The sequence below is a fragment of the Corynebacterium sp. CQ3829_602738 genome, from assembly GCF_054478435.1.
The window spans coordinates 1,415,275-1,643,449 of record NZ_CM137003.1 but is presented as its reverse complement, the minus strand read 5'-3'; the positions used below and the strand labels follow the sequence as shown (position 1 = coordinate 1,643,449).

208 protein-coding genes, 7 tRNA genes and 1 pseudogene (1 of these 216 cut by a window edge) are annotated in these 228,175 nt (G+C 65.7%); 137 read left to right on the top strand and 79 right to left on the bottom strand.

The features are described from left to right. The first annotated feature begins 28 nt into the window (after positions 1-28). Positions 29-3,589 (top strand): DNA polymerase III subunit alpha, encoded by a 3,561-nt coding sequence (gene dnaE, locus ACX1NL_RS07925; protein ID WP_458897820.1) that lies wholly within the window; start codon positions 29-31, stop codon positions 3,587-3,589. Between the two features lie 73 nt (positions 3,590-3,662). Here the strand turns inward: dnaE and ACX1NL_RS07920 are convergent, their stop codons facing one another. The 3 genes from ACX1NL_RS07920 to ACX1NL_RS07910 all read right to left on the bottom strand — a co-directional run bounded on the left by ACX1NL_RS07920 (position 3,663) and on the right by ACX1NL_RS07910 (position 6,768). Further along, entirely contained in the window at positions 3,663-4,169 is a 507-nt protein-coding gene (locus tag ACX1NL_RS07920; RefSeq protein ID WP_181888713.1) for a hypothetical protein, read from the bottom strand. A 36-nt stretch (positions 4,170-4,205) separates the two neighbouring features. Beyond that, entirely contained in the window at positions 4,206-4,763 is a 558-nt protein-coding gene (locus ACX1NL_RS07915; protein ID WP_448237596.1) for a hypothetical protein, read from the bottom strand. A gap of 154 nt (positions 4,764-4,917) precedes the next feature. After that, positions 4,918-6,768, bottom strand: coding sequence for a choice-of-anchor I family protein (locus ACX1NL_RS07910; protein WP_458897819.1), 1,851 nt, complete (start codon positions 6,766-6,768; stop codon positions 4,918-4,920). A gap of 126 nt (positions 6,769-6,894) precedes the next feature. Here ACX1NL_RS07910 and ilvA point away from each other — a divergent pair, with 126 nt between their 5' ends. Genes ilvA through ACX1NL_RS07890 form a run of 4 tightly spaced genes read left to right on the top strand, consistent with a single transcriptional unit; the run spans position 6,895 to position 9,476 of the window. Then, complete coding sequence (gene ilvA / locus ACX1NL_RS07905; protein WP_458897818.1) at positions 6,895-8,196, top strand: threonine ammonia-lyase IlvA; 1,302 nt, start codon at positions 6,895-6,897, stop codon at positions 8,194-8,196. Beyond that, positions 8,197-8,838: a YigZ family protein gene (locus ACX1NL_RS07900; protein ID WP_458897817.1), complete on the top strand. Its 642-nt coding sequence runs from the start codon at positions 8,197-8,199 to the stop codon at positions 8,836-8,838. Positions 8,839-8,857: 19 nt separating this feature from the next. Continuing rightward, positions 8,858-9,091 carry a hypothetical protein gene (locus ACX1NL_RS07895; RefSeq protein WP_181888708.1) on the top strand — a complete coding sequence of 78 codons (234 nt, stop codon included), beginning with the start codon at positions 8,858-8,860 and terminating at the stop codon, positions 9,089-9,091. A gap of 16 nt (positions 9,092-9,107) precedes the next feature. Continuing rightward, the gene (locus ACX1NL_RS07890; protein ID WP_181889609.1) at positions 9,108-9,476 is read left to right on the top strand and encodes an RNA-binding S4 domain-containing protein; all 369 of its coding nucleotides are present in this window, start codon (positions 9,108-9,110) and stop codon (positions 9,474-9,476) included. Between the two features lies 1 nt (position 9,477). Here ACX1NL_RS07890 and ACX1NL_RS07885 read toward each other — a convergent pair whose 3' ends face one another. Genes ACX1NL_RS07885 through ACX1NL_RS07860 form a run of 6 tightly spaced genes read right to left on the bottom strand, consistent with a single transcriptional unit; the run spans position 9,478 to position 17,660 of the window. Next, the gene (locus tag ACX1NL_RS07885; protein WP_458897816.1) at positions 9,478-10,515 is read right to left on the bottom strand and encodes a GTP pyrophosphokinase; all 1,038 of its coding nucleotides are present in this window, start codon (positions 10,513-10,515) and stop codon (positions 9,478-9,480) included. Positions 10,516-10,529: 14 nt separating this feature from the next. Beyond that, on the bottom strand, positions 10,530-12,887 hold the full coding sequence (treY, locus tag ACX1NL_RS07880) for a malto-oligosyltrehalose synthase (protein WP_458897815.1): 2,358 nt from the start codon (positions 12,885-12,887) through the stop codon (positions 10,530-10,532). Positions 12,888-12,897: 10 nt separating this feature from the next. Continuing rightward, entirely contained in the window at positions 12,898-13,479 is a 582-nt protein-coding gene (locus ACX1NL_RS07875; RefSeq protein WP_458897814.1) for a hypothetical protein, read from the bottom strand. A 53-nt stretch (positions 13,480-13,532) separates the two neighbouring features. Further along, entirely contained in the window at positions 13,533-14,921 is a 1,389-nt protein-coding gene (locus ACX1NL_RS07870) for an exonuclease domain-containing protein (RefSeq protein WP_458897813.1), read from the bottom strand. Continuing rightward, positions 14,921-17,089 carry a glycogen debranching protein GlgX gene (glgX, locus tag ACX1NL_RS07865; RefSeq protein ID WP_458897812.1) on the bottom strand — a complete coding sequence of 723 codons (2,169 nt, stop codon included), beginning with the start codon at positions 17,087-17,089 and terminating at the stop codon, positions 14,921-14,923. Before glgX ends, ACX1NL_RS07870 begins: the two co-directional genes overlap by 1 nt. Then, complete coding sequence (locus ACX1NL_RS07860) at positions 17,082-17,660, bottom strand: TetR family transcriptional regulator (RefSeq protein ID WP_458897811.1); 579 nt, start codon at positions 17,658-17,660, stop codon at positions 17,082-17,084. Before ACX1NL_RS07860 ends, glgX begins: the two co-directional genes overlap by 8 nt. A 268-nt stretch (positions 17,661-17,928) precedes the next feature. Here ACX1NL_RS07860 and ACX1NL_RS07855 point away from each other — a divergent pair, with 268 nt between their 5' ends. Continuing rightward, complete coding sequence (locus ACX1NL_RS07855) at positions 17,929-18,639, top strand: nuclear transport factor 2 family protein (protein ID WP_392398916.1); 711 nt, start codon at positions 17,929-17,931, stop codon at positions 18,637-18,639. Further along, the gene (locus ACX1NL_RS07850; protein ID WP_392398917.1) at positions 18,630-19,148 is read left to right on the top strand and encodes a hypothetical protein; all 519 of its coding nucleotides are present in this window, start codon (positions 18,630-18,632) and stop codon (positions 19,146-19,148) included. The genes ACX1NL_RS07855 and ACX1NL_RS07850 overlap by 10 nt, the downstream gene beginning before the upstream one ends. Here the strand turns inward: ACX1NL_RS07850 and ACX1NL_RS07845 are convergent, their stop codons facing one another. Then, complete coding sequence (locus ACX1NL_RS07845) at positions 19,149-20,195, bottom strand: YbjN domain-containing protein (RefSeq protein WP_458897810.1); 1,047 nt, start codon at positions 20,193-20,195, stop codon at positions 19,149-19,151. Between the two features lie 101 nt (positions 20,196-20,296). Here ACX1NL_RS07845 and ACX1NL_RS07840 point away from each other — a divergent pair, with 101 nt between their 5' ends. From ACX1NL_RS07840 to ACX1NL_RS07800, 9 genes are read left to right on the top strand one after another with little or no spacing between them, the layout of a single operon-like run. Next, positions 20,297-20,476, top strand: a complete 180-nt coding sequence (locus ACX1NL_RS07840; protein WP_269952623.1) for a hypothetical protein — start codon at positions 20,297-20,299, stop codon at positions 20,474-20,476. 1 nt (position 20,477) lies between these two features. Continuing rightward, the gene (locus tag ACX1NL_RS07835) at positions 20,478-21,776 is read left to right on the top strand and encodes an MFS transporter (protein ID WP_311389394.1); all 1,299 of its coding nucleotides are present in this window, start codon (positions 20,478-20,480) and stop codon (positions 21,774-21,776) included. A gap of 27 nt (positions 21,777-21,803) precedes the next feature. Next, positions 21,804-22,433, top strand: coding sequence for a type 1 glutamine amidotransferase family protein (locus tag ACX1NL_RS07830; RefSeq protein ID WP_269952622.1), 630 nt, complete (start codon positions 21,804-21,806; stop codon positions 22,431-22,433). Positions 22,434-22,446: 13 nt separating this feature from the next. Next, the gene (locus ACX1NL_RS07825) at positions 22,447-23,241 is read left to right on the top strand and encodes an inositol monophosphatase family protein (RefSeq protein ID WP_458897809.1); all 795 of its coding nucleotides are present in this window, start codon (positions 22,447-22,449) and stop codon (positions 23,239-23,241) included. A 3-nt stretch (positions 23,242-23,244) separates the two neighbouring features. Continuing rightward, a complete protein-coding gene (locus ACX1NL_RS07820) occupies positions 23,245-23,937 on the top strand; it encodes a TIGR02234 family membrane protein (RefSeq protein WP_458897808.1) in 693 nt (230 codons plus the stop codon). Positions 23,938-23,981: 44 nt separating this feature from the next. Then, entirely contained in the window at positions 23,982-24,800 is an 819-nt protein-coding gene (locus tag ACX1NL_RS07815; RefSeq protein ID WP_458897807.1) for an indole-3-glycerol phosphate synthase TrpC, read from the top strand. A gap of 26 nt (positions 24,801-24,826) precedes the next feature. After that, complete coding sequence (gene lgt, locus ACX1NL_RS07810; protein WP_311389404.1) at positions 24,827-25,777, top strand: prolipoprotein diacylglyceryl transferase; 951 nt, start codon at positions 24,827-24,829, stop codon at positions 25,775-25,777. Beyond that, positions 25,770-27,194, top strand: a complete 1,425-nt coding sequence (gene pyk / locus ACX1NL_RS07805) for a pyruvate kinase (protein ID WP_458897806.1) — start codon at positions 25,770-25,772, stop codon at positions 27,192-27,194. Before lgt ends, pyk begins: the two co-directional genes overlap by 8 nt. 18 nt (positions 27,195-27,212) lie before the next feature. Further along, the gene (locus ACX1NL_RS07800) at positions 27,213-29,639 is read left to right on the top strand and encodes an excinuclease ABC subunit UvrA (protein WP_458897805.1); all 2,427 of its coding nucleotides are present in this window, start codon (positions 27,213-27,215) and stop codon (positions 29,637-29,639) included. 662 nt (positions 29,640-30,301) lie between these two features. Here the strand turns inward: ACX1NL_RS07800 and ACX1NL_RS07795 are convergent. The 3 genes from ACX1NL_RS07795 to ACX1NL_RS07785 are packed head-to-tail and all read right to left on the bottom strand — an operon-like array spanning position 30,302 to position 33,510. After that, positions 30,302-30,943, bottom strand: coding sequence for a hypothetical protein (locus ACX1NL_RS07795; protein WP_458897804.1), 642 nt, complete (start codon positions 30,941-30,943; stop codon positions 30,302-30,304). Between the two features lie 10 nt (positions 30,944-30,953). Next, entirely contained in the window at positions 30,954-31,676 is a 723-nt protein-coding gene (locus ACX1NL_RS07790) for an aminotransferase class IV (RefSeq protein ID WP_458897803.1), read from the bottom strand. Further along, complete coding sequence (locus ACX1NL_RS07785) at positions 31,669-33,510, bottom strand: chorismate-binding protein (protein ID WP_458897802.1); 1,842 nt, start codon at positions 33,508-33,510, stop codon at positions 31,669-31,671. The genes ACX1NL_RS07790 and ACX1NL_RS07785 overlap by 8 nt, the downstream gene beginning before the upstream one ends. A 29-nt stretch (positions 33,511-33,539) precedes the next feature. On the opposite strand from ACX1NL_RS07785, the gene ACX1NL_RS07780 reads away from it, so the two are divergent. Next, positions 33,540-33,998 (top strand): GNAT family N-acetyltransferase, encoded by a 459-nt coding sequence (locus ACX1NL_RS07780; RefSeq protein WP_239307607.1) that lies wholly within the window; start codon positions 33,540-33,542, stop codon positions 33,996-33,998. Here ACX1NL_RS07780 and ACX1NL_RS07775 read toward each other — a convergent pair whose 3' ends face one another. From ACX1NL_RS07775 to ACX1NL_RS07765, 3 genes are read right to left on the bottom strand one after another with little or no spacing between them, the layout of a single operon-like run. Then, a complete protein-coding gene (locus ACX1NL_RS07775) occupies positions 33,999-36,386 on the bottom strand; it encodes a glycogen/starch/alpha-glucan phosphorylase (protein WP_458897801.1) in 2,388 nt (795 codons plus the stop codon). A gap of 42 nt (positions 36,387-36,428) precedes the next feature. After that, positions 36,429-37,682: an amidohydrolase gene (locus ACX1NL_RS07770; protein ID WP_458897800.1), complete on the bottom strand. Its 1,254-nt coding sequence runs from the start codon at positions 37,680-37,682 to the stop codon at positions 36,429-36,431. 3 nt (positions 37,683-37,685) lie between these two features. Next, entirely contained in the window at positions 37,686-39,026 is a 1,341-nt protein-coding gene (locus ACX1NL_RS07765; RefSeq protein WP_458897799.1) for a DUF4921 family protein, read from the bottom strand. A gap of 31 nt (positions 39,027-39,057) precedes the next feature. On the opposite strand from ACX1NL_RS07765, the gene ACX1NL_RS07760 reads away from it, so the two are divergent. Further along, positions 39,058-39,447 carry a hypothetical protein gene (locus tag ACX1NL_RS07760; RefSeq protein WP_181888683.1) on the top strand — a complete coding sequence of 130 codons (390 nt, stop codon included), beginning with the start codon at positions 39,058-39,060 and terminating at the stop codon, positions 39,445-39,447. Here the strand turns inward: ACX1NL_RS07760 and ACX1NL_RS07755 are convergent. Beyond that, positions 39,417-40,544, bottom strand: a complete 1,128-nt coding sequence (locus ACX1NL_RS07755) for a glycerate kinase family protein (RefSeq protein ID WP_458897798.1) — start codon at positions 40,542-40,544, stop codon at positions 39,417-39,419. The genes ACX1NL_RS07760 and ACX1NL_RS07755 overlap by 31 nt on opposite strands. 100 nt (positions 40,545-40,644) lie before the next feature. Between ACX1NL_RS07755 and gdhA the strand changes: the two genes are divergently transcribed. Genes gdhA through ACX1NL_RS07710 form a run of 9 tightly spaced genes read left to right on the top strand, consistent with a single transcriptional unit; the run spans position 40,645 to position 49,112 of the window. Then, complete coding sequence (gdhA, locus tag ACX1NL_RS07750) at positions 40,645-41,991, top strand: NADP-specific glutamate dehydrogenase (RefSeq protein WP_181888681.1); 1,347 nt, start codon at positions 40,645-40,647, stop codon at positions 41,989-41,991. 26 nt (positions 41,992-42,017) lie between these two features. Then, on the top strand, positions 42,018-42,740 hold the full coding sequence (locus ACX1NL_RS07745; protein ID WP_239307613.1) for a DivIVA domain-containing protein: 723 nt from the start codon (positions 42,018-42,020) through the stop codon (positions 42,738-42,740). 19 nt (positions 42,741-42,759) lie between these two features. Beyond that, positions 42,760-43,296 (top strand): YceD family protein, encoded by a 537-nt coding sequence (locus ACX1NL_RS07740; protein WP_269952452.1) that lies wholly within the window; start codon positions 42,760-42,762, stop codon positions 43,294-43,296. Further along, positions 43,293-44,060: a ribonuclease III gene (rnc, locus tag ACX1NL_RS07735; RefSeq protein ID WP_269952453.1), complete on the top strand. Its 768-nt coding sequence runs from the start codon at positions 43,293-43,295 to the stop codon at positions 44,058-44,060. The genes ACX1NL_RS07740 and rnc overlap by 4 nt, the downstream gene beginning before the upstream one ends. Next, positions 44,053-44,874 (top strand): bifunctional DNA-formamidopyrimidine glycosylase/DNA-(apurinic or apyrimidinic site) lyase, encoded by an 822-nt coding sequence (gene mutM, locus ACX1NL_RS07730; protein ID WP_269510391.1) that lies wholly within the window; start codon positions 44,053-44,055, stop codon positions 44,872-44,874. Before rnc ends, mutM begins: the two co-directional genes overlap by 8 nt. 22 nt (positions 44,875-44,896) lie before the next feature. Next, entirely contained in the window at positions 44,897-45,403 is a 507-nt protein-coding gene (locus ACX1NL_RS07725) for a flavin reductase family protein (protein WP_239307617.1), read from the top strand. 53 nt (positions 45,404-45,456) lie between these two features. Next, entirely contained in the window at positions 45,457-46,965 is a 1,509-nt protein-coding gene (locus ACX1NL_RS07720; protein WP_458897797.1) for an alanine/glycine:cation symporter family protein, read from the top strand. Between the two features lie 21 nt (positions 46,966-46,986). Continuing rightward, the gene (locus ACX1NL_RS07715) at positions 46,987-48,807 is read left to right on the top strand and encodes an alpha/beta hydrolase family protein (protein WP_034998632.1); all 1,821 of its coding nucleotides are present in this window, start codon (positions 46,987-46,989) and stop codon (positions 48,805-48,807) included. Positions 48,808-48,827: 20 nt separating this feature from the next. Beyond that, positions 48,828-49,112 carry an acylphosphatase gene (locus ACX1NL_RS07710; protein WP_239356682.1) on the top strand — a complete coding sequence of 95 codons (285 nt, stop codon included), beginning with the start codon at positions 48,828-48,830 and terminating at the stop codon, positions 49,110-49,112. A gap of 16 nt (positions 49,113-49,128) precedes the next feature. On the opposite strand, the gene ACX1NL_RS07705 is transcribed toward ACX1NL_RS07710, so the two are convergent. After that, positions 49,129-49,449 (bottom strand): helix-turn-helix domain-containing protein, encoded by a 321-nt coding sequence (locus ACX1NL_RS07705; protein ID WP_074431994.1) that lies wholly within the window; start codon positions 49,447-49,449, stop codon positions 49,129-49,131. A gap of 116 nt (positions 49,450-49,565) precedes the next feature. On the opposite strand from ACX1NL_RS07705, the gene smc reads away from it, so the two are divergent. The 3 genes from smc to ffh all read left to right on the top strand — a co-directional run bounded on the left by smc (position 49,566) and on the right by ffh (position 56,491). Continuing rightward, positions 49,566-53,021: a chromosome segregation protein SMC gene (gene smc, locus ACX1NL_RS07700; protein ID WP_458897796.1), complete on the top strand. Its 3,456-nt coding sequence runs from the start codon at positions 49,566-49,568 to the stop codon at positions 53,019-53,021. Positions 53,022-53,049: 28 nt separating this feature from the next. Continuing rightward, positions 53,050-54,738, top strand: a complete 1,689-nt coding sequence (gene ftsY / locus ACX1NL_RS07695) for a signal recognition particle-docking protein FtsY (protein WP_458897795.1) — start codon at positions 53,050-53,052, stop codon at positions 54,736-54,738. Between the two features lie 121 nt (positions 54,739-54,859). After that, positions 54,860-56,491 (top strand): signal recognition particle protein, encoded by a 1,632-nt coding sequence (gene ffh, locus ACX1NL_RS07690; RefSeq protein WP_458897794.1) that lies wholly within the window; start codon positions 54,860-54,862, stop codon positions 56,489-56,491. 371 nt (positions 56,492-56,862) lie between these two features. Here ffh and ACX1NL_RS07685 read toward each other — a convergent pair whose 3' ends face one another. After that, the gene (locus ACX1NL_RS07685) at positions 56,863-59,016 is read right to left on the bottom strand and encodes an acyltransferase family protein (RefSeq protein WP_458897793.1); all 2,154 of its coding nucleotides are present in this window, start codon (positions 59,014-59,016) and stop codon (positions 56,863-56,865) included. 370 nt (positions 59,017-59,386) lie between these two features. Here ACX1NL_RS07685 and rpsP point away from each other — a divergent pair, with 370 nt between their 5' ends. Beyond that, positions 59,387-59,905, top strand: coding sequence for a 30S ribosomal protein S16 (gene rpsP, locus ACX1NL_RS07680; RefSeq protein WP_181888668.1), 519 nt, complete (start codon positions 59,387-59,389; stop codon positions 59,903-59,905). Between the two features lie 96 nt (positions 59,906-60,001). On the opposite strand, the gene ACX1NL_RS07675 is transcribed toward rpsP, so the two are convergent. Next, positions 60,002-60,976 (bottom strand): DUF1963 domain-containing protein, encoded by a 975-nt coding sequence (locus ACX1NL_RS07675; protein WP_458897792.1) that lies wholly within the window; start codon positions 60,974-60,976, stop codon positions 60,002-60,004. 45 nt (positions 60,977-61,021) lie between these two features. Between ACX1NL_RS07675 and rimM the strand changes: the two genes are divergently transcribed. From rimM to ACX1NL_RS07620, 11 genes and pseudogenes are all read left to right on the top strand, one after another. After that, positions 61,022-61,522: a ribosome maturation factor RimM gene (gene rimM, locus ACX1NL_RS07670; protein WP_458897791.1), complete on the top strand. Its 501-nt coding sequence runs from the start codon at positions 61,022-61,024 to the stop codon at positions 61,520-61,522. A gap of 1 nt (position 61,523) precedes the next feature. Next, a pseudogene (gene trmD / locus ACX1NL_RS07665) lies at positions 61,524-62,345 on the top strand (tRNA (guanosine(37)-N1)-methyltransferase TrmD); the annotation flags it as partial. A gap of 311 nt (positions 62,346-62,656) precedes the next feature. Next, a complete protein-coding gene (locus ACX1NL_RS07660; RefSeq protein WP_458897790.1) occupies positions 62,657-64,945 on the top strand; it encodes a Tex family protein in 2,289 nt (762 codons plus the stop codon). Positions 64,946-65,059: 114 nt separating this feature from the next. After that, positions 65,060-65,407: a 50S ribosomal protein L19 gene (rplS, locus tag ACX1NL_RS07655; protein ID WP_181888664.1), complete on the top strand. Its 348-nt coding sequence runs from the start codon at positions 65,060-65,062 to the stop codon at positions 65,405-65,407. Positions 65,408-65,593: 186 nt separating this feature from the next. Then, complete coding sequence (gene lepB / locus ACX1NL_RS07650) at positions 65,594-66,328, top strand: signal peptidase I (RefSeq protein WP_239356951.1); 735 nt, start codon at positions 65,594-65,596, stop codon at positions 66,326-66,328. Positions 66,329-66,332: 4 nt separating this feature from the next. Then, complete coding sequence (locus ACX1NL_RS07645) at positions 66,333-66,989, top strand: ribonuclease HII (protein ID WP_458897789.1); 657 nt, start codon at positions 66,333-66,335, stop codon at positions 66,987-66,989. Beyond that, positions 66,986-67,291 carry a DUF2469 domain-containing protein gene (locus ACX1NL_RS07640; RefSeq protein WP_181888661.1) on the top strand — a complete coding sequence of 102 codons (306 nt, stop codon included), beginning with the start codon at positions 66,986-66,988 and terminating at the stop codon, positions 67,289-67,291. Before ACX1NL_RS07645 ends, ACX1NL_RS07640 begins: the two co-directional genes overlap by 4 nt. Positions 67,292-67,473: 182 nt before the next feature. After that, on the top strand, positions 67,474-67,854 hold the full coding sequence (locus ACX1NL_RS07635) for a YraN family protein (RefSeq protein ID WP_239306807.1): 381 nt from the start codon (positions 67,474-67,476) through the stop codon (positions 67,852-67,854). Continuing rightward, the gene (locus tag ACX1NL_RS07630; protein WP_458897788.1) at positions 67,841-69,367 is read left to right on the top strand and encodes a YifB family Mg chelatase-like AAA ATPase; all 1,527 of its coding nucleotides are present in this window, start codon (positions 67,841-67,843) and stop codon (positions 69,365-69,367) included. The genes ACX1NL_RS07635 and ACX1NL_RS07630 overlap by 14 nt, the downstream gene beginning before the upstream one ends. Beyond that, the gene (locus tag ACX1NL_RS07625) at positions 69,368-70,567 is read left to right on the top strand and encodes a DNA-processing protein DprA (RefSeq protein ID WP_269952465.1); all 1,200 of its coding nucleotides are present in this window, start codon (positions 69,368-69,370) and stop codon (positions 70,565-70,567) included. It abuts the gene before it with no gap. A 1-nt stretch (position 70,568) separates the two neighbouring features. After that, positions 70,569-71,462, top strand: a complete 894-nt coding sequence (locus ACX1NL_RS07620) for a tyrosine recombinase XerC (RefSeq protein ID WP_458897787.1) — start codon at positions 70,569-70,571, stop codon at positions 71,460-71,462. On the opposite strand, the gene ACX1NL_RS07615 is transcribed toward ACX1NL_RS07620, so the two are convergent. Beyond that, positions 71,425-71,964, bottom strand: coding sequence for a M23 family metallopeptidase (locus tag ACX1NL_RS07615; RefSeq protein WP_181888656.1), 540 nt, complete (start codon positions 71,962-71,964; stop codon positions 71,425-71,427). The genes ACX1NL_RS07620 and ACX1NL_RS07615 overlap by 38 nt on opposite strands. A gap of 301 nt (positions 71,965-72,265) precedes the next feature. Here ACX1NL_RS07615 and rpsB point away from each other — a divergent pair, with 301 nt between their 5' ends. From rpsB to pyrH, 3 genes are all read left to right on the top strand, one after another. Next, positions 72,266-73,213, top strand: coding sequence for a 30S ribosomal protein S2 (gene rpsB / locus ACX1NL_RS07610; RefSeq protein WP_239306802.1), 948 nt, complete (start codon positions 72,266-72,268; stop codon positions 73,211-73,213). 195 nt (positions 73,214-73,408) lie between these two features. Beyond that, positions 73,409-74,227, top strand: coding sequence for a translation elongation factor Ts (tsf, locus tag ACX1NL_RS07605; RefSeq protein WP_181888654.1), 819 nt, complete (start codon positions 73,409-73,411; stop codon positions 74,225-74,227). Between the two features lie 231 nt (positions 74,228-74,458). Next, a complete protein-coding gene (gene pyrH, locus ACX1NL_RS07600) occupies positions 74,459-75,142 on the top strand; it encodes a UMP kinase (RefSeq protein WP_070474098.1) in 684 nt (227 codons plus the stop codon). Here pyrH and ACX1NL_RS07595 read toward each other — a convergent pair. Further along, entirely contained in the window at positions 75,139-76,221 is a 1,083-nt protein-coding gene (locus ACX1NL_RS07595; protein WP_458897786.1) for an amidase family protein, read from the bottom strand. The two genes, pyrH and ACX1NL_RS07595, sit on opposite strands and share 4 nt — an antisense overlap. Before the next feature lie 76 nt (positions 76,222-76,297). On the opposite strand from ACX1NL_RS07595, the gene frr reads away from it, so the two are divergent. From frr to rlmN, 3 genes are read left to right on the top strand one after another with little or no spacing between them, the layout of a single operon-like run. Then, positions 76,298-76,855: a ribosome recycling factor gene (frr, locus tag ACX1NL_RS07590; RefSeq protein ID WP_181888652.1), complete on the top strand. Its 558-nt coding sequence runs from the start codon at positions 76,298-76,300 to the stop codon at positions 76,853-76,855. 36 nt (positions 76,856-76,891) lie between these two features. Next, positions 76,892-77,812 (top strand): phosphatidate cytidylyltransferase, encoded by a 921-nt coding sequence (locus ACX1NL_RS07585; protein WP_255713910.1) that lies wholly within the window; start codon positions 76,892-76,894, stop codon positions 77,810-77,812. 58 nt (positions 77,813-77,870) lie between these two features. Continuing rightward, positions 77,871-78,974 carry a 23S rRNA (adenine(2503)-C(2))-methyltransferase RlmN gene (gene rlmN, locus ACX1NL_RS07580; protein WP_458897785.1) on the top strand — a complete coding sequence of 368 codons (1,104 nt, stop codon included), beginning with the start codon at positions 77,871-77,873 and terminating at the stop codon, positions 78,972-78,974. Between the two features lie 270 nt (positions 78,975-79,244). Here the strand turns inward: rlmN and ACX1NL_RS07575 are convergent, their stop codons facing one another. Then, entirely contained in the window at positions 79,245-79,778 is a 534-nt protein-coding gene (locus ACX1NL_RS07575; RefSeq protein WP_269510422.1) for a DUF2631 domain-containing protein, read from the bottom strand. Between the two features lie 186 nt (positions 79,779-79,964). On the opposite strand from ACX1NL_RS07575, the gene dxr reads away from it, so the two are divergent. The 5 genes from dxr to map are packed head-to-tail and all read left to right on the top strand — an operon-like array spanning position 79,965 to position 86,305. Further along, entirely contained in the window at positions 79,965-81,128 is a 1,164-nt protein-coding gene (dxr, locus tag ACX1NL_RS07570) for a 1-deoxy-D-xylulose-5-phosphate reductoisomerase (RefSeq protein ID WP_458897784.1), read from the top strand. A 15-nt stretch (positions 81,129-81,143) separates the two neighbouring features. Then, a complete protein-coding gene (locus tag ACX1NL_RS07565) occupies positions 81,144-82,352 on the top strand; it encodes a M50 family metallopeptidase (RefSeq protein ID WP_458897783.1) in 1,209 nt (402 codons plus the stop codon). A 20-nt stretch (positions 82,353-82,372) separates the two neighbouring features. After that, positions 82,373-83,536 (top strand): flavodoxin-dependent (E)-4-hydroxy-3-methylbut-2-enyl-diphosphate synthase, encoded by a 1,164-nt coding sequence (ispG, locus tag ACX1NL_RS07560; protein ID WP_269952473.1) that lies wholly within the window; start codon positions 82,373-82,375, stop codon positions 83,534-83,536. A 1-nt stretch (position 83,537) separates the two neighbouring features. Then, the gene (locus tag ACX1NL_RS07555; RefSeq protein ID WP_458897782.1) at positions 83,538-85,352 is read left to right on the top strand and encodes a penicillin-binding transpeptidase domain-containing protein; all 1,815 of its coding nucleotides are present in this window, start codon (positions 83,538-83,540) and stop codon (positions 85,350-85,352) included. Positions 85,353-85,405: 53 nt separating this feature from the next. Further along, positions 85,406-86,305, top strand: a complete 900-nt coding sequence (map, locus tag ACX1NL_RS07550) for a type I methionyl aminopeptidase (RefSeq protein WP_239306793.1) — start codon at positions 85,406-85,408, stop codon at positions 86,303-86,305. Positions 86,306-86,441: 136 nt separating this feature from the next. On the opposite strand, the gene ACX1NL_RS07545 is transcribed toward map, so the two are convergent. The 4 genes from ACX1NL_RS07545 to ACX1NL_RS07530 all read right to left on the bottom strand — a co-directional run bounded on the left by ACX1NL_RS07545 (position 86,442) and on the right by ACX1NL_RS07530 (position 90,112). Beyond that, entirely contained in the window at positions 86,442-86,861 is a 420-nt protein-coding gene (locus ACX1NL_RS07545) for a hypothetical protein (RefSeq protein WP_181888646.1), read from the bottom strand. 54 nt (positions 86,862-86,915) lie between these two features. Continuing rightward, positions 86,916-87,326 (bottom strand): hypothetical protein, encoded by a 411-nt coding sequence (locus tag ACX1NL_RS07540; protein WP_181888645.1) that lies wholly within the window; start codon positions 87,324-87,326, stop codon positions 86,916-86,918. A gap of 321 nt (positions 87,327-87,647) precedes the next feature. Next, positions 87,648-89,075: a mycothione reductase gene (gene mtr / locus ACX1NL_RS07535; protein WP_311390257.1), complete on the bottom strand. Its 1,428-nt coding sequence runs from the start codon at positions 89,073-89,075 to the stop codon at positions 87,648-87,650. Between the two features lie 41 nt (positions 89,076-89,116). Next, the gene (locus ACX1NL_RS07530; protein WP_458897781.1) at positions 89,117-90,112 is read right to left on the bottom strand and encodes an alpha/beta hydrolase; all 996 of its coding nucleotides are present in this window, start codon (positions 90,110-90,112) and stop codon (positions 89,117-89,119) included. Positions 90,113-90,243: 131 nt separating this feature from the next. Between ACX1NL_RS07530 and mqo the strand changes: the two genes are divergently transcribed. Next, on the top strand, positions 90,244-91,755 hold the full coding sequence (mqo, locus tag ACX1NL_RS07525) for a malate dehydrogenase (quinone) (protein WP_458897780.1): 1,512 nt from the start codon (positions 90,244-90,246) through the stop codon (positions 91,753-91,755). A gap of 33 nt (positions 91,756-91,788) precedes the next feature. On the opposite strand, the gene ACX1NL_RS07520 is transcribed toward mqo, so the two are convergent. Then, positions 91,789-92,994, bottom strand: coding sequence for a protein adenylyltransferase SelO family protein (locus ACX1NL_RS07520; protein ID WP_458897779.1), 1,206 nt, complete (start codon positions 92,992-92,994; stop codon positions 91,789-91,791). 24 nt (positions 92,995-93,018) lie between these two features. Between ACX1NL_RS07520 and cobA the strand changes: the two genes are divergently transcribed. From cobA to ACX1NL_RS07500, 4 genes are all read left to right on the top strand, one after another. Further along, on the top strand, positions 93,019-93,759 hold the full coding sequence (cobA, locus tag ACX1NL_RS07515; RefSeq protein WP_311390261.1) for a uroporphyrinogen-III C-methyltransferase: 741 nt from the start codon (positions 93,019-93,021) through the stop codon (positions 93,757-93,759). A gap of 130 nt (positions 93,760-93,889) precedes the next feature. Beyond that, positions 93,890-94,783 carry a class I SAM-dependent methyltransferase gene (locus ACX1NL_RS07510; RefSeq protein ID WP_458897778.1) on the top strand — a complete coding sequence of 298 codons (894 nt, stop codon included), beginning with the start codon at positions 93,890-93,892 and terminating at the stop codon, positions 94,781-94,783. A 40-nt stretch (positions 94,784-94,823) separates the two neighbouring features. Beyond that, complete coding sequence (locus tag ACX1NL_RS07505; protein ID WP_181888638.1) at positions 94,824-95,075, top strand: type II toxin-antitoxin system Phd/YefM family antitoxin; 252 nt, start codon at positions 94,824-94,826, stop codon at positions 95,073-95,075. Further along, positions 95,075-95,329, top strand: coding sequence for a Txe/YoeB family addiction module toxin (locus ACX1NL_RS07500; RefSeq protein WP_181888637.1), 255 nt, complete (start codon positions 95,075-95,077; stop codon positions 95,327-95,329). The genes ACX1NL_RS07505 and ACX1NL_RS07500 overlap by 1 nt, the downstream gene beginning before the upstream one ends. Here the strand turns inward: ACX1NL_RS07500 and ACX1NL_RS07495 are convergent. Further along, a complete protein-coding gene (locus ACX1NL_RS07495) occupies positions 95,326-96,063 on the bottom strand; it encodes an NAD-dependent deacylase (protein WP_458897777.1) in 738 nt (245 codons plus the stop codon). The genes ACX1NL_RS07500 and ACX1NL_RS07495 overlap by 4 nt on opposite strands. Before the next feature lie 267 nt (positions 96,064-96,330). Between ACX1NL_RS07495 and ACX1NL_RS07490 the strand changes: the two genes are divergently transcribed. After that, a complete protein-coding gene (locus tag ACX1NL_RS07490; protein WP_181888635.1) occupies positions 96,331-97,203 on the top strand; it encodes a hypothetical protein in 873 nt (290 codons plus the stop codon). Between the two features lie 65 nt (positions 97,204-97,268). On the opposite strand, the gene ACX1NL_RS07485 is transcribed toward ACX1NL_RS07490, so the two are convergent. Beyond that, on the bottom strand, positions 97,269-97,994 hold the full coding sequence (locus tag ACX1NL_RS07485; protein ID WP_181888634.1) for a DUF1648 domain-containing protein: 726 nt from the start codon (positions 97,992-97,994) through the stop codon (positions 97,269-97,271). A 10-nt stretch (positions 97,995-98,004) separates the two neighbouring features. Continuing rightward, positions 98,005-98,691: a YaaA family protein gene (locus ACX1NL_RS07480; RefSeq protein ID WP_458897776.1), complete on the bottom strand. Its 687-nt coding sequence runs from the start codon at positions 98,689-98,691 to the stop codon at positions 98,005-98,007. 31 nt (positions 98,692-98,722) lie between these two features. Here ACX1NL_RS07480 and ACX1NL_RS07475 point away from each other — a divergent pair, with 31 nt between their 5' ends. Further along, positions 98,723-100,510, top strand: a complete 1,788-nt coding sequence (locus ACX1NL_RS07475; RefSeq protein WP_181888632.1) for a proline--tRNA ligase — start codon at positions 98,723-98,725, stop codon at positions 100,508-100,510. Here ACX1NL_RS07475 and ACX1NL_RS07470 read toward each other — a convergent pair. After that, positions 100,507-101,313, bottom strand: a complete 807-nt coding sequence (locus tag ACX1NL_RS07470) for a DUF4439 domain-containing protein (protein ID WP_458897775.1) — start codon at positions 101,311-101,313, stop codon at positions 100,507-100,509. The genes ACX1NL_RS07475 and ACX1NL_RS07470 overlap by 4 nt on opposite strands. Before the next feature lie 31 nt (positions 101,314-101,344). Here ACX1NL_RS07470 and rimP point away from each other — a divergent pair, with 31 nt between their 5' ends. The 9 genes from rimP (at position 101,345) to ACX1NL_RS07425 (ending at position 110,676) form a co-directional block, all read left to right on the top strand. Next, complete coding sequence (rimP, locus tag ACX1NL_RS07465) at positions 101,345-101,896, top strand: ribosome maturation factor RimP (RefSeq protein WP_181888631.1); 552 nt, start codon at positions 101,345-101,347, stop codon at positions 101,894-101,896. Beyond that, a complete protein-coding gene (nusA, locus tag ACX1NL_RS07460) occupies positions 101,893-102,912 on the top strand; it encodes a transcription termination factor NusA (protein ID WP_181888630.1) in 1,020 nt (339 codons plus the stop codon). Before rimP ends, nusA begins: the two co-directional genes overlap by 4 nt. Positions 102,913-103,044: 132 nt before the next feature. Beyond that, the gene (locus tag ACX1NL_RS07455) at positions 103,045-103,377 is read left to right on the top strand and encodes a YlxR family protein (protein WP_181888629.1); all 333 of its coding nucleotides are present in this window, start codon (positions 103,045-103,047) and stop codon (positions 103,375-103,377) included. A gap of 105 nt (positions 103,378-103,482) precedes the next feature. Then, the gene (infB, locus tag ACX1NL_RS07450; RefSeq protein ID WP_458897774.1) at positions 103,483-106,344 is read left to right on the top strand and encodes a translation initiation factor IF-2; all 2,862 of its coding nucleotides are present in this window, start codon (positions 103,483-103,485) and stop codon (positions 106,342-106,344) included. 117 nt (positions 106,345-106,461) lie between these two features. Continuing rightward, positions 106,462-106,902, top strand: a complete 441-nt coding sequence (gene rbfA / locus ACX1NL_RS07445; protein ID WP_181888627.1) for a 30S ribosome-binding factor RbfA — start codon at positions 106,462-106,464, stop codon at positions 106,900-106,902. Continuing rightward, positions 106,895-107,887, top strand: coding sequence for a DHH family phosphoesterase (locus ACX1NL_RS07440; RefSeq protein ID WP_448237923.1), 993 nt, complete (start codon positions 106,895-106,897; stop codon positions 107,885-107,887). Before rbfA ends, ACX1NL_RS07440 begins: the two co-directional genes overlap by 8 nt. Further along, a complete protein-coding gene (locus ACX1NL_RS07435) occupies positions 107,880-109,217 on the top strand; it encodes an MATE family efflux transporter (protein ID WP_458897773.1) in 1,338 nt (445 codons plus the stop codon). Before ACX1NL_RS07440 ends, ACX1NL_RS07435 begins: the two co-directional genes overlap by 8 nt. After that, positions 109,214-110,014 carry a metallophosphoesterase family protein gene (locus tag ACX1NL_RS07430; protein ID WP_301613726.1) on the top strand — a complete coding sequence of 267 codons (801 nt, stop codon included), beginning with the start codon at positions 109,214-109,216 and terminating at the stop codon, positions 110,012-110,014. The genes ACX1NL_RS07435 and ACX1NL_RS07430 overlap by 4 nt, the downstream gene beginning before the upstream one ends. Continuing rightward, on the top strand, positions 110,014-110,676 hold the full coding sequence (locus tag ACX1NL_RS07425) for a 4'-phosphopantetheinyl transferase family protein (protein ID WP_458898924.1): 663 nt from the start codon (positions 110,014-110,016) through the stop codon (positions 110,674-110,676). Before ACX1NL_RS07430 ends, ACX1NL_RS07425 begins: the two co-directional genes overlap by 1 nt. Positions 110,677-110,717: 41 nt before the next feature. Here the strand turns inward: ACX1NL_RS07425 and truB are convergent, their stop codons facing one another. Further along, positions 110,718-111,611, bottom strand: coding sequence for a tRNA pseudouridine(55) synthase TruB (truB, locus tag ACX1NL_RS07420; RefSeq protein ID WP_458897772.1), 894 nt, complete (start codon positions 111,609-111,611; stop codon positions 110,718-110,720). 31 nt (positions 111,612-111,642) lie between these two features. Here truB and ACX1NL_RS07415 point away from each other — a divergent pair, with 31 nt between their 5' ends. From ACX1NL_RS07415 to ACX1NL_RS07400, 4 genes are all read left to right on the top strand, one after another. Beyond that, a complete protein-coding gene (locus ACX1NL_RS07415) occupies positions 111,643-112,614 on the top strand; it encodes a bifunctional riboflavin kinase/FAD synthetase (RefSeq protein ID WP_458897771.1) in 972 nt (323 codons plus the stop codon). After that, positions 112,615-113,565 carry a nucleoside hydrolase gene (locus ACX1NL_RS07410; RefSeq protein WP_239356882.1) on the top strand — a complete coding sequence of 317 codons (951 nt, stop codon included), beginning with the start codon at positions 112,615-112,617 and terminating at the stop codon, positions 113,563-113,565. Between the two features lie 103 nt (positions 113,566-113,668). After that, on the top strand, positions 113,669-113,938 hold the full coding sequence (rpsO, locus tag ACX1NL_RS07405; RefSeq protein WP_070474158.1) for a 30S ribosomal protein S15: 270 nt from the start codon (positions 113,669-113,671) through the stop codon (positions 113,936-113,938). A gap of 138 nt (positions 113,939-114,076) precedes the next feature. Next, positions 114,077-116,365 (top strand): polyribonucleotide nucleotidyltransferase, encoded by a 2,289-nt coding sequence (locus ACX1NL_RS07400; protein WP_239306775.1) that lies wholly within the window; start codon positions 114,077-114,079, stop codon positions 116,363-116,365. A 75-nt stretch (positions 116,366-116,440) separates the two neighbouring features. On the opposite strand, the gene ACX1NL_RS07395 is transcribed toward ACX1NL_RS07400, so the two are convergent. Both ACX1NL_RS07395 and ACX1NL_RS07390 read right to left on the bottom strand, forming a co-directional pair. Next, positions 116,441-118,024: a succinic semialdehyde dehydrogenase gene (locus ACX1NL_RS07395; protein ID WP_458897770.1), complete on the bottom strand. Its 1,584-nt coding sequence runs from the start codon at positions 118,022-118,024 to the stop codon at positions 116,441-116,443. Between the two features lie 102 nt (positions 118,025-118,126). Beyond that, positions 118,127-119,200, bottom strand: a complete 1,074-nt coding sequence (locus ACX1NL_RS07390; RefSeq protein ID WP_458897769.1) for an oxygenase MpaB family protein — start codon at positions 119,198-119,200, stop codon at positions 118,127-118,129. A 242-nt stretch (positions 119,201-119,442) separates the two neighbouring features. Between ACX1NL_RS07390 and ACX1NL_RS07385 the strand changes: the two genes are divergently transcribed. Both ACX1NL_RS07385 and ACX1NL_RS07380 read left to right on the top strand, forming a co-directional pair. Next, positions 119,443-120,024, top strand: a complete 582-nt coding sequence (locus ACX1NL_RS07385; RefSeq protein ID WP_181888617.1) for a DUF6230 family protein — start codon at positions 119,443-119,445, stop codon at positions 120,022-120,024. Next, a complete protein-coding gene (locus ACX1NL_RS07380; RefSeq protein WP_458897768.1) occupies positions 120,008-121,399 on the top strand; it encodes a DUF6114 domain-containing protein in 1,392 nt (463 codons plus the stop codon). The genes ACX1NL_RS07385 and ACX1NL_RS07380 overlap by 17 nt, the downstream gene beginning before the upstream one ends. Positions 121,400-121,461: 62 nt before the next feature. On the opposite strand, the gene ACX1NL_RS07375 is transcribed toward ACX1NL_RS07380, so the two are convergent. The 4 genes from ACX1NL_RS07375 to ACX1NL_RS07360 all read right to left on the bottom strand — a co-directional run bounded on the left by ACX1NL_RS07375 (position 121,462) and on the right by ACX1NL_RS07360 (position 124,248). Beyond that, positions 121,462-122,355 carry an oxygenase MpaB family protein gene (locus ACX1NL_RS07375; RefSeq protein ID WP_269952826.1) on the bottom strand — a complete coding sequence of 298 codons (894 nt, stop codon included), beginning with the start codon at positions 122,353-122,355 and terminating at the stop codon, positions 121,462-121,464. A 33-nt stretch (positions 122,356-122,388) separates the two neighbouring features. Further along, positions 122,389-123,165, bottom strand: a complete 777-nt coding sequence (locus ACX1NL_RS07370; protein ID WP_311389847.1) for an NAD(P)-binding protein — start codon at positions 123,163-123,165, stop codon at positions 122,389-122,391. Between the two features lie 108 nt (positions 123,166-123,273). Beyond that, complete coding sequence (locus ACX1NL_RS07365; RefSeq protein WP_458897767.1) at positions 123,274-123,534, bottom strand: hypothetical protein; 261 nt, start codon at positions 123,532-123,534, stop codon at positions 123,274-123,276. Positions 123,535-123,543: 9 nt separating this feature from the next. Next, positions 123,544-124,248 (bottom strand): AMIN-like domain-containing (lipo)protein, encoded by a 705-nt coding sequence (locus ACX1NL_RS07360; protein ID WP_458897766.1) that lies wholly within the window; start codon positions 124,246-124,248, stop codon positions 123,544-123,546. A gap of 56 nt (positions 124,249-124,304) precedes the next feature. Between ACX1NL_RS07360 and dapB the strand changes: the two genes are divergently transcribed. From dapB to ACX1NL_RS07310, 10 genes are all read left to right on the top strand, one after another. Beyond that, the gene (gene dapB, locus ACX1NL_RS07355; RefSeq protein ID WP_239356873.1) at positions 124,305-125,048 is read left to right on the top strand and encodes a 4-hydroxy-tetrahydrodipicolinate reductase; all 744 of its coding nucleotides are present in this window, start codon (positions 124,305-124,307) and stop codon (positions 125,046-125,048) included. Then, positions 125,049-125,681 carry an FAD-dependent thymidylate synthase gene (locus ACX1NL_RS07350; RefSeq protein WP_458897765.1) on the top strand — a complete coding sequence of 211 codons (633 nt, stop codon included), beginning with the start codon at positions 125,049-125,051 and terminating at the stop codon, positions 125,679-125,681. A 36-nt stretch (positions 125,682-125,717) separates the two neighbouring features. Beyond that, positions 125,718-126,626, top strand: coding sequence for a 4-hydroxy-tetrahydrodipicolinate synthase (dapA, locus tag ACX1NL_RS07345; RefSeq protein WP_458897764.1), 909 nt, complete (start codon positions 125,718-125,720; stop codon positions 126,624-126,626). 2 nt (positions 126,627-126,628) lie between these two features. Next, positions 126,629-128,737: a ribonuclease J gene (locus ACX1NL_RS07340; RefSeq protein ID WP_458897763.1), complete on the top strand. Its 2,109-nt coding sequence runs from the start codon at positions 126,629-126,631 to the stop codon at positions 128,735-128,737. 85 nt (positions 128,738-128,822) lie between these two features. Continuing rightward, on the top strand, positions 128,823-129,125 hold the full coding sequence (locus ACX1NL_RS07335; RefSeq protein WP_458897762.1) for a hypothetical protein: 303 nt from the start codon (positions 128,823-128,825) through the stop codon (positions 129,123-129,125). A 21-nt stretch (positions 129,126-129,146) separates the two neighbouring features. Further along, positions 129,147-129,275 (top strand): hypothetical protein, encoded by a 129-nt coding sequence (locus ACX1NL_RS07330; RefSeq protein ID WP_458897761.1) that lies wholly within the window; start codon positions 129,147-129,149, stop codon positions 129,273-129,275. A 77-nt stretch (positions 129,276-129,352) separates the two neighbouring features. Beyond that, positions 129,353-129,802, top strand: coding sequence for a hypothetical protein (locus ACX1NL_RS07325; RefSeq protein ID WP_181888607.1), 450 nt, complete (start codon positions 129,353-129,355; stop codon positions 129,800-129,802). 9 nt (positions 129,803-129,811) lie between these two features. After that, positions 129,812-130,438: a TIGR03085 family metal-binding protein gene (locus ACX1NL_RS07320; protein ID WP_458897760.1), complete on the top strand. Its 627-nt coding sequence runs from the start codon at positions 129,812-129,814 to the stop codon at positions 130,436-130,438. A 67-nt stretch (positions 130,439-130,505) separates the two neighbouring features. Next, positions 130,506-133,649 (top strand): DNA translocase FtsK, encoded by a 3,144-nt coding sequence (locus tag ACX1NL_RS07315; protein ID WP_458897759.1) that lies wholly within the window; start codon positions 130,506-130,508, stop codon positions 133,647-133,649. Between the two features lie 401 nt (positions 133,650-134,050). Further along, positions 134,051-135,226, top strand: a complete 1,176-nt coding sequence (locus ACX1NL_RS07310) for a TerC family protein (protein ID WP_458897758.1) — start codon at positions 134,051-134,053, stop codon at positions 135,224-135,226. Positions 135,227-135,251: 25 nt separating this feature from the next. On the opposite strand, the gene ACX1NL_RS07305 is transcribed toward ACX1NL_RS07310, so the two are convergent. After that, complete coding sequence (locus ACX1NL_RS07305) at positions 135,252-135,536, bottom strand: YciI family protein (RefSeq protein ID WP_239306760.1); 285 nt, start codon at positions 135,534-135,536, stop codon at positions 135,252-135,254. A gap of 49 nt (positions 135,537-135,585) precedes the next feature. Here ACX1NL_RS07305 and pgsA (ACX1NL_RS07300) point away from each other — a divergent pair, with 49 nt between their 5' ends. The 5 genes from pgsA (ACX1NL_RS07300) to ACX1NL_RS07280 all read left to right on the top strand — a co-directional run bounded on the left by pgsA (ACX1NL_RS07300) (position 135,586) and on the right by ACX1NL_RS07280 (position 143,107). Next, positions 135,586-136,125: a CDP-diacylglycerol--glycerol-3-phosphate 3-phosphatidyltransferase gene (gene pgsA, locus ACX1NL_RS07300; protein ID WP_458898923.1), complete on the top strand. Its 540-nt coding sequence runs from the start codon at positions 135,586-135,588 to the stop codon at positions 136,123-136,125. Beyond that, complete coding sequence (locus ACX1NL_RS07295; RefSeq protein WP_458897757.1) at positions 136,122-136,661, top strand: CinA family protein; 540 nt, start codon at positions 136,122-136,124, stop codon at positions 136,659-136,661. The genes pgsA (ACX1NL_RS07300) and ACX1NL_RS07295 overlap by 4 nt, the downstream gene beginning before the upstream one ends. Before the next feature lie 23 nt (positions 136,662-136,684). Beyond that, complete coding sequence (locus ACX1NL_RS07290) at positions 136,685-137,044, top strand: helix-turn-helix domain-containing protein (RefSeq protein ID WP_458897756.1); 360 nt, start codon at positions 136,685-136,687, stop codon at positions 137,042-137,044. A 71-nt stretch (positions 137,045-137,115) separates the two neighbouring features. Further along, positions 137,116-137,985 carry a PspA/IM30 family protein gene (locus ACX1NL_RS07285; protein WP_458897755.1) on the top strand — a complete coding sequence of 290 codons (870 nt, stop codon included), beginning with the start codon at positions 137,116-137,118 and terminating at the stop codon, positions 137,983-137,985. Between the two features lie 319 nt (positions 137,986-138,304). Next, positions 138,305-143,107, top strand: coding sequence for a lamin tail domain-containing protein (locus ACX1NL_RS07280; RefSeq protein WP_458897754.1), 4,803 nt, complete (start codon positions 138,305-138,307; stop codon positions 143,105-143,107). A gap of 81 nt (positions 143,108-143,188) precedes the next feature. Here ACX1NL_RS07280 and ACX1NL_RS07275 read toward each other — a convergent pair whose 3' ends face one another. Genes ACX1NL_RS07275 through ACX1NL_RS07265 form a run of 3 tightly spaced genes read right to left on the bottom strand, consistent with a single transcriptional unit; the run spans position 143,189 to position 145,052 of the window. Then, on the bottom strand, positions 143,189-143,794 hold the full coding sequence (locus tag ACX1NL_RS07275) for an energy-coupling factor transporter transmembrane component T family protein (RefSeq protein ID WP_458897753.1): 606 nt from the start codon (positions 143,792-143,794) through the stop codon (positions 143,189-143,191). After that, entirely contained in the window at positions 143,791-144,480 is a 690-nt protein-coding gene (locus ACX1NL_RS07270; RefSeq protein WP_458897752.1) for an energy-coupling factor ABC transporter ATP-binding protein, read from the bottom strand. The genes ACX1NL_RS07275 and ACX1NL_RS07270 overlap by 4 nt, the downstream gene beginning before the upstream one ends. Positions 144,481-144,485: 5 nt before the next feature. Continuing rightward, complete coding sequence (locus ACX1NL_RS07265; RefSeq protein WP_458897751.1) at positions 144,486-145,052, bottom strand: biotin transporter BioY; 567 nt, start codon at positions 145,050-145,052, stop codon at positions 144,486-144,488. A 43-nt stretch (positions 145,053-145,095) separates the two neighbouring features. Here ACX1NL_RS07265 and ACX1NL_RS07260 point away from each other — a divergent pair, with 43 nt between their 5' ends. From ACX1NL_RS07260 to ACX1NL_RS07230, 7 genes are all read left to right on the top strand, one after another. Then, positions 145,096-145,311, top strand: coding sequence for a DUF3046 domain-containing protein (locus ACX1NL_RS07260; protein ID WP_239306972.1), 216 nt, complete (start codon positions 145,096-145,098; stop codon positions 145,309-145,311). Positions 145,312-145,543: 232 nt separating this feature from the next. Next, the gene (gene recA, locus ACX1NL_RS07255) at positions 145,544-146,671 is read left to right on the top strand and encodes a recombinase RecA (RefSeq protein WP_458897750.1); all 1,128 of its coding nucleotides are present in this window, start codon (positions 145,544-145,546) and stop codon (positions 146,669-146,671) included. Beyond that, on the top strand, positions 146,672-147,253 hold the full coding sequence (gene recX / locus ACX1NL_RS07250; RefSeq protein ID WP_458897749.1) for a recombination regulator RecX: 582 nt from the start codon (positions 146,672-146,674) through the stop codon (positions 147,251-147,253). A 47-nt stretch (positions 147,254-147,300) separates the two neighbouring features. Beyond that, on the top strand, positions 147,301-148,017 hold the full coding sequence (locus tag ACX1NL_RS07245; RefSeq protein ID WP_458897748.1) for a 6-carboxyhexanoate--CoA ligase: 717 nt from the start codon (positions 147,301-147,303) through the stop codon (positions 148,015-148,017). Beyond that, complete coding sequence (locus tag ACX1NL_RS07240; protein ID WP_458897747.1) at positions 148,014-149,162, top strand: aminotransferase class I/II-fold pyridoxal phosphate-dependent enzyme; 1,149 nt, start codon at positions 148,014-148,016, stop codon at positions 149,160-149,162. Before ACX1NL_RS07245 ends, ACX1NL_RS07240 begins: the two co-directional genes overlap by 4 nt. Positions 149,163-149,255: 93 nt before the next feature. Further along, positions 149,256-150,713 carry a tRNA (N6-isopentenyl adenosine(37)-C2)-methylthiotransferase MiaB gene (miaB, locus tag ACX1NL_RS07235; RefSeq protein WP_458898922.1) on the top strand — a complete coding sequence of 486 codons (1,458 nt, stop codon included), beginning with the start codon at positions 149,256-149,258 and terminating at the stop codon, positions 150,711-150,713. A 17-nt stretch (positions 150,714-150,730) separates the two neighbouring features. Next, on the top strand, positions 150,731-151,345 hold the full coding sequence (locus ACX1NL_RS07230) for an Rv2732c family membrane protein (protein ID WP_458897746.1): 615 nt from the start codon (positions 150,731-150,733) through the stop codon (positions 151,343-151,345). Positions 151,346-151,484: 139 nt separating this feature from the next. Here ACX1NL_RS07230 and ACX1NL_RS07225 read toward each other — a convergent pair whose 3' ends face one another. Together ACX1NL_RS07225 and ACX1NL_RS07220 are read right to left on the bottom strand one after the other, a co-directional pair. Next, a complete protein-coding gene (locus ACX1NL_RS07225; protein WP_458897745.1) occupies positions 151,485-152,573 on the bottom strand; it encodes a GNAT family N-acetyltransferase in 1,089 nt (362 codons plus the stop codon). A 13-nt stretch (positions 152,574-152,586) separates the two neighbouring features. Next, a complete protein-coding gene (locus ACX1NL_RS07220; protein WP_458897744.1) occupies positions 152,587-153,939 on the bottom strand; it encodes a DUF349 domain-containing protein in 1,353 nt (450 codons plus the stop codon). Between the two features lie 136 nt (positions 153,940-154,075). Between ACX1NL_RS07220 and ACX1NL_RS07215 the strand changes: the two genes are divergently transcribed. Genes ACX1NL_RS07215 through dapF form a run of 3 tightly spaced genes read left to right on the top strand, consistent with a single transcriptional unit; the run spans position 154,076 to position 156,344 of the window. Beyond that, positions 154,076-154,642, top strand: a complete 567-nt coding sequence (locus tag ACX1NL_RS07215; RefSeq protein ID WP_458897743.1) for a hypothetical protein — start codon at positions 154,076-154,078, stop codon at positions 154,640-154,642. Continuing rightward, a complete protein-coding gene (gene miaA, locus ACX1NL_RS07210) occupies positions 154,639-155,538 on the top strand; it encodes a tRNA (adenosine(37)-N6)-dimethylallyltransferase MiaA (protein WP_458897742.1) in 900 nt (299 codons plus the stop codon). The genes ACX1NL_RS07215 and miaA overlap by 4 nt, the downstream gene beginning before the upstream one ends. Further along, positions 155,535-156,344, top strand: a complete 810-nt coding sequence (gene dapF / locus ACX1NL_RS07205; RefSeq protein WP_269952688.1) for a diaminopimelate epimerase — start codon at positions 155,535-155,537, stop codon at positions 156,342-156,344. Before miaA ends, dapF begins: the two co-directional genes overlap by 4 nt. Positions 156,345-156,353: 9 nt before the next feature. Here the strand turns inward: dapF and ACX1NL_RS07200 are convergent, their stop codons facing one another. Continuing rightward, positions 156,354-156,821 (bottom strand): hypothetical protein, encoded by a 468-nt coding sequence (locus ACX1NL_RS07200; RefSeq protein ID WP_269952687.1) that lies wholly within the window; start codon positions 156,819-156,821, stop codon positions 156,354-156,356. 67 nt (positions 156,822-156,888) lie between these two features. Next, complete coding sequence (locus ACX1NL_RS07195) at positions 156,889-157,641, bottom strand: hypothetical protein (RefSeq protein WP_458897741.1); 753 nt, start codon at positions 157,639-157,641, stop codon at positions 156,889-156,891. Between the two features lie 70 nt (positions 157,642-157,711). On the opposite strand from ACX1NL_RS07195, the gene hflX reads away from it, so the two are divergent. Continuing rightward, positions 157,712-159,247, top strand: coding sequence for a GTPase HflX (gene hflX, locus ACX1NL_RS07190; RefSeq protein ID WP_269509579.1), 1,536 nt, complete (start codon positions 157,712-157,714; stop codon positions 159,245-159,247). Here the strand turns inward: hflX and nagB are convergent, their stop codons facing one another. Then, entirely contained in the window at positions 159,248-159,973 is a 726-nt protein-coding gene (nagB, locus tag ACX1NL_RS07185) for a glucosamine-6-phosphate deaminase (protein WP_458897740.1), read from the bottom strand. It lies immediately after the preceding gene. A gap of 100 nt (positions 159,974-160,073) precedes the next feature. On the opposite strand from nagB, the gene ACX1NL_RS07180 reads away from it, so the two are divergent. After that, entirely contained in the window at positions 160,074-161,384 is a 1,311-nt protein-coding gene (locus ACX1NL_RS07180) for a uracil-xanthine permease family protein (RefSeq protein WP_458897739.1), read from the top strand. A gap of 77 nt (positions 161,385-161,461) precedes the next feature. On the opposite strand, the gene ACX1NL_RS07175 is transcribed toward ACX1NL_RS07180, so the two are convergent. The 3 genes from ACX1NL_RS07175 to lexA all read right to left on the bottom strand — a co-directional run bounded on the left by ACX1NL_RS07175 (position 161,462) and on the right by lexA (position 163,405). Continuing rightward, a complete protein-coding gene (locus ACX1NL_RS07175) occupies positions 161,462-161,731 on the bottom strand; it encodes an HPr family phosphocarrier protein (RefSeq protein ID WP_458897738.1) in 270 nt (89 codons plus the stop codon). Between the two features lie 133 nt (positions 161,732-161,864). After that, entirely contained in the window at positions 161,865-162,653 is a 789-nt protein-coding gene (locus ACX1NL_RS07170) for a DeoR/GlpR family DNA-binding transcription regulator (RefSeq protein ID WP_269952684.1), read from the bottom strand. 71 nt (positions 162,654-162,724) lie between these two features. Beyond that, on the bottom strand, positions 162,725-163,405 hold the full coding sequence (gene lexA, locus ACX1NL_RS07165) for a transcriptional repressor LexA (RefSeq protein ID WP_181888577.1): 681 nt from the start codon (positions 163,403-163,405) through the stop codon (positions 162,725-162,727). A gap of 210 nt (positions 163,406-163,615) precedes the next feature. On the opposite strand from lexA, the gene ACX1NL_RS07160 reads away from it, so the two are divergent. Next, positions 163,616-163,996 carry a hypothetical protein gene (locus ACX1NL_RS07160; RefSeq protein WP_458897737.1) on the top strand — a complete coding sequence of 127 codons (381 nt, stop codon included), beginning with the start codon at positions 163,616-163,618 and terminating at the stop codon, positions 163,994-163,996. A 56-nt stretch (positions 163,997-164,052) separates the two neighbouring features. Next, positions 164,053-164,511 carry a transcriptional regulator NrdR gene (gene nrdR / locus ACX1NL_RS07155; protein ID WP_034998765.1) on the top strand — a complete coding sequence of 153 codons (459 nt, stop codon included), beginning with the start codon at positions 164,053-164,055 and terminating at the stop codon, positions 164,509-164,511. 15 nt (positions 164,512-164,526) lie between these two features. Here the strand turns inward: nrdR and hrpA are convergent, their stop codons facing one another. Together hrpA and ACX1NL_RS07145 are read right to left on the bottom strand one after the other, a co-directional pair. Then, entirely contained in the window at positions 164,527-168,492 is a 3,966-nt protein-coding gene (gene hrpA, locus ACX1NL_RS07150; protein ID WP_458897736.1) for an ATP-dependent RNA helicase HrpA, read from the bottom strand. A gap of 15 nt (positions 168,493-168,507) precedes the next feature. After that, positions 168,508-169,464 (bottom strand): LysR substrate-binding domain-containing protein, encoded by a 957-nt coding sequence (locus ACX1NL_RS07145; protein WP_458897735.1) that lies wholly within the window; start codon positions 169,462-169,464, stop codon positions 168,508-168,510. 117 nt (positions 169,465-169,581) lie between these two features. On the opposite strand from ACX1NL_RS07145, the gene ACX1NL_RS07140 reads away from it, so the two are divergent. Both ACX1NL_RS07140 and ACX1NL_RS07135 read left to right on the top strand, forming a co-directional pair. Next, the gene (locus ACX1NL_RS07140; RefSeq protein ID WP_194559401.1) at positions 169,582-170,178 is read left to right on the top strand and encodes a peroxiredoxin; all 597 of its coding nucleotides are present in this window, start codon (positions 169,582-169,584) and stop codon (positions 170,176-170,178) included. A 40-nt stretch (positions 170,179-170,218) separates the two neighbouring features. After that, on the top strand, positions 170,219-170,743 hold the full coding sequence (locus ACX1NL_RS07135) for a carboxymuconolactone decarboxylase family protein (protein ID WP_181888572.1): 525 nt from the start codon (positions 170,219-170,221) through the stop codon (positions 170,741-170,743). 187 nt (positions 170,744-170,930) lie between these two features. Here the strand turns inward: ACX1NL_RS07135 and ACX1NL_RS07130 are convergent, their stop codons facing one another. The 6 genes from ACX1NL_RS07130 to ACX1NL_RS07105 all read right to left on the bottom strand — a co-directional run bounded on the left by ACX1NL_RS07130 (position 170,931) and on the right by ACX1NL_RS07105 (position 182,118). Beyond that, complete coding sequence (locus ACX1NL_RS07130) at positions 170,931-171,959, bottom strand: ornithine cyclodeaminase (protein WP_269952680.1); 1,029 nt, start codon at positions 171,957-171,959, stop codon at positions 170,931-170,933. 53 nt (positions 171,960-172,012) lie between these two features. Beyond that, the gene (locus ACX1NL_RS07125) at positions 172,013-173,527 is read right to left on the bottom strand and encodes an amino acid permease (RefSeq protein WP_269952679.1); all 1,515 of its coding nucleotides are present in this window, start codon (positions 173,525-173,527) and stop codon (positions 172,013-172,015) included. A 36-nt stretch (positions 173,528-173,563) separates the two neighbouring features. Then, the gene (locus ACX1NL_RS07120; protein WP_458897734.1) at positions 173,564-176,995 is read right to left on the bottom strand and encodes a bifunctional proline dehydrogenase/L-glutamate gamma-semialdehyde dehydrogenase; all 3,432 of its coding nucleotides are present in this window, start codon (positions 176,993-176,995) and stop codon (positions 173,564-173,566) included. A gap of 147 nt (positions 176,996-177,142) precedes the next feature. Then, positions 177,143-178,390 carry an NAD(P)/FAD-dependent oxidoreductase gene (locus ACX1NL_RS07115; protein WP_181888568.1) on the bottom strand — a complete coding sequence of 416 codons (1,248 nt, stop codon included), beginning with the start codon at positions 178,388-178,390 and terminating at the stop codon, positions 177,143-177,145. 98 nt (positions 178,391-178,488) lie between these two features. Further along, on the bottom strand, positions 178,489-181,029 hold the full coding sequence (locus ACX1NL_RS07110; RefSeq protein WP_458898921.1) for a DEAD/DEAH box helicase: 2,541 nt from the start codon (positions 181,027-181,029) through the stop codon (positions 178,489-178,491). 33 nt (positions 181,030-181,062) lie between these two features. Beyond that, complete coding sequence (locus ACX1NL_RS07105) at positions 181,063-182,118, bottom strand: PAC2 family protein (protein WP_236883405.1); 1,056 nt, start codon at positions 182,116-182,118, stop codon at positions 181,063-181,065. A 219-nt stretch (positions 182,119-182,337) separates the two neighbouring features. Here ACX1NL_RS07105 and ACX1NL_RS07100 point away from each other — a divergent pair, with 219 nt between their 5' ends. Further along, positions 182,338-183,489: a DUF4192 domain-containing protein gene (locus ACX1NL_RS07100; RefSeq protein ID WP_458897733.1), complete on the top strand. Its 1,152-nt coding sequence runs from the start codon at positions 182,338-182,340 to the stop codon at positions 183,487-183,489. Between the two features lie 7 nt (positions 183,490-183,496). On the opposite strand, the gene galE is transcribed toward ACX1NL_RS07100, so the two are convergent. The 6 genes from galE to ACX1NL_RS07070 all read right to left on the bottom strand — a co-directional run bounded on the left by galE (position 183,497) and on the right by ACX1NL_RS07070 (position 188,900). Then, positions 183,497-184,486: a UDP-glucose 4-epimerase GalE gene (gene galE, locus ACX1NL_RS07095; protein ID WP_181888565.1), complete on the bottom strand. Its 990-nt coding sequence runs from the start codon at positions 184,484-184,486 to the stop codon at positions 183,497-183,499. A 20-nt stretch (positions 184,487-184,506) separates the two neighbouring features. Beyond that, positions 184,507-185,184, bottom strand: a complete 678-nt coding sequence (locus ACX1NL_RS07090) for an iron dependent repressor, metal binding and dimerization domain protein (RefSeq protein ID WP_181888564.1) — start codon at positions 185,182-185,184, stop codon at positions 184,507-184,509. 137 nt (positions 185,185-185,321) lie between these two features. Beyond that, a complete protein-coding gene (locus ACX1NL_RS07085; protein WP_181888563.1) occupies positions 185,322-186,323 on the bottom strand; it encodes a sigma-70 family RNA polymerase sigma factor in 1,002 nt (333 codons plus the stop codon). A gap of 113 nt (positions 186,324-186,436) precedes the next feature. Further along, on the bottom strand, positions 186,437-186,871 hold the full coding sequence (dtd, locus tag ACX1NL_RS07080; protein WP_458897732.1) for a D-aminoacyl-tRNA deacylase: 435 nt from the start codon (positions 186,869-186,871) through the stop codon (positions 186,437-186,439). Between the two features lie 16 nt (positions 186,872-186,887). Then, on the bottom strand, positions 186,888-188,447 hold the full coding sequence (locus tag ACX1NL_RS07075; protein WP_458897731.1) for a DUF7782 domain-containing protein: 1,560 nt from the start codon (positions 188,445-188,447) through the stop codon (positions 186,888-186,890). 27 nt (positions 188,448-188,474) lie between these two features. Next, positions 188,475-188,900, bottom strand: coding sequence for a DUF3099 domain-containing protein (locus tag ACX1NL_RS07070; protein ID WP_194559390.1), 426 nt, complete (start codon positions 188,898-188,900; stop codon positions 188,475-188,477). Between the two features lie 51 nt (positions 188,901-188,951). On the opposite strand from ACX1NL_RS07070, the gene ACX1NL_RS07065 reads away from it, so the two are divergent. From ACX1NL_RS07065 to ACX1NL_RS07055, 3 genes are read left to right on the top strand one after another with little or no spacing between them, the layout of a single operon-like run. Then, positions 188,952-189,206, top strand: coding sequence for a DUF3039 domain-containing protein (locus ACX1NL_RS07065; protein ID WP_458898920.1), 255 nt, complete (start codon positions 188,952-188,954; stop codon positions 189,204-189,206). Beyond that, positions 189,203-190,969 carry a DEAD/DEAH box helicase gene (locus tag ACX1NL_RS07060; protein WP_458897730.1) on the top strand — a complete coding sequence of 589 codons (1,767 nt, stop codon included), beginning with the start codon at positions 189,203-189,205 and terminating at the stop codon, positions 190,967-190,969. The genes ACX1NL_RS07065 and ACX1NL_RS07060 overlap by 4 nt, the downstream gene beginning before the upstream one ends. A gap of 48 nt (positions 190,970-191,017) precedes the next feature. Beyond that, entirely contained in the window at positions 191,018-191,662 is a 645-nt protein-coding gene (locus ACX1NL_RS07055; RefSeq protein WP_458897729.1) for a DUF4190 domain-containing protein, read from the top strand. A 78-nt stretch (positions 191,663-191,740) separates the two neighbouring features. Here the strand turns inward: ACX1NL_RS07055 and ACX1NL_RS07050 are convergent, their stop codons facing one another. Together ACX1NL_RS07050 and ppgK are read right to left on the bottom strand one after the other, a co-directional pair. Beyond that, positions 191,741-193,213 (bottom strand): RNA polymerase sigma factor, encoded by a 1,473-nt coding sequence (locus ACX1NL_RS07050; protein ID WP_392398969.1) that lies wholly within the window; start codon positions 193,211-193,213, stop codon positions 191,741-191,743. Positions 193,214-193,417: 204 nt separating this feature from the next. Further along, positions 193,418-194,176, bottom strand: coding sequence for a polyphosphate--glucose phosphotransferase (ppgK, locus tag ACX1NL_RS07045; protein WP_269952670.1), 759 nt, complete (start codon positions 194,174-194,176; stop codon positions 193,418-193,420). Positions 194,177-194,353: 177 nt separating this feature from the next. On the opposite strand from ppgK, the gene ACX1NL_RS07040 reads away from it, so the two are divergent. After that, a complete protein-coding gene (locus ACX1NL_RS07040) occupies positions 194,354-194,647 on the top strand; it encodes a DUF4193 domain-containing protein (RefSeq protein WP_181888555.1) in 294 nt (97 codons plus the stop codon). An 81-nt stretch (positions 194,648-194,728) separates the two neighbouring features. Here the strand turns inward: ACX1NL_RS07040 and ACX1NL_RS07035 are convergent, their stop codons facing one another. After that, complete coding sequence (locus tag ACX1NL_RS07035) at positions 194,729-195,271, bottom strand: DUF3093 domain-containing protein (protein WP_239306938.1); 543 nt, start codon at positions 195,269-195,271, stop codon at positions 194,729-194,731. A 207-nt stretch (positions 195,272-195,478) separates the two neighbouring features. Between ACX1NL_RS07035 and dut the strand changes: the two genes are divergently transcribed. From dut to dxs, 4 genes are all read left to right on the top strand, one after another. After that, complete coding sequence (gene dut, locus ACX1NL_RS07030) at positions 195,479-195,874, top strand: dUTP diphosphatase (RefSeq protein ID WP_181888553.1); 396 nt, start codon at positions 195,479-195,481, stop codon at positions 195,872-195,874. 75 nt (positions 195,875-195,949) lie between these two features. After that, positions 195,950-196,951, top strand: coding sequence for a DUF3710 domain-containing protein (locus tag ACX1NL_RS07025; RefSeq protein WP_458897728.1), 1,002 nt, complete (start codon positions 195,950-195,952; stop codon positions 196,949-196,951). After that, positions 196,952-198,214 carry a class I SAM-dependent RNA methyltransferase gene (locus tag ACX1NL_RS07020; RefSeq protein WP_458897727.1) on the top strand — a complete coding sequence of 421 codons (1,263 nt, stop codon included), beginning with the start codon at positions 196,952-196,954 and terminating at the stop codon, positions 198,212-198,214. It begins immediately after the preceding gene. Positions 198,215-198,320: 106 nt separating this feature from the next. Next, entirely contained in the window at positions 198,321-200,246 is a 1,926-nt protein-coding gene (gene dxs, locus ACX1NL_RS07015; protein ID WP_458898919.1) for a 1-deoxy-D-xylulose-5-phosphate synthase, read from the top strand. A gap of 8 nt (positions 200,247-200,254) precedes the next feature. Here the strand turns inward: dxs and ACX1NL_RS07010 are convergent, their stop codons facing one another. Together ACX1NL_RS07010 and ACX1NL_RS07005 are read right to left on the bottom strand one after the other, a co-directional pair. Continuing rightward, the gene (locus ACX1NL_RS07010) at positions 200,255-201,460 is read right to left on the bottom strand and encodes an HRDC domain-containing protein (RefSeq protein ID WP_458897726.1); all 1,206 of its coding nucleotides are present in this window, start codon (positions 201,458-201,460) and stop codon (positions 200,255-200,257) included. A 12-nt stretch (positions 201,461-201,472) separates the two neighbouring features. Then, on the bottom strand, positions 201,473-202,087 hold the full coding sequence (locus ACX1NL_RS07005) for a DUF3000 domain-containing protein (protein WP_458898918.1): 615 nt from the start codon (positions 202,085-202,087) through the stop codon (positions 201,473-201,475). A 152-nt stretch (positions 202,088-202,239) separates the two neighbouring features. On the opposite strand from ACX1NL_RS07005, the gene hemQ reads away from it, so the two are divergent. After that, positions 202,240-202,941 (top strand): hydrogen peroxide-dependent heme synthase, encoded by a 702-nt coding sequence (hemQ, locus tag ACX1NL_RS07000; protein ID WP_458897725.1) that lies wholly within the window; start codon positions 202,240-202,242, stop codon positions 202,939-202,941. Positions 202,942-202,994: 53 nt separating this feature from the next. Here the strand turns inward: hemQ and msrB are convergent, their stop codons facing one another. From msrB to ACX1NL_RS06985, 3 genes are read right to left on the bottom strand one after another with little or no spacing between them, the layout of a single operon-like run. Next, entirely contained in the window at positions 202,995-203,396 is a 402-nt protein-coding gene (gene msrB, locus ACX1NL_RS06995) for a peptide-methionine (R)-S-oxide reductase MsrB (RefSeq protein ID WP_284871919.1), read from the bottom strand. Next, entirely contained in the window at positions 203,393-204,640 is a 1,248-nt protein-coding gene (locus tag ACX1NL_RS06990; RefSeq protein WP_269952665.1) for a glycosyltransferase family 87 protein, read from the bottom strand. The genes msrB and ACX1NL_RS06990 overlap by 4 nt, the downstream gene beginning before the upstream one ends. 28 nt (positions 204,641-204,668) lie before the next feature. Continuing rightward, positions 204,669-205,331 (bottom strand): pyrimidine reductase family protein, encoded by a 663-nt coding sequence (locus ACX1NL_RS06985; RefSeq protein WP_458897724.1) that lies wholly within the window; start codon positions 205,329-205,331, stop codon positions 204,669-204,671. 114 nt (positions 205,332-205,445) lie between these two features. On the opposite strand from ACX1NL_RS06985, the gene ACX1NL_RS06980 reads away from it, so the two are divergent. Beyond that, positions 205,446-206,906: a hypothetical protein gene (locus ACX1NL_RS06980; protein WP_458897723.1), complete on the top strand. Its 1,461-nt coding sequence runs from the start codon at positions 205,446-205,448 to the stop codon at positions 206,904-206,906. A 2-nt stretch (positions 206,907-206,908) separates the two neighbouring features. Further along, positions 206,909-207,883, top strand: a complete 975-nt coding sequence (locus ACX1NL_RS06975; RefSeq protein ID WP_458897722.1) for an asparagine synthase C-terminal domain-containing protein — start codon at positions 206,909-206,911, stop codon at positions 207,881-207,883. A gap of 42 nt (positions 207,884-207,925) precedes the next feature. Here ACX1NL_RS06975 and ACX1NL_RS06970 read toward each other — a convergent pair. The 6 genes from ACX1NL_RS06970 to ACX1NL_RS06945 all read right to left on the bottom strand — a co-directional run bounded on the left by ACX1NL_RS06970 (position 207,926) and on the right by ACX1NL_RS06945 (position 208,519). Continuing rightward, positions 207,926-208,001, bottom strand: a tRNA-Gly gene (locus ACX1NL_RS06970). A 35-nt stretch (positions 208,002-208,036) separates the two neighbouring features. Continuing rightward, positions 208,037-208,108, bottom strand: a tRNA-Val gene (locus tag ACX1NL_RS06965). A 15-nt stretch (positions 208,109-208,123) separates the two neighbouring features. Next, positions 208,124-208,197 (bottom strand) — tRNA-Cys (locus ACX1NL_RS06960). 44 nt (positions 208,198-208,241) lie between these two features. Beyond that, positions 208,242-208,317: transfer RNA gene (locus tag ACX1NL_RS06955), tRNA-Gly, on the bottom strand. Between the two features lie 35 nt (positions 208,318-208,352). After that, positions 208,353-208,424, bottom strand: a tRNA-Val gene (locus ACX1NL_RS06950). 19 nt (positions 208,425-208,443) lie between these two features. Further along, a tRNA-Gly gene (locus ACX1NL_RS06945) sits at positions 208,444-208,519 on the bottom strand. 236 nt (positions 208,520-208,755) lie between these two features. Between ACX1NL_RS06945 and ACX1NL_RS06940 the strand changes: the two genes are divergently transcribed. The 19 genes from ACX1NL_RS06940 to ACX1NL_RS06850 all read left to right on the top strand — a co-directional run. Further along, positions 208,756-208,827, top strand: a tRNA-Val gene (locus tag ACX1NL_RS06940). 258 nt (positions 208,828-209,085) lie between these two features. Further along, complete coding sequence (locus tag ACX1NL_RS06935) at positions 209,086-209,658, top strand: copper resistance CopC family protein (protein WP_458897721.1); 573 nt, start codon at positions 209,086-209,088, stop codon at positions 209,656-209,658. A gap of 9 nt (positions 209,659-209,667) precedes the next feature. Then, on the top strand, positions 209,668-210,252 hold the full coding sequence (locus tag ACX1NL_RS06930; protein ID WP_458897720.1) for a copper chaperone PCu(A)C: 585 nt from the start codon (positions 209,668-209,670) through the stop codon (positions 210,250-210,252). Between the two features lie 13 nt (positions 210,253-210,265). Then, positions 210,266-211,483 (top strand): Dyp-type peroxidase, encoded by a 1,218-nt coding sequence (locus ACX1NL_RS06925; protein ID WP_458897719.1) that lies wholly within the window; start codon positions 210,266-210,268, stop codon positions 211,481-211,483. A gap of 109 nt (positions 211,484-211,592) precedes the next feature. Continuing rightward, positions 211,593-213,647 carry a threonine--tRNA ligase gene (thrS, locus tag ACX1NL_RS06920; protein ID WP_181888541.1) on the top strand — a complete coding sequence of 685 codons (2,055 nt, stop codon included), beginning with the start codon at positions 211,593-211,595 and terminating at the stop codon, positions 213,645-213,647. After that, the gene (locus ACX1NL_RS06915; protein ID WP_239306384.1) at positions 213,631-214,239 is read left to right on the top strand and encodes an ATP adenylyltransferase; all 609 of its coding nucleotides are present in this window, start codon (positions 213,631-213,633) and stop codon (positions 214,237-214,239) included. Before thrS ends, ACX1NL_RS06915 begins: the two co-directional genes overlap by 17 nt. Continuing rightward, positions 214,232-214,867 (top strand): phosphatidylinositol phosphate synthase, encoded by a 636-nt coding sequence (gene pgsA / locus ACX1NL_RS06910; RefSeq protein ID WP_239306385.1) that lies wholly within the window; start codon positions 214,232-214,234, stop codon positions 214,865-214,867. The genes ACX1NL_RS06915 and pgsA (ACX1NL_RS06910) overlap by 8 nt, the downstream gene beginning before the upstream one ends. Beyond that, the gene (locus ACX1NL_RS06905) at positions 214,868-215,812 is read left to right on the top strand and encodes a phosphatidylinositol mannoside acyltransferase (RefSeq protein WP_458897718.1); all 945 of its coding nucleotides are present in this window, start codon (positions 214,868-214,870) and stop codon (positions 215,810-215,812) included. Positions 215,813-215,817: 5 nt separating this feature from the next. After that, positions 215,818-216,906 carry a glycosyltransferase family 4 protein gene (locus ACX1NL_RS06900; RefSeq protein ID WP_458897717.1) on the top strand — a complete coding sequence of 363 codons (1,089 nt, stop codon included), beginning with the start codon at positions 215,818-215,820 and terminating at the stop codon, positions 216,904-216,906. Then, positions 216,903-217,358: a hypothetical protein gene (locus tag ACX1NL_RS06895; RefSeq protein WP_181888538.1), complete on the top strand. Its 456-nt coding sequence runs from the start codon at positions 216,903-216,905 to the stop codon at positions 217,356-217,358. Before ACX1NL_RS06900 ends, ACX1NL_RS06895 begins: the two co-directional genes overlap by 4 nt. Before the next feature lie 66 nt (positions 217,359-217,424). Beyond that, complete coding sequence (locus ACX1NL_RS06890) at positions 217,425-218,177, top strand: YebC/PmpR family DNA-binding transcriptional regulator (protein ID WP_181888537.1); 753 nt, start codon at positions 217,425-217,427, stop codon at positions 218,175-218,177. A gap of 101 nt (positions 218,178-218,278) precedes the next feature. After that, positions 218,279-218,812, top strand: coding sequence for a crossover junction endodeoxyribonuclease RuvC (gene ruvC / locus ACX1NL_RS06885; protein WP_181888536.1), 534 nt, complete (start codon positions 218,279-218,281; stop codon positions 218,810-218,812). After that, the gene (gene ruvA, locus ACX1NL_RS06880; RefSeq protein ID WP_239306388.1) at positions 218,809-219,423 is read left to right on the top strand and encodes a Holliday junction branch migration protein RuvA; all 615 of its coding nucleotides are present in this window, start codon (positions 218,809-218,811) and stop codon (positions 219,421-219,423) included. Before ruvC ends, ruvA begins: the two co-directional genes overlap by 4 nt. Positions 219,424-219,433: 10 nt before the next feature. Continuing rightward, entirely contained in the window at positions 219,434-220,510 is a 1,077-nt protein-coding gene (gene ruvB, locus ACX1NL_RS06875; RefSeq protein WP_181888534.1) for a Holliday junction branch migration DNA helicase RuvB, read from the top strand. Between the two features lie 156 nt (positions 220,511-220,666). Further along, positions 220,667-222,592 (top strand): protein translocase subunit SecD, encoded by a 1,926-nt coding sequence (gene secD, locus ACX1NL_RS06870; protein WP_239306389.1) that lies wholly within the window; start codon positions 220,667-220,669, stop codon positions 222,590-222,592. 2 nt (positions 222,593-222,594) lie between these two features. Next, on the top strand, positions 222,595-223,785 hold the full coding sequence (gene secF / locus ACX1NL_RS06865) for a protein translocase subunit SecF (protein ID WP_448237420.1): 1,191 nt from the start codon (positions 222,595-222,597) through the stop codon (positions 223,783-223,785). Between the two features lie 14 nt (positions 223,786-223,799). Continuing rightward, entirely contained in the window at positions 223,800-225,422 is a 1,623-nt protein-coding gene (locus tag ACX1NL_RS06860; protein ID WP_458897716.1) for an ABC transporter substrate-binding protein, read from the top strand. A 16-nt stretch (positions 225,423-225,438) separates the two neighbouring features. Further along, positions 225,439-226,014 carry an adenine phosphoribosyltransferase gene (locus tag ACX1NL_RS06855; RefSeq protein WP_239306392.1) on the top strand — a complete coding sequence of 192 codons (576 nt, stop codon included), beginning with the start codon at positions 225,439-225,441 and terminating at the stop codon, positions 226,012-226,014. Between the two features lie 48 nt (positions 226,015-226,062). Next, on the top strand, positions 226,063-228,175 hold the 5' portion of the coding sequence (locus ACX1NL_RS06850) for a RelA/SpoT family protein (protein ID WP_269951958.1). It continues 164 nt past the right edge of the window; the window shows 2,113 of its 2,277 coding nt (coding positions 1-2,113); its start codon is at positions 226,063-226,065; the stop codon falls past the right edge of the window.

The window sequence follows — 228,175 nt, the reverse complement described above, 5'->3', positions numbered from 1 at the left end:
TGTCGGCGCGCCGTCTAAGATGAGCCGCATGGCCAAAAAATCCTCCTTCGTGCACCTGCATAACCACACCGAATTTTCCATGCTGGACGGCATGGCGAAGGTGGACATGCTCGCCGAAGAGGTGGTGCGCCAGGGCATGCCCGCGGTGGGCATGACCGACCACGGCAACATGTTCGGCTCGAACGCGTTTTACCGCCGCATGGTGGACGCCGGGGTTAAGCCGATCATCGGCATCGAGGCCTACATGGCCCCGGAGTCCCGCTTCAACAAGAAGCGCGTGCTGTGGGGCACCCCGGACCAGAAGCGTGACGACGTTTCCGCGTCCGGCGCGTACTTGCACCAGACGATGCTGGCGGAAAACGCGACGGGTCTGCGCAACCTGTTCAAGTTGTCGTCGTTGGCGTCCTACGAGGGGCAGCTGGGTAAGTGGCCGCGCATGGACGCGGAGCTGATCGCAGAGCACGCGGATGGCATCATCGCCACCACGGGCTGCCCGTCGGGCGACGTGCAGACGCGCCTGCGCCTGGGCCAATACGACGCGGCGCTGGAGGCCGCGGCGATGTGGCAGGACATCTACGGCAAGGACAACTACTTCCTGGAGCTGATGGACCACGGCCTGCACATTGAGCGGCGCGTGCGCGAGGACCTGCTGCGCATCGGCCAGGCGCTGGATCTGCCGCCGCTGGTGACCAACGACTGCCACTACGTGCTCGAGTCCCAGGCGCCGGCGCACGAGGCGATGCTGTGTGTGCAGACCGGTAAGACCTTGCTTGACCCGGACCGCTTCAAGTTCGACGGCACCGGCTACTACATCAAGTCCGCGGAGCAGATGCGCGAGCTGTGGGATTCCACGGTGCCGGACGGCTGCGACAACACCTTGTGGATCGCGGAGCGCGTTGGCGACTACGGCGAGCTGTGGGAGGAGCACCCGCACGACCGCATGCCGATCGCGGACGTGCCGGAGGGACACACGCCGACCACGTGGCTGCGCGAGGAAGTCCAGCGCGGGCTGGAGGATCGCTTCGACGGGGGAGAGGTGTCGGAGGAGTACCTCACGCGCGCGAGCTACGAGATCGACGTCATCGACATGAAGGGCTACCCGTCCTACTTCCTCATCGTGGCGGAGCTGATTAAGCACGCCCGCGAGATCGGCATCCGCGTCGGACCGGGCCGTGGTTCCGCGGCAGGTTCCCTGGTTGCGTACGCGCTGACGATCACCAACATTGACCCGATGGAGCACGGCCTGCTCTTCGAGCGATTCTTGAACCCGGAGCGCCCGTCCGCGCCGGATATCGATATCGACTTCGACGACCGCCGCCGCGGCGAGATGATCACATACGCCGCCGAGCGCTGGGGCGAGGACAAGATCGCCCAGGTGATTACCTTCGGCACGGTGAAGACGAAGCAGGCGATTAAGGACTCGGCGAAGGTGAACTTCGGCCAGCCCGGCTTCCAGATGGCGGACCGCATCAACGGCGCGCTGCCGCCGGCGATCATGGCGAAGGACATTCCGCTGTCCGGCATCACCGACCCGGAGCACGAGCGCTACACCGAGGCCGCGGAGGTCCGCTCGCTGATTGAGACGGATCCGGACGTGGCCAAGATTTATGAGACGGCGCGCGGTCTCGAGGGCGTGGTGCGCCAGGCGGGCGTGCACGCGTGCGCGGTGATTATGGCGTCGGTGCCGCTGATGGAGCACATCCCGATGTGGAAGCGCCCGGCCGACGGGGCGATCATCACCGGCTGGGACTACCCGGCGTGCGAGGCCATCGGCCTGCTGAAGATGGACTTCCTGGGCCTGCGCAACCTCACCGTGCTCGGCGACGCGCTGGAGAACGTGAAGAAGAACCGCGGCGAAACCATCGACCTCGAGGCGTTGGACACCGACGACCAGGCAGTCTACGAGCTGCTCTCGCGCGGCGACACCCTGGGCGTGTTCCAGCTGGACTCGGGCGGCATGCAAGAGCTGCTCAAGCGCATGAAGCCGACAGGGTTCAACGATATTGTCGCGTCGCTGGCGTTGTACCGCCCGGGCCCGATGGGTGTGAACGCCCACTGGGATTACGCGGACCGCAAAAACGGGCGCAAGCCGATCACGCCGATCCACCCGGAGCTGGAAGAGCCGCTCAAGGAGATCCTGGACGAAACCTACGGCCTGATCGTCTACCAAGAGCAGATCATGAACATCTCGCAGAAGGTGGCGAACTACACGGCCGGCCAAGCAGACGGCTTCCGCAAGGCCATGGGTAAGAAGAAGCCGGAGGTGCTGGCGAAGGAGTACGAGACGTTCTCCGCCGGCATGTTCTCCAACGGCTACTCCAAGGAGGCCGTGGACGCGCTGTGGGGCACCATCGAGCCGTTCGCGTCGTACGCGTTCAACAAGTCCCACGCCGCAGGTTATGCGCTGGTGTCCTACTGGACGGCCTACATGAAGGCGAACTACGCCGCCGAGTACATGGCTGCGCTTTTGACCTCTGTGGGCGACAAGAAGGACAAGTCCGCGATCTACCTGTCGGACTGCCGCCACCTGGGGATCAGCGTGCTACAGCCGGACATCAACGAGTCCGAAGAGAACTTCATGGCTGTCGGCGAAGACATCCGCTACGGGCTTGCCGCCGTGCGCAACGTCGGCGTGGAAGTGGTGGAGTCCATCAAGAAGACCAGAAAGGAAAAGGGAGCCTTCACCAGCTTCTCCGACTACCTGGACAAGATCGAGCTGGCGGCCTGCAACAAGCGAATCACAGAATCGCTGATCAAGGCCGGCGCGTTTGACTCGCTGGAACACCCGCGCAAGGGCCTCATGCTGATCCAGGAAGACGCCGTCGATTCCGTCCTTGCCACGAAGAAAGCGGCGGACAAGGGGCAGTTCGACCTCTTCGCCGGTTTTGGCGGGGAAGACGGCGCTGACAATTCCGCGTTCACCATCGAGGTGCCTGACGACGAATGGGACCGAAAGCACAAGCTCGCACTGGAGCGCGAGATGCTCGGCCTGTACGTCTCTGGCCACCCGCTCGACGGCTTCGAGGAGGCCATCGACGCGCAGACGGATACCCAGCTGACCACCATCCTCTCCGGCGAAATGCGCAACGGGGCGGAGGTGACCATCGGCGGGCTGATCTCCTCCGTGGACCGCCGCTTCTCTAAGAAGGACGGCTCGCCGTGGGCCATCGTGACCATTGAGGACCACCACGGCGCCCAGGTGGATGTCCTGCTGTTTAACAAGGTGTACGCACTGGTTGCGCCGCAGATTGTGGAGGACAACATCATCCTGGTCAAGGCGCACGTGTCTATCCGCGACGACCGCATGAGCCTGTTCGGCGACGACGTGAAGGTGCCCGAGCTCGGCCCCGGCAACGGTGCGGGCCTGCCGCTGCGCCTGACCATGCGCACGGACCAGTGCACGGCGGAAAACATCGCGAAGCTCAAGGGCGTGCTGGTGAACAACGCCGGCGACTCCGACGTCTACCTGAATCTGGTCAACGGCGAGCACAGCCAACTGATGATTCTGGGCGACCACCTGCGCGTGAACCGCTCTGCCAGCTTGATGGGCGATTTGAAGGCGACACTGGGAGCCGGGATCTTGGGCTAGCACCTGGTGCTAGGCAAACGGAAAGCCCGTCCGGTGTAAAACCGGGCGGGCTTCGCGTTTGTGCTACAGGCTCTTACTTCTTGCCCGTCAGCTGCTTGAGGTTCTCCTTCAAGCCTGGGACTGCGCCCACAACCACCATCAGGGAGCTGATCGCCGCTGCGAGTGCAGTGACCCAGAGAGAGATCTTACCGATCACTTCGAGCGCCTGCTCCTCGTAGGAGGACGGCTGCAGCCATGCCGGCGGGGTGTAGGTCGGCGTCGTGGTATTGGTCAGGACGTTGGTTCCGGTCGGCTCGGTGGTAGCCGTCGTGGTGGCCGGCGTAGTGGTAGTAGCCGGGGTAGTGGCAGTGCCGGACGGCTCAACCACTGCCGGAGTCTTCTTGGTGGGGGCCGGCTCGTTGGTCGTAGTGGGCGCCGTGGTAGTCATCTTGGAATCCTGCGTAGCCGTGGTGGACGGCTCGGCAGTGGTGGACGTGGTCGTCGTCGAAGTATCAGCTTCGGCGGCGGCTGCGGCCCCCGCGAGGGAGCCGGCTGCGATTGCGGTTGCCGCGAAAGACGCGGCTACGAAACGGGACTTCATTGATTGACCTTCCTCAGGCGAAAGAGAGCGGATTGGCTAGAAGGGGAGGTTCGGGAGCTGGAAGTTGGGCAGCTCAACCTTCGGGGTGTGCAGGTGCGGCAGACCCAGACCGAACTGAGCGTTGACCATGTCGATGATCTTGTTCGCGCCACGCGGGTCGGAGAACACGATCAACGAGGTGGTCAGCACGGCACCGAGGGTGCCGGAGAAGATGCCGACCAGGGTGCCCTGGGAGGAGCCGGAGCTCTTCTGCTGGTTCTGCTGCGGCTTCGTGGTGGTAGTCGTCGGCTGAGACGGCTGGGTGGTTGCCGGGGTGGTGGTCTCAGACGGCTGGGACGGCTGGGACGGCTGGGTGGTAGCCGGCGTGGTGGTCTCGGTAGCCGGGGTGGTGGTCGTCGGCTGAGACGGCTGGGTGGTTGCCGGAGTGGTGGTCTCAGACGGCTGGGACGGAGTGGTGGTTGCAGCCGGAGTGGTGGTGGTTGCAGCCGGAGTGGTGGTGGTTGCAGCTGCGGTGTTCTCCTGAGCCATCGCCGGGACGGTGGCCAGGGACAGGGCGGTAGCGGCAGCCACGGCTGCGGTGGAAATACGCTTCATATGTTCTCTAATTCTCCTCGTAGAAGATCCAAAACAGTCGATGTGGGCGCTGTGCCCGACATGACACCCCGATGAACCTAGCAGGTTTATCGTTAAAAATGTAGTGAAGCGGCGGCGTTAATTTCATGGACAACAGTCGGCCGCCGCTTTGGGTTTACTTGGCAAACATCGAGTTCACAACGTTGCCCAGTGCGCCGAGTGCGCCCATGACAAGGGCCACGGCAGCAAGTGCGATGGCAATCACACCGCCCTTGGAAAGGGAGCTGCCAGCGCCGTCGTTGCCCGGCTGGGTGGGCTCGGCCGGTGCCTCAATGAGAGAGTCCACCTGGAACACGGTGGTAGTGCCGGAGACCTCGTTGCCCACGATGAGAAGGTTCTCGCCGTTCGGGGAATCCTTCGCCGGGACGAAGGTGAGGCCTTCGGCGCCCAAGTCACCGACCTTCTCCAGACCGGCCTTCACGGCGTCGTCGCCCTCTTCGGCGAGCTTTTCCATGTTGATGGAGAAGTCCCGGTTGTTGATGTAGGCGGTGTAGGCCGGCTTCGCCGGGTCGGTGATGTCGTAGACCATCACGCCGCCGAGGCGCTCGAAGCCGATGAAGGCGTAGGTGCGGCCGTTGATCTCGCCGAGCGTGACGCCCTCCGGCTCTGGGCCCTTGTCATCGGAGCGGGACTCGAGCTCGTTTTCCGTGTGGTTGGTGTTGAAGTATTCCGGCAGAAGCTTCGCGGTGAGCTCCTCGAACTCGGCGCCGGAGTCGAACACGCGCGTGCCGTCGGCGGTGAAGATGGAGAAGCTGCGGCCGCCGTAGGTGTAGAGGTCTTCGTAGCAGTTCTTCTCCTCGTTCAGGCCGAACGCGGTGGTGATCTTCAGCCGACCAGCGTTCTCGTCGGCCTGGAATTCCTCGATCTCGCCGGCGGTCATGCCCGCGTAGCCCTCGCAGATCGGGGCCAGCTTCTTGCCGCCCAGCTTCTTGATGCGCTCTTCCTCGGAGTAGGCCTCCCAGTCGCGCGCGTCGCCCTCGTTGGCCGTGACCAGGTAGGTGGTGCCGTCGACCTCGTAGGCGCCGATGGAGTCCGGCTGCAGGATGCCCTTGACCGGCGCGGTGCGGATGTTGATCTTGCCGTCCTTGTCGGAGATGTCCATCGGCACCTCGCGGCGGTCGGTGTAGCCCAGCGGCCACACATCTTCGACGGTGGCAGACGCGATGTCCACCACGGCGACGGCGTTGTTCTCCTGCAGTGTCACGTACGCCTTGCCGCCTGCGACGGCGATGTACTCCGGCTCGAGGTTCTGCGCCTCCGTGGTGGAGGCGCCCACCTGGCCGTAGATGTGCACGCCCTTGTCCGCCAGGGTGCCCTCGAAGGCGCGGAAGTCTGCGGTGCGCACGTCGGCCTGCGTTGCGGCCTCAACAGAAGCAGGAAGCTTTACGACGGATACGCTGCCCTCCGGATCAACCGAGTAATCCTCAGCGGGCTCGCCCTCGTTCGCCACCAGCGCGTAGTCGCCCTCCGGGGTGATGGTCACCATGTCCGGCAGGGCGCCGACGCCCACGCGGCCGAGCACGGTGCCGGGCTCGTCGGCGCCGGCGTCGAAGAAGATCAGCTCGCCAGCGTCGGTTTTGTTCTCCGGCTCGACGGCGGCGACCGCGAGGCCGTCGTTACGCACTGCGACGGAGTTGATGGTGGTGTTCTCGCCGCCGGAGATCTCGCCGACCTTGGTGGGCTTGGCGGGGTCTGCCGCGTCGAGGACGTCGATCTTGCCGGACAGCGCGTTGACGGTGAGGATGCGCTTGGAGTCGGCGTGGAAGGCGACGATTTCGGCGGCGGACTCATCAAACGCGCCAGCACCGTAGGACCCCAGCACCGAGATGTCGGCGGTTGCGCCGTCGGCAAGGTCCTTCACCGGCTCCGCAACAACGGCGGCGGTTGCCGGGGAGACAAGGCCGAGAGTAAGTGCAGTAGCGCACGCGGCGGCGAGGCCGGTGCGGGACATACGGTTTCCAGACATGGGTGGACCTTTCGGGGATGCTGCAAAAACGAGTACGCGTTCTTGTGTACAGCCTGAAGGTGGGTACGAAGTTACGGCGAGGTGAAGGGGGAGTGAACGAGCGGGGCAGTTGTAGACTCGCTAACCATGCGCACAGCCACACCGAACACGTCCGACTCCGCCTTCGAGGAAGTCCACGCAGCAGATATCCGGTTCGCGCAGGGCCGGATCTCATCGGTGATTTCGCCGACCCCGTTGCAGTACTGCCCGCGCCTGTCGGAACAGTACGGCGTGGAGGTCTACCTCAAGCGCGAGGACCTGCAGGACGTGCGTTCCTACAAGATCCGCGGCGCCTACTACGGCATCTCCCGGCTGGGCGAAGAGGCCCGCGCCGCCGGTGTCGTGGCGGCGTCCGCAGGCAACCACGCCCAGGGCGTGGCCTACGCCTGCCGCGCGATGGGCATCCAGGGCAAGATCTTCGTGCCCAAGCCCACCCCGAAGCAGAAGCGCGACCGCATCCGCGTCCACGGCGGCGACGCCATCGAGCTCGTGGTCACGGGCAACACTTTCGACGAGGCCGCGCAGGCCGCCCGCGAGGACGCCGCGGCACGCGGTGCGACAGTGATTGAGCCGTTCGACTCCCGCGACACCGTGGTCGGCCAAGGCACCGTCGCCGCCGAGATCGTGGCGCAGCTGGCCAGCCTGGGCAAAGAACTGGATACGGTGCTGGTGCCGGTGGGCGGCGGCGGGCTCATCTCCGGCGTGCTGTCCTACCTGGCGGATATGTCCCCGGCGACAAAGGTGGTCGGGGTCGAGCCGAAGGGCGCGGCGTCGTTAGGCGCAGCGCGCGAGGCCGGCGAGCCCGTCACCTTGGAGGCCATCGACCCGTTCGTCGACGGTGCCGCCGTCAAGCGCATCGGCGAGATCCCGTGGCAGGTCTTCAACGCGCATCGCGACGCCACCGAGCTCTACACCGCGGACGAGGGTGCCGTGTGCACGGAGATGCTCGGGCTGTACCAAAACGAAGGCATCATCGCCGAGCCCGCCGGCGCGCTGTCCGTGGCCGGCCTGGGGCTGGGGGAGCTGGCGCCCGGCTCGACCGTGGTGTGCATCATCTCCGGCGGCAACAACGACGTGCTGCGCTACGCCGAGGTGATGGAGCGCTCCCTGGTGCACCGGGGGCTGCGCCACTACTTCTTGGTCAACTTCCCGCAGGAGGCCGGCCAGCTGCGCCACTTCCTCAACGACATCCTGGGCGAGGAAGACGACATTGTGTTGTTCGAGTACCTGAAAAAGAACAACCGAGAAACCGGCGCCGCGCTCGTCGGCATCGAGCTCGCCCACGCCGAGGACTTAGGCCCGCTGCTTGAGCGCATGGAGGATTCACCGATCGGTTGCCGCCGCCTGGAGCCGGGCACACCGGAGTACGACTACATCGTGGCGGGCTAGATGGAGCAGTCGTACGTACGCCCCGCGGCGGAACTTGTCACCCACGAGTTCGAGGTGAAGCGCTCCCGCTTCATCGGTTGGGTCGCCCGCGCGACCACTGAAGAAGAAGCGCGCGCGGTGATCGCCTCCGCGCACGAGGAGTACCCTGACGCGCGCCACCACTGCTCCGCGTTCATCGTGCACCAAGACGGCGCGCAGCCCATCGAGCGCTCCTCCGACGACGGCGAGCCCTCCGGCACCGCCGGCAAACCCATGCTGGAGGTGCTCAAAGGCTCCGGCATGCAAGACGTGGTGGCGGTTGCGATCCGCTACTTCGGCGGCATCAAGCTCGGCACCGGCGGGCTGGTCAGCGCCTACACCGAATCCGTGGCCGACACGCTCGAGCAGGTCACCCGCGTCACGCGCGAGGTCCGCGAGCTGGGCACCGTGGACTTCCCGCACGCCGAAGCAGGGCGCATCGAGTCGGAGCTGCGCACCGCGGGCATCGACGTAGTGGACGTGGAATACGGACGCGCTGCCGCCTACACCCTGGCGTTCGCACCGGGGGAGCGCGAGCGTGTGGACGCGCTGCTCGCCGCCGTCACCCACGGCGGCGCCGAGATGAAAGAGGCCGGCTACCGCTGGGTCGAACGCGGCGCGTAAGGCGCTACACTTAGTGCCCATGACGATGCAGCCGCGCCCCAATGACCCGATCGCACAGCGCAAGGCCGCCGTGCGCCAGTACTCCCGCAACGCCGTCCTGTGGGCCGGCGGCGGCGTGGCCGGAGGCATCGCGTTCGGCCTTATCTTCAGCTCCTGGACGTTCCTGTTCCTCGGCCTGGTTGTGGCTGTCGCCGGCGGGTTCACCAACTGGAACAAGGTCCAGCGGATCGTCAACCACAAGGACCAGTACTAGCTTGACTCAGCCAACCATGGCGGCGGTGCGCATCGACGCCTGGCTGTGGGCCGTGCGCATCTTCAAAACCCGCAGCCAAGCCGCGGACGCGGTGCGCGCCGGGCACGTGAAAATCGACGGCAAGGCCGTCAAGCCCGCCCAGCAGGTCGTGCCGGGGGAGACGGTGCGCGTGTGGAAGGACCACCGCGAGTACATCCTCGAGGTGGCCGCGACGGTGAGCAAGCGCGTCGGCGCGCCCGTTGCCCGTTCCTGCTACATCGACCACTCGCCGCCGCCCCCGCCGCGCGAGCTGTTCGCCGCCCCGCCGGTGCGCGACCGCGGCACCGGCAGGCCGACGAAGAAGGAGCGCCGCGAGATCGACCGGCTGATGGGTCGGCGCAGCTGACCTACTCGCCGCGCAGCAGACCCAAGCGGCTGGTCAGGCGCTTGCGCCGCACCTGCGGGCGGTTGCCTGCGTCCCAGGTGCGCTCGATGTGCTCGGTGCCGTAGCGGTTGAGCAGCAGGTCGTCGACAATGCGCACCTGGCCCGGCACGAAGGGGTAGGACAGCGAGTTCGAGATCGCCTCGATGTCCGCCGGGTTGGTCAGCTCCGCGACGTCGGAGACGTGCTCCATGCCGTGGGCGCGCAGAAGTTCGGTGCAGAAGCGGTAGTCGCCGGCGCGCGAAAGCGGGAACTGGTTGCCCAACAGGACGGTGAGGATGCCCGGCAGGGTCTCCGGCGAGATCTCCGCGTCCACCTCGGCGTTGACCTTGTCGGCCGGATCCTCCGGGTTGGCGAGTGCGGCGATCTGGTCGAACTGCTGGTCTGCAAGCTCTATCAGGCCGGCCGCCAGCGTGAAGGCGCGGTCCACCTGCGGGTCCAAGTTCTCGGTGGCGCGCTTGTAGCGGATGTCGTGCTCGAACTCGGCCCAGGCGTGCTGCAGCACGGTGCGGATCTGCACCTCGAAGACCTGGCCGACGTAGTCTTCCAGCCCCTCGGACTGCTCCTGGACGCGCACGATCATGTGGTGCGAGCCGTAGCCGAAGCCGCCGGCCACGCGCGTTTCTTCGGCCTTGTCCACGCTGCGCAGCACCTCGAACTGGTCCGCGAGCAGGCGCTGCACGGCCGGGATTTCGGTGGAGTGCAGCACCGTGATGCGCGCGCCGATGATGTCCTTGATGTCGTGCCACGGGTCGGGGTAGACCATTTCGCCGTCGTCGCGCGTCTTGCGCGCCTTTTCCTTCAGCGAGGTCCAGGACTTCACGCGCGCGTCCACGCGGTCGAAGTTGATGCCGGCGTCGCGCATGAGTTCGTGCAGTGCGTGCCTAAACGTCGTCGCGGCGTCCTCGTGTTCGCGCATCCAGGCAAAGTAGGTCGACCCGAGGCGGGCGATGGTGTCGTCCATCGCCTTGTTCCGGGGCTTCGCGGGCTTTGCTGTGCTCATAACGGCGGGTTAGCTTACATGGTCAGAAGCACTGCGGGCAGTTCGGCGCACAGCTGCGCCATTTCCACCGTGCCGGAGTATTCCCGCCCGGTCAGCCGGTCCGTCCAGGTGCCCTCGGGTAGTGTGAGGGTGGTGCCGCGCCAGCCGCCGGCGCGCTCTAAGGCGAGTGGGGTGCGGGTGGCTACGGCGATGACCTGTGGTGCGTCGTCAAGTGTGCGCACCATGCCCACCGCATGCTCGCGCGCGGGACCGGCGGCGAAGATCGCGCGGTAGCCGCCTTCGAGGAAGAGCTGCGGGCGCTCGCGTCGCAGGTGCATGGCGGCGCGCACAATGCGCTGCTTATCGACGTCCTCCGGTGCCCCCTCACCAGCACCAAGCGCCTGGTAGTCGACGAAGCGGCGGTTGTCCGGGTCCACCAGCGAGAAGTCGAGGAATTCGGTGCCCTGGTAGATGTCCGGGATGCCGGGGCCGACGAGCTGCAGGAGTTTGCGGCCGAGGGAGACGGCCACACCGCCGCGGTCGAGTTCGCGGGCGAAGTCGGCGAGCAGGGCTGTGGCGGGGCCGTCGGTGAGGCGGGCGACCCAGCCTGTCAGCTCGGCCTCGAACGCTTCGTCGTTGTCGTACCAGCTGGTCAACCGGTCCGCCTCGCGCGCGGCCTTGACGGCGTAGGCCTTCAGGCGCTGGGTGAATGCTTGGGTTGCGCGGCCGTCTCGCGGCCAGGCACCGAGGATGTTCTGGATGAGGAAGTACCCGGTGGCCTCGTCCGGCGGCGGGGTCAGCGCGAACACGTCGCGGACCAGTCGGGCGAACTCGTCGGGCAGCTCCGCGATCTCGAGCATGCGGGCGCGGGTGTCCTCGCTGCGCTTGGTGTCGTGGGTGGTCAACGCGGTCATGGTGCGCGGCCACAGCGAGGCACGCTCCTCCTGCAGCAGGTGGAACTCGGCCTGGCTCACCCCGGCACGCCCCGGCGCGCCGCCGACTTCCTGCAGCGCCACCAGGCGGCACGCGCGGTAGAACAGGGTGTCCTCCACGCCCTTGGCCATCACCGCGCCGCAGACCTGGGCGAAGCGGTGGGCGGCCTCGCCGCGGGCGGCGAGCGCTGCGGCGACCGTGTCCAGCGCGGCCGGGTTGTGCCCGAGTTCTGCCAGTTGCGCGATGAGTGTTGCGGTGACCCGCGACAGGGAGCGGTAGTCGGCGCGGTAGACCGGCATGCGCGACACCAGCGCCACTAGCACCTCGGTGAGTTCGGCGAGATCGGTATCTGCGCGGCTGTCGCGGCGTACGGCGCGGGCGAGCCTGCGCACCTCCGCGGCGAGTTTCTCCTCGGCGATGCGGGCTTTGAGCTCCCACTCGGCCGCCTCCACATCGTCGGCGTCCCAGGTGCAGCCCGAGTATTTTCGCGCCAGCGAGCCGAGTGTGTCCGCCGCGCCGGCATCGACGAAGACGCCGTCGAACTCGCGTAGCGCGTCGTAGCCGGTGGTGCCGTGGATGTTCAGCCGCGGGTCCAGGGGCTCGTCCGCGGCGAGGATCTTCTCCACGATCAGCCAGGTGTCCTGGCCGATGAGCTCGCGCAGACGAGTGAGGTAGCCGAACGGGTCGGTCAGGCCGTCGGGGTGGTCGACGCGGACGCCGTCGATAAGCCCCTCGCCCACAAGTTCCTTAAGGCAGGCGTGAGTGGCGTTGAAGACGTCCTCGTCCTCCTGTCGCACGCCTGCCAGGCCGTTGATGGAGAAGAAGCGGCGGTAGGTGATGATGCCGTCGCGCCAGAACACCAACCGGTAGTGCTGCCTCGCGTGCACGGCGGCAGGGTCGTCGGAAAGCCCCGCGTAGCTGCCGGGGGCGAGCGGGAAGACGTGGTCGTAGTAGGTGAGCACGTCCTCGCCGTCGATGTGTTCCAGCTTCAGCGCATCCGTGTCGCTTGGTGCGCCGAGGACCGGCAGCGCGATCTTGCCGCCCGCGCCGTTGTCATCGGCCCAGTCGATGTCGAAGAAGTGCGCGAAGTCCGAGGCCCGGCCGTGTTTCAGCACGTCCCACCACCACCGGTTGCGCCGCGGCACCTCCACGCCGAGGTGGTTGGGCACGATGTCCACCACCAGACCCAGCCCGGCGTCGTGGGCGGCGCGGGCGAGCAGGCGCAGCCCGTCAATGCCGCCGAGCTCGGGGTTGACCACGGTCGGGTCGACTACGTCGTAGTTGTGGTTCGACTCCGGCGCGGAGGCGAAGATCGGGGAGAGGTACAGGTGCGACACCCCGAGCTCGGCCAGGTAGGGCACGAGCTCGGCGGCCTGGGCAAAGCCGAATTCGCGGCCGTGTGGATCGGCGTGCGGGCCGCGCAGCTGCAGGCGGTACGTGGAGGTGATCGGGCGCTTCACGCCCCACACCCTAGCGGGATTGGCCGCCGTACAGCAGGGGAAAGCCTACGGAGTAGCTCAGCACGTCCGCGCCGGGCAGGCACCGCGCCACATCCTCGGCGTGAGCGTCGAAGACGAACAGCTCGCGCCCGTCGCGGGTGGCGTAGACAAGCCCAGTCTCCGGACGCAGCACGGCCTCGAAGTGGCGGTGCAGCAGGGTAAAGGGCTGCGGGTGGGCAAGCCACCAGGCGGCGGGGGCGCTGTGGCCGTCCACCTCGAAGCCACGCGGCAGTTCCTCGCAGGCCAGCGCGGCGCTGGGGCAGCGCACCAGAAACTCCACGCCGTGCTCGCGCTGCGCGCGCGAGACCAGCTGGGCCGCCGCGGCGTTCCACAGTTGGTGGGCGCTCATACCCGCGGCGCCGACCTCCTGGTGCGTCAGCCCGGTGGCGGTGGGAGAGTCGAACACGCACACCAGGCCGGGCGACAGGCTGATAAACGCGGTGGATGCGCCGAAACCGGCGGCGATGCACGCGCGGGTTTCCGCGCTGTCCACTCGCGCTAGCCGCAAGGTGACCGCCGTGGCGGATACGGGTGCTGGTTGAAGAAGCTGCATGGCTACTTAGACGCAGCCGCACCCGCCCCGGTTCCCTCGAGGCCGAAACTGTTTTAAAACGGCGGTTGTTCGTCTAGCCCCAGCGCCTCAAGCAGCTGGCTGGCCTGCCAGATCTGGATGTCCTGGCCCTTGTCCATCAGCTCGCGGGCGCGCTTTTCCTTCGAGGTCACCGTCGCCCATTCGCCGACCACCAGCACGGTGGTCTTCTTGGTCACGTTCTTGCCCACCTGCGCGCCCTGCTCGGCGATTTTCTGCCACAGCTCGCCCTTGTCGTGCGGCTCGAACTCGCCGGTCAGCGTGACGTTTTCGCCGTAGAGCGGCGCGTTCGGGTCCGCGTCGGCGTTCGGCTCCGGCACGGTGTCCGGGGTGGCCACGGACTGCCAGGGCCGCTGGGGCCCTTTGCTTTGCGACGGCTTCGCCGGCCCCGCCTGATTCGACCCTTGCGGCGCCGCCGATGCTGCAACCGCAGCGGAGACGCCGCCCTGGGCCGCCTTCTCCGCCTGCATCGCGCGGCCCGCGCCGGAGCGGTCGCGCAACACCGGGGTCACGCGCGCGGCGTCGATGGAGCCGAGGGTGAAGCCGGAGTCGTGCACGAAGCTCATCAGGCTGCCGGTGTGGCCGGCCTGGCGCGCCAGGCCCACCATCACGCCGGCGCAGGCCGCGGCGTCCTCGCAGGCGTCGTGGTGGTTGTCCAGCGTGATGCCGAAGTGCTCCGCGAGGGTAGGCAGGCGGTGGTTGGCCACGTCCAGCTTGGTGGCGCGCGCCTGGGCGAGCGTGCAGGCGAACAGCATCTGGGGCACCTCGACGTCGGAGGCCCGGCAGGCGTCGCGCAGCGCGGACGCGTCGAACTGGGCGTTGTGCGCCACCAGCGGCAGGTCGCCGACGAACTCGGCCATCTTCGGGATGCAGTCGCACACGTCCGGCGCGTCGGCGACGTCCTGCTCGGTGATGCCGTGGATGGCCACGTTGCCCTCCTCGAACTGCGACAGCGACGCCGGCGGCTTGCACAGCCAGGACGCACGGTCCACCTCTTCGCCGTCGACGATCTTCACCAGGCCGATCTGGCAGATCGAGCCCCAGCGGCGGTTCGCGGTCTCCACGTCGAAGCCGACGAAGGAAAAGCCCGGGATGCCGGCGCCGCCGGCCACGGTGCCGGTGGCGGGGGCGTGGCCGTGCCGTGCGTCGTCGAGAAGCTTGCAAAGCTCATTCGGGCCCTCCTCGTCGCCGGGGGCGAACCAGACGGCTAAGGCGTCTCCGCCGGTGTCGATGTCCACGCGCGAGCGGGTCCACGCGTCACCCTTAACGGAGGTGGCGCCGGCGATGTCGGCGATGGCCACCTCGCGGGAGTTACCACTGCCTTGCAGCGACGCCGCGAGCGGGGTGGGGGTGAGGGTCAGTGCCTCGTTGGTCACGGTCAACGTTGCGCCGTGCGCGGTGATCATTAGTGGCTGGCCTCCGAATTTCCTTCGCCTGCGGGTGGTTGGGTGCGGCGCAGCACCACGGTGGAACGCTGGCCCACGGTCACAGCCGCGCCGGGCTGGACCGGCTCCGCGTTCTCGCGCACTCCGAGCGGTTCGGTGGTGTCCACGACAACCTCCCACTCGTCGCCGAACTCGGCGCCCGGCACCGTGAAGTCGATGTCTTCGTAGTGGGCGTTGAACATCAGCAGGAAGGAATCGTCCACCACGCGCTGTCCGCGCGCATCCGGCTCGGCGATGGCGTCGCCGTCCAAGAACACCATCAGAGCACGACCGAACGGGGTATTCCAATCGTCCTGCGTCATCAGTGTGCACTCAGGCGTGAGCCACGCGATCTCGCGGTCGTGCTCATCGTCGCCCAGCGCGCCGCCGGCGAGGAAGCGGCGGCGGCGGAACACCGGATGGTCGCGGCGCAGCTCGATCAGCCGCCGGGTGAAGTCGTGCAGGTCGGACGCCTCCTCCAGCGTGGACCAGTCCATCCAGGCGATCTCGTTGTCCTGGCAGTAGACGTTATTGTTGCCGCCCTGGGTACGGGCGATCTCGTCGCCGTGGGCGAGCATCGGGGTGCCCTGGGACAACAGCAGGGTGGTCAAGAAGTTGCGGCGCTGGCGAGCACGCAGGTCCAACACCTCCGGGTCGTCCGTGTCACCTTCCGCGCCGCAGTTCCAGGAGCGGTTGTGGCTTTCGCCGTCGCGGTTGTCCTCGCCGTTGGCCTCATTGTGCTTGTCGTTGTAGCTGACCAGGTCGTTGAGGGTGAACCCGTCGTGGGCGGTGATGAAGTTGATCGACGCGGTGGGGCGGCGGCCGTTGTGCTGGTACAGGTCCGACGAACCGGTCAGGCGCGAGGCGAACTCGCCGAGTGTGGAGTCCTCGCCGCGCCAGAAGTCGCGCATGGTGTCGCGGTACTTGCCGTTCCACTCGCTCCAAAGGGCGGGAAAGTTGCCCACCTGGTATCCGCCTTCGCCCACGTCCCACGGCTCGGCGATGAGCTTGACCTGGCTGACCACCGGGTCCTGCTGCACCAGGTCGAAGAAGGTGGCCAGGCGGTCCACGTCCGAAAACTCGCGGGCCAGGGTGGAGGCGAGGTCGAAGCGGAAGCCGTCCACGTGCATGTCCGTGACCCAGTAGCGCAGCGAATCCATGATCAGCTGCAGCGAGTGCGGGTAGCGCACGTTGAAGGAGTTTCCGGTGCCGGTGTAGTCCATGTAGTGGAACTTGTCCTCGTCCACCAGCCGGTAGTACGCCTCGTTGTCGATGCCGCGGAACGCGATGGTGGGCCCCATGTGGTTGCCCTCGGCGGTGTGGTTGTACACCACGTCCAGGATGACCTCGATGCCCGCCTCGTGGTACGTACGCACCATCTGCTTGAACTCGGCGACCGCGTCGCCCGGGGCGGTGGAGGAGGCGTAGTTGTTCTCCGGGGCGAAAAACCCGAACGTGTTGTAACCCCAGTAGTTGCGCAGCCCCAAGTCCCGCAGCCGGTCGTCCTGCAGGAACTGGTGCACCGGCAACAGCTCAATCGCGGTGACACCGAGGTCTTTGAGGTAGTCCACCATCACCGGGTGCGCCATGCCGGCATAGGTTCCGCGCAGGTCCTCCGGGATGCCGGGGTGGGTCTGCGTCATGCCCTTGACGTGGCACTCGTAGATGACGGATTCGCCTTCGGGGATCTTCGGCGCGCGGTCGTCGCCCCAGTCGAAGAACGGGTTGATCACCACGGACAGCATCGTGTGTCCCAGCGAGTCCTCCTCGTTGCGGCCCGTGCCCGGCTCGTCGGCGTGCACGTCGTAGGAAAACAGCGAGGAGTGCTGGTCGAATTTGCCGTCGAAGGCGCGCGCGTACGGGTCCACCAGCAGCTTGTTCGGGTCGCAGCGCTTGCCGTTCGCCGGATCCCACGGCCCGTGTACGCGGTAGCCGTAACGCTGGCCCGGGCTCACGCCGGGCAGGTAGGCGTGCCAGACGTGGTTGTCCACTTCCTCCAGCGGGATGCGGGTCTCCGCCCCGTCGTCGTCGATGAGGCACAGCTCCACCTTCTCCGCGACACCGGAGAACAGCGCAAAGTTCGTGCCTGCGCCGTCGAACGTGGAGCCCAGGGGGTAGGAGGAACCGGGCCAGACGATGGTCTCACTCATGGGGCCACAGCTTAGTGCCCGCTGAGGCACTTCGCTTTAGGCCGTCGAGCAGGAAGGCCACCGCCGCGGCGTGCTCGTCCGCGCCGTCCGACTCCTCGTCCGCCCCGGTCGCCTGCGCCAGCTGCGCGGCGGCTTGCTGCACCGCCGCGTCGCCTAAGGTCAGTCGCAGCAACCCGCGGGCCGCGACGCGCACATTGCTTGTCGACGCAGCTTCGCCCAGCCACGCCCTCACCGACGCCGCGAACCTGGTTTCCAACTCTTTTTGCACTTGCGAGCCGGGCTGGCTGACCGCCGCGACCACGACCTCCGCGCCGTCGCGGGTGGAAAGGAGCGCTTCGCGCAGCTCGCCGCTTAAGCGTGCGGGCTCCGGCAGGGGGCCGCACAAAAGCTCCTGCACAATCTCTTCCGCCATGGAGGCGATGAGTTCCTGCTTGTTCGCGATGTGCCAGTACAGCGCGCCGGGCGCGACGGAAAGCGAGGTGGCCACCCGGCGCATGGACACGTCCGCGAGCCCGTACTCGGCGAGGATTGCCAACGCCGCGCCGGTGATGCGCTCACGGGTTAACTGCATTCCTCCAACATAGACGTGCGGCGTCTTCGAGTGACCAAAAAGGCTTTACGCGGACTCACAGAAACCCTCCAGAATGCTTGTATAGATGTCCAACGGGAGCGACAGTGAGTAGTTGGTACTATTTCTGACAGGTCTTCACCGCGACTGCATTGTTGATACCGAAAAACGAAGAAGGAAACAGTCGCTGGTGCCAACCCGTGCCGAATTACCGGGCGGGTCCGACAACGAGAGGTACAGGTATACCGTGAAGTTGCAAACGAAGAAGAGCATGGCAGTAACGACGGCGGCGCTCGCCCTCGTGCTCCCGCTCGCCGCGTGCGGGTCCGACGACGAAGGCACCTCCGGCGGCCTTTCCACCGCCGCCGAGGCACCTGAGGCGTCCGCCGCGAACTCTTCCACGGAAGCCTCTGCGGAAAAATCCGAGAAGTCTGAAAAGTCCGAAGAGAAGACGGAAAAGACTTCGAAGAGCTCCGAGACGGAAAAGAAGAAGAAGGAAAACAAGGACGACAAGAAGAAGTCCGACCAGGCGCAGGGCGGCGAGGAGCAGCCGCCGACACTGGCCAACCCGTTTGAAAACGGCATGCCGGAAAACACCAACGAGCCGCTGGCCAACGGTAAGGAGGGCAGCGAGGACGACCGCCGGGAGATGGAAGACACCGCCCGTGCCGTGCTGAACCCGGGCTCGTTCGCGGACTGGACCCCGACCATCTTGGAAAACTCCTGCAAGGCCGTGACCGAGCCGATGCTGGAGGAGCTTGAGCGCCAGGGCATGAGCCTGGAGCAGGTGCAGGAAGCCAGCCGTCTTGCCGAGGAGCAGGGCCAGGGCATCGACCTGCCGGAGACCGAGGTCAGCCTGGACGATGTGCGTATCGACGGTGACCGCGCGTCCGCAAGCCTGACCGCGAAGAGCGACCAGGGTGAGGAAACCTCGACCATGATCTTCCAGAAGGAAGACGGCCGCTGGAAGCTGTGCAACTAATCCGCAAGTCCGCACTGAGCGCCGGAGCTGGGCTCCTGGCGCTCGGTTGCGTTTTGGGCATCCTCGGCGGCGGGGTGTGGGCGCTGGTGCGCCCGGCCTACATCGGCGTGGTCGAAGGCGGCGGGCTGCGCGTGGACCAGGCGGAAAGCCCCGTCAACGCCGAGTTCGCGGGCTTCGGCTCGTTCGCTTTGCTGACCACGTTGGCCGGTGTTGTCGTGGCGGCAGTCGCGCTGATCGCCGCGAGGCGCGGGAAGGTCCGCGGGTCGGTGGCGTGGCTGCTCTGGGCTGGCATCGTCAGCGCTGTAGCCGCGGTCGCGCTCTACATCTTCGGCGGCTGGTTCGTGGGGCTTGTGCACCCCCTCCCGTCGCCCGATGCGCTTTCGGACGGCGACACGCTGACCATGGTGCCGCCCGTGCGTCCAGGTGCCGCCTGGGCGGCGGGCCCGTTCGCGGCAGTGCTGGTGTACTGGACCGCCAACCTTTTGGCCTACGCCAAAGAAGAGCGCTAGCTAGCGCCTGCCCGGCCAATCCACCACGGAGTGGCCAGCCGTCTGCTGGCTGACGTGGTCGATGGCAGCAAGACACGCCGCCATCGCCGAAACGACAAACTCGCCGACCTGCTCCGGCGCCGCGCCTTCAGCCACTAGCATGGTTGATTCGGCGTGCATGTGGGCGGCGCCGTCGAACTCGTGCAGGTACGCGGCGGTGGCGCAGGTGCGTTCGTTGACGTCGTTGCACACCAGCCACAGCGGCAAGAACGCGTCCAGCGCGTCGCGGCCGGTGTCCCACATGCCAGTCACGCGGGCGTAGCGCGGCCCCGGTTCGCCGTCGATGGTCAGCGCGAACGCCACGCCGTTGACACCGGTGGCGATCACGCCGTCCTCGCCGACGCCGTAGCGGAACTCCAACTCGTCCAACGCGGCGGTGAGGTCGCTGATGTCCGCCGGCGCGATCTCGCCGGCGGGCCCGTCCACGTCTTTGAAGAGCTCCGGTGCCGTGGCCACCTCGCGACGTCCCCCGCGGGGCAGGTGACGCAGCGACGGGTGCCGCCCCAGCAGCACCTCCGTGTCCTGGGCGCGCATGAGCTGCGGCGGCAGCGGCTGGTCCAGGCTCGCGTCCAAGAAGCGCTCGCGCAGCTGCCGGTAAAACGCGGCGGCGTGCTCGAGGGTGTCGGCGAGTTCGGCGGCCAGTTGATCGTCGCTAAGCCCATGCTTGATGTGCACGCCCCGGCGCATGCGCGCGCACACATCGCCGGACTCCATCAGGCGGTAGCTCGCCCACGGTCCGACCCGGTCGTGGTTCCACGTATTGATGAAGCGGGCGAGCGCGCCTGCATGCTCGAAGTCGGTGGGGATGCGCTCTGCGGTGTCGATGACCAGCGCCATCGGGCGGGCGTAGTCAATCCACAGCGCAACGGTGAAAGCGTGGGCGCCGATAACTAGGCGGTCCGGGCGCACCAGCGGATTGAAACCGAGGCCCTCCAATACGGCGGCGGCGCGCTCGAGCGTGACCTCGCCGGGGCGCTGGCGGCCCACCGGTGCAGCGTGCTTTCCCATACAGCGAGCATAACGCCCCGCCCGACGGCAGCGGCCGTGGATTTCGATGCAGCGTCTACAATGTCGGCGGAATCGACTCGGTTGTGAAGGAGGTCATTGCGGTGTCCGCTGTCGGGAATCCGATTTTGGTGGTGGTGCTCAGCCTTGTGGCGGGGCTTCTCGTCGGCGGAGTGTGGTCCAGCTACCAACGCGGAGCGCCGCGCGCGGTTACCGCCGTGTTAGCGCTTCTGGCTGTCATGGCCCTGCTCTTCGCAGCTCTCACGCTCCTGGAGGTGATGTGACATGGCGTGGTCCAAACAACCGCTGACCCGCGGCGAGGTTGAATCGCTGACCAACGTCTGGCGCGCCCGCGGCCTGATCCCCGTGCTCGTTGCCGTGGCCTCGGCCTTCGCGGCGTGGGCGCTGCTGCTGCCGGTGGTGCCCACCGCCGTGATCGACGCGGGCGAGCCGGCTTCTCTGGCAGGGCTGTCCACCGGCGTGTTCATGCTCGCCACCGTGATCACCCAGGTGTTCACCCCCAAAGCGCTGAAAACGTTCGGCTTCGGCTGGGTGCTGGCGGCCTCCTCGCTGCTGCTGGGCATCCCGGCGTTCGGCTACATGCTCGGCATGGACGCGGTACCGCTTCTGACCGTCAGCGCCATTCGCGGCGTCGGCTTCGGCGCGCTGTCCGTGGCGGAAGCCGCCATCATCGCCGAGCTCGTGCCGCTGCGCCTTTTGGGCAGCGCCACCGGCATCTTCGGCATGGTCGTCGGCCTGGCGCAGATGGTGGCGCTGCCGTCCGGTCTGGCGCTGGTGGACAAGATCGGCTACGACGCGGTGTACGTCATCGCCGCCTCCATCGGCGCGATCTCGCTGGTGGCCTGCCTGTCCATCCCGCCCATTCCGCCGGCGGATCCGGACGCGGAGACGCAGCAGAGCGTGCGCGTGCCCATGTGGCACCTCGCGCTGGTCCCGGCGCTCGGCCTGATGTTTGTCACCACCGCCTACGGCGCAATCACGAACTTCCTGCCGGTGTCCATGCGTGAGCTTGACCCAGTCTCCGGCGCCGCGCTGGCGGGCGTGATGCTCGCAGTGCTCAACTTCGCAGCCATGGTGGCGCGTTACGCCGCCGGCCGGATCATGGACCGCCGCGGCTACCCGGGCAGCGTCATCATCCCGTGCCAGATCATCGCCGCCATCGGTGTCGCGCTGATGGCGATGATCCTGTCCATGGAGTTGCCGGCGTGGACGATGCTCATCGCCGCGCTGTTCTACGGCGCCGGCTTCGGCGGGGTGCAAAACGAGGCGCTGACGCTGCTGTTCTACCGTCTGCCGCGCCACAAGACGTCGGAGGCCTCTGCGATCTGGAACATCGGCTTCGACGGCGGCACCGGCTTGGGCTCCACGTTCTACGGCGTGCTCGTGGCGCAGATGGCGTTCGCCCCGGTGTTCGGCATCGCCTCTGCGGTGATCACCATCGGCCTGGCTATCACGCTTTTGGACCGGCAGCTGGGCCGCCACCGCGTGGTGGAAGTGAACAACCTGTCCGCGCGCCTGAAGTCGGTGCAGGTGCCGCGGCCCTACCCGCGCAAGCGCCAGTAACCGGCGCGGGAGCTAGACTACGCACCTATGAGCGAGACATCCTCCGGCCAACAAGCCGCGGCTGTGGCAGTGTTCGACCCGTTTGCGGGCGCGGACCCCGCCGTCAGCGCGCTGCGTGACGCGCTGCGGGCTGAGGGGGTTGACGCGGAGATCACGTCGGACCCGGCGAGCGCCGTCGCCGCGGACGGGCTGGTGGTGGCCGCCTCCGGCGACGCCGCCGAGGCGCTGCGGGTGCTGCGCAACACCCAGGTGGACCGCGTGGTGGGACAGCGCCTCGCCGGTTCGCGCCCCGTGCTTGTCGTCGGCGCCGCGATGGACGCGCTGTTCGAGCGAGCCGCGGACGGCGCGGCCGGGTTCGGGGAGTGGCCGGGAGGCGTCGTAAAGCTTGATGCTCCCGTCGAGCGCGCAGCAGTTGCGGCCGCGGACGGTTCGCAGATGCTCGACGGCGCGCAGGAATTCGTGTTCAACGCCGCGACCGGGGCACGCGATTTCGAGCTGAAAGAAGACGAGTTCATCGCCTACCCGAAGCTGAGCTGGGCGGGCGAGGTGCTCGCCGCGGTGGAAAACGGCCCGCTGTGGACGACGCGTTTCCACCCCGAAGCCTCCGGTGCGGCCGGCGCCGGCGTGCTGCGCAACTGGATCGCGCAGCTGGGATAGCACGATGACGGATATGACGGAGAACCTTCAAGCAGCAGTGGCGGCGGTTGACGCCGCCCGCGAGATCTTCGTCAACGAACTCGGCGCCGCGCCCGCCCTGCACAAAGGCTCGGGCGACTTCGCCACCGCAGCGGACCTGGCGGTGGAGGAGCTGCTGCGCGACAAGCTCACCGGCGCGACCGGCATCGGCGTGTTCGGCGAGGAGCAAGGCGGTGAGCTGGACGAGCACGCCTGCTGGGTGGTGGACCCCATCGACGGGACGTCGAACTATTCCACCGGCAACCCCAACTGCGCGATCCTGGTCTCGCTTCTGGTGGAGCGGCAGCCTGTGGTGGCGGTGGTGGACGCGCCGCTGCTGGACATGCGGATGACCGCCGTCGAGGGTGGTCCGGTGCACCTCAACGGCGCCGCGCTGCCGCCGGTGAACGAGGCCACGTCCGCGCCGCACGTCGGCGTCGGCTCCCTGTTCTCCCGCGACCGCAGGCGCATGCCGTCCAACCAGCGCCTGGACCTGGCAGGGGAGCTGACCCGGGCGCACCTGCGCCCGCGGATTTCCGGCTCGGTGGGCATCGACTTAGCGTTCGCCGCCCAAGGCATCTACCAGGCCGCGGTGAGTTTTTCGCCGCACGTGTGGGACAACTCCGCGGGCATCCTGCTGGCCCGCAGCGCAGGGGCCGTGGCCACCGCCGGCGACGGCACGCCGTGGGAGCCCGGCAAAGTCGGGGCAGTGGTCGGCACCACCAAAGCCCACGCCGCGGTGATGGAGGCGATTCAGGCAGTACGAATTGATGCGGGCGAGGAGGACTAACGCATGACTACAGCCGCAAAACCCGACAAGAAGGCCGCCCGCAAAGGGGCTCTCGCGCTCGGTGTCGCGGGCGCGCTGAGCTGGATCAGCTCGCGGATGGCGTGGGTGCGCGCCGAGTTCGTCGACGACATCTCCGGCGGCGGCGAGGCAACCGTCAACGGCGCGGACTGGTCCACTGAGACCGGCGCGATTGCGGTGCTGCTGCTTGCCGGCATGGTCGCGGCATTTGCTTTGCGACGCCTCGGCCGCCGCGTCATCGGCGCCATCTGTACCGCGGCGTCCGTTGGCCTGGCGGTGCCAGCGGTGCGCTTGCTGCTCGGCGGGGCGGACCCGGAGCGTGTGCACGCGCTGCTGACCGCTGGCGCGGACGAGGCGCAGCAGGGCAATTCCGCGCCGGCGATCGCGCAGTGGGCGGACATCACCTCCGCCACCACGATTGTTGCCGGCCCCGGGTTGGCGCTCGCGGCGGCGGTGCTCGGCTTGGCAGGCGGGGTGCTGCTGATCGCGCGGCCGGGCGAGGATTCGCCCCGACAGAACAAATACGAAAAAGAAACCGTGCGCCGGGAGAAGGTGCGCGAGGACTTGGAAGAGGACCCCCAGTCCGGCCGCGTGCTGTGGGATGCGATCAGTGCGGACATCGACCCGACTGATCCGCAGAATGGACCGGATTTCCGATCCTCGGAGTCCACCCGCTAGCCTTATCCGTGACAGGCCAGGCCCCTTGCAACTGGGAGGTAGCCATGCCGGCTCCGAGCACACTCGACGACGTTGTCGCTGGTGTGCTTCGCGACGTTGCCAAACGTGAGGCCGCCGTTTCCTTCAAAGAGATCAAAGCGCGTTCGCGCGATATGGCGCCGACCCGGGATGTCCGGGCGGCGCTTTTGCGTCATGGCTGCAGCGTGATCGTGGAGATCAAGCGCAACTCGCCGGTTTTCGGCCCCACCGGCGCGGGGCTTTCCAGCGTCGAGACGCTGGCCCAGAACATTGAGGCGGGCGGCGCCCACCTCATCGCGTGCCAGACGGAGCGGTTGCGTTTCGACGGCTCCCTGGCCGACATGGCCCAGGCCAGGGCAGCGGTGGAGCTGCCGATGGTGTGCCGCGACGTGATCGTGGACCCGTACCAGATCCACGAGGCCCGCTGCTACGGCGCCGACGCCATCCCGCTGCAGGTGGGCATCCTGGACCAGGCCCGCTTCGAGGCGCTGCTGGACCGCGCCGAATCCCTCGGCATGGCCGCCGTGGCAGAGGTGCGCACCCCGGAGGAGGCGGACCGCGCACTGCGCGCGGGCGTGTCCGTGGTGGCGGTCAACTCCTGGACCTTCGACACCAACAACCTGAACCGCAACGCCTTCGCCGAGATCGCGCCCGGTCTGCCTAGCGAGGTGATCAAGATCAGCCTTGGCGGCGTGGCCACCCCGCGCGATCTGATCAACGCCGCCTCCTGCGGCGCGGACGCTGTGCTGGCGGCGGAGGCCGTCATGGCGGCGGGCGATGTGCTCTCCGCGACGCGCTCGCTGGCCACGGCGGGCCAGCACCCCGCGTGCCCGTCGCGACGCTAAATGGCACACTAAGTGGCGTGCAAACGCTGAACTTGGCTCACATTCCGTCGCCGCCGCAGGGCGTGTGGTACCTCGGTCCCATCCCCATCCGCGCCTACGCGCTGTGCATCATCACCGGCATCATCGTCGCGATGGCGATCTCGCTGCGCCGCTACAAAGCGCGCGGCGGCAACCCGGAGACGGTGTGGGACGCGGCGATTGTGGTCATCCCGGCCGGCATCATCGGCGGGCGCCTGTACCACGTGATCACGGACCACCAGAAGTACTTCGGCGAAGGCAAAAACCCCTGGCAGGCCTTCAACATCACCGCCGGCGGCCTTGGCATCATCGGCGCGGTGACGCTTGGCGCGTTGGCGGTGTGGGTGATGATGCGGCGCAAGGGGCTGCCGATAGCGCCGCTTGCGGACGCGATCGCGCCGTCGGTGATCCTCGCCCAGGGCATCGGCCGGCTGGGCAACTACTTCAACCAGGAGCTCTACGGCGCGGAGACCGATGTGCCGTGGGCGCTGGACATTTACTATCGCGTCAACGAAGCCGGCCAGTACGCCCCGCTGACGGGACGTTCCACCGGCGAGGTGATCGCGAGCGTGCACCCGACGTTCCTCTACGAGCTGATCTGGAACGTTGCGGTGTTCTTCGTGATCGTCTGGGCGGACCGCCGCTTCCGCCTCGGCCACGGCCGCGTGTTCTGGCTGTACGTGGCCGGCTACACGCTGGGCCGGTTCTTTATCGAGTTCATGCGCCGCGACGAGGCGAACCTCATCCTCGGCTTGCGCGTGAACACGTGGGTCTCCGCGATTTTGTTCATCGTCGCCGTGGTGATCTTCTTCATGCTGCAAAAGGGGAGGGAGACCCCGGAGGAAGTGGACCCGGAGTACAACCGTTCGTCCACGGCAGACTCCCAGGATCGGGAGTACCGTGGGGCGCTGAAGAACACGAATGGCACCTACGAAGGTGAGGTTGGTACACGTGGATAGAAGGACAAAGATCGTCTGCACCCTCGGCCCCGCTGTGGCCAGCAAGGATGCGATTTTGGGGCTGGTGCGCGACGGCATGGACGTGGCGCGCCTGAACTTCTCGCACGGCGACTACCCGGACCACGAGCAGAACTACCGCTGGGTCCGCGAGGCCACCGACGAGACCGGCCACGCAGTGGGCATCCTGGCCGACCTGCAGGGCCCGAAGATCCGCCTCGGCCGCTTCGAAGGCGACGGCAAGACCTACTGGGAAACCGGCGAGACCGTCCGCATCACCGTCGACGACATCGAAGGCACGCACGACCGCGTGTCCACCACCTACAAGCAGCTCGCCCAGGACGCGAAGCCGGGCGACCGCCTGCTCGTGGACGACGGCAAGGTCGGCCTGGTCTGCACCGAGGTCGACGGCAACGACGTGGTCTGCCGCGTCACCGAGGGCGGCCCGGTGTCCAACAACAAGGGCGTGTCGCTTCCGGGCATGGACATCTCCGTGCCGGCGCTGAGCGAGAAGGACAAGGCGGACCTGCGCTTCGCACTCGAGCTCGGCGTGGACATCATCGCCCTGTCGTTCGTGCGTTCCCCGGCCGACGTGGAGCTGGTGCACGAAATCATGGATGAGGTCGGCCGGCGTGTGCCTGTCGTCGCCAAGCTTGAAAAGCCCGAGGCTGTGGACGCGCTGGAGTCCATCATCCTCGCGTTCGACGCAGTCATGGTGGCGCGCGGCGACCTGGGCGTGGAGATCCCGCTCGAGCAGGTCCCGGCGGTGCAGAAGCGTGTGATCCAGATTGCGCGTGAGAATGCCAAGCCGGTGATCGTCGCCACGCAAATGCTCGACTCCATGATCGAGAACTCCCGCCCGACCCGCGCAGAGGCCTCCGACGTGGCCAACGCGGTGCTCGACGGCGCGGACGGCGTGATGCTCTCCGGCGAGACGTCCGTGGGAGTGGACCCGCACAACGTGGTGCGCACCATGAGCCGCATCGTGCGCTCCGCGGAGCAGATGGGCACCGTGCCGCCGCTGAACCACATCCCGCGCACGAAGCGCGGCGTGGTGTCCTACTCGGCCCACGACATCGCCGACCGCCTCAACGCGCGCGCGATTGTCACCTTCACCACCTCCGGCGACACCGCCCGCCGCGTGGCGCGCCTGCACCCGGACCTGCCGCTGCTGGTGTTCACGCCGGTGCAGCAGGTGCGGTCGCAGCTGGCCATGACGTGGGGCGCGGAGACGTTCCTGTGCGAGCAGGTCCACAGCACCGACGACATGATCAAGGTGGTGGACCGCCAGCTGCTGGCGATGGAGCAGTACAACGAGGGCGACACCATGGTCGTCGTCGCTGGCACCCCGCCGGGTGTTGCGGGCACGACGAACACCATCCACGTGCACCAGCTCGGCGAGGACACGCGCAACCCGTAAGTGGTTACGCTGGTGGGCATGCCTGAAACCGGAATTGAAGTTCGCGACGCCCACCTGCACAACCTCCGCAACGTGGATGTGGACATCCCGCGCGGCACGCTCGTCGCGGTGACCGGGGTGTCCGGCTCCGGCAAGTCCTCGCTCGCCTTCGGCACCATCCACGGCGAGGGCCAGCGGCGCTACCTCGAATCGGTGGCGCCGTTCGCCCGCCGCCTGATTGGCTCGGCGGTGGACCCGCAGGTCGGTTCCGTGGAGGGCCTGCCGCCGACGGTGGCGCTGGAGCAGTCCACCTCCGGCGGAGGCGCGCGCTCGACCGTGGGCACCGTCTCCGCGCTGTCCAACAGCATCCGGCTGTTGTACTCGCGCGCGGGCGACAACCCGAAGGGGCTGTACTCCGACTCGTTCTCCCCGAACACGCCCGAGGGCATGTGCCCGACGTGCCAGGGCACCGGCGTGGTGCACGAGCCCACCGAAGCATCGATGGTGCCGGACCCGATGCTGTCCATCGAGGATGGCGCGATCCAGGCCTGGCCGGGCGCGTGGGCCGGCAAAAACTTCCACGACATCCTGGCCACGCTCGGCTACGACCTGGACTCGCCCTGGCAGGACCTGCCCAAGGAAGACCGCGAGTGGATCCTGTTCACCGAGGAGCGCCCCGTGGTCACCGTCAAGCCGCTGCGCGGCGAGGACCAGATCCAGCGCAACTACAAGGGCACGTGGCGCTCCGTGGCGTCGTATCTGACCAACACGCTCGCCGAGACCCAGTCCGACACCCTGCGCAAACGCGTGCTGTCCTACATGGAGTCGCGCGTGTGCGAGACCTGCCACGGCCGCCGCCTCAACCCGGAGGCGCTCAAGGTCACCTACGCGGGGATGCCTATCGACGAGCTCGGCGCCCTGCCGCTCGACCAGGTCCACGAGGTGCTGGCAGCGCAGGAGCCGACCGAGGGTTCGGCCGAGGACCTGCTGCTGAAGCAGATCCTGCCCGCGCTGCAATCCGCGCTCGACCTGGGCCTGGCGCACCTGAGCCTGGACCGCCCCGCGCCAACCCTGTCCGCCGGCGAGCTGCAGCGCATCCGCCTATCCGCCCAGCTGCGCTCGGGCCTGTTCGGCGTGGCGTACGTGCTGGACGAGCCGTCCGCCGGCCTGCACCCCGCCGAGCGCGGCGCGGTGCTGGACATCTGCCGCCGCTTCATCGACGCCGGCAACTCGGTCCTGCTGGTCGAACACGACATGGAACTCGTCGCCCAAACCGACTGGCTCGTGGACGTCGGCCCGCTCGCCGGCGAGCGCGGCGGTGAGGTTGTCTACTCCGGCCCCACCAGCGACTACACCGGCGACGCGCCCACAGCGAAGGCGCTGGCGAACCGGACACTTTCGCCTAACGACGCCCCACGGTCCGCCACCGGCGAACTGCGCCTTTCCGGCGTGTCGGCCCGCTCGATTGAGGGGCTGGACGTTTCCTTCGGGATGGGCCAGTTCACCGCGGTGGCCGGTGTGTCCGGCTCCGGCAAGTCCACCTTGGTCAGCACCGTCCTCGCAGGTGTGCTCCGCGACGCCGCGTCCACCGTTGTGGAGGAAGAGGACGACTCTGCGGGTGATGCGGGGGCGGGGGAGGCCGGATGGACCGTCGATAGGCAAGAAGGCTTCGACGCAGTGAGCCGAGTCGTGCAGATCACCCAGAAGCCCATCGGGCGCACCCCGCGCTCGACGCTGGCGACCTACACCGGGCTGTTCGACGGCGTGCGCAAACTGTTCGCCGGCACCGACGAGGCGAAGCGGCGCAAGTGGACCGTGTCGCGGTTTTCTTACAACGTGAAGCAGGGGCAGTGCCCGACCTGCGGCGGCGCCGGCAAGATCGAGGTGGAGCTGGTGTTCCTGCCAGGCTCGTACACCACCTGCCCGGACTGCGGCGGCGCGCGCTACAACGACGAGACCCTCGAGGTGACCTGGGATGGGCTCACCATCGCGCAGGTGCTGGAGCTGACTGTCGACGAAGCCGCGGACGTATTCGCCGACGAACCGAAAATCCTGCGCGCGGTGGAAACCTTGCAGGCGGTGGGGCTGGGCTACCTGCGCCTGGGCCAGGGCGCGCCGGAGCTTTCCGGCGGCGAGGCGCAGCGCATCAAGCTGGCCACCGAGCTGCAGCGCTCCCGCAACTCGCGCCGGGGCCACACCGTGTACCTGCTGGACGAGCCCACCACCGGCCTTCACCCCGCCGACGTGGCGCTGTTGGTCAAGGAGCTCAACAGCCTGGTCGACGCGGGCCAAACCGTGGTCGTGGTCGAACACGACCTGTCCGTGATCGCGCAAGCCGATCGCGTGATCGAAATGGGCCCCGGTGCCGGCGCCGAGGGTGGTCAGGTTGTGGCTACCGGCACCCCCGCCGAGCTGGCGAAGTCTGAAACTGCAACCGGGAAGGTGCTGGCCGAGCGTTCGGCGTAGGTCGCCGTTGGTGGGGCTATGCAGCGGCATAGTCGCGGAGCCCCTGTTTTCTAAGTTGCGTTAGAGTGACCAGCAAACGAACTTTGCAAAAGTTGACAATTGGTACGGTCGTTCAGATTTAAAGGTGCAGGTCAGAAGCTTATAAGGTTTGCCGCATGTAAATTCGTACAAAACCGAGGGGGCAAGCGGTTTGAATCGCTATGCAGCTGCATAGTCGTGCTGGCCGATTCCACTATGCGACGGCATAGTCTTGCTGCCCGGTCCCGCTATGCAGCGGCATAGTCCCGGCACGGTCGTTGACTATGCAGTGGCATAGTCCTGGGGGGCCTGGTCACTATGCAGCTGCATAGTTTCTGCGATAGCCAGCCCGCCTCAGAAACGTTCTACTCAGCTTCGTCGACTATGCAGCGGCATAGTCTCGCTGGTCGGAATTCACTATGCAGCTGCATAGTCGGGAGGGGTCGGCCACTTTGAGACGGCATAGTCGCGGAGATACCGTCCAAGTAGTAGTGACTATGCAGCGGCATAGTCCTTTGGGCGGTGGTCCACTATGCGGCTGCATAGTGCCGCGAGCTTGGATTCACTATGCAGCTGCATAGTCGCGCGGGATCGGATCTACTATGCAGATGCATAGTCAAACGAAGTACGTTATCGGATCACCGCTACCTGTCTTGCCAATTTCGAAGCAGCTGATTTTCGGTGTAGGCGTAGTCCGGGTCGACCGCCTCGATCGCGCGGGTGAGGCGCTCCTCCCAACGCTGCATGGTTTCGGCACCAAGTGGACCGATTGGGCCGTCGGGATTTTCCACCGCGGCGTCGAGCACGATGCCCGCAATTGCGATGTCGGGCCGCGTCCAATTGCGCCCGTCGCTAAGTTCAAGAAATGCACGGCAGGCCGCGATCGCTTCGTCAGGGTCGTCGAGCGCCTCGTGGAACAGCACCGCGGTGGCCCAGTGGTGCATGGCGAGGAGCTCATCGCTTTCCGACGGAGCCTCCGCCGCCTCAACGAACCTGTACAAATCCAACGGTGAGTAGTGCGCTGCGTCGTAGCTGCTCAGCGTCATTGCCGTCCACCGCGCCAACGGCGAATCGGCGAACACCGCGTTTGCTTCCTTGCCACTGATGCTGCGTGAGTTGATGTGGTTGCGGGCGAGCGCGTGAACGACGGTGACTTGGGTTTCCACGTCGTCGGATTCGGCCAGGATCGACTGTGCCTCGTCCCATGTCAGGTCGGGAATCGGGGCGGGTTCGGCGTCGGCGAGGTACTGGTCAAGGGTGATTGCGGGTGGCAGTTGGCTGCTCATGCGGCCGAGGTTACATAAACCCGCCCCACCACCAGTCGCGCCACTCGTCGAAAGAGGGGTGCACCGGCGGAGTGATCACGGTGTCGCCGACGTGCAACTCGCTGACCGGGCTGATGCCGTGCAGGGAGTTGAGGAACCACAGCGGGTGCTCAGCGGCGAGTTCGGGTTTGAGCCGACGCCGCTTAACAGACACGCCGAGCTGAGCCGCCCGCGCAGCCACCTGGTGCAAAGTCACGCTCGGCAGCCACACGCCTTCTGGGACGCACAGGGTGTCGCCGTCCCACATCACCAGCGCGCCGGTGGTGGTCTCCAACATTGCGCCGTGCTTATCCGCGATCACTGTGTCGTCGGTCCCTGCCAGCTGGTACCGCGAACGGTGCGCGCGGAACGCGGCGAAGTCGGGGCCTTTCACCTTGGGCTGGGTACGCGGGTCAGGGGCCTGCGCATATGTCAGTGCAGTGGTGGGGCGCGGGGGAGGGGCGGAGCGGACGTCGAGAAGCAAAAGCCCCTGCGACAGGGCGATGCGGGGAAACAGTTCGCCCTCGGACAGCAGTGGCATGAGCTTATCGACGAAGCCGGCCGGCAGCGGGCCAGCAGCACGCGAAAAACGCTGAAGGTGCAGGTCGAGGCCGTTGGTGCGGCCGGATGAGTGGCGCCAGGAGTCGGCGACGTCGAGGGGCCCGTCGGGGACATCGCGCGGGATGAACGAGCCGTGCCAGGCGTACCTACGCATCCCACGCCCCCAGCACGGACTTGGCCTTGAGGTTGCGCTCGGCGAGCTCGGCCTCGGCGTCGGAAGCGAGCACGATCGCGCCGCCGGCGCCCACCGTTACGGTGTCGCCTGCGCGCACAGCGGTGCGGATTACCACCGACAGGTCGGCCTGGCCGTCGAAGCCGAAGTAGCCCAGCGCGCCGGAGTAGACGCCGCGCGGGGAAGTCTCCAGCCGGTCGATGATTTCGCAGGTGCGTAGCTTCGGCGCGCCGGTCATGGAGCCGGGCGGGAACGTCGCGCGCACGGCGTCGACGGCGGTGCGGCCCTCGCGCAGGCGGCCCGTGATGGTGGAGACCAGCTGGTGCACGGTGGCGTAGCTCTCCACCTGCATCAACCCAGGCACGCGCACGGTGCCGGGCTCGCAGATGCGCGAGAGGTCGTTGCGGAGCAGGTCGGCGATCATGAGGTTTTCGGCGCGGGTTTTCGCGTCGTCAAGCAAGGCGGGGTCCTCGTCGGCGGCGATGGTGCCCTTGATCGGTTTCGCCTCCACGTTACGGCCGCGCACGGTGAGGAAGCGCTCGGGTGAGGCGCTGGCGACCTCGACGCCGTCGAAAAGCAGGTGCGCCGCGTACGGCGCCGGGTTGTGTTCGCGCAGCGCAGCATAGATATCGCCGGTCGCGTGCGTGGTGTAGGTGTCGGTCAGGCACACCTCGTAGCTCTCGCCCGCGCGCAGCAACTCCTGCGCTTTTTCAATGCTGGCGAGGTAGTCCGGGTTGCTCCAGGAGCCTTCGCCTATCGACGCACCTCCGGCGGTGCCCGCCCCCGCAAGCGCCTGTGCAAGCCGGTCGAGCAAGCCGTCGGCGCCGTCGCCGGCCAGGGCGCAGAGGTGCGCGGTTTCGGCCTTGTGGTCGTAGACGATGAACGACTGCGGGCGCACGAAGTACGCATCCGGGTAGGGCGAGCGGTGGCGCAGCGTGATCGGCAGGGTCAGCTCGGCGCACTCGTAGCCCAGGTACCCGATCCACCCGCCGGTAAACGGCAGGTCGGGTGCGTCGAAAACCGGGGTGGATAGCTCGGTGTCGAGGATGTCGAGCACGTTGCCGTCGCCAAGCGAATAGCGAATGGAGCGCGAGAGCGCACCCGCGGTGTCGCCGAGGATGGAGAAACGCCCGCGCGCATCGGCGGAGTCGAGGAAGAACGCGTCGTTGCCGTCTCGCGAGATCGCGTTGAACACGCGCTGGCAGTCGAGCGCGCCGGGCACCTCGCGGTGCATGACGCGCCAGCCGCCGAGGAAGTTGCGCATGATCGCCGCGCCGTGCTGCGTGAGCACGGATTCCGGGTGGAATTGCACGCCCCAGTGATTCAGCCCGTCGACCTTGAGCGCCTGGATCACGCCGTCCTCGCTGCGGGCGTGCACGGTGATGCCGGGTACCTCTTCGACGTGCAAGGAGTGGTAGCGCACCACCTCGAAGCCCTGCGGGATGCCAGCGAAGATGCCCTCGCCGGAATGGGTGACGGTGGAGACGAACCCGTGACGCGGCTCGGGCGCGCGGGTGACGCTGGCACCGGCGAGCATGGCCAACCCCTGGTGGCCGAGGCACACGCCGAGCAGCGGGACGCCGGCGTCCGCGGCTGCCTCGATGACGCGCCGGGCAGCGCCGAAGTCCTCCTCGCGCTCAGGTGTGCCGGGGCCGGGGGAGATGACCACGTGGCTGAACTCGCCGGCGCGCACCCGCTGCGGAAGGTCGCCGGCCTCGCCCGCGGGGACCACCAGGGGCTCGCGGCCGGCGGCCTCAGCAATGAGGTGGGCGAGGTTGAATGTATATGAGTCGTAATTGTCGACGAGCAGAATCATTGTGCCGAGATCGTATAGCGTTTAACTGCATGGACGCCACAATCCGGCCAGCTCGCGCCGAAGACGCCGCCACTGTCGCCGCCGTGCACAACCGCTCCCGCGCACAAGCGTTCCGCGGACGCATCGCCGACGAGGTGCTGGACAACTTCGAACCCCTGGAGCTCAAGTGGGCCGAGTACTTCGACGCCCCCGACGGCCGCGTCTTCCTTGCGGAGGTGGACGGCGAGGCTGTGGGCATGGCCTACGGCGTGCCCGGCGAGCGCACTGAGCTGTGCAACCTCTACCTGCTCGAGGAGGCGGCCGGAAACGGCATATCCGAGCAACTCCTGGACGCGGTCGTGCGCCCAGGCGAGCCCGCGTTCTTGTGGGTGGCGGACTTCAACGAGCGCGCCCAGGCCTTCTACACCAAGCAGGGCTTCGCCTTCGACGGCGAGGAAACGTACCACGCGGGCGACGGCGTCACCTTGAAGCGCATGGTGCGCGGCTAGCTAGTTGATCGGGGTGGGCTCGATCTTCCACACGTCCTCGGCGTAGTCGCGGATCGTGCGGTCGGAGGAGAAGCGGCCGGACTCGCAGATGTTGATCCAGCACTTGCGGGCCCACTCGTCCGGGTCGGCGTAGTAGTCGGCGGCCATGCGGTCGCGGGCCTCGCGGTAGGCGGCGAAATCGCCGAGCACGTAGTAGACGTCCTGCTCGCCGTAGCCGTTGTCGTCCAGCAGCGAGGCGCGGATGTCGTGGAAGGCGCCGGTGCCGCGGTCGTCCAAGGTGCCGTCGACGAGCGCGTCGAGGGCGCGCATGAGCCCCGGGGTCTGCTCGGCCACCTGGCGCGGGTTGTAGTGCGCCTTCAGCTCCGGCAGCTCCTCCTCGCGGGCGCCGAAGATGTAGGCGTTGTCCTCGCCGACAGCATCGACGATCTCCACGTTCGCGCCGTCCATGGTGCCCAGGGTGAGCGCGCCGTTCATCATGAACTTCATGTTCGACGTGCCGGACGCTTCCTTGCCGGCGGTGGAGATCTGCTCGGACACATCGGTGGCCGGGATGATCTGCTCTGCAGGCGAGACGTTGTAGTTCTCCACAAACACCACGTGGATGTACTTCGAGGCCTCCGGGTCGTTGTTCACCAGCTCCGCGATGGTGTTGATGAGTTTGATAATGCCCTTGGCCGTGACGTAGCCCGGGGCGGCCTTCGCGCCGAAGATGAAGGTGCGCTTAGGAATGTCGCGCTCGCCGTCGACCGTGATGCGGAAGTACAAATCCAGGATGTACAGCGCGTTCATCAGCTGGCGCTTGTACTCGTGCAGGCGCTTGATCTGCGTATCAAAGATGGAGTCCGGGTCGATCTCCACGCCCTGGCGGGCGGCGATCCACTCCGCGAAGTCGCGCTTGTTCGCCGACTTGATGTCGCGGAGTTCGTTGAGCACCTTTGGGTCGTCGATAAGCGGGCGGAGTTCCTTGAGCTTGTCCAGGTCGGTGACCCATGCGTCGGAGCCGGAGAGGCGGTCCAAAAGCTCGGACAGGCGCGGGTTGCACATGCGCAGCCAGCGGCGCGGGGTGACACCGTTGGTCTTGTTGTTGAAGCGCTCCGGGTACAGGCCGTGCCAGAAACCGAGGGTGTCGCGTTTGATGATTTCGGTGTGCAGCGCCGCCACACCGTTGACGGAGTAGGAGGCGTAGCAGGCGATCCACGCCATGTGCACACGCCCGTCGTGCACCGGGGAGTAGTGGTGGGCCGTCTCCGCGTCCACGCCGCGGGCCTCCATGTCCAGGCGGTAGCGGCGGTCGATCTCCTCCACGATCTCCCAGATGCGCCAGAACAGCTGCTTGAAGATGGACTCCTCCCACGTCTCCAGCGCCTCCTGCAGCACCGTGTGGTTGGTGTAGGCGAACGTGTGGGTGGTCACCTCCCAGGCGTCGTCCCAGCCCAGGCCGTGCTCGTCCATGAGCAGGCGCATCAGCTCGGGGATGCCCAGCACCGGGTGGGTGTCGTTGAGCTGGATGGAGTTGTACTTGTGGAAGTCGCGCAGGTCGTCGCCGTGGGCGGCGCGGTAGTCGTCGATAAGCTCTTGCAGCGATGCGGAGCAGAAGAAGTACTGCTGGCGCACGCGCAGAAGCTTGCCAGCGTAGGTGGAGTCGTTGGGGTAGAGCACGCGGGTGATGTCGTGGACGGCCTCGCGCTCGAGGATCGCGTCGGCGAAGCGCTGGGAGTTGAACGCGTCGTAGTCGAACTCGGCGATCGGGGAGGCGTCCCACAGGCGCAGCGTGCCCACGTTGTCCGTGCCGTAGCCGGTGATCGGCATGTCGTAGGGGATGGCGCGCACGTGCATGTCGTCGAACTTCACAGTGCGCTGCTCAGAGCCGCGGCGGATGATGAAGGGGTAGAACGACTCCTTCCACGCGTCCGGGTGCTCGCGCTGGAAGCCGTCCTCGAACTCCTGGCGGAACAGGCCGTAGCGGTACAGCAGGCCGTAGCCGGTCAGCGGGAAGTCCTGCTCGGCGGCGGAATCGAGGAAGCAGGCGGCCAAGCGTCCCAGGCCGCCGTTGCCGAGGGCGGCGTCGTGCTCAGCCTCCAGGACGTCCGAAAGCTCGAAGCCATTCTCCTCGGCGATAGCCTTCGCCTTATCGACGAGCCCAAGGTTGGTCAGGTTATTCAGCAACGCCCGACCTTCCAGGAATTCCGCAGAAAAGTACGAGGCACGGCGGGTGGTCTTGTAGGTGTTGCGGGTTTTCGCCCAGTTGTCGGCGATCTGCTCGACGGTGGCGGCCGAAAGGCCCGTCCAGAACTTCTTCACCGTGGAGTCCTGCGGCGCGCGGCCGGAGAAGCTGCGGACGTGGCCCTCGACGGTCTGCTCGAATGGTGGTGGCGTGGTGGCAGTCATGTGCCCCGAGCGTACCGGCGTGGTCGCAGACGTGCAGGTGAGCTACTTAGCTAGGTAGGTCAGCGCCGCGGTCAGGCCCGCGCGGGTGGAGGCGTCGATGGTGGGCTCGTACTCCGGCAGGAAGGTGGACATGTGGTTGACCGGCACGTCCTCGCCGACGCGGTCTTCCTCCACGGCCTTGTCCCACACGTCGTGGGGCGTGCAGCCGACAAGCCAGAAGAAGTACGGCGCGCCGTAGGCCTGGCCGATGACGGGGAAGTCCTCCGAGACGGTCTTCGGGTCGGCGGTGACGGAGGCGTCGCCGAAGACGCCGTCGAACTGCTCGCGCACGCGAGCGAAGACTTCCTCGTCGTTGTCCAAAAGCTCGCCGTGGGCGAAAAAGGAGATCATGGCCTGGTCCAGCGAGCCGGAGGCCAGCACCTCGGCGTGGACCACGCGCTTGATGGCGGAGTACACCTTTGCCTTGACCCGGTCGGAGTAGAAGCGGCAGTTGAGCACCAGTTCGGCCTCGCCCGGGATGATGTTGTTGGTGGTGCCGGCGTGCATGCTGGCCACGGTGACCACGGCGAAGTCCGCCGGGTCCACCTCGCGGCCAACGACCGCCTGGAGGCGGGCGATGATCATCGCCGCGGTGTAGGTGGGGTCGATGGCGTTGTGCGGCATTGAACCGTGGGCAGCGCGGCCCGGGATCTTGATGCGGATGGAGTCGCAGGCCGCAAACTGCGGGCCCGGCTTGGACATCACTTCGCCGGCGCGGCCCGGCATGACGTGCTGGCCGAAGACCACGTCGGGGGCGGGCACCTTCTCGGTCAGGCCGCCGTCGGCCATGTCCTGGGCGCCGGCGCCGATCTCCTCGCCGGGCTGGAACAGGGCGATGAACGTGCCGGACCAGTGCTCGCGGGTGTTGTCCAAAAAGTCGCACATGCTGAGCAGTGCGGTGGTGTGGATGTCGTGGCCGCAGGCGTGCATGGTGCCCACGGTCTGCCCGTCGTCGGTTTTGGCCACCTTGTGGGAGGCGTACGGCGCGCCCGTCTGCTCTGTTACCGGCAGGCCGTCGAAGTCCGCGCGGTGCATCACGGTCGGGCCCTCGCCGTTTTCGAAGACGGCGCAGATGCCGAACTTGCCGATGGGGGCGATGACCTCGCAGTTGAACCGCGACAGCTCCATCATCAGGCGGCTGTAGGTCTCCTCCTCCTGCATGGACAGCTCCGGGTTGGCGTGCAGTAGCTCGTAGAGGCGGCGCTGCCACACCTCGTCGACGGAGTAGGAGCGCAAAATCTCGGAAATATTACTCAAATTTCATCTCTCCAAATTTGGGTTATATCGCAAAAGGTTCGGTGCCGGGGTGCATTCCTCGGCGATGCGCAACGACGCAGACACGTGGCCGTCGCTACGCAATGTGCGAAGTGCCGCGGTGGCGCGGTCGCGCATGTCAAACGGCGAGAGCGTGTTCACGTAAATCTGCGTGCCGCCCTCGAAGCCGGCGAGGGTGGAGATGCGCCATTTCAGGTTGATGCGCCACGGCATGGGCACGTCCAGGTCCACGGGGCGGTAGTGCCATTCCTCGTTGGTGGCCACCTGCCCGCCGGTGGCGGCGTGCGCCGCGTGCAAAAGGTCAGACACCGCGCGAACCTCTTCGTCCGTGTGCTCCCACGGCTCGCTGGCGCGCGACTTCGAGTACACCGTCATGGTGGGGTAGCGGTGGCCCACGCCGGCGGTGAGGATGGCGTGGTCGTTCTCCGCGATCACCAGGTTTTGGTAGAACGCGTGGTTGACACCCCAGTCGTTGTACAGGTTCAGATTCTGGCGCAGCTTCGCCGTTTCAGTTTCGGCGTTGACGCCGCGCTCGTCGATGGCCACCAGCTGCTTGTGCAGGTGCTCGAACGACGCGCCGGCGGGCGAGAGCCAGTTTTGGAACACCACCACGTAGCGGGCGTAGGTGTGCTGCTCCACCAAGTCGCGCAGCGAATCAACGGTGAACGCGATGAAGCGGTAGTGCTCCTCCGGGGTCAGCGACCCGGAGCCGGCGAGCTGGTTGGTGCGCGTAGCACCGTCCTGGTAGTGGCGCCGGCCGATGATCACGTCGTGCCCGCCGCCGAAGTACGCCGGGGCAAGCTCGAGCAGCTCTTCGTCGGGCCTGTCCGGGTCCTGGCCCGCCGCAGCCAGGCGCGTGCGCACGGTTGCCAGCACATGCTCGCGCCCGGCGGGATCCGCCAGGTAGCGCTCCATGTGGACGCGGCGCGCCGTGGGCATCTCGTAGCCGTAGTTCTTCTGCCAGTAGTCGTAAGAGACAATCTCGAACAGGTTGGGCACCCGCCGAAATTCCGCGACCGTGTTGTCCAACTCGTCGGGCATGGCGTCGCGCAGGATGGCAAACCCGTCGCCGTCGGCGATGAGCCGCGACTTCTCGGGCGGGGTGCGCAGCTTGCGCGCTTCGCAGAAATTGCAGGTGTCCGTGTGCGCGCCGGGTGCAAGCGGCTCCGGCGGGGCGCCAGCTGCGGCCAGGGGCCGGTTGCCGCGCCCCGGCACCGTCCACACCTCCGTGCCGGAGAAGGGATTGACCTGCTTGAGCGTCCCGTCCGCCATGGTCCGCAGTGCAACGTGGTACGAGTGAGCTGGGTTCACGGCGGGGTTGGACATGCACGCAACCATACCGGTTAGCCTTACACGCATGTCTGTGATCCAATTCGACGTCCTCGTCCCGCCGACTGTCGCCGACGAGGTCAAAGAGGTCTTCCAACGCGCGCTCGACATCCTCGTGAACCGGGAGATGCTCACCGCGGGCACGGTGGAGATGGAGCAGGTGCTAATCGACGACTCCGTGCGCGCCCAGCTGGCCGAAACCTACGAGCGGGACCGGGGCGAAGATCCCGCGGAGGCCGAGGTGTTCCGCTACAGCATCACACCCGAAGGGGCGGACAGCCTCAACCGCCTGGCCATGGGCCTGTCGCGCATCCTCACCCCGAAGGTGGACCTGCCGAACGACCCAGTGATGTTGGAGGACCAGGACCGCTTCGAGTCGCCCTCGATCTACCCCTGGACCGTGGAAGTGTTGAGGTAGGCTACGGCAATCTCCGCGCCGGCCTGGGTGAGCTGCTCGCGCACGTCGTCAGTCTCCGCCAGCGTCACCGCGATGGTGCCCTCGCCCGGCTCCTCGTCAAAGCTTCCTGCGGCCACCGCGAACGCCGCACCGGCCCCGCGGGCTAGCTCGCCGACGACGGAGGCGACCTTGCCGGTGCCGGTCTGTCCGTCGAAGCGGCCCTCGCCGGTGATCACCAGGGCCGCGCCCTCGACCTGCTCCGCCAGCCCGTTGGAATCCGCCACCACGCGCGCGCCGGGCAGGATGTGCACGTGGGAGGCGTCCCCGTGGAGCATTGTGGACAGCCACGTGATACCGATGCCCACGCCTCCCGCAGCGCCCAGGCTCGGAGTTGCCGGGTCCACGTCCGCAACCTCGCACAAACGCGCCAGGCCCCGGTCGAGCACCTCGATGCCTTCTTCCGTTGCGCCCTTCTGCGGGCCGAACACGTGGGCCGCGCCCTGGGGGCCGGTGGCGGGCGCGGTGGTGTCGGTCAACAGAACCCACTCCACCGCGCCGGCGGGCACATTGACCTTCGCGGTGTCGAAGTTTGCCAGCTGCTCCAGCGCCCCGCCGCCGGGCTTGAGCTGGTAGCCGGCCTGGTCCAAGGGGTTGACGCCCAGGGCGACGAGGATGCCGGTGCCGCCGTCGATCGTTGCGGTGCCGCCGAGCCCCAGCACGATGCGCTCGGCGCCGCGGGTCTCGGCGTCCGCGATGAGCACGCCGGTGCCGTACGTGTCGCCGGTCAGCGGCACCGGCTCGTCCACCGCGGGCAGGCCGGAGGCCGCGGCGACGTCGATGTAGGCGGTCTTGCTCGGGGCGTGGAAGGTGTACTCCGCTTCGGTGAGGCGGCCGGCCGCGGTAGTCGTCGGCAAGCAAATGCGCTCGCCCTCGAACAACGACGAGGTGCCTTCGCCGCCATCGGCCATGGGGGTGAGCACGATCTGCGCGTCGCGGATGACGGAACGCACACCTTCGGCGAGCCATTCGGCGGCCTCGGCGGCGGTTGCGGTGGATTTGAAGGAGTCCGGCGCGACAACGATTTTGGGCGACGGAACTGCGTCGAGGGGAGAAACCATGGGGGAGAGTTTAGCTACCGGCCACGCGGGGCCGAATGGTGTTGTAAAGTTTGTCCGGTACACAATTCTGCATAGCTATAGATATCGGAGGCCACGCCCAATGAGCGCGATTGACCAAGAAGTTGCCGGCTACTACCAGAAACTGCTGGAGCGCAACGCGGGCGAGCCGGAGTTCCACCAGGCGGTTGCCGAAGTGCTGGATTCGCTGAAGATCGTGCTGGGCAAGGACCCGCACTACGCGGACTACGGCCTGATCGAGCGCCTCTGCGAGCCGGAGCGCCAGATCATCTTCCGCGTGCCCTGGCTGGACGACGACAACAATGTGCGCGTCAACCGCGGCTTCCGTGTCCAGTTCAACTCCGCGCTCGGCCCGTACAAGGGCGGGCTGCGCTTCCACCCGAGCGTGAACCTGGGCATCATCAAATTCCTCGGCTTCGAGCAGATCTTCAAAAACTCCCTGACCGGCCTGCCCATCGGCGGCGGCAAGGGCGGTTCCGACTTCGACCCGAAGGGCCGCTCCGACGGGGAGATCATGCGCTTTTGCCAGTCCTTCATGACGGAACTGTGGCGCCACATCGGCGAGTACCGTGACGTGCCCGCCGGCGACATCGGCGTGGGCGCCCGCGAGATCGGCTACCTGTTCGGCCAGTACCGCCGCCTGGTGGACCAGCACGAGTCCGGCGTGCTCACCGGCAAGGGGCTGACCTGGGGCGGCTCTCTGGTGCGCAAGGAGGCCACCGGTTACGGCAGCGTCTACTTCACCAACGAGATGATGAAGGCGAACGGTGACTCCATCGACGGCGCGAAGGTGATCGTCTCCGGCTCCGGCAATGTGGCGATCTACGCGATGAAGAAGGCGCAGGAGCTCGGCGCAACTGTGGTTGGCTTCTCCGATTCCTCCGGCTGGGTGGAAACCCCGAACGGCGTGGACATCGAGCTCGTCCAGGAGATCAAGGAGAAGCGCCGCGGGCGCGTGTCCGAGTACGTGGAGGAGGCCACCGGCGCGACCTTCCACAGCGACGGCTCCATCTGGGACCTGAAGGCGGACGTGGCGCTGCCGTGCGCGACGCAGAACGAGCTCAACGGCGACCATGCGCGCACCCTCGTTGACAACGGTGTGCGTTACGTCGCGGAGGGCGCGAACATGCCGTCCACCGCCGAAGCGGTGGAGGTATTCCGCGAGCGCGGCGTCTGCTTCGGCCCGGGCAAGGCCGCCAACGCCGGCGGTGTGGCCACCTCCGCGCTGGAGATGCAGCAGAACGCCTCGCGCGACTCCTGGTCCTTCGACTACACGGACGACCGCCTGCACCAGATCATGTCCAACATCTTCACGGTGGCCAAGGACACCGCAGAGGAATACGACCACGCAGGCGACTACGTCATCGGCGCAAATATCGCCGGTTTTAAAAAGGTTGCCGACGCGATGCTCGCCCAGGGCGTGATTTAACGTTTCAGCGGGTACGCTTAGGCACCATGTACCGCGTTTTTGAAGCCCTGGATGAGCTAGTTCAGACCCTGGAGCAGGCCTACGGCGTGCCCATGACCTCCAATTGCATGGTTCCCCGCAACGAGATGCTTGGGCTTCTCGACGACCTCCGCAACGCCCTGCCCGTCGACTTGGACGACGCGCAGGACGTGCTGGACAAGCAGGACGAGATCCTGCGCGGGGCGCAGGACCGCGCCGACATGCTCGTCGGCGATGCAGAGGAGGATGCCCGCCGCATCGTCTCCGACGCGCACTCCGAGTCCGAGTCGATGCTCTCCGACGCGCAGGCGCGCGCGACCAACCTGGTCACCGACGCGGAGGAAGAGTCCAACATGATGGTCACCCAGGCGCAGAACGTGGCCGAGATGACCGTGAACAACGCGCAGCGCGAGGCCGACAACATCGTCGAGTCCGGCAACGCGGAGTACCAGCGCACCGTGGACAAGGGCCTGGCGGAGCAGGAGCGCCTCATCTCCGAGTCCGAGGTCATGCGCCGCGCCGACGAGGAGGCGCACCGCCTGGTGGATGAGGCGACCGCAGAGTCCAACCGCCTGCGCTCGGAGTGCGACGACTACGTCGATTCCAAGCTCGCCGAGTTTGAGGAGGGGCTGCGAAACGTGCTGCAGACCGTCTCCTCCGACCGCTCCGCGCTGCGCCGCGGCGCCGGCGCCGCTGGTGCTGCGGTTCGCGGCCGACGCGACGACTACTAACGGGTAGTCTGTTGCCGTTATGTCTACCAATCCTTTCGTATTCGATGTCAGCGACGTCCTCGGCGGCGACGGCACCCCAGAGACGGTGACACAGACAGGCCCGTCCCCGTCGCGCATCGGCCCCGAGATGATTGCCATCCCGGCAGGGCGCGAGGTTGAAGTTGAGGCGACGCTGATCCCGCTGGGCTCCGGCGTGATGGTGGATGCCACCGCGACCGCGCAGCTTGAAGGGCAGTGCGTGCGCTGCTTAAAGGAGCTCACCCCGACCGAGACGCTGCGCATTTCCGAGGTGTTTTCCGCCTCCGATGACTTCATCACCGGCGACAGTGAGGAAGAAGAGGACCAGGGCTCCGGCGACGAGATCCGCAAGGTTGTCGACGGCACCGTGGACTTGGAGCAGGCGTTCGTGGACGAGGCCGGCATGAACTGGCCGTTCAACCCCACCTGCCAGCCGGAGTGCGAGGGCGACACTGACGTGCCCGCCCCGGACGCGGTCGAGGGCGAGGAGAACAACCTGGTCGACCCGCGCTGGGCCGACCTGGAGAAGTTCCTGTGAGCCGCTCGAAGAAGAACAAAGGCAACGCGGACGAGCTGTGGGAGCAGACGTTTGACGCCGTCGACCACGCCCCGCTTATTGCGCACCTCGGCGTGGACATCGAGCGCGACAGCCTGAAGCTTGCGCTGACGCACCGCTCGTTCGCCAACGAGCACGGGCACCTGCCCAACAACGAGCGCTTAGAGTTCGTCGGCGACGCCGTGCTGGGCTTGTCCGTGGCCACCAAGCTGTTCGAGCTGTACCCGTCGCGCCCGGAGTCCGACCTGTCGCCGATGCGCGCCGCCATCGTCTCGCGCTACGGCCTGGCCGACATCGCCCGGGAGATCGACCTGGGCAAGCACGTACTCATCGGCAAAGGCGAGGAACTCACCGGTGGCCGCGAGAAGGAGTCGATCCTCGCGGACACCACCGAGGCCATCTTCGGCGCGATCTACTTGCAGCACGGCTTCGAGCCGGCGCGCGATGTGATTCTCAAGCTTTTCGACGAGAAGCTCCGCACCGCCACCGTGAACAAGAAGCACCACGACTGGAAGACCGACCTGCAGGTGCGCCTTGCCGAGCTGAAGCTGCCGGTGGCCGAGTACGTCTCCGAAGCGTCCGGCCCCGAGCACAACCAGACGTTCACCGCGCAGGCGCTGGTGGGCGGCGTTTCCCGCGGCACCGGCACCGGCCCGAACAAGAAGCTGGCGGAGCAGGAGGCGGCCCACCAGGCGGTGCTGTACCTGCGCGACCACGCAGCGGAGGCCGTGCGCGGCAATGCCTGAGCTGCCCGAGGTTGAGGTGGTGCGACGCGGGCTGGACCAGCACGTGGTCGGCCGCACCTTCCAGCGGGTGGAGGTGCTGCACCCCCGCGCCGCCCGCGGCAACACCGTGGACCTGACGCAAACCTTGCCGGGGTTGACAATTACCGGCACTGGCCGGCGCGGCAAGTACATGTGGTTCACGCTCAGCGACGGCGCAGCACTCCTCGTGCATTTGCGCATGAGCGGGCAGATGCTCGTCGCAAAGCATGGCACCGTGACCTCTCCGCACCTGCGCATCCGCGCCGACATGGGGGAGGTGGAGCTGGATTTTGTGGACCAGCGCACCTTTGGGTTTTGGCAGTACACGCAGCTTGTGGGCGGTGTCCCGCAGCCCGCGCTGCACATCGCTCCCGACCCGTTTGAGGATGACTTCGACCTGCGCGAGACCGCCCGCGCGATGCGGCGTAGAAGATCGCCGCTGAAGAATGTGCTGCTGAACCAGGAGGTGGTCAGCGGCATCGGCTCCATCTACGCCGACGAGGCTATGTGGGCCGCGCGCCTGAAACCCTGGCGCAGCGCGAAGACCATGCGCCAGCGCGACGCGGAGGCCGTGCTGGACGCCTCGCGCGAGGTGATGGCCCGCTCGCTGGAGCAAGGCGGCACCAGCTTCGACTCGCTGTACGTCAACGTCAACGGCGCGTCCGGGTACTTCTCCCGCTCGCTCAACGCCTACGGGCAGGCGGGCACACCCTGCGCGCGCTGCGGCACCCCGATCGAGCGCGTGACGGTCGGCGGGCGCTCCAGTTACTTCTGCCCGGTCTGCCAGGTGCGCTAGCGCGCGAGTACGGTGGTGCGACATGGTTGATCAGTCAGCATTCAAAGACGCAATGAGCCAGCTGGCTGCCGCGGTGGCAATCGTGACCACCGGTTCCGCGACAGACCCGCACGGCACCACCGTCAGCGCGTTTATGTCCCTGTCGCTGGATCCGCCGATGGTGCTGGTGTCTCTGGACAAGAGGTCATCGCTGTTGGCGTTGTTGTCCGAAGGTGCGTCGATAGGCATTAATGTGCTCTCCACCGAGCAGAACCTGCTCGCGCGGCGCTTCGCCTCGAAGGGGGTGGACCGCTTCGCGGGGGTGGAGTGGCAGATGGCGGACGGCGCGCCGCAGCTGGCCGGCAACCACACCTGGGTGGCCGGGAGTGTGGCGCAGCGGATTGAGGCGGGCGACCATGTGCTCGTGCTTGTCGACGTCGCCGCCGCCGACGTCAACACCAACTGCCCGCTGCTGTACTGGCAACGCGAGTTTGGCACCCACGGCGCGATTCAGCCTGGTGAGGTGTGCACACCGGAGGTGGAGGGGTAGCTCAAAGACCCGTCGTTGTGTGATGTGGGCAACCTGGCGATACACTGCCCGCCATGGAAACCGCTACCTCATTCGTCGAGGACACTCTCAACGGCGTGGTCTGGAACGTCGTCCCCGTGTTCCTCGTCCTCGCCGGCGTCTACTTCGGCGTGCGCACACTGTTCGTTCAAATCCGCCTGTTCCCGGAGATGCTCAAGGCGGTCGCCGAAACCCCGAAGGGCAAGGACCGCGAGGGGCGCGACCTCGATGAAGAGTACGGCGGCCTGTCCGCATTCAAGGCCTTCACCATCTCCGCCGCCTCGCGTGTGGGGACCGGCAACATCGCCGGCGTGGCGCTGGCAATCTCCATCGGCGGGCCGGGCTCGGTGTTCTGGATGTGGATGCTCGCGCTGCTCGGCGGCGCCACCGCGTTCGTGGAGTCCACCCTTGCACAGCTGTGGAAGACCAAGGACGCCGAGGGCAACTACCACGGCGGGCCGGCCTACTACATGACGCGCGGCCTGGGCTGGAAGCCGCTGGCCGTGATCTTCTCCGCGTTCTTGGCCGTCACCTACGGCTTCGTCTACAACGCCATCCAGACCAACTCCATCGTCGAGGCAGTCGGCGGCTCCCTGGGCACCGACTCCGTCGCGCTCAAGGGTGTTGTCGCCGGCGTGATTGCTGTGCTGACCGCACTGGTCATCTTCGGCGGCGTGACCCGCATCGCCTCCTGGACCCAGGTCATCGTGCCGTTTATGGCCGGCGCCTACATCCTCATCGGCCTGGCCGTGCTGGTGATCAACTGGCGCGAGATCCCGGGCATGGTCGAGATGATCGTCGGCCACGCTTTGGGCCTCGAGCAGGTTGTCGGGGCCGGTGTTGGTGCCGCATTCATGCAGGGTATGCGCCGCGGCCTGTTCTCCAATGAGGCTGGTATGGGCTCCGCCCCGAACGCCGCCGCCACCGCAACGGTGTCCCACCCCGTCAAGCAGGGCCTCGTGCAGACCCTCGGCGTCTACTTCGACACCCTGCTGGTCTGCTCCATCACCGCGTTCGTGGTGCTGCTCGGCCCGGCCGTGACCTACGGCCGCGACGACATCCAGGGCGCGTCGTTGACCCAGTCCGCGCTGGCTGACTCCGTCGGCGCTTGGGGCGCTCACGCCATCACGTTCATCCTGTTCTTCCTTGCGTTCTCCTCCGTGATCGGCAACTACTACCTCGCGCAGGCGAACCTGCAGTACCTCACCGACTCGAAGACCGCGATGACGGTGTTCCGCCTGGTGGTCATCGGCTTTGTCATCTTCGGCGCGTTCGGCTCCGTCCCACTGGTGTGGGCGCTCGGCGACACCATGGCCGGAATGCTTGCCATCTTCAACATCGTCGCCATCGTCCCGCTCGGCGGCGTAGCGCTGAAGCTGCTGAAGAACTTCAACGACCAGCGCCGCAAGGGCATCGACCCGGTGTTCCACCGCGAGATGCTGCCGGAGCTGAAGAACGTGGAGTACTGGGACGGCTCCGACCCGGTGACCCGCCGCAGCGAAGAGGACCGCATCACCATCAGCGAGAGCTACGACGGGCGTTAGTCAGTTGTAAACTCAGGTACCATGAATCGGCCTGAGAAAACTACTCCCACGCTGGTCTATCTGCACGGCGTGAACAGCAAGGGGCCAGAGGCGCCTTCCTCTGCAAAATGGAAGGAAGGGCTTGCCCGAGGGCTTCACGCTGCGGGGTACCCGGGGTTGGAAGACGTCAGTATCGTCGAGCCCTCCTACGCTGATCTCCTTCAGAAACTCAACGGCGACCCAGACAAAATCGACGCCCCGATTCCCCCAATTACGCAGACGAAACAGTCGTCCTCGGAGCGTCGCCAGAAAAGATCCGAGTTCGATTCGCGCATGGCTGCGATGGAGCGTCGCCTCGCCGACACAGATGCTCTCGGACCCAAACCCCTAGCAACCGCTGCGGAGATGGCTGCAGCAGCGGCCTTCAGGTTCAATAAGTTCCGAGAAGCCAGCAACTACATGAACGATGACAAAGTTCGGCGCGATGTGCTTAACCGGGTTATCCGGCAGTTGCCGGCCGATGGGTCAATTGTGCTTATCGGACACAGCCTGGGCAGCGTGATCGCGGCTGACTTGCTGCCCCGCATACCGCACAACCTCAAAATTGCAGGCATGGTCACTATCGGGAGCCCTCTAGCGCAGGGCAACTTTGATTTGAGCAAGCTTGAGACCAACCTCAAAGAACCGCCGTCCAATCTCGCATGGTGGATTAACTTCTGGAGTCACTGGGATCCCGTTGCTGCTCTGCGCGGAGCTTCGTCAGTTGTGCCGTGGTTGCTGGATCTCCGTGTGTCCACACCAGTTAATCCGTACTTTGCACACTCTGCACATGAGTATCTGGAAGAAGAGCTCGTAGGTAAAGCAGTTGGATATGCTCTATTCGGAGCGCAATCGGCTGAGCTCGCGGTGATTGAAACAGGCGTGGATGTTCAGATGGACCACGAGGAAAAGCTAGTTCTTGCGGGTCTACGTTTGTCGCACCTGATCCGGGAAAACCTGAAGGGTGACACAAAAGAGCGATTCGGTGGAGCGCTCTCTGATACGCAGTTTCAGGTGATTAACGACCTCATTGCTAAACGCACAATGGAACGACGTGCCATACCTGGCGGTCTTTCTGTCCTGCAGACGAATGAGGTTTGTGACCCCGATAACCTCAGCACTCCGGTGGTGCACTTGTTCCCGGACCGCGACCAAGCGGCGAAGGATCTCATCACACTTGCCCTTCAAAATCCTCTCTCTCCATATGAGGTGGAGGTTAAAGAATCAGTGCGTATCTCGGCTATGAGGCAGCTTGCGGCGGAGATGGCGCTGACTCCGCAGCAGGGGGAGGACGCGTTCGACGCACTTGAAGAAGCTTCCAAGGCGTTGGCTGGTAAAACGCGGCTTATGAAGTGGGGATTGCTGGGAGCTGGTGCGCTTGCTGTAGTTGCCTCAGGAGGACTTTTACTGCCAGCTGCACCAGGACTGGCTGGGGCAGCGGCCGTTACAAGTGCATTGGCATCCTTCGGCCCCGGTGGCATGGTGGGAGGCCTTCTCACCGCAGGAGCACTTGTGTCTGCTGGGTCGGGGACTATTGCAGTGGGAATGATGACCGCAGGGAGCACCGCCGAGGAATTCGAGGGAGTAATCCACATTCAGTTGTCCCGGCTGATTCTGCGAGACACATGGAGAATGCCGTGTGATGAATCAGTGTGGCACGTGTGGACTGAACTGGAGCGTGACCTTATTCGTCAACGGTCAAAGCTTGAACGGTTCAGCGACAAAAATGCGCCGGGACTCAAGGACACAGATCGGAAGCTCGCCACGGTGCGGAAAGCGATTCGCTACGCGGAAGAGAAAAGACTTAGTCCGAAGGTACGCTAACCCCGCTACGCTTGGGTGGCATGACAACAACACGCATGACCGCCCATGTCCGCGGCAACGTCCAGGGGGTGGGGTTTCGCTGGTGGACCCGCTCCCGCGCCCTAGAGCTGGGATTGGCCGGATACGCGAAGAACCTTTCAGACGGCAGGGTTGAGGTGGTTGCGGAGGGGGCCGAAGGTGCCGTCGAGAAGCTCAAAGCCCTTCTTGAAGAGCAGCCTTCGACTGCGAAGCGCCCGGGAAATGTGGAGCACGTCCAGGCGCAGTTCGGGGAGCCGAAGGGCGCGGAAGGGTTTGAGGAGCGATGAGCTCACTGTTTGACGACTAGGGGGAGTCCGGGGACGTAGCGTAGTCAGGTGAATCCACGGTGAAACGGATCTTCGCCCCGACTGCTCGCGCATAGCGCTGCACGGTCGACAGTTGCGGGTCTGATTCACCCCGTTCCAGATCTGAAATCGCAGACTGAGTGGTGCCCATGGCGTCCGCAACTTGACGTTGGGTCTGGCCGGACGCTTTCCTGAGCTGACGCAGTGTTTCTACGAGAGTGGACCGGGCGGAGGCATCCTCAAAAGCTCCCGCGAATCCGGGGTCCTTCAAGTGGCTCCCAAAATCTATTTCTTTGGAATTGTTATCCGCGTAGCTCATTGCAGCATCCCCTCTAATATCGGTTATAGCAGATATTACGGGAGTCTTGGACCACGTCCACTGGGCTTTCCTTGTTCCCTTGCCTGGCGTCGCGCACGCTGGGTTACACTGCCCCAATGCACCTGAAATCGCTGACGCTCAAAGGATTCAAGTCCTTCGCGTCGGCGACGACGATGAAATTCGAGCCCGGCATCTGCGCGGTGGTGGGGCCGAACGGCTCCGGCAAGTCCAACGTGGTGGATGCACTCGCGTGGGTGATGGGCGAGCAAGGCGCGAAGAATCTGCGCGGCGGGAAGATGGAAGACGTCATCTTCGCCGGCGCAGGCGGCCGCAAACCGCTGGGGCGCGCGGAGGTCACCCTCACCTTCGACAACACGGACAAACGCCTGCCCATCGACTACACCGATGTGGCCATTACCCGCCGTATGTTCCGCGACGGCGCCTCGGAATACGAGATCAACGGCTCGAAGGCGCGCCTGATGGACATCCAGGAGCTGTTGTCCGACTCCGGCATCGGCCGCGAGATGCACATCATCGTCGGCCAGGGCAAGCTCTCCGAGATTCTGGATTCGCGCCCCGAGGAGCGCCGCGCGTTCATCGAGGAGGCTGCGGGTGTGCTCAAGCACCGCCGCCGTAAGGAGAAGGCGCAGCGCAAACTCACGGGCATGCAGGCGAACCTGGACCGCCTCACCGACCTCACCGATGAGCTGGGCAAGCAGCTCAAACCCTTGGCCCGCCAGGCCGAGGCCGCCAAACGGGGTGCTGCGGTGCAGGCGGAGTTGCGCGACGCGAAGCTTAAGCTCGCCGGTGACCAGGTGGTGCGGCTGCGCGCGAAGTACGCCGACGCCGAGCGCGCCGCCGAGATGCTGGCGGAGCAGGTGGAAACCGTCACCGCCACGCTAGAGACCGCGGTGGAGGAGCAGGAGGCCGTGGAAGCCCGCCAGCAGGAGCTGCAGCCGCAGGCGCAGGAGGCGCAGCAGTTGTGGTTCGCGCTGTCCACGCTGGCTGAGCGCGTCAGCGCCACCCAGCGCATTGCTTCGGAGCGCGCCCGCAGTTCCAACTCGTTCGCACCCTACGCGGGCCAAGATCCGGAGGACCTGGAGGCGAGGGCTTCGCTTGCCGACGAGCGCTACGCCGAGGCCCTCGAAGCCGCCGAAGAGGCCGCGGAGAAGCTCGAGACCATCCGCGAGGAAGTTGCCGAGCGGCAGGAGGCCTTCGACGCCGCCGAGCGCGAGCACATGGCGCAGGTGCGCGCGATCGCGGACCGTCGTGAAGGTGTTGTGCGCCTGATCGCGCAGGAGGAGTCCCAGGCAGCGGCGGTCGAGGCGGCCGAGGACGAGGTCCGCCGCCTGGAGGAGACGCTCGCGGAGACGAAGCAGCGCGCCCGGGAGGCCGATGCGGAGGTCGCGTCCGTCGAGGAGCGCATTGCGGGCTTTAGCTCGGAGCGTTCGCCTCTCGACGACGCATTCGCCCGCGCCCACACCGAATCCGACGCCGCCGACAAGCGCCTGGACCAGCTGCGGGCGAAGCAGCGCGAGCACGAGCGGGCCGTGGCGACCCTGCAGTCGCGCATTGACACCCTGGCGGAGCAGGCGCCGAAGCGTTCGGCGGAGGACGTGCTGGAAGGCTTCACCGCCCTTGCCGGCCTGGTCACCGTGGAGCCAGGGCTGGACCGCGCGCTCGCTGCCGCGCTCGGCGAGCACGCCGAGGCGCTGGCGGGCGAGGTCTCCGACGACGCGGTCGGCGCACTGGAGTCCGCCGCGCGCACGGTGGTGGTGGACGCGCGCGGCGGGTCGACCTGGCGCTTGGACACCGACGGCGAGGTGGATTGGTTGCTCGACCACGTGGAGCTGGACCCAACGGTGGTTGGCCCGGTCACGCGCCTGCTCGCGGACGTGGTGGTGGCGGACGACCTCGTCGCCGCCCGCGGCGTGGTGGAACAGGACCCGCGCCTGCGCGCTGTCACCCCAGCGGGCGTGCTGGTGGGCGAGGGGTGGGTCGCCGCCGGCACCGGGCAGACGTCCACGGTGGAGGTCTCCGCCCGCATCGAGGCCGCGAAGTCGGAGCTCGCCGAGGCGCAGCAGCTGCTCGAGGAGCTTGCTGGCACGCTCGAGGGCGCGACCGTCGCCGCCGACGAGGCCCGCATGAGCGCCGCTTCCGCCAAGGCCGCGTTGCGCGAGCACGACACCGAGGTGGAATCCTGGCGCCGCGACCTCGCCCGACTGGTCAAGCAGGCCGAGGCGAACAAGTCAGAGCACGAGCGCGCGGCAGCAAGGGCGAACGACGCGGACGCGCGCCTGGCGCAGCGCAAGGCCGAGCTGGAGGAGACACGCGATCGCCTCACCCGCGTGGACACAGACGTGGCTGAGTCACCCGAGGAGCCGTCGACGGAGCAGCGCGACCAGGCCAGAAACGCGCTCAACCACGCTAAGTCGCTGGAAATGGAGGCCACGCTCGCCTCGCGCACCGCGCAGCAGCGCGCCGAAGCGGAGGCCGGCAAGGGTGACGCGTTGCGCCGGCAGGCGGAGCAGGAGCGGCAGGCGAAGGCCCGCCATGAAGCGGCGATGGCTCGCCGGAGGGCGGAAGGGGAGCTGGCCAGTGCCGTCGAGAAGCACGCGCGCGACCTGGCAGCCCGCATCGAGGACGCGCTCGCCCGCGCCACCGCCCAGCGTGACGAGCTGAACGCGCAGGTCAGCTCACTGCAGGGCAAGGTGCAGCAGGCGCGCCAGCAGGTGGGCGCCACCCGCCAGCAGCTCGCGCGGCTGACGGACAATGCGCACCAGTCCGACATCGCGCGCTCGCAGGCGCAGGTGCGCATCGACGAGGCGGAGGCCAACATCACCGCCTCCTTGGGCATCGCAGTATCCGACCTGCTCGCGGACTATACCCCGGGCGAGGACTTCGACCGCGACGCGGTGCAGAAGCGTCTCAAGCAGGCGGAGAAGGACCTGCGCGCGCTGGGCAAGGTCAACCCGCTGGCGCTGGAGGAGTTCAAGGCCTTGGAGGAGCGCTACACGTTTTTGAGCACGCAGCTCGACGACGTGATCCAAGCGCGCAAGGACCTCACGAACGTGATTGAGGACGTGGACGCGCAGATCCTGCAGCTGTTCACCGACGCCTGGGCGGACGTGGAAGCGGAGTTCCCGCGCGTGTTCCAGACCCTGTTCCCGGGCGGCGAGGCGCGCCTCGTGCTCACCGAGCCGGACGACATGCTCGCCACCGGCATCGAGATCGAGGCCCGCCCGCCGGGCAAACGAGTCAAGCGCCTGTCCTTGCTCTCTGGCGGCGAGAAGTCGCTGACGGCGCTTGCTTTCCTGGTGGCCATCTTCCGCGCACGCCCAAGCCCGTTCTACGTGCTGGACGAGGTCGAGGCAGCACTTGACGACGTCAACCTCCGCCGCCTCATCGCCCTGCTCGAGGAGTTGCGACAGGATTCCCAGCTCATCGTGATCACCCACCAGAAGCCCACCATGGACGTCGCGAACGTGCTGTACGGCGTGACCATGCGCGGCGACGGTGTCACCCGCGTGCTTTCGCAGCGTATGCAGCCCGCGGGGGCTGCGCCCGCGTGATGTCGGCGGTGCTGGCACACTAGAGCGCATGGATCTCAATGCTTTAGTCAACAGCACTGCGTTTTGGATTGTCCTCGCAGTCATCGTCATTGCGCTGATCCTCATCGGCGTTGTTGTCGCCGGGAAGAAGCGCAAAGAGTCGAAGACCGTCTCCTTTGACAAGGTCGAAGAGCCCAAGGAGCTGACCCAGCAGGAGAAATCGGGCAACTACCAGGCCAAGGGCGGCTTCAACTTCGCCCAGGCGGATGCGCAGCCGAAGCAGCAGGAGCCGGTGCGCCGCGAAAAGCCGAAGACTGAGGCGAAGCCGAAGCCGGAAGCGGCTGCGGCCTTTGTCCCACCGAAGCAGGAGGAAGAAGAGACCGTCGTCGAACGCGCAATTTCGCGTGACGACGAACCGCAGGTGCCCACCGAAACCACCCAGCCCGCGAAGGCTGAGCCGGAGGCGCCTGCTGAGCCGGTTGAGCCGGTCGAGCCCGCTGTCGAAGAGCCGGCGGAGCCGGTCGAGAAATCGGTCGAACCCAACGAGCCGGTGGCAGCACCAGCAGAGCCCGTGGAACCCGCTGAGCCCGTAGAGCCGGAGCAGCCCGTCGAACCAGCTGAGCCCGTGGAGAGGGTTGACGAGGTCCAGGCGGAGCCCGTCGATAAGCAGACTGCTGCTGAGGCTGAGGCCGAGGAAGCCGCGGCGGCTGCGGCGGCCGCGCAGGAGAGTGCGGACGAGGCGCGCCGGGAGGGCGCCGAGGTCTCCGAGGATGCCGTCGTTGTTGAGGCACCGACCGAGGAGCCGCTGGACGACATCGCGCCGGCCGCCGGCCGCATGGGCAAGCTGCGCGGGCGCCTGTCGCGCTCCCAGAACGCGATCGGCCAGGGGTTGCTCGGCATCCTCACCGCGGGCGACCTGGACGAGGACGCCTGGGAGGAGATCGAGGACACGCTGATTATGGCGGACCTCGGCGCCGAGCTGACCATGAAGGTCACCGACTCGCTGCGCGAGAAGATCGCCGAGCGCGGCGTGGAAACCGAGGACCAGGCCCGCGCGATGCTGCGCGAGACGCTCATCGAGGCCGCGCGCCCGGAGATGGACCGCTCCATCAAGGCGATGCCGAACGACGGCAAGCCGGCCGTGATCCTGGTTGTCGGCGTCAACGGCACCGGCAAGACCACCACCACTGGCAAGCTTGCGCGCGTGCTGGTGTCCATGGGCCACTCCGTGGTCCTCGGCGCGGCCGACACCTTCCGCGCGGCCGCCGCGGATCAGCTGGAGACCTGGGGCAAGCGCGTCGGCGCCTCCACCGTGCGCGGCAAGGAGGGGGCGGACCCGGCGTCCGTCGCCTTCGACGCCGTGGCCACCGGCGTGTCCGAGGGCGCGGACGTCGTGCTCGTGGACACCGCGGGCCGCCTGCACACCTCCACAGGCCTGATGGACCAGCTGGGCAAGGTCAAGCGCGTGGTGGAAAAGAAGAGCAACGTCGACGAGGTCCTGCTGGTGCTGGACGCCACCGTCGGCCAGAACGGCATCATGCAGGCGCGCGTGTTCCGCGACGTCGTGGACATCACCGGCGTGGTGCTGACCAAGCTCGACGGCACCGCGAAGGGCGGCATCGTCTTCCAGGTGCAGGAGGAGCTCGGCGTGCCCGTCAAGCTCGTCGGCCTGGGCGAGGGCGCCGACGACCTCGCGCCGTTTGAGGTGGAAAGCTTCGTCGACGCGTTGCTCGGCTAAGCATTTGCCTATCGACGCCCACGCGCCCCGGCGATGACACAGTGATGTGCCCATTGCCCGGGGCGCGCGCTAGTCTTGTGGGGATTATTTTCCGCTAGCAGCACAAGGGAGCGTGCACACCGTGTTCGAGTCACTGTCCGACCGCCTCCAATCAGCCCTCGGCGGCCTGCGCGGCAAGGGCAAGCTCACCGAGGAAGACATCAACGCCACCGCGCGCGAGATCCGTCTCGCCCTGCTTGAGGCGGACGTCTCGCTCACCGTCGTGCGCGCGTTTATCAAGCGCGTCAAGGAGCGCGCGCTCGGCGCCGATGTCTCAGCGGCGCTGAACCCTGCGCAGCAGGTGATCAAGATCGTCGACGAGGAGCTGACTAACATCCTCGGCGGCGAAACGCGCCGGCTGAACATGGCGAAGAACCCGCCGACCGTGATCATGCTGGCCGGTCTGCAGGGCGCCGGTAAGACGACGCTGGCCGGCAAGCTGGCACACCACCTGGCCAAGCAGGGCCACACCCCGATGCTGGTGGCCTGCGACCTGCAGCGCCCGGGTGCGGTGCAGCAGCTGCAGATCGTCGGCGAGCGCGCCGGCGTGCCCACCTTCGCCCCGGACCCGGGCACCTCCCTGGACTCTTACGAGCACGAGATGGGCACCTCCCACGGCGACCCGGTCGCCGTGGCACAGCAGGGCATCGAGCACGCCAAGCACCACAAGAACGACGTGGTCATCATCGATACCGCGGGCCGCCTCGGCATCGACGAAACGCTGATGACTCAGGCGCGCAACATCCGCGACGCCGTCAACCCCGACGAGGTCCTCTTCGTCATCGACGCCATGATCGGCCAGGACGCGGTCAAGACCGCCGAGGCGTTCGCCCAGGGCGTGGACTTCACCGGCGTGGTGCTGACCAAGCTCGACGGCGACGCCCGCGGCGGTGCGGCACTGTCCATCCGTGAGGTCACCGGCAAGCCGATCCTGTACGCGTCTACAGGCGAGAAGCTCGAAGACTTCGACGTCTTCCACCCCGAGCGCATGTCCAGCCGCATCCTCGGCATGGGCGATTTGCTCTCCCTGATCGAGCAAGCCGAGGCGACCTACAACGAGCAGGACGCCGAAGCCGCCGCGAACAAGCTGACGTCCGGCGAGCTGACCCTGGAAGACTTCCTGGACCAGCTGCTGATGATCCGCCGTATGGGCCCGATCGGCAACCTGCTGAAGATGATGCCGGGCGGTAAGCAGATGAACCAGATGGCCGACATGGTCGACGAGAAACAGCTCGACCGCATCCAGGCCATCATCCGCGGCATGACGCCCGAGGAGCGCCAGGACCCGAAGATCCTCAATGCCTCTCGACGCAAGCGCATCGCCAACGGCTCCGGCGTCAAAGTCTCCGACGTCAACCAGCTCGTCGACCGCTTCTTCGAAGCCAAGAAGATGATGGGACAGATGGCCAGCCAGTTCGGCCTGCCGGGCATGCCGGGCATGGGTGGCGGCCGCTCCGCCACGAAGAAGAAGCCGAAGGGCCGCAAGGGCAAGAACGGCAAGCGCAAGGCGCCGAAGCGCGGAGGTGGCATGCCCAAGATGCCGGGCATGCCGGGCATAGGCGGCGGTATGCCGGGGATGCCCGGCGGGATGCCGGACCCGAAGGAGCTGGAGAAGCTCCAGGAGCAGCTGCCCGCAGGCATGCAGGGCATGGACCTGAACAACCTGGACTTCAACGAGGCGATGAAGCGCATGCAGAAGGGCAAGTTCTTCTAAGCCGCGCCGCGGTCTGCCCGGGCGTTGTTGCCAACCGGCGGCACTCTCCCGCAGACCCCGAGCGGAGGACCCCTAGTATGGCCAGTTTTCGGCCGTACTAGGGGTTTCTCGCTCTGGTTCTGTGGGGTGGGGCTCCGGCGGCGGGGCTCCGGCGGTGGGGCTGTGGGCGTGGGTGGGGCTCCGGGGCATAGACCCTGGGAGGCAAAGCCTGGGATCGCGCAAAAATCGCGCGTTGCCAGGGTCTTGATCCCAGGGTCTGCGCGAGGGGACGGGGAACGAGCGGGCTGGGGCGGGGGACGAGCTCGCGGTGACGGGGAACGAGCGGGCCGAACCGCGGGGGGAGCTGACGGGAGCGCCCCGAACGAGGGGGGCTACGGGGTGGCCGGAGGGGCGTCGAGAAGCGAAAGCTCCTCGAAGATCGGCGCGAGGCGCTCCCACAGAACCGGAGCCAGCGACTCGGCGTAGGCGTTGGAGATGTGGTTCTGGTCGCGGTAGATGTACACGTTGCCGATCTGCGGTGGGCACAGACCGTCCACGCAGTACCAGCCGGCGGTGTCGATTTCCCACTGCGCGTAACCGCCGTCGAGGAAGTACGCGGCCGGGTCCTCGGGAGCGTAGACCATGTCCGCGGCCATGGAGCAGTCGTGCTCGGAGTAGCCCGCCACTATGCACAGGTTCGGGTCCATCGGCTCGCCGGTGGGGGTGAACATCCACGGGTTGTCGCGCAAGCCCACGAACGGGATGCCTAGCTCGGCCAGGCGCTGCCAGAGGTTGGCGTAGGCTTCCGGCACGTAGTCGGCGGAGACGCGGCCGTCGCCGGCGTGGCCCGCGGGGCGGGTGGATGTGGAGATCAGCAGGTCGGGCTGCAAGTTGATGATCTCCTGCATGGCGTTTTCGCCCCACTCGGCGCACTCGGGGGAGACGATCTCGTTGGCCGGATCCATTGGCCCGCCGACAACCAGCGGGCATTCCTGGCGCACGAAGGTGGCGACCTTGAAGTGGTGCTCCTTGCCCAGTTTGTCCAGGGGGACGATGAACGGTTCGATGTGGGAGCCGCCGGCGAGCACGATCGTGGTCCCCGCCTCCAGGTCGCCGTAGGTGCAGTCTGGGCCGGGCATGGCGTCGGGGGCTTCCGGGAGGAAAATCATGCAGTCGTCGAGACCAATGGGCGGGAACACACCGGCGATGAGTTGCGGGTTCGGCTGCGGCTTCACATCCGGCACCTGGGCGCCCTGGAAGGCGCGGGCGCCGGGGTAGTTGACCGGGTCGAGAGCCTTTTCTGCGCTGTCAACTCGGTTGTCCCAGTACGGTTGCACGGCCAGCGCCACAGCAAAAAGCGCCGCCGCCAGCGCGCCACCTACCGCACGCGCGGCACCGGGCAAGGTGCGTAGCGACGCTCTCGCGTCCGCCACCGGATGGTCGTCGCCACGCGGGCGCTGGCGGTGCTGACGAAGCGGATCCTCCACGAGCGTGTGGGTGACGTGCGCCAGGCACAGCGACACCACGATGACAAGTGCGCCCAGCCAGGCCGGCGGGGTGTCGTAGCCGCCGATGACGGTGACGATGATCAAAAGCGGCCAGTGCCACAGGTACAGCGAGTAGGCCACGCTGCCCAGCCAGGTCATCGGGGCGGAGGCGAGCACCTTGGACACGCTGTTGGCGTTGCCGGAGAGGATCACCAGCGCCGCACCGGTGAGCGGGATCAGGGCGACGGGGCCGGGGAAGGCCAGCGAGGTGGGCACGATCAGACCGGTGACGGCGATGAGCACCACGCCGAGCAGCGCGGTGAGCCACGCGGTGGCCTGCGGCAGGAACCGGTTCGCCGGCACGAAGGCGAGCAGCGCGCCGAGGGAGAGCTCCCATGCGCGGGAGAACGTGGAGTAGTAGTTCTCGCCGGTGCCCTCCAGCCCGAAGCGAGAGGCCCAAGCGAACGACACCACGGTGATCACCGCCAGCAGCGCAATCGCGGCGCGGCGGGCGTGCTCAGGCTTCGCGTGCAGCTTCACGACGGCCACGGCAACGACCCAGCCCAGCAAAATGCCAAAAACGTAGAACTGCCCCTGCACGGACATGGACCACAGGTGCTGCAGGGGGGAAGTCTCCTGGCTGGCCGCGGCGTAGTCTGCGTTCTGCGCCATCAGCTCCCAGTTTTGGAAGTACAGCATCGACGCGGTGACCTGGCGCGACAGCTCCACGCCCATCAGTTCCGGGGTGAACGCCATGACCAGGCCGACGACTGCAACCACCACCAGCGCCAGCGCCGGCACCAGCCTGCGGATTGTTCGCCACAGTGGCCACCACGGATTCAGGTTCGGGTTCGGGCGCAGCGCGTAGCGCAGCTGGCCGCCGAGGAAAAAGTAGCCGGACAGCAGCAGGAACACATCAACGCCGCCGGAGACGCGGCCGACGAACACGTGGAAGATCACCACGAGCGCGATCGCGAACCCGCGCAGTCCGTCCAGGTCGACGCGGTAGACGGTGGAGCCCTTCGTCGGCTGTGGTGGGTGCCCTGCCGTCGTACTCAACCGTTTCTCCAAACCGTCTTGTCGTGTGTGCTTCTGTGCTGCGCCGACTATCGTCACAAGCGGTTAAGGACAATACCGTTCCGTGTTCGCGAGACCGAACCAGACTCGCGCGGGCATGACCGGGCAAAAGCGGACGCGTGTTTTGGAGCCTGGCCAAAGCGCGCGTAAGGTATCACGGGTTGTCCGGCGTGTTTGTTCGCCAGGCACGACAAGTCCATAACTGCGTACGCGCCGGATCCGTCTCACCCCGTGCTTTGAAGCACGGGAGGTCGCCCGGCCAGGCACGCGCAGGGTAAATAAGAAGGGTTGAACCGGCTCGTCGATAAGTGGCGAGTGTCTGCACTGCCCAGTGACCTAAAGGAAGTACACCATGGCTGTAAAGATCAAGCTGCAGCGCGTTGGCAAGATCCGCAACGCGCAGTACCGCGTCGTCATCGCTGACGCCCGCACCCGCCGCGACGGTGCCGTCATCGAGAACATCGGCATCTACCACCCGAAGGAAGAGCCGTCGCTGATCCGCATCGATTCCGAGCGCGCTCAGTACTGGCTGGGTGTCGGCGCGCAGCCGACCGAGCCGGTGCTGGCACTGCTGAAGGTGACCGGCGATTGGCAGAAGCACAAGGGCCTCGACGGCGCCGAGGGCACCCTGAAGGTGGCCGAGGAGAAGCCGTCCAAGCTCGACCTGTTCAACCAGGCTCTGGAGGAGGCCAAGAACGGCCCGACCGCCGAGGCCATCACCGAGAAGCGCAAGAAGGCCAAGGAAGAGGCTGAGGCAAAGGAGGCCGCTGAGGCCGCCGCTGCCGCCGAGGCTGAGGCTGCTGAGGCTGAGGGCGAGTCCGCAGAGGCTGAGTCCGAGGCTTCCGAGGACGCTCCGGCTGAGGAGAACTAAGCACTCTTCGCTTATCGACGAACCCCCGTTCCCGCACACCGCGCGCGGAACGGGGGTTTCGCGTTGGCGGAGGCAGCTGTTTAGGGTGTGTTTTCTCTAGCTGCACTCCCAGCCGAAGATGACCCGGTCGAAGTTGCGCGCGGCGAGATCGTCAGGGTGGATGAAGAAATTGCCGTAGCCATTGTCTCCCCACATGAGGTAGCCGGTGTGCGCGACGCTGGCAAGCAGCACACGAGGGTCGCCTGGACGCAACATGCAGTCGGTGAGCCACACTGGGTATCCGCCAAGCCGGGTGTGTTCGTTCCAGTTGCTGCGGGCCGGCTCGAGGAGTGAATCAGCCGTGGGATCGAGTGTGAACCCTTCGCGTTCGAGGGCGGCGACGGCGGTGGCAAAGATGTTCAGCAGTTCCTCTCGGCTGTCAGCCGCTGGCTCGGAGGTGTGCGTAGTTTCTTCACCGCGTATGAAACGACGGGTCACGATCCGGAAATTGAGTTCGTGGAGCGTGACTATGTCGTCGCCCCCGCGCAGTAGCGCGTGAGGATCACCCTCGTAGAATGCGTAGCTGGAGAATTCCTTTGACCGCCAGGACGTGAGTTGTTCGGTGCGAACCCCAGTCAGTGTCGTGGCTTCAAGGAAGTTTTCCTCAGCAGGGTGATTGTCCGATTCAGCAACGTCGTGGGGCACTTCCCCGACGTGCGGCGCAGACGTGTCGGGCAGGTACCGGGCGATCTGAGTGGGAACCCGGTCCCATGCCTTTCTGTCTTCCTCCGAATACACCATGCCCCACAGATCCTCATCTGGGATGAAGAGTTGCAGCAGGCCCTCGGTGGGAAACCCCGGTAATGCCTCAAACTCGGAAAAGTTGAACTGCGCGATGAACAGCATCGGTCGTCCGTCACGGCGCGGATAGGGTGCGTGCTCGGGGAGGTACGGGGTCCCGCACACCTTAGTAGTTGTGGGGCTATCCGGGCGCCCGCTGACCTTAAACCGGATTGCGGGGCGCGTGGGGAAGGCGTCAAACGAGTACATCACCTCGCGAGCTTCGCCGGATGGGCCTTCGTAGATCCTCATACTCGCGCAGTGTAAGCAGAATGGGTGCTGATAGTCTTGGCTCCCATGGAGCTGCAGATCGGCCGCGTGGTCAAGTCCCACGGCGTGAAAGGTGAAGTTGCCGTTGATTTGCTGGCGGACGAGTCGGAGGAGCACATCGTTGTCGGCGCTGTGCTGACCGGCCGCCAGGCGGGCAAGGAGCGGGAGCTGACCGTGAAGACGGTGCGCCCGCACCAGAAGCGCCTGCTGGTCAGCTTCGAGGAAGTGCCGGACCGCACTGCCGCTGACAGCTTGCGGGGCATGAAGTTCTTCGCCGAGCCGCTGGAACGTGAAGAGGACTCGGACGAGTACTACAACCATGAGCTCATCGGCCTGAAGGTGCGCCACGAGGGCGCAGAGGTCGGCGAGGTCACCGGCGTGATGGACGCGCCGAACCGGAAGATCTTGGAGATCGACTACAACGGCAAGGACGTTATGGTCCCGTTCGTGATGGACTTCGTCCCGGAGCTCGACACGGAGGCGGGATACCTCACCATCACCCCGCCCGAGGGCCTGCTGGATGTCTAAGCTGCGCCTCGACGTCATCACCATCTTCCCCGAGTACCTCGATCCGCTTCGCCACGCGCTGCTGGGCAAGGCGATCGAGCAGGGGATCTTGTCGGTGGGCGTGCACGATCTGCGCGATTGGGCCACCGGCAACCACAAGTCTGTGGACGCGCCGCCGCTGGGTGGGGGACCGGGCATGGTGATGAAGCCGGAGGTGTGGGGGCCTGCGCTTGACGACGTTGCCGAAGGCCGCCCCGGAACATCCCTCGACACCGCGGCCGCGCACCGCAACGACAAGCTGCGCCACGACGACGTGCACGAGGTGGCACCCCGTCCGTACGAAGGCGGCGAGGACAGCACCAAGCCGCTGCTGCTCGTGCCCACCCCGGCCGGCAAGCCATTCACGCAAAAGGACGCGCAGGCGTGGTCGCGCGAGGAGCACATCGTGTTCGCCTGCGGGCGCTACGAGGGCATCGACCAGCGCGTTTTCGAGGATGCGAAGAAGCGCTACCGGGTGCGCGAGGTCTCCATCGGCGACTATGTGCTGATCGGCGGCGAGGTTGCCGTCCTGGTCATCGCGGAGGCGGTCACGCGCCTGATCCCGGGCGTGCTGGGCAACACCGAAAGCCACGAGGACGACAGCTTCTCCGACGGTCTGCTCGAGGGCCCGAGCTACACCAAGCCGCGTGTGTGGCGCGGCCTTGAGTCACCGTCGGTGCTCACGTCCGGCGACCACGCCAAGGTGGAGGCGTGGCGCCGCGAGCAGTCGCTGAAGCGCACCCGCGAGGTGCGCCCCGAGCTGCTCGAGGCCGCCGGCCTGAGCGAGGACGACCGGTTCATGTTGGACGCCCGCGACGTGCTCACGACGGTGAGGGTGGACGGGGCGACGCGGATCGTCGTGAAGCAATTGCGCAGGGCCTTGAAGAAGGCGGGCTACCGCGAACCCGAGATCACCCTGGAGGGGGATACGCTCACCGTCGCCGGGCGCACCGCGCTCGCGCTCGATGAGGCGACGCGTGCGGTGGAAAAGGCGCTGCCACCTGGGGCTTATCAGTCCGGCGAGACTAAAAAGGTTTAACCTATCTGGTGGGCTCGCTTCTGGCGCAGGTGCTGTTGTAAAGCTTGCGCGAAACGCCCGCGACTAGACTCGTCCGAATGACATCAATCGCAGCCACCATCGCGAACGAAATCAATGTGCGGGACAACCAGGTCGAGCAGGCGCTGAAACTGCTCGCCGAGGGTAACACCGTCCCGTTCATCGCCCGCTACCGCAAGGAGGCCACGGGCGGCCTCGACGACGCGCAGCTGCGCCACATCGAGGAGCGCAACACCTACCTGCTGGAGCTCGCCGAGCGCAAGCAGGCCGTGCTGGAAAGCATCGACGAGCAGGGCAAACTTACCGACGAGCTGAAGCAGGCGATCCTTAGCGCTGACACGAAGGCGCGCGTGGAGGACCTCTACCTGCCGTACAAAAAGCGCCGCAAGACTAAGGCGGACATCGCGCGCGAGGCCGGGCTTGAGGCGTTGGAGCAGCAGCTTATCGACGACCCTTCGGTCGACCCCGAAACCCTGGCAGAGGCCTACCTGTCGGAGGGCTTCCCGGACGCGAAGGCCGCGCTCGAGGGCGCCCGCGCGATCCTGGTGGACCGCTTCGCCACGGACGCGGACTTAGTCGGCGAGGTGCGTGACCGCGTGTACGCCCAGGGCACCATGCGCTCCGCCGTGGTGGAGGGCAAAGAAACCGAGGGCGCGAAGTTCGCGGACTACTTCGAATTCTCCGAGCCCTTTGAGAAATTGCCCAGCCACCGCATCTTGGCGCTGCTGCGCGGCGAAGCCGAGGGCGTGCTCACCCTGGACATGGACCCGGGCGAGGAGGCCGTGTACGAGGGCATGATCGCGGAACGCTTCGACCTGCCGGTGAAAGATTCCGAATGGCTGGCCAAGGCGGTGCGCTGGGGCTGGCGCACCAAGCTGCAGGTCTCCGCGAACCTGGACACCCGCATGCGCTTGAAGGAGAAGGCGGAGGAGGGCGCGCTGGAAGTGTTCAAGACCAACCTGCGCGACGTGCTGCTTGCCGCGCCGGCAGGCCAGCGGGCAACGCTGGCGCTGGATCCGGGCTACCGCAACGGCGTGAAGTGCGCCGTGGTGGACGAGACCGGCAAGGTGCTTGCCACCACGATTGTGTATCCGCACCAGCCGCAGAACCGCTGGGACGCCTCGCGCGCTGAGCTGGCGTCGCTGGCCGCGCAGCACGGTGTGGAGCTCATCGCAGTGGGCAACGGCACGGCTTCGCGCGAGTCGGAAAAACTCGCTGGTGAGGTGGCGGACCTGATCGCCCAGGCGGGCGGGAAGCGGCCGACCCCGGTGGTGGTGTCCGAGTCCGGCGCGTCGGTGTACTCCGCCAGCCAGATCGCGGCGGAGGAGTTCCCGGACATGGACGTCTCCCTGCGCTCGGCGGTCTCCATCGCCCGCCGCCTGCAGGATCCGTTGGCGGAGCTGGTCAAGGTGGACCCGAAGTCCATCGGCGTGGGCCAGTACCAGCACGACGTGAACCAGACCGCGCTCGCCCAGACGCTGGACGCAGTGGTGGAGGACGCGGTGAACTCCGTCGGCGTGGACGTCAACACCGCCTCGGCGCCGCTGCTCGAGCGCGTGGCCGGCCTGTCAGGCACGGTGGCGAAGAACATCGTGGCCTACCGCGACGAAAACGGCCGGTTCACCACCCGCAAGGAGTTGGGCAAGGTGCCGCGCCTCGGCCCGAAGGCGTTCGAGCAGGCCGCCGGCTTCCTGCGCATCCAGGGCGGGGCCAACCCGCTCGACGGCTCCGCGGTGCACCCGGAGGCCTACCCGGTGGTCGAGCGCGTCGCCCAGGCCACAGGTTTGAGCACCGAGCAGCTCATCGGCAACACCGCGGTGCTGACCAAGCTCGCCCCGGCAGACTTCGCCGACGAACAGTTCGGCGTGCCCACCGTCACCGACATCCTTGCCGAGCTGGACAAGCCGGGCCGCGACCCGCGCCCGGAATTCAAGACCGCCGAGTTCAAGGAAGGCGTCAACGAGGTCAAGGACCTCAAACCCGGCATGATCCTGGAAGGCACGGTGACCAACGTCGCCGCCTTCGGCGCGTTCGTGGACGTGGGCGTGCACCAGGACGGGCTGGTCCACGTCTCCGCCATGAGCCATAAGTTCGTCTCGGACCCGCACGAGGTGGTGCGCTCCGGCGAGGTGGTGAAAGTCAAGGTCATGGATGTCGACGTCGCCCGCAACCGCATCGGGCTGAGCTTGCGGCTTGACGACGAGCCGGGCCAGCCGGCGCAGATGAAGCAGCGCAAGCAGCAGGGCAAGACTTCGGGCAAGGGTCGGAAGCGGGGTAGGCCGGAGGGACGTCGAGAAGCATCCGGCTCGATGGCCGACGCGTTGAAACGCGCCGGATTTGGGAAGTGACCGGCGCATATGTAAAATGCTGCAGGTTCTTGTAATCGACATGAACCGGCCGAGCGCCCCAGGTGGGGAAGTGCCGCCAGGGTCCTCTGTCCGAACACGTAAAGGATTGCTTTCATGAGCAACGGCATCATTGATCTTGTCGACGCAGGCCAGCTGCGCGACGACATCCCGGACTTCCGCCCGGGCGACACCCTCGACGTCCACGTCAAGGTTATCGAGGGTTCTGTGACCCGTACCCAGGTCTTCACCGGCTTTGTGGTCCGCCGCCAGGGCGCGGGCATCCGCGAGACCTTCACCGTGCGCAAGGTCTCCTTCGGCATCGGCGTTGAGCGTACCTTCCCGGTGCACTCCCCGAACATCGAGAAGATCGAGGTTGTCCGCAAGGGCGACGTCCGCCGCGCGAAGCTGTACTACATGCGTGACCTGCGCGGCAAGGCTGCCCGCATCAAGGAGCGCCGCTAGTTTCAGCGCGCACAAGTGCCCCGTCCGAGTTCGCTCGGGCGGGGCACTTTGCTTGTCGACGGCTCCCGCGGTGCTAACGTATCCCGGGTGACCAACGTGAACGGACCCGCAGGCGAGCCTTCCGCCTCGAAGCCTGCACAGCCCCACAACCCGTACGCCGCCGAGCCGCGCTATGAGGCCGCCCCGGTGGCGCAGCAGCCGGCCGCGGACGAGCCGGAGGAGAAGAAAGAGCTTCCCTGGTACGTGGAGATCCCGGTCGTGGTGGTGCTGACGCTTCTGATCATGTTTGTGATCCAGACGTTCATCGGCCGCCTCTACGTCATCCCGTCCGCCTCCATGGAGCCCACGCTGCACGGCGAGTCCGGCTCCGGCGACCGCATCTTCGTGGAGAAGGTCAGCTACTACTTCTCCGACCCGGAGCCGGGCGACGTGATTGTCTTCGCCGGCACCGATTCCTGGAACACGGGCTTCGACTCCAACCGTTCCTCCAACCCGGTCATCCGGGGCATGCAGGAGGTTGGCTCCTGGGTGGGCCTGGTGCCGAAGGACGAAAACACCCTGGTCAAGCGCATCATCGCTACCGGCGGGCAGACGGTGTCCTGCCAGGCGGGGGACCCGGCGATCATGGTGGACGGCAAGCCCATCGACCAGTCCTACATTCTGCAGCCGAACTTCTACCCGGTGGATAAATCCACAGGCTCCGACGCCTGCGGCGGGCCGTACTTCGGCCCGGTGACGGTGCCGGAGGGCAACTACTTCATGATGGGCGACAACCGCACCAATTCACTGGACTCGCGCGCGCACATGGGCGACCAGTTCCAGGGCACCATCCCGGAGGAGAACATCCGCGGCAAGGTCAAGGCAGTGGTCTTCCCGGTCAACCGCATGCAGGGCGTGAGCGACCCGGACATCCAGCAGTAGGCCCGTGCGGCGCTTAAAACAGCTGCGCACCTACGAGGTCGCCTTGGACAAGGCGGGTTTCGGCCCGGTGGCGGGGGTGGACGAAGCTGGCCGGGGCGCGTGTTTCGGCCCCATCACTATCGCCGCGTGCGTGCTTTCGCCAAAGCCACAGCCGGCGCTGGCGGAGCTCACGGACTCTAAGAAGCTCACCGCCCGCAAGCGCGACATTCTGTTCGACGCTGTGAAAGACATCGCGGTGGCGTACTCCGTGGTGCACATCTCCGCGGCAGAGATTGACCGCCGCGGCATCCAACACGCCAACATCGACGGCGCTCGTCGCGCCGTCGCCAGGCTTTCGGTGCAGCCGGGCTACGTGCTTGTCGACGCGTTCCGTATCCCCGGCCTTCCCTCACCCCAACTGCCGGTGGTGGGAGGCGACTACACCGCCCGCTGCATCGCCGCAGCAAGCGTGCTGGCCAAGGTGAGCCGGGACCGGCTGGTGTGCAAAATGGCCCAGAAGTTTCCCCAGTACGGGCTAGAGGGCCACAAGGGTTATTCCACGAAGGTGCACATGGACGCGGTGCGCCGCCACGGTGCGAGCCCCGAGCACCGTTATAGTTATGCGAACGTCAGGGACGCTGACGACTTCTATTGGCAGTCCAGCAAGAAGGGGCACGCATGAGCGCCGAGGATCTTGACAACTACGAGGCTGACGTCGAGCTTTCCCTCTACCGCGAGTACCGGGACGTGGCCAGCCAGTTCTCCTACGTGGTGGAAACGGAGCGCCGGTTCTACCTGGCCAACGCCGTGAAACTCATCCCGCACACCGACGGCGGCGACGTCTACTACGAGGTGCTGATGTCGGACGCGTGGGTGTGGGACATGTACCGCGCCGTGCGCTTCGTGCGATACGTGCGTGTGATCACCTACAAGGACGTCAACATCGAGGAGCTGGACAAGCCCGATCTGACCTTCCCGGAATAGGGCTGTCGCGAACCGTTTGTAAAACTCGGCGTGTCGCGCTTTGCGTCAGGGATTCACCTGGCCAAATTCCGGTGCGGTCGCCGAGTTTTACAAAACTGCCCGCGCCATGGAACCGCGGCGGGGCCTTCCGCGTCTGATAGAGGACCAACATTTTTGGCAACTCTATGAAACGGGGAGGCACCGTGCAGGTGAACTATCAGGACCAGTGGGAGCTGGGCAGGGCAGGCGAGCACGCCGCCATCAGGTGGTACGAGGACGAGGGCTACACCCTCTTGGGCCACCGGCAGCGCATGCGGGCGGGCGAAATCGACGCCGTCGTCGAGGACGAGGACGGCACCGTCGTCTTCGTGGAGGTGAAGTCCCGCCGCGGCACCGCGTTCGGCGCCGCGGAGGCGGTGACCACGAAGAAGCTGAACACCATGCGCCGGTGCGCGGCGCAGTGGCTGGACAAGCATTCGCAGGGCCAGTACCGCCCGATCCGCTTCGACGTGGTGGAGGTGGTCTTCGATGGGGAGGATTACATCCTGCGCCGGTTCCCGGGGGTGGAAGATGGCGCTTGCTAGCACGATGAGCGCGACCGTGGAGGGGGTCACCGCCCGCCTGGTCACGGTGGAGGCAAACGTTGGCGCCGGGTTGCCCGGCATGCACATGGTGGGGTTGGGCGACGCGGCTGTGAAAGAGTCGCGCGATCGCATCCGCACCGCGATTTCGAATTCTTCCCTGCCGTGGCCGCGCACGAAGATCATGGTGTCGCTCTCGCCCGCGCACCTGCCGAAGGCCGGCTCGCACTTTGACCTGCCGATCGCCCTGGCGGTGCTGGGCAGCCTGGATCCGCGGGTGGAACGCACGCTCGCGTCCACGATGTTCTGCGGGGAGCTGGCCCTGGACGGGACTTTGCGACGGGCCGAAGGCGTGCTGCCGATGCTCATCGCAGCCTTCGACGCGGCAGAGCCAATCCGCACCGTCGTCGTGCCCAGGGCCAACGCCGCCGAGGCCGCGTTGCTGGGCCGCCGGGAGGTGTTGGTGGCGGATTCGCTTGCGCAGGTGTGGCGGTGGATCGCCGGCGAGGTGGAGCTCGAGCCCGCAACAGCGCCGGAAGCTGACGCGCCGCAGCGGGCGGTGCCGGATTTCCAGGACCTGGCGGGGATGTCCGAGGAGCGCGAGGCCCTCGAGGTGGCGGCGGCCGGCGGGCACCACGTGATGATGATCGGCCCGCCGGGCTCGGGCAAGTCCATGCTGGCGGAGCGCATCCCGTCGATCCTGCCGCCGATGGATGTGCAGGAGATGGTCGAGGTCACCGCCATCCACTCCGCGGCCGGGGTGTCCGGCGGTGGGGTTGTGGAAACGCGGCCGTTTATCGCCCCGCACCCCTCGCTGACGCGCGTGGCGCTGATCGGCGGGGGAGGCGGCACGCCGAGGCCCGGTGTGGTGAGCCAGGCGCACCGCGGGGTGCTGTTTTTGGACGAGGCCTCGGAGATTCCGGCGCCGGTGCTCGACGCGCTTCGCATCCCGCTGGAAAAACGCGAGGTGCGGCTGACACGCGCGAGAAGGGAAGTGGTCTACCCGGCGGATTTCCAGCTGGTGCTGGCGGCGAACCCGTGTGCGTGCCAACGGATCAACGGGCAGTGCTCGTGCAAGTCCCCGCAGCGGGCGCGGCACTTAAGCAACGTCTCCGGACCGTTGAAGGACCGCCTGGACGTGTTCGTGACCACTTCGGGCGACGCGGCGGTGCTCAGCCCGAGGGACGCGGAGCCGTCGAGAAGCATCGCCCAGCGTGTGGCGGCCGCCCGCGAGCGCGCCGCAGCCCGGTGGGGGAAAGCGGGCTGCGACGAGGACGTCAACGGACGTGTGCCCGCGACGCTGATCCGCAGACATTTCCCCGCCAAGGAATCGGCGATGGCGATGCTGCAGGCGGAGCTGGTCCACGGCAAGATCACGCAGCGCGGGGTGGATAAATGCCTCAAGCTGGCCTGGACGCTCGCGGACTTGGAAGAGATGGACCAGCCGGACATCCACCATGTCTGCCGCGCGGTGGAGATGCGCGAGCACCAGCTGCAGCAGCAGGAGGTGGCGTAGATGTCGTCGTTGGAATCCTGGGCCTACCTCTCACGGGTGGTGGAGGGGCCGTCGCACCACATCCAGGCGCTTCTGCGCGTGGGCAAGACCGCGGACGAGATCGCCGACGGTGTGCGCACCCGCGCCACCTGGATCGGCGGCCTGCTGTCGCAGACCGAGAACCGATACACCTGGGACCGCCCGGCCGAAGACCTCGAGTTCGCGGCGGAGCTCGGCTACACGCTTATCACCCCGGAGTCGCCGCAGTGGCCGACGGAGGCGATCCAGTGTTCGTTTGGCCGCCAGCAGACGGGGGCGGCGAGCAAGGCCAGCCACCAGCCAGACGGCATTGCGCCGCACGCGCTGTGGGTTGCGGGCAACACCAACCTGCCGGGGCTGTTCGCCCAGTCCGTCGGCGTGGTGGGCACCCGCCACGCCACCAAGTACGGACACATGGCAACCAAAGACCTGGTTGCGGGGCTGGGCGGGCACAACTACACGGTGGTCTCCGGCGGCGCGCTGGGCATCGACACGGTCGCCCACACGACGGCCATGGACGTGCACACCCCGACCGTGGTGGTGGCGGCCTGCGGGCCTGGCGAGCACTACCCGCGCTCCAACAAGGCGCTCTTCGAGCGCGTGGTGGCCACGGGCGGCGCATTGATGACGGAGTATCCGCCCTCGGTCACCCCGGACAGGCACCGCTTCCTCACCAGAAACCGACTCGTGGCGGCGCTAACGCTGGGCACCGTGCTGGTGGAAGCGCCGTTTCGCTCCGGGGCGCTGAACACCCTGAAGTGGGTCAACGTGTTCAACCGCACCGCCATGGCGGTGCCGGGGCCTGTCACGGACGCGCAATCCCTCGGCGCCAACCTGGCCATCCAGAACAACGAGGCCGAGATGGTGCTCAACGCCGGCCAGATCCACGAGCAGCTCTCCGCCGTCGGCGAGTTCAGCGCCGAAGAGCAGATGGAGATGGAGTACCCGCCGAGCGTGACCCAGCAGCTCTCGCGCAACGAGCTGCGCATTTACGACGCCCTTCCGCCCGCCGGCCGCGCCGGCCGGGAAGCCGAGGCGGTGGCGGCGGATTCGGGGCTTTCCATCGCGCTGACGGTGCACATCCTGATGGACCTGTCCAAGCGCGGGTTGGTGGAGCGCGACAAGCGGCTCTGGTCGCGGGTGGAACAGCCCGGGTTAGGGGGAGCGGGTACACTGCCGTGACATGAGTAAACAGCTGGGGCAAGTGCAGGCGGCGGTGGAAGACTTCGCCGAATACGCTGAACTTGTCCTCGGCCGCTCCCCGAACACGGTCAAGGGCTACGTCGCGGACCTGAAAGGGCTCGCGGGCTACGCAGATACCTTCGACGCGTTCACCCTCGACGCGCTGCGGCGCTGGCTGGCGGACGCGATGAGTGCTGGCAAGAGCCGCGCCACGCTCGCGCGCCGCACCGCCGCCGCCCGCGCCTTTTCCACCTGGGCCTACCGCCAGGGATACATCAGCACCGATGCCGCGGCGCGGCTGAAAGCGCCGAAGGTCAACCGCCCGCTGCCCACGGTGGTCAAGGGCGAGCGCGCCGGGGAGCTCGTTGAGGCGGGCACCGCCGACGACGCCCACCCGGCCGAGTTTTTGCGCGACCGCGCCATGCTCGAGCTGCTCTACGCCACCGGCATCCGCGTCGGGGAGCTGACGGGCTTAAATCTCGGCGACGTGGACTTAGCCCGAGGCCTGGCGCACGTCACCGGCAAGGGCAACAAGCAACGCGTCGTGCCGTTCGGCGACGAAGCCGCAGCGGCCGTCTCCGAGTGGCTGGAATTCGGCCGTGCAGAACTTGCGGGCGACACGCCGGCGATGTTCGTCGGCTCCCGCGGCGGGCGCATCGACCAGCGCCAGGTGCGCCGCATCGTCGAGCGCGCCGGGCAGCGCGCCGGCGTAGAAAATGTCAGCCCGCACACGCTGCGCCACACCACTGCCACCCACATGCTGGAAGGCGGGGCGGACCTGCGCGTGGTGCAAGAGATGCTCGGTCACTCCAGCCTGCAAACCACGCAGATTTACACCCACGTCTCCGCGCAGCGGCTCAAGCGCGTCTACGACCAGGCGCACCCGCGCGCGTAGGGGAGCCGTCCAGGGGTTTGAGCCGGATCCGCGGCGCCTCCAACAGTGTGAGCGGGTCGATGTAGGCGTCCTTGCCCGTAAGCGCGCCCCAGTGCAGGCCGTCGTGGGAGCCGGAAAACCCCGCCGGGGCGTGCGCGAGAGTGCCAATCGGCTCGCCCTCTTTCACCTTGTCGCCGACAGTCAGCGGGGAGCGCACCGGCTGGTACGTGGTGCGGATCCCGCCGGCGTGGTCGACGGAGACCACCGGGGTGCCGGCCACCGCGCCAACGAACGCCACCACGCCATCGCCGGCGGCCAGTACGTCGGCGCCGATGCGAAGAGGCAGATCCACGCCGCGGTGGCCGGGCTTCCAGTTCTGCTCCGGGATGTCAGCGGGCCGCGCCACCGCCGCCGGGTGCGGGGTGCCGGCGGCGGGATCGACCCAGGCGGCTGCCGGGGCGGCGCAGGTGGCGGCGGCAAGGATGAGGGCGGTGGTGGACCGGAGGATCGTCGATAGGCGCATGCGTGAATAGGAGCACGCAGGACGCAAGAAAACTAGCCTGGTTGCGGAAATCTGTGGATAACCCGGTGCCTGCTGCGGTGTTATCCACAGAATGTGCAGATGAGATTAGGTTTTGCGGACGTAAGCGGGTAGTGTTGCACGGGCAGCTTTTATGGGCTGACTACGCGCGCCGGATAATGCCTGCTCAGCGACGGTCCCTCTCACAGGGTGCAGGGCGAGCACGGTGCCAGGGTGCGGGATAAAAACCCGCACGTGAGATACGCAATGTAACCGAACTACTTTCTCCGAAGGAGACAAAACCATGGCAGTTGTAACCATGCGTGAACTCCTCGACGCCGGTGTGCACTTCGGCCACCAGACGCGTCGCTGGAACCCGAAGATGCGCCGCTTCATCTTCACCGACCGTAACGGCATCTACATCATCGACCTGCAGCAGACGCTGACCTACATCGATGAGGCCTACGAGTTTGTCAAGGAGACCGTCGCACACGGCGGCACCGTCCTGTTCGTCGGCACCAAGAAGCAGGCGCAGGAGCCGATCCAGGAAGAGGCGCAGCGCGTCGGCATGCCGTACGTGACGCACCGCTGGCTGGGCGGCATGCTCACCAACTTCCAGACCGTGTCCAAGCGCATCGGCCGCATGAAGGAACTGCAGGCCATGGACGCAGCCGAGGACGGCTACGCAGGCCGCGGCAAGAAGGAAGTCCTCATGCTCACCCGCGAGCGCATCAAGCTCGAGCGCGTGCTGGGCGGCATCGCCGACATGACCAAGGCTCCGTCCGCGCTGTGGATCGTGGACACCAACAAGGAGCACATCGCCGTCAACGAGGCGCAGAAGCTGCGCATCCCGGTGGTTGCCATCCTGGACACCAACTGCGACCCGGACGTCGTGGACTTCCCGATCCCGGGCAACGACGATGCCATCGGCGCCGTGAAGCTGCTCACCCACATCGTGGGCGAGGCTGTCATCGCCGGTAAGCAGCAGCGCGAGGAGCGCCAGCTCGCTTCCGCACGCGACGCTGCAGGCGACAACGACGCGAAGCGTCAGGCAGAGGCCGCAGAGGCCGCTGCCCAGGCTGCAGCTTCCGAGGAAGTCTCCGCAGCTGACGCAGCGAAGGCTGCCGTCGCAGCTGAGTCCGCCGCTCCGCAGGAAGTTGCCGAGGTTGAGCAGCCGCACGCTGTCCGCGCAGCTGAGCAGGCTGAGGCCAAGGCGAACGAGTCCGGCGACGAGTCTGCAACCCAGGCGTAAGCTTTCCGGCTCACGCCACCTGCACGCGCACCCCGCGTTCCGCTCACGCCCGCCGGCTTTCACGCCCGGGACAGTGCGGGCGCGGGGTGTTTTGTGTGCGCCCCGTTCCAAGCCGTGCCACAGCGAGTACTGTCGGCTACGCTTGAAACGGTTTGAACACTTTTAGCAACACATTCACGAGGAGGATCGCCCACTATGGCGAACTACACTGCTGCTGACGTCAAGAAGCTCCGCGAGACCACCGGTTCCGGCATGCTCGACTGCAAGAAGGCACTCGAGGAGACCGGCGGCGACTTCGATAAGGCCGTCGAGAACCTCCGCATCAAGGGCGCGAAGGACGTGGGCAAGCGCGCTGAGCGCAACGCCCTCGAGGGCCTGGTCGCCGTTTCCGGCAACACCATCATCGAGATCAACTCCGAGACCGACTTCGTGGCCAAGAACCAGGAGTTCAAAGACATCGCAGCCCAGATCGCTGACGCAGCCGCCGCAGCGAAGGCGAACTCCCAGGAGGAGCTGGCGAACGCAGACGTGAACGGCGAGACCGCGCACGACGTCCTGGAGCGCCTCTCCGCCAAGATCGGCGAGAAGCTCGAGCTGCGCCGCGCCGCCACCATCGAGGGCGAGCGTGTTGAGGCGTACCTGCACCAGAAGGCTGCGGACCTCCCGCCGGCAGTCGGCGTGCTGGTGTCCTACACCGGGGACAACGCCGAGGCAGCGCACCAGGTCGCTCTGCAGATCGCCGCGATGAAGGCTCGTTACCTCAACCAGGAGTCCGTCCCGGCGGACGTCGTTGAGAAGGAGCGCGCGGTCCAGGAAGAGATCACCCGCAACGAGGGCAAGCCGGAAGCTGCCATCGCCAAGATCGTCGAGGGCCGCATGGGCGGCTTCTTCAAGGACGTTGTTCTGCTGGATCAGCCGGCGCTGTCTGACTCCAAGAAGACCGTCAAGCAGTACGCCGAGGAGAACGGCATCGAGGTCCTGGACTTCGTCCGCTTCGAGGTCGGCCAGGCTTAAGCTGCTGCCTTAAGCTGCGCTAACCGCAAAGCCCCGCACCGCTTCCGCCCAGTTGGGCCGGTGGCGTGTGCGGGGCTTCGTCGTGAAGCATGATGCCCCCAATTGCACGTTTCGGTGTGCGCATTAAAGCACGTCTAGAATCGTCTGCGAACATCTGCACATCCCGCCGCGCAAAAGGAGCGAATTTCGGTGACTGACCTCAATCCCAGCCGCACAGGTTTCAAGCGAGTGATGCTGAAGTTGGGCGGTGAAATGTTCGGCGGAGGCAAGGTCGGCATCGACCCGGACGTGGTCGAGTCCGTCGCACGCCAGATCGCGGACGTGGCACGCGCAGGCACCGAGGTGGCCGTGGTCATCGGCGGCGGCAACTTCTTCCGCGGCGCCGAGCTGCAGCAGCGCGGCATGGACCGCGCGCGCTCCGACTACATGGGCATGCTGGGCACGGTGATGAACTGCCTGGCGCTGCAGGACTTCCTGCAGCAGATGGGCGTGGACTGCCGCGTGCAGACCTCCATCAACATGGCCCAGATCGCCGAGCCGTACCTGCCGCTGCGCGCCGCCCGCCACCTGGAGAAGGGCCGCGTGGTCATCTTCGGCGCCGGCATGGGCATGCCGTACTTCTCCACGGACACCACCGCCGCCCAGCGCGCGCTGGAGATCGGCTGCGAGGTGCTGCTGATGGCCAAGGCCGTCGACGGGGTGTACGACTCCGACCCGCGCGAGAACCCGGACGCGAAGCTGTACTCCGAGATCTCCCCGCGCGAGGTCATCGAAAACGGGCTGAAGGTCGCCGACGCCACCGCGTTCAGCCTGTGCATGGACAATAACATGCCGATCCTGGTGTTCAACCTGCTGCAGGAGGGCAACATCGCGCGCGCCGTCTCCGGCGAGCAGGTGGGCACGCTGGTGGCCTAAGCGCGCAACAGTTCGGCCTGCGCCGCCAGGCCGAGCAACTCCGGGCCGCTGAGTGTCAGGCTGCCCAGGTGCACCCCCGCGAGCGCGATTGCGGGGGTGCGCAGCATGTTAAACACAGAGCACCACGGCGACCATTCGGTCTGCGCGTGGAAGCTTGCTTCGGGGCGCAGCGCGGGGAAGTAGCCGAGCGGGGGCGGATCGAACGCGATGGTGGGGGAGAGCACCGCGTCCACGCCCCACTGCGCCGCAAGCAACGCGGGGAGTGCGCGCGTGTGCGCCTTCGCCGCGGCGATCTGCTCTGGACGCAGGCGGTGCGCCTGATCTTTCAGCCACGCGATATAGCCGCTGTCCAGCGGGTCCACGTCCTTGAACGAACGGGTGATTGTGGTGCTGAAGTGCTCGTACGTCTCGCGCGACTCGGCGTAGGGGGAAATCTCCACTACCTCGTGGGCGCGTCCAAGGGCAGCAGCAAGCTTCTCGACGTCAGCTCCGCGCCCCTCCGCCACATCAGGGTCCGCGAACACGCCGCGGGTGAGCACGCCGATGCGCAGCCTTCTTCGCGCGGGCGGCGTCCAACCGGTGAGCGTGAACAGGTCAGCGACGTTGCGGGTGAAAAACCCGTGGGCGGACAGGTCGCGGCTGGCCAATTTCAGCCCCACCACCCCGCAGGCCGCGGCCGGCACGCGGATCGAGCCGCCGGCGTCGGTGCCGTGGGCGGCGCGCACCGTGCCGTCCGCCACCACGACGGCAGCGCCCGCGGAGGAGCCGCCGGGCGTGCGGCCGGGGAAGGCGGGGGATTCCAGCACGGCCACGCCGGGGCGCTCCGCGTAGCAGGTGGCACCCAGCTCGGAGGTGAGGGTTTTGGCGCTGACGCGCGCTCCGGCGTCGATAAGCATCTGCGCGAACGGGTCCGTTGCCTGCGCGGTGTAGGTGCGCGCGGGGTTGCCGTGCGTGGTGGGCATGCCCGCGACGTCGGTGCCGTCTTTGATCGGGACGCTCCAGCCGGAAAGCCGCCCGCCGAGCGGGCCCGTGAGCGCGGCGCCGGGCGGCGCGACGAACGTGAAGGCTGGGTGCGGCATGGCGACAGTCTAGGCACTCGGCAGGCGCTGGTAAGTTAAGGGTGACGCAAACCCGAGAAACGATAGGGGTAAAACCATGATTGATGACGTTTTGCTGGACGCCGAAGAGCGCATGACCGCCTCCGTTGAGCACACCCGAAACGAGCTGGCCACCATCCGCACCGGCCGCGCGAACCCGGCCATGTTCAACGGCGTGATGGCCGACTTCTACGGCGCGCCCACCCCGATCAACCAGATGGCAACCATCTCGGTGCCGGAGCCGCGCATGCTTCTGATCAAGCCGTACGACATGTCCACAATGGGCGAGATCGAAAACGCCATCCGCAACTCCGACCTCGGCGTGAACCCGACCGACGACGGCCAGGTCATCCGCGTGTCCGTCCCGCAGCTGACCGAGGAGCGCCGCAAAGAGCTGGTCAAGCAGGCCAAGCAGAAGGGCGAGGACGGCAAGATCGCCATCCGCAACGTGCGCCGCCAGGGCATGGAAGCGCTGAAGAAGATCCAGAAGGACGGCGACGCGGGCGAAGACGAGGTCATCACCGCTGAGAAGTCGCTGGACAAAACCACTCAGGACTACGTCGGTCAGATCGACGAGATCGTGCAGCGCAAGGAAAACGAGCTGCTGGAGGTCTAAGCCGACGTGTCGAAGGCGCAGACGGAAACCACTGAGATGGGTGCGGCGGTGAATGATGCGCCGGAGGAGCGCGAGGCCAACCCGAGCCGCTGGCCCAGCCGCGCCCCGAAGCCGAAGAACAAGGCGGGGCGCGACCTGCCGGCGGCGATTGCCACGGGCGTGGTGCTCGGCGCGCTGGTCATCGCGGCGGTGTGGATCGGGCCTATGGCCTGGTACCCGCTGGTCGCCGTCGCCGTGGCGCTGGCCATGTGGGAGGTGATGACGCGCCTGCGCGAAGCTGGCTACGTCCAGCCGCGCACGCTGATGATCATCCTCGGCCAGGCCATGCTCTGGCTGTCCGCGCCTTACGGCACCACGGGTCTGGTCTCCGGATTCGCCTTCACCGTGCTGGTGGTGATGTTCTGGGGCATGTTCCACCAGGGTAGGCACCACCAACCGGAGAACTACCTGCGCGACACCGCAGTGGCGATCTTCGTGCTCGCGTGGATCCCGCTGTTCGGCACATTCGCCGCCATGATCTCCCGGATCACCGAGGCCGGGGTTGATGGCTCCGCCTACATCGTGGCGTTCATGCTGTGCGTGGTGGCCAACGACGTCGGCGGCTACGCCGCGGGCGTGATGTTCGGCTCCCACCCGATGGCCCCGGCCGTAAGCCCGAACAAGTCCTGGGAGGGCTTCGCCGGCTCCATGACCGCCGGCATCATCACCGGCGTTTTGGTGGTGCACTTCCTCATCCACGGTCCGTGGTGGATGGGCATCGTGCTCGGCATCGCCTTGGTCATCTGCGGGACCATGGGTGATTTGGTGGAAAGCCAGTTCAAGCGCGAGCTGGGCATCAAGGACATGTCCAACCTGCTGCCGGGCCACGGCGGCATCATGGACCGCCTCGACGGCATGCTGCCCGCCGCGGCGGCGACCTACATCCTGCTGACCACCATCACGCTGATGAACCCCTAGGTCTGCGCCCGCGCCAGATTCGAAATTCGTGGCGCGACGTGCCAAGATGGGGCGCACTATGAGCGATTTCCCCCAGATCCAGCTGCTCGCCCCGAAGCGCGGCATGCCGCCGAAGCACTTCGCGGACTTGAGCAAAGACGAGCGCATCGACGCGCTCAAGGAACTCGGCCTGCCCAAGTTCCGCGCCGACCAGATCGCGCGCCACTACTACGGCAAGTTCGAGGCCGACCCGCTGACCATGACGGACCTGCCGGAGGCGCAGCGTCAAACCGTCAAGGACGCGCTGTTTCCCACGCTTTTGACGCCGGTGCGCACGGTGGAGACCGATGAGGGTGACACGACGAAGACGCTGTGGCGGCTTCACGACGGCACCCTGCTGGAATCCGTCCTCATGCGCTACCCCGGCCGCGCAACCCTGTGCATCTCCTCGCAGGCCGGCTGCGGCATGGCCTGCCCCTTCTGCGCCACCGGCCAGGGCGGGCTGGACCGCAACCTGTCCGTGGCGGAGATCGTCGACCAGGTCCGCGCCGCCGCGGCGATGATGGCTGCGGAGGGCTCGCGCCTGTCCAACATCGTGTTCATGGGCATGGGGGAGCCGTTGGCCAACTACAAGCGCGTGGTCAACGCCGTGCGCCAGATCACCCAGCCGTCCCCGGACGGCTTCGGCATCTCCCAGCGCAACGTCACCGTCTCCACGGTGGGGCTCGCCCCGCAGATCCGCATGCTCGCGGACGAGGACCTGTCCTGCACCCTGGCCGTCAGCCTGCACACGCCTGACGACGAGCTCCGCGACGAACTCGTCCCCGTCAACAACCGCTTCGAAGTGTCCGAAGTGCTGGACGCCGCCCGTTACTACGCGGATCAGACCGGCCGGCGCGTGTCCATCGAGTACGCGCTGATCCGCGACATGAACGACCACGACTGGCGCGCGGACCTGCTGGGCAAGAAGCTGCACTCGGCGCTGGGCTCGCGCGTGCACGTCAACGTGATCCCGCTCAACCCCACGCCGGGCTCGAAGTGGGACGCCTCGCCGAAGGCCCGCCAGGACGAGTTCGTCCGCCGTGTGGCAGCCCAGGGCGTGCCGTGCACCGTGCGCGATACCAAGGGCCAGGAAATCGCCGCAGCCTGCGGACAGCTCGCCGCCGACGAGGACGCCAGCTAGCCGCTTAGCTTCTGCCGAGCTCACTTTTCGCGTTTACCTGCGGCGCTACAGCCCACGCCGCAACCCTCCCGAGCACGCCTCCGCGCACAGACCCCGAGTACAGGACCCCTAGTATGCCCGAAATAGGACCATACTAGGGGTCTCTTGCTCGGGGTCTGCGGATTCGAGCCAAGGCGGAATGGGGAGGTGGCGAGTGGGGTGCAGGGCGGGCACACACGGCACGAAAAAACCGCCAGCGGGGGGCTGGCGGTGACGGTGCCGTCGAAAAGCTTAGATGCGCTCGTGCTTGCCGCGGGACTCGACGGTGATGACCTCAACGTCCTCGCGCTGCTGCGCCGCGTCCACCGGACGGGCAGCGGTGCGCTCGACCACGCGCTCCTGGCCGCGAGCCGGGCGCAGGTGGGCGACGCGGCCCGGCTCGATGTTCAGGGAACGCAGCTGAGAGTCGGAGAGGTTCTCGTACACGTCACCGGAGAGGGTGGCCTGGTCGTAGATCCAGTCCGGCTCCTGGTGGCCCACCGGCTTGTTGTGGGCGGTGACGGTGCGCACCTGGTTCAGCTTCGGCTTGGTGGCGTGCAGGATCAGGCCGAGCGCGATCAGCACCGCGAGGGCGATGAGCCAGATGGTCTCGACGTGGCCCTGGTGGTTGCCAAAGTTGTAGGCGATAAGGAACAGGACGGAGATCCAACCGGCGATCTGAATAGTGCGGTCGGTGAAGGCGCTCCAGCCGAAACGGGCGGACGGAACATCCGCCTCAGAAACGCCGTTGTACACCTGGGGTGCGTTGTCCTTCGCGTGGGCCACTGGAATGCTCCTTCAAAGCCTGGTTAGCGGTTGCCAAGATTGGTAAAACTTTCAGCGCCTATCATCGCACACTGGGTGGGGCAGAGGGGACTTCCAACCCCCAATGTGTTCAAACTTTCGCACCACAGTCCACGGGATTATGCCCGCACAGTGCCAGAATGTGCTGTTTCATGTCACAATGGGCGCGTGAAGAATGTAATCATCTTGGGCTCGACAGGTTCTATCGGTTCTCAGGCGGTTGATATCATCCGCAAACATAGAGACCAGTTCAACGTGGTCGGCATCGCCACCGGCGGAACCAACCCTGACCTGGCTATCGAGCAATCCCGCGAATTCGGCCTCAGCGCCGACCAGGTTGCCGTGCGCGATCTGGAAGGGGCCAAGAAGGTTTCGAAGGCGCTCGGTGGCTTCGTCATTACCGGCGACGCGTGCGCGACCGCGCTCGTGGAGTCGCAGGAAGCGGACTTAGTGCTCAACGCGCTCGTCGGCTCCGCTGGCCTGCCCGCAACCCTCGCCGCGCTGAAGTCCGGCGCGACGCTGGCGCTGGCGAACAAGGAGTCGCTCGTCGCTGGCGGTCGCTTCGTGCTCGAGGCTGCGAAACCCGGACAGATCATCCCGGTGGACTCTGAGCACTCCGCGATGGCCCAATCGATGCGCTCCGGTGACCGCGGGGAGGTGGCCCGCTTCGTGCTCACCGCCTCCGGTGGCCCATTCCGCGGTAATTCCCGCGAGGAGCTGATGGACGTCACCTACGAGCAGGCCGTTGCCCATCCGACGTGGTCTATGGGCTCGATGAACTCGCTGAACTCCGCGACGATGGTGAACAAGGGCCTGGAGCTGATTGAGGCATCGCTGCTGTTCGACGTCGAACCGGACAACATCGACGTCACGGTCCACCCGCAGTCCATCGTCCACTCCATGGTGACGTTCACCGACGGCGCCACGATCGCCCAGGCGTCCCCGCCGTCGATGATGCTGCCGATCTCCCACGCGCTGAACTGGCCGAACCGCATCCCGGATGCGCAGCCTGCCCTAGACTTCTCGCAGGCTTTCGAGTGGACCTTCGAGCCGTTGGATGAGGAAGCGTTCCCGGCGGTGAAGCTGGCACGCCAGGCCGCTGAGAAGGGCGAGCCGTACCCGGCGATCTACAACGCAGCCAACGAGGTTGCCGTCGACGCGTTCGTGGCAGGCCGCATCAAGTTCCCGTACATCGTGGACATCATCGCCGAGGTCCTCGAGAACGCGGATGATTTCGCGGAGGCGCCTGCCAACGTCAACGCGGTCCTGCGCACCGAGTCCCGCGCTCGCGAGCGTGCCGAGGCCGTTGTCGAGCGCCTCGCGCACAAGTAGCGCACTAGGGGTTCTGTGGGTGCGCTAGGCATTCTGGCGTTCGCGCTTGCGATCGCCGCGTCCATTGCGCTGCACGAGGCCGGGCACATGTTCACCGCCCGCGCGTTCGGCATGCGCGTGCGACGCTATTTCATCGGGTTCGGCCCCACGGTGTGGTCGACTACGAAGGGCCACACCGAGTACGGCCTTGCCGCGTTGCCGTTCGGCGGGTTCTGCGACATCGCGGGCATGACCGCGATGGATCCCCTCACGCCGGAGGAGGAGCCGCACGCGATGGTGAACAAGCCGGCGTGGCAGCGCATCGCGGTGCTGGCGGGCGGCATTGTGATGAACCTGCTCATCGGCGTGGTCATTACCTATTTCGTGGCGGTGTTCTCCGGCATCCCGAACCCGGACGCGGACTTCACTCCGCGCGTGGGCAAGACGGTGTGCGTGGCGGACCAAGTGGATGCGGAGACGCTGGGGGAGTGCTCCGGCGCGGGCCCGGCGGGCGAGGCCGGTGTCCAGGTCGGCGACACGCTGGTGGCGCTCAACGGGCAGAAGATTGAGCAGTTCGAGCAGTTGCGCGATGCCGTCGCCAAGCAGCCCGGCGAAACGGTGAGCCTCGAGGTACTGCGCGGCGGTGAGACCGTCACCCTCGACGTGCCTGTCGCCGCCGTCGAGCGCATCGATCCGGCCACTGGCGAGCGCGTCACACAGGGCGCGGTCGGCATCGGTCCCGCGCCTGTGACGGACGCGGTGAAGCAGTACGGTCCTGCAGAGGCCGTGCCCGCGACCTTCCGGTTCACCGGCGAGATGCTGCGCGCGACTGTGGACGGCATCGCGTCGTTCCCCGCGAAGATCCCGGGCGTTGTGGCCTCCATCTTCGGCGCGGAGCGCGACATCGAGGGCCCAGTCAGCGTCATCGGCGCCTCGCGCACCGGCGGCGAGCTGGTGGAGCAGGACATGTGGTCCGCGTTCTGGATGATGCTGGCCAGCCTGAACTTCTTCCTCGCCCTGTTCAACCTCGTGCCGCTACCGCCGCTGGACGGCGGGCACATTGCGGTGGTGCTGTACGAAAAGATTCGCGATGCTTTACGACGTCTCCGCGGCCTCGGCCCGGGCGCTCCCGCGAACTATGAAAAGCTCATGCCCTTGACGTACGCCATGGCAGCGCTGCTGCTCGGCGTCGGTGTGTTGGTAATGGCCGCGGACGTGGTCAACCCCGTCCGAATTTTTGGCTGACGGTGCTAAAGTTAGCCACCATGAACACCCCCATCGGATTAGGCATGCCCGAAGGCCCGGCACCGACTTTGGCTCCGCGCCGCAAGACCCGTCAGCTGATGGTGGGAGATGTCGGCGTCGGCTCGGATCACCCGATTTCTGTGCAGTCCATGACCACCACGAAGACGCACGACATCAACGCCACGCTGCAGCAGATCGCGCAGCTGACCACCGCAGGCTGCGACATTGTGCGCGTGGCCTGCCCGAAGACGGTGGACGCGGAGGCCCTGCCGGCGATTGCAGCGAAGTCGCCGATCCCGGTGATCGCGGACATCCACTTCCAGCCGAAGTACATCTTCGCGGCCATCGACGCCGGCTGCGCGGCCGTGCGCGTGAACCCCGGCAACATCAAGGAGTTCGACGGCCGCGTCAAGGAGGTCGCCAAGGCGGCGGGCGACGCGGGCATCCCGATCCGCATCGGCGTCAACGGCGGCTCCCTGGACAAGCGCCTGCTGGAGAAGTACGGCAAGGCCACCCCGGAGGCGCTGGTGGAGTCCGCGATCTACGAGGCCGGACTGTTCGAGGAGTACGGCTACGGCGACATCGCCATCTCCGTGAAGCACTCCGACCCGGTGCTGATGGTGGAGGCCTACCGCCAGCTCGCGGAGAAGACCGACTACCCGCTGCACCTCGGCGTGACCGAGGCCGGCCCGAAGTTTATGGGCACGATCAAGTCTTCCGTGGCCTTCGGCGCGCTGCTGTCGCAGGGCATCGGCGACACCATCCGCGTGTCCCTGTCCGCGGACCCGGTGGAGGAGATCAAGGTCGGCGACCAGATCCTGCAGTCGATGAACCTTCGCCCGCGCAAGCTGGAGATTGTCTCCTGCCCGTCCTGCGGCCGCGCCCAGGTGGACGTGTACAAGCTCGCTGAGGAGGTCACCGCCGGCCTGGACGGCATGGAGTTCCCGCTGCGCGTGGCCGTGATGGGCTGCGTTGTCAACGGCCCGGGCGAAGCGCGCGACGCCGACCTCGGCGTGGCGTCCGGCAACGGCAAGGGCCAGATCTTTGTCAAGGGCGAGGTCGTGGAGACCGTGCCGGAGTCCAAGATCGTGGAAACGCTCATCGAGTACGCGCACCGCATCGCCGAGGAGGAGGGCCTCGAGGAGGTCGCAGGCACCAAGGCCGAGGTCAAGGTCACCCGCTAGCATGCTCCGTCGCAGTGTCGCGGGGGTTGCGGTGGTGGCGCTTGCGGCGTCGATAAGCAGTTGCACCCCGCGACCCAACGACGCCGAACCCGCCGCCTCCGATTTTCTCAGCGCGCTGGAAAAGCGCGAGGTGAACTCGTCGCTTATCGACGACGCCTCCGCCGCCGAAACCTCGCTGAACGAGACGTGGGGTGGGCTGCAGGCGGAGAGCTTGAGCGCATCGCTTATCGACGTCCACCAGGACGACAACCTGGCCACCGCCACCTACGAGCTGCGCTGGGACCTGCCGCGAGAGCGAGATCTGACGTATCAGGCGCAGATGACGCTGACACAAAGCGGCAACGAGTGGAATGTGCGCTGGCAGCCGTCGGTTCTGCATCCGCGGCTGGGCGCGAACCAGCACCTGGAGCTGCGCTCGGTGGCGCCCTCGCAGGCAAGCGTGGTCTCATCCGACGGGGTGGAGCTGCTCAAGCCCGGCACCGCGTACCGCGTGCTCGTGGACACGGACGAGATGCGCAGCGCAAGCTCGACGGCCGCAGGTATCAGCGCGGCACTGGCGAAGGCGCACGAGGTGGATCGCGGCGTGCCCCTGCGCGACGCGGAAGGTATTGCCAAGGAGCTGGAGGACGCCTCCGGGACGTACTCCGTCGCCGTGGTGCCCGCACCTGCGCGCGACGCGTTCGAAGCGGCACTGGCAGGCGAGCCCGGCGTGCGGCTGAACGAAGAGGCCGCGATGGTCAACGCGCAGCCGGACTTCGCCCCCGACATCATGGCGCGCGTGGGCGAGCTGGTGCGCGACGACCTGCAGGGCGATACCGGCTGGAGCGTCGACGTGGTCAACGAAAACGGCGCTTCCTACGAGGAGATCAAGCGCCAGGACGCCGCCCCGGCTCCGGCGGTGCACATCAGCCTGGACCACCGCATCCAGCGCGCTGCGGAGATGGCGCTGGAGCCGGTTGCGGGCCAGCAGGCCATGATCGTGGCCATCCGGCCGTCCACGGGCGGCATCCTGGCTATTGCGCAGACGCCGGCCGCGGACGCCGGCGGCAACCTGGCAACGATGGGCCAGTACCCGCCGGGCTCGACGTTTAAGATCCTCACCGCGTTCGCCGGGCTGACCAAGCAAGGGCTCATCCCGGGCTCGCCTGTGCCGTGCCCCGGAACGATGAACCTCTTTGGGCGCACCGTGACCAACTACGCAGGCTTCGGCCTGGGCACCGTGCCGCTGGAGACCGCGTTCGCCCGTTCCTGCAACACCACCTTCGCGGATATTTCCACGAAGCTGGCGCCGGGGGAGTTGAAGACCATCGGCAAACAGTTCGGCTTGGGCATAGACATGGAGATCCCCGGGGTGGAGACCATCACCGGCTCCATCCCCGACGGCGAGGAGCCGCTGGATCGCACCGAGGCCGGCTACGGCCAGGGCTTGGATCTGGCCAGCCCGTTCGGCATGGCGCTTGTCTCCGCAGCGGCCGCTCGTGGATCGTTGCCCGTGCCGTACCTGGTGGAGGGCGAGGAGACGAAGTTGAGTGAGGATGCGGCCCCTATGGACCCCCAGGCGGTGGACGAACTACGCCAGATGATGGCCGCCGTGACCGGCCCGGGCGGCACCGCGAGCGCGTTTACCGCGGGCGGGGATATCCGCGGCAAGACCGGCGAAGCTGAGATCAACGGCGGCTCCCATTCGTGGTTCACCGGCTACCGCGCGGACGACGACATCGCCTTTGCCACCCTGGTAGTCCTCGGCGGCGGTTCTGAGGCCGCTGTGGCGCTTTCGGACCGGATGCTGCTGAACCTGGACGCGCCCGCCCAGTAGGCCGCCCAGAGGGCTGCGCGGGCCCGTTTGACCGCAGGTCTACCATTGGGGACATGAATAACCGAGGCCTACTTACCCCAGGAAAACCCACCCCAGAGCGCAAGGTGCCAAAGTCCATTGAGCGCCCTGAGTACGCGTGGAAGGACGAGGTCCAGGAGAACGTCGGCGAGCCGATCGTCCAGACCCGCGAGACCATCGAGGCGATGCGCGAAGCCTCCAAGATCGCGGCGAACGCGCTCGCCCTTGCCGGTGCCGCCGTGGCCCCGGGCAAGACCACCGACGAGATCGACGGCATCGTCCACGACTACCTGGTGGAGCACGGCGCCTACCCGTCGACGCTGGGCTACCGCGGGTACCCGAAGTCCTCCTGCATCTCCCTGAACGAAATTGTCTGCCACGGCATCCCGGACACCACGGTGATCCAGGAGGGCGACATAGTCAACATCGACGTCACCGCCTACAAAGACGGCGTGCATGGCGACACCAACGCCACCTTCTTCGCGGGCGAGGTGGCCCAGGAGCACAAGGACTTGGTGGACAGGACCTACCAGGCGACGATGCGCGGCATCAACGCGGCAACGCCCGGCCGCCAGATCAACGTGATCGGCCGTGTAATCGAGTCCTACGCCAAGCGCTTCGGCTACAACGTGGTCACGGACTTCACGGGCCACGGAGTGGGCACCACCTTCCACAACGGGCTGGTGGTGTTGCACTACGACTCCGACGCCTACACGGACGTCCTCGAGCCAGGTATGACGCTGACCATCGAGCCGATGATCAACCTCGGCGAGCTGCCTTACCGCGTGTGGGACGACGGCTGGACAGTGCAGAACATCGACGGCGAGTACACCGCCCAGTTCGAGCACACCATCGTGATTACCGACAGCGGCAACGAGATTCTCACCATCCCGGACGCGGATGTCGCCGCCGGGCAGCACATGCTGGGGGAGTAAACCGCGCAAGAAGGTAAAGCGGGCCCGTACGGATCTATTCCGTACGGGCCCGCTTTACGTCTACGGACGGACCGCAGACAGAACGAAACCCCCATTGCTACGTGCAGATGGGGGTTACGTGTCTCAGCAGCAAGAATTACTTGCTGAGCGGGTGCTGCAGCCAGCCGTTGTAGAAGGCGAAGTTGAAGCCAGCGATGACCAGGCCAACCAGGGCGCCGATGGCGGCAACGATGGAGCCGTCGATCCAGTAGCGAGCCCACTGCGGGACGTCCTCAGCGTTGGTGGTGTTACCGAAAGCATCGGTCGGGTAGAACGGATCCTTCGCGTCGTTGAAGTAGTGGGAAGAACCCTTGCCATCGAACAGGCCCTTGGTGCCGTCGCTGACAACCTCGCCGAAGTCCTTATCGGTCTCCTTCTGCTTGCCGACGAAGACGACGGCCTTGTCCTTGGAGTTGGTCTCGGTGGTGCCTTCCTCAGCGGAGGCGATTGCGGTGCCACCAGCAACGACGGTCAGAGCGGTTGCGGTAGCAACTGCAGCGGTGCGGAAGTTACGCATCGTGTTCCTTCTTTCGAAAAATGAGTTGGAATTGGTTTGCGGGAATCCGCGAACTTAGAACTGGAAATCGCCGTGGACGAAGTAGTTGTACAGCGGGCCAACGATGAGGCCGACAACTGCGGAAACAGCGGTGAAGATGGTTGCGCCGTACGCGAGACGAGCGTAACGCGGCTGGTCACCGAAGTTGTCCTTCTGGCTGCCGAAGATCTGCTCGCCGTCGGTGCCGCGCAGGTTGCCGTCCTTGTCGCGGAACTCGAGCCACTCGGACTGGACGATCTTGTTGGAGGAAGCCGGCTCGACGCCGTCCTTGCTGTCCTTGTCCTCAACCGGGCGGACCGGTGCGGTGTAGGCCGGAGCCTCCGGTGCCTCAGTGCCTTCGGTTGCTGCGGTTGCGACTGCGGTGGAGCCGAATGCCACAGCGACGGCGGTTGCGCCGGCGAGGGCTGCCTTACGGAAATTACGCATGAAACGAAATCCTTCTCTGATAGTTCTTGCACGACGTCCGGGTGGAATTCAAAGAATCCCAGGGGCATTGAGCTCCTAGGACCGATAGCAAGCCCGGTGGGCTCGGTCCCGGTGTCTGCACTGACAATAGCCGAACACTTCCAGCCGTATGCAAGTTGACGCTTAAAATTTTTCAAAAGTTCAACCAAAGGTTGGAAAGCTTGGCGTTCACTGAAAGAATTGGGCTAAACCAAATATCTCTCACGTGCTCTTTTCGGCACCTGTGCGGAAAAGGTCATGCCTTTTAACCCGGTCCCCCGAAAGAGGGGGTAAAGTAGGGGTTTAGACTTCTTTGAACGTCAGGTCGAGGCCGAGGATCGCGTTTTCGGTCACCTCCGCCAGCGACGGGTGGATCCAATACTGCGAGCGAGGAAAGTCCCGCAGGTCCAGCCCGTATGCGAGCACGGTAATCATTTGCTGGATAAGCGTGGACGCCTGCGGACCCATGTAGTGCGCGCCCAACAGCTGGCCGGATTCGCGGTCCGCCACCAGCTTCACCACACCGGTGGAGTCCTCCAAGCCCCAGCCGTAGGCCACATCGCCGTAGTTCTGCACTTTCACCGTGACGTCGAAGCCCGCGTCCGCTGCTTCCTGTTCAGTCAGGCCCACCGTCGCGATCTGCGGGTGGGTGAAGATCGCCGACGGGACGTGATCGTGCGGCATCGGCACCATCGCGGAGTCGTCGTTGCCCGCCCATGCCTGAAGCACGTTGTGTGTCACGGCTCGCTGTTCTGCGTTCGCCACGTGCTTGAGTTGGTATGGGGAAGACAGGTCGCCGAGCGACCACACGCCGTCCACGGAGGTGCGGCCGAACTCGTCGACGGCGACGCGGCCGCCTTCGTGCGTTTCGATCCCTGCAGTGGCGACATCGAGGGTGTCGCTGTTGGGGATGCGGCCAGTGGCGATGAGGAGGGATTCGGAGCTGACCGTGGTGCCGTCGTCAAGCGTGAGCGTGACACCCTCGCTGTTCTCGGTGGCGGAAGTGACCGTGCGGCCGATGTGGACGGTGTAGCGCTCGGCGGCGAGTTTGTTGAACGGCTCCGCGAGGTCCGGGTCCAGCTGGCGAAGCAGCTGAGAGCGGCTGATGATGGTCACCTCGGTGCCCAAGGCGTCAAAGACGTGCGCGAACTCCATGGCAATGAAGCCGCCGCCGACGATGGTCAACGACTTCGGCTGGCGCTCAAGGCGCATGATGTCCTCGTTGGTGTGGAACGTGACGTCGTTGGCCCACTCCGGAATGAACGGGCGGGCGCCGGCGGCGAGGATGATCGTGTCGGCGGTGATGAACTCTTCGGCCCCGCCGCGGCCGGTCTTCAGCGTCTTCGGGCCGAGGAAGGACGCCTCCACGTCGTAGACGGTGACGTTGGGGCAACCGTTGCGGCGGTAGTCCTCGCCGCCCTTGGCGATCAGATCGATGCGGTTGTCAAAGACGCGCTCGACGATCCCGGGCCAGTCCGCGCCCTTGTACTCGAGATCAATGCCGAGCTTTCCAGCCTCGCGCGCCGCGTACGCCTGCTCCGCGGCGAGCACGTACATCTTGGTGGGGATGCAGCCGACGTTGAGGCACGTGCCCCCGAACGCGCCTTTTTCCACAATGGCGACGTTTTTGTCGTCGAAGTCGGGAGTGAGAATGGAGTTTCCTGAACCCGTTCCCACAATGATCAGGTCGTAGTGTGTGGCGTCCTGTAAATCGCTTACGTGAGCGGGCATGGTCTTCTCCTCTATATATATGTGTATTTTGCGTATCGACGTTACTGGGTGAAATGCTGGCCGTCGAGCCACCCGAACACAGCCTTAAACGCGGCCTCGCGGGCGTGGCGCTCGGACAGGAACACGTCGTGGCGTGCACCGTCGATGACCTGCACTTCTGTCTCGTCCGACAGCGTCGGCGCCCAGCGCTGGATCTGGTCGACGTCCAGCACCGTGTCGGCAGTGTCCGCGGCGGGGGAGTACTCCTCGCCCAGGTACGAATGCGACGAGCACAGCGTCAACGTCGGCACACCAGTGTCAACGTTTCCGGTGTGGATCTGTTCCTGCCCCTGCATCACCGCTCGGATCCAGCCCAGGTACTTGCGGTGCCCGTCGATAGGCTTCCACTCAGTGTTGAACTCCCACTCGCCGTGGAAGTCCCGGTGGATTGACTTGCCGTAGGTGCCCTCCCCGCGCTGCAACAGCGGCAGCGACGGGAAGATCGTGCCGAAGAAGTTCAGCAGCGGCTTGAGCGCTGCCACCTGCCACTTCGGAAACTGCATGTCCAGCCACGGGCTGTTGAGGACCACCCCGGCGAGCTTTGCATGCTCCGCGGGCTTCTCGCGGCGCAGGTGGTCCGCCCACAGCGGCACGATCAGCCCGCCGGTGGAATGCGCCAGCACCACCACCGAACCGTGTTCCGCGGCGAGAATATCCAGCGCCTGGGTGAGCTCGGGGAAGTACCGGCTCATCGACAGCGTGAAGTGCGCGCGCTGCCCCTTCTTCAGCGCGCGCCCACAACGCCGCAGGTCCAGCGCGTAAAACGGGTACCCGTGCCGCGTGAACTCGTCGGCGACGTGGGCCTGGAAGAAGTAGTCGGACATGCCGTGCACCCACAGCACTGCGGGTTTCTGGGGCTTTTTGCTTTTCGACGCCCGCACGTCCCGCACCAGCACCGCATCCACGCGAGTTCTGCTGTCCGGGTCCTTCCCCTGCGGGAGCGCTGCCTGCTCGAATCCGTCGCCCAGCGGGTCGGGTTGCCAATCAAGCTCATTCATGCGGCCGATGATACTTTTCTGCGGACGGTCGGCACCTGTGGTCGTCGACAAGCCTTTGCACCTTGGCGATGAAGGGGACGTAATATAGTCACCACTCCCAAAAGTCGATAAACATCAAAGGATGACTACGTATGTCTGACAACGGTGGTAAGAAGTACGCGGACGAGGTGGACATCCTGCACGTCGGCGCCGGCATCATGAGCGCGACGTTGAGCTCGATGCTGCACGAGCTGGAACCCGAGTGGTCCCAGATGATCTTCGAGCGGCTTGATGGGCCTGCCGAGGAGTCCTCCTACCCCTTCAACAACGCTGGCACCGGCCACTCCGCCCTGTGCGAGCTGAACTACACGCCCGAGAAGAAGGGCCGCATTGATGTCTCCAAGGCGATGAACATCAACGAGAAGTTCCAGCTGTCGCGCCAGTTCTGGTCCTACCAGGTGGAAAACGGTGTGCTGACCGACCCGCGCGCCTTCATCAACCCCGTGCCGCACGTGTCCTTCGCCCAGGGCGAAGACCAGATCAACTACCTGCGCAAGCGCTACGACAAGCTCTCCGCAAACCACATGTTCCCCAACATGCAGTTCGCGGACGACCGCGACACCTTCGCCGAGAAGCTGCCGCTGATGTCCCAGGGCCGCGACTTCGACGCAGAGCCGGTGGCCATCTCTTGGACCGACGCCGGCACCGACATCAACTACGGCTCGCTGACCAAGCAGTTCCTGGATGCCGCCAAGAACAACGGCACCGAGATCCGCTACGGCCGCGAAGTGACCAACATCAAGCGCGAAGGCAACTTCTGGAAGGTCACCGTCAAAAACGTCCACACCGGCGACAAGCAGGTCGTGCGCGCCCGCTTCGTCTTCGTCGGCGCCGGCGGCTACGCCCTCGACCTGCTGCGCAAGGCAGGCGTGCCGGAGGTCCACGGCTACGCGGGCTTCCCGATCTCCGGCATGTGGCTCAAGACCGACAACCAGGAACTGGTGCAGCAGCACAAGGCCAAGGTCTACGGCAAGGCCAAGGTCGGCGCCCCGCCGATGTCCGTGCCGCACCTGGACCTGCGCGTCGTGGACGGCAAGGAATCCCTCCTGTTCGGCCCCTACGGCGGCTGGAGCCCGAAGTTCCTCAAGGAAGGTTCCTACCTGGACCTGTTCAAGTCCATCCGCCCGGACAACATCCCGTCCTACCTGGGCGTCGGCGCCACCAACATCTCGCTGGTGAAGTACCTGGTGCAGGAAGTCTTCCGCGACTTCGACGGCAAGGTGGACATGCTGCACGAGTACTACCCGGCAGCAGACGGCAAGGACTGGGAGGTCGTGGTCGCCGGCCAGCGCGTGCAGGTGATTAAGCCGGCCGCCGCTCCGCGCTTCGGCACCCTCGAGTTCGGCACCGCCCTGGTCAACGACCAGAACGGCACCATCGCCGGCGTGCTCGGCGCATCCCCGGGCGCATCGATCACCCCGGCCGCCATGATCGAGCTGCTTGAGCGCTGCTTCGGCGAGCACATGATCGACTGGGCCGACAAGCTGCACGAGATGTTCCCCACCTACGGCAAGTCCCTCAAGCGCGACAAGGACGCCTACGACGAGCAGTGGGCGTGGACGCAGAAGACGCTGGGGCTGGACACGGGCGAGAACACGCTGTAGCGCGACTTCGTCGCACTACAGGGGGAGCGGTTTTTACGTCCCGCAGAAGGTGACGTAGGGCAGCTGCCCCTCAGGCCGGGCCATCCATTCGGGCCCGGCCTTTTCGTTGTACGGGTCGCTCACCGCGGCGAGCAGCTCGTTGTACGCGGTGTAGTTGCCGCGGAGCTCGGCGGCGTCGATAGCCTCCTGCAGCATCTGGTTGCGGGGGATGAAAATGGGCCCCGGCGTCCCGTTGATGCCGTGCTCGCGGTTGTAGATGGTGATGTCGGCGGCGGCGTTGAGCCCGTCGTGGTCGTCCCCGATCCACGTCGCCCAGGCTTCGTCCCAGGCTGGCTGGACAGTTTTGACGTAGGCGTCGACCTTCTCCGCGCCTAGCAGCGGATAGAGCGCCTCCGCCAGCCGCGCCATGTTCCAAGCGATGATGTTGGGCTGGTTGCCGAAGGCGTAGCGGCCCTGGCGGTCGATGGAGGAGAAGCTCGCGGTGCCGTCGAAACGCTCGGTGAACGCGCACGGGCCGTAATCGATGGTCTCGCCCGACAGCGCCACGTTGTCGGTGTTCATCACCCCATGGACGAACCCCAGTCGCATCCAGTGCGCCACCAGGTCGAATTGGCGGCCGGTGACGGTGCGCAGCATCTCCTCGGCGTCCGCGAAACCGGCGGTGGCGACGACCTTCTGCGTCAGCTCCTCCGACTGCGTCGCCGCGTACTGCACCGTTCCCACGCGCAGGTGGCTCTTGGCCACGCGCACCACAATGCCGCCGGGGACCGCGCCGTTTTGGCGGATCACCGTGCCGCCGGTGGACAGCACCGCAAGCGAACGGGTGGTGGGCACGCCGACCGCGTGCATGAACGTGGAAACGAGGTGCTCGCGCAGCATCGGCCCGATTGCGCCCACCCCGTCCGTGCCGGGGCGCGAAAACGCGGTCAAGCCGGAACCCTTGAGCTGGATCTCGTGGCCGGCGGTGTCGCCGAGCAGCAGGGCGCGGCCGTCGCCAAGCAATGGCACGAACTGGCCGAACTGGTGCGCCGCGTACGCCATGGCGTGGCCGCCGTGGGAGCCGGAGAGGAACTTCAGGCCGTCGTCAGACTTGAGCCACGCGACATCGAGCCCGAGCTCTGCCGCAAGCGGCTCGTTCAGGGCGACAAGCTGCGGGTTCTCAAACTGCGTGCCGGGCTCCTCGTGCGCGAGCTCCGGCAGGGTGTCTGCGAGCGTGTGGGCGAGCTGGGGGTGATTCATAGCTCCACCCTAAACTGATTGGCTATGACTACCGGCCACATCACACTCGTAGGCGGCGGCCCGGGCGCGTGGGACCTGCTGACCATCCGCGGACTGCGCGCGCTCGAGGCTGCCGACGTCATCCTCGCCGACCACCTCGGCCCCTCCGCTGAGCTGGAGAGCTTTTTGGACCTGACCGGCAAAGAGGTCGTGGACGTGGCGAAGCTGCCGTACGCGCGGCAGGTGGCGCAGGAGCGGATCAACGAGATGCTGGTGGAGTTTGGGCGCGCCGGCAAGCACGTGGTGCGGCTCAAAGGCGGCGACCCGTACGTGTTCGGCCGTGGCTTCGAGGAACTACAGGCGTGCGCGGCCGCCGGGCTGGAGTGCTCGGTGGTGCCGGGTGTGACCTCGGCGGTGTCCGTGCCGGCCGCCGCTTCGGTGCCGGTGACGCAGCGCGGGGTGACGCACGCGTTCACGGTGGTCTCCGGGCACCTGCCGCCCGGCCACGAGAAGTCGCTGGTGGACTGGGGTGCGCTCGCTCGCGTCGGTGGCACGATCGTGGTGGTGATGGGCGTGCGCAACGTGCGCGCGATCACGGCGGCGCTGGTGGAGGCCGGGTTGTCCGGGGACACGCCAGCCGCCGTGATCCAGGAGGGCGAGACGGACGCGCAGCGGGTGTACTTCGCCACCGCAGCGAGCTTGGCCGACGTGATGGAGGCCGAAGGCGTCGCCGCGCCCGCCGTGTACGTGGTGGGGGAGGTCGCGGGCCTTGCGCACGCTGGATAGCTTGATCTGGGATGTCGCCTTCGGCGCGGCTGAGCGCGCAAACCCTGGGAGCCAAAGCCTGGGAACGGCCGAAAAAAGAGCGTTCCCAGGCTTAGGCTCCCAGGGTCTGTCGGACGGTGGTCAAAGGACAGTGCTCATCTGCCACGACCCGACCCTGGACCTCACCCGCGCGGCGGTCGCCGCGGGTGCGTCCGTGGTGTTCTGCGACTCGGACTACACGCGCAGCCAGCAGGCCCGCTCGCTCGGGGCCGAGGTAGCCGGGGACGTGCGCCTGGACGAGTACCTCGCCGGCGCGTCCGGGTCTGCCGTTGCGGTCGGGGAGATGCCGAAGTCCCTGGCACGGCTGGACTACCTGGCGCGCTCTATCGCGGGCGCCGGCTACGACGACGTTCGCCTCGTGCTCGGTGCGAACAACAAGCACCTCGCACGCAGCATGAACGCTACTTTGGGGGAGTCGTTCGAAGAAGTTGCCGCCTCGCTCGGCCGCGGCAAGTTTCGCTGCCTGGTCGCCTCCGGCCCCCGCGAGGTGTCGTATGAGCCATTGCTTTACGACGGCCTCGTCGCCGTCGGCGGAGTTTTCTCCGGCGCAAAACCGGACCGGGGCGGGGAGCTGCTTCGCTCCTGCCTGCCCGCCGAGCCCGGCCGGCTTCTCGACCTGGGCTGCGGCAACGGCTCCGTCACCCGGGGCTTGGGCGGCGTCGCCACGGACGCGGACGCCGATGCGGTGCTCTCCGCCCGCGCCATCGGGCTGGAGGCGACGTGGGATGACGCCGGCTCCCGATTGCCGGACGCGTCCTTCGACACAATCGCGCTGAACCCGCCGTTCCACGACGGCACCACCGTCGACGCCACGTTAGTGCAGCACCTCCTCGACGCCTCCGTGCGTTTGCTCGCCCCCGGCGGGGCGCTGTACCTGGTGCACAACTCGCACTTGCGCTACCGCGGCGAGGTGGAGCGTCGCTTCGCGTCCGTGGAGCAGGTCGCGCGCGATAGGACCTTCACGGTGCTCCGCGCCAGCTCGTAAATGTGGTACCGTTTTGTGGTACCACATAAAGGAGGGGCAAATGTCCATCAGTGCATCGGAAGCTCGCCGGACCTTATATCCGCTCATCGAGCGTGTGAACAACGACCGCGACGCGGTTGAAATTGTGTCGCGCAATGGCAATGCCGTGCTCATGGCAGCAGAAGATTATGAGTCATGGGTAGAGACCGCTTACCTGTTTAAATCGCGGGAGAACAGGCGCAGGTTGACTCGGTCCTATGAGGATGCCCTCAACGGCAAGTTCGTTGAGCATGATCTCGATCTGGATGAGTAATGCGCCTCGTTTGGACTGCCGATGCGTGGAGCGACTACCTCTATTGGCAAACCACTGATAGGAAGATGCTGAAGCGGGTGAACCAGCTTCTCCGCGACGTGTTGCGAGATCCCTTCGAGGGGATTGGTAAGCCTGAACCGTTGAAGTATGGCGCGGATGGTGCTTGGTCGAGGCGTATAACTCAAGAACACCGATTGGTTTACATGCTTGCGGATGGAGACCTAGTGATACTGCAGGCCCGCTATCACTACTAGCCCAGAAGAGCGGGCAGCGCGTTGGCGGCGGTGTCCTCGATGACCACGTCGGCCAGGTGCGATAGGTCCGTGCGCATCGGGGTGATCTCGATGATGGGGATCTCGCGGGCGTGCGCCATCAGCGGCAGGCCGGCGGCGGGGTAGACCACCCCGGAGGTGCCCACGATCACCAGCGCGTCGGCGGTGCGCATGCGGCGCTCCGCTTCCTTCCACTCGGCTTCAGGCAGTGCCTCGCCGAACCAGACCACGCCGGGGCGCACTGGGCCTCCGCATTCTGGGCAAGCCGGGGGAGTAATTGCTGCCACGGGTTCTTTGGGGAGATCGATGGGCTGGGCGAAGCTTTCGTCGCAAAGCGTACAGCGAAAGTCGAACAGCGAGCCGTGCAGATGGACGACCTCCTTGCTGCCTGCGCGCTCGTGGAGGTTGTCGATGTTTTGCGTGGTCACCGTTGTCTTCTGCGACTTGGCGACGGCGGCGTGGCCCGCGTTCGGCTCCGCCTGCTGCGCGAGGTGGGCGCGCCAGAGGTACCAGGCGAACATGGTGTCCGGGTCGTCGTGCCACGCGTCGATGGACGCCATGTCCTGCGGGTCCACGTTCTCCCACAGGCCGGTCTGGGCGTCGCGGTAAGTGGCGATGCCGCTGTCGGCGCTCATGCCGGCGCCGGTGAAGACCTCGATGTGGGAGGCGTCGGCGATAAGGGCGCGGGCGGTGTCGATGGTGGAGGAGGCGGTCATGGGTGCGACGGTACCTGTGGGGCGGGGGCCAGGGGGCGGTGTTAACGACGATATCGGCATTTAGGGCTGACGCGGCGGTAAAAGCCCTGGTCGCGGTCGGGTCGGGACGGTAAATGCCGATATCGTCTTTTGTACAGAGAGGTTCCCAAGTACCTGAACTGTGGATAACGATGGCGGCGAGTTATCCACAGATGAGCAAGAGCCCTTCCATTTTGCGTGAACCTCTGTCAGTATCGCGGCATGGATCGGGGGAGACAAGCAGAGATTGTGCGCAAACTACGCCATCGGGATAACGTCAACGACAACGCAGGTGCAGTGATCCTGTCATCGAAGCACTGCATGTCGCGGGCCGACTTCTCGGGGCTCGCGTTCTATGAGAGGCGGTGGATCCAGGCCATCGCTGCGGGGAAAGCCGCCAGGAAAGCAGCACTGGCCGGGCGATCAGCTGCAAGGGCGTTGGATATGTGGGTGGTGACGACCGAGGTCAACGAGCCAGTGGAGCTACTTCTGCCAAACGGCAAAGCGCCGCCGAAGAAGCAGCAGCCGGCGAACACGGTCTATCACCGGGCAAGGAAGCGGCCAGCGACAATCCGGCGCTTCGACACACTGCGTGCCACGGATGAACTGACCACGGCGTTCGAAATCGCGCTGCGACATGGTTTCCGGGAGGGGCTCGTCGCCATGGACTGGATACTGAAGTTCTACGCGGACAGAGACACGGTCGAGGCCGAGATGGAGAAGCTGGGCAGGGTGCGAGGCATTGACACGCTGCGGAAAGTAGTGAGGTTCGCGGTGGACAACTCGCGCTCGCCGTTCGAGTCGTACGGAAGAGCGATTCTGATTGAGCGGGTGGCGGAGCACTGGATCGTCAACGGCATGTTTGCCGGCTATGAGGTGGATCTTCGCCGCGGGATGTTCGTGACGGAGATAGACGGCGACTACAAATACGACGGAGTGACGTTCAAACCCACCGACGAGACGCTGCGGAAAGAACGCCGCCGCGAAAAGAACCTGCTGAAGGCCGGCGTCAAGCTACTGCGCCCATCGCCGGTCGATTTGTTGTTCAGAGAAGATGAGTTTGTGGCAGATGTGCGCCGGCTTCTCGCGTTAGCGGAGATGGTTGAGAAGGCGGCGAGTTAGCGCAGGTAAAAGGGGTGCAACCGATAAACCGATAAATTCGATCCGGCCGATAAACCGATAAATTGCTAAACCGCAAAAGACAGCGCTACGCACACTATGGGGATCAAAGCTATGCCGACCACCACCCGCCGCAAGTAGCGCTTGCCCGGCGCGTGGGCGGTGTTCACCGCGATCTTGCCCGGGTTCGACGGCAGCACCGCGGCGACCATAGGGTCGTTCGGCGCCGAATAGGTGCCCATGCCGCCCTGGTAGCGCAACTGCTCGTTGCGGGCCTGTTCGTCCGCGTCCGGTTCGATCCCGTCCTTTTTTGAGGTCACGCGCATGCCGATCACCACCACATAGATGATGAAGCCGATCCAGAGCACAATCTCCAGCCAGAACGGCAGTTTCACGTCCGGCACCACCATGGAGATGTTCATCACCGCGAACAGTGCGGCCATCGCGAGGATTATTTTGGAGACGATGTCTGCGGAGGCGTCGCAAAGCTTCTCGACGCGCCGGGCCACCGTCTCCGAAAACGGCAACGCGCCGTCGGCCGGGACGTCGACGGTGTGCCGGGCAAGCGATCTCGGCGGCAGAAACAGCGGCAGGATCAGCGTTACCGCGATGCCGATGATCATCGGCAGGGTCGTGCTGAGCAGCGTCTTCGGCGCGAAGCCGTCCGCCTCGCCGGTGGGGCCGATGTGCACCGTCACAGGGTCGGGGATCGCATCCCAGCGCAGCAGGATGTAGGCGAACCCGGCGGCGTAGATCAGCGCGGCCAGGGCGTAGCGACGGTACTGGGATGGCATGGAGCTCAACCTACACACGCATTGTGAGCAGTGTGCCGTCGACCGAAACGTCGAACCCGGCGGCGGAAGCGATGTCGGCGACATCTTCGGCGGACGTGGCGTCGTGAGGCGCCAGCGCGCGGGCCAGCTCGCCCTTGTACTGCTTGTTGAAGTGGCTGACCACCTTGCCCGTGTCGGCCTGCTCCACGCGCACCGTCAGCGCTCCCGGCACCGGCCCGAGCTGCTGGTAGGCGCCGGAGCGCATGTCCACCACGAACCCCTCCTCCGCGAGCACATCACTGACCAGCGAGCCCCACCACGCCTTCATCGTTTTCCCGTCCACCTTGGAGCCGCCGGAAACCCGGTAGCGGGGGATCAGGTCGCCTGCGCGCGCCACCCCGAACAGCGCGGAGCCCACGGCCAGGCGCGCCAGGGCCTCATCGGGCAGGGACGGAGCGTCGAGGGCGTCGTAAAGCACGCCCGTGTAGCGCTCGATCGCCGGCATCACCGGCGCCGTGCGCAACGCTAGATTCTCCTCGGCCTCCAAGCGCTTTCCGGCAGGGATTTTCAACTCGCGCATTTGGGTGTCCACGTCGGTGGCCGTGAGGACGTCGATAAGCGATGTGCGTACGGCGTCGAGGGAGGGAAACGACAGCGACATGGACGCGTCGGTGCCGCCGGGGGCTTTGGTTTCAGAAGGCGGGAGCACGATCAGCATGCGCAAAACCCTAGCGGTAAACTTCCAAACCATGATTACACGCCTGTCCACGCTGTTCCTGCGCACGCTGCGCGAAGATCCCGCCGATGCCGAGGTGCCCAGCCACAAGCTGCTGGTGCGCGCAGGCTATGTGCGCCGCGCCGCGCCGGGCGTGTACTCCTGGCTGCCGCTGGGCCTGCGCGCGCTGCGCAAGATCGAGGGCGTGGTCCGCGAGGAGATGGACGCCATGGGCGGCCAGGAACTGCTCTTCCCGGCGCTGCTGCCGCGCGAGCCGTACGAGGCCACCAACCGCTGGGCGGAGTACGGCGACGACCTGTTCCGCTTGAAGGACCGCAAGGGCGCGGACATGCTGCTTGGCCCCACGCACGAGGAGATGTTCACCACCGCGGTGAAGGACCTGTACTCCTCCTACAAGGACTTCCCGGTCACGCTGTACCAGATCCAGACCAAGTACCGCGACGAGGCGCGTCCGCGTGCCGGCATTCTGCGCGGGCGCGAGTTTGTGATGAAGGACAGCTACTCCTTCGACATGTCGGATGAGGGGCTGGACCAGTCCTACGCCAACCACCGCGCGGCTTACCAGCGCATTTTCGACCGCGTGGGATTGCGCTACGAGATCTGCAAGGCCACCTCCGGCGCCATGGGCGGCTCCGCGTCCGAGGAGTTTTTGGCGTACTCGGACAACGGCGAGGACACCTTCGTCGTCTCCACCGCGGGCGACTACGCGGCGAACGTCGAGGCAGTGACCACCGTCGCGCCCGAGCCGCGCCCGTTTGAGGGGCTGCCGGAGGCGGTCGAGCACGACACGCCTGCGTCCGAAACCATCGCGGCGCTCGTGGAGTGGGCGCAGGGGGCTGGCGTGCTTATCGACGGCCGCTCCGCCGAAGCCGCCGACACCCTCAAATGCATGATGGTGAAGGTCAACGACCCGCGTCAGGTAGATGAGGACGGCGAGCCGGTCGGCCCGCAGCTGGTCGGCGTGCTCATCCCCGGCGACCGCGAGCTGGACGAGAAGCGCCTCGAGGCATCGCTTGAGCCCGCCACGTTCGAGCTGGCCAGCGACGAGGACTTTGCCAAGAACGACTTTTTGGTCAAGGGCTACGTCGGCCCCCGCGCGCTCGCGGCCAACGGCGTGCGCGTGCTGGCGGACCCCCGCGTGGTGGACGGCACCGCCTGGATCACCGGCGCGGACGCCCCGCAGAAGCACGTGGTGGGCCTGGTCGCCGGCCGCGACTTCACCGTCGACGGCTTCATCGAGGCCGCCGAGATTAAGGCCGGCGACCCGTCGCCGTCCGGCAACGGCACCGTCGAACTCGCTCGCGGCATCGAGCTGGGCCACATCTTCCAGCTCGGCCGCAAGTACACCGAGGCCATGGACGTGCAGATCCTGGACGAAAACGGCAAGCGCGCCGTGCCCACAATGGGCTCCTACGGCATCGGCATCTCCCGCATGCTCGCGGTGATCGCGGAGCAGCGCCACGACGACAAGGGCCTGGTCTGGCCGGTGGAGATCGCCCCGTTCCAGGTGCACGTCGCGGTGGCGAACAAGGACGCCGCAGCTCTCGAGGCGGGCGACCGCATCGCAGCCGAGCTGTCCGACGCCGGGCTCGAAGTGCTTTTCGACGACCGACCAAAGGTCTCCCCGGGCGTAAAGTTCAAGGACGCCGAGCTGTTGGGCATGCCGTTCATCGTCATCCTCGGCCGCGCGTTCGCCGACGGCATCGTGGAGCTGCGCATCCGCGGCGGCGAGACGCTGGAGGTCCCGGCCGACGAGATCGTGGCAAAGGTGCAGGAGCTCGTCGCCGAGCGCCTCGGCTAGACCCGCTGGGCGTGGGCGGCCAGCCTGATGGCGTCTCCGCGCCACGTCGCCGACTCCGCGTGGGCGGCGGCGTAGCGCCACTGCGCGACCAGGTCGCTCTGCATGGTCTTGACCAGCTGAGCGGCCTCTTCTGCATTCGCGGGCTCGGTGTAGCCCTCGGCGAACTCGTATCCGGCGGCCGGAACCAGAGACTCGCCGTCGGCGATATCCAGCACGCGGGTCAGTGCCGCGGTGCGTTCGTGGGAGGCCTCGCGCAGCTCGCCGACGCGCTCGCGCAGATCGGAATCGGCGTAGGCGAGCGCGAGACCGAGCCCGTAGTAGACGGCGTTTTCCCGCGCGAGCATGTCGCGGGCAGCTTCCGTATCCGCGGCGTTCGACACTGTCTCGGTGACGGGCTCGAGGTTGACGGGGGAGAGCGTGAGTGCGTCGATAGCCTGGGCGACGATGAGGTCCACGGACTCTTCCGGCACCTTGTCGGCGGCGGCGACGGTGTGCTCGAGCACCGCAGACGCATTACCTTCGGCGGGCAGGTCGGTGTCGCCGTAGCTGACGTCGCACGAGGCAGGCGTTTGCCCCTGCGCGTCCAGGCCGCACAAACGAAGCGCTTCCTCTTTCAGCTCCTCGCTCTGCTTCTGGCGCATCTCGCGCCACTGTTCCCGTGCGGGGTCCCCGAAAACCCAGTCGGCGGAGGCCTGCTTGGCCAGCGCCATGATCTCGCCGTTCGCGCGTGGACCCACGACGTCCATCACGGTGCAGCTGGTGAGCAAAAGCGCGGCGGCGGGCAGCAGGAGGAGTTTCTTCACGCGCTGCACGTTACACGCTAGGTTGGTCGGCATGGCTTTTCCCACGAACGAGGTAATCGAGCGCATGGTTGAACCGGTTGCGCGCACCTACGGCATGGACATTGAGAAGATCCGCACGGTCAAGGCGGGCAAGAAGTCGCAGGTGGTCATCGCTCTGGATTCGGACGAGCATCCGACACTCGATGACCTCGAGGAGGTGTCCAAGGAGCTCTCTACGCTTTTCGACGACGCCGAGGAACGTGGTGAGGTCAGCTTCGGCGCGGGCTACACCCTGGAGCTGACCACCCCGGGCGTGGACCTGCCGTTGACCGAGGCGCGGCACTTCCGCCGCAACCGTGGACGCAAGGTCAAGGTGGGCGGGGAGCAGTGGCGCGTGGGCCCGCTCGACGCGGAGGAGAACAAGGTGGCGCTGGTGCGTGCGACGAAAAAGGGGGAGGAGGTTCGCGTTTCGCCAGTTTCTGAATTGTCGGGAGCAGTGGTAGAAATTGAGTTCAATGCCCCGCCGGCAGCCGAGATGGAGCTGGCGGATCGGGCGTTTGAAGATCTTGATGCCGCTGCAACGGTGAGGAAGGAAAACAAGTGAATATTGACTTGAACGCGCTGAAGGCGATCGAGGAACAGCAGGGGATCGCCATGGAGGATTTGCTGGCGACCATCGCGAATGCGCTGCTGTTTTCCTACCGCGAGTTCAAGGAGGGGGACGCCGGTGCCAAGGGGGATGACGGCACCAAGGCGCGCGTCGACATCGACACTGAAACCGGCGACGTCGCCGTCATCGTCAGCGAGCTGGACGGCGAGGGGGAGGTCGTCTCCGAGTACGACGACACTCCGGTGAACTTTTCCCGCATCGGCTCCGTCGCTGTGCGCGACGCCATCAAGGGCCGTCTGCGCCAGGCGGAAGCCGGCCGCGTCTACGACGAGTACTCCGGGTTCGAGGGCCAGGTGGTCTCGGGCATCGTGCAGCGTGACGCGCAGGCGGAGGCCCGCGGCCTGAACATCGTCCAGCTGGGCACCGAGGCGGACCCGCAGGACGGCATCCTGCTGCCGGCGGAGAAGATCCCGGGCGAAAAGCTCAAGCACGGCGACCGCATCAAGGCGTACGTCGTGGGCGTGAACAAGGGCGACAAGCGCGTGCAGGTGAACCTGTCGCGCACCCACCCGGAGCTGGTGCGCGGCTTGTTCGCGCTCGAAGTGCCGGAGGTCGCAGACGGCTCCGTGGAAATCGTCGGTATCGCCCGCGAGGCTGGCCACCGCTCCAAGGTGGCGGTGCGCGCCACCGTCAAGGGCGTCAACGCCAAGGGCGCCTGCATCGGCCCGCGCGGCGCGCGCGTCACCAACATCATGTCCGAACTCGGAGGCGAGAAGATCGACATCATCGACTGGGACGAGGACCCCGCCAAGTACGTGGGCAACTCCCTGGCCCCGTCGAAGGTGGTTTCCGTCGAGGTGCTGGACCTTGAGGCGCAGGCGGCCCGCGTGACTGTGCCGGATTACCAGCTGTCGCTGGCCATCGGCAAGGAAGGCCAGAATGCCCGGCTCGCGGCTCGTCTGACGGGCTGGAAGATCGACATCCGCTCCGACGCTGACGCGGCCGAGTAAATAACACCGCTGTAACCAGGAAACCCGCTGGAAATATAGATCCAGCGGGTTTTGGCGTACAGTGTTATACGGCTTTTGTGTCCGCACGTTCAGGTGCGGCGACGATAAAACGCGAGAAAGGACGGGACGCGGATGGGTGTTGCCCGCAAGCAGCCGATCCGCACCCGAACCTGCATCGCCACCCGCACCGCGCAGCCCGATACCCAGCTGCTGCGGGTCGTCGCCGATCCGGACGTGCCAGGGCGGGTGCTCGCAGACCCGGGCAGGAAACTTCCTGGCCGGGGAGCGTGGATCACGCCCTCGTTGGACGCGGTCGAGCTGGCGGAACAACGCCGTGCCTTCGGGCGGGCGCTCCGTCTGTCCACTGCGGTGGACCTAGGTCATGTACGTACGTACCTTGCGTCGTCGCAAAGCAACTGCGACGAAGTAAAAGACCCAGACGAAAAAGGAAAGACTGAACACTGATGAGTACGCAACCATGAAGCAGCATCAGCGATGAATGTCACTGACCACGTCTAGGGGCAAGTAGCCGGAAGGGCACTGCTCCTAGCAACAACGAAGAGGAGATACGTGTCCGGAAAGCTACGCGTTCACGAGTTGGCCAAACAGCTCGGCGTAACAAGTAAGGAACTGCTCGCCACGCTCAAGGAGCAGGGTGAGTTTGTGAAGACGGCGTCGTCGACAATCGAGCCGCCCGTCGTGAAGAAGATGAAGGCGCACTACGCCAAGCAGGCCGGCGGCGATGATGCTGCCGACACGAAGAAGGCTGAGTCTGCGCCGAAGAAGCCGCCGCTGAAGAAGCCGGGCCAGAACCGCGCGAAGGCTGCGGCGCCGAAGCCTGCCTCCCCGAAGCCGGCGGGCGAGAAGCCAGCCAAGCCGGCGGAGAGCAAGCCGGCTACGGCGAAGCCGGTTCCGGGCGCCCCGAAGCCGGGCGCAGCGAAGCCAGCGGGCGGCGAGCCGGCACCGAAGCCGGGCGCAGCAAAGCCCGGTGCGCCGAAGCCGGGTGCCGCGAAGCCCGGTGCGCCGAAGCCGGGTGCCGCGAAGCCTGGTGCGCCGAAGCCGGGCGCAGCAAAGCCCGGTGCCGCGAAGCCCGGTGCCGCGAAGCCTGGCGCGCCGAAGCCGGCCGCGAAGGGCGGCGCTCCGACGCCGGGCGCGATGCCGCGTCCGGTGCCGAAGCCGGGCCGTCCGCGTGTGGCAAACAACCCGTTCTCTTCCAACACCGGCGGTGGCCAGCGTCCGCCGCGTCCGGGTGGCGGGCGTTCGGGTGGCGGCCGTCCCGGCCAGGGTGGTCCGCGTCCCGGCGGCGCTCGTCAGGGTGGCGGCTCTCGTCCGTCCCCGGCTGATATGCCGGCAGGTCCGTCCCCGACACAGATGCCGTCCAAGGCGGCCGCTCCAGGCGGTCGCGGCCGTGGTGGCGGCGGTGGCCGTGGCCGTGGTGGCGGACCGGGCGGTCCCCGCTTCGGCGGACCGGGCGGCGGCGGTTTCCGCGGTCGCGGCGGACGCCGCGGCGGCACCGCTGGTGCATTTGGCCGTCCCGGTGGTGCACCGGGCAAGCGCCGCAAGTCCAAGGGCCAGAAGAGGGCCGAGTACGAGGAGATGCACAAGCCGAACGTCATCGGTGGCGTTCGTCTGCCTGACGGCGGCGGCAAGACCGTCCGCCTGCGTCAGGGTGCGACCCTGTCTGACTTGGCGGAGAAGATCAACACCGATGCGTCTTCGCTCGTGCAGGCGCTGTTTAACCTCGGCGAGATGGTGACGGCGACGCAGTCCGTGTCCGAGGACACGCTGCAGCTGCTCGGCGCCGAGATCAACTACGAGGTGCAGATCGTCTCGCCGGAGGACGAGGACCGCGAGCTGCTCGAGTCCTTCGACCTGCAGTTCGGCGAGGACGAAGGCGGCGAAGAGGCGCTGGAGCAGCGCCCGCCAGTGGTCTCCGTCATGGGCCACGTCGACCACGGTAAGACCCGTCTTTTGGACTCGATCCGCAACGCCAATGTGGGCCGCGGCGAGGCCGGCGGTATTACCCAGGGCATCGGCGCGTACCAGACCGAGGTCACCCTCGAGGACCAGCCGCGCAAGATCACGTTCCTGGACACCCCGGGCCACGAGGCGTTCACCGCCATGCGTGCCCGCGGTGCGAAGTCCACCGACCTGGCCATTTTGGTCGTGGCGGCGGATGACGGCGTGATGCCGCAGACCGTCGAGGCGATCAACCACGCCAAGGCGGCCGAGCTGCCGATCGTGGTCGCCGTGAACAAGGTGGATAAGCCGGAGGCGCAGCCGGACAAGATCCGTGGCCAGCTCACCGAGTACGGCCTCGTGCCGGAGGAGTACGGCGGCGACACCATGTTCATCGACATCTCCGCGAAGCAGGGCACCGGCATCGACGACCTGCTGGAGGCCGTCCTGCTCACCGCCGACGCGGCGCTCGAGCTGACGGCGAACCCGGACATGGACGCCCAGGGTGTGGCCATCGAGTCCCACCTGGACCGCGGACGCGGCCCGGTGTCCACCGTCATCGTGCAGCGCGGCACGCTGCGCGTCGGCGACTCCATCGTCGTCGGCGGCAACTTCGGCCGCGTGCGCCGCATGGTCGACGAGTGGGGCAACGACGTCGAAGAGGCGGGCCCGTCCCGCCCGGTGCAGGTCCAGGGCCTCAACGGTGTCCCGGGCCCGGGCGACAACCTGCTCGTGGTGGACGACGACCGCGTGGCGCGCCAGATTGCGGCGCAGCGCGACGCCCGCCACCGTGCGGCGATCCAGGCGCGCAGCAAGAAGCGCGTCTCCCTGGAGAACCTGGATCAGGCGCTCAAGGAGACGAGCCAGCTCAACCTCATCCTCAAGGGCGACAACGCCGGTTCGGTGGAGGCCCTGGAAGAGGCGCTGCTCAAGATCGAGATCGACGACGAGGTCGAGGTCAACATCATCGACCGCGGCGTCGGCGCCGTGACCCAGACCAACGTCTCCCTCGCGGCGGCGTCGGACGCTGTCATCATCGGCTTCAACGTCCGCGCCGACGGCAAGGCCACCGAGGAGGCCAACGCCGAGGGCGTGGAGATTCGCTACTACTCGGTGATCTACCAGGCCATCGAGGACGTGGAGAACGCGCTCAAGGGCATGCTCAAGCCCATCTACGAGGAGCGCGATCTGGGCGAGGCGGAGATCCGCCAGATCTTCAAGGCCTCCTCTGTCGGCCTCATCGCCGGCTGCATGGTTACCGAGGGCAAGGTCAAGCGCGGCGCGAAGCTGCGCCTGGTCCGCGACGGCAACGTCATCACCCCGGACGCGACCATCGAGTCGCTGCGCCGCGAGAAGGACGACGCCAACGAGGTGGCGAAGGGCTACGAGTGCGGCATGGTGCTGTCCTACCCGGACATCCAGGTGGGCGACATCATCCAGACCTACGAGATGGTCGAGGTGCCGCGCGACTAGCACTGCCGCGTGACAACCGTCGCAAAGCAATTGCTTTACGACGCCAACCCCCGCTCCGCGCGAACCCGCGCAGGGCGGGGGTTACACTATTGAAAGTTTCGGACAAAGGAGTTGAGCATGGCTGACAACCCACGCGCGCAGCGCCTGGCAAAGCAGATTCAGACGATCGTCGCTTCCGCCATCGAGCGAGAGGTGAAAGATCCCCGCTTGGAGCTGGTCACCGTCACCGACACCCGCGTCACCGGCGACCTGCATGATGCAACCGTGTACTACACCGTGCGCGGACGCGACATCAACGACGAGCCCGACTACGACCAGGCGGCAGAGGCGCTGCACCGCGCCCGCGGGCAGATCCGCAAGATCGTGGGCGACCAGCTCAGCGTGCGCTTCACCCCGACGATCGCCTTTGAGCGCGACACTGTGCCTGAGTCGTCCGCCCACATGGAGGAGCTGCTGAACCGCGCCCGCGCCCGCGACGAGGAGCTGGCGAAGCTGCGCGCGAACGCGAAGCCGGCGGGTGAGAGCGACCCCTACAAGCGCACAGGTGACGATGTCTAAGCAGGCACCGGTATACATTCCGGAGGCGGCGGCGCAGTTTGAGGCCGCCGCCTCCCGTGTGCGCGCAGCCGAGAAGATCTCGGTGGTCGCGCATATCAAGCCGGACGCGGACGCGATCGGCTCCGCGTGCGCGCTGGCGTTCGGGCTGGAGAAGCTGGGCAAGGACGTGCAGGTCTACATCGGCCAGCCTCTGCCGCACTCGGCGAACATGCGCACCATCCCGGGCGTGGACCGCATCCACTATGCGGCACCGCTGCCTGACGACGGGCTCGTGGTCACCGTGGACTGCGCCTCCGCCGACCGCACCGGCTCACTCATGCCGGCGATTTTGGAGGACCCCTCGCGGGTCATCGTGATCGACCACCACAACACCAACCCCGGCTTCGGCGGGATGAACCTGATTGTGGAGAGCGAATCCACCACTGTGATGGTCCGCGAGCTGCTGGGCTGCCTCGGCGTGGACTTGGACCCGGACATCGCCTACTGCCTGTACGCCGGCCTAGTCACGGACACGGGCAGCTTCCGCTGGGGCACACCGCGCATGCACGTATTCGCCGCCGAGCTGATGGAGTACGGGCTGAACACCCGCCAGATTGCCCTCGACCTGATGGACACGATGGGCCCTGTGGACTTGCAGCTGATGGGCGAGGTGCTGGCCAAGACCCAGATCGTGCCCACGAAGGGTCTGTCGGTGGCGGTGCTGACGATTCCCGTCGGCATCCACTCGCGCATGAGCCAGACGGCGGTGGAGTCGATCATCGACTACTCCCGCTCGCTGGAAGGCACCGATGTCGGCGTTGTGCTCAAGGAGCAGGCGCCGAAATACTGGGCGATGTCGCTGCGCTCGGTGGTGGTGGATGTCTCCGCCGTCGCGCAACAGCTGGGCGGCGGCGGCCACTGGGCTGCCGCCGGCTACTCCGCCACCGGTACCCGCAAAGAGGTCATTCGCCAGCTTCTCGACGCGTTCCCGGAGCCCGATGACTAACTCGCAACCAGCAACACAACGTTCAATGGGCCGCGAGATCCTCATGCTCGCCCTGCCCGCGCTCGGTGTCCTGGCCGCCAATCCGCTGTACCTGCTGTTGGATACCGCGGTGGTGGGCCGGCTGGGCACCGCCGAGCTCGCGGCACTTGCGGCGGGTGCGGCGATTCAGTCCACGGTGACCACCCAGCTGACGTTTTTGTCCTACGGCACCACTGCGCGCAGCTCGCGCTTCTTCGGCGCCGGCCAGCGAGACAAGGCTGTGGCGGAGGGGGTGCAGGCCACGTGGGTTGCTTTAGGCGTCGGCACGCTGCTGGCGCTCATTGTGGGGCTGTTCGCGCAGCCTCTCGCCCAAGCGCTCGCCAGCGACTACGACACGAGTGTGCGGGCGGCCCAGTGGATGCGCGTGGCCGTTTTTGCGGTGCCGATGACACTGATGATCATGGCCGGAAACGGCTGGATGCGCGGCGTGCAAAACACGAAACTGCCGTTTTATCTGACGCTGTGCGGGCTGATCCCCGGCGCGATTTTGCTGCCGATCCTGGTGGGGCGCTACGGGCTGATCGGCTCGGCGGTCTCCAACGTGATCGGCATGGGGATCACCGCAACGCTGTTCGTGGCCGTGCTGGTGCGCGAGAACGGCAGGTACGGCGGTAGCTGGGCGCCGCGTTGGGGCGTGATCAAACGCCAGCTCGTGCTGGGCCGGGACCTGATTTTGCGCTCGCTGTCGTTCCAGGTCTCGCTCCTCGCGGCCGCGTCGGTGGCAGGCCGGATCGGGGTGGTGGCGCTGGCGGCGCACCAGCTCATGCTGCAGCTGTGGAATTTCCTCACGCTCGTGTTGGATTCGTTGGCGATTGCGGCGCAGACACTGACCGGTTCCGCGCTGGGCCGCGGGGGAGCGAAGGAGGCCCGCGCCGTGGGGGTGCAGTCGCTGAAGTACTCCATGATCTTCGCGGTGGCGCTGTCCGCCGTGTTCGCGGTGTTCGCTGTGCCGATTCAGACTCTGTTTACGTCGGACCCGGAGGTCGTCGACACGCTGCGGGTTCCCTGGTTCCTGCTCATCGGGATGATCTTGGTCGGCGGGGCGGTCTTCGCCCTCGACGGCGTGCTGCTCGGCGCCGCCGACGCAGCGTTTCTGCGCAACCTCACACTGTTTTCGCTGTTGGGGGTGGCGCTGCCGTTCATCCTGGCCTCCGGGGCGTTCGGCTGGGGGCTTACCGGCATCTGGGTCGGGCAGCTGGGCCAGGTTGTGGCGCGGTTGATTGGCGTGGCGTGGAGATTCCGCTCAATGCGGTGGGCCGTGTCTGGCGTGGATGGTAAGAATGAGGAATGACCACCACGCTCTGGGCCGTAAGCGACCTGCATGCGGCGGTGAAGCGCAACGGCCCGAAAATCGATGCCATCCAGCCGGCCGACCCGTCGGACTGGCTCATTGTCGCGGGTGACGTAGCCGAGCGCCCGGAGCTGATCGTCCAGGTGATGGAAGATCTTGCCAACCGCTTCGACACGGTGGTGTGGGTGCCGGGCAACCACGAGCTGTTCTGCCGTTCCGCGGACAGGCACCGCGGGCGCGAGAAGTACACGATGCTGGTGCAGGCCATGCGCTCGATCGGCGTGATCACCCCGGAGGACCGCTACCCGGTCTTCGGCGGAGTGACCGTCTGCCCGCTGTTCACCCTCTACGACTACTCGTTCCGCGCCCGCGACCTGACCGTGGAGGAGGCCCTCGCCGCGGCCCACGAGAACAACGTGGTGATGACCGACGAGGTCGCCATCGCCCCCTTTGTGGACATCCGCGCCTGGTGCTGGGACCGCCTAGCCTACACCACCAAACGGCTGTCCCGCATCAATGGCCCGACGATCCTGATCAACCACTGGCCCTTGGTGCAGGAACCGGTGCAGCGCATGCAGTGGTCTGACATTGCCCTGTGGTGCGGCACTCGGCACACGCGAACCTGGGCCCAGCGCTACAACGCGCAAGCCGTCGTGTACGGTCACCTGCACATGCCGGGGGTGACAACTGTCGACGGAATCGAGCACATCGAAGCGTCTCTCGGCTATCCGCGCGAATGGGAGCGTCACCCGTCCGCGCAGCCGTTCCCGTACCCGGTCATGGAGGTTGAGCAGTGATGCAAGACGTTGCGCTGTTCCCTGCCGAGGCACGCTGCGTGTTCTACCTGACCGACGACGCATCCGACGCCGTGGACCTGACCCGCTACGAGCACCTGCACCCCGACGAGCGCAACGAGGTCAGCGCCGCCGTGGACCTGCGCAAAGGCGAGTTCGGCGACGCCCGCTGGTGCGCCCACCAGGCGCTGCGCGAACTCGGCGTGGAATCGGCCGGCGCCATCCTGCGGGGGGAGCGGGGCATGCCGCTGTGGCCGGAGGGTTTCACCGGCTCGCTCACGCATACCGACGGGCTGCGCGCCGCCGTGGCTGCGTCCACCCGGCACGTGCACTCCATGGGCTTGGACGCGGAACCCGCCGAGCCGCTCCCGGAGGGGGTGCTGCACTCCATCGCCAGCGCAACCGAAATCGCGATGGTGCAGCGGCTGCAGGCCGACGGCTACCCGTGGGCGGACCGCCTCCTGTTTTGCGCGAAGGAAGCCACCTACAAGTGCTGGTACCCGATGACCCGGCGCTGGCTGGACTTTGACGAAGCCGAAATCGAGCTGCGCACCGACGGGACGTTCACCTCCCAGCTGTTGGCCCGCCCCGCCCCGGTGCCGCTGTTCGAGGGCCGCTGGGTCGAGCGCTGCGGCTACGTGGTCACGGCCACCTACGTGCGGTAGCGCGGGCGCGGCGACGGCGACCGCAGCGCAACCAACACCGTCTACAACGTCGACGGGCGCGCCACGAACACCGTTGCCAGCCGCTTGCCTTTCTCCTTCACCAGCGCTACCGCGCGCCCGTCCGGGCCCACCGCCGCGTGGACGCCTTCCAGCCCGCGCGGCTCCAGCCATTTGCCCATGGCCAGGGCGTCGTATTCCTCGGCAGTCACGTCGAGCACCGGCCACGCCCGCGTCAAGACCTCGTCCAGGCTCAGGGACAGCTCGGCGGAGTCCTCGAGCTGCTCGAGGGTGCGTGCGTCGGTGAGGGAGAAGGAGCCGACGCGTGAGCGTCGTAAGGCAATCAAATGCCCCCCGACGCCTAAGGCGGCGCCGAGGTCGCGCCCGAGTGAGCGGATGTAGGTGCCGGAGGAGCAGTGCACGCGCGCGTCAACGTCCACGAACTCGCCGTCGCGGCGGATCTTGCCCAACTCAAACGTGTGGATGGTTACCTCGCGGGCGGGGATGTCCACCTCCTCGCCGGCGCGCACCAGCTCGTGCGCGCGCCGCCCGCCGATCTTGATCGCGGACACCTTCGACGGCACCTGCATGATCGTGCCGGTCAGCTTCGCCACCTCGGCGCGGATCGCCGCATCGGTCACCCCAGAGGCATCATGCTTGTCGACGATCTCGCCCTCGGCATCATCCGTCGTCGTCGAGGCGCCCAGGCGGATGGTGGTTTCGTACACCTTGTCCTCCGCCACAAGATGGGCCAGCAGCTTTGTGCCGCGCTCGATGCCCGCCACCAGCACGCCGGTTGCCATGGGGTCGAGCGTGCCCGCGTGGCCGACCTTGCGAGTGCCGAAAAAGCGGCGCAGGCGTGCGACAACGTCGTGGCTGGTCATGCCGGCGGGCTTGTCCACGACGACGATTCCGGAGGTTGCGAGGGGATCGTTCATGCTTCCGAAGTATGCCGTACGCTAAGTCCCCGTGGATATTCTGCGCGGGCTTGCGAGCGTGCCGGATTCCTTCGCGGAAACCGGCACGGTGGTCACTATCGGTGTGTTCGATGGGGTGCACCGCGGCCATCAGCTGCTCATTTCCAAAGCGGTGAGCACCGCTCGTGAGCTCGGCGTGCCGTGCGTGGTGATGACCTTCGACCCGCACCCCGTGACCATTTTCGCCCCGGAACGCGCGCCGCGGGCGCTGATGTCTCTCGACGAGCGCGCCCGCCACATCGCCGAACTCGGCGTGGACGCCCTGCTGGTCATCGACTTCCGCGAAGAACTCGCTGGCCTGACGCCCGCGGAGTACATGGACGACGTGCTGGTTTCCGCCCTGGGTGCGAAGCACGTGCTGGTGGGGGAGAACTTCACCTTCGGCCGCGACGCCGCCGGCACCGCGACCGACATGGCGCAGCTGGGGGAGCAGGCGGGCGTGGACGTGACCATCGTCAAGCTGCTGGGCGAGGGCGAGGTGCGGATTTGCTCCACCGCCATCCGCGACCACCTCTCCGGCGGCGACGTCGCCTTGGCCACCGACTTTATGGGCCGGCCGTTTTCCGTCATCGCGCCGATTGAGCGCGGTGCGGGCCGCGGCGGCAAGGAGCTGGGCTACCCGACGGCGAACCAGTACGCCTCCGACACCTCGGCGGTGCCCGCGGACGGCGTGTATGCGGGGTGGCTGACCATCATCGACGACGGCGAGATCGAAGGCGACATGCAACCCGGCGTGCGCTACCCGGCGGCCATTTCCGTGGGCACCAACCCCACGTTCGGGGATGCGCGGCGCAGCGTGGAGTCCTTCGTGCTGGACCGCGACGCGGACCTGTACGGCCGGATGGCGCGTGTGGAGTTCGTGGGCAAAGTGCGCGACATGGTGAAGTTCAACTCGGTGGACGAGTTGCTGGATAACATGGCCCATGACGTGGAAACGACCCGCGAGATCTTAGGAGTGGCGTAAATGGCCCGAAAGCTCATTCTGGACGTGGACACCGGCATCGACGACGCGTTGGCTATCGCGTACGCGCTTGCCTCGCCGGAGTTGGACCTCATCGGGGTGACGTGCACGTACGGCAATGTCGAAGTTGATCAGGCGGTGCGAAACTCGCTGGCCATCCTGGAACTGTTCGGTAGGACGGACGTTCCGGTGTTCGCCGGGCCGCAGCGCGACGGCTTCGAGGTCATGGAGATTTCCCAGTTCATCCACGGAGTCAACGGCATCGGGGAGGCGAAGCTTTACGACGCCTCACGTGCCGCCGAGCAGCAATCCGCCGTCGATTTCATGGTGCAGTCTGTGCACCGGTACGGCGACGACCTGGTTATCGTGCCCGTCGGGCCGCTCACGACGGTGGCTGCCGCGGCTGAGGCCGACGAAACCTTCGCCTCGCGCGCGCACATTGTGTGCATGGGCGGCGCGCTGACAGTGCCGGGCAACGTCACCCCGTGCGCGGAGGCGAACATCAACCAGGACCCGGAGGCGGCCGACTTTGTGTTCCGCCAGGGCGAGGACATCACCATGATCGGCCTGGATGTCACCCTGCAAACGTTGCTGACCACGGTGGAGACCAAGCAGTGGGGAGATCTGGGCACTGCCGGGGGAGACTTCCTCGCCACGGCTACTAACTACTACATCAAGGCGTACGAGACCACGGCACCGCACCTCGGCGGATGCGGTCTCCACGACCCGCTGGCTGTCGCGGTGGCCGCGGATCCTTCCCTGGTGGACACGCTGGCGATCAATTTGAAGGTGGACACGGATGGCGAGACGCGCGGGCGCACCATCGGCGACGAGACGTGCCTGAACGACCCGGTGAAGTCTGCCCGCGTGGCCGTGGGGGTGGACGTGGATCGCTTCTTGGAGGAGTTCATGCGCAGGTTGACCGGTTTGGCCCGCGAGACCCCGGTCGTGTAACCTCTCCCAAGGTCTTGCGCCAATCGACTGTGGTTCGCGGCAGTTGCGGCGCAGTGAAGACTTTTTCCGTAGAACGCGAACTGAAACAACCAAGGAGTACCTCATGGCGCTGTCCACTGAGAAGAAGGCTGAGATCCTCAAGGCTTACGGCTTGCACGAGACCGACACCGGTTCCCCGGAGGCTCAGGTTGCGCTGCTGACCGAGCGCATCAACAACCTGACCGAGCACCTCAAGGACCACCAGCACGACCACCACTCCCGTCGTGGCCTGCTGCTGCTCGTCGGCCGTCGTCGCGGTCTGCTGAAGTACCTGCGCGAGAACAACGTCGAGCGCTACCGCGACTTGATCGGTCGTCTGGGTCTGCGCCGCTAAGCGTCGCTAAGCTTCAGCTCAAAAGAACGCCTCACCAGCATAGTGGGGCGTTTTTTGTTATCATCATTGGCCGTTGCATGAGAAACACGACAAGGCGGCACCGATGATCGCCACAAACCTTCAAGGAGAGGGATCCTTTTGAGCAACTTCAAGCCAAAGAATGCTTTCGATGTCCACGTGGACGAGGAATTTGGCATCACCGAGGCAGTAGCCACCCTGGACAACGGCGACTTCGGTTCGCGCACCATCCGCTTTGAAACCGGCCAGCTGGCGCGCCAGGCGGACGGCTCCGTGACCACCTACCTCGACGACGAGACGATGATGCTGGCCACCACGACCGCATCCAACCAGCCGCGCGAGGGCTTCGACTTCTTCCCGCTGACCGTGGACGTGGAAGAGCGCATGTATGCGGCCGGCAAGATCCCGGGCTCCTTCTTCCGCCGCGAGGGCCGCCCCTCCACGCAGGCGATCCTGGCGTGCCGCCTGATCGACCGCCCGCTGCGCCCGACCTTTGTCAAGGGCCTGCGCAATGAGGTGCAGGTGGTCATCACCGTGCTTTCGCAGCACCCGGAGGAGTACTACGACGTCGTGGCAATCAACGGCGCGTCCGCTGCGACCCAGCTGTCGGGCCTGCCGGTCTCCGGCCCGGTCGGCGGCGTGCGCATGGCGCTGCTGGCGGACGACAAGCACCCGGAGGGCCAGTGGGTGGCCTTCCCGAACCACGAGCAGCACGAGCGCTGCCTGTTCGAGATGGTTGTCGCCGGCCGCATGGTCGAGCGCAAGCGCGGCCGCAAGACCGAGGAAGACGTCGCCATCATGATGGTGGAGGCCGGCGCCGGCGTGAACGTGGTCAAGCAAATCGAGGCCGGCTACCCGGCACCGACCGAGTCCACCGTCGCCGAGGGCATCGAGGCCGCCAAGCCGTTCATTGAGACGCTGTGCCGCGCCCAGCGCGGCCTGGCCGAGGAGATGGCCAAGGAGACCAAGGAGTTCCAGCTCTTCCCGGCGTACTCCGACAAGGTCTTCAACGCCGTGGAGAAGAAGGCGTCCAAGAAGCTGGCCAAGCTTTTGACCATCAAGGGCAAGGCCGAGCGCGACGAGGCCACCAACGAATACATGGAAGACATCGAGGACAGCCTTCTCGACGACTTCGACATCGACGACGATGACCGCGAGGAGCACGCGGCAGCGTCGAAGGAGATCCGCGCGGCCTACAACGCGCTGATGAAGCAGATCGTGCGCGAGAAGATCCTCACCGAGGGCTTCCGCATCGACGGCCGCGGCGTGACCGACATCCGCGACCTTGAGGTCGAGGTCCAGCTCATCCCGCGCGCCCACGGCTCCGCACTGTTCGAGCGCGGCGAGACTCAGATTCTCGGCGTGACCACCCTGGACATGCTGAAGATGGAGCAGCACCTGGATTCTTTGCACCCGGAGGATTCCAAGCGCTACATCCACCACTACAACTTCCCGCCGTACTCCACCGGCGAGACCGGCCGCGTCGGTTCCCCGAAGCGCCGCGAGATTGGCCACGGTGCCCTCGCCGAGCGCGCGCTTTTGCCGGTGATCCCGTCGCGCGAGGACTTCCCGTACACCATCCGCCAGGTTTCCGAGGCGCTGGGTTCCAACGGCTCGACTTCCATGGGTTCGGTGTGCGCCTCCACGCTGTCGCTGTACAACGCGGGCGTGCCGCTGGCCGCCCCGGTGGCTGGCATCGCCATGGGCCTGGTCTCCGGCGAGGTCAACGGCGAGACCGAGTACGTCGCGCTGACCGACATCCTGGGCGCGGAGGACGCGTTCGGCGACATGGACTTCAAGGTCGCCGGCACCCGCGAGTTCATCACTGCGCTGCAGCTGGACACCAAGCTCGACGGCATCCCGTCGAAGGTGCTGGCTGACGCGCTGAACCAGGCGCACGACGCCCGCGACGCCATCCTGGACACCATGGCCGAGGTCATCGAGGGCCCGGACGAGATGAGCGGGCTCGCCCCGAAGATCACCACCGTCAAGGTTCCCGTGGCCAAGATCGGCGAGGTCATCGGCCCGAAGGGCAAGACCATCAACCAGATCACCGAGGACACCGGCGCGGAGATCTCCATCGAGGACGACGGCACGGTGTTCGTCTCCGCCGCTTCCGGCGAGGCAGCGGACGCCGCGATTGAGAAGATCAACGCGATTGCCAATCCGCAGATGCCGAAGGTGGGCGAGCGCTACCTGGGCACCGTGGTCAAGACCGTGGCGTTCGGCGCGTTCGTGTCCATCATGCCGGGCACCGACGGCCTGATTCACATCTCCAACCTGGGCGGTAACACCCGCGTGGAAAACGTCGAGGACGTCATCAACGTCGGCGACAAGGTCGAGGTGGAGATCCGCGACATCGACAACCGCGGCAAGATCTCGTTGGTTCCGGTCGAGGACGGCGAGTAAACCGGCAGGTAATCGTCGAAAAGCGGGCGCTCTCGTGGTGAGGGCGCCCGCTTTCTTGCTTCTCGACGTTTCACGTCACGGCAAGAACCGCAACTTCTTGCCCAGATCCAGCGCAGTGGTCATGAGCTCGCCGTAGTACTTGCGCGGCAGCTGCTTCGGGCCGCGCATCGGCATGATCCGCTGCTGGGAGATGTTTTTGACCTCGGTGTATTTGGTCAAGCCCTCGGGCCCGTGGCGGCGGGCGACACCCGACTCCTTCACGCCGCCGAGCGGGGTGGACACGGATGCCCAGGTGGCCGCGTAGCCGTCGTTGATGGTCACGCCGCCGGCCTGCACCTGCTCAGCGATCTCCCAGGCTGTGTCGGGAGCGCCGAAAACGGAGGCGTTGAGGCCGTAGCTGGTGTTGTTGGTTAGGCGGATCGCCTCGTCGGTGTCCGCCACCCGCTGGACGTAGACGACGGGGCCGAAGACCTCCTGGGTGAGCAGGTCGGCGCCTTCGGGCACGTCTGTTAGCACCGTCGGTTCGAAGAAGAACGGCCCAAGGTCCGGTCGGGGTGTGCCGCCGGTGACGACGGTCGCGCCCTTGGCCACGGCGTCATCGACGAACCGTTGCACGGTCTCCAACTGGTTCTGGTTGATCAGCGAGCCCATCTGGTAGTTCCAGTTCAAGCCCGAACCCAGTTTGATGCGTTTGGTGGCCTCGCGGAACGCGCCGATGAAGCGGTCGAAGACCTCGTCGGGCACGTAGATGCGCTCGATGGAGACGCACAACTGGCCGGAGTTGGAGAAGCAGGCGGTGGCGATGGTGTCGATGTGGGCTTCGATGTCCGCATCTGGCGCGATGATCATCGGGTTCTTGCCGCCGAGCTCCGCGGAGTAGCCCACGAGGCGTTCGCCGACAACCTTGCCCAAAAGCTTGCCGGTGGCGGTGGAGCCGGTGAACATGAGGTAGTCGCACTGCTGGGCGATTGCCTGGCCCACCTCGCGGCCGGTGCCTGTGACGATCTGGAACACGTCGTGCGGAAGGCCGGCGTTGAGTAGGAGGTTCAGCGAGATGATGTTGGAAAACGGGGTGTTCAGGTCCGGCTTGGCAATCACGGCATTGCCCGCGACGAGCGCCGCGAGCGCATCTGAGATGCCGAGCGCGAGCGGGTAATTCCACGGGCTGATCTGCCCGACGATACCCTTCGGCACCCGCTGCTCGACGGTTTTTGTGATGAGGGGAAATGCGCCCGCTCGCGCCTTCATCTCCAGCTCATCGGCGGCGATGTTGGCGTAGTAGCGGGCGTTGTTCATCACGTCCAGCACTTCGTCGTACGCCGCGGTGCGGTCCTTGCCGGTTTCAAGCTGGACGATGTCCGCGAGAAGCTCACGGTTTTCTTTGACTAGGTCGTGGAAGCGTTCCAGCAAAGCGGCGCGGTACTTCACCGGCTTTGCGGCCCACAACGGCTGCGCGCGGCGAGCAAGCTTGAATGCCTCGTCCACGTCGGCGGCGGTGCCGACACCGACCCAGCCAAGCTCCCCGTCGAAGAACGGGGAGGTGACCGACTTACGCTCGCCTGTGTACAGGGAGCCGGTCGTCGCGTTGGTGGTGAACTTCTGCAGCCGGTCGAGGAAGTCCGCGGGGAGCGGTTGTTCTTTCAGGCGGGTGATAGCCATGAGGTCTCCGTAACAATGGTTGAACGAGAAGAACACCCCAGCACCGGAGGCACCTGCGAAGTGGAGGGACAGGGCCTGGGGTCCTGGGGCGGATGAGAACGGTTAGAAGGGGCAACCGGCGGCGCGGCGACCGTCTGCGTCGCCGTCCTGAGCGCCGGTCTTGGGTTCGTCCTTGGGCGCGGTGTCCGCGTCGTTGTCGCCCTGGCCGTGGTACGCGTCGGCAAGCTTCGGTTCCTTGTACTTGCCTTCGATCATCCCTGCCTTGATCATCATGGAGCGACCCGGCTCCATGTAGCGCTTGTCTTCCGGCAGGATGGTGAACAGCTTCTTCACCGCCTTGGCGATGCGGTCGAACCGGCGCTGGTCTTTCTTGGTCCATGGCAGGTCCAGGATCTCGCGCTGTCTATCGCTCAGCGTGCCGTAGGTCAGCCAGATGACGCTGTTCATGAGTGGCTTCCAAATGACCTTCCACACAGCCTCAGGCACGCCGTCCGGAGCCTTGACCGGCTCCACGCGGGCGGTGCGCAAGGCGAAGTCGACCGTTTCGTTGCGCTCGAGGACCTTTTCCTCCATCTCCTCGAAGTACTTGATGTAGCCGTCGAGAGTGTCGATCACCGGGCGCTCGGACATGCCGTACATGTCCCACCACGTCACGCCCTCCTGGATGATCTGCTCCTTCTCCGCGCGGGTGAAGGGGGTGCCGAAGAGCTCCTGCGCCCAAATGACGCGCCAGACGAAGGTGGCGTGCGCCCACCAGTACACGTCCGGGTTCAGCGAGTGGTAACGCTCGCCGTTGCGGAGCTTGCCCTTGATGGTGTGGTGGTAATCGCGGATCATCTTGGCGCGGGTGCCGTCATCGTAGATGGAGTAAATAATCTGCGGGGTGGAGCGCTCAAGGCGTGCGAAGGGCTCTTCGAAGAACTTGGAGTGATCCAGCAGCGACTGGCCGATTGCTGGGTGCATGTTCTGCAACACGCCGGTGTAGCCGCGCAGGAGCTGCAGGCGCTGGTCCGAGCCCCACTTCCACAGCAAGGAATCCGGGCCGAGCGGCGCTCGCTTCAGTTCCCGCTTTGCGCGCTCCGGCTTTTCCAGATTGTCCGGCTGCGCGAAGCGGGTGTCCTCTACGGATTCGTTCGTGCGGGCGTCTGCTCCATCAGGTGCAAGTGCGTGAGACATCAGCGATCTTCCTTTTCTCTGGGTGCTGCTAGGGACAAGTTCGCGTGTGTTTGTGAAGTGTAATACATGCAAATAGTCACTGCGAAGTGGGTCACGGGTAACGATCAAAAAGGGGTGGCGCGTATGTGTTAAACCCCTTACAAGCGATGTGCTACGGTGTTCCAGATCATAAATGCTTACCGTGATGGCAGCCGTCGGCAGACCGGCGGTTTGGCGTCCGGCCACGGACGGAAGGAAACGCCATGGGAAGGATCAACAAGGCGAAAGCTGGTGCAGCTCTTCTCGCTGGGCTCATCGGCTTTGGTGCCACCGGCGTTGCTGTTGCGCAGGGCGGACTGACCGCGAACCTCGCATTGTCGGGAACGTTTTTCAAAATCAGTATGACCCACCTTGATGGGGAAGGGCTGAGCATTTTTACCGACGGCGAGCAGATGGCCAACGAGTCGCTCCCCGTTGCGCGCCTCAAATTTGAACATGCGTACGCGTCTAACCTGTGCCTCTCCGCTGCCCTGCCCGACGTTCCGGTGGTGGGCGAGAGCACGTTTACGCTGAAGGCCCTCGGCGACAACAGTGTCGAGGTCCGCGACCTTGTGGTGGGTGCTACCGATATCAAGGGCGCACTCGACCTCACGGATGCCTCGGTAGGCGCCGATGCGAATCAGTTCAACTCCATGGCGCCGCAGGGAACATGGGGTCTGCACGCAAATAAGGTCACGCTGAGTGCGGATGACATTCGCGCCACCTCCGTCGGTGCGAAGAAGCTCATCGCCTCCGGCGTGGTGGTCGACGTAGCGCGGGGAATGGCCGATGGCTGCACGAGCTAACACCGAACCGGAGGACGACGACTTCTTCTTCGACGACGGCGACTCCGAAGACGCGCAGCAAAGCGCTGCCGACGAGGAGAAGAAGGGGCGGGGAGCGAAGCGCCGCGACGGTGGGCACCGTGCCGAGCAAACTCCCGCACGAGAACGGTTCAAAGCATGGCGGAAACAGCGGCCGTTTCTTCCGGGCCTGCTGGTAATTCTCTCTGGCGTAGTGATGCTCGCACCGGCCTACTTCACTATCCGCGTGTCCGACTTGCTGGTGATGATTGCAACCATCTCGGGCGTATCCACGTTGCTCATCGGTGTCGCGCTGATCATGTTCGGTATCGGTATGTGGCTGCAGCCATTTGCTGCGCCCTATCTGGGTGTGATGAGCATTTTGGTGGCCATTGTCGCGCTGCCAACGTCGAATATAGGCGGGTTCCTCGTCGGCTCTCTGCTTGGCATTGTTGGCGGAGCCCTCGGTCTCGCCTGGGAGGACCGGGATGCGAAACCTGGTGGCAAGCACACCCGAAGTGGAAAGCGGGAGCAGGCGCCGCCGGCAGCGGACGAAGGTGAAGCTCCCCGCCGCGGAGGATCCACCAAGATCGACCTGTCTTTGTTGCGCAACGCCAAATCCGTCGCTGTCGTGCTTGCGGCTGCGGGACTGCTTGCGGTGAATCTGGGAGAAGAGCCCGCGGTCAACGCCCAAGAGTCGGCGCCGCAGCAGCCGCAAATCCCGGCGCTGCCGCCGTTGCCTCCCGCGCCTGAATTGCCTCAGCTGCCAAGCTTGCCCAACCCGCTGGATATTCAGGTGCCGCCGGCACCGCAGCTGCCCTCGGCGCAAGCACCCCAACCCGAGGAGTCGCGGGATCTACTGACGTACCCGGAACTCGAGCCGACGCGAACGATCGCGCCGCAGAACCTCAGCACCGTGACCGCAGACAATGTGGCGATCACCGGCAACGTGCGAGCCACGATGGGCATGGTCACAATCGGCGACGTGCCGACGCGGACGCTGATCCTGACAGGGGACAAGCTCACCGCGCGCAACCTCTCGCTGGAAGTGCCAGGTTTCGCAGCCCGCGGAATCCTCACCACCGGCCAAGTTGAGACACAGGTTTCCGACGGGCCCGTGACCGTCGTTGCCACCGGGCTGACCGCAACCCCTGTCGTAGCAGGAGTGCCCACGGTCCCGGTGACAGTAGACCTCCGCGGCTCCCTCGGCGACGTACTCGCTCAGTTGGGTGTGCCGGATGCCCGCCCGGTACCAAACGTTCCCGTGCCGAATTTTGTGATGGACCGAATCGCCCTCGGCAACGTGTCCATGCAGATGGTCAGCCTCGACGGGCTGCACCTGCATGCGCCCGCGGTGCAGCTGAAGGTTCCGAAGTAGACAGAGAAAAGAAAAAGCACGGGGCCGTCGGCACGCACCGACGGCCCCGTGCTTCGCGCCTTTTATCTGGTCTCCGCCTCGGCGCGCTCGAAGGCGCGGGAGGCGATCGCCACCATGCGCGCCTTGCGCGGCAGCACCGAGAACACGGCGCGCGTGGCACGGGAGAAGACGTTGAGCTTGCGCTGGTCGGACTTGGTCCACTCAAGGCCGAGGGAGTTGCGGACCTTCTCCGGAAGCAAGCCGATGGACACCCACAGCAGAAGCTTTGACGCGTACGGCGCGATCGGCTTCCACGCCCAGCGGGGCACCGACGGGTCCGGCGGGTCCAGCGTCAGGCCGTTCATGATGCGGGAGCGGTCGATGGTCTCGCTCGGGCCCAGCTTGTCGTACATGGCATCCATGTAGTCGACGTATTCGTCGTAGGACTTCGGGGCGCCCTCCGGCTCGGCCACGCCGTAGTAGCTGTACCAGGTGCGAGACTCCTGGAAGAGCTGCTCGCGCTCGGCATGCGTCATGTCGGGCATGAAGTTGCCGGCCAGGAGATAGGGCATGGCGGTAAAGGTCGCGTGCGCCCAGTAGTAGACCTCCGGGTTCAGCGAGTGGTAGCGCGAGCCGTCCGGGTGGGTGCCCTTGATGTCCTTGTGGAAGTCGCGGATCATCGCGCCGACCTCCGGGCCCTCGTACACCGTGCGGATAATCGGGAACGCGGAGCGGACCAGGCGGGCGACCTCGTTGTCGAACACGTTGGACTGCTGCACAAGCGAGCGGCTGATGTCGCGCTGCGCGATCTGCAGCACGCCGGCGCTCAGGGCCACGAACAGGGAGCGCCAGTCGCCGAAGCGCTGCCACAAAATAGAATCCGGGCCGAGCTCGGGCAGGCCGCTGGCGTCTACTGCGGCACCGTGGGAGTCGAACTCGGCTGGGGTCGTGCTGGCGGAGGGTTTCAAGGTGGTCATCGTGTCTCCTAAAAAGCTATCGTTCGCCGCTGCCTAGCTTGCAGCTTCGCTTCGGGCGCGGCGGGATGCGGCCTGGTAGTTCTCGGCGCGGGTAAATGCGTGGACGTCCGGATCGAATTCGACAAGGGCTGCCTTCAGCCCGCGGACGGTGCCGGGTTGCACGCGCCACTTGTCCGGCTTGACGGTCAGGGCGCCGGGGCCGCGGATCTCCAGCTGGCGCACGTACCTGCGCGCGTAGTCGCCGCGCGCCTCAAAGACGGCCCAGGACTTCTGGTCGAACTTCGGGTCCGGGGTGTGGTAGTCCACGAACAGCGCGTTGGGCAGGCCGACGACGTCCACGCCGTTGTGGAGGTACAGCTCGTCCGCGCTGATGTTTGCCCGGCCCGGGACACCGATCCACGGGGAGGGCTCGTCGGTCGCGCGGATCAGCACGTCGAAAAGCTCGGTGCGTGTCTCGCCGCCGCGGGTGTAGCTGACCTCCCACTGTCCTTCCTCGGCGTTCCATTCGGCGCCCGTGACCTCGGCACCACCGCTGAAGGTCGCGCCGCTCGCATCGACGGCGGCCTCGAGGTGCGCGATGAGCGAGCGTGGGGTGCCGTCCGTCGTTGTGAGCTTCAAGTACGGGGTGCGGAAGTGTTGCCGCCTGGACACGGTGGGTGCGTCCGGGGCGGTCAGGTGGCCGCCGATGTACTCCTGGCGGTCGAACAGCGTGGTGTCGAAGCCGGAAAACGCGCACTCCGCCGCGGCGGTGCAACCAGAGATTCCGGCGCCGACAACCGCCACCGTGGGGCGGCGATAGGGGTCAAACATCACAAAACCTTTCACACAGATTCTCCGGCGCCACTTTTAGGCGTCAGTGTGCTCCCGTTCACTCTAGACGCTTTTTGGGCGCGGCATCGCATAAAAGGCTGGAAATGTTTAGCTACGGAATTCTTCCGGATCGCCACCCCGGCCAGGCTCATCCTCTGGCCGCCCGCCGTGACCGAACAGTTCATTCCGCCTCTTGTAGGCGTACAGCCCGGCTAGGGGTGAAAACCCCATGAGGAAACCCCACCGGCGCTTGGAGTCTTCCTCCATGTCGCTTTCGTAGATCTCCTTTGAGGTGTTGCCCAAGGCAACGATGCCGCCGATGGCGAGCAGTGCCACGAACCCGAGTCCGAGCCAGGAAATCAGACTCATTGTTGCCTCCTACTTCTGAAAGTCCACGACCACGCGGGTCGGGTTCTCCAACAGGTACAGGTTGTACGGGCGCTGGGCATCAAGGCCGACGATGTACTGGGCATCCGCCTCGAAGATTCCGCCGTCGGCGATCTCCTGGATGCCCCCGGCCGCCACGCCGGCGGGGTCAGCCTTGGCCAAGTCGGCGTCGCTCAGGCCCATCGACCACGGCACGCCCTGGATGATCAGCTCGAAGTACGCGTTGCCAGCCGGCACGAGCGGCTGCCCGGAGGCCTGCTGGCGCGGGTCTGCGGTGTAGCCGGCCAACACGTTCGGCGTGCCGGCGCCGGAAAGCTCCACCACGACGCGGTCGACGTCTTCGTGGGAGCCCGCCCGGACGTCTTCGATCTGCAGCTCGGGGTTGCCCGGGTGCTGCAGGTGGGTGTCCTCCAGGGTGAACGGGGAGGCGGACGGGCCGCCCGCCGGGGCCGCCGCCGCGGAGACGTCCTTCGTGTCGGCCTCCTCCGGTTGTTCCGCGGACGTGAACGTGGACACCGGCGTTGCAGAACTCTCGGCGGCGCTCGTCGCCATAGCCGACTCTGAGGTTGGCTCAGACGACGAACCGGTGTCACCCGTTTCAGAGCCGCAGCCCGCAACGGTCAAAGCGGTCACTGCGAGCGCTGCGAAGACGGCTCGGCTGCGGCGGGGGCGGAAGCTGCGGCTGTGGAGAGTCATAAGCCCCACCCTAGCGGGACTACCATGGCCGGCGGAGACAAATAGAAAGGACACCCATGATCAAAGTTGGAGTGCTCGGAGCGGCTGGCAGGGTCGGCTCCGCCGTTGTTGCCGGTGTGGAAAAGGCGGATGACCTGCAGCTCGCCGCAGAGGTAAACAGCGGCGACTCGCTGCAGGTGCTGGTGGACGAAGGCGTGGACGTCATCGTCGACTTCACCACCCCGAACGCGGTGATGGACAACCTGGAGTTCTGCATCAATAACGGCATCCACTGCGTAGTGGGCACCACCGGCTTCGACGACGAGCGCTACCAGAAGGTGCGCGACTGGTGCGCGGCGAACGAGGGGGTGGGCGTGCTCATCGCCCCGAACTTCGCCATCTCCGCCGTGCTCACCATGGCGTTCGCCCGCCAGGCCGCGCCGTTCTTTGAGTCCGCGGAAGTGGTGGAGTTCCACCACCCGAACAAGCTGGACGCGCCTTCCGGCACGGCGGTCAAGACCGCGCAGGGGATCGCGGATGCGCGCAAGGAAGCCGGCCTTTCCGACATGCCGGATGCCACCGAGCAGGCGCTCGACGGCTCGCGCGGCGCGAACGTCGACGGCGTGCCGGTCCACGCGGTGCGCATGCAGGGCATGGTCGCGCACGAGGAGGTCATCTTCGGCACCACCGAGCAGTCCCTGACCATCCGCCAGGATTCCTACGGCCGCGAGTCCTTCGTCCCGGGCGTGCTCACCGGCGTGCGCGAGGTGGCAAACCGCCCGGGCCTGACCATCGGCCTCGACGCCTACCTCGGTCTATAAATGCAGGTTGCACTCATTGCGGCCACTGCACTGCGGACCCCGGTTGCAGAAGGCGTCACGCCAGGCGAGGGGGCGGTCGCGTTCGCCATGCTTAGCGACGAACCTCCGGCCGCCCTCCTCCGCCGCAACGCCGACGACCTTGCCGATTCCCGCGCGCACATGTTGGAACACGCAAGCGCCACGTTGCATATTCGGGGTATCTCGCGCGACGCGGCCGCCGCGGTCCGCGGCCACGGCCTCGCGGTCAGCGAACGCGCGGCGCAGGGCGCGGTGATCCCGGCCGCGATCGCCGCCGACGAGGAGCTCACGCGGCTGTTTGAGGCTGCCGTGGAGGAAGCGGAGTTCGTCCGCGGCGAGCTGTTGCGCGCCCTGGAGGAGGCGATGGCGGACGAGCCGAATGCGCTTGTGCGCCGCAAGCGGGCGCGCGAAGCTGCCGACGCACTCGTGCCCGCCGCGGCCGAAACTGAACTGGTCGCCACCGGCACCTACCGGGCGTGGCGCGAATTCATCGCAGCGCACAACGGCAGGTTCGAGCACGAAGAAATCCGTCAGCTTGCCGGTGCGGTCCTCGATGTCATGCAGCGCGAGGCGCCGCTGCTTTTCGGCGATTTGGCCGAAGGGGAACGTCGATAAGCAATTGCTCGTAAGGGGCAGGTATCCTACTGGGCCATGGGCACATCTCTCAAAGCTGATCTGGGAGCCGACATCTTCGGCTCCGTCTGCGTAGCAATGGTCACGCCGTTTGATTCCGACGGCGAACTCGACGTTGCGGCAGGCCGCGATCTCGCTGCCCACTTGGTAGAACAAGGAATCGACGCACTAGTGCTCGCAGGCACGACGGGCGAATCCCCGACAACCACTGACGAAGAAAAGGTCGCGTTCTTAAAAGCAGTGCGCGAAGAGGTAGGGGGCAAAGCCCGCATCATCGCAGGCGCGGGGTCCAACGACACCCGCCACGCGGTGGCAATGGCGAAAGCGGCCGCTAAGGCCGGCGCTGACGGCCTTCTGGTGGTCACGCCGTACTACTCCAAACCGTCGCAGGCAGGCGTAGAAGCGCACTTCCGCGCAGTTGCGGCAGCGACCGACCTTCCGCTCTGCCTGTACGACATCCCCGGCCGCTCCGGCATCCCGATCGATTCCGACACCATCCGCAGGCTTGCGGAAGTGGACACGATCAAGGCAATGAAGGACGCGAAAGGCGACATGCTCGCAGCGTCCACCCTGATTCAGGAGACCGGGCTGGCGTGGTACTCGGGCGACGACCCGCTGAACCTCCCGTGGCTCGCTGTCGGCGCGACCGGAATGATCTCTGTGGTTGGGCATGCCGCACCGAAGGCGCTGCGTGAATTAGTGACTGCATACGAGAATGGCGATCTCGCCCGCGCACGGGAAATCAACGCCAACACACTCAACGTGCTCGCGCGCCAACAGGGAGCGCTGGGCGGCGTGACATTTGCAAAGGCAGCTCTGCGACTGCAGGGCATCGAAGTAGGAGACCCGCGCCTGCCCGTCGCTGCAGCGACAAACGAACAGGTCGAGCGGCTCCGCGAAGAAATGACACAGGCTGGAGTCCTATAAACATGAATGAACCCCGCAACCGCGCACGCAAGGTGACGCGTAAGGCCGGGCCGCCGGAGGCAACCGAACAGCAGCCGGTATTCCAGGCGCCGAGCGACACTCCTGCGAACGGCGGCGGCAACGACGCGCCCGCTGAGCGCGACGGTGGCAACAACGGCAACAACAACCGCGACGACAACGGTGGCCGCAACGGCGGCAACAACCGCGGCGGCCGCGACGGCGGCAACAACGGCAACGGCGGAAACGGCGGCAACAACCGTGGCGGCAGCAGCCGCAACCGTCGTCGCCGTGGCCGCGGCGGCAACGGCGGTAACGGTGGGGGCCAGGGCGGCGGCCGCCGCAACCCCATGAAGTCCATGCAGGGCGCCGATCTGACCAAGCGCCTGCCCGCACCGCCGAAGCCGGCGAAGGACACGCTGCGCATCTACGCGCTCGGCGGCATTTCCGAAATCGGCCGCAACATGACGGTCTTCGAGTACAACGGCCGCCTGCTCATCGTGGACTGCGGCGTGCTGTTCCCGAACTCCGACGAGCCGGGCGTGGACCTGGTGCTGCCGGACTTCGGCCCGATTGAAAACAAGCTGGACAAGATCGACGCGCTCGTGGTCACGCACGGCCACGAGGACCACATTGGCGCGATCCCGTGGCTGCTCAAGCTGCGCAGCGATATCCCGATCTACTCGTCCAAGTTCACCAACGCACTGATCAAGGCGAAGACGCAGGAGCACCGCCAGCGTCCGAAGCTCAACGACGTGAACAAGGATTCCGAGGTCACCGTCGGCCCGTTCCGCCTGCGCTTCTGGCACGTCAACCACTCCATCCCGGAGTGCCTGGGTGTCTCCATCAAGACCGGCGCCGGCCACGTTGTGATGACCGGCGACGTGAAGGTGGACCAGACGCCGTACGACGGCAAGCCGACGGACATCCCGGCGCTCGCCCGCCTCGGCGACGAGGGCATCGACCTATTCATGTGCGATTCCACCAACGCCACCATCCCGGGCATCTCCGCCTCGGAGGCCGGCATTGAGGAGACGCTGACCCGCCTGGTGTCCAACGCGCGCCAGCGCGTGGTCATCGCGTCGTTCGCGTCGAACGTCTCCCGCGTCCAGATGGCCATCAACGCCGCTGTGGCCAACAACCGCAAGGTGGCGTTCAACGGCCGCTCCATGCTGCGCAACATGGAGATCGCGGAGAAGATGAACCTGCTCAAGGCGCCGAAGGGCACGATCATCCCGATCGAGGAGGCCGCGAAGATGGCGCCGCACAAGACGGTGCTGATCACCACCGGCACCCAGGGCGAGCCGATGGCTGCACTGTCGCGCATGTCGCGCCGTGAGCACCGCCAGATCACCATCCACGACGGCGACACGATCATCCTGTCCTCCTCGCTCATCCCGGGCAACGAGGAGGCGGTGTTCGCGGTGATCAACAACCTCGCGCAGATCGGCGCGAACGTGATCACCAACTCCGAGGCGCACGTCCACGCATCCGGCCACGGCTACGCCGGCGAGCTGCTCGCGCTCTACAACGCGGCGCGCCCGCGCAACGCGATGCCGGTGCACGGCGAGTGGCGCCACATGCGCGCCAACAAGGAGCTTGCTATTTCCACCGGCGTGAAGCCGAGCAACACCGCGCTTGCGCAAAACGGCGTGGTTGTCGACATGCACAAGGGCAATATCAAGGTCGCCGGCCAGTACCAGGTGGGCCAGCTCTACGTCGACGGCACCACCATGGGCGACGTGGACCCGGACGTGCTGGCGGACCGCACCTCGCTGGCGTCCGGCGGCGTTGTGTCCATCACCTGTGTGATCGACGACCGCACCGGCCGCCTGCTAGAGGCGCCGCAGGTGTCCACGACGGGCTACAGCGACGACGACCGCGACTTCAACAAGAAGGTCGTTGAAGGCGTCGAGGCCGTCATGGGCGATCTGGCCGCCGAAGGCGAGAACGATGCGTTCCGCATGGTGCAGCAGATCCGCCGCAAGGTCTCCCGCGCGATCGAGCAGAACTACAAGCGCCAGCCTGTGATTCTGCCGACCGTGGTGCCGATGTCTTCGGACAACCACGCCGCCACCGAGGACGAGATCGCCTCCACCCGCGAGTCCCGCTAAGCATTTGCTTATCGACGCCCCTTCGGCCCGCCCCGCGGCAGCCGAGGGGGCTAACGCGTTTGTGGGGCGTTGCGATAGAAGGGGTATGAGACACTTCCACCGCACCGCAGCAGCCGTCGTTATTGCCGTCTCGCTTCTTGCGCCAGTAGCTTCCGCCGACGAGACCAGCTGGACCGGCGGGCACCCGCTTCCGCCGGGAACGCAGGTCCCGTTCGATCCCGGCTACGCCACCCAGTGGCGCAGCTACGACGTGGTGAAGTTGGGCGACCCCAACTTCCGCAACCAGGATGTGCGAGGCGTTCGCGTGATCGGGCAGTTCAACCAGGATTCGATCCTGTGCCTGGAAAATGCAAAGGGCGGCATGTGGGGCTGCTACGTCGACGGCTAGGAGGCGACCGAGCTGAGCTACATGCCGTTCGGCAAGGTCGTGACTGTCGATCCGTTGGTCAACTTCTTCGCGCCGGCAATCCGCTTTTTCTTGGGGATCCAGGCGCGGCTGGGCCTGTCGAACCTTTTCGCAGGGTCCTCCCAGATCTAGGCGGAAACCGTACGGTTTCATAACAACCACGCAACAAGGCCTAGGCATCTCTGTTACGGGTGTGCACAATGTGGCCCATGAAGACCGCAACGAAAACCGCCGCGGCTTTGCTTGCCGCCGCGGTAACCCTCGCACCAACCGCTCACGCACAGGATGACGTCGACTGGACGGGTGGCCACCCGCTGCCACCCGGCACGGAGGTGCCGTACGACCCCGGCTACGCATCCGCCTGGAAGCTCTACGACGTGATCCGCTTCGGTGACCCGAACTTCCGCAACATCAAGGTGCAGGGCGTGCGCGTGCTGGGCGCCTTCGAGGGCGACTCTGTCATGTGCCACATGAACGCCAAGGGCGGGCGCAATGAGTGCTTCAAAGACGGCAAGCAGGCGACCAAGCTCGGATGGGGCGTCGGCGGCGAAGTGATTACCTTCGACCCGAAGGTTGAGCAGTTCGCCCCGCTGATCAAGGGCTTCAACAACTTGGAACTGCAGCTTTCCAGCGGCTCCGGGGTGAACCTTTCCAGCTAGGCTGGGCGCATGTCTTTTGCGCAGAAAGAACGTGAACGCCTCGCCCAGTTGTTCCTTCGGGTCGGCCCCGATGCGCCGACGCTGAACGAGGGCTGGACCACTCGGGACCTCGCAGTCCATCTACTCATCCGCGAGTCCAAGCCGGCAGCCGCCCCCGGCATCTTCGTGAACGCACTCTCAGGTGTCACGGAGAAGGAGACGGCGAAGCAAATGGCCCGCCCGTACGAGGACGTCGTGCGCGAGTGGGCTGCCGGCCCGCCGGTGTGGCTCAAGCCGCTCAACTCCGCTATGAACACGTCCGAGCACTTCATCCACCACGAGGACGTGCGCCGGGGCGGGGGAGTGGTGGAGCCGCGCGAATTTTCCCAGGTGATCAACGAGGAGCTGTTTTCGCTGGCGAAGCGCTTTGGCAAGTTGACGCTGCGTGGCGCTCCCGTGCCTGTGATTCTGACCCCGCCGACCACGCCACCCGCAACCATCGGCGACAAGGCTGGGGTGGCCGAACGCGGCGACAACGTGTTGCGCGTCTCGGGCGATCCTGGCGAGCTGCTGCTGTGGGTTTCCGGCCGCGACGCGGCGCAGGTAGAGCTGACTGGCTCCGTTGACGCATTCGAGGGTTTCGAGATCAAGATGTGACCCTTGACTGACCGTCTCGGGTGTGGCGTAAGGTGTAAATGTGACTTAAGGCGTTAGAGTTACAGCCATGTCTGTCAAAAACACCGCGCCGCGCTCGTCGCGGTCTTCTACGCGCCGTCCTGCCGGCGGCACCCGCCACGGCGGTCCGGTGTCCATGACGCACCCGCCGACATCGTCGAACGTGGCTGCTGAAACCGCCGACGAACGCGTGGGTTCCGCGTATAAAGTTGTCGGCCATTCGCTCGGCGCCGCCGCCCGCCGCGTCGGGTCGTTTTTCCGTCGCGACAAGGACCAGTCCGACTACGACGATGCCGCCGGCCCTAGGCCCCGTCGCAGCCGTGACGATTGGGAGGATGAATGGGAGGACGATTTCGAGATGCCAGAGGAGCGCGCCGAAAGCTCCGTTTCAGGCGAACGCCGACGCCGCGAACCGCGGAACGGTGGCCACGCCGGTGGCCACAGCACGTTTGAAACCCACGCCGACGCGTGGGGTTTAGTTCTCATTGGCCTGGCCGCCGTCATCGGCGGGTCGGTCTGGTTCGATGTGGCCGGACCGGTGGGTGAGGTCATCTCCACCGGCACCCACTGGCTCATCGGTGCCGGCGCGCTGATCCTGCCGGTCATCCTCGTTGGCATTGCCATCGCTCTGATGCTCAATGTGCGCACCTCCGACGCAGTGCGCGCACGAGTGACGCTGGGCTTTTCCATCATCTCTATTGGCATGCTCGGTTTGATCCACGTCTTCGCGGGCAACCCGGCGACGTGGGAGGAGCGCAAACTCGCCGGCGGCGCGTTCGGCGCCTTCACCGGCGGTGTCCTCGCAGCTGGCTTTTCCTCGTTTGTGGCGATCCCGCTGCTTGGTCTGGTGATTCTCTACGGTGCGCTCAAAGCCACCGGCATCACCGTGCGCGAGGCTTATGACTACATCAAGGACCTGGTCACCCGCATGCTGTCCAACACGGACACGCCAGACGACGAGGACCTGGACCCGTACAGCCACGTCGCCGACGACCTGGACGACATCGCGGAGGGGCGCGAGCGACGCACTGCGCGCGACCGCGCCGCTTCTCGACGTTCACGCGGCCGCGCCGCCGACGTCGAGCGCCCGGCCCGCCCGACGCGTCGCCCGTCGCTGCGACGCCCGACTCCGATGGAGAGCTACCCGGCCGATGGCGACGGCGAGCTGGACCTGTTCGATTTCGCCGACGAGGTCGAAGACCACGACGACTTCGGCCAACCTGCAGCAGAGCCTGCCGCCTCCGCCGAAACCGCGGTGGTCCAGCGCCCGGCGGCTGCTCCGGCACCGGCTCCCAAGCCGGCAGCCAAGCCCGCGGCACCCAAACCTGCGGCACCGAAGCCGCCCCAGCGCGACAACGAGACGAAGGTGCTGCAGCGGGAAGATCCGGAGACGGAACGTCGAGAAGCAACTGCCCCCGACGCCGTAGCTAGCTCGCGCGAGCAGATGGCGAAGGCGATCGCGGCGCGCAGCGGCATCGACGCCTCCAAGATCCCCGCGACCACTCCGAAGTCCGAGACCGAACAGGCCGCCCCGAAACAGGTGCGAAAGATCCCGCAGGGCGACTACCACCTGCCGTCCACGGAACTGCTGCTCGCGGGTAACGCGCCAAAGACGCGCACCGAGGCCAACGACCGCATGATCGAGGCGATCACCGACGTCTTCGAGGAATTCAAGGTCAATGCGCAGGTCACCGGCTTCTCCCGCGGCCCGACAGTCACCCGCTACGAGGTGGAGCTTGGGCCTGGTGTGAAGGTCTCCAAGATCACCAACCTGCAGTCCAACCTCGCCTACGCCGTGGCCACCGACAACGTGCGCCTGCTCACCCCGATCCCCGGCAAATCCGCCGTCGGCATCGAGGTGCCCAACGCCGACCGCGAGATGGTGCGGCTGCGCGACGTGCTGGACTCGCCGAAAGTCTCCGCGCAGGACGACCCGATGCTCATCGGCCTGGGCAAGGACATCGAGGGCGACTTCATCGCCTCCTCGATCCAGAAGATGCCGCACCTTTTGGTCGCCGGTTCCACCGGCTCCGGTAAGTCCGCGTTTGTGAACTCCATGCTGATCTCGCTGCTCACGCGCGCGACGCCGGAGGAAGTCCGCCTGATTCTGGTGGACCCGAAGATGGTGGAGCTAACCCCGTACGAGGGCATCCCGCACCTGATCACGCCGATTATCACCCAGCCGAAGAAGGCCTCCGCCGCCCTGCAATGGCTGGTGGAGGAGATGGAGCAGCGCTACATGGACATGAAGTCCGCGCGCGTGCGCCACATCAAGGACTTCAACCGCAAGGTCCGCTCCGGCGAACTGACCGCACCCCCGGGATCCGAGCGCGAGATGCGCCCGTACCCGTTCATCGTGTGCGTGGTGGACGAGCTGGCCGACCTGATGATGACCGCGCCGAAGGAGATCGAGGAATCCATCGTGCGCATCACCCAGAAGGCGCGTGCGGCGGGCATCCACCTGGTGCTGGCGACCCAGCGACCGTCCGTGGACGTGGTCACCGGCCTGATCAAGACGAACGTGCCGTCGCGCCTCGCCTTTGCGACGTCCTCGCTGACCGACTCCCGCGTGATTTTGGACCAGGGCGGCGCCGAAAAGCTCATCGGCATGGGCGACGGCCTGTTCATCCCGCAGGGTGCCGGCAAGCCGCAGCGCCTCCAGGGCGCGTTCGTCTCCGACGAGGAGATCCAAGCCGTAGTCGAGGCAGCGAAGGCGCAGCAGGACGAGCCCGACTACGTCGAGGGTGTCACCGAGGACAAGCAGGCCGAGGCCAAGGTCATCGACGACGACATCGGCAAGGACATGGACGACCTGCTCGAAGCCGTCGAACTCGTGGTCACCTCCCAGCTCGGCTCCACCTCAATGCTGCAGCGCAAACTGCGCATCGGCTTCGCCAAGGCCGGCCGCCTGATGGACCTCATGGAATCCCGTGGCGTGGTCGGCCCGTCCGAAGGCTCCAAGGCCCGCGACGTGCTGGTCAAGCCCGAGGAGTTGGATACCATCATCTGGATGATCAAGGGCGCAGACCCGGCCGAGGCGCCCAAGGACGTGCAGCTTGACGACGGCGCCGGCGACGCCAACGGTTCAGATTCCGGCGCGGGTGGCTCCGATGCGGGTGGCTCTGGTGCGGACGGCGACGCCGACACCCGGACCGTCACCGCGACGTACAACCCGACCGGAGGAGCGTTCTAGCTGGCGGACGCAGAACCCCGCCGTAGATGCTTACCCCAGGATGCTTACCGGGGCTAGATGCTTACCCCAGGATGCTTATCCATCGAGTGGTGCACCCGCCGAGGCCCTCGATATCTCGAGAAGTAAGCGTTTAGAAGTAAGCATCCTCGGGCAGTAAGCATCCTGGGGTATGCATTTGCGCGGAAGGTGGGGCGGCCCGGAGCGATACAGGGCGGCGCGCGGCGGCGGACGCGGCACGCCGCCGCGTGGTGTAGTGTGAAACGCGCTTGGAGGGGAGTACCCCGGAAGTGTCCAGGATCGTCAGCACGGTGCCGTCGTCAGGCGATAGCCCCGGTCCGGACCGCCCACAGTGGTGGGGGAGACCTCCGGTCTTTTACGCAACGCTGACCGGAGGCTTACTTATGCATGTGCCCCTTTACATTTGGCTGATCACCTCGGCGGTGATCCTGGGATTTTTCATCTTCGACTTCGTCTCGCACGTGCGTACTCCGCACGAGCCGACGATGAAGGAGTCGGGCGGCTGGGCGTTGTTCTACATGTCCATGGCGTGCGTGTTCGGCGGGCTGGTCTGGTGGCTGTGGGATGCGGAGCACGCCGTGCAGTTCTTCACCGGCTACATCACCGAGTTGTCGCTGTCGGTGGATAACCTGTTCGTCTTCGCCCTGATCATGGGCTCGTTCAAGATCCCTCGCGCGTACCAGCAGAAGGTGCTGCTCATCGGCATTGTCATGGCGCTGGTGTTCCGCCTCATTTTCATCCTGCTTGGCGCCGTGATCATCGAGGCGTGGTCGGACGTGTTCTACATCTTCGCCGCTTTCCTCATCTACACCGCCATCAAGCTGGTCTACGACGAAGTCACCGACCAGGAGGACCCGGACCCGAACGATATGTTCGTGGTCAAGACGCTGCGCAAGGTCATTCCGGTGACCAAGTCGTACCACTCCGACCGGCTCGTTTCGAGGACTCAGGCCGGCAAGAAGGCTGTCACGCCGCTGTTCGTCGCCCTGCTGTCGATCGGGTTTATCGACGTCATGTTTGCCTTCGACTCCATCCCGGCGATCTACGGCATCACCCAGGAATCCTTCCTCGTGTTCACCGCCAACGCGTTCGCGCTGCTGGGCCTGCGCCAGCTCTACTTCCTGCTCAACGGCCTGCTTGACCGCCTGGTGTACCTGCCATACGGCCTCGCGGTGGTGCTTGGCTTCATCGGCGTGAAGCTGCTGCTGCACGCGCTGCACGAGAACAACCTGTCGTTCATCAACGGCGGCGAGGGGCTCGACGTGCCGGAGGTCGGTACTGTCGCCTCGCTGTTGGTCATCGTCGGCGTGCTCGCGATCACCGCGATTGCCTCGGTGATCAAGGACCGTGCCGACGTCAAGGCGGGCCGCCGGGATCCGGAGGAGAACAACTACCACGTCGACTACGACGACCACGGAAACCGCCGCAAGGTGGACAAGCACGGCCACCACGTGGAATGGATCGACGACCCGGCTACCTCCGGCAAGGGCGATCACACCGCGACAGGTTCGCGCGACACGGACCACCTCGACGTCGCCCGCGGCGGACGCAAGGGCTGACCCGCAAGGGCTAACCAGCGAACCCCTAGCTGAAGATGTTCATCACCGGGTTCCACTCCCGGATCTCGCGGGCGGCCAGGGCGCCGGCGACGGTGTAGGGGTCTTCGTCCAACACTGCCGCGGCGTCGGCCTCCGTGGCCGAGTCCGGCAGCTGCAGGACGATCAGGGCCTGCTCGGCGCCCGCGAGCGGCCCGGAGCCGACGATGCGGCCCAGCGACAGCTGGGAGGCGATGAATTCGCGGTGGGCGGGACGTGTGTCGTCGACAAGCGATTGCTCACCGTAGGTGTACGTGGCTGCGAAATACTTCATGTAGGGCAGTCTAAGAGCGCACCGTCGCATGGGTATGGTGGAGGCTGTGATGCAACCCGACAAGCAGTCGAATTGGAACCTCCCGAACATTTTGACCTCGATGAGGATCCTGTTCATTCCCGTTTTTGCCTGGCTGGTGCTGTCTGAGCGCTGGTGGTGGGCGTTCGGGTTGTTCGTTGCGCTCATGATCACGGACAAGCTCGACGGCGACATCGCGCGCGCCCGTGGGCTGGTCACGGACTTCGGCAAGATCGCCGACCCGATCGCGGACAAGGCGCTGATGATCACCGCGCTGGTCACGCTGAATATCGCCAGCACGCTGCCGGTGTGGGTGACGGTGGTCATTGTGGCGCGTGAGCTGGGCATTACGGTGTGGCGCATGGTGATGCTGCGCCGCGGCAAGGTGGTGCCGGCGTCGAAGGGCGGCAAGCTCAAGACCGCGCTGCAGACTCTTGCCGTGGGGCTGTACCTGTGCCCGCTGCCTGCGTGGATGGACACCCCGACCTTCGTGGTGATGCTGCTTGCGGTCGCGGTCACTGTGGTCACGGGCGTGCAGTATTTGGTTGATGCAGGGAAGGTGAACAAGTGACTACCGCGCAATTGCTTATCGACGAGCTCCGCACCCGCCACCAAACCATCGCCTTCTGCGAATCGCTCACTGCCGGTCTCGCCTCGGCGACGTTGGCTGACGTGCCCGGCGCCTCGGACGTGTTGGTCGGCGGGCTGGTGACGTACTCGCCGGAGCTGAAGACGGCGCTTGCGGACGTGCCGGCGGACCTGATCGAGAGCGAAGGCGTGGTCTCCGCGGCCGTCGCGCGCGAGATGGCGCGCGGGGCACGGCGCGTCTGCGGCGCTGATTGGGCTGTGGCGCTGACTGGCGTGGCGGGCCCCGACGCGCAGGACGACGTGCCCGCCGGCACGGTGTGGATCGGGCTGGCCGGGCCGAAGTGGACCGCCTCGTCGCAGGCGGCGGAGCTGCTCGATCCCGCGGTTGGCCAGTACGCGCTCATGCCGGGAGCTGCGGTGCCGGTGCGTGTGCTGTCGGGGCAGCGCAACGAGGTCCGTCGCTTGGCGGTGGAGGCCGCGCTGGTCGGTGCGCTGACGGGCGTGCGGGAACAAAACTAAGCGGCGAGTCGTTGGAGGAATTGATGACCACTACTACTTTGCTCTACGATACCCCGGTTGACCTGCCGCTTGCGCCGGAGGCAGACCGCGCTTCACACCGCGAGCCGCTATTCCGTGAAGCGCTTGGCATGTCGCTGCGCGCGTTCCGCGCGGACAAGGGCGTGACGCTGCGTGCCCTGGCAAAGGAAGCGCGTGTGTCGTCCGGCTACATCTCCGAGCTGGAGCGCGGCCGGAAGGAAGTTTCCTCAGAGTTGTTGGCTTCCTTGTGCGAGGCGTTGGGCACCACAGTTTCCGAGGTTTTGCTTGAGGCTGTGGCGAACATGTCTCTGCACTCGTTCACCGAAGAGTTGGAGCGCACCACGCCGGCCGCAGCGGAAGCGTAGCTGGCAATCCGCGACTACAGTGGTTGGCGATTAACGCAATCTACTGACAGAAAGGTCACGGTGCTTTAGCCATGGCGAATCCCTTTACCAAGTTCTGGAACTACCTGATGGCGCTCTTCGACAACAAGATCGAAGAAAACGCAGACCCGAAGGTCCAGATCGAGCAGGCCATTAACGACGCACAGCGTCAGCACCAGGCACTGTCCCAGCAGGCGGCTGCCGTGATTGGTAACCAGCGCCAGCTGGAGATGCAGCTCAACCGCCGCCTGGAGGACGTCGAGAAGCTGCAGGCGAACGCACGCCAGGCACTCCAGCTCGCCGACAAGGCACGCGGCGAGGGCAACGCCCAGAAGGCACAGGAATACGAGAACGCCGCAGAGGCGTTCGCGGCCCAGCTGGTTACCGCCGAGTCTGGTGTCGAGGACACCAAGCAGCTGCACGACCAGGCGCTGCAGCAGGCCGCGCAAGCCAAGCAGGCCGTCGAGCGCAACGCCGCGCACCTGCAGCAGCAGGTTGCGGAGCGCTCGAAGCTGCTCTCCCAGCTGGAGCAGGCGAAGATGCAGGAGAAGGTCTCGGAGACCATGCAGTCCATGAACTCCATTACCGCCTCCGGCCCGAACCTGGACCAGGTGCGCGACAAGATCGAGCGCCGTTACGCCAACGCGCTCGGTGCCGCCGAGCTGGCGCAGAACTCCATCGAAGGCCGCATGGCTGAGGTGGAGCAGGCCGGCATCCAGATGGCGGGCCACGGCCGCCTGGAGCAGCTGCGCGCTGAGATGGCAGGGGAGCTGACCTCCGGGAACAAGCAGGCCATCGAGCAGGGTGGTGCTGCCCAGGGCGGTGCCGTCCAGGGTGGTGCTGCTGGCGCTTCGAACCCGGTCGGCGGCAATGTTTCCGACGACGCCGTCGCGCAGCGCATGCGCGAGCTGCGCGGGGAGTAGGCGTGTAGCCAGTGAAGCTTAAGTAGGCGCCGAGGATTATCCTCGGCGCCTTTTGTAATTCACCAACGGGTCCGTATATCGCAATCTCAACCGGAACTTTGGCAGCAGTTGGGGAGCTAATTGGGGCAGTGGAATCAGGATGGAGGTGAAGGCGGCAGCTTGGCTACCGAAGCTGGTCGCGGCGCCAGGTTGGATCGAGTTGTACGACCGGAATCTGTACGTTCATGCAGATTTAACCTGACAGTGGGCTGATATTTCCCTGGACGCACTAGGGTGAGCGTGTTCTATTCCTGTGAGCACCCTATGAGGAAGGGTAGATATGCATAGTAAACTATTCCGGCGCGCGATCGTGCCAGCGTTCGCCACGGCGCTCGTGGCGGGGGCAGTGGCCGCGCCAGCCGGTGCAAAGACTACTGACTCAGCCTTGGCTGACCGTGGACCGCTTGTAATCAACGAGATTGATTCGAATGATGACGACTGGGTGGAGATTTTCAACACCACAAGCCAGACGATCCCTCTCGCCGGCTGGGTTCTTGAAGACCGCAATAAAGACACGGATACACATGAACTAGCCGATGTCGCGGCGGTCATTCCGCCGTTCGGCTTCATCGTTATCGACCCGAATGTCAACCTGAACAAGGATGGCGAAGAGGTCGTGCTGAAAGACCCAGATGGGAAGATCTCAGACAGCTTCCAGTGGACAAAGGCTGGTGACGGCCCAGACTTCCACCGTTGCGCCGACGGAACCGGCGATATGGTTCAGCTCCCTAGCGGGAACTCGAAGGGTACTTGGAACTGCCCGGATAAGATCATTGATTTTTTGAATGCCAGATCCGACAACGCGATCGCTCAGGCTGGTTCCGAAAGTATCGTGATCAACGAGATTGCGACAAAGGGCACTGAATTTGTTGAGTTAGCGAACAAAGGGCATGAAGACGTTGATATCAGTGGCTGGGTCCTATTTGATAGTGGCGACGGGGCACAGAATCAGCCTTTCGTGATCCCAAGCGGAACTAAAGTGCCTGCCGGCGAATACTACGTTGCAACCACAGGATCGAATTTTGGTTTCGACGGAAATGACGGTGTCACGGTCTACGATGCTTCCGGTAAGAAAGTGGACAGCCACTCGTGGACGAGCCATCCGAATGACGGTGAGTCCTGGTCGCGCCTTGACGATATGACTGGGGCGTTTACGTCCAACCAGCTCACTCAGGGGGCGAAGAATGTTGCCCCTGCACAGGTCGACCCCAAGAACATTGTAATCAACGAGGTGGTTTCCAACGGCGATCCGGTTTCGGACTGGGTAGAACTCTACAACAAGGGCACGGCGCCGATTGACATTTCCGGTTGGAAGGTCATCGACAATGATCCGACCCATACCCCGATCGTCATTCCGAACGGGACAGTTGTGCAACCGGGTGATTTCTACGCGTTTTACACCGATGGAGCTGCCAACACCCCTGACAAGTCGAAAGGTTTCGGGCTTGGCAAGGGAGACTCGGTGACGATCTCAGATGCGAACGGAGTAGAGATTGATTCCGTGGGGTGGAGCAATGGTGCGCACGCGACTCCGTGGGGCCGTCAGCCGGATGGCACGGGCGAGTTTACGGATCTCGGCAGCAACAATGTGAAGCCGACTCGGGGGACCACAAATTCCTCGGACTCCAACCCAACCACTCCGTCAACCTCTGGTGTCGTGATCAATGAGGTCGAGTCCAACGGTGATCCTTTGGATGACTGGGTTGAGCTCTACAACATGGGATCCGACGCGGTTGATATTTCCGGTTGGCAACTGACCGATAAAGGCGGTTTGTCTAAGCACAAGGTGACGATCCCGGATGGCACGATCCTTCAACCCGGTGAATTTATTGCGTTTTATGTTGACGCCTTGGCTGGGGCGGGAAATAACGGATTCGGCTTGGGGGAAGCCGACGAAGCTGTGCTGTACGACAACAAGGGCAATCAAATAGACAGAATTGATTGGACGTCTCATTCGAAGCGCACGCTGGGTCGCCTTCCAGACGGTACTGGTGAGTTCAGCGAGACTGGAAAGCCGACTAGAGGGGCTGCGAATCTTAGCCCGGACGAAGTCATCTGGGCTGAAGAGCCGTGGCCGTTTGATCCACAGAATGTCGACAACGTAGTGCTCGGGGCCGATTTCCAAATCGACGACACTTCCGGTGTCGATTTTGACTCAGATGGTCGCGCCTGGGTTGTGAATAACAAGACCGGCACGCTGTGGGCATTCGATTACAACGACGGGAAATACGTCGCAGCGGGTTCGTGGCAACTGCGGTACCCGAACGACAATGCGGGCCAGCCGGACGCCGAGGGGGTCACGATTGGTAAGGACGGTGCCATCTACGTCGCTACTGAACGTGATACGCGAAGCGACGACACCAAGAAGGTTTCGCGACCCTCGGTGTTGCGGTTTGACATTCCAGCGGGAACCGGCGGAACTCTAATGGCGACGAATGAGTGGAACCTCAAGAACGTCGTTGGACTTGTCGGACCGAACTCGGGCCTCGAAGCCATTGAGTACATTCCCGAACAGGACCTTTATGCTGTGGGCGTCGAGGCAACGGGCGAGGTCATCTTCCTTAAACCGAACTTTACCGAAGCAGAAATCGAGCGGTACAAGGCACCATTTGAAAACGTCATGGCCCTCGATTACAACGCGGTTTCACAAGAACTGCGGGTTGTCTGCGACGAGGTCTGCGACGGTGCTTCTATCGCAGTTAAGTATGCACAAACCAAGTTCGAGCCGGTTGGCAAGGCTCAGTTTGACCCGGAAAAGATGCCTGAAGGCGCCGCCAACGAAGGCTTCGCTACGTTTACCGATGTCGGGGAATGTGTGCAAGGCAAGAAGACTTTGACTACGAGGTTCCTCTGGGCTGATGACGGTTTGTCAGACAACTCGACCGCTCTTCGCGCAGCATCGAGTGAGGAAACTGAAGACTGTACTGCACCCACAACGACAGTGACTGCTGGCGCAACGACGGCTACGGTGGCAACCTCAACGGTAACTGTCCCTGCAGCCACGACTACTTTCACGCCGGTGACCACGGTTGCCGACACTGCAGTGACCGCAACGGAGACTGCGGCGACGTCGACGGTGAAGACTGCTGGTGCGACTACGACTGAGACGCCGGTGACCACGGTTGCCGACACTGCAGTGACCGCAACGGAGACTGCGGCGACGTCGACGGTGAAGACTGCTGGTGCGACTACGACTGAGACGCCGGTGACCACGGTTGCCGACACTGCAGTGACCGCGACGAAGACTGCGGCGACGTCGACGGTGAAGACTGCTGGTGCGACTACGACTGAGACGCCGGTGACCACGGTTGCCGACACTGCAGTGACCGCAACGGAGACTGCGGCGACGTCGACGGTGAAGACTGCTGGTGCGACTACGACTGAGACGCCGGTGACCACGGTTGCCGACACTGCAGTGACCGCAACGGAGACTGCGGCGACGTCGACGGTGAAGACTGCTGGTGCGACTACGACTGAGACGCCGGTGACCACGGTTGCCGACACTGCAGTGACCGCAACGGAGACTGCGGCGACGTCGACGGTGAAGACTGCTGGTGCGACTACGACTGAGACGCCGGTGACCACGGTTGCCGACACTGCAGTGACCGCGACGAAGACTGCGGCGACGTCGACGGTGAAGACCGCTGGTGCGACCGAAACGAAAATTCCGGTAACCACTGTTACGGATCCGGAATGGACGGTCACTGAGGTTGCGGCGACGTCGACGGTGAAGACCGCTGGTGCGACCACGACTGAGACGCCGGTGACCACGGTTGCCGACACTGCAGTGACCGCAACGGAGACTGCGGCGACGTCGACGGTGAAGACCGCTGGTGCGACCACGACTGAGACGCCGGTGACCACGGTTGCCGACACTGCAGTGACCGCAACGGAGACTGCGCCGATGTCGACGGTGAAGACTGCTGGTGCGACTACGACTGAGACGCCGGTGACCACGGTTGCCGACACTGCAGTGACCGCAACGGAGACTGCGGCGACGTCGACGGTGAAGACTGCTGGTGCGACTACGACTGAGACGCCGGTGACCACGGTTGCCGACACTGCAGTGACCGCAACGGAGACTGCGGCGACGTCGACGGTGAAGACTGCTGGTGCGACCACGACTGAGACGCCGGTGACCACGGTTGCCGACACTGCAGTGACCGCGACGAAGACTGCGGCGACGTCGACGGTGAAGACTGCTGGTGCGACCACGACTGAGACACCGGTGACCACGGTGACTTCCACCAACGTCATTACCTCGACTGGAAAAACCAGTACTGTGACCAGCACTGTCGAGGACACGAAGGTCCTGTCGCCGCTGACAACGGTGGCGAAGCCGCTTACCACGACCGTGACCCCAACTACCACCGTCAATGCCGAAACGGTCACGTTGACGGCGGTGGCGGCCACCGAAACTGAGACTCCGGCTGCAGTGACGGTAACCGCCGAGACGCCGACTGTTGCGGTGGAGACGCCGGCTCTTTCGGTGAACGCTCCGGTAATTGTGGAGGCTGTCCCGGATGCCACCATTAACATCCCGGTTCAGGCTTCGGATCCGCAGGCAGTCAAGGTCCAGGGTCTGCCCGAAGGTATGGCGTACAACCCTGAAAGCGGAGCTATCACGGGCTCCGCTGCAGCTGGTGCCTACGACATCGCGGTAACTCAGGGTGAAGGTGAAAACCGACTGGTTGCAAAGTTTGAGCTCCGCGTCGGCAAAGGTCTAGCCACCACAGTGACTACCACCTCGGAAGTCCCATCTACCGGGAACCAGTCGGAGGTAGACGCCGGTTCATCGTTGGATGGTAAGTGTGTCGCTGCGCTGGCTGGATGGATGGTGCCGCTGGTGGCCTTGGTCCCGTTGGGTATCGCCTCCCAGATTGAGCTTCCGCTGCCTGCACAGGTGCAGCAGATGGTTCAAGGCTTGCAGGAGCAGGCAGCGCGGATGCTCCCTCCAGTGGACCCAGAGATTCAGATGCTTGCTGGGGGTCTCGCCGCGGCGACACTAGGTATCTTGGCCATTGTGAGCATCGTTAACGCTTGCAGTGGCGGAGGTAGCTCCACGGGCAGCAGCAACGCGTAACACAGCTCACGCCCGATAAACGCATTCCGCCCGGTTCCTCCACGGAGGGGCCGGGCGGATCATCGTTGTAAGGCAAAAGCGCTAATCCACAGCTCCGCGTGCCATGAGCGCTTCGCCCATCATCTTTGCGCGGCGAACGGAACGGATAACCAGCGGGATGCCGAAGGCGGTGAAGGAGAATCCGACGCCGCGGGCTTTGCGCGCCTCGAGGACCTCGTTGGCTGTGGCGAGGGTCAAAGGGATGAGACGGATGGTCAGCGCGATGGTCAGGGAGATCAACTCCCCGGTGCGGCCGAGCGGGGCCAGTGCGCGATCAAGCGCTGCCAGAAGCTCTTCGACCGGGGTGGTCAGGGTGAGCAGGTTCGCCGCGGCAATGGTGGCCAGCAGACCGATCAGCAGCGTCAGTGCGGATTGCACACCGTTCTGCCACACCATGAACACGCCCAAGAACAGCAGCACGGGCAGCAGCGGCACGAGCTGGCGCCGCGCCACGCGTGCGGGGATGCGCGCCCACACGTAGAGCGCCAGCACCAATACGAGCGCGGCTAAAGAGTGCCACGGCTGGGTCGGCAGGGCAGTGACGGCGATGATAAAGACGACCAGCAGTACGAATTTCAGCGCAGCGCCTAGGCGGTGCAGCCACGTGTCGCCGGGGATGTAGACGCCTAGGGGGAGTTCGCGGATCACGGCTTCGCGTCCATCAGGTCGGTGTAGAACGCGATTGCCGCGTCGGGCGTGCCGTCGTAGGCCAGGGCACCGTCGTCGATGACGAGCACGCGGTCGAAGCCGCGCAGCATCTCCAGGTCGTGGGTGACCACGATCAGCTGCTGGTCCAGCGACATCAGCTCGCGCACGATGCGGCGGCGGTTGCGCAGGTCCAGCAGGGTGGTGGGCTCGTCGGCGATGATCGTGTCCGGCTCGATCACCAGCACGGAGGCGAGCGCCAGCATCTGCTTTTCGCCGCCGGAGAGGGTGTGCGGGGAGTTCTCGGCGCGGTCGGTGAGTTCGAAGCGCTCGAGTGCTTCTGCCACGCGGCGGTTGACCTCCTCGCGCGGCAGCTTGAAGCGTCGCAAGGAAAACGCCACGTCGTCGGAAACGCGCGGCATGACAATTTGGGATTCGGCGTCGGAGAAGACAAATCCGACGCGTTTGCGGATGTCTTTGCCGCGTTTGTCGGGCGTGAGCCCGTCGTAAAGCACTTGCCCTGATGTCGGCTCGATGAGGCCGTTGATCAGGCGCACGGTGGTGGATTTGCCGGAGCCGTTGGAGCCGATGATGCCGATGCGCTGCTCCGACAGGCTCACGGTGAGCGGCTCGAGGATTTGCTCGCCGTCGTAGGCGACGGCGGCGCCGCGGAACTCGATAAGCGGCATGGTGTTTACTTGCGAGCCCCGCGCAGATCCGGGAACGCTTGGTGCACCGCGAACGCGATGGCGATCATAAGCGCGACCTTGCCGGCGTCCGGCAGCAGGAACGGCACCTGTGCTGCCCATGCCGCGCCGAAGGACATCTGTGAGCGCCACATCAGGCCGAACACGCCGCAGAGGTATTGGAAAAACAGGGCCAGGTAGCCGGCGAGGATGAGGATTCCGATGCTCGCCGCTTTGTTCGAGCGGAACGGTGCGGTGTACGCGACCGCGCCGGCGACGGCGGCGGAGACGAGGTAGCCGGCCAGGTACCCGACGGTCGGCCCGCCGAGGGCGGAAATCACGGTCCGGCCGCCCGCGAGCACCGGCAGCGCCAGGCCCACCAGCAGGAAGATTGCGGCGGCGGAGAATCCGCGGCGCCACCCCAGGACGAGGCCAGCGAGGATGACCGCGGCGTTCTGCAGCACGATGGGCACGCCGGCCGCGCCGACCGGGATGGACACGAAGCCCAGCACAATGACGATGGCGGCAAAGACCGCGATTAGCGCGATATCCTGCGCCGTAGAGTTTTTCTTCATGCGCGGGAGTGTACCGCGACGGGTGGCGTGTACTGTCGGGCGCATGCGTTTGACGGAGTTTCACCAGCTTGTGCAGGACGAATTCGGCTCGGAGCGTGCGCAGTGGATCATCCAGACCCAGGTGCTGCCCGGGTTTGAGCAGACGTCTGCGCAGCTCATCGATGCCGGTGTGGACCCGCGCGACGCGTGGCGCGGGCTCTGTGACGCGTTCGATGTCCCGGAGGAGCGCCGCCTCGGCGTCGACCGCCCGGGCTTTTAGGGGCCGTTGCTTATCGACGGCTCCGCCACCCCGGCGTGTCGTTGAATTTCGAACACGTTTGCGTGTATTCTCTGGGGTGTCGCCGTCGCGTTCTACAGTGTGCCGTGTTTTCCGCTTGGGAGAATTTTCTTCGCGTCCGAGGGAACCGAAGCGGTATGGCGATACGTCTAACTAGGAAACTGTGCACGCGACGCGCCCAGCGCCGCCGAATACTTGGAGGTAGAAACACCACATGGCAACGAAGAAGAAGTCTGCGGCTTCGGCCGGCAACGACCGCAAGAATGCGCTCGATGCAGCGCTGGCAATGATTGAGAAGGACTTTGGCAAGGGCGCGGTCATGCGCCTGGGCGACGACAACCGCCCGCCGATCCAGTCTATTTCTTCCGGCAACACCGCCATCGATGTCGCGCTCGGCATCGGCGGCTGGCCGCGCGGGCGCATCGTGGAGATTTACGGTCCGGAGTCTTCCGGTAAGACCACTGTGGCGCTGCACGCGATTGCGGAGGCGCAGCGCGGCGGCGGCATCGCGGCGTTTATCGACGCGGAGCATGCCCTCGACCCGGACTACGCGCGCAAGCTCGGCGTGGACACCGACAACCTGCTGGTGTCCCAGCCGGACACCGGCGAGCAGGCGCTCGAGATTGCGGACATGCTGGTGCGCTCGGGCGCGATCGACATCATTGTGATCGACTCGGTGGCGGCGCTGACCCCGAAGGCGGAGATTGAGGGCGAGATGGGTGACAGCCACGTCGGCCTGCAGGCCCGCCTGATGTCGCAGGCGCTGCGCAAGATGACCGGTGCGTTGTACAACTCCGGCACCACCGCCATCTTTATTAACCAGCTGCGCGAGAAGATCGGCGTGATGTTCGGCTCGCCGGAGACCACCACCGGCGGTAAGGCGCTGAAGTTCTACGCATCCGTGCGCTGCGATGTCCGCCGTATCCAGACGCTGAAGGACGGTCAGGACTCTATCGGCAACCGCACCAAGATGAAGGTGGTGAAGAACAAGGTTTCCCCGCCGTTCAAGATCGCCGAGTTCGACATCATGTACGGCGAGGGCATCTCGCGCGAGAGCTCGATTATCGACATGGGTGTGGAAAACGGCATTGTGAAAAAGTCTGGCTCCTGGTTCACCTACGAGGGCGACCAGCTCGGCCAGGGCAAGGAGAAGGCCCGCATCTTCCTCAAGGAAAACCCGGAGCTGGCGGACGAGATCGAGGACAAGATCTTCCGCGCGCTCGGCGTGGGCAAATACGCTAACGCCTCCGACGAGCTGACGGACGAGCCGGTGGATATGGTGCCGAACATCGACTTCGACGACGAGGACGACGTGGCGGCACCTGCAACCGCGGAGAAGTAGTTGGCGGACGCGGACAAGATCGCTCGGCTCCAGGAGGCGCTCGACGCCTACGAGCCGGGCACCGGTCTTTTCGACCGGACACACGAGGAGGCTTTGGCACCCGTGCGCAAGCGGGCGTTAGGTCTGCTGGACCAGCGTGCGCGCTCCCGCGCGGAGCTGCGCGAGCGGCTGCTCAAGGCCGAGTTCGAGCCGCAGCTTGTCGACGAAGTCCTCGACGACCTCGCAGGTTCCGGCCTGCTCAACGACGCGCAGTTCGCCCACGAGTGGGTGCGCCAGCGCGCCGCACGCCGCGGCAAGTCTGCCCGTGCGCTGGACATGGAGCTGCGAGACAAGGGCGTCGGGGGAGCAGACCGCGCCGCGGCCCTGGACCAGATCTCGGACGAGGACGAGGAGCACACCGCCCGCGCGGTTGCGGAAAAGTCCGCGCGGAAGGTCAAGGCAGCTCCGGCAGACCGCACCGAGTACGACAAGCACCTGCGCCGCGTCGTGGGTGCGTTGGCCCGGCGCGGCTTCAACCAGGGCATGGCGCTGCGCATCGCCCGCGAGGAGCTGGACGCGCGCATTGCCGAGTGTGAGGAATAGTCCGAAACACTGAACGGTGTTCAAGGCGGTCTCCTAAACTTGCCCGCATGGCATTGTTCAGCGTGAAGATGCGCTCCAGCGCGGGCGGCACCCATATCTCCGGCGCCGAGCGCATCGTGGAGGAGCGCGAGGTCCCTGATGTCTGCGCCGCGATGAGCCAGCGCGCACTGGCCCACGGCAAGGGGCAGCCGGACTCCATCACTGTCACTGTGACCGCCATCGAGGGCGAAGTCGCGCACATCCCGGCGTTGCCAATCACAGAGGCGCACTGCGCGGACCCAGCGGAGGCCCGCGACACCGTCATCGAGAACCTGGCCCCGCTGACGCCGCATGCCGCAGCCGCATGGAAGCTGCTCACCGGCGTGCGCGACATGCGCGGCGGGATCCTGTTCCACGCTGCAACCGGCCGACGCCTCGAACCGGATCACGCCCGGGGCGTACGGGTGACCTCCATGGACGCCGCCACTGCCACAGAGGAGCGTCCCGAGTCCCGCTCCGGCAAGACCCGCGTCACCGATGCGCTTGTGCTCGCTTCCAAGGTCGCGCACCACCCGGCGGTGCTCGCCGAGGTCTGCATCTCGGACGATCCGGACTACACCACCGGCTACCTCGCCTCCAGAAAGCTGGGCTATCTGCGCGTGCCCAAGATGAAGCCTGCTGGTTCCCCAGTTGGCGGACGCCTGTTCGTGGTGGACACTGACGATCCTGCGGACCTGATCACCTACCTCGAGCACACCCCCGTCCTGGTCGAGGAGGCCAAATGAGCTGGCTCGACAACGCTGCCAGGCAACAGTGCGACAACTGGCGCAGCCAAGGACTTGAGCGAACCCCCGCAACCTTTCGCACTGGCCAGACCCCGGTAGCGACCATCGACGGGCGCGAGTATGTCCTGTTCAGCTCCTCGAACTACCTGGGGCTGGCCGAACACCCCGCCGTCACCAGAGCAGCCGCTGACGCGCTCAACCGCTTCGGCGCGGGCTCCGGCGGATCGCGCCTGACCACCGGCACCACAAACCTGCACGCCCAAGTTGAGCGCGACTTCGCCCGCTTCCTTGGCTACGAGGACGCCGTGTTTTTCTCCACCGGGTTCATGGCCAATGCTGGCGTGCTGCAAGCGCTCGCCGGCCCGGGAACGCTCATCGTGTCGGACAAGCGCAACCACGCCAGCATCATCGACGGCTGCCGCCTGGCCAAGGCGCAGGGCGCCACGGTGCGTGTGAGCCGCCACCGCGATCCGGCGCACGTCGATGAGCTGCTGCGAGGGCACTCCGGAGCAGCAATCGTGGTCACCGACGGGTTGTTTTCCATGGACGGCACCCTCGCGCCCGTCCCCGAACTCCTCGCAGTCTGCCGCGCCCGCGGCGCCGCTCTCATGGTCGACGACGCGCACGGCACCGGCACCCTCGGCGCCACGGGCCGCGGCATCGCGGAGCACTTTTCGCTTGTCGACGACCATCCGGACATCCTCGGCGCGACCTCATCCAAGGCACTCGGCGTCGAAGGCGGAGCAGTGGCTGCCTCCGCACCAGTGGCTGCACTGCTGCGGCAGAAAGCCCGCACCTTCGTCTATTCCACCTCGTCCACACCGGCCACGTGCGCGGCGGTTTCTGCGGCAATCGGCGTGCTTGAGGGCGAGGACAGTCCGGTGCTTGCGCTGCACCGGAACATCCGTCGCTTGGCAAGCCAGCTCGGGATGGATGCGTGGGCCAGCCCGATCATCCCGGTGCCCATCGGCGACGAAACGCGCGCGGTGAACGCGTCCGCCAGGCTCCGGGAGGCCGGGTACTTCGTGCCCGCCATCCGCTGGCCGACCGTCCCGCACGGTGCGGCGATGCTGCGGGTAACGGTGATGGCCACCCACACCGACGCGCAGATCGACGGGTTGACTCACGCCATTTCGCGGTTGTAGCTCACCTGGTTAGACTGTCTCGCCGTGACTACGGCGAGCACCACCCAAAACAGCAATCCCCGCACCTACGAGGTGCGCACGTTCGGTTGCCAGATGAACGTGCACGACTCCGAGCGTCTTTCCGGCATGCTCGAAGACGCGGGCTACGTCGCGGCCGATGCCGGCGAGGAGCCCGACCTGGTGGTCTTCAACACCTGCGCGGTGCGCGAGAACGCTGATAAGCGCCTCTACGGCTCGCTCGGACAGCTGAAGAACGTCAAGGCCGATCATCCGGGCATGCAGATCGCCGTCGGCGGGTGCCTGGCGCAGAAGGACCGCGACACCGTCATCGAGAAGGCGCCGTGGGTCGACGCTGTTTTCGGCACCCACAACATCTCCGCGCTGCCGGCGTTGCTCGACCGGGCGCGTGTGGAGGATGAGGCCCAGGTGGAGATCGTGGAGGCCCTCGAGGTGTTCCCGTCCGTGTTGCCCGCCAAGCGCGAGTCCGCCTACGCCGGCTGGGTGTCCATCTCTGTGGGCTGCAACAACACCTGCACGTTCTGTATCGTGCCCAGCCTGCGCGGCAAGGAGGTGGACCGCCGCCCGGGAGAGATCCTCGCTGAGGTCAAAGCACTTGTGGACCAGGGTGTTTCCGAGGTGACCCTGTTGGGCCAGAACGTGAACTCGTACGGCGTGAACTTCGTCGACGAGGACATGGAGCGCGACCGCTCCGCGTTTTCCAAGCTGCTGCGCGCCTGCGGCAACATCGAGGGGCTGGAGCGCGTGCGTTTCACCTCCCCGCACCCGGCGGAGTTCACCTCCGACGTCATCGACGCGATGGCGGAGACCCCGAACGTCTGCCCGCAGCTGCACATGCCGCTGCAGTCCGGCTCCGACAAGGTGCTCAAGGACATGCGCCGGTCCTACCGCTCCAAGAAGTTCCTGGCCATTTTGGACGAGGTGCGCGAGAAGCTGCCGCACGCGGCGATCACCACCGACATCATCGTCGGCTTCCCGGGCGAGACTGAAGAGGACTTCCAGGCCACCCTCGACGTCGTGGAGAAGGCACGTTTCACCTCAGCGTTTACTTTCCAGTACTCGCCGCGCCCCGGCACCCCGGCGGCGGAGATGGAGCAGCAGATCCCCAAGGCTGTGGTCCAGGAGCGTTTCGAACGCCTCCACGCGCTGCAGGAGCGGATCAGTGCGGAGGAGAACGCGAAGCTCGTCGATACGCAACAGGAACTCCTCGTCCAAGAGGACGGCCGCAAGAACGACCGCACGCATCGCATGTCCGGCCGCGCCCGCGACGGGCGCCTGGTGCACTTCGCGGTCGAGGGCAACATCGACGGCGAGGTCCGCCCGGGCGATATCGTCACCGTCACCATCACCGATGCGAAGCCGCACTACCTGATCGCGGACTCCGGCATCCACGAGCACCGCCGCACCAAGGCGGGCGACAACTCCGAGGCGGGCCAGGTGCCCACCACCGCGCCCATCGGGGTGGGCCTTGGCCTGCCGACGATCGGCCAGCCCGCCGCCGCTCCAGCAGATTCCGCCTGCTGCGGCGGCTAGGGCTACAGTTGGGCGACATGACGCAGCCCAACACAGAATCCCTTGCCCGCGCGGAGAAGAAAGCCGCATCCACCGTGGACATGGGCGCGAAGCGCTGGGTGCTCGCCGCCGCGGTAGCCATCTACGTGGTGGCGCTGTTCCTGCCGTTTGTGGGCGGGGCGTCGCTATGGCAGGTGCTCGCCGCCACCGACGCTGCGAAGGACGCGCAGACCGCGGTCACGGAGTACGTCTTCGCGTGGATCTCGCTCATTGGCGTCGGTGTCCTGACCACCCTTGCCGTGGCCACGCAGCGCTTCGCGCTCGCGGTTCCCGCGTGGATGGTCACCACCGTCTCGCTGGTCTACTCCGTGCTTGGCATCTGGCTGCGCAACTCCAACGCCACCGGCATCAGCCGCGGTCCCAGCTACTACCTGGTCGTGCTCGCGGTGGTGATCGTGGTGTTCACGGTCTTCCCACTGATCCTGTCGCGCAACGAGGAACAGGCGGCCGTCGCCAAGCAGCGCGCCGAAGCGCAGGGCAAGGACGAGGTGGCGCTCGCGCAGCGCGCCGCGACGAGGGAGCAGGAGAACCCTTTGCTTATCGACGACCGCCGTGCCCGCGCAGCAGAGCGACACCGAAAATCTTTGGACTAACGGATACAAAACTGGGACGGTTCCCCCAGCCCGCAAAAGCAGATATCGGCATGTAGCGTGACCGCCGACCCGCGACCTGGGCTTTTGTGGCGGCTCACCTTGTAAACGCCGATATCGGCATTTAAAAGGAGCGCACTGCCTACGGTTTCTGCCACGCGGTGGTGGAAGAAACCACCTCAGCGTCAAGCCCGCGCATGATCGCGTTCGCCGCGGGGGAGTCGGCGGGGTAGGAGCAGTAGACCGTCTCCAGGTCCTCCCAGGTCTCTTTGGCGCGTGTGAGCGACGCTCGCAGCAGTGCCGAGCCGATGCCGCGGCCGCGGTGCTCGGGCAGCAGATATATCAAACCGAGTTCGCAGACTTTCGGGTCGTCTGAAAAGTACCGGACAACCTCGCAAAGACCGACGCACTCGCCGTTGACGTATGCCAGGCCAGTGAGCTGGGAGCCGCCACGGTCCTGCAACCTGGCGCCGGCGTCCTGAATGCGGGTGAGGTCCCACTCGATGGTGTCCATGACCAGTTCGCCGCGGGGGTAGTCGCACGAGGCTGAGGTGAGCAAACGGGAGAACTGCTCCAGTTCACCGGGTGCGGCGTTTCGCCGCGCTGAGAAGCCGGGGCCCTGAACCACCGCGAACTCGGCGTCCGCGGATTCCTCGGCACCAGGCAGCCTTTCGACCGCGGAGATGGAAAACGTGCCCTGGTCCTCCCGGAACACCGGCGCGTAGCCGTAGCCCCGCGCGTGCGGCGGTTCATCTGCTGCAACAGCGTGGGTGACCCACAGTTGGCGGGTGGGGCGGGTGAGGCGGGCCGACAGGTCGTCGAGAAGCTTCAGCGCGCTTTCCCACGGTGCGTCGGGGATGGGCTCGCCCGGAAGGGGAGCGAGCTCGGAGTCGAAGGTGAAGTTCGCCTCGATCACCCCGCGGTCCTCCAGCAGAGGCAGGGAGACGAACAGCCAGGCATCGAGGGAGTCGAGGTCTTCGGGGAACAGCTCCGGGTAGCCCAGGTCGGTGACCGGTCGCAGGTGCTGCGTTGAAACTAAGCCGAACAACATGGCCTCAGACTCGGCGGAGGGCTCTAAACGCTTGACAATGTGCGCGGCGGAGACGCCGGAGGTGGCAAGACCCGTGATGTCCTGGATGGCCAACGTGGCGGAAAAGGCGTAGCCCCCGACGACGGCCTCGGCGTTGTCGCCGTGGTGTTGTCGGGGGACGAAAAGGTGGGGGTGGAGCACTCGCGTTAACTTACTAGCCTTCGTTGACGGCCTTGGCGGCGACGTCGGCGAACTCCTGCCACTGCTTCGCCTGCTCGCGAAGGGAAGCGGCCTTGGTGGCGTCTCCGTTGGCCTCGGCGGCCTCGGCCTGCTTGGTAAAGTCGTCGGCCTTGACCTGGAACTGGTTGACCTTGTCCTGCTGCGCCGGGTCGGTCTTGCGCCAGCGGGAATCCTCGGCCTCGGACACGCGCTGCTCGATGCGGCCGATCTTGTCCTCGAACTCGCGCACACGCCCGCGGGGGACAAAGCCGATCTCGTCCCACTTGTCCTGCAGCTCGCGCAGCTTCGCCTTTGCCGCGCCGAGGCCCTTAGCGGGGTCGATCAGCGGGTCGTACTCGGAAATCAGCGCGTCCTTCGCCTCGGCGTTGGCCTCGAACTCGCGGTCGCGCTCGGCGTTGACGGCGTTGCGGGCCTCGAAGAAGTGGTCCTGGGCGGCGCGGAAGCGCTCCCACAGCTTGTCGTCCACCTCGCGCGGGGCGCGGCCGGCGGCCTTCCACTCCGTCATCAGGTCGCGGTAGGCGCGCGCGGTGTGGCCCCAGTCGGTGGAGTCCTTCAGCGCCTCGGCACGCTCGACCAGTTCCTCCTTGGTCTTCCTGGCCTGCGCACGGTTGCGGTCCAGCTCGGCGAAGTGGGAGCCGCGGCGGCGGTTGAAGCTGTCGCGGGCGCGGGAGTAGCGCTTCCACAGCTCGTCGTCGGTTGCGCGGTCGATGCCGCGGATGCCGCGCCACTCCTCCAGAATCGCGCGGATGCGGTCGCCCGCGGCCTTCCACTCCGTGGAGTTCTCCGCCAGGTCCTCGGCCTCTGCGGCGAGCGCTTCTTTGCGGGCGATCGCCTGCTCGCGGCGCTGCGCCTTCTGCTCCTTCGCCTTCTCGCGCGCGGTATCGGTAGCGTCGATCGCCTTGTCCAGGCGGGCCTCCACGGCGTCGATGTCGCCGATCACGGCCGCGTCCGCAAGCGATGCCTTGAGTGTCTCGGCGGACTTGCGCAGCGCATCTGCGTCCTCCGGGTGGGCGCGCAGGCGGGTTTCGATGAGCTCCACCTCGGTGACCAAGTCGTCGTAGCGCTGGCCGTAGTGGGCCAGGCCTTCTGCGGGCGTGCCCGCCTGCCAGGAGCCGATCTGGCGCTCCTCGCCGCCGCGGGTGAGAAAGACGTTGCCCTCGTCGTCTACGCGACCGAACTTGGACGGGTCCGACGGCTCGCGCGCCGGCAGGGGAGCCGGGGTGACGGTCTTCGCCGCTGCTCCTGGGCGCGGGCCCGGCTTCTTCGCCATCGCGGCCGGCGACGGTGCCTTGGTGCCCGGGGTCGGAGTGGAGTTCGAATCGGTCATGGTGGACGTCCTTTCCGCGGCCTTTGATGTGGCCGCTCTGTGCCGCGCGTCGCGGCTGCCTTGCGCAATGCGTGCGATATTACCGGCACTTCACGCCCTGCGGGGAGCAAACGGTGCGCTGGGTAGGGTTGTCCGCGTGAGACCCAACCTCTGGATCGTGCCGGGATCGCCGGCACTCGCGCTTTCGCCTAGCGACGACGCTTCGCAACGGCTCCTACAGTCCGTCCGCGCGCTCGCAGGCACCGCCGGTGGCAGGGCGATCGACATCGTCTGCTCGCTCGATGAGCGTTGGCGCACCGCCCACACCGGATCCTTCGCTGCCTGGGGCCGGCCGGAGATCACCGTGCGTGCGGGCAACCACTTAGGCGAGCTGGTCGCCCGGTTCGCCCTGGGGGACCCGGAGATCCGCGAGGTCCGCGGCGAGATCGGCACCCCGGACCCGGACGCGGTGACCGTGGTGGTGCTCGACGGTCCGGCCGGGCTGACCCCGCGGGCCCCGCTCGCGCTGGTCGACGACGCGCCGGAGTACCACCAGCGATTGTGCGAGTGGCTGGACGGTGGGCAACCGGAGGTCGTCGATAAGCAATTGCTCGAACCCGCACTCTGGCACGAACTGGCAACGCTGCGGCCACGAGAGGCGCGGCTCATCGACCACGACGAGGCCTTGGGCGTAGGGCGCTACGTAGCGGAGTGGAGCGTATGAAACCGATCGCAGTAGTGGGCCCGACCGCGAGCGGCAAGTCCGCCCTCGGCATCGCGCTGGCGCACGAGTTCGACGGCGAAGTGGTCAACGTGGACTCCATGCAGCTGTACAAGGGCATGGACATCGGCACCGCGAAGCTGCCGGCGGCCGAGCGCGAGGGCATCCCGCACCACCTGCTGGACATCTGGGAGGTCACCCGCACCGCGTCGGTGGCTGAGTACCAGGAGCTTGCGGTCGCGACGGTGGAGAAGATCATGGCGCGCGGCAAGGTGCCCGTACTGGTGGGCGGTTCGATGCTGTACGTGCAATCGCTTATCGACGCCTGGTCGTTCCCACCCACCGACCCCACCGTGCGCGCGAAGTATGAAGCCCGTCTCGGCGAGATCGGGGTGGACGCGCTGCACGCGGAGCTGGCCGAGGTGGACCCGGCGGCCGCGCGCATTATTGAGGACAAAGACCCGCGGCGCACCGTGCGCGCGCTTGAGGTGATCGAGCTGACCGGCAGACCGTTTCAGGCCTCGCAGCCGCCGAAGAACGCTGCACCGCGCTGGGGTACGCGCATCCTGGGGCTGCGCACCAACGCCGAGTGGCTCAACCCGCGCATCGAGCTGCGCACGCGCATGATGTTTGAGCAGGGGCTTATCGACGAAACACGTGGCCTGGTGGACGCCGGCCTCGTGCGAGAATCCACCGCCGGCCGCGCGATCGGCTACGCGCAGGTGCTGGCGATGCTCGACAGCGAGCTCACCGAAGACGAGGCCGTGGCGCAGACGATCACCGGCACGCGCCGGTACGTGCGCCGCCAGCGCTCCTGGTTTAACCGCGACCCGCGAACCGTGTGGCTGGACGCGGCCGGCGCGGACGTTGTGGGCGCCGCGTTAGACTCGCTGGCGTGAAATTTATCAAAGCGCACGCCACCGAAAACGACTTCGTCGTCCTCATCGACGTTGAGGACACCCTCGACGTGACCCCGGAGCAGGTCGCCTTCCTCTGCGACCGGCGCGCCGGCGTCGGCGGCGACGGGTTGCTGCGCGTGGTGCGCCGCGGGGGAACAGACGGCATGTGGTTCATGGACTACCGCAACGCCGACGGCACCATCGCGGAGATGTGCGGCAACGGCATCCGCGCGTTCGCCCACGTGCTGGTGGCCGAAGGACTCGAGGACGCGACCGAGTTCGACGTGGACACCCGCGCCGGCGTCAAGCACATCCGGGTGATCTCCGCCGACTGCGCCGACGCGATTGTGTCTGTGGGCATGGGCCGCGTTGAGGTCACTGGTGTCTCCACCGCGGCCATGGGGGAAACCCAGTTCGCCGGCATCGGCGTGGACGTGGGCAACCCGCACTTGGCGTGCGTGATCCCGGGGATGAGCTCCTCGGACCTGGCCGACATGGAGTTTGCGGCACCGGAGTTCGACCCAGAGTTCTTCCCCAAGGGCGTGAACGTGGAGGTGCTCACGGAGCTGGATCAGGGAGGCGTGCACATGCGCGTGTGGGAGCGCGGCGTGGGCGAGACCCGCTCCTGCGGCACCGGCACCGTCGCCGCCGCGCAAGCGGCGCTCGCGGACGCGGGCATCGAGAACGGCTCCGTGATCGTGAACGTCCCGGGCGGGGCCATCGAGGTCGTACTTGACGGCGGCGAGGCCACCATGACCGGCCCGTCCACGATCGTGTTCCGCGGGGAGCTCGCGGACGAGCTGTAAGCCGAAGACCTACGCCGGGCCGATTTCTTTCGCGGCCCGGCGTGCGTCGTCCCAGGCCTCCTGCAGTTCGAAGGCACGCTCGTCGGCGACGGTGAGGATGCGCTCCAGCTGCGCCTTGTCGGCGGAGGTGGACTCCAGGTAGCCGTCGATGCGCTCCAAGAAGCGCCGGGCGGAAGAGGCCCGCAGCAGAAATTCATTGACCTGCGGTACCGAGTTATCCGGGTTAGCCAGGGCGGGGTAGTGCAACGTGCGGTCCGCGATGTCGGAAGCGGACGCACCGTGCTGCAGCAGCTCGTAGGCGTCGAGCACCTCGGCGATGTCGTCGCGCGCGTACTGCAGCGACGACCGGATCGCCAGCACCTCCGGGTCAATCTGCACCCGTCGCACGAGCAATATCGCCCCGATGATCAGCAGAGCCGACAACATTAGACCCGGCAGTTTGAGCGTGAACACCAGCAGCACAACGGCAGCGAGCACGAGTGCGCCGATTAACGCTCTTGAGAGATCCCTGTTCGGTGAGCTCATCGGGAAGCCCCTGTAACGGCTAGTGGCCGCCGCACCCGCAGGATCCGCCGCAGCCCCCGCAGCCGCTGCCGGAAGGCGTCGGAATGGAGCCGGCCATCACGGCGGTGCCCGCGATCACGGAATCGCGTGCGGGCAGCTCGCCGTCGGGCAGACAAACGTCGAACGGGAACGCCGCATCGACGGAGACGTGGATGAAGCGCTGACCGGTCAGCGCGGAGGTGCGGTACTCCGCCTCCAGCACGCGGGCCGAAAACTCGGCGCCCGCATCCGGGGTGGTGGCGCTGCCGCTAGCCACGGCCTCGGTGCCGGGGGAAGCAACGGTGCCGACAACGGCGCCCGGGTGCAGGGCCAGGTAGGCCTCGGTGGATTCGTAGCGGTCCACCGCCAGGCCCAGGGCCGTGACGGAGAGTTCCTGCCACTCGAGCGCGGGATCGTCCACAAGCAGCGGCTCCTGCGCGAGGTTCACTGTCAGCGACGCCATGGCGTTGCCGCGGGGGTCGACCACGTCGGCCAGCGCGACGACGTCGTTAAGCGGCGTGATGTGCGCGTAAGCGCGGGTGACCGACTCGAAGCCCGCGAAGGTGGCGAACGGCTCCATAGCCAGGATGTTCAGCTGCGCGCCAGACGGGTCGGTGTACTGGATCAGCTGGCCTCCCCGGACTTCGCCGACGACGGCGAGGCGGTCGGTGGCGATCGCGGCTTCGACCGCGTCCTGCCACTTGTTAAAGCTCAAGCCGAGTGCGGAAAGATCGGTGCTGACTGCTGTACTCATGGCCGTTGATTCTAGTCAATCGCCCCGACCGGGAAGAATCCTGGGCCTTGCCGCGTTTAATCGGGTAGATATGACAGTGACAGATTCAACACACAGGAAAGATCGCTTTTTGCTTGAAGACGAACTGACGCCCGAGCAGCGCACCCACGATGAACTGCTGCGACAGGCGTTTCGCCACAACGAGCCACAGCCCGGTGCGGAACCCACGGTCGGTGCGCTGGACCTCGCCGACCGCAACGCGTTCCGCAGCGTTACCGGAGCCACCGAACTCCGCTCTGAAGAACAGACCGACGGGTACGAGGTTGAGTACCGCAAGCTCCGCCTGGAGGAAGTGCTCCTCGTCGGCGCGTGGACTGAGGGAACCACTGCGGAGATGGAGGCGAGCATGTGGGAGCTGGCGGCGCTGGCGAAAACTGCTGGCGCCGACGTGCTGGACATGCTGTACCAGAAGCGCGACAAGCCGGACCCGGGCACCTACATCGGCTCAGGCAAGGTGGCGGAGCTGCGCGAGATCGTGCAGGCCACCGGCGCGGATACAGTGATTTTCGACGGCGAGCTCTCGCCGTCGCAGATGATCGCGCTTGAGGAAGCGCTAAAGATCAAGGTGATCGACCGCACCATGCTTATCTTGGACATCTTCGCCCAGCACGCGAAGAGCAAAGAGGGCAAAGCCCAGGTGAGCCTCGCGCAGATGGAGTACCTGTACAGCCGCACCCGCGGTTGGGGCGGCAACCTGTCGCGCCAGGCTGGCGGCCGCGCCGGCTCCAACGGCGGCGTGGGCTTGCGTGGCCCCGGTGAGACGCGTATTGAGGCGGACCGCCGCCGCCTGCGCACCGAGATGGCGAAGCTGCGCCACCAGCTGCGCGACATGACCACGGCGCGCGAGGTCAAGCGCGCGCAGCGCCAGCGCTCCACCATCCCGAAGATCGCGATTGCCGGCTACACCAACGCGGGCAAGTCCTCGCTGATCAACGCGATGACGGGTGCCGGCGTGCTGGTGGAGGACGCGCTGTTTGCCACCCTGGACCCGTCCACACGCAAGGCGAAGCTCGCGGACGGGCGCAACGTGGTGCTCACCGACACTGTCGGGTTTGTGCGCCACCTGCCCACGCAGTTGGTTGAGGCGTTCAAGTCCACGCTTGAAGAGGTCGCCGGCGCCGACCTTTTGCTGCACGTCGTGGACGGTTCGGATGCGTTCCCGCTGAAGCAGATCGAGGCCGTCAACGAGGTGCTCGCCGAGGTCACCCGCGATTCCGGCGAGGAAATGCCCCCGGAGATCGTGGTGGTCAACAAGATCGACGAGGCCGACCCGCTGGTGCTGGCCGAGCTGCGCCACGCGTTTGAAAAAACCGGCCGCACGGCAGTGTTCGTCTCCGCGCTGACCGGCGAGGGGATTGAGGAGCTTGAGGCGCGCATCGAGCAGCACCTCAATTCCATTGACGCGCACGTGACCATGGTGGTGCCCTACACCCGCGGCGACGTGGTCAGCCGCGTCCACGACGAGGGCACGGTGCGCTCGGAGGAATACGAGGAGGCGGGCACGCGTATCGACGTCCGCCTGCCCCGCGTCCTGGCCGAGCAGTACGCGGAGTTCGTAGTCAGCTAGCTATCGGTTGAGCTTCGCCGCGGCATCCTCGTCGAGGATGACCGTGGTGCGCGGGTGGTTCTGCAGCACCGACGCCGGGCAGCCCGGGGACACCGGTCCCTCCACCAGCGCCTTGACCGCGTCGGCCTTGTTCGGGCCGGTGGCGATCAGCACGATGGTGTGCGCCTCCATGATGGTGCCCACGCCCTGGGTCAGGGCCTTGCGCGGCACCTGGTCCTCGTTGTCGAAGAAGCGGGCGTTGTCCGCCACCGTGGTGGGGTGCAGGTCGATCTCGCGGGTGCGCGAATCAAGGGCGCTGGGCGGCTCGTTGAACGCGATATGGCCGTTGGCGCCCACACCAAGGATCTGCACGTCCACGCCGCCGGCGGCTGCGATGCGCTGCTCGTAGCTGCGGGCTTCAGCTTCGGTGTCCGCCGACAGGCCGTCGAGAGACTGCACCTTCGCATCGTCGATGTCGACATGGCTGGTGAATTCGCGGCGGATGGTGGCGTAGTAGGACTGCTCGTCGGAGCGTTCCAGGCCGACGTACTCGTCCAGGAGGAACGCGTCGCACTGTGCGAAACTCAAGCCTTCCTCGCGGTGGCGGCGGATCAACTCCATGTACGTGGGGGTCGGGGTTGAACCCGTGGCCAAGCCGAGGGTCGCGCCGTCACGAACAAACGGTTCGATGATGTCGGCTGCGGACACGCCTACTTCTTCGGCGGTGGGGCGCACAATGATTTCCATGATGCTCAAAATAGCAAGGCCTCACTGAGAGCTAATTACTTTGCCCGCCAGGCACCCCCGGCACAGGAAAAATCAGGTGGCGGGGTGATAATGGCATTTCGTGACTAACACTTTCGGCTGGACCATTCACGGAGACGGGCGCACAGTGCGCCCCGGGGCTGTTGTCGCCCCGGACGAGCGGCTGAGCTGGCCGCGCACCATCGGCATCGGCATGCAGCACGGGGTTGCAATGTTCGGAGCCACACTGCTGGTGCCCACCCTGACCGGATTCCCGGTGAACACCACGCTGCTGTTCTCCGGCCTGGGCACCATCATCTTCTTGCTGATCACCCGCAATAAAGTGCCCAGCTACCTGGGTTCGTCCTTCGCCTTTATCGCTCCGCTGACGGCTTCGCAGCAGTATGGCGTCGGCGCGCAGCTGGGCGGGGTGCTGCTGACCGGTGTGGCACTCATCCTCGTCGGCATCGTCGTTGAATGGGCGGGCAAACGCGTCATCGACGCGGTGATGCCACCCGTGGTCACCGGCGCCATCGTCGCGCTCATCGGCTTCAACCTGGCGCCGACCGCGGTGTCGAACGTGGAAACCCAGCCCTGGGTCGCGGCGGTAACGCTGCTGACGGTTGTGGTGGTCACCGTGGCCACCCGCGGGCTGCTCTCGCGCCTTTCCATCCTCATCGGCGTGCTCGTCGGTTGGCTGTTTGCTGCCATGAGCGGAGGGCTCGGCGAGGACGCGCTGCAAACGATCGCCGACGCCCCGTGGATCGGCCTGCCGCAGTTCCACCGCCCGGAGTTCCACGTCTCCGCCGTGCTGGTGACCCTGCCGGTGCTGGTCGTGCTGATCGCGGAGAACGTCGGCCACGTCAAGGCCGTATCCGAGATGACTGGACGCAACCTCGACGACATGCAGGGTCGCGCGCTGATCGGCGACGGTATCGCCACCACGCTCGCCGGCGGCTTCGGCGGGTCCGGCACCACCACCTACGCCGAGAACATTGGCGTGATGGCGGCGACGAAGGTGTACTCCACCGCAGCGTATTGGGTCGCCGCCGCATTTGCGATTGTGCTGGCGTTCATCCCGAAGTTCGGTGCCGTGATCTTCACCATCCCCGCCGGCGTGCTCGGCGGCGCGTGCCTGGTGCTCTACGGGCTCATCGGCATGCTGGGCGTGCGTATCTGGCAGGACAACAAGGTCGACTTCACCGATCCCGCGAACCTCACCGCGGCCGCGGTCGCGCTGATTGTGGGCATCGGCAACCTCACTCTCGATGTGGGCGCTGTAACGCTGGAAGGCATCGCGCTGGGCTCCGTCGGCATCATCGTGATCTACCCGCTGATGCGCTGGGCGTACGACACCTTGGGGGAGGGGCAGTACCGCAAGGACTTCGAGGTGCCGAAGCCGTCGACGTTCTAGCGTCCGGTACTTGCTGCACGCGAAAACGCCCGGGCGACGTGTGCCCGGGCGTTAGCTCGTCGTAAAGCTACGAGTGCTTACTCCTCGTCGAGGTTCTGCTCGATCAGCGCCGCAATCTTCTCCACGGCGTCTGCGCTATCGGAGGTGACAGTGACTTCGTCGCCGTGCTCGGCACCCATAGCCATGATCATCAGCGAGGAGGCAGCGTCCGTCTCGTCGTCATCGTCGCCGCCGACAAGGGTCAGCAGAATCTCGTCGTCGTACTCGCCGGCAGCATCTGCGATCACCGTGGCCGGGCGAGCGTGCAGCCCGACGGTGGAACCGACCTTCACAGTCTTGGAAGCCATTCGGGTGTCCTTTCCGTTGTTTTTCATTCAAGTCTGCAACGAGTGTAGGTCGCATTCATACGAAGATGCCACCATTTTCGCGCAGAAAGTCAAAGAACGCCCCAGTGAAATACGTCGGGCGGCGCACCGAGGGTTACTGGGGCTGCGCGAGCACGACCTCGATACCGTGCGAGCGCAGTTCGTCCACGAACGCGGAGGGCGCTTCGGCGTCGGTGATCACCACGTCGATGTCCGTCAGCGGCGCGAAGCTGACCACATAGTCGTTGCCCAGCTTCGTGGAGTCGCACAACACGACAACCCTGCGGGCGTTGGTGACCATCGCGGCCTTCACCGCCGCCTCCTTGGCGTCCACAGTGGACAGGCCGTGGCCGATGGACAACGCGTTGGTGCCCACGAACGCCACGTCGGCGCGCAACAGAGCGAGGGTGCGAAGCGCGGTACTGCCGACGACTGCCTGACTGATCGGCCGGACTGAGCCGCCGAGAAGCTGCACATCGTGCAATCCGGAATCGCTCAGCTCCAATGCAGTGGGGATGGAGTTGGTCACCACCGAGTACTCCCGGTCCCCGCGGGTCTCCGCCAGACGCTTGCCCAAGCTGCTGATCGTCGTGCCCGAGTCCAAAAAGATGGTGCAACTTTGCGCATCCGGCACGAACTGCAGCGCGGTTTCCGCGATCGCGGCTTTAGCGGCAAGGGAGGCGCGCTGACGGGTATCCAGCGGAATTTCCGTCGAGCGGTAAGACTGGCTCGCCACTGCGCCGCCGTGGACGCGGTGCACAGCGCCTTCGTCGTGCAACGCCGAAAGGTCACGGCGGATGGTCTCCGCGGTGACGTCGAAGCGCTGCGCCAACTCCGTGACGTTGACGCGGCCTTCAACTGCGGTCAAAGACGCGATTTGGCGTCTACGCTCCTCGGCGTACATCGATCTCCTGCGCTTGTCGCTATGTGATTTCCGGTCTGTGGGGCTGCGGCTGCTCGATGCAAACGCACCGACTACAGCGTACGGAACACCGAGATGACACGCCCCATGATCTCCGCTTCGTCGCCCTTAATCGGCTCGAAGGCATCGTTGTGGGGCAACAGCCACACACCGGTGGAGTCGCGGTGGAACTCCTTGACCGTCGCCTCACCGTCGAGCAACGCCGCGACGAACTCGCCCTCCTCGGCGTTCGGCTGGGAGCGGACAACCACCCAGTCGCCGTCGAGGATGCCGGCGTCGCGCATGGATTCGCCGACGACCTTGAGCATGAACACATCGCCGTCACCGAGCAGCTCCTCGGGCAGGGGGTAGTAGGTGTCCACGTTCTCCTCGGCGAGGATCGGGGCACCCGCGGCAATCTGTCCGACTACCGGCACGTAGCGGGCATTGCCAGAATCTTCCGGCTTCGCCTCCTGCGGCTTGCGCTTCTTTCGGCCGGCTTCCGGCATTTGGCGCAAGTCCACGGCGCGGGGCTTGTTCGGGTCGCGGCGGAGGAATCCCTTCTTCTCCAGCTCTTTGAGCTGGTATGCAACAGACGAGGTGGACTGCAGCCCGGCCGCGTCACCGATCTCGCGGATGCTCGGCGGGTAGCCACGCAGGACCACAGCGTCCTGAATGACCTGGAGGATCCGGCGCTGGCGGTCTGACAGCGCGTTGTAATCCGGGTTACCTGGATCGGACTTCTTTCGTGCCATGACGTTCTCCTTGGACTCGGTGGCGTTGTGCGCCTACGAACCTACCAGATAGGGCACTCATGTTCGATGGGCGCAAGCTTTGGGTGGACACGTATCAAACGTGATGCTATAAATCGAACACGTAAGCGTATTCGAACAAATGAACGTTAGAACGTTCGAGCGTGTCGGCGCCGAACGTAGAGTGTGCCGCAGAACGAAGGGAGACACACCATGTCAGTTGCAATCAATCCAGTACATAACACATTAGTTGGACGCGCCGGAGCCGCATCTGTGGTCCCTCCGGCAGAAGTCTGGGATGTTGATTCCGCGCCGAAGCGTCGAACAGGCGGCGCCGGTGTTCGAGCGATTTCCGGCTCCCATCGAACGGATGCTCGCTCATCTGCCAAGGGGAGTCTTGACGGTTCCTCCAATGTGAACGCGTTCGAAACACGGCACGAGACGCGCGATACGCTCCTGCTCGGCGTGTGCATGACTGCGGCGCTGCTTATCGGTTCCGCATTCGGCGGTGTTTTCTCGGCGCAAGCAGAGGATCCTTCGTCCATGTCCAGCGGCCAGGCGGCTCATTCGGCTGTGGCGGCAACTGCGCGCTAGGCAGGGCGTAGACTCACGGCTACGCCAAGCCTTGACAACTCTGGGGGTGGAAAACCGTGTTTTGTCCTTTTTGCCACAACGAGCAATCTCGTGTGACTGACTCGCGGCTGGTCGAAGCCGGCTCAGCAATTCGCCGCCGCAGAGAGTGCACCGAGTGCGGGGGGCGTTTCACCACAGTGGAAAAGGCCGTCCTCACTGTTGTGAAACGCAACGGCGTGAGCGAACCGTTCGACCGCGACAAACTCATCGTCGGCGTGCGCAGAGCATGCCAGGGCCGCGATGTCACCGACGACGCATTGAAGCGTCTGGCCCAAGAAGTGGAAGAGACTGTGCGCGCGCAGGGCAGCTCGCAGGTGCCCGCCCACGAGATCGGCCTGGCCGTCCTCGAACCGCTGCGTGCCCTCGACGAGGTGGCGTATCTGCGCTTCGCCTCCGTGTACAAGTCGTTCGAGAGCGCGGACGACTTCGAATCCGAAATCCGGCTCATGCGCCGCCGCGACCGCGAAGATTTCTAACCCGCGGCCATGGCGCTAACGCAGCGCGTCAATCTTTTTCTCAATGCGACGCTGGCTCACCGGCCTCGGCGTGCCCAGCCGCTGCGCAAACAGGCTCACCCGCAGCTCCTCAATCAGCCACAAGATGTCCTTGTAGGCCTTGGTCTTTGTCCGGCCCGCAGGCAAGGACTTCATACGCTGCGCCAAGTAAGCCTTCACCGAATCAATCACGGACTGCCGGTCGGCGTCGCGGTCCGGATCTAGGCGCATGTCCTCCAACCGGATCCGCATCGCGTCGATGTAGCGGGGCAAATGCTGCAAGTGGCCGATGCCGTGGACAGTCACCGCGTGCTTCGGCAGGAAGAACTGCAGCTGCGACGTCATGTCGTCGATAGCTGGGCCTTCCCACTGCCGCAGCTCCGCTGCAATGTTCGCGTACTCCGCGAGCGCCGGCGCCAACGTGACCACCACGCGGCGCACACCTCCTGCCACCTGGGGCCGGATTTCGCCCACCAACGCGTCGAACTCCTCGGGGGAGCGCACCGGCCCGCCGGAGGAGAACATCAGGTCGCGGATCACAGCGACGCGGGCGTCTTCCACAAGCCCGTCGGCGCCGCCGTGCGGGTAGCGGTCCACCGCCACCTTCTGCCGCAGCGGCAGCCCCTTGGTCATCTGCCCCGCGTTGACCGTGATCTCCCGCAGCAGCAGCGTCAGCGTCGCCGTGACCATCGAGGCGTCCGCGGCGGCCTTCGTCGGATGCACGGTGACCTTCACGCCGTCCTTGGTGGCCTCGAGTGCCGGGTAGGCGTCGACCTCGTTGCCGTCGATAGTGGTGGCTACCGTCTCCGACACCGCGCCGAGGGAGTCGGTGGTCCACTTCGCCACCGCATCCGATTCAGATGTGCGGCCGGCCTTGGACACGGAGGACTTGATCTTGCCGGCCTGGCGGCGCTTCAACGCACCGAGGTCCGTGTCGTGGTCGACCACTTTGCCGCGGCGGTCAATCGCGGCGAAGGTCACTTTCAGATGCTCGGGCAGCGCAGAAGGGTTGAAGTCGGCACCGTTGATGCCGCGCCCGCCGACGCTTCGAAGCGCCTCCGCGAGTGCCTCGGCAAACGGTGTTTCCCGCAGCTCGCGCTCGCTGACGCCGTCGGCGGCTTGCTGTGCGCGGATCGCGTCGAGGGCGCGCTCGGCGAAGTCGGGCGCCGGCACCACGGTCTTGCGCAGCGCCTTCGGCAGCGTGCGGATGTACTCCGCGGCAAGCTCCGAGCGCAGCCCCGGCACCAGCCAGTCGAAGCCGTCCGGCCGCAAATTGGCCAAAAGCGGCACCGGCACGTCCACGGTCACGCCGTCGAAAGGATCGCCCGGCTCGAACTTGTAGCGCAACGCGTAGTCGATGGAGCCCTGGCGCCACACCTCGGGGAAGGCGGCGGAGGAGGAGTCCACGCCCTCGTCGTCGAGAAGCGCGGCTGGGTCAAAGTCCAAGTAGTGCTTGTCCTCGGCCCGCTTCTTCTTCCACCAGGAGTCGAAGTGGCGTGCGGTGGTGACACTTTGCGGCAAGCGCGAGTCGTAGAACTCGAACAGGGTGTCCTCGTCCACCACCAATCCGCGGCGGCGCACCTTTTCCTCCACCTCAGCGGCTTCGGCGAGTAGGGCTTCGTTGTGGTCGATGAAGTGGTGGTGGCGGTTCCAGTCGCCCTCGAGCAGGGCGTGGCGAATAAACATGTTGCGCGCGCCCTCGGCATCCACACGGTGGTAAGGCACAAGCCGGTCGCGCACGATGGTCACGCCGTAGAGCATGGACTTTTGGTGCACCATCGCGGCCGAGCGCTTCCGCGACCACACAGGCTCGGAGTAGCTGTGCTTCATCAGCTCGCCCGCGGCAGCCTCCACCCAGGCGGGCTCGATCTTTGCCACGTCGCGCGCCCACAGGCGCGAGGTCTCCACCAGCTCGGCGGCCATGAGGAACTCCGGGGGCTTTTTGCTTAGCGACGACCCGGGGAAGACCAAGAACCGCGTCCCGCGCGCACCCTGGAACTCCTTCGAGTTGCCGTCGCGGGCGCCGATGTTGGACAAAAGGCCCGTGAGCAGCGACTTGTGGATCGCGTCGGCGTCGCGCTCGCCGGCGACGTTCTCGGCTCGGGACCAGCCCAGCTGGCGCTCCACGTCGCGCAGTTGGCGCACCAGGTCGAACCATTCGCGGATGCGCATGTAGTGCAAAAACTCGCGCTTCATGCGCTTGCGGAAGGCGTTGCCGGATAGCTCGTCGCGCGAGTCGCCAATGTAGTCCCACAGCTTCAGCGAGGACAGGAAGTCCGACGTCGCGTCCTTGAACCGGGCGTGGGCCTGGTCGGCCTGGGCCTGGTACTCCAGGGGGCGCTCACGCACGTCCTGGATGGTCATGCTGGCCACGATCACGGTGACGTCGTCGAGCACGCCGAGCCGGTTGGCCTCCACCAGCATGCGAGCCATCTTCGGGTCCACCGGGATACGCGCGATGTCGCGCCCCACCGCGGTGAGCACGGGTGCGCCGTCGCGTTCCTTGTCCGAAATCGTGCCGATCTCGTGCAGGAGCAGCAGGCCGTCGCGCACGGCCTTCTTATCCGGCGGCTGGATGAAGGGGAAGTCGTTGATGTCGCCAAGGCGCAGGGAGATCATCTGCAACACCACGGAGGCCAGGTTGGTGCGCAGGATCTCCGGGTCGGTGAACTCGGGGCGCGCCTCGAAGTTGTCCTCGGAGTACAGGCGGATGGCCACACCGTCCGCGATACGGCCGGAGCGGCCGGAGCGCTGGTTGGCGGAGGCCTGGGAGATCTCCTCGATGGGCAGGCGCTGCACCTTGGTGCGCGTGGAATAGCGCGAAATGCGCGCCAGGCCGGTGTCCACCACGTAGTGGATGCCCGGCACAGTCAGTGAGGTCTCCGCGATGTTGGTGGACAGCACGATGCGTCGACCGGAGTGCGGGGAGAACACCCGGTGCTGCTCCGCGTTGGACAGGCGGCCGAACAAAGGCACGACCTCCACGCCGCGCCAGTGCTGTTTCTCAATGGCCTCCATGCAGTCGCGGATGTCGCGCTCGGAGGCGAAAAAGCACAAGATGTCGCCCTTGCCTTCGCCCATGAGCTCCTTGCAGGCGTCGACCACACCGTCGATCATGTCGGTGTCGATCTCCTTGACGGAGCCGTCTTTTGCCTGCACCTGCTCCACCAGCGGGCGGTAGCGGATCTCCACCGGGTAGGTGCGCCCAGAGACCTCGATGATGGGGGCTGGGTTGCCCTCGGCGTCGGCAAAGTGCTTCGCAAACGCTTCCGGGTCGATGGTCGCGGAGGTGACGATCACCTTCAGATCCGGACGTTTCGGCAGCAGCCGCTTGAGGTACCCGAGCAGAAAATCGATGTTCAGCGAGCGCTCGTGCGCCTCGTCGATGATGATCGTGTCGTAGGCGTTCAAAAACCGGTCGCGCTGCATCTCCGCGAGCAGGATGCCGTCGGTCATCAGCTTCACCGCAGTGGACTCGGAAACGCGGTCGTCGAAGCGGATGGCGTAGCCGACGGATTCGCCGATGCCCTGGCCCAGCTCGTGGGCGATGCGCTCCGCCACGGTACGGGCTGCGAGCCTACGCGGCTGCGTGTGCCCGATCAGGCCGCGGCGCCCGCGGCCCAGCTCCAGCAGCATCTTCGGAATCTGGGTGGTTTTGCCGGAGCCGGTCTCGCCCGCGATCACCACGACCTGGTTGTCGCGCACCAGCTCCATGATGTCCTCGCGCCGCGCAGAAACCGGCAGGTTCTCCGGGTAGGTGATCTCGGGGACGAGGGCATCGCGCTTAGCGACGGCAGCTGCCGCCTTGTCCACGTCCGCCCCAATCGCCGTCAACGCTTCAGTGGAATTGGCCTTCTTCAAGCGCCGTCGGAACCTGCGCACGTCTGCGATCGGGACGCCGTCGAGCGCCTCATACAGCTGCGGCTTTGTGGGAGGTGAGGTAGGGGATGCGTGCTCATTCATAACCAGAGCGTGAGTCTAGCGCGGCAGCAGCTTACGGCTCGATTCCGTCGCTTCCTTGAAGGCGCGGGAGACTAACTCGCCGAGCTGCTCGAACTCCGGACGGCGACGAGACGAAGCCCGCATTGCGAGCCCGACGGTGCGTTTCGCGTCCACGCCCGGGCCGAAGGCGGAAACGGCGATGCCGGGGCGCGCGCACTCGGTGGACAAGGCGGAGACGGGCACCAGCGTGGAGCCGAGTCCGGCCACCACCAGCTGCACCACCGTGGTCAGCGACGCCGCGCGGGTGACTGACTGCGCGCCGGGGGAGCGGTTGACCTCCGCGATCTTGCACAGCTCCACGATTTGATCGCGCAGGCAGTGCCCGTCGTCCAGCAACAGTAGATCGAGGTCGCGCAGCGCGTTCAGATCGAGGTCTCCTCTGCCGGCCACGGGATGGTCGGGGGAGGTGATCACCGCGAAGGTTTCGTCGTAGAGCGGGATTTCCGACACCCCGGTGGCGCCGGTTGGGGTGGCGAGCACTGCGACGTCGATCTGCCCGTCGCGAAGCCGCTGCAGCAGCTCCTCGGTCTGGTTCTCCACAATGCGTGGCTCCAAGTCCGGGTACTCCTCCTCGATGAGCTTCAGCAGCGTCGGCAGGATGTACGGGGCGATGGTGGGGATCACGCCGATGTTCAGCGGCCCGGACAGCACCCCTAGGGCGCCGCGGGATTGCGCCACGAACGCGTCCGCCGCTTCCAGCGTCGCCTTGGCGAAGGGGAGAAGTTCCTCGCCGGTGGGGGTGACAATGACGCGCCGGGTGGAGCGTTCGATCAGCTGGATGCCCAGGCCGGCCTCCAGGGCGGCGAGGGCTTGCGACAGGGAGGGCTGCGAGATGCCGAGCTTGTTCGCGGCGGAGACGAAGTGCTTTTGCTCGGCGACGGTGACAAACGTCCGGAGCTGAGCGAGCGTCGGTTTATACTCTCGATTAGCCATGCCTATGAACCTACACGAAGTTCATAGGTTTTTACGTTGAAAGCGGGCGCGTTCTGTGTCATACTGGTTGCTGTCCGTTGAAAATCACCTTTGACCAGTTTCTTTGGAGGAATTTCTATGCCGATCATGACCGTTGGAGAGCGTTTCCCGGAGTTCGACCTTGTCGCGCTGAAGGGCGGCAACCTGAAGGAAGCTAACGCGTCTTCCCCGGACGACTACTTCGAGAACGTGTCGCTGGACAAGTACGAGGGCAAGTGGAAGATCGTCTTCTTCTACCCGAAGGACTTCACCTTCGTCTGCCCGACCGAGATCGCCGCATTCGGCAAGCTCAACGAGGAGTTCGAGGACCGCGACACCCAGGTGCTCGGCGGCTCCACCGACAACGAGTACTCCCACTTCAACTGGCGCGCGACCCACGAGGACCTGCTGGACATCCCGTTCCCGATGTTCGCTGACGTCCGCCACGACCTGATCCGCGCGCTCGGCGTCGAGAACGCTGACGGCGTGTGCGACCGCGCAACCTTCATCATCGACCCGGACGGCATCATCCAGTTCGTCTCCGTCACCCCGGACGCTGTCGGCCGCAACGTCGACGAGGTTCTGCGCGTGCTCGACGCGCTGCAGTCCGAAGAGGTCTGCGCCTGCGATTGGCAGAAGAACGACCCGACCAAGAACATCGACAAGATGGCCGTGGTCCAGGAGTCCCTGAAGTAAACCCTTTTTCAGTCAAACCCGTCCGGCAAAGGAGAACATGATGTCGATTGAGAACCTGCGCGGCGCACTGCCCGAGTACGCGAAGGACCAGAAGCTCAACCTCGGTTCGCTGACCCGCTCCACCGAGCTCAGCGAGCAGCAGCTCTGGGGTACCCTGCTCGCCTCCGCGGCAGCGACCCGCAACGCGAAGGTCATCGCAGAGATCGCTGAGGAAGCCAAGGAGCACCTCTCCGAGGAGGCTGTGGAGGCCGCGTACGGCGCCGCCACCGTCATGGCGATGAACAACGTCGCCTACCGCGCCAAGGGCTGGCTCGGCGACGATTACGCCAACGTGAAGTTCGGCCTGCGCATGAACATCATCTCGAAGCCGGGCGTGGAAAAGGCCGATTTCGAGCTGTGGTCGCTCGCTGTTTCCACCATCAACGGCTGCGAGCACTGCGCCGTGGCGCACGCCAACACCGTCCGCGAGGAGGGTGTGACCAAGGAGCAGGTCTGGGAGGCCGTCAAGGTCGCCGGCGTTGTCCAGGCTGTGGCCCAGGCAATCACCATCGAGGACGCCCGCTAAGCATTTACGCTTGACGACGGCACGACCTCCGGCAAGAACCCGCACGAAGCGGGGGCTGCCGGAGGTTTCGTCGTGAAGCGGGTGAAACCAGATCTCAAGCCGAACGCACCTGCAAAACCCCAGGTCGCGCCCACGCTTGAGGTCTGGTTTTGCGCTGAGGTCTGGTCTGTCGCGTGGAGCAGAGGCTCTACAGGGGGCTGAGCACGTTGGTGGTCAAGGAGAACAGGTCCTTCGGGTCGTCGGGGTCCGCGACTAGGTCGATGAACTCCTCGAACTCGGTGCCCGCCACGGAATCGCGAAGGTAGCGCAGCGCGGAGAAGTCCTCGATGGCGAAGCCGACGGAGTCGAACAGGGTGATCTCCTCGTCGCTGGTGCGGCCCTCGTGCTTGCCGGCGATGACTTTCCACAGCTCCACGACCTCGAAATCGTCGCCCTTGTTCTGGATCTCGCCCTCGATTCGGGTTTGCGGCGGGAACTCCACGAACACGGTGGCGTCGTCGAGGATGCGCGCGTCCAGCTCGGTCTTGCCGGGGCAGTCCCCGCCGACGCCGTTGATGTGTACGCCGGGGCGGACAAGCGAGTAGTCCAGGATGGTGTTCTGCGCCTTGTCCGCGGTGCAGGTGGTGATGATGTCCGCGCCTTCAACCGCGTCTTCGACGCTGGCGGCCATGTAGACCTCGATGCCGAGCGGCTCGATGTTGCGGCGGAACTTCTCCATCGCGTTCGGGTCGATGTCGAAGATGCGCACCCGCTCAATTCCGAGTGCCGCGCGGAAACCCAGCGCCTGAAACTCTGACTGCGAGCCCGCACCGATCATCGCCATGACCTCTGAGTCCTTGCGTGCGAGGTACTTCGCGGCCATGGATGAGGTCGCGGCGGTGCGCAGCGCGGTCAGCAGCGTCATCTCCGCCTCGAAGGTGGGGTAGCCGTTGTCCACATCTGCCAGCACGCCGAACGCGGTGACGGTCTGGTAGCCGCGGGCCGGGTTGGAGGGGTGGCCGTTGACGTACTTGAACGCGTACTCGTTGGAGTCCGAGGTAGGCATGAGCTCAATCACGCCGATGGGGGTGTGGCTGGCCACACGCGGGATCTTGTCAAAGCTTTCCCAGCGCACGAAGTCTTCTTCAATGTAGCTCTGGATGCCGGCGATGAGTTTTTCCACGCCGTGATGGTTGATCCAACGGCACATGTTCTGAACGTCTACGAGCTGAGGCATGAGGTTCCTTTCGGGTTTGGTTGGGTGTGTGGTCGGTTACGTGTGTAGCAGCGCTACGGGCTGCGCCGCGGCGGGTCGATGTCTGGGGCTTGCTCGCCGGTGATCTTCTCGTAATTCACGTGGGACCGGGAGATGAACTCCACCCGGTCGCGGACCTTGAACCAGCCCCACGCAAGCGCCGGCCACATCAGCAGCGACACCAGAAGCGTCCACGTGCCGATGGGGTAGTCGAAGGCCATGAGAACGACCACGAGCACCAAAAACAGCAGCGAGACAATGTCTGTGAACGGCGAGAACCGGGCGCGGTAGTCGGGGCGTGTGTACTTGCCTTCGCGCGCCAGGCGGACGAAGCGCATGTGGGACAGCGAGATGGCCGCCCACGACGCCATAGTGCCCAGCGCGGCGATGTTGAGCACGACCTCAAATGCAGCTTCCGGCACGAAGTAGTTGAGCACCACACCGAACAGTGCGACGCCGGTGGTGAGCAGGATGCCGCCGTACGGCACGCCGCCCTTGGTCACCTTGCCCGCCCACTGCGGGGCGGAACCCGCCTTGGACAGCGAGTACATGATGCGGCCGGTGGAGTACAGGCCTGCGTTGAGCGAGGACAACGCCGCGGTGATGACCACCAGCTGGGTGATGGCGCCTGCGTACGGCACGCCAATGGAATCGAAGAAAGTCACAAACGGCGACTCGTCGCCCGAGTACTCGGTGTAGGGCAACAGCATGCACAGCAGCAAGATGGAGCCGAAGTAGAACAGCAGCAGGCGGAATACGACGGCGTTGATGGCGCGCGGAATGTCCTTCTTCGGGTTTTTCGCCTCGCCGGAGGTGGTGCCCAGCAGCTCGATGCCGGCGAAGGCGAACACGACGCCCTGGATGACAATCAGCGCGGGCAGCACACCGTTGGGGAACCAGCCGCCGTTGTCGGTGATCAGCGTCAGGCCGGTCATGTCACCGCTCGGGTTGCCGAAGATCACCATGAAGGTGCCCACGGCGAGGAAGGTGAGCAGGAAAAGCACCTTAATCAGCGAGAACCAGAACTCCATCTCGCCGAAGAACTTCACCGACACCAGGTTCATGGCGGTGACTAGCACGATGATGACCAGGGCGTAGACCCACTGCGGCACGTCGTTGATCCAGCCGTAGTACTGGCCGAACCAGCGGATGTAAATAGCCAGCGCGGTTGCGTCCGCCACCGCGGTAGCTGCCCAGTTAAACCAGTACAGCCAGCCGGAAACATACGCGGCCTTCTCGCCGTAGAACTCGCGGGTGTAGGAGACGAATGACCCGGAGGTCGGACGGTGGGCGATGAGCTCGCCCAGGCTGCGCAGGATGAGATAGCCGATGAACCCGCACAGCAGGTACATCAGGGCCAGTGACGGGCCGGCCGCCTGCAGGCGCGAACCCGCGCCGAGGAACAGGCCGGTGCCGATCGCCGAGCCGATGGCGATCATGTTGATCTGGCGCGTGGACAGGCCTTTCTGCAAGCCCGCATCTTCGTCGGGGACGACGCCGGCCTTCGGACGGGCCGTCGCGTCTGGTTGTGGTGGTGGGGCAGTCGTCATCAGGGTGCTCCCTGTGTGTCTAGGTGGACGGGGGTATTAGTTCCGGATGCCAGCCGGATCGTGGATCACGCCGAAGCGGTGCAGCGTCGCAGAGACGGCCTGCTCCAGCAGGTAGGGAAGGAGCTCGCGGCGCCCGTCGATGAGCACGGGCCCGTCGAACACCGCCGTGGCGACGTCGCCGTAGAGCTCCTCGGGCGCGCTTCCGACCACGCGGATGCGGTCAGGCGTGCCGGTGACGGCGTGTGTGTCGACGGCCACATCGGCTGCCTCAAGCTCGCGGGCGATCGCATCCGGGGCCACCACGCGCACCTCGGTGCCGGTGATCGCGGCGGCGAGCAGCTGGCGGTACACCTCGCGCAGCCGGTAGCCCTCGCCGACGTAGACCACCACAGGCTCGAGGGTGCTGCGGTAGCGGAAGATGTTGGCCTCGGAGCGCAGACCGGAGTGGTCGTGGCCACGGCCGAACTCGTTGTCCCACGCGCGCTGGTCGTACTCGGCAGCGCGGGAGAGCCACCCGAAGTCCTCGTCGCTGACGTTGGCACGGAATGCGTCGAGAAGCTCCTGCACCTTCGCCGAGATGCTCACGCCTAACGACGGCGCCAGCTCCGCCCGCTCCCGCCACGTGCCCATCTGCGCGACGTAGTTCGGCCCGCCCGCCTTCGCGCCGGGGCCCACGGAGGATTTCTTCCAGCCGCCGAACGGCTGGCGTTGCACGATCGCACCGGTGATGCCGCGGTTGACGTATACGTTGCCGGCCTCGACACGGTCGAGCCACGTGGTGATCTCCTCGCCGTCGAGGGTGTGGATACCGGCGGTGAGGCCGAAGCCGGTGGAGTTCTGCCACTCAATCGCCTCGTCCAGATCCTTGGCGTGCATGATGCCCAGCACCGGGCCGAAGCACTCGTTCTGGTGGTACCAGGAACCGGGCTGCACACCGTCGCGGATGCCGGGGGACCAGAACTTGCCTTCCTCGTCGAGCTTGCGCGGTTTCAGGAGCCATGTCTCGCCCGGCTCCAGGGTGGTCAGGCCGCGCTCGAGCTTCTCGCCCGGGGCTTCGATCAGCCCGTTCATGGTGGTGGACAGGTCGGTGCCCGGGCCCACCACCAGGGTGGAGGCTGCGTCGAGCAGCTGGTTTTTCAACCGCTCGGATTCACCAGCGGAGCCGACAAGGATGGCCAGCGAGGCCGCGGAACACTTCTGGCCCGAGTGGCCGAACGCGGACAGGTACAGGTCGTTGACCGCAAGGTCCGGGTCGGCGGACGGGGTGATGATAATGGCGTTTTTGCCGGAGGTCTCCGCCATGACGTTGAGCTTCGGGTTCCAGGACTTGAACAGTTGCGCGGTTTCGGAGGCGCCGGTGAGGATGATGGCGTCCACGGCGTCGTCGGTAAGCAGTGCCTTGCCCGCCTCACCCTCGTCCGCGCGCACGTACTGCACGGTGTCGGCGTTGATGCCCTTGTCCGCGAACACCGCGTGGATGCAGTCCGCGATGAGCTTGGCGCACTGCGTCACCTGCGGCGCCGGCTTGAGGATCACGGCGGAGCCTGCGGCCAGCGCCGCCATCACCCCACCGGTGGGGATGGCTACCGGGAAATTCCACGGCGGCACAACGACGGTGAGTGTGTTCGGCTCGAAGTCCGCGGCGATCTCGTCCAGGTGGCGGGCGCTGTCGGCGTAGTAGGTGCAGAAATCGATCGCCTCGGAGATCTCCGGGTCGGACTGGTCCACCGTCTTGCCGGCCTCGTGTGCGGCGACCGCGACGAAGTCGCCGCGGCGGCGCGCGATCTCGTCGCCGATGGCGTCGAGGATGTCGGCGCGCTCGTGCGCGGAAAGCGCGCCCCAGGCCTTCTGGGTTTCCTGGGCGCGGGAGATGTGGTCGGCGATGACGGTTGGGTCAGTGATCTCCTCGCCGGTGTCTACAGCCGGCGGGTTTGTCAGGTGCTCGATTGCCCACGCGCGGTTGGCTTCAAGCGCCGGGTCCGTGTCCGGCTCGTTGAAGAAGCGGCCGGTGGTGGCCGACTCCGCGGAGACCTGGCGCCCGGTCTCGTTGGTGCGGTCCTGGTCCCGATTTGGACCGTTGCGCACGCCCCAGCGGTTGTCCACCGCCCAGCGGAAGACCTCCTCCTGCTCCTTAATCGGGTCCCGCTTATCGGTCTTGGGCGCGAACAGGGCGTGCAAGAAGTTCTGCGGTGCGGCGTTTTCTTCGAGACGGCGCACGAGGTAGCTCACCGCCACGTCAAAGTCGTCTTTGCGCACGACCGGGGTGTAGAGGATCTGGCGGCCGTAAGCCTCGCGCACGATCTGCTGCTGCGCCGGCGACATGCCCTGCAGCATCTCCGAGTCGAGCATGCCAGCGACACCGCGGCGCTGCGCCAGCTCGTAAGCGAGGGCAGAGGTGAATAAGTTGTGGGAGGCGATGCCGATGGCGACGCTGTCGGCGTACTCGGGGCGCACGATAAAGTCGAGCAGGCGGTAGTAGTTCGCGTCCACTTCGTCCTTGGTCAGGTACGGTGCCTGCGCCCAGCCCTTGACCTCCGCGTGGTGGCGCTCCATGGACAGGTTCGCGCCCTTGACCAGACGGATCTTGATCCTGGAGCCGCCGTCGGCCACGCGCTGCTTCGCAAAGTCTGCGAGGTACTCCAGCGCGCCGAGCGTGTCGGGCAGGTACGCCTGCAGCACGATGCCGCCCTGGTAGTCCTTGAACTCGTCCTCGCTGAGCAGCTGGGTAAACACGTCGAGCGTGAGGTGGAGGTCGTGGTACTCCTCCATGTCCATGTTGATGAACACCTGGGGGCTGCGGTCGCGCGCGGCGCGGTACAGCGGGCGGATGCGGTCTTTGACCAGCCGCACGCACTCGTCGTAGTCCCAATGATTGAGCTGGGAGACCATGGATGAGGCCTTGACGGACACGTAGGTCACGCGAGGGTTCTTGATCAGGTTCAGGGTGCGCTCTGCGCGGTCCGTCGCTTCCTTCTCGCCGAGCACGGCTTCGCCGAGCAGGTTGAGGTTGAGTTCCTCGCCGCGCCTCTCGGCGTTGTCGAGCAGGTTGTTCAACGCGTCGGACTCCGCGTCGAGCACGAGGTGGCCAACCAGCTGGCGCAGACGCATGCGCGCCGCCGGGACAACCACAAACGGCAAGAACGGGCCGACGAAAGCACCGGCACCGACGAGCAGGGCGTTGATGCGGCCGAGGAAGGACGCGTCGACGCCCCTGGTGATTGCGCGCAACGCGTTCGCGGCCACGCGGTTGTCTTCGGGGCGCATCACGCGGTCGACGAAGTCCATGGTGAAGCGGACACCGTTGTCGTCGCGAAGCATCTCGGCGAGCTGCTGTGTCTGGGCGTCGTCCGCATCGGCGTCGGCGGTCGCTTCCATCCAGTGGTACGCGCGGGTCACGGCCGCGTCGACCACATGATCGAGGTCAGCGGTGTTCTCGGGCGGGAGCTGGTTGGTGAGCAAGTTCGGCATATGTGTTCCTTACCACTAAAACAGTCCTATGTGACAACCCTCAAACTAATGCATATGTACGACGCAGGCCACTGATTTGTCAAAGATTCTCTGCGGGCATGAAAAAGCCCCGGAAAACACCGGTTTCCGGGGCTAGGGGAGGCGGGGTTAAAGGCCGCCGAAGGGGCCGCGCAACGGGTCAAACGGCGCGATGGTCTCGTCCACCTCGCCGGTCTCGATCTGCTTGGCCAGCATCTTGCCGGACAGCGGGCCGAGGATGATGCCCCACATGCCGTGGCCGCCGTTGGTGTAGACGTTGGGTACCTTGGTCGCGCCCACCAGCGGCAGGCCGTCCGGGGTCACCGGGCGGGAGCCGACCCACTCGTCTTGGCGGTCCTCCCAATCGATGCCACGGAAGAACGGCTTGGTGGTGTGGATCATGGACGCGATTCGGCCAGGCTGGAACGGCTCGTCCGGGCCACGGAACTCCATCGTGCCGGCGATGCGGAAGCGGCCCTGGTACGGGGTGCAGGCGATCTTCGGGTCCGGAAGGTACACCGGGCAAGTTGCCGGCTCTGCGGTCTCCACGGAGAAGGAGTAGCCGCGGCCCGCCTGAATCAGCGTGGTCACGCCGAGGTCCTTGGCCAGTTTCGGCAGCCACGCGCCGGTGGCCAACACGACGTTGTCAGCGTGCAGCCACTCGCCGGTGGCCAGCTTCACGGCCGGCTTGCGGGTGGAGCTGACCTCCACGACCTCCACGCCGGTGGTGACCTTGCCGCCGCGCTCCACGATGGAGTTCGCGATTGCCTGGCAGTACGGGCCCGGCTCGATGAAGCGCTGGCCGCCCATGCGGTACGTCGCACCCACCTTGTCGGTGAGCATCGGGGCGTCCGTGCGGGCGTCGTCAAGCGTGATCTGCTCGAACGGGATCTCCTGGCCGTGGCGCTGGGCGCCCTCGACCTCCTTGAGGAAGCCGCTGGCCTTCTTCTCGTTTTCGAAACCGATGATGAACGGGCCTTCGTGGGTGGTCGCCTTCACGCCGCCGGCCTCGAGCTCGTCGAAGGCCGCGAGCGCGCCGAGATCGGCCTTGGTCAGGCCCGCCATCGTCTTGTCCCAGGCGCGGCCGGTGGCGTGCGCCATGAAGTTGGCGCAGAAACGCCACAGCTTCGGGTCGATGCGCACCGGCACATCGAGCGCGGCGTGCTTATCAAACAGTGCGGTCGGACCGTATGCCCACAGGCTCGAGTTCGACAGGGGAATGGTCTTGCCCGGTGCCAGCCAGCCGGCGTTGCCCCAAGACGAACCGGCGGCGACGTCGATGCGCTCGAGCACCTCCACCTCATGGCCGTACTCCTGAAGATGCCACGCGGTGGAAAGTCCGGTCATGCCAGCTCCCACGACGATCGTGCGGGTCATTTATGGTCCTCCTCACAAAGAAGTTCGATTGTGCTGAGGGCAATGTACCGCAGCGCACACCTCGCCGCCCCGCATTTCGCCTATCGACGTCCCTTCGGTTACCCCCCTTTGATCACCAACTCCGCAAGTCGCACTTCGCCGGCCTCGTCGGAGGCGTCCAGATCGACAGTGCCGTGCAGCTGGAAGGCATTGTCGCCCTCCGGGTCCTTGATGATCTGGGAGACCGTCCACGACCGGCCTGTGGTGTCCGCAAGGCGGAAGAACTCCGGCCCGCGCGCGTCAGGGCCCAAGTCCACGTCGTCGTACTCGTCGAAGTAGTCGTCCATCGCCGCCGGCCAGTCCACACGCGCATCCGGTTCCAGGTAGTCCAGCATCTCCGCTAGCTGGTCCTCCTTCTCGTAGGCGAACAGCTCCACTAGGCGGAAGAAGTAGTTGCGCACCATGATGGTGAAGGCACGGCGGTTCGCAGTAAGCGCCGTGGGGTCCTCCACGCCGAAGGCGAGCTCGCGGTCGATGGTGTCCTGGCTCACCGGCTGATCGTCCCCAGTCATGTGTGCCCACTCGTCGATGAGCGAAGAATCCACCTGCCGGATCAACTCGCCGAGCCAGACGACGATGTCCTCCAGCTCCTCGTTCATGTACGCGTCCGGGATGGAGTAGGACAGGGTGCGCCACGCGTCGGTGAGGTAGCGCAGCACCACGCCCTCGGAGCGGGCCAGCCCGTAGGTGGCAATGAGGTCCGAGAACGTCATCGCGTGTTCGATCATGTCGCGCACCACGGACTTCGGCGACAGTTCGAATTCTTTGGCCCAGGGGTTGCCCTGGGTAAACGTGTCGAAGGCCTCGTCCAGCTCGTCGGCGAGCGGTTTGGGGTAGGTCACGTCCTCGATGATCGCCATGCGCTCGGTGTAGTCCACGCCCTCGGCTTTCAGCGCCGCGATCTCCTCGCCGCGGGCGGCGGTTTGCTGGGCCTGCAGCAGCTGGCGCGGGTCGTCCAAAATCGCCTCGAACGCGGAAATCACGTCCAGCGTGTAGGTCTCCGACTCCGGGTCCAGCAACGTGAGAAACGCCAGCGCGAAAGGGGACAGCGGCTGGTTCAGCGCGAAATCGCGGTCCAGCTCCTGGGTCAGGGTGTATGGCCGGTACGCGGGAGAATCCGGCGTGCGCTCGACGACCCCGGCGTTGATCAGCCCGCGGAACAGGTTGACCGCCTGGATGATGTCGCGGTTCTGTTTCGCCCGCGGGTCGTGGTTCGTGCGCAGCAGATGCCGCATGTGCTCGTAACCGTCGCCCGGGCGGGCGACGACATTGAGCAGCATCGAGTTAGACACCTTGAACTGGCTGGTCAGCTCCTCCGGCTCGGCCACCTTAAGGCGCTCGAAGGTGTTCTCGGACCAGCTGACCTCGCCGTCGCGTGCCGCCTTCTTGCGGATCTTCTTCAGCTTCTTCGGGTCGTCGCCCGCCTTGCGGCGCAGCTTCACGTTCTCGATCTCGTGCTCCGGCGCCTCGACCACGACCGTGCCCTCGGTGTCGTAGCCCGCACGTCCGGCACGCCCGGCGATCTGGTGGAACTCGCGGGACTTCAAGATGCGCTGGCGGGTGCCGTCGAACTTGGCCAAGCCGGTGATCAGCACCGTGCGGATCGGCACGTTGATGCCCACGCCCAGGGTGTCGGTGCCGCAGATGACTTTCAGCAGTCCGGTCTGGGAGAGCCGCTCCACCAGGCGGCGGTACTTCGGCAGCATGCCTGCGTGGTGCACACCGATGCCGCGGCGCACCAGTTTGGACAGGGTTTTGCCGAAGGTCGTCGTAAAGCGGAAGTCCCCGATCTCGTCAGCGATGCGCTGCTTCTCCTCAGGCGTGATGATGTTCATGCTCGTCAGCGCCTGCGCCCGCTCCGTGGCCTCGCGCTGGGAAAAGTGCACCACGTAAATTGGCGCCTTGTTGTCTTCGAGCAGCTCCTCGATGGTCTCGTGCACCGGGGAGAACACGTAGTGGAAGTCCAAAGGCACCGGGCGCTCCGCGCCGCCGACGTACGTGGTCTTGCGACCCGTGCGCTCAGTGAGGTCCTTCTCCAGCCAGGCGGTGTCGCCCAACGTGGCGGACATGAGAAGGAACTGCGCCTTCGGCAGCTCCAGCAGCGGTACTTGCCACGCCCAGCCGCGCTCCGGCTCCGAGTAGTAGTGGAACTCGTCCATCACCACCTGGTCGATCCGGGCGTCCTTGCCTTCGCGCAGCGCGATGTTGGCCACGATCTCGGCGGTGGCGGCGATGATGGGGGCATTCGAGTTCACGGACGCGTCACCCGTCATCATGCCGACGTTCTCCGCGCCGAAAATCTCGCACAGCGCGAAAAACTTCTCGCTCACCAGCGCCTTAATCGGCGCGGTGTAAAACGTGCGCTGGCCGCGCGCCATCGCGATGAAGTGCGCGGCGTTGGCCACCATCGACTTACCCGATCCGGTCGGGGTGGCCAAGATGACGTTGTCGCCCGCAAGCAGCGCGAGCGAGGCCTCCTCCTGCGCCGGATACAGCGAGATGCCGCGGGATGTCGTCCACGAATTGAACGAGTCCCACACGGCATCCTCGAACAGCGATTCGGGGGCCTGCGCAATGTCTTCAAGCAAATCGGTCAGCATCACAGCATTCACCGTAGCCGACCGGCCGACACGCTAACGGGGGTCGTCGCCGTAGCCGTCCCCGTCGGAATCCCCTTGGTCGTCGTCAAGCGAACGCTCGGGAGCCGAAGGATCGATGAAGAAATGGTCGCGCAGGCGCTGATCCGTCTCCTCGCTGTGGGGGAGGCTGCGCTGCTCGTTGCGGTCCCGGTCCTCGATGGCGGTGAGGTAGTTCTCAAACGCCTCGCTGATCTCCTCGCCGCTAGGCATCTGTGCCTCGCCCGGCATCATCGCCTGCGGGTGGCGGTCGCGGTACTCCTGCATCTCCCGGTCGTAGTGCTCCTCCAGGGCCTGCACCACATTCGTGATCTCGTCCGAGTTATGCGTCTGCTCCGCCAGCTGCTGCGACACCCGGCGCATATCCGCCTCCAGGGAACGCAGCGGGAACTGCAGCTTGGTGGAATCCTCCACGGACTGCAGCAGCTGGAACGTCGCGTGAGGGTACGGCGAAGCCGCTACGTAGTGCGGCACGTGCGCGGTGTAGCCGGCGACCGGGCGGCCGCGCTTGTGCAGTTCCCGCTCGATAAAGACCGAAGCGGAACCAGGCACGCTGACCATGCCGTCGAATGTGAACATGGAGCCGACCAACTCGCGGTCGTTGCCGTGGGCGGAAACCACCAGCGGGCGGGTGTGCGGAGCACCCATCGGAGCCGCATAAAGGCAGATGGTCTTGCTTACGCCAAACCGATCCGCGAGATCCGCCACCGCACTACTAAAAGCCTCCCAGCGCAGGTCCGGCTCCGGGCCGGAGAGGAGAAGGAAGGACTGGCCCTTCTCGTCGCGAACGACGCGCATATCTAGTTGCAGGTCCGCAACATCGGTGATTTCGGCGTGCGACAACGTCACCGTCGGGCGGCGGGAACGGTAATCAATCAGCTCGTCGTTGCTAAACGTCGCCACAGTCCTCGACTCCAGCGCGGCCTTCAAGTGGTCGGCCGCGGACTCAATGGCGTGGCCCGCATCGGCGTAGCCGTGCATCGCGACAATAAGGGCAGGGCCGTTGTTTGCCTCCCCGCTCACCTGCGGCGCGGGGTACTCAAGTTCGTACATACGACGTTCCTGCGTCATGGTCTTCGGCCTCCTGAAATTGCTCGCCTTCCCGGCTTTCGTGCTCCACCCACACAACGGTTGGCGTCGCGGAATATTCCATTGTGCCCGACCCGCAACCGGAAGTTGGCACCCACGGCCTTAAGGATTGCGTACGAAGAGGTGTGAAGAAAACTTCGCTCCCGCATGGAACCGGTGCGCCCCTTCGAGCGTCTAACAGTTATGGATATTCAGCCACAACCGCACGAAACAAACCATCCGACCAGCCCGATCTCGCCGTGCCCGAGCGCGCAGTTGCTCCGCTCGCCGGCACAACTCATCGCCTCCATCCCGGCCGCGCTCGGCTACTTCCCAAACGAGGCGGTAGTGCTCATCAACGCCTACAGCCCACCGGGAGCTTCACAGACCTTGGAAATCGGGGCCTACCTCGACGCCGATGTGGGAAGCACCGAGAGTATTCAACGCGCGCTGCAACGCATCCCTCTCGCCCGACATGTGGCCACCTTTGCCGTAATTGTCACGCGGGTTCCGGAGTCCCAGATGGTTGCGGTGGCTGCGGAAGGGTTGCGAATGGCAGCGGACGCATTCGGCGAGATCGTCGAAGCCTGCTGGATCGTCTCCGAAATCGCCGACGGCACGCACTACCAGTTGGTGTTCGGACCCGACCCGGACACCGCCAGTGCAGTCTGGGAATGGAGCGCGGGCTACGAGCAAGGCACGGTGACCTCGGTGGCAGCGGCAGAACCGATGCGCCCGTTGATCGACCACGGAGTGCTGCCGGAGCTGCACAAGGGCGAAGTGTTCTCCCACTTTGCCCCGGTCTTCGAGCCTGATGTGGAGACAGGGGAGGCTCTCGCGCCCGCCGCGTACACGCGCGGCGCTGAATTGTTCCAACTGGTGAAGATGGCTCCGAAAGCCGCGCGGGTCCAGATCAAAAGAGCATGTAGCGTCTACGCCGCCGCGCCGAACGCGGGGCTGATCGACATCGACGGCAGCCTCTTTATCGACGACGTGTTTACCGGTCAGGACGACGTCGAGCTGTTCGCCGCCATGCTGTCCGGAAGTAGATTGCGCGACTTCCTCATTCTCGACGCGTTGGAACGCCCGCGGGCGGCCGGAGCGGTGCTGTTGACCATCGCGCGCAATTTCCGCGGGGAAATCAGGGCGAACGCGCTGTGCCTGTGGGCCATGATCGCCTTGTCGCAGGGACTCATCGGTTGGGCCAGCGCGGCGCTGGAGTGTGCAGAGGGGGAGCTGCCGGGGCACAACTTGACCGCGTTGTTGGGCGGCGTGTTGGACATCGGGCAGGGCCATTCACTACTCGAGCTGTGTCGCCAGGGGTGCCTAGACACCTGGAGCGAGCTCGAGGGGTAATGCGCGTCTAGCGTGCGGAATGCGACCGGTCCCCGAGCTGGCGGGTGAACTCCCAGGCGTCTTCGACGATGGTGCGCAGCTGCGTCCGCGTCGGGTTCCATCCGAGGGCGTCGCGGATCTTCTCCGAGGACGCGATCAGCGTCGCCGGGTCGCCTGCACGGCGCGGCGCCACCTCCGCCGGGATTGGGTGGCCGGTGACCTCGCGGCAAACCTCGACCACCTCGCGAACGGAGTACCCGTCGCCGGAGCCCAAGTTGTAGATCTGGTGCGTGCCGGGGGAGTTGGCTTCAAGCGCGAGCACGTGCGCGTCTGCGAGGTCCCGGATATGGATGTAATCGCGCACGCACGTGCCATCCTTCGTGGGCCAGTCGTCGCCGTACATCATGATCTTGTCGCGGTAGCCCATTGCCACCTGCAGCACGATGGGGATCAGGTGCGTCTCCGTGATGTGGTTTTCGCCGATGCCGTTGTACGCGCCGGCGACGTTGAAGTAGCGCAGGCTGGTTGCGCCAAGGCCGTAGGCGTTGCAGTAAGAGGTGATGGCGTCATCGATGGCCAACTTCGTCGCGCCGTACGGGTTGGTCGGCCGGGTGGGAGCGTCCTCCGTAATCGGCACCACGTCAGGTTCTCCGTAGGTGGCGGCAGTGGAGGAAAAGACCAGCGAATTCGCACCGTGGCGGCGCATCGCATCGAGCAGAGCCAGCGAAACGTCGAGGTTGCCGTGCCAGTACTTGGCGGGGTCCTCCATGGACTCGCCGACAAGGGACCTCGCCGCAAAATGCAGCACGCCGTCCACCGGTGCGGCGCCGTCTGCGGCGAGCACATCGTCGATGACGTCGCGGATCTCACCTTCGACAAACGTGGCGCCTTCCGGAACGGCGTAACGGTTGCCGGTGGACAGATCGTCCACGACGATCACTTCGTGTCCCGCTTCGAGCAGGGTGGCAGCGCATACGCTGCCCACGTAGCCGGCGCCGCCGGTGACAACAAGCTTCATGGCAGTCCTTTCCGTGCTGGCTAGTCTTCGCGCTCCACGCGAAGGGCATGCGAGACATCCGCGGTGAGAACGAAAGTCTCACCCTTATCTGTGGACACCTCCAGTGCGCCGTCTTCCAGCGGCTGCAGTTCCACCGTCTGGCCCACCAATTGGCCGGCGGCCCTTGGCAGTGCGCCGTCCTGCAGGATCTCGCTGATCTGCACCACCTTTGCGCGCACAGGTTCCTTGAGCCGGAGGTCGCTGGCGCGGGTGCCCGCTTGGTCGGCGGTGCTGGCGGCTGCGCCGAGCTCGTCGAGTGCGGGGATTGGGTTGCCGAAGGGGGAGCGGTCCGCGTTGTCCAGCACCGCGACGACGCGGCGCTCCACATCTTCGCTCATGACGTGCTCCCACCGGCACGCCTCCTCGTGGACCTGGGCGAGGTCCAGCTTCAGCACGTCCGTAAGCAGGCGCTCTGCAAGACGGTGCTTGCGCATCACGGCGGTGGCGCGCCGGCGCCCCTCATCGGTCAGCGACAGGGAGCGGTCGTGCTCGACCACGATCAGTCCGTCGCGCTCCATGCGAGCCACCGTCTGCGAGACGGTGGGGCCGGATTGCTCGAGGCGTTCCGCGATTCGCGCGCGCAGCGGCGTAATGCCTTCCTCTTCCAGTTCGTAGACGGTGCGCAGATACATCTCTGTGGTGTCAACGAGGTCACGCACTGTGATGCTCCCTTCCAATCGCGGTGCTGGCTCGGGGTCCAAAAACCATGTGGCAACACTGTAGCCCAGCACCCGCGGCGGTACCGGTGAACCTCATGCGGGGCGCTGGGCTGTAAACGTGTGCTGACTGCGGCAGCTTAGAGCGCGTAATCGCGCAGGCGGTCGGCACGCTCGCCGGCGCGCAGCTTCGCCATCACTTCGCGTTCGATCTGGCGGACGCGCTCGCGCGACAGGCCGAACTGGCGGCCGATCTGGTCCAGGGTGCGCGGCACGCCGTCGGTCAAGCCGTAGCGCATGCGGATGACGTCCTGCTCGCGCTGCTCGAGGCCGTTAATGATGTCCTCGATATCGTCGTGGCGCAGGGTGGTCACCACCGCGTCCTCGGCATCGGTGGCCTCGGCGTCCTCGATGAAGTCGCCCAGCGGCGCCTCCTCGTCGGCACCGACCGGCATGTCCAAGCTCACCGGGTCACGCGACTGGCGCAGCAGCATCTCAATCTTGGATTCCTCGATGCCGGATTCCTCCGCCAGCTCCTCATTCGTGGGCTCGCGGCCCAGGGACTGGTACATCTCACGGCGGATGCGGGACAGCTTGTTCACCTGCTCCACCAGATGGACTGGGAGGCGGATCGTGCGGGACTGGTCCGCCATGCCGCGCGTGATCGCCTGGCGGATCCACCACGTGGCGTAGGTGGAGAATTTGAAGCCCTTGGAGTAGTCGAACTTCTCCATCGCGCGGATCAGGCCCAGGTTGCCTTCCTGGATCAGGTCCAGAAGCGGCATGCCGCGGCCGGTGTAGCGCTTCGCCAGCGACACCACGAGGCGCAGGTTGGCTTCCAGCAGGTGGGCGCGCGCCTTGCGGCCTTCCTTCGCCAGAATCTTCAGGTCGCGCTTCTTCGCGCGGGTGAGCTTCACCTCCGGATCGTCCAAAAGGCGCTGCGCGTACAAGCCGACCTCGATCTGCTGGGCGAGTTCGACCTCCTCCTCAGCGTTGAGGAGGGCAGTCTTGCCAATGCCGTTGAGGTAGACGCGAACAAGGTCCGCAGAAGGGTTGTCGTTTGTCTGGTTCCTCCGGCTACCGCGGTCGACGGTCTCTTCGGATTCCTTGGTTCCCTGTGCAGCGTGATCCGGTTGGGTCATGTGGCAACGCCTCCTCGGACTAGGTGGAAAAGCTGGGTGGGACAGCTGGGCAGTCTAGATGGGCAACGTTCAGCTGTCGCCCAGTGTTCCCGCCCGCGGGAAATATATTCAGGTCACGCTTCGACGATCACGGTGAAGGGACCGTCGTTGACGCTTTCGACCTGCATATGCGCACCAAATCGGCCTTCCTCGACGTGGATGCCGCGCGAGCGCAGTGCCTCGGCAATATTGCCGATCACCGGTTCCGCGACGTCGCCAGGTGCAGCGTCGCTCCAGGACGGGCGCCGTCCTTTCGCCGTGCGGCCCATCAACGTGAACTGGCTGACCAGCAGCACCGGAGCGTCAGCATCCTCCACCGACCGTTCGCCGTCGAGAATGCGCAGTTCCGCGATCTTGCGCGCAACCGTCTCCCACGCATCGTCCGCGTCCTCGCGGCCCGCGCCGACGAGAGCGAGGATCCCGCCGGTGTCGGGACAGTCGATCGCGCCGACGGTATCGCCGTCCACGGTCACGGACGCGCTTGTCACACGCGCGAGTACTGCTTTCATTGCTGCTCCGTTCTGTTTAAAGGTGAGTCAATTGCGCAATTTCAGCGGGAAGGATCAGCCCGTGGCGCACAAGGTCAACCACAGCGCCCGCCGCATCCGCTTCAAGCTTGTCGACGTCCTCCGGTTGCCCCAGCCCGCGCGACGCCGCGTACAGGCCGACAACGTCCCGCAACGGCAGTCCGTTGGGGTGCAGTCCCGAAATCAGCGAGAGGATGCCAGCGTCGATGGTGTGGGAAAACCGCGGCCCGTCGGTGCGGGTGATGCGCAGTGTTTCATCGGCGAACCCCATTCCGAGCTCGGTGTCGGCGAGTTTGATGTCTTCCAGCGCTACCGTCGGCCGGACCACGTAGTTCGCGTCGAGGATGCCGTCGCGGTCTTTGCCACGCAGCCACGCGGTGCGGGTGAAGTACTCTTCCGCCTCCGGGCCGAGCGGGTCTGTGAACGGTTGGGACAGTTCCTCGCAGGTGATCTCGCTGGGAGCGTCGCCGATGTCTTCCAGGAGGATCCAGCCGAAGCCCACCGCGTGGACGTCGTTGTCGGCGAAGTGGTCGAGCCACTGCACGGTGCGCGCGACGCCCTCGTCCGAGCGGGGATCGATGGACTCGTCGCGCAGCCAGGTGGAGACGTACATTCCGGGATCGACCACATCGCGCTGCAGCACCCAGGCGCTCACGCCGTGGGACGGTAGCCAGGATGCGACGCGGGCCTGCCAGGACTGGTCGAGCACATGCACCCAGGAACCGAGGATGAACGCGCGGCCGCCCTCGGCGAGGTGCTCCGGCGCCTGGCTGAGCACCAGTTCAGTTGCGCCGTCGAGGTCCAAGCCGGAATCGCGGTAGACATGCCCCACCTCCGGCAGCCCCACCACGAACGGCGGGTTGGCCACGATGCGGTCGAATGTCTCGCCTTGCACCGGCTCGAACCATGCGCCCTCGCGCAGCTCCACGTTGTCCACCCCGTTCGCCCGCATGGTTGCCTCGGCGAACTCCAGCGCGCGGGTGTGGACGTCCGTGGCCACCACGCGCGTGGCGGCGTCCGCCTGCGCGAGCGCCTGGATACCGGAGCCGGTGCCCAAATCCAGCACCGAATCCACCGGAGTGCACGGTGTGGCCGACAGCAAGGACAGCGAGGCCGAGCCGACACCGAGGACGTGGTCGCGGCCCGGGACGTGCTCAGTCATAGAGGCATCCAGGTCGGACAGCACCAACCTCGGTTTCCCGGCCACGACGTGGGGACGTACCTCGACGGCAATACGGTAGGTGGATGAGTCTGGCACGGGCAGCACCAAGTGGTCGTCGATAAGCGAAAGCGCAAGCTTTGGGGTGAGCATCTCACCCAACGCCTCCGCTGTTGCGGGGCGACGCAGCACGAAGAACCGGATCAGGCGCGACAGGCGCGCGTCGTCGGAACATGCCGCCAGAACAACCCCCGGCTCGCGGCGGTAGAGCGCCTCGGTGGCCTCCGGCCCAAGGTGGGCCGCGATGCCGTCGGCGCTGAAACCCGCCGCGTCGAGTTCTTTGGCAAGCGCCTGGGCAACTGCGGGAAGGTGAGGGGAGAGGTCATCTGGGGCAGTCACGCTAAAACTCCTGCAGTGCGAGGGGGCTTATTCGTCGTGGTCGATGATAGCGGGGGAGCTGCCGCGATCTGCCTCGGCCGAATCCAGCGCCGTGCGCTGCTGCTGCGCCAACATCTGCTGCTCCTGGCGTGCCACGGCAGGCTTGTACACGTTCTTCTGGCGGGTATCCCGTACCTCGCCCTGCGCGTTTCCTCGCACCACAGCAATCCACGGCAACGGGACAGAGACCACGAAGAAAATGCCGGCGAGTACCCACCAATGAGCCCACGCCGCAGCCACCGCCGCGACAATGAATGGCAAGCGCAACCCCTGCAAGACGGCGTACTGCTTCTCGCGCGACTGCCTATTCTGCTCGGGAGTGTAGGAAGCATCCGTGATCAGCGCGCGGGATTTCCTGCCCCGGCGGAAGCGGCGGGAGGCGCGCTCAGTGGATGGCTGTTCGTTGGCGCTCATGAACCTTGAGGTTAGCCCTCCGGCTTAACCTCTCGCCCGAATTGGGGCATGATGGATGCCGTGAATACGACGACGAAGACGCTCGAGCGCCCGGACCTCAGGGAAGATACCTCGTCGACCACAGACGACGGCACCCCCAAGTTCTTCCACTACGTGAAGAAGGACCAGATCGTCGATTCCGCCATCTCCGGCAAAGTGGTGGTGGCGTTGTGCGGCGAGACTTTCCCGGTGAAAAAGCAGGCCAAGCCGGGATCCCCGGTGTGCCCCGACTGCGAACGGATTTACAAGGGGCTGCGCCGCAAGTGACCGCTGCGACTTCTGGGCCCCAGCTGCGCAAATGGCAGCAGGAGGCCCTTGATTCGTTTCTCCGCGACAAGCCGCGCGACTTCATGGCCGTGGCAACCCCTGGCGCGGGCAAAACCACCTTCGCGCTCACCCTGGCCTCTCGCCTGAAAGAGGACAAGACCGTCCAGCGCATCATCGTGGTGGTGCCAACGGAGCACCTGAAGCATCAGTGGTCCGACGCGGCGAAACGCTTCGGGCTGTCGTTGGACCCGAACTTCACCAACTCGTCTGCCGTCAACGCTTCCTACGACGGCATCGTGGTCACCTACGCGCAGGTGGGCATGCACCCCTTCAAACACCACGCTGTGGCTTCCGCCCGCCGCACGCTGGTGATCTTGGATGAGATCCACCACGCCGGCGATTCCAAGAGTTGGGGCGACGGCGTCTACGAGGCGTACAACGATGTGGAGCACCGACTTGCGCTGACCGGCACACCGTTTCGTTCCGACGACTCGCAGATCCCGTTCGTGCGCTACGTCGAAGACGGCGAAGGGCACTTGGTCTCGGAGGCCGATTACACCTACGGCTACTCGCATGCGCTTGCCGACGGCGTGGTGCGCCCCGTGGTCTTCCTCGCGTACTCGGGTGAGGCACAGTGGAAGGACTCGGCGGGCGAGGAGTATTCCGCGCGCTTGGGGGAACCGCTGAACGCAGAGCAAACCACCCGCGCCTGGCGCACCGCGTTGGACCCGAAGGGCGACTGGATTGCCGCGGTGCTTTCCGCCGCGCACACCAGGTTGATGAAGATCCGCGCCAACATGCCGGATGCTGGCGGCCTCGTCATCGCCACGAACAAGACCACCGCCCGCGCCTACGCAAAGATTCTGAAGAAGCTGTCCAACACCCCAGTTACTGTGGTGCTTTCCGACGAGCCGGGCGCGTCCGAGCGCATCGACGAGTTCTCCGCCTCGCGCGACGAGTGGATGGTGGCGGTGCGCATGGTCTCTGAGGGCGTGGACGTGCCGCGGCTGTCCGTGGGCGTGTACGCCACCTCAGCGTCCACTCCGTTGTTCTTCGCCCAGGCGATCGGCCGCTTCGTGCGCTCCCGTATGCCGGGCGAGTCTGCGTCCGTGTTCCTGCCGTCGGTGCCGGTGCTGCTACGACTGGCAGAGGAGATGGAGGTCTCGCGCGACCACGTCCTGGGTAAACCCCACCGGGAGTCAGGCTGGTCCGATGAGTTGCTCGAGCAAGCCAACCGCACCCAAACCGAGCCGGACGATATGCCGTCTTACGAATCCATCGGCGCTTCCGCCGAGCTGGATTCGCTGATTTTCGACGGCTCCACCTACGGCACGCCTACCCAAGCCGGCTCTGCAGAGGAGCAGGACTTCCTCGGTCTGCCCGGCCTGCTCGACGCCGACCAGGTGCGCACCCTTTTGGCCAAGCGCCAAAGCGACCAACTGGACGCGCGCGACGCTGAAGAGCGGGCGCGTAAAGCGGAGGAGCGCAAGGCCCGCGAGCGGGCGAAGGTGCTCGGCGAGCCGGTGAAAAAGCCGGCCCCGGCACCGGAAGCGGCGGCCGCCTCTAACGCCACAACCGCCGCGGACGAAATCCCCGCGCTGCGCAAAGAACTCAACGCCCGCGTGGCCATCGCCGCCGGGAAGACCGGCCGGCCCCACGGCGCGATCCACACGGAGGTGCGCAAAGCTTGCGGCGGGCCGCCCACCGCGCTGTGCAACGCCGAGCAGCTGCGCGAGCGCATCGCCTTCCTGCGAGACTGGTAGCCCCACCGGTAGGGTGGCGTGCACCGCAATGAAACGAAAGGATTTGTGATGAGCACCCCTTACAACGGCCAGAACCCGAACGGCCAGAACCCGAACGGCCAGAACCCGAACGGCCAGAATCCGTACGGTGAAAACCCCTACGGTGGCGAGCAGTACGGCACCAACCCTGCTGGCGGCCACCCGGAGGGCGTTTCCAACTATGGCGACTACACCGCCCCCGAGCAGCTGCAGCCGGACTACACCCGCGGCGAGCCTGGCCACGCCGGCTACGGCATGGCCGGCAGCAACTACAACCAGCCGCCGACGTCGTACGGCTACGAGGCTGCCCCGCCCCAGCAGAACAACGGTGTTGCTCTTGCCGCGATGATCCTGGGCATCCTGTCCTTGCTGGGCCTGCTCTTCCTCTTCCCGGGCCTCATCCTCGGCGTGATCGCGCTGATCTTGGGCATCGTCGGCGTGAAGAAGGCAAACTCCATCGCTGGCCCGGGTTCCCGCAAGGGCATGGCGATCTCCGGCATCGTCATGGGTGCCATCGCCACCATCCTGTCCGCGCTGATGCTCATCTTCGGCATCTCTGTGGCGAAGCAGCTCTTGGACGACGGAGTCATGGAGGCGTGCGAGCAGTTCCAAGGCGATAACGAGCAGTACAAGACATGTATCGAAGACGAGGTTGAAAAGAGCCTGAACAACTAAGCACTTTGCTTTTCGACGGCTAACGCCCCGACCACGAGCGGTCGGGGCGTTTACGCGTTTCGGGCCAAAACCAGGCTGTTAGTCCAGGTAGTCGCGCAGCACCTGGGAACGCGACGGGTGGCGCAGCTTCGACATGGTCTTGGACTCGATCTGGCGGATGCGCTCGCGCGTCACGCCGTAAACCTGGCCGATCTCGTCGAGGGTGCGCGGCATGCCGTCGGTAAGCCCGAAGCGCAGGCGCACAACGCCTGCCTCGCGCTCGGACAGGGTGTGCAGCACGTCCTGCAATTGGTCCTGCAGCAGGGTGAAGGACACCGCGTCCACCGCCACGACAGCCTCGGAGTCCTCGATGAAGTCGCCGAGCTGGCTGTCGCCCTCGTCGCCGATGGTCTGGTCGAGGGAGATCGGCTCGCGGGCGTACTGCTGGATCTCGAGGACCTTCTCCTCGGTAATGTCCATTTCCTTCGCCAGCTCAAGCGGCGTGGGCTCGCGTCCGAGATCCTGCAGCAGCTCGCGCTGGATACGGCCGAGCTTGTTGATGACCTCGACCATGTGCACCGGGATACGGATGGTGCGCGCCTGGTCCGCCATCGCACGGGTGATGGCCTGGCGGATCCACCAGGTGGCGTAGGTGGAGAACTTGTAGCCCTTGGAGTAGTCGAACTTCTCCACGGCGCGAATCAGGCCGAGGTTGCCCTCCTGGATCAGGTCCAGGAACGCCATGCCGCGGCCGGTGTAGCGCTTCGCAAGGGAGACCACCAGACGAAGGTTCGCCTCCAGCAGGTGGTTCTTCGCCTTCCGGCCGTCGCGCGCCACTGCGCGCAGATCGCGCTTCACCGCCGGGGTGAGCTTGGCGTCCTTGTCGCCCTCCGCGGCGGCGCGCGCCATCTCGTCGAGGCGGTACTGCGCGTACAGCCCAGCCTCGATGCGCTTGGCCAGGGACACCTCCTGCTCAGCATCGAGCAGGGCAACCTTGCCGATCTGCTTGAGGTAGGCGCGCACCGAGTCGGCCGAGGCGGTCAGCTGCGCATCCTTGCGCGCCTGGCGCAGCGCGGCAGATTCCTCGATGTCCCAGACAGAGGAGCCCTCGTCCTCGTCTTCTTCGTCCTCGTCATCGTCGCCGTCTTCGCCGAGGTCGTCGTCATCCTCGCTGTCGTCGCCGAGAGCACCGTCGATATCCTCGTCGAAGGCATCGTCATCGTCGCCGATCTCCGCATCGTAATCCGCGTCATCGCGGTCAGAATCCTGATCGTCCAATTCGTCCGCGCCGCCGGTGACAGACTGAAGCTCGTCGTCCAGCTCGTCGGCATCGCCCGCGGCGCTTTTCGCGGCCTTGGTCGCCTTCTTTGCTGTGGCTTTCTTCGCCGTCGTCTTCTTGGCAGTTTTCTTGGCAGACTTCTTTGCGGTCTTCTTCGCAGTCTTCTTAGCTGCCTTCTTCACCGTCTTTTTGGCGGTCTTCTTCGCGGTTTTCTTCGCAGCTTTCTTGGCTGTCTTTTTCGCGCTGGACTTGGCAACGCTGCCTGCGCCGCCGTCGGACGAAACCGCAGTCACGTCGTCGGCACTGTTGCTTGAAGCTTGGCTGGCTACCACGTACGCCCTTTCGAGTCAATCGGACCTTACCACTGGCAATCCAGGGTACGTATGCGTCCCGAAATTTTCAGAACGCCAATATTAACAGTCGTCCGAGCGGAGTATTCCTTCCCCCGCGGACTGACCATTTAACGGCAACCACCGTACAACAACCTTCAGGCTGGTCTACGGTGCGACATGGTTCTGGGCGGCCATCGCTGCCCCCACGATTCCTGCACGGTTGCGCAACGCTGCTGGAACAACCGGGGTGTCCACCGTGAGCAATGGGACCCACTTTTCGGAATGGCGGGAAATCCCGCCGCCGACGATGAACGCGGCCGGGTTGAACAACCGGTCGTACTCGTGGAGCACCTTATCCACACGTTTGGCCCACTTCTTGTAGCTCAACTCCTCCCGGTCTTTTGCCGCGGAGGAGGCGAGGTGCTCTGCCTCGGTGCCGTCGATAAGCATGTGCCCGAGTTCGGTGTTGGGGAACACCGTGCCGTCCATGAGAAACGCCGACCCGATGCCGGTGCCGAAGGTGAGGAAGATGACTGCCCCCTTGCGGGCGGCCTCATCGCCGAAGGCCACCTCGGCGATGCCGGCCGCGTCCGCGTCGTTGAGCACAGAGACGGCATCGCGGCCCAGCGCTTGGGTGAACAGGTCGTGCACATTGGTGCCCACCCACGATTCATCGATGTTGGCAGCGGTGCGCGCGACCTGCTGCGTCACCACGGAGGGGAGGGTGACCCCGACGGGGCCGTCCCAATCGCACTGCCGGACAATTTGCGCGACCACTTCGGACACCGCTTCCGGCGTTGCCGGCTGCGGCGTAGCAATCTTCACGCGTTCGCTCACGAATTCGCCGGTGCGCAGATCCACTACGGCCCCCTTCACGCCGGAGCCGCCCACATCAACGCCGAAACCTAGGGCCTGTTCTGTCATGCAGTGAAGTGTACAAACGTCACGGCAGTTCCGCCTTGCTACTGCGCATCGCGACTGAAGTTTTCTGCTTCTGAGCAGGAAAGATGACAGGGCTATGTGTTTGACCTAGTATTCCGCTCAAATAACGACATTCAGGCCCCTCCCGGGGCGACCACGCTGAGCTGGAGGACACACACCATGGCCACCGATTACGACGCGCCTCGCCGCCGCATGGACGACGAGATTGAGACCGACTCCTTGGAAGGTCTCAAGGCTGCTGAAGTAGCTGGCAGCAGCATGGACGACGATGGCGAGATCGTGGAACCGGTGGAGCCTCCGACCCAGGACCTCTCCGGCGAAGAACTCAACGTCGAGGTCAAGCCGCGCCAGGACGACGAGTTCACCTGCGCGTCCTGCTTCCTCGTGCAGAAGAACAAGCGCCTCGCCTACACCGAGGAAGACGGTTCCAAGATCTGTCTCGACTGCGAGTAGGCAGCTGCTTATCGACGGCTAAAGGGCGGCCCCATCCCGACAGATGGCGCCGCCCTTTGTTGTCTGCTGTGACGCTCCGGGCTACCCGGCGGTAGTGCCTGGCGCGAAGGCCGCCAGCACCGCTTCGGGGTTCTTCGAGGAGACCAGCCAGTACGGGGTGGGGTCCTCCGGGTCGTCCAAGACGATCAGCACGTGTTCGCTGACCCAGGGGCGCGAGACCAAATACGCCGCCGGATCCAGCTGGCGCCCCAACGCATTCTGGCGGGCGGAACCCGGCACCACCATCGAGCGTGAAACTACTGTGTTGGGCAGGTTCGCGTCGTCGACGAGCAGCCAGCGCGTGCCGTCCGGATCCTGTTCAACGGAGACTGTGGTGCGCGACAGCCAGAACAAAAACCACGCGAACAGGGCAGTGAACAGCACTAGCGGAACTGCGAACCACCACACGTTGCGGTTGAGGCCCAACTGCCCGGCGAGCAGCAGAGCGAGCCCGGCGAGGGCAGCCCACCAATACCAAGGCACCCACTGGCGCTCCGTGTACAACACCTTTGCCTGAGGTGCCGTCGCAGCCGGTGCTGCATTCTCGGAGCCGGGGTTTGAAGGGGTCGAAGCGGTCTCACTCACGCATTCCACAATAGGCGGGGCAAACGCAGGGACATACTTGCGCGGCAGCAACGGGGGAGCCCGGCGCAGTGCCCCGACGAAGTAGCGCTGCCGGAGCGGCACTGACGTAGTGTGGGGCGGGTGGAGAACCAAAACAGCACGTACAGCACCTACGGTGGCGATCCGCTCCCGCCGATTCCAGTCAAGCGCCTTGATCCGGAGCTGCCAATGCCGATGCGGGCACATCCGGAGGACGCCGGCGCGGACCTGTATTCCACAGAAGATCTGGTGTTGCAGCCGGGGGAGCGGGCGCTGGTGGCCACCGGTGTGGCAATCGCGCTGCCGGTGGGAACGGTCGGCCTGATCCACCCGCGCTCCGGCATGGCCGCCAAGCACGGGTTGAGCATCGTCAACACGCCCGGCACGATCGACGCGGGCTACCGCGGAGAGTTGAAGGTCTGCCTGCTCAACACCGACCGATCCCAGCCGATCGAGATCACCCGCGGCATGCGGATCGCGCAGCTGGTGATTCAGCGCGTGGAATTGGTGGATTTCACCGAGGTTGAGGCGCTGGACGAAACACAGCGCGGCGCGGGCGGGTACGGCTCGACCGGCACGCACTAGCACGGGCTACAGTCAGTAACCGCAAACACAAGAATTACACTCATCTGCGACCACCAATTTAGGGAGTGACCACCGATGGCATTTTGGCCGTTTGGCAAGAAAAAGAAGAAGCAGAAGCAGGAGAATCCTGTGGAGTCCTCGCCGCTCGAGCCGAAGCAGGACCAGCCCGCGGCTGAGCCTGAGGCGGCGCCGAAGATCGAGGCGGCTGAGGAAGCTGCGCCCGTTGAACAGCCCGTCGAAAAGCAGGAAGAAAAGCCGGAAGCTGCCCCCGCGTCCGCACCTGTCGCTTCCGCCGCAGCTGGTGTGGAGGCGCTGACGGACTACGACCCGGTCGGCGGCTCCACCGGCCCGTTCGACGGCGACAACGTGGACATCGAGGACTTCGACTTCTCGGATTTTTCCAACGTCACCCTGAACCTCGGTTCCATCCGCGTCCCGCTGCCGAAGGAATCCCAGGTGCAGGTGGAGATGGGTGAACAGGGCCCCAAGATGGTCCACGTAGTCACCCGCTACGGTCGCATTACCCCGGTGGCATTCGCCGCGCCGCGCACCGGCGGCCTGTGGGAGGAATCCTCGCAGGAGATCATTGAGGGCATGCGCGCCGAAGGCATGCCGGTGGAGATCCAGCAGGGCCCGTGGGGCCAGGAGATCGTGGGCACCGGCACAAACGGCGTCATCCGCATTATCGGTGTGGAGGGCCCGCGCTGGCTCTACCGCGTGACCTTGGCAGCACCGACCGGGTCTGAAGACCAGCTCGCTGAGATCGGCCGCGAGACCATCGCGCGCTCCTTCGTCTACCGCGGCGAGGACCCGATTTTGGCCGGCAACTCCCTGCAGGTAGTCCTTCCTGCGCAGCTGGCGCAGCAGGTGCAGGCAGCGGCTGAGGCCAAGGCGCGTCAGGGTCAGGCGTCCGCGCAGGCTCCGGCGGAGGGTAACCCGAACGCCCTGAGCGACGCGCTGAAGCAAATCATCGCCCAAAACGCGGAGAACCAGAAGCAGCTGCAGGAGCTGCGCGAGCGCCGCGCAGCCGGCGGCAGCACGAAGGCAGGCGGCGACACCCCGTCTGCTGCCGAGTAAGTGGCGGAGCTTCAGCACGGCACCGGCTCGCCCGCTCTCGCGGTCGGGGAGCCGGTGCGCTTGCATGTCCGGGCCATGGCTCACGGCGGTGAAGGCATTGCCGACGCGCCCGACGGCCGCGTGGTGTTCGTCCGCGGCGCAATCCCCGACGACACGGTGGAGGCGACGCTGACGAAGGTGAAGAAGCGTTGGGCCCGCGCGGAGACCACCGCTGTACTTGAGCCGTCGCCGCACCGAGTCGATCCCACCTGCCCCGCGGCGGCCGCAGGCGCGGGGTGCTGCGACTTTTCCCATATCGAGGCAGATGCGCAGCTGGAGTTCAAGCGCGAGGTGCTGCTTGGACAACTTGGAGCGCTTTCTTCCCGCTTCGGGGTGCTTGACGCGCTCGACCTTGGTGCAGTGGAGGCGGTCCAGCTCCAGCCGGTCACCGGGTGGCGCACCCGCGTCCGGCTTGGCGTGGACAGCCAGGGCAACGCCGGCATGCGGCGGGCGCGTTCCACCGACGTTGTCGCAGGAGTGACGTGCACCCAGCCGGTGCCGGGCTTGCTTGACGGCATCGTGGGCGAACAGGCCGAGAAGTTCACCCCCGGCGCCGAGCTTGTCGTTGCGGTTGATGCCGACGGCACCCGCCACGTAGTGGAGACCCAGGCTGCGCAACGCGGCCGCCGCGTTGAGCGCGTCGAGCGCGTGATTGAAGGTCCAGGTGAACTGGTGGAGCGCGTGCGCGGGTTCGACTTCGTCTTTCCACCAACTGCGTTTTGGCAGGCGCACCTGCGCGCCCCTGAGGCGTACTCCGACGTGATCGCGCAGTGGGGTGCGGGGGAGTACACCAACCGTGTGGGCTGGGACCTCTACGGCGGCGTCGGCGCGTTCGTGCCGTCGATGAGCGAGGCGCTCGGCGGCGGCCGAATCGAGTCGGTGGACTATTCCAGCGCAGCAACCTCCCGCCGCCAGCAGGTCGCGGACGCATGCGATGTGCGCGTCCACCACGGCGACGTGGCGGTGGTCGTCGGCGAGCTGGAGCGACCGCCGGGTTTGGTTGTGCTGGACCCGCCGCGTGCAGGCGCTGGCGCCGAGGTGGTCCGTGCGATTGCCCAGGCGGCACCCGAGCGCATCATCCACGTCGGCTGCGACCCGGCAACGTTCGCTCGCGACCTGGCGGGTTTTGGCGAGCACGGCTACGCGGTGAAGCAGATGAAGCTTATCGACGCGTTCCCGAACACCCACCACTTCGAAGTGATCGCGATGCTGGAAGCGGTGTAGCGGGACGAGAATTCGTCTAAAAGCCAGCGTGTAAACTAGCGTGAACGAAACGGCAGCTGCGCCCATTCCGGGCGCGCCCGATACGGCGAAGGAGTACGACAGGACTGTGGCACTGCTCGAGCATATTGCGACGCCAGCGGATGTCCGCAAGCTTTCTCCTGTGCAGCTTGAAGATCTGGCGGATGAGATCCGCGAGATGCTGATCCAGAAGGTCTCCGCCACCGGCGGGCACCTCGGCCCCAACCTGGGTGTGGTGGAGATGACCATTGCACTGCACTACATCTTCGATTCACCGAACGACCCGATTATTTGGGACACCTCCCACCAGTCGTACGTGCACAAGATCCTCACCGGCCGCGGCGGGCAGTTTGACACGCTGCGTAAAAAGGGCGGGCTTTCCGGATACACGGCGCGCGCGGAGTCGGAGCACGATTGGACCGAGTCCTCGCACGCGAGCGCGTCGTTGTCGTACGCGGACGGCCTTGCCAAGGCAAAGGCGCTGAAGGGCAGCGATGGCGACAACGTCGTCGCGGTTGTAGGGGACGGTGCGTTGACCGGCGGCATGTGCTGGGAGGCGCTGAACAACATCGCGGCGGCCAACCGCAACGTTGTCATCGTGGTCAACGACAATGGCCGGTCCTACTCGCCGACTATCGGCGGGTTCGCCAACAACCTGACAAAACTTCGCGACCAGCTCGCGGCGCTTCGAATGCAGCCGGCGTACGACGAAGTGATGGAGTCCGGCAAGAAGACGTTGAAGTCCATGGGCTGGGTAGGCGAGCGCACGTTCGACGCACTGCACGCGCTCAAAGAAGGCGTGAAGTACCAGGTGCTGCCCACCGAGATGTTCCCTGAGCTGGGAATGAAGTACGTCGGCCCAGTTGAAGGCCACGACATTAAAAGCCTGCTCAACGCTTTCAAATACGCCAAGCGCTATGAGGGGCCGCTGATCGTGCACGTGGTCACTGAAAAGGGCCACGGGTTCGCCCCGGCCGTGAACAATGTGGCGGATCAGATGCACTCCACGGGTGTGATCGACCCGGTGACAGGGCAGTCGCTCGCAGCGTCTGAACCGGGCTGGACGTCTGTGTTCACCGAGGAGCTGCTGCGCGCCGGCCACGAGCGCGACGATATCGTGGCCATCACCGCCGCAATGGCGGGGCCGACCGGCTTGCAGCCTTTTGCGGAGCAGTTCCCGGACCGCTTCTTCGACGTCGGTATTGCGGAGCAGCACGCTGTCGCTTCCGCCTCGGGCATGGCGCTCGGCGGCCTGCACCCGGTTGTCGCGGTGTACTCGACGTTTTTGAACCGGGCGTTCGACCAGCTGCTCATGGATGTCGGACTGATTGATCAGCCTGTCACGTTGGTGCTCGACCGCGCCGGCGTGACCGGTTCGGACGGCGCCAGCCACAACGGCGTGTGGGATATGGCGATCGCCTCTATCGTGCCGGGCATCCGCATTGCGGCGCCGCGGGATGCGGCTCGTCTGCGTGAGGAGTTCGCCGAGGCTATTGCTGTCGACGACGGGCCGACGGTTGTCCGCTTCCCCAAGGGCGCGGTTGGCGCTGATATTGACACTCTCGAGCGTCTTGCCGGCGGTACCGACGTGCTGGCACGCCCGGAGGGCGAGGGCACCGAGGACGACATCGACGTGCTGATCGTCGCCGTCGGTGCGTTTGCGAGGTACGGCCTCGAGGTAGCAGAAGCGGTGCGTGACGACGGCATCCGGGCAACCGTGGTAGACCCGCGCTGGGTCATCCCTGTCTCATCCGACGTGCTGGAGTTGGCCGCGGAAGCCGACCTGGTGGTGGTGTACGAAGACGGCGTGGTCCGCGGTGGCGTGGGATCCGCTGTAGCCGAGGCGCTCGCGGCCGCGGAGGTGGATACCCCGGTGCGGCAGCTCGCATTCCCGGATATTTTCCCGCTGCACGCATCTCGCGGCGAGATCCTGCAGGAGTACGGCCTTGATCCAGCCTCTGCTGCGGATCAGGTCTGTCAGTGGGCGGCCAGCCTGGCGGACCCGGAAGCTTAAGCGAAGCGCTAGACCAGCTCGAGCATCTCCGCGTGCGCTGCGGCCAAGATCGGCGCGGTGATTTGGATCTGCCACGGTCGCGCGCCCGCTTTCTCCAGTGCCGTTGCTGCCTGGTGGGTGTCCCACGCCGGTGCCTTGTCGGGCGCGTTCCACACCGTCTCGCGCAAAATCGCGGGCGTGAGCAAAATGTCGGGACGAATGTCTAAGTCTTCTGCGCTGGCGGCGATGTCTTCGCGGCACAGCTGCAGCATCTGCCACGATTCGGGGTAGTGGCGTTCCCAGCCGGATTTCGATGGTGTGCTGTTTTCACGCGGATCTCGGCGTCGCGGCCACGTGGCTGGGTCTGCCGAAAGTGCGCGTTCGACCACGCCGAGCCAGCGCCGCACGTCCCGTGAGGACATGCCTTTACCCCCGATCGCACGAGTCAGTCCGTGGGGGGAGTCCGGTTCGGCGAGCGCGATATCCAATAAGGCCCGGTTGGGAAGTAGCCGCCCCGGGGCGATGTCGCGCTGTTCGCTGATCTCTTCGCGCGCATGCCAAAGTTCGCGGGCGACTTGGAGTCCGGACTGGTCACGTACTGACGCGAGCCCTTTCATATCCCGCCACGTCTTCTCCGGGTAGGGAGTCTTCGAATATACGGCGATCAGGTGCGCGAACTCCTCGAACGCCCAACGCAGTTTGCCGTGTGCGTCGAGAACTTCCGTGAGCGCTTCTGCCAGCTCGTGGAGGTATTCCACGTCGAGTGCGGCGTAGTCTTGCCACGACTTTGGCAGCGGTGTGCGCGACCAATCCTCGTGGCCGTGGCCTTTTTCCAGCTCCACACCGACGAAACGCTCGACCATGGCGGCGAGGTTGGGGCGGTCGTAGCCGACGATCCGTGATGCCAGCTCGGTGTCGAAAAGGATGCCGGGGTGCAAGCCGAGCAGTGCCAGGCTGCGCAGGTCTTCTCCCGCGGCGTGGATGATCCATTCTTGTCCACCCAGCACGGGTGCGAAGATCTCGCGTACCTCGTCGCGGTGGCCTTCGGGCGCTATCAGAAACGTTCCCGCGCCGCGGCGCGCTACTTGCACGAGAAAGGCGCGGTTGCCGTAGCGGAAGGAGGAAGCGCGTTCAGTGTCCACGGCGAACGGTCCGCGACCGTGCGCGAGTGCGCCCGCTGCCTCACGAAAGGCGGCGGGCGTATCTACAAGGCGGTAGTCCAGCCGGGCACTCATCAAAAAACGATATTAGCGCGCGCCGAGCTGTGTCACACCCTCCGGAGGCAAACCGGCCACGTGCGCGAGCACCTTGGAAAACGCTTCGACGTGGTGTTGAAGGTCGGTGCCCTCTGCGGTCCAGGACGCGCGCATCTCCAGCTGGTAGGCGCGTGGCGGCCCGCCGATCTCGCCGAAGCGCACAGAGGCAGTCGATGTGACGGTGCCGCCGAGGTTGGTGTGGCGCGCGCCTGTCTCAGCCAGCGATTCGTTGAGCCACTGCCAGGCCACGTCCGGAAGCAGCGGGTCCGAAGCTACAGCGTCGTCCATGTCGGCCTGGATGTAGGCGACCAGGCGCATGGTGCCCTCCCACGCTTCTTCCGCGGCGGGCGAGTGCAGCAAGATCAGGCGGCCGAAGGCATCGCCTTCAGAGTCGACCGGGACGTTTTCTTCGTCTGCGTGCGCGACCTCCAAGCCGACGGCGTGGCTGAACGGTGCGGGGCGCTGCGGCGGGCGGATGGTGCCCAGGGTGATTTCGGGGCGCAGGCGCGCCGCGTGCATGGATTCAACGGCCGCGCTGAATTCTGCGGGCCAGGAATCGCTGTTGCCGTGGTCGTCCCTGTTGCCGCCCGCGCTTCCGGCGGACATGTGGGAGGTGGTGTCCGATTTCATCACAGGCTCAAACGTATCCAGCAACCGGCGCGGTTGGGGGAGGCGCGCCGTGAGTGTCGGAACCTAGGGCGTAGAATGTCCTACGACTTTCGTTTGATCTGCCGTGCGGCAGGGAAGGGGCAAAATCCATGGCCAAGCTCGACTTTGACAAACTCAACGCCACGCAGCGATTTCTGCAGTTCGCTGTGTTCCGTGCGCTCCCCGGGGTGCTTGGCACCGAGCGCAGCCAGCTTATCGACGAAGCACGCGCCTTCTTCTCCAACCTCGAGCAGGAAGGCGTGGTCACGGTCCGCGGCATTTACGACAACACCGGTATCCGCGCTGATGCTGACTTCATGATCTGGTGGCACGCCGAAGAGTTCGAGCATCTGCAAAAGGCCCTCGCGGATTTCCGCCGCGAGACGGAGCTCGGGCAGAAGGTGGAATTGAGCTGGATCGGCAACGGGCTGCACCGCCCCGCCGAGTTCAACAAGTCTCACCTGCCCAGCTTCATCATGGGCGAGGAGCCGGGGGACTGGATCACGGTCTACCCGTTCGTGCGTTCCTACGACTGGTACGTGATGGACCCGCAGGAGCGCCGCCGCATCCTTTCGGAGCACGGCATGGCGGCCCGCGATTTTGCGGATGTGCGAGCCAACACCGTCGAGGCTTTCACGCTCGGCGACTATGAGTGGATGCTCGCCTTTGAGGCACCGACGCTGGAGCGTATCGAGGCGTTGATGAAGACCATGCGCTACACCGAGGCCCGCCTGCACGTGCGCGAGGAGATCCCGTTCCAGACGGGCCGCCGGGTCGGCGACATCGGCGAAATCATTTCGGTGCTGCCCTAAGCGGCTGGGCACCGAAGGTGGCGTCGGAAAGCAATTGCTTTCTGGCGCCTTTTCTACGCTTCGTCGAACGTCAACGAAATGGAATTAATGCAGTAGCGCAGATCGGTGGGGGTGTTGAAACCCTCGCCGGCGAAGACATGGCCTAGGTGGGAGTGGCAGTTTGCGCACAAAACCTCGGTGCGCACCATGCCGAGGGAGGTGTCCTCGCGCTCAATGATGGCGTCGCCCGCCAGCGGGGAGAAGAACGAGGGCCAACCGCAGTGGGCGTCGAACTTCTCAGTGGAGCGAAACAGCTCGGCGCCGCACGCGCGGCAGCGGTACACGCCCTCGGTGGTGGTGTTGGTGTACTCGCCGACGCCTGGGGGTTCCGTGCCAGCTTCCCGCAGGACGTGGAACTCCTCCGGGCTCAGCTTTTCGCGCCACTGCGCGTCGGTGAAGTCCTTGAAATTCGTCATCGCCCAATCCTTTCCTTCGGAGTGCGCCACAAGGTTGGGCTAAACAATACCCACGCAGCGCACGCCACAATAAACACGGCCCACCCAGCGGTGGGCAAAAACGTGTTGAGCCAGCTGCCGGCCAAAGGGTGCAACGAGCTGGACCAGCTCAAGGGCGACAGGCACAGCGCCGCGCCGAGCCAAGCGGGCCAGCTGCGCAGGGGGCTGTCCGGGTGGAACACCGTGAACAGGGCGGGAAACAACATCATTGAGTAGTACGCCTGGCCCAGGGAGGACAAAAGGCACACTCCTGCGAGCAGCACACCGGAGCCCACGGCGAGATACAGCAGCTCCTGGCTGTGGCGCACGCGCACAAGACCGAGCACCGCTCCGGCGACCGCAGCGGCTAGGAGAAGGAACAGCAGCGCATGTGCCCAGCGTGGCATGCCGAAATAAACGGCAAAACCGGATAGGGAGGAGTTAGCGTAGTCGCGCGTGACCTTCAGATACGGCACCACAACGTCCAAGTAGTCGCGGGCGCCGGGCGTGAACGGCCAAGCGATGAGGTTCATCACCACCGGGACGCCGATAGCGCCGAGCGCGGGGCGCCAGCGCATCTGCAGCAGCGGCAGCACCAGCAGCGGGGCGAACATCGGCTTGACCAAGATGGCCAACCCCAGCACCACACCGGCGGCGATGTCGCGGCGGGCAAGCAAGAGCGCGATAAAGGCCACCAGCGCGAGCAGGAGTATGCCGTTGATGTTGGAAAACACCAGCGTGTTGGTCACGGCTTCGGTGCAAAACGCCAGCGCAACGGCGACGGGAAACGTCGGCCCGGAAAGCGGGCGGCCTGCAAGCTTGGTCAGCCACGCTAAAGCGACGATGATGCACGCGGCGTTGACGGCGATGAACAGCGGGCGGGCCAGGTCTATGTCGGAAATCAGCCCCAGCGGCGACAGCAGCAGGGTGGCGCCCGGGTTGTACAGGTAGTGCGGATTGACGTGGCTGTAGACCTCGTTGTATACGGGGACGCGTTCCACAAACCGGCGCGCTGCGGACCACACGGTGGTGAAGTCGTCCGTCACCGAGCCCGCGCGCGCGAGGATGAACAGCCGATGGACGACCAGAAGCACCGCGACAGGCCAGGCGGCAGCGGCGATCGCCGGCGCGAGGCCCCCGCGCTCGTCGGCGGGCTGGGCCTGCACTGCAGTCGAACCCGGTGCAGGCTCATCGGGGGCGCTTCGAGGCGGTGGGGTAGCAATCACGCGCCTAACCGTACCTGCCACGGTGCGGCTATTCTTCGCGTACGCTCCGGTAGCGCAGGAAGAGCATCGAGTCGCTTGTGGCGTGTACCGCTTCGAGGACGAAGGCGCGGTCTGAAGGAGTGTCCACCCCGGCGAATAGGCGTAGTTCAGACGGTTGCACCGCACGCGGGCTGACGGTGTAGTGGAATACATCCACCTCGCCGGCGCCAATGAGTTGTGCGTTCAAGCTGGGCCCGCCCTCGCAGACGATGCGGGCCAACCCCCGAGAGTGCAGCGCAGCCACGACTGCCGACACGTCTTGGCCTTCCATTGGCACGATCACGCCGCCCGCCTGCTCGATTTTCCGCGCGCGTGCAGACACCTCGGTATCACCCAGGACGTCTTCGGGCACCGCGAACAGCGGCGGTGTGCGCGTGTCCGTGAACAGCTGCGTTGCAGTGTCGAAATTCAGGCTTTTGGTCATGACGACAATCGGCGGCACTTCCGCTTGCCCCCGTTCACGCCGAGCCTCGCGCTGCTGTGCGGTGGTACGCACGCCGAAGTAGTTCTCTTTGCGCGCGGTCTCGGCACCGACGAGCACTGCATCTGACCAGATGCGCAGTGCGTTCAGCAGCGCGAAATCGGTGTCGTTGCCCAAGCCGGAAGAAGTTCCCTTGCTTGCGGCAGCTCCGGTCAGCGCCGCAATTCCCATAAGGCGAGTCTCCCGCGTTCCGGGCGGCTTAACCGGACCGATGAGAAGTTCCGGATCAAGGGATTGAGGTCGCTCGTTCATTACACTTGCTTCCAGTCTGTTGAAGGGGATGTTGTGCAACCTACCGGAAACCATTTTGACCTCGACGCGGCAGCCGTCGCTGCACGGAATGGCTGGATTGCGGACTCGGAGGCATCCGAGTTCTATTCGCTCCTGTTCGACCGCTCGGATACAAGCCACTGGAAAGACAACCTCGCGGCATCCGCGCAGGCCGCGTTCGCGTCGACTGCGGACAGAGCAACTGAGATGGTTTGGTTCGAGCCGTTTTTGAACATGGTCACCGACGTTTGTTGGCAAGCCCGGGAGAGGGGACTTGGGGCGCATGAGCCGCAGCGCGTGCGCCGCCACGGCAGCGTGGAGCAACCACGCCTGCTGTACCTGGCAACCGCGCTGATTGAGCTGCAGCTGTACCGGTTCGACTTCAACTACGACGGCATTTTTGAAGTGCTCAGCCGCGCCGACGACGCCCCACTGCAAGTCGGCCCCTACGACCTCAACGGCATCTACCTCACGTTCGCGCAACTCAGCGCCGGAAAACGGATCGTGCCGTCAGAGCTGTTTTCCTCCATCGGCCTAGATCCAGAAAGTCCGACAAACCTCTCGCGGCACCTGGACCGTGTGCCCGTGAAGCTGCGCCACCTCTTGCTGCACGGCCTGTGGCTGTTTCCGTTCCGCTTCTACGGGGTAGAGATGCTGATTCTGGCGGAGTCTCTGGTCAAGTCGGATCCCAAGGACGGCAACGCGTACTACCGGATGGGGGAGGCCTACCGCAGAATCGCCGCAGCAACGCAGTGGGATTTCGAAACTGGGCCGTCCGCGACCCACGCACCCGAATTGGAGCAGACCCTTAGCGCCGACCCAACGCTGCTGGAAGACCAGAACTACTGCTACCGGCGCGCCGTGGAATCGCTGGACATGGCAATCCGGGTACTGGACCCGCAACAGCTTGCCCGCCACGAGGAGTACAAGAACTACCGGCTGCTGGTCTCCACCGAGTGGCAGGTGCAAACGGCCATCCGCAGTGCCGTCGAGAGGCAGGTAGCTTCCGTGGACGAGAAAGTACAGGCACTGTCTCGCCAGCTCGAGTCAGAGTCGAACCAGCTCGTGTGGAAATCTGTAGAGGTGCTGTCGCTGTTTGCTGCTCTGATGGGGTTGTTGATCACCAACATCAGCGTGCTGGGCATCGACGGCATCTCCACCCTCGAGCGCGTCGGGCTCATCGGTCTGATGGCACTCATCATGGTCGGCTTCTTCCTTTTGGTGCGCAACACCGTATTCCGGGTGCGCGAAGGCCGCGAGGGCCCCAAGGAGGTCCGCACGAAACCCCAGAAGTTCTCGCTGCGACGCCCGCGAAAGACAGCCGAGCTCCAAGAGCGGATCAGCGGGCTTGAGCGCGACATCGAGCAGATGAGGAACACCAACTATCAGCTGGCACAATTTTTGGACAGCGTCTCCGGCGAGCAACGACGCACCGGTGCGCAGCTTCACGACGGCTACCGCGAAAGGACAACGTAGCTATGCACGACATCACTGGGGCAGCGCTCGAATACGTCGCAGACGAACAGGAGCTGACCAAAGGGCCCTACGACATCGCCGACGCCGGCGAAGCGGCGGCCGCGATCGACCACTACCTTCGTGCACGCGTCACCGCCGCCGTCGCCCGCAGTGCGGGGCGGCCCGTGCTCCAACTCTCCGGCGGCATCGATTCCATCCTGCTGGCCACCTACGTGGCCGAGGTCGCGCCGGGCACGTTGGCCGTGACCTACAGCCAGCACACGGAGGACCAGGAAGTGGGGAGGGCGGCAGCCGTCGCAAAGCAATGCGGCCTCGAGCACGTGATTGTTCGCCCCACCGACGAAGACTTCGAGCGGCTTCTCGCGCGGGTCGTGCGGGCTCTCAAGTTCCCGGAGCCGTGGGAGATCTCGGCGGGTGCCGTGCTGAAGGCTATCGACGGCGCTTCGCACGACCACGGCGCCGAAGGCGTACTGCTTTCCGGAGCCGGGGCCGACGCGTTGTTCATGGGCGGGCACACGGTGGCTCCCGCGGCGGGGGAGAGCCTCGTTGACGCGTGGGATGCGGCGCTGCGGGCAAACGTCGCCAAGAACTTCAAGCGCGAGCGTTTTGTGCCGGACTTCTACGAGCGGCTCTTGGACGATCCCGAGCGGCACGTCCAGATCTGGCAGACCCACGCGGCGGTTGAGCTCGCACAGCGCATCCACCCGTCGCTGGTGCAGCCCGATGACAATGGCCACGACAAGTACATCTTCCGCAAGCTCGCGGTGGACCGGGGAGTGCCGGAAGAAGTGGCGTTCGCGCCGAAGAACCCGATGCAGGTGTCCTCCGGGCTCGTTGGCGCCATTGTGGATGCTGCCCGCCGCCAGCTTGCGCGCGACTTCGGGGCGCGCACGTACTCGTCGCCGCTGGACGAGCCGTTGGAATTCACCGTCGCCCGGCTGTATCTGCAACGCTTGGAGGCGGGGGAGCGCGAATAGCAAAAAGGGGCCCACCGGGAGGGTGGACCCCTTTATGTTGCGTGGAGCGGATGACGAGACTCGAACTCGCGACCCTCACCTTGGCAAGGTGATGCGCTACCAACTGCGCTACATCCGCATTGCTATTCAGTTGACGAGGGCGTAAACCCTCTGTGCGCGATACTGGGATCGAACCAGTGACCCCTACCGTGTCGAGGTAGTGCTCTACCGCTGAGCTAATCGCGCAAGGCTATTGCAGCTTGGAGGTGGATACGGGAATCGAACCCGTGTACACGGTTTTGCAGACCGTTGCCTAACCACTCGACCAATCCACCGTGGAGTTACCTCCGAAGTATTCGGCTTTAAACCCCGAAGTACTTGGAGCGGATGACGAGACTCGAACTCGCGACCCTCACCTTGGCAAGGTGATGCGCTACCAACTGCGCTACATCCGCATTGCTATTCAGTTGACGAGGGCGTAAGCCCTCTGTGCGCGATACTGGGATCGAACCAGTGACCCCTACCGTGTCGAGGTAGTGCTCTACCGCTGAGCTAATCGCGCCCACGTTCCTCTGGGGAACTGGAGCGGATGACGAGACTCGAACTCGCGACCCTCACCTTGGCAAGGTGATGCGCTACCAACTGCGCTACATCCGCATGCGTTCCGCGCTGTCCGCGTTGAACGCGAGAACAAACCTTATCCGCATACCGCCCGCTGTTACAAATCGCCATGTCACGGCCATTTTGAGGGGGATAAGCGTGAATTACGTTGGTGCAATTTGGCCCGCGGTGCATTCGCTTGTCGACGCCCCCGCTGTCGGCAATCCCTGTTACCGCCAATGACCAGCCGATTCGGTACTTTCGGGTGCGGCGTGTAATCTCTCTTCTCGTTCGGTCCTATGGCTCAGTGGAAGAGCGTTCCGTTCACACCGGAAAGGTCGCTGGTTCGATCCCAGCTAGGACCACAAAACACGCCCCAGGTTGATAGCAGCCTGGGGCTTTTTGCGTTTGCACGCTAAACGCCGATATCGGCATTTGTGGGTTCGGCCCTTGGAAAAGCCCAGGTCGCGTCTCGGGTCCGGGGGTAAACGCCGATATCGGCGTTTAGGCTGCGTTGCCCGGTTCGCAGTTTTGGGGCGGGTGTGCCGGGAACTAACGTGGATTTGGATGCGACTAGTGCTCTTAGCGCCAGTCGGCGCGTTGGTTTTACTTGAGGAGGCAGCATGCTCATCCCGGCATCATTCACACGAGGTGGCGCAATCGCGGCCATGGCGGCGACTGCAACGTTGTGCGCGGCAGCGCCCGCTTACGCCCACGATTCCGTGATTGGCTCGGACCCCGAAGATAAGGGGGTGGTCAGCGAGTTTCCCGACGCTGTGACCCTGGAGTTTTCCGGGGAGATCCAGGACGGCTTCAACACCGTCGCGCTCTCCCAGGACGTCAACGGTCAGTCCGAGGTCGTCTACTCCGGTGAGCCCGAGATTGACGGCCGGTTTGTCACCCTCGACGTTCCGGCGGACCTTGACGCACAGCCGGGCGACTACAAGGTGGGCTACCAGATCGTCTCGTCCGACGGGCACTCGACGAAGGGGATGACCTCGTTCAGCTTCAACCCATCCGGTGAGACGACCTCGGACGCGAGCCAGGACCCAGTTGTTGACGCGGCCGAAGGCATGAGCACCACCATGCAGGTGCTGCTCGCGCTGGCGGGCGTGCTGGTCGTCGCCGGTGCCGGCTTCGGTGCGCTGGCCAAGAGCCGCCGAATCTCCGAAGCCGACCCGGATACGCAGAAGTAGGCGATGCCCGTGAACAAGCGAATTGCCGCCCTCACCGCGGCGGCCGCTCTGGTGCTTGCCGGCTGCAGCGACGAAGCTGCCTCGGAGGATCCCACCGGCAATTCCGCGAGCACTGCCCCGGCCGCGGACCTGACGGGTAACGCGGTCACGTTGGAAAGCGGAGCTGTCCGGGCTAAAGCCGCGAAGGATGCCGCAGATGGCAGCGACATGACCTCTATCTTCGGCACCCTGCACAACAACACTGACAAAGACATCACTGTGGTGGGATTCACCACCTCGCTCGGCGAGGCGGACTACCAGATCCACGAGGTTGTCGACGGGATGATGCGTCAAAAGGACGGCGGTTTCGACATCCCCGCGGGCGGCACCCACGAGCTGGCACCGGGCGGCGACCACTTCATGGTGATGGGCTACGCGCCGGCCATCGAGGCAGGCGACACCATCGATGTGACCCTGCTGCTGGAAGGCGGCGCGACCGCGACCGTGTCCGATGTTGCCGTGCGCACCATGCTGTCTGGCGACGAAAGCTACGGCGACCTCGGCGAGCACGCCGACCACGCCGAGCATGCCGACCACGGTGAACACAAGCACTAGAGGAGGATGCGTCATGCCGGGTGTGAGCCGGCGGGGGTTTTTGGCGGGGACGGCTGGTGTGGCCGGGGTGGCGTCGTCGGGCATGCTGCTTGCAGCGTGCGATAACGAGCCGAGCAACTCCGAGCCGAACACCGAACCGTTGACGGAGGCGTCCGTCGCCTTCGACGGCGCGCACCAGGCTGGCATCCAGACGCCGACGCAGGCGTCGCTCAACCTGGCTGGGTTCAACCTCAAGGATGGGGTGGACGCTGCGGGCGTCGTCAGGCTGATGCGCCTGTGGACGGAAGACGCCCGCGAGCTGACCGCCGGGCGCAACCCGCTGTCCAGCCTGGAGCCGGAGATGACGCAGTGGCCCGCCAACCTCACCGTCACCTGCGGATTCGGCGAGCGCATCTTCGATATCGCGGCGCCGGGCAGCAAGCCGAGGTGGCTGCACGACATCCCCGCGATGCCGCGCGAAGAGCTGCGCCCGGAGTGGGGGCAGACGGATCTGGTGCTGCAGATCTGCTCCGACGACCCGGTGATGTGCGCCTGGGCGCTGCGCCACATGTCACGCGCCGGCATGGACTACGTGGAAACCGCCTGGCTGCAGCAGGGGTTCATGCACGCGTTCGGCTCCATCCCCAAAGGCCAGACGCCGCGCAACCTCTTCGGCCAGGTGGACGGCACGGTCAACCCGCGCACGGACGAGGAGTTCGCCGAGCAGGTCTTCGCGGACGACGGCTCGTCGTCGCTCGTGGTGCGCCGCATCGCGATGGACCTCGACGACTGGGAGCGGCTGGACCGCACCTCCCGCGAGGTTGCAGTGGGGCGAAAGCTTTCCGACGGCGCTCCGCTGACCGGCGAAGACGAGTTCGATGCGCCGGACATGGAGGCGTTGGACGAGTACGGGCTGCCGGTCATCGACAAGAACTCCCACATGGCGCGCGCCATGCCGCCTGCGGACCACCCGGAGCAGAAGTTCTTGCGCAGACCGTACAACTACTCGCTGCCGCCGGCGCCCGGCGAGCTGTCTGACGCAGGCCTGATTTTCTTGGCCTACCAACAGGACCCGGACGTGCAGTTCACGCCGGTGCTGCAACGACTGTTGGAGGTGGACCGGCTCAACGAGTGGACCACGCACATCGGATCCGCGGTGTACTGGATCCCGCCGGGGACACGAAAGCCCGGTGGGGAAGGAAGCGGCGATACGTACTGGGGCGAAACAGTGCTTTCCGGCGCCCGGGGGTAGAATCCCTGGCGTCCGGCGCGCCACCTGCGCCGTCGGGAGAGAACGTAGAAGATGGGCGGCGTCCAGGTATGACGCAGCCCAGTGACGCGCAAAGGAGCGCACGACAGATATGTCTACCGAAGCAGCAGTCGAGTTCGCACCGTTCGAGGTTCCCGCCGGCACCGCCGTCGGCGCCGCCATGCGGGAGCTGAACCTGCCGAACAAAGGGGAGGACGCCGTCGTGTGCGTCCAGGACGAAGCGGGCGAGCTGAAAGACCTCTCGCACGTCCCCGAGGCCACCGCGACGTTCACACCGGTGCCGGCAAACACTGAGCTCGGCCGCTCCGTGATCCGTCACTCCTGCGCCCACGTGCTCGCCCAGGCCGTGCAGGCCGAGTTTCCCGGCACCAAGCTGGGCATCGGTCCGGCCATCAACGACGGCTTCTACTACGACTTCGACGTTGCGGAGCCGTTCACGCCCGACGATCTGAAGACGCTGGAAAAGCGCATGAAGAAGATCATCAAGCAGGGCCAGAAGTTCGTCCGCGGCGTCTACGCCTCCGCGGAGGAGGCCGCGGAAGACCTCAAGGACGAGCCGTACAAGCTCGAGCTGATCAACGACAAGGGCAACGTCGACCCTGACTCCGATGAGGCCACCGAGGTCGGCGCCGGCGAGCTGACGCACTACGACAACGTCAACCCGCGCACGAACGAGGTGGAGTGGCACGACCTGTGCCGCGGCCCGCACGTGCCCACCACCAAGTACATCCCGGCGTTCGCGCTGACCCGCTCGTCCGCCGCCTACTGGCGCGGCGACCAGAACAACGCCGGCCTGCAGCGCGTCTACGGCACCGCTTGGGAGTCCAAGGAAAAGCTCGAAGAGTACATGACCATGCTCGAGGAGGCGGAAAAGCGCGACCACCGCCGCCTGGGCAACGAGCTGGACCTGTTCTCCTTCCCGGACGAGGTCGGTTCCGGCCTGCCGGTGTTCCACCCGGACGGCGGCATCGTGCGCATGACCATGGAGCAGCACTCGCGCGAGCGCCACGTCGCCGCCGGCTACTCCTTTGTCAACACCCCCCACGTGACCAAGGGCGACCTGTTTAAGAAGTCGGGCCACCTGGACTGGTACGCCGACGGCATGTTCCCGCCGATGAAGCTCGACGGAGAGGTCGACGAAGACGGCAACGTGACCAAGCAGCCGGTGGACTACTACACCAAGCCGATGAACTGCCCGATGCACAACCTCATCTTCGACTCGCGCGGGCGTTCTTACCGCGAGCTGCCGCTGCGCCTGTTCGAGTTCGGCACCGTCTACCGCTACGAGAAGTCCGGTGTGGTCCACGGCCTGACCCGCGCCCGCGGCTTCACGCAGGACGACGCCCACATTTACTGCACCGAGGAGCAGCTCGAAGAAGAGCTGACCAGCGTGCTGGAGTTCATCATCTCCCTGCTGCAGGACTACGGACTGGACGACTTCTACCTGGAGCTTTCCACCAAGGACCCGAACAAGTACATCGGCGACGACGAGATCTGGGAGCGCTCCACCAGCATCCTGGAATCCGTGGCGAAGAAGTCCGGCCTGGAGCTCGTTCCGGACCCGGCGGGCGCCGCGTTCTACGGCCCGAAGATTTCCGTGCAGGCGCGCGACGCCATCGGCCGCACCTGGCAGATGTCCACGGTGCAGCTGGACTTCAACCTGCCCGAGCGCTTCGACCTGACGTACACCGCCTCGGACGGCTCGAAGAAGCGCCCGGTGATGATCCACCGCGCACTCTTCGGCTCCATCGAGCGCTTCTTCGGCGTGTTGCTCGAGCACTACGCCGGCGCTTTCCCAGCATGGCTGGCCCCGCACCAGGTGGTGGGCATCCCGGTGGCTGACGCGTTTGCCGACCACCTCGACGGTGTCATCGGTGCTCTGCGCGAGCGCGGCATCCGCGCCGAGGTGGACCACTCGGACGACCGCATGCAGAAGAAGATCCGCACCCACACCACCTCCAAGGTGCCGTTCATGCTCCTCGCCGGCGAGCGCGACGTGGAGGCGAACGCGGTGAGCTTCCGCTTCCTCGACGGCAGCCAGATCAACGGCGTGCCGGTCGATCGCGCGGTCGAGCTGATCACGGACTGGATCACCGCCAAGCGCAACGACCAACCGAGCGAGGACACCGTTGCAGCCGGCAACTAACGGGGAGACCTACGTCGATACCGGCGTGGGCGACCCGGACCGTCTTGCCCGTCTGTGGGCGCCGTACCGCTCCAGCTACATCACCCAGATGCCGGCGGGGGAGGAGACGGGGGAGGCCGAAGGATCGTCGAGAAGCAAAGGCGATCCCTTCCTCGACATCCCGGAGATGAGCGACGAGGACGGCCTGATCGTCGCGCGCGGGGAGACGGTGTACGCGGTGTGCAACCTGTACCCGTACAACGCCGGGCACCTGATGGTGGTGCCGTACCGCAAGGTCGCCGAGCTTGAAGCGCTCACCGACGCGGAGACAGCCGAGCTGATGGCGTTTGCGAAGCACGCGGTGAAAACACTCAAGCGAGTGTCCAAGCCGGAGGCGATCAACGTCGGGCTCAACCTGGGCAAGGCCTCGGGCGGGTCGGTGGGCGACCACCTGCACCTGCACGTGGTGCCGCGCTGGGCGGGCGACGCGAACTTCATGACCGTCATCGGCGGCACCAAGGTGCTGCCGCAACTGCTGCGGGAAACACGGGCGCTGCTTGCCGAAGGCTGGCGCGAAGTCCACGAGATGGAAGCAGGTGAACGCGATGCTTAGCGTGCATGGACGCAAACCCGCCGCTGTGGTGGTTGAGCCGGTGGCGAAGGGGCTGCTGAAGATCGGACTGACGCCGAACGCAACAACTGTTGCGGGCACCGTGCTGACCATGCTGACAGCGATGGTGCTCATCCCCACCGGCCACCTGGTGTGGGCGGCGGTGCTTAGCCTGCTCTTCGCCGCCTTCGACATGGTCGACGGCACGATGGCCAGACTGCGCGGCGGGGGCACCGCATTCGGCGCGACGCTAGACGCGAGCTGCGACAGGCTTACCGACGGCGCGCTGTTCGGCGCGATCGCGATGTGGCTGATCTACGTCGCGGACGCCGCGCCCGTCAACGTGGCGGTGTGCCTGGCGGTCATCGTGCTCTCGCAGACGATCAGCTACATCAAGGCGCGCGGCGAGGCCGGCGGGTTGAAGATCGTCGGCGGCCTGATCGAACGCCCTGAACGGTTGATCCTGGGCCTCGGCGGCATCGCGCTAGAAGGCTTCGGCGTGCCAAACGCCGTGGTGGTTTCGCTGTGGATCCTGCTGATCGGGTCCGTGATCACTGTGGTCCAGCGCCTGATGTTCGCCGGGCGCGACAGGGGAGCGGACGCGAAGATTGCGCCGCCGGCGGGAGCGTAAATGGCTTCCGTGCGGGAGCGAATTGTCGCCGCGGGCTACATCGCCGGCTGGATAATCGTCGGCGCGCTTCCGCAGCGACTGACCGCGCGGGCCGCGCAGTGGGCCGCTGACCGGGCCTCTGGCGACGGCGCGGGCATGGAGATGCTGCGGCGCAACCTCACCCACGTGGTGGGGCCGGAAAACGTCACGCGGGAGTTGGTGCGCGACGCTACGCGCTCCTACGCGCGCTACTGGCTGGAGGCCTTCCGCCTGCCGCGAATGGTGGGCGACCCGGGGTTGAACGCTGCGCTTTCTGCCGGGGTGGTCGGCCGCGAACACCTCGACGCCGCCGTGGCGCGCGTCAAAGGCGTCGTGCTCACGCTGCCGCACACCGGCAACTGGGACATGGCGGGAACGTGGCTGGCTGCAAACTATGGAGGGTTCACCACCGTCGCCGAACGGCTCGAGCCCGAAGCGCTGTTTGACGCCTTCGTTAAGTTCCGGGAGTCGCTCGGCTTCGAGGTGGTGCCGCTGACAGGGGGCGAGCAGCCCCCGTTCGAGCGGCTGAAGGAAGTGCTGTTAGACGGCGGGATCGTGTGCCTGCTGGGGGAGCGGGACTTCTCGCGCCACGGGGTGCCGGTGACGTTCTTCGGCGAGGAAACGACTTTTCCGGCGGGCCCGGCCAAGCTAGCGCGGGACACCGGCGCGACGCTGCTTGTGGCCCACTCCTGGTTCACAGGCACGTGGCGCAATCCCGGCTGGGGCTTCAGCATCTCCGCCCCGGTGGAGGCGGCAACGCTCGAGGACACGGCGCAGCGGGTGGCCGACCAGTTTGCAGAAAACATCGCCGCCCATCCGACGGACTGGCATATGCTGCAGCCGTTGTGGCCCGCCGACAGGCGGAAGCCGAGCCGTCGCAGGGAGCTGGAGCGGCGGTCGCGCGAGCATCCCAAACGGAGGAGGTAGCCGAGGTGCGGATTGGTCTGGTGTGCCCGTATTCCTTCAACGTGCCGGGCGGCGTTCAAGCCCACGTGCTTGACCTTGCCGCCCAGCTGCGCACAATGGGCCACCACACCGAGGTACTCGGACCGGCCTCCGACAGCGTCGACCTTCCGGAGTGGGTGACCCGCGGCGGCATCGCCGTGCCGGTGCGCTACAACGGCTCGGTCGCGCGGCTGTCCTTCGGCCCGCAGGTGCGCCGCACCACGCGCCAGTTCGTCGAGCGCGGAAACTTCGACATCCTGCACGTGCATGAGCCGAACTCGCCGAGCTACTCCATGGCCGCGCTGCGCATGGGCACCGGCCCGATCGTGGCCACGTACCACGCCTCGGCGGATTCCTCGTACGCACTCAAACTTGCGTTGCCCGCGCTGCGCGGCAGTCTGGAAAAGATCCGAGCCGGTATTGCGGTCAGCGAGGAGGCGTGGCGCTGGCAGTCGCAGCAGGTGGGCACCGACCCCGTGATCATCCCCAACGGCGTGGACACCGCCCGGTTTAAAAAGGCGCGGCGCGCTTCGGGAAACCAGGCAAGGCCAGAAGTGGTCTTCCTGGGGCGATTGGACGAGCCCCGCAAGGGCCTGGAGGTGTTTTTGCAGGCTGTGGACCAGCTTCCGCAAAAGCCCCGGGTCACGGTTATTGGAGCTGGCGCGCCCCGCGAGGTCGAGGGCGTCGAATTTACGGGCCTGGTCCCCGAGGCGGAGAAGGCTAAGATCCTCGGTCGCGCCGACATCTTCGTCGCGCCGAACCTCGGCGGTGAATCCTTCGGGATCGTGCTCGTGGAGGCGATGGCCGCCGGCTGCGCCGTCGTGGCCAGCGACATTCCGGCGTTCGCCGCGGTCTGCGGCGAGGGTTCGGGGGTGTTGTTTCCTCCCAGCGATGTGTCGGCGCTCGCGCAGCAGTTGCAGTTGCTTATCGACGACGCCCCGCTCCGCGCTGACCTCGCCGCCCGCGGCGTGAAGCGGGCCGAAGACTTCGACTGGTCGGTTGTGGCACGTCAGGTGCTGGCGGTGTACGAGGTTGTGTCGATCGGGGAGAAGGTCGGGGTGGAAGGGTGGCTATGACTTTGGTGTGGATCGCCGTGGCGGTGGTGGTGACGCTGCTGGCTGCGTGGGCCTACAACACGGCGCAGCGGCTCAACCGGCTGCACATCCGGCTCGACCGTTCGCGCGACGCCTTGCAGGCGGCGCTGGACCGGCGCTGCGCTGTCATCGCTGCCATCTACCCCGAGCTTCGTTCCGCCGCGGAAGATGCGGAGCACGTCAGGATGACACCGCAGGACATACACACACGTCTTACGCAGGAGGAGCAACTCTCGGCCCAGGTGGCCGAGCGGATCGCAGGCAAGGAGGCGCCGGGCGCGCTCAGTGACGCGGACATCCGGGTTGAGCTGGCGACGCGGTTCTACGACGACGCTGTGGCGGATACGCGTGCGCTGCGCCTTCGGCCGTCGGTAAGCATCTTCCGCCTCGGAGGCACGGCGGCATTGCCACAGTTTGCGCGAGGTGACCGGTAAGAGCTTGATTGAGGCGGTGCGTATAATACCGTCTGTTACACGTCAACCGAGGAAAAGGGGTGCGTTATGTCGGGCCACTCAAAGTGGGCAACCACGAAGCACAAGAAGGCCGCAAACGACGCGAAGCGGTCGAAGTTGTGGGCGAAGATGATTAAGGACATCGAGGTCGCAGCACGAACCGGCGGCGGCGACCCGGCCGCGAACCCCACCTTGGACGACATGATCCGCAAGGCCAAGAAGGCCTCGGTGCCGGGCGACAACATCGAGCGCGCCCGCAAGCGCGGCTCCGGTGAGGAAGCCGGCGGCGCGAACTGGGAGACCGTGATGTACGAGGGGTACGGCGTCAACGGCGTCGCCGTGCTCATCGAGTGCCTGACGGACAACCGCAACCGCGCGGCCACCGAGGTGCGCACCGCTATGACCAAGAACGGCGGCAACCTGGGCGAGTCCGGTTCTGTCGGCTACATGTTCGAGCGCACTGGTGTGGTGACCATCCAGAAGGGTGAGCTCAGCGAGGACGACGTGCTCATGGCGGTGCTCGACGCCGGAGCTGAGGAAGTCAACGACCTCGGCGATGAATTCGAGATCACCTGCAAGCCGACCGACCTGCCGGCGGTGCGCGAGGCGCTCGGCGGCGAGGGCATTGAGATCGAAGACGCCGGGCAGGAGTTCCGTGCCGATGTCGAGGTCGAGGTTGACGCTGAGAGCGCGAAGAAGATGATGCGCATCATCGACGCCCTCGAAGACTCCGACGATGTGCAAAATGTCTACACCAACATGAGCATCTCCGACGAAGTGGCCGCGCAGCTCGAGGACTAGATCCGATTCGCGTAAACGCCCGTGCCGCTGACTGTGGCGCGGGCGTTTGCTGTGTCTACTGTGGTAGAACATATGTGTCACATGTGCGGAAAGGAGAGGCAATGTCGCTGGAGGGTCTGCGGGTCATGGGCATCGACCCTGGCTTGACGCGGTGCGGTCTTTCCGTGGTGCAGGCGGGACGTGGCCGCCAAATCATCCCCGTCGCCGTCGGCGTCGTGCGCACCCCGTCTACCGCGGAACTCGCGGAGCGTCTTTTGCGCCTCTCCCGCGCCGTAGGCGAGTGGATCGACGACTACCAGCCAGACGTCATCGCCATGGAGCGCATTTTCGAGCGGGGGAACGTCTCCACGGTCATGCACACCGCCCACGCTGTGGGCGTGATGGTGCTCGCCGCCGCGGAGCGCGGGATCCCGGTGCACATGTACACCCCGTCCGAGGTAAAGAAAGCCATCTCCGGCAACGGCAGGGCGGACAAGAAGCAGATGACTGCGATGATCACCCGCATTCTCGGACTGTCCGAGGCGCCGAAACCCGCGGATGCGGCAGACGCGCTGGCCATCGCGGTGTGTCATTGCTGGCGCGCCCCCTTGATCGCACGAACCAACCAGTTGACCATGAAAGCGGCGAACCAATGATTGATTCTCTCAACGGCGAAGTGCTCACCATCGGGCTCGACCACGCAGTGATCGAGTGCTCCGGCGTGGGCTACCGCTTCTTGGCCGCACCCCAGACGCTGGGCCGTCTCACCCGGGGCGAGACATGCCGGGTGATGACGTCCATGGTGGTCAAGGACGACGGTGTGACCCTCTACGGCTTCGGCGACACGGACACCCGCGAGATGTTCCACAAGCTGCAGACCGTCTCCGGGCTGGGCCCGAAGCTTGCACTTGCCACCCTTTCTGTCTTCGAACCGGGGGAGTTGTCCTCCCATATCGCGTCCGGGGACGTGAAGGCGATTCAATCCATCCCCGGTGTGGGCAAGAAGATGGCGGAGCGCATTGCCTTAGAGCTCAAGGACAAGGTGGAGGCTTTCGTGCCGGTGGGCGACGCTGCAGCTGCCGGCGGACCCGCCACTGCCGCAAAGGGCACTTCGCTGGTCTCCGAGCAGGTGGTCGAGGCTCTCGTCGGGCTGGGCTTCCAGGAGCGATCGGCAAGGCCGGTGGTGGATGCGCTGGTGCAGGAGAACCCGGACGAAGACGCGTCCGCGTTGCTGCGCCAGGCGCTGAGCCAGCTGGGCAAGAAGTAGGGAGGCAGCCGTGTCCGACGTGGAAAAGACAGAGTTTGAACTGCCGGACGGGTTCGCGGCGAAGCCGCCGTCGCCAGTAGACGCGCATGCGCAAGCAGACGAGCACGACATTGAGCGTTCGCTGCGCCCAAAGTCGATCAACGAATTTATCGGCCAGCCAAAGGTGCGCGAGCAGCTCAACCTCGTGCTCGCGGGCGCGCGAAGCCGCGGTGTGACCCCGGACCACATCCTGCTGTCCGGCCCGCCCGGGCTGGGCAAGACCACCATGGCCATGATCGTCGCGCAAGAGCTGGGCACCTCTCTGCGGATGACATCTGGCCCGGCCCTCGAGCGGGCGGGTGACCTCGCGGCGATGCTGTCCAATCTGATGGAAGGCGACGTGCTTTTCATCGATGAAATCCACCGCATCGCCCGCCCGGCTGAGGAAATGCTCTACATGGCGATGGAGGATTTCCGCATCGACGTCATCGTGGGCAAAGGCCCCGGTGCGACGTCGATCCCGCTGGAGATCCCGCCGTTTACCCTCGTCGGCGCCACCACCCGCGCCGGCATGCTCACCGGTCCTTTGCGTGACCGCTTCGGCTTTACCGCGCAAATGGAGTTCTACGACGTGGAGGATCTGACCAAGGTGGTCAGCCGCGCCGCGCAAATCTTGGGGGTCGGCATAGACACCGATGCCGCGGTGGAGATTGCCTCGCGCTCCCGCGGCACCCCGCGCATCGCTAACCGTCTGCTGCGGCGCGTGCGCGATTTCGCGGATGTGCACGGCGACGGCCATGTCGACCTTGGTGCCGCGCGCTCGGCGCTGAGCGTGTTCGACGTGGACGAGCTCGGCCTTGACCGGCTGGATAGGGCGGTGCTGGACGCGCTGATCCGCGGTCACGGCGGGGGACCGGTGGGAGTGGGCACGCTCGCCATCGCGGTCGGTGAGGAGCCGGGCACTATTGAAGAGGTGTGCGAGCCCTACCTCGTGCGCGCCGGCCTGATGTCGCGCACCGGTCGTGGGCGGGTGGCCACGGCGGCGGCGTGGGAGCACCTGGGGCTGCAGGCGCCGCCGGACGCACCGGGCCAAATGTCGCTCTATTAAGGCTGACACGGACCGGACTGCTGGTTTTGCGGGGCTATGCCGTAGCATGTTCCGTTGTGTCTTCACCGGCACGCTGTTCACTCATACCGCTTCATGGGTGTTTTGGGGCAGGTGGAGGAGAAAAATTGGAGCTCGGAAAGCAGAGGAGTCAGCTCAGTGTCCAACAGCACTCGGCGGTCCCGCGAAGTGAAGGGGAAGAAGCGCTGGCCTGCCCGGCTACTCGCGCTTTTCGCCCTCATTGTCATCGGCGTCTACGCCCTAGTCTTTTTCACCGGAAGCAAATCCGCTGAGCCGAAGCTCGGCATCGACCTGCAGGGCGGCACGCGCGTGACCCTTGTCCCGCAGGGCGAGGAACCGACCAACGAGCAGTTGCAGGACGCCCGCAAGATCCTTGAAAACCGTGTCAACGGCATGGGTGTCTCCGGCGCGTCCGTGGTCGTGGACGGCAACACGATTGTCATCGAGGCAGCCGGCGACGACACCGCTGAGATCCGCAACATCGGCCAGACTTCCCAGCTGTTCTTCCGTCCGGTGCTCGACCCGCCGGCGGCGGACAGCACAAAGGTCGACGATGTCATCCTGGACATGACCAACGAGTGGGTCGAGTACGGCATTTTCACCCCGCAAGAGGGCCAGGCAGTGCTCACCCAGATCGCGGCCCGCAAGGAGGCGGCGGAGAAGGAGAACGAAAAGGCTGCCGAAAATCCGCAGGATCCAAACGGCGAGGGCAAGGACGCCGCGCCGAAGGAAGAGGAAGAGCCTGCCGCGCCGAAGGACGTCCCGCAGCTGAGCGCCGAGCCGCTGCCGGAGCCGGACGGCCCGGTGGAGGCGGCGGAGCGCCGCCAGGAAACGACGGACATGCTGCGCCGCACCCGCCAGTCCACTGATCCGACGGAGCAGTTCGCGGCCCTGACGCTCATGTCCGCGCGCTGCATGGGCCAGATCACCGACCCGCTCGCCGGTTCCGACAAGGCGGACCTTCCGCTCGTTTCCTGTGACCCGACTTCGGGCCAGGCGCTGCTTCTCGACGAGGTTCCCTTGCTCGACGGTGTCACCGATCCAGACGGACCGCGCCTGACCGGCGAGCAGATCGACACCAACCGCGCGATCACCGGCGGCTTCAACCCGCAGTCCAGCCAAATGGAAATCAGCTTCGCCTTCAGCCAGGCGGGCGAGCCCAACGGCTCCGAGACGTGGGCGCACCTGACCAGCGAGATGCTGCAGAAGCAGATCGCCATCACCCTGGACTCCCAGGTGATCTCCGCTCCGGTGATCCAGGGCCCCACCCCGGTGGGCTCCGCTACCTCTATCACGGGCAACTTCACTCAGGAGGAAGCTGAGGGCTTGGCAAACAACCTGCGCTACGGCGCGCTGCCGCTGTCGTTTGCTGGCGAGAACGGAGAGCCCGGCGGCACCGCGCTGTCCGTGCCGCCGTCACTGGGCCAGGCGTCCCTGAAGGCCGGCCTCTACGCCGGCCTGGTGGGCCTGATCCTGGTCGCACTGTTTGTCTTCGCCTACTACCGCCTCTACGGCCTGATTTCGCTGGCCTCGCTGGTTGCCTCAGGCGCGCTCGTCTACGGCACGCTGGTGCTGCTGGGCCGCTGGATCGGCTACTCGCTGGACCTGTCCGGCATCGCCGGCCTTGTCATCGGCATCGGCGCAACCGCCGACTCGTTCATCGTCATCTACGAGCGCATTAAGGATGAGGTGCGCAAGGGCAAGACGTTCCGCTCCGCCTCCGCATCCGGTTGGCAGCGCGCGAAGGACACGGTCGTCACCGGCAACATGGTCACATTGATCGCCGCGGTCATCATCTACTTCCTGGCTGTCGGCGACGTGAAGGGCTTCGCCTTCACCATGGGCCTGACCACCGTCTTCGACCTGGTTGTGACCTTCCTTGTCACCGCGCCGCTGCTGATCATCGCGTCGCGCAGCAAGTTCTGGTCCAAGCCGTCCGTCAACGGCATGGGCAAGGCGTTCAAGACTGCAGAAGCACGGCGTGCGGAAACCCGTGGCGTCGGGGAGCAGGATGGCGTCGAAAAGCATGAGCTCGAACCGGCCGCAACGAATGAGGAGATCTAGACATGTCGAGCACCAAGGCAACATCGACACACACCTCCACTGGCGCGGCGGGCACCGCCGCCCCCGTGAAGGCGAAGCGCTCCGCGGAGACGCTCTACGACGGCTCCGGCGCCATCGACTTCGTGGGACGCCGCAAGCTCTGGTACGGCATCACGTTCGTGCTCGTGGTGATTTCGCTGCTGGCAATGCTGCTGCGCGGATTCAACATGGGCATCGACTTCGAAGGCGGCACCAAGATGACCATGCCGGCCGGCGACCTCGTCGCCGAGCAAGTGGAGGAGACCTTCGTCGACGCCACTGGCGTAACTCCGGAACTGACCCAGATCGTGGGCGCCGGCGACACACGCACCCTGGAGATCAACTCCGAGCACCTCAGCCAGGAACAGATCGACGCCGCACGCCAGGCAATCTTCGACGAATACCAGGTTGAAGACCACACCGGCGAGCCCAGCGCCGACGCCATCGGCGACTCCACGGTTTCGGAGTCTTGGGGTTCGACCATCACGAACCGCATGCTGTTGGCGATGGCGGTGTTCATGGTCGCCGCTGCCGTGTACGTGGCTGTCCGCCTGCAGCGTGAAATGGCAGCCGCCGCCATGGCCGCGCTCGTCGTGGACGGTGTCCTGATCGCCGGCTTCTACGCTCTGTTCGGCCTTGAAGTCACGCCGGCCATGATCATCGGCCTGCTCACGGTGCTGACCTTCTCCCTGTACGACACCGTCATCGTGTTTGACAAGGTGCGCGAGAACACCTCGGGTGTGCTTGATTCGCGGCGCTCCACCTACGCCGAAGAGGCAAACCTGGCCGTGAACCAGACGGTGATGCGTTCCATCTCCACCTCCGTGATCTCGGCGCTGCCGATCGTGGCGCTGATGGTCGTGGCGGTGTGGATGCTTGGCGTGGGCACGCTGAAGGATCTGGCGCTGATCCAGCTCATCGGCGTGATCGAGGGCATCTTCTCCTCGCTGTTCCTGGCTACGCCGTTGCTGGTGAGCCTGGTGAACCGGAAGAAGAAGTACAAGGAGCACAACGCCGCAGTGGAGCGCTACCGCGCCCGCGGAACCAGCGAGCTGGAGGAGGAGACGACCGAGGAGGTCGCCCACGAGAAGCGCCAGGTGGCCACGCCAGTGCGGCGCACCGAGGCCGCAACTGACGGTGCCGCCGGATCCACAACCTGGCGTCCCGGGCGGTAGACGGCGGCACGCACATGGCAGGACGTTTCATACGGGGACTAGCCGCGGTTGCCGCCGCGGCGATCGGTTGTGCCTCGCTCGCAGCGTGCGGCACGGCAGACAACGACGACAACCAGTCGAAGAAGCTGTTCGGCTACCAGGTGCTCGGTGAACTGCGCACCACCAACGCCGGCACGCTCGAGGGCGCCACCGACATGGCTGAGGTGCTCTCTGGTCGTCTGTACCCGGGTGTGTACGTGCCGGGCCCGAGCGGGCAGATGATCCCGAACACGGATTTGGTCACCACCCAGGTGCTGCCGAGTGATCAGCGCAAGGTGATCTACACCTTGTCCGACGCCGCGGTTTTTTCGGACGGCACGCCGGTGACTTGTTCCGACTACTTGCTCACGTTCACAGCCGGGCATTACCCGGGCATGTTCGGATCGCACATGCCGCTTTTCGACGACACGGAAGCGCTGTCGTGCACCCCAGGCGCCAAAGAATTCACTTTGACGTTCAAGGAGAAGCGGGGCGCACGCTGGCGCGGATTGTTCGACGCCGGCACGGTGCTGCCAGCCCACGCCGTGGCCGCGAAGCTGGACAAGAGCGTTGAGGAGCTGGACCACGACTTGCAGTCTGGCGATTTCTCCCTGCTCAAACCAATTGCCAATGTGTGGCGCCACGGCTTCAGCCTGTCCGAGTTCGACCCCGATCTGCAGGTGTCCTTCGGCCCCTTCAAGATCGCTGAGGTAGGAGAGCGCGGTGAGGTGACGCTAGTCGCCAACGAGCACTACTACGGCGACGCGCCGCAGACTTCAGAAATGGTTGTCTGGCCCGGGTCCGCTGACTCCGGAGAGCTGGCGGCGGACGAGGCGCTGCGCATCGGCGATCTGCGCGAGACCTCCCCGGAATGGCACAACGTCAACGCCGAAGGCAACCGGCTCAGCGTTGACACCCAGATCGGCGAGCTGACTGAGGCGTTGACGTTTCCGGAGATCGGCATGTGGGCGATCCCCGAGAACCGCCAGGCGTTTGCCAAGTGCGTGGACCCGCGTGCCGTCGCTAAGGCATCCAGCGGTGTCGCCGGCCTCGACGTGCCCGTCGCACCGCTGCACGTGCTGCAGCACGCTGACCCACTGGCGGCGCGCCTCAACGACGTCGCAGCCCCCAATCTCGACGTGGACATCGAAGCCGCGTCTGCGCTTTCGGGCACAGAGATTCGCATCGGCTACCCCTACCCGGATGCGCGGTTCGCCGCCATGGTGGAGTCCATCCGCCGCACCTGCGAGCCCGCCGGTATCACGGTCACTGACGTGACCGAGGGCGGTAAAACGCTTGCGGACTTGCCGCGGGCGGAGTACGACGAATGGGGCACCGAGACCTGGACCGACGGTGCCGCCGATGTGATCTTGCACGCCACGGACCCGATGCGGGAGTTCCCGTCCGCGAACAACCGCGCCCAGGAACTCGGCGCCCTGCGCGCGCAGGAAGGTCACCTGTGGAAGCAGCTGCCGTCCATTCCGCTGGCCGCACAGCCCCGCACCTTCGCGGTGGACGGCGCAGTGCGTAACGTGGTGCCGTACACGGGTCTTGCCGGCATCGGCTGGAACATGGACCGGTGGCAGCTGAATTCAGAGACAACCCCGGCCGAAAACTAACAGGAGAATTCAACCAATGGCCCCCACACCTATCGACGGCAACCGCTACGCCACCGCCCGAGACGCGCTGAAGGACAAGATCCGCCAAGTGCAGGACTTCCCGGAGAAGGGCGTACTGTTTGAGGATCTCACCCCGGTGCTCGCGGACCCGGCGGCGCTCAACATCGTCATCGCGGAAATGGCCACCGCCAGCCGCAAGCTCGGCGCAGACCTCGTCGGCGGCTTAGACGCCCGCGGTTTCCTGCTCGGCTCTGCTGTGGCGTACGAGCTCGGTACCGGCATTCTGGCGATCCGCAAGAAGGGTAAGCTCCCGCCGCCGGTGATCACGCAGGAGTACACCACCGAGTACAGCTCGGCCGCACTGGAGATTCCGGCGGACGGCATGGACATCACCGGCAAACGCATCGTGCTTGTGGACGACGTGCTCGCCACCGGCGGCACCCTCGTCGCTGCCCGCGACCTAATTGAGCGGGCCGGCGGTTCTGTCGCCGGTTACGTGGTCGTGCTCGAGGTCCCGGGGCTTGGAGGGCGAGCCAAGCTTGGCGACGCTCCGCTGGTGGTCCTCGGCGAAGAGCACCCCGAGGAAGCGTAGTATTACGGCTTTAGTCGCTGGAGTAGTTCCTGGGATCGGAGGCTGGAGATGACCGACAAGCCGGTGAAGAGGACAGGCCCCTCCGTGCGCAGCATGTCCGCCCGCCTGGCACGGTCGCTGACCGGCAACAGCCGCTCCAAAACCAACCCTGTGCTCGATCCGCTGCTGTCGTTGCACCGCAAGTTCCACCCCAAGGCCGACGCGGAACTGCTCGACCGCGCCTACTCCACTGCGGAGCGTCTGCATGAAGGCGTCTTCCGCAAATCCGGCGATCCATACATCACCCACCCGTTGGCGGTGGCGACCATCTGCGCCGAGATCGGCATGGACACCACCACGCTCGTGGCGGCGCTGCTGCACGACACCGTGGAGGACACCGACTATTCGCTCGACGACCTCACCCGCGACTTCGGGCCCGAGGTAGCCAAGCTGGTCAACGGCGTAACCAAGCTGGACAAGGTCGCCCTCGGCGCGGCGGCCGAGGCGGAGACGATCCGCAAAATGATCGTCGCTATGGCGGAAGATCCGCGCGTGCTGGTGATCAAGGTGGCGGACCGCCTGCACAACATGCGCACGATGCGCTTTTTGCCTCCGGAGAAGCAGGCGAAGAAGGCGCAGGAAACACTTGACGTCATCGCCCCGCTGGCACACCGCTTGGGCATGGCCAGCGTGAAATGGGAACTGGAAGACCTCGCCTTCGCCATCCTGCAGCCGAAGAAGTACGAGGAGATCGTTCGCATGGTTGCGGACCATGCGCCATCGCGCGACAGGGCGCTGCGGGAGATCACCGAGGTGCTGCAGCGCGAGCTCGCATCCAACGGCATCACAGCCGAGGTGATGGGCCGCCCGAAGCACTACTGGTCCATCTACCAGAAGATGTCCGTGCGGGGCCACGACTTCAACGAGATCTTTGACCTCGTGGGCATGCGCGTGCTGGTGGACACCGTCAACGACTGCTACGCGGCAATCGGCGTGGTCCACTCCCTGTACTCCGTGATGCCGGGCCGGTTCAAGGACTACATCTCCAACCCGCGCTTCGGTGTGTACCAGTCGCTGCACACGACCGTGATGACGCAGACGGGCCGCCCGCTCGAGGTGCAGGTGCGCACCCACGAGATGCACTACAACGCTGAATTCGGCGTAGCCGCGCACTGGCGCTACAAGGAGACGAAGGGCTCGCACAAGGGCGACCAGTCCGAGGTGGACCAGATGGCGTGGATGCGCCAGCTGTTGGACTGGCAGAAGGAAGCCGCGGACCCGAACGAGTTTCTGGATTCTCTGCGCTACGACCTGACCAGCCAGCAGATCTTCGCCTTCACCCCGAAGGGCGACGTGGTGGACCTGCCTGCGGGGTCCACGCCGGTGGACTTCGCGTACGCGGTGCACACCGAAGTTGGCCACCGCTGCATCGGCGCCAAAGTCAACGGCAAGCTGGTCACGCTGGAAACCGAGCTCAAGTCCGGCGACCGGGTGGAGATTTTCACCTCCAAGGACCAGAACGCGGGCCCGTCGCGCGACTGGCAGGACTTCGTTGTCTCCCCGCGCGCAAAAGCGAAGATCCGCCAGTGGTTTGCCAAGGAGCGCCGCGAAGAGCAGCTTGAGGCCGGCCGCGACGCGCTCGCCGCAGAGGTGCAACGCGGCGGGCTGCCCATGCACCGCCTGTTCACCAACGAGTCCATGCGCCAGGTGGCAACGCGGCTGCACTACCAGGACGTGGACGCGCTGTACACCGCTATCGGTGCCGGCAACGTCTCTTCCCAGCACGTCGCGCACTTGCTCATGGACATGTTCGGCGGCGACGACGACGCCGTCGATGCGCTTACCGCGCGCACGCCGATGTCGGCTTTGGTGCGCCCGCAGACCAGCGGCGACGGCCCCGCGATTCTGGTAGAGGGCAGCCCGGATGTGATGGCGAAGCTGGCCAAGTGCTGCCAGCCGGTGCCCGGCGACGCCATCTTCGGTTTTGTCACCCGCGGCGGGGGAGTGTCGGTGCACCGCACGGATTGCACGAACGCCAACAAGCTCAAGGACGAGCCGGAGCGCCTGGTGGACGTCGAGTGGGCGAACCAACGCTCGCACAAGAGCGCGTCGCGAGCCACCATCCAGCTGGAGGCGCTGGACCGCAACGGCCTGCTCACGGAGACCACCGGGGTGCTCTCGG

Coding starts and splice junctions, on each gene's coding strand:
- mutM (WP_269510391.1), top strand. CDS start 44,053: ATGCCTGAGCTGCCCGAGGTTGAGGTGGTGCGACGCGGGCTGGACCAG.
- ACX1NL_RS07335 (WP_458897762.1), top strand. CDS start 128,823: ATGAGACACTTCCACCGCACCGCAGCAGCCGTCGTTATTGCCGTCTCG.
- ACX1NL_RS07230 (WP_458897746.1), top strand. CDS start 150,731: ATGACGCAGCCCAACACAGAATCCCTTGCCCGCGCGGAGAAGAAAGCC.
- ACX1NL_RS07520 (WP_458897779.1), bottom strand. CDS start 92,994: ATGAATCACCCCCAGCTCGCCCACACGCTCGCAGACACCCTGCCGGAG.
- ACX1NL_RS07260 (WP_239306972.1), top strand. CDS start 145,096: ATGCGTTTGACGGAGTTTCACCAGCTTGTGCAGGACGAATTCGGCTCG.
- ACX1NL_RS07845 (WP_458897810.1), bottom strand. CDS start 20,195: ATGGGAAAGCACGCTGCACCGGTGGGCCGCCAGCGCCCCGGCGAGGTC.
- ACX1NL_RS07010 (WP_458897726.1), bottom strand. CDS start 201,460: ATGAGTGCCCGGCTGGACTACCGCCTTGTAGATACGCCCGCCGCCTTT.
- ftsY (WP_458897795.1), top strand. CDS start 53,050: ATGGATCTCAATGCTTTAGTCAACAGCACTGCGTTTTGGATTGTCCTC.
- ACX1NL_RS07705 (WP_074431994.1), bottom strand. CDS start 49,449: ATGAGCTACGCGGATAACAATTCCAAAGAAATAGATTTTGGGAGCCAC.
- ACX1NL_RS07220 (WP_458897744.1), bottom strand. CDS start 153,939: ATGACCGATTCGAACTCCACTCCGACCCCGGGCACCAAGGCACCGTCG.
- gdhA (WP_181888681.1), top strand. CDS start 40,645: ATGAGCGCGATTGACCAAGAAGTTGCCGGCTACTACCAGAAACTGCTG.
- ACX1NL_RS07325 (WP_181888607.1), top strand. CDS start 129,353: ATGAAGACCGCAACGAAAACCGCCGCGGCTTTGCTTGCCGCCGCGGTA.
- ACX1NL_RS07715 (WP_034998632.1), top strand. CDS start 46,987: ATGAATCGGCCTGAGAAAACTACTCCCACGCTGGTCTATCTGCACGGC.
- miaA (WP_458897742.1), top strand. CDS start 154,639: ATGAAACCGATCGCAGTAGTGGGCCCGACCGCGAGCGGCAAGTCCGCC.
- ruvA (WP_239306388.1), top strand. CDS start 218,809: ATGATTGATTCTCTCAACGGCGAAGTGCTCACCATCGGGCTCGACCAC.
- ACX1NL_RS07305 (WP_239306760.1), bottom strand. CDS start 135,536: ATGAAGTATTTCGCAGCCACGTACACCTACGGTGAGCAATCGCTTGTC.
- rbfA (WP_181888627.1), top strand. CDS start 106,462: ATGGCTGACAACCCACGCGCGCAGCGCCTGGCAAAGCAGATTCAGACG.
- ACX1NL_RS07330 (WP_458897761.1), top strand. CDS start 129,147: ATGCCGTTCGGCAAGGTCGTGACTGTCGATCCGTTGGTCAACTTCTTC.
- dnaE (WP_458897820.1), top strand. CDS start 29: ATGGCCAAAAAATCCTCCTTCGTGCACCTGCATAACCACACCGAATTT.
- ACX1NL_RS07125 (WP_269952679.1), bottom strand. CDS start 173,527: ATGACGACTGCCCCACCACCACAACCAGACGCGACGGCCCGTCCGAAG.
- ACX1NL_RS07860 (WP_458897811.1), bottom strand. CDS start 17,660: ATGCAGTTAACCCGTGAGCGCATCACCGGCGCGGCGTTGGCAATCCTC.
- ACX1NL_RS07595 (WP_458897786.1), bottom strand. CDS start 76,221: ATGCCGCACCCAGCCTTCACGTTCGTCGCGCCGCCCGGCGCCGCGCTC.
- ACX1NL_RS07540 (WP_181888645.1), bottom strand. CDS start 87,326: ATGCGTAATTTCCGTAAGGCAGCCCTCGCCGGCGCAACCGCCGTCGCT.
- ACX1NL_RS07430 (WP_301613726.1), top strand. CDS start 109,214: ATGACCACCACGCTCTGGGCCGTAAGCGACCTGCATGCGGCGGTGAAG.
- ACX1NL_RS07820 (WP_458897808.1), top strand. CDS start 23,245: ATGACTACAGCCGCAAAACCCGACAAGAAGGCCGCCCGCAAAGGGGCT.
- ACX1NL_RS06860 (WP_458897716.1), top strand. CDS start 223,800: ATGGCAGGACGTTTCATACGGGGACTAGCCGCGGTTGCCGCCGCGGCG.
- ACX1NL_RS07160 (WP_458897737.1), top strand. CDS start 163,616: ATGTCAGTTGCAATCAATCCAGTACATAACACATTAGTTGGACGCGCC.
- ACX1NL_RS07915 (WP_448237596.1), bottom strand. CDS start 4,763: ATGAAGCGTATTTCCACCGCAGCCGTGGCTGCCGCTACCGCCCTGTCC.
- ACX1NL_RS07115 (WP_181888568.1), bottom strand. CDS start 178,390: ATGACCCGCACGATCGTCGTGGGAGCTGGCATGACCGGACTTTCCACC.
- ACX1NL_RS07245 (WP_458897748.1), top strand. CDS start 147,301: ATGGCATTGTTCAGCGTGAAGATGCGCTCCAGCGCGGGCGGCACCCAT.
- dtd (WP_458897732.1), bottom strand. CDS start 186,871: ATGAAAGCAGTACTCGCGCGTGTGACAAGCGCGTCCGTGACCGTGGAC.
- mtr (WP_311390257.1), bottom strand. CDS start 89,075: ATGCCCGCTCACGTAAGCGATTTACAGGACGCCACACACTACGACCTG.
- ppgK (WP_269952670.1), bottom strand. CDS start 194,176: ATGACAGAACAGGCCCTAGGTTTCGGCGTTGATGTGGGCGGCTCCGGC.
- ACX1NL_RS07725 (WP_239307617.1), top strand. CDS start 44,897: ATGGTTGATCAGTCAGCATTCAAAGACGCAATGAGCCAGCTGGCTGCC.
- rpsP (WP_181888668.1), top strand. CDS start 59,387: ATGGCTGTAAAGATCAAGCTGCAGCGCGTTGGCAAGATCCGCAACGCG.
- pgsA (WP_458898923.1), top strand. CDS start 135,586: ATGCAACCCGACAAGCAGTCGAATTGGAACCTCCCGAACATTTTGACC.
- ACX1NL_RS07800 (WP_458897805.1), top strand. CDS start 27,213: ATGCCTGAAACCGGAATTGAAGTTCGCGACGCCCACCTGCACAACCTC.
- ACX1NL_RS06890 (WP_181888537.1), top strand. CDS start 217,425: ATGTCGGGCCACTCAAAGTGGGCAACCACGAAGCACAAGAAGGCCGCA.
- ACX1NL_RS07005 (WP_458898918.1), bottom strand. CDS start 202,087: ATGTCCGCCGGAAGCGCGGGCGGCAACAGGGACGACCACGGCAACAGC.
- ACX1NL_RS06985 (WP_458897724.1), bottom strand. CDS start 205,331: ATGGGAATTGCGGCGCTGACCGGAGCTGCCGCAAGCAAGGGAACTTCT.
- ACX1NL_RS07195 (WP_458897741.1), bottom strand. CDS start 157,641: ATGAGTACAGCAGTCAGCACCGATCTTTCCGCACTCGGCTTGAGCTTT.
- ACX1NL_RS07745 (WP_239307613.1), top strand. CDS start 42,018: ATGTACCGCGTTTTTGAAGCCCTGGATGAGCTAGTTCAGACCCTGGAG.
- ACX1NL_RS06855 (WP_239306392.1), top strand. CDS start 225,439: ATGGCCCCCACACCTATCGACGGCAACCGCTACGCCACCGCCCGAGAC.
- ACX1NL_RS07620 (WP_458897787.1), top strand. CDS start 70,569: ATGAGTAAACAGCTGGGGCAAGTGCAGGCGGCGGTGGAAGACTTCGCC.
- ACX1NL_RS07710 (WP_239356682.1), top strand. CDS start 48,828: ATGACAACAACACGCATGACCGCCCATGTCCGCGGCAACGTCCAGGGG.
- ACX1NL_RS07720 (WP_458897797.1), top strand. CDS start 45,457: ATGGAAACCGCTACCTCATTCGTCGAGGACACTCTCAACGGCGTGGTC.
- rpsO (WP_070474158.1), top strand. CDS start 113,669: ATGGCGCTGTCCACTGAGAAGAAGGCTGAGATCCTCAAGGCTTACGGC.
- ACX1NL_RS07875 (WP_458897814.1), bottom strand. CDS start 13,479: ATGCAGCTTCTTCAACCAGCACCCGTATCCGCCACGGCGGTCACCTTG.
- ACX1NL_RS07505 (WP_181888638.1), top strand. CDS start 94,824: ATGTCCATCAGTGCATCGGAAGCTCGCCGGACCTTATATCCGCTCATC.
- ACX1NL_RS07625 (WP_269952465.1), top strand. CDS start 69,368: ATGTCGTCGTTGGAATCCTGGGCCTACCTCTCACGGGTGGTGGAGGGG.
- ACX1NL_RS07315 (WP_458897759.1), top strand. CDS start 130,506: ATGTCTGTCAAAAACACCGCGCCGCGCTCGTCGCGGTCTTCTACGCGC.
- rplS (WP_181888664.1), top strand. CDS start 65,060: ATGAGCAACGGCATCATTGATCTTGTCGACGCAGGCCAGCTGCGCGAC.
- miaB (WP_458898922.1), top strand. CDS start 149,256: ATGAACGTGCACGACTCCGAGCGTCTTTCCGGCATGCTCGAAGACGCG.
- ACX1NL_RS06975 (WP_458897722.1), top strand. CDS start 206,909: ATGCACGACATCACTGGGGCAGCGCTCGAATACGTCGCAGACGAACAG.
- ACX1NL_RS07545 (WP_181888646.1), bottom strand. CDS start 86,861: ATGCGTAACTTCCGCACCGCTGCAGTTGCTACCGCAACCGCTCTGACC.
- msrB (WP_284871919.1), bottom strand. CDS start 203,396: ATGACGAATTTCAAGGACTTCACCGACGCGCAGTGGCGCGAAAAGCTG.
- nagB (WP_458897740.1), bottom strand. CDS start 159,973: ATGGAAATCATTGTGCGCCCCACCGCCGAAGAAGTAGGCGTGTCCGCA.
- ACX1NL_RS07240 (WP_458897747.1), top strand. CDS start 148,014: ATGAGCTGGCTCGACAACGCTGCCAGGCAACAGTGCGACAACTGGCGC.
- cobA (WP_311390261.1), top strand. CDS start 93,019: ATGACTACCGGCCACATCACACTCGTAGGCGGCGGCCCGGGCGCGTGG.
- ACX1NL_RS07370 (WP_311389847.1), bottom strand. CDS start 123,165: ATGTTTGACCCCTATCGCCGCCCCACGGTGGCGGTTGTCGGCGCCGGA.
- ACX1NL_RS07100 (WP_458897733.1), top strand. CDS start 182,338: ATGGATATTCAGCCACAACCGCACGAAACAAACCATCCGACCAGCCCG.
- ACX1NL_RS07410 (WP_239356882.1), top strand. CDS start 112,615: ATGGCCCGAAAGCTCATTCTGGACGTGGACACCGGCATCGACGACGCG.
- ACX1NL_RS07480 (WP_458897776.1), bottom strand. CDS start 98,691: ATGCTGATCGTGCTCCCGCCTTCTGAAACCAAAGCCCCCGGCGGCACC.
- ACX1NL_RS07615 (WP_181888656.1), bottom strand. CDS start 71,964: ATGCGCCTATCGACGATCCTCCGGTCCACCACCGCCCTCATCCTTGCC.
- ACX1NL_RS07110 (WP_458898921.1), bottom strand. CDS start 181,029: ATGCTGACCGATTTGCTTGAAGACATTGCGCAGGCCCCCGAATCGCTG.
- rimP (WP_181888631.1), top strand. CDS start 101,345: ATGGCTTTTCCCACGAACGAGGTAATCGAGCGCATGGTTGAACCGGTT.
- ACX1NL_RS07485 (WP_181888634.1), bottom strand. CDS start 97,994: ATGCCATCCCAGTACCGTCGCTACGCCCTGGCCGCGCTGATCTACGCC.
- ACX1NL_RS07835 (WP_311389394.1), top strand. CDS start 20,478: ATGGCGTGGTCCAAACAACCGCTGACCCGCGGCGAGGTTGAATCGCTG.
- ACX1NL_RS07785 (WP_458897802.1), bottom strand. CDS start 33,510: ATGATTCTGCTCGTCGACAATTACGACTCATATACATTCAACCTCGCC.
- rimM (WP_458897791.1), top strand. CDS start 61,022: ATGGAGCTGCAGATCGGCCGCGTGGTCAAGTCCCACGGCGTGAAAGGT.
- ACX1NL_RS07630 (WP_458897788.1), top strand. CDS start 67,841: ATGGCGCTTGCTAGCACGATGAGCGCGACCGTGGAGGGGGTCACCGCC.
- ACX1NL_RS07825 (WP_458897809.1), top strand. CDS start 22,447: ATGACGGAGAACCTTCAAGCAGCAGTGGCGGCGGTTGACGCCGCCCGC.
- ACX1NL_RS07350 (WP_458897765.1), top strand. CDS start 125,049: ATGCAGGTTGCACTCATTGCGGCCACTGCACTGCGGACCCCGGTTGCA.
- ACX1NL_RS07675 (WP_458897792.1), bottom strand. CDS start 60,976: ATGAGGATCTACGAAGGCCCATCCGGCGAAGCTCGCGAGGTGATGTAC.
- ACX1NL_RS07170 (WP_269952684.1), bottom strand. CDS start 162,653: ATGTACGCCGAGGAGCGTAGACGCCAAATCGCGTCTTTGACCGCAGTT.
- ACX1NL_RS07130 (WP_269952680.1), bottom strand. CDS start 171,959: ATGCCTCAGCTCGTAGACGTTCAGAACATGTGCCGTTGGATCAACCAT.
- ilvA (WP_458897818.1), top strand. CDS start 6,895: ATGCGCACAGCCACACCGAACACGTCCGACTCCGCCTTCGAGGAAGTC.
- pyrH (WP_070474098.1), top strand. CDS start 74,459: ATGCTGAAGTTGGGCGGTGAAATGTTCGGCGGAGGCAAGGTCGGCATC.
- ACX1NL_RS07870 (WP_458897813.1), bottom strand. CDS start 14,921: ATGATCACCGCGCACGGCGCAACGTTGACCGTGACCAACGAGGCACTG.
- dapA (WP_458897764.1), top strand. CDS start 125,718: ATGGGCACATCTCTCAAAGCTGATCTGGGAGCCGACATCTTCGGCTCC.
- dapB (WP_239356873.1), top strand. CDS start 124,305: ATGATCAAAGTTGGAGTGCTCGGAGCGGCTGGCAGGGTCGGCTCCGCC.
- ACX1NL_RS07530 (WP_458897781.1), bottom strand. CDS start 90,112: ATGAATGAGCTTGATTGGCAACCCGACCCGCTGGGCGACGGATTCGAG.
- smc (WP_458897796.1), top strand. CDS start 49,566: ATGCACCTGAAATCGCTGACGCTCAAAGGATTCAAGTCCTTCGCGTCG.
- hemQ (WP_458897725.1), top strand. CDS start 202,240: ATGGCCAAGCTCGACTTTGACAAACTCAACGCCACGCAGCGATTTCTG.
- ACX1NL_RS07040 (WP_181888555.1), top strand. CDS start 194,354: ATGGCCACCGATTACGACGCGCCTCGCCGCCGCATGGACGACGAGATT.
- ACX1NL_RS07365 (WP_458897767.1), bottom strand. CDS start 123,534: ATGAGTCTGATTTCCTGGCTCGGACTCGGGTTCGTGGCACTGCTCGCC.
- ACX1NL_RS07740 (WP_269952452.1), top strand. CDS start 42,760: ATGTCTACCAATCCTTTCGTATTCGATGTCAGCGACGTCCTCGGCGGC.
- ACX1NL_RS07900 (WP_458897817.1), top strand. CDS start 8,197: ATGGAGCAGTCGTACGTACGCCCCGCGGCGGAACTTGTCACCCACGAG.
- ACX1NL_RS07360 (WP_458897766.1), bottom strand. CDS start 124,248: ATGACTCTCCACAGCCGCAGCTTCCGCCCCCGCCGCAGCCGAGCCGTC.
- ACX1NL_RS06895 (WP_181888538.1), top strand. CDS start 216,903: ATGACTTTGGTGTGGATCGCCGTGGCGGTGGTGGTGACGCTGCTGGCT.
- ACX1NL_RS07890 (WP_181889609.1), top strand. CDS start 9,108: ATGGCGGCGGTGCGCATCGACGCCTGGCTGTGGGCCGTGCGCATCTTC.
- secF (WP_448237420.1), top strand. CDS start 222,595: ATGTCGAGCACCAAGGCAACATCGACACACACCTCCACTGGCGCGGCG.
- ACX1NL_RS07795 (WP_458897804.1), bottom strand. CDS start 30,943: ATGAGCAGCCAACTGCCACCCGCAATCACCCTTGACCAGTACCTCGCC.
- ACX1NL_RS06925 (WP_458897719.1), top strand. CDS start 210,266: ATGCCGGGTGTGAGCCGGCGGGGGTTTTTGGCGGGGACGGCTGGTGTG.
- ACX1NL_RS07065 (WP_458898920.1), top strand. CDS start 188,952: ATGGATGCCGTGAATACGACGACGAAGACGCTCGAGCGCCCGGACCTC.
- rlmN (WP_458897785.1), top strand. CDS start 77,871: ATGAGCGATTTCCCCCAGATCCAGCTGCTCGCCCCGAAGCGCGGCATG.
- ACX1NL_RS07265 (WP_458897751.1), bottom strand. CDS start 145,052: ATGAAGAAAAACTCTACGGCGCAGGATATCGCGCTAATCGCGGTCTTT.
- ACX1NL_RS07285 (WP_458897755.1), top strand. CDS start 137,116: ATGGCGAATCCCTTTACCAAGTTCTGGAACTACCTGATGGCGCTCTTC.
- ACX1NL_RS07885 (WP_458897816.1), bottom strand. CDS start 10,515: ATGAGCACAGCAAAGCCCGCGAAGCCCCGGAACAAGGCGATGGACGAC.
- ACX1NL_RS07765 (WP_458897799.1), bottom strand. CDS start 39,026: ATGTCCAACCCCGCCGTGAACCCAGCTCACTCGTACCACGTTGCACTG.
- galE (WP_181888565.1), bottom strand. CDS start 184,486: ATGAAGCTTGTTGTCACCGGCGGCGCCGGCTACGTGGGCAGCGTATGC.
- tsf (WP_181888654.1), top strand. CDS start 73,409: ATGGCGAACTACACTGCTGCTGACGTCAAGAAGCTCCGCGAGACCACC.
- ACX1NL_RS07135 (WP_181888572.1), top strand. CDS start 170,219: ATGTCGATTGAGAACCTGCGCGGCGCACTGCCCGAGTACGCGAAGGAC.
- lexA (WP_181888577.1), bottom strand. CDS start 163,405: ATGGCACGAAAGAAGTCCGATCCAGGTAACCCGGATTACAACGCGCTG.
- ACX1NL_RS07320 (WP_458897760.1), top strand. CDS start 129,812: ATGTCTTTTGCGCAGAAAGAACGTGAACGCCTCGCCCAGTTGTTCCTT.
- ACX1NL_RS06905 (WP_458897718.1), top strand. CDS start 214,868: ATGGCTTCCGTGCGGGAGCGAATTGTCGCCGCGGGCTACATCGCCGGC.
- hflX (WP_269509579.1), top strand. CDS start 157,712: ATGACAGTGACAGATTCAACACACAGGAAAGATCGCTTTTTGCTTGAA.
- mqo (WP_458897780.1), top strand. CDS start 90,244: ATGTCTGACAACGGTGGTAAGAAGTACGCGGACGAGGTGGACATCCTG.
- ACX1NL_RS07435 (WP_458897773.1), top strand. CDS start 107,880: ATGACTAACTCGCAACCAGCAACACAACGTTCAATGGGCCGCGAGATC.
- ACX1NL_RS07910 (WP_458897819.1), bottom strand. CDS start 6,768: ATGTCTGGAAACCGTATGTCCCGCACCGGCCTCGCCGCCGCGTGCGCT.
- ACX1NL_RS07105 (WP_236883405.1), bottom strand. CDS start 182,118: ATGTACGAACTTGAGTACCCCGCGCCGCAGGTGAGCGGGGAGGCAAAC.
- ACX1NL_RS07310 (WP_458897758.1), top strand. CDS start 134,051: ATGCATGTGCCCCTTTACATTTGGCTGATCACCTCGGCGGTGATCCTG.
- pgsA (WP_239306385.1), top strand. CDS start 214,232: ATGCTTAGCGTGCATGGACGCAAACCCGCCGCTGTGGTGGTTGAGCCG.
- ACX1NL_RS07145 (WP_458897735.1), bottom strand. CDS start 169,464: ATGGCTAATCGAGAGTATAAACCGACGCTCGCTCAGCTCCGGACGTTT.
- ACX1NL_RS07055 (WP_458897729.1), top strand. CDS start 191,018: ATGAGCACCCCTTACAACGGCCAGAACCCGAACGGCCAGAACCCGAAC.
- ACX1NL_RS07475 (WP_181888632.1), top strand. CDS start 98,723: ATGATTACACGCCTGTCCACGCTGTTCCTGCGCACGCTGCGCGAAGAT.
- thrS (WP_181888541.1), top strand. CDS start 211,593: ATGTCTACCGAAGCAGCAGTCGAGTTCGCACCGTTCGAGGTTCCCGCC.
- ACX1NL_RS07855 (WP_392398916.1), top strand. CDS start 17,929: ATGGCAGTAACGACGGCGGCGCTCGCCCTCGTGCTCCCGCTCGCCGCG.
- ACX1NL_RS07815 (WP_458897807.1), top strand. CDS start 23,982: ATGCCGGCTCCGAGCACACTCGACGACGTTGTCGCTGGTGTGCTTCGC.
- map (WP_239306793.1), top strand. CDS start 85,406: ATGAATAACCGAGGCCTACTTACCCCAGGAAAACCCACCCCAGAGCGC.
- ACX1NL_RS07120 (WP_458897734.1), bottom strand. CDS start 176,995: ATGCCGAACTTGCTCACCAACCAGCTCCCGCCCGAGAACACCGCTGAC.
- ACX1NL_RS06935 (WP_458897721.1), top strand. CDS start 209,086: ATGCTCATCCCGGCATCATTCACACGAGGTGGCGCAATCGCGGCCATG.
- ACX1NL_RS07775 (WP_458897801.1), bottom strand. CDS start 36,386: ATGACTGCCACCACGCCACCACCATTCGAGCAGACCGTCGAGGGCCAC.
- ACX1NL_RS07175 (WP_458897738.1), bottom strand. CDS start 161,731: ATGGCTTCCAAGACTGTGAAGGTCGGTTCCACCGTCGGGCTGCACGCT.
- ruvC (WP_181888536.1), top strand. CDS start 218,279: ATGTCGCTGGAGGGTCTGCGGGTCATGGGCATCGACCCTGGCTTGACG.
- ACX1NL_RS07780 (WP_239307607.1), top strand. CDS start 33,540: ATGGACGCCACAATCCGGCCAGCTCGCGCCGAAGACGCCGCCACTGTC.
- truB (WP_458897772.1), bottom strand. CDS start 111,611: ATGAACGATCCCCTCGCAACCTCCGGAATCGTCGTCGTGGACAAGCCC.
- ACX1NL_RS07500 (WP_181888637.1), top strand. CDS start 95,075: ATGCGCCTCGTTTGGACTGCCGATGCGTGGAGCGACTACCTCTATTGG.
- ACX1NL_RS07340 (WP_458897763.1), top strand. CDS start 126,629: ATGAATGAACCCCGCAACCGCGCACGCAAGGTGACGCGTAAGGCCGGG.
- ACX1NL_RS07140 (WP_194559401.1), top strand. CDS start 169,582: ATGCCGATCATGACCGTTGGAGAGCGTTTCCCGGAGTTCGACCTTGTC.
- ACX1NL_RS07660 (WP_458897790.1), top strand. CDS start 62,657: ATGACATCAATCGCAGCCACCATCGCGAACGAAATCAATGTGCGGGAC.
- ACX1NL_RS07755 (WP_458897798.1), bottom strand. CDS start 40,544: ATGGTTTCTCCCCTCGACGCAGTTCCGTCGCCCAAAATCGTTGTCGCG.
- ACX1NL_RS07380 (WP_458897768.1), top strand. CDS start 120,008: ATGGCTGCACGAGCTAACACCGAACCGGAGGACGACGACTTCTTCTTC.
- ACX1NL_RS07385 (WP_181888617.1), top strand. CDS start 119,443: ATGGGAAGGATCAACAAGGCGAAAGCTGGTGCAGCTCTTCTCGCTGGG.
- ACX1NL_RS07830 (WP_269952622.1), top strand. CDS start 21,804: ATGAGCGAGACATCCTCCGGCCAACAAGCCGCGGCTGTGGCAGTGTTC.
- ACX1NL_RS07790 (WP_458897803.1), bottom strand. CDS start 31,676: ATGCGTAGGTACGCCTGGCACGGCTCGTTCATCCCGCGCGATGTCCCC.
- ispG (WP_269952473.1), top strand. CDS start 82,373: ATGAACACCCCCATCGGATTAGGCATGCCCGAAGGCCCGGCACCGACT.
- ACX1NL_RS07280 (WP_458897754.1), top strand. CDS start 138,305: ATGCATAGTAAACTATTCCGGCGCGCGATCGTGCCAGCGTTCGCCACG.
- ACX1NL_RS07390 (WP_458897769.1), bottom strand. CDS start 119,200: ATGTCTCACGCACTTGCACCTGATGGAGCAGACGCCCGCACGAACGAA.
- hrpA (WP_458897736.1), bottom strand. CDS start 168,492: ATGAATGAGCACGCATCCCCTACCTCACCTCCCACAAAGCCGCAGCTG.
- ACX1NL_RS07895 (WP_181888708.1), top strand. CDS start 8,858: ATGACGATGCAGCCGCGCCCCAATGACCCGATCGCACAGCGCAAGGCC.
- ACX1NL_RS07455 (WP_181888629.1), top strand. CDS start 103,045: ATGGGTGTTGCCCGCAAGCAGCCGATCCGCACCCGAACCTGCATCGCC.
- ACX1NL_RS07760 (WP_181888683.1), top strand. CDS start 39,058: ATGTCTGTGATCCAATTCGACGTCCTCGTCCCGCCGACTGTCGCCGAC.
- ACX1NL_RS07555 (WP_458897782.1), top strand. CDS start 83,538: ATGCTCCGTCGCAGTGTCGCGGGGGTTGCGGTGGTGGCGCTTGCGGCG.
- rpsB (WP_239306802.1), top strand. CDS start 72,266: ATGGCAGTTGTAACCATGCGTGAACTCCTCGACGCCGGTGTGCACTTC.
- ACX1NL_RS07640 (WP_181888661.1), top strand. CDS start 66,986: ATGAGCGCCGAGGATCTTGACAACTACGAGGCTGACGTCGAGCTTTCC.
- ACX1NL_RS07440 (WP_448237923.1), top strand. CDS start 106,895: ATGTCTAAGCAGGCACCGGTATACATTCCGGAGGCGGCGGCGCAGTTT.
- recA (WP_458897750.1), top strand. CDS start 145,544: ATGGCAACGAAGAAGAAGTCTGCGGCTTCGGCCGGCAACGACCGCAAG.
- ACX1NL_RS07085 (WP_181888563.1), bottom strand. CDS start 186,323: ATGACCCAACCGGATCACGCTGCACAGGGAACCAAGGAATCCGAAGAG.
- ACX1NL_RS07070 (WP_194559390.1), bottom strand. CDS start 188,900: ATGAGCGCCAACGAACAGCCATCCACTGAGCGCGCCTCCCGCCGCTTC.
- ACX1NL_RS07920 (WP_181888713.1), bottom strand. CDS start 4,169: ATGAAGTCCCGTTTCGTAGCCGCGTCTTTCGCGGCAACCGCAATCGCA.
- ACX1NL_RS07395 (WP_458897770.1), bottom strand. CDS start 118,024: ATGGCTATCACCCGCCTGAAAGAACAACCGCTCCCCGCGGACTTCCTC.
- ACX1NL_RS07270 (WP_458897752.1), bottom strand. CDS start 144,480: ATGCCGCTTATCGAGTTCCGCGGCGCCGCCGTCGCCTACGACGGCGAG.
- ACX1NL_RS07290 (WP_458897756.1), top strand. CDS start 136,685: ATGACCACTACTACTTTGCTCTACGATACCCCGGTTGACCTGCCGCTT.
- glgX (WP_458897812.1), bottom strand. CDS start 17,089: ATGAGTGAGACCATCGTCTGGCCCGGTTCCTCCTACCCCCTGGGCTCC.
- ACX1NL_RS07495 (WP_458897777.1), bottom strand. CDS start 96,063: ATGACCGCCTCCTCCACCATCGACACCGCCCGCGCCCTTATCGCCGAC.
- ACX1NL_RS07585 (WP_255713910.1), top strand. CDS start 76,892: ATGGGTGCGGCGGTGAATGATGCGCCGGAGGAGCGCGAGGCCAACCCG.
- ACX1NL_RS07375 (WP_269952826.1), bottom strand. CDS start 122,355: ATGACCACCTTGAAACCCTCCGCCAGCACGACCCCAGCCGAGTTCGAC.
- frr (WP_181888652.1), top strand. CDS start 76,298: ATGATTGATGACGTTTTGCTGGACGCCGAAGAGCGCATGACCGCCTCC.
- ACX1NL_RS07425 (WP_458898924.1), top strand. CDS start 110,014: ATGCAAGACGTTGCGCTGTTCCCTGCCGAGGCACGCTGCGTGTTCTAC.
- dut (WP_181888553.1), top strand. CDS start 195,479: ATGCCGATGCGGGCACATCCGGAGGACGCCGGCGCGGACCTGTATTCC.
- ACX1NL_RS07025 (WP_458897728.1), top strand. CDS start 195,950: ATGGCATTTTGGCCGTTTGGCAAGAAAAAGAAGAAGCAGAAGCAGGAG.